The sequence below is a fragment of the Sphingomonas sp. G5 genome (assembly GCF_052660795.1).
In genome coordinates, this window is sequence record NZ_CP109660.1 from 398,613 (window position 1) to 626,693 (window position 228,081).

Annotated in this window: 220 protein-coding genes, 1 tRNA gene and 3 pseudogenes (2 of these 224 running past the window's edge); 150 read left to right on the forward strand and 74 right to left on the reverse strand. The window is 69.1% G+C overall.

The features are described from left to right. Positions 1-1,540, forward strand: partial view of an ATP-dependent Clp protease ATP-binding subunit gene (locus tag NE358_RS01895; protein WP_103206859.1) — the 3' portion only. It extends 986 nt beyond the left edge of the window; 1,540 of the gene's 2,526 nt are visible here — the last part of the coding sequence; its start codon lies beyond the left edge, outside the window; the stop codon is at positions 1,538-1,540. Between the two features lie 67 nt (positions 1,541-1,607). On the opposite strand, the pseudogene poxB reads toward NE358_RS01895, so the two are convergent. Beyond that, positions 1,608-3,314: pseudogene (gene poxB / locus NE358_RS01900) on the reverse strand (ubiquinone-dependent pyruvate dehydrogenase); the annotation flags it as partial. 202 nt (positions 3,315-3,516) lie between these two features. Here poxB and NE358_RS01905 point away from each other — a divergent pair. Together NE358_RS01905 and NE358_RS01910 are read left to right on the forward strand one after the other, a co-directional pair. Next, the gene (locus tag NE358_RS01905) at positions 3,517-4,026 is read left to right on the forward strand and encodes an amino-acid N-acetyltransferase (protein WP_103206857.1); all 510 of its coding nucleotides are present in this window, start codon (positions 3,517-3,519) and stop codon (positions 4,024-4,026) included. Positions 4,027-4,086: 60 nt separating this feature from the next. Beyond that, positions 4,087-4,761 (forward strand): hypothetical protein, encoded by a 675-nt coding sequence (locus tag NE358_RS01910; RefSeq protein ID WP_174799656.1) that lies wholly within the window; start codon positions 4,087-4,089, stop codon positions 4,759-4,761. Between the two features lie 52 nt (positions 4,762-4,813). Here NE358_RS01910 and NE358_RS01915 read toward each other — a convergent pair whose 3' ends face one another. Beyond that, positions 4,814-6,352 carry an amino acid permease gene (locus tag NE358_RS01915; protein ID WP_103206856.1) on the reverse strand — a complete coding sequence of 513 codons (1,539 nt, stop codon included), beginning with the start codon at positions 6,350-6,352 and terminating at the stop codon, positions 4,814-4,816. A gap of 146 nt (positions 6,353-6,498) precedes the next feature. Here NE358_RS01915 and NE358_RS01920 point away from each other — a divergent pair, with 146 nt between their 5' ends. From NE358_RS01920 to NE358_RS01945, 6 genes are all read left to right on the forward strand, one after another. Beyond that, the gene (locus NE358_RS01920) at positions 6,499-7,854 is read left to right on the forward strand and encodes a glutamine synthetase family protein (protein WP_103206855.1); all 1,356 of its coding nucleotides are present in this window, start codon (positions 6,499-6,501) and stop codon (positions 7,852-7,854) included. Between the two features lie 19 nt (positions 7,855-7,873). After that, positions 7,874-8,650, forward strand: coding sequence for a gamma-glutamyl-gamma-aminobutyrate hydrolase family protein (locus NE358_RS01925; RefSeq protein ID WP_371861600.1), 777 nt, complete (start codon positions 7,874-7,876; stop codon positions 8,648-8,650). Further along, complete coding sequence (locus NE358_RS01930; protein WP_289940884.1) at positions 8,647-10,002, forward strand: aldehyde dehydrogenase family protein; 1,356 nt, start codon at positions 8,647-8,649, stop codon at positions 10,000-10,002. Before NE358_RS01925 ends, NE358_RS01930 begins: the two co-directional genes overlap by 4 nt. Positions 10,003-10,120: 118 nt before the next feature. Beyond that, complete coding sequence (locus tag NE358_RS01935; RefSeq protein WP_103206852.1) at positions 10,121-10,900, forward strand: 3-oxoacyl-ACP reductase; 780 nt, start codon at positions 10,121-10,123, stop codon at positions 10,898-10,900. A gap of 25 nt (positions 10,901-10,925) precedes the next feature. Next, the gene (locus NE358_RS01940; protein WP_103206851.1) at positions 10,926-11,642 is read left to right on the forward strand and encodes a FadR/GntR family transcriptional regulator; all 717 of its coding nucleotides are present in this window, start codon (positions 10,926-10,928) and stop codon (positions 11,640-11,642) included. 331 nt (positions 11,643-11,973) lie between these two features. After that, positions 11,974-12,384 carry a dehydrogenase gene (locus NE358_RS01945; RefSeq protein ID WP_103206850.1) on the forward strand — a complete coding sequence of 137 codons (411 nt, stop codon included), beginning with the start codon at positions 11,974-11,976 and terminating at the stop codon, positions 12,382-12,384. 701 nt (positions 12,385-13,085) lie between these two features. On the opposite strand, the gene radA is transcribed toward NE358_RS01945, so the two are convergent. Then, positions 13,086-14,453: a DNA repair protein RadA gene (radA, locus tag NE358_RS01950; RefSeq protein ID WP_103206849.1), complete on the reverse strand. Its 1,368-nt coding sequence runs from the start codon at positions 14,451-14,453 to the stop codon at positions 13,086-13,088. A gap of 257 nt (positions 14,454-14,710) precedes the next feature. Then, positions 14,711-15,664: an L-lactate dehydrogenase gene (locus NE358_RS01955; protein ID WP_289940890.1), complete on the reverse strand. Its 954-nt coding sequence runs from the start codon at positions 15,662-15,664 to the stop codon at positions 14,711-14,713. 313 nt (positions 15,665-15,977) lie between these two features. Between NE358_RS01955 and NE358_RS01960 the strand changes: the two genes are divergently transcribed. Continuing rightward, a tRNA-Ser gene (locus NE358_RS01960) sits at positions 15,978-16,067 on the forward strand. 1,037 nt (positions 16,068-17,104) lie between these two features. After that, positions 17,105-17,389, forward strand: coding sequence for a GNAT family N-acetyltransferase (locus tag NE358_RS01965; protein WP_353853276.1), 285 nt, complete (start codon positions 17,105-17,107; stop codon positions 17,387-17,389). Positions 17,390-17,510: 121 nt separating this feature from the next. Here the strand turns inward: NE358_RS01965 and NE358_RS01970 are convergent, their stop codons facing one another. The 4 genes from NE358_RS01970 to NE358_RS01985 form a co-directional block, all read right to left on the reverse strand. Further along, on the reverse strand, positions 17,511-17,759 hold the full coding sequence (locus tag NE358_RS01970) for a hypothetical protein (RefSeq protein ID WP_170210641.1): 249 nt from the start codon (positions 17,757-17,759) through the stop codon (positions 17,511-17,513). A gap of 530 nt (positions 17,760-18,289) precedes the next feature. Further along, the gene (locus NE358_RS01975; RefSeq protein WP_218026337.1) at positions 18,290-18,838 is read right to left on the reverse strand and encodes a Type 1 glutamine amidotransferase-like domain-containing protein; all 549 of its coding nucleotides are present in this window, start codon (positions 18,836-18,838) and stop codon (positions 18,290-18,292) included. Between the two features lie 564 nt (positions 18,839-19,402). Next, on the reverse strand, positions 19,403-20,284 hold the full coding sequence (locus tag NE358_RS01980) for a hypothetical protein (protein ID WP_141376551.1): 882 nt from the start codon (positions 20,282-20,284) through the stop codon (positions 19,403-19,405). Positions 20,285-20,291: 7 nt separating this feature from the next. Continuing rightward, positions 20,292-20,561: a hypothetical protein gene (locus NE358_RS01985; RefSeq protein ID WP_170210642.1), complete on the reverse strand. Its 270-nt coding sequence runs from the start codon at positions 20,559-20,561 to the stop codon at positions 20,292-20,294. A 287-nt stretch (positions 20,562-20,848) separates the two neighbouring features. On the opposite strand from NE358_RS01985, the pseudogene NE358_RS01990 reads away from it, so the two are divergent. Further along, a pseudogene (locus NE358_RS01990) lies at positions 20,849-21,764 on the forward strand (IS5 family transposase). Positions 21,765-21,771: 7 nt separating this feature from the next. On the opposite strand, the gene NE358_RS01995 reads toward NE358_RS01990, so the two are convergent. Next, on the reverse strand, positions 21,772-22,110 hold the full coding sequence (locus NE358_RS01995) for an SH3 domain-containing protein (protein ID WP_353853277.1): 339 nt from the start codon (positions 22,108-22,110) through the stop codon (positions 21,772-21,774). Between the two features lie 331 nt (positions 22,111-22,441). Then, a complete protein-coding gene (locus tag NE358_RS02000) occupies positions 22,442-23,020 on the reverse strand; it encodes a leucine-rich repeat domain-containing protein (RefSeq protein ID WP_141376557.1) in 579 nt (192 codons plus the stop codon). 651 nt (positions 23,021-23,671) lie between these two features. Between NE358_RS02000 and NE358_RS02005 the strand changes: the two genes are divergently transcribed. The 3 genes from NE358_RS02005 (at position 23,672) to NE358_RS02015 (ending at position 26,121) form a co-directional block, all read left to right on the forward strand. Then, positions 23,672-24,016: a hypothetical protein gene (locus NE358_RS02005; protein WP_141376559.1), complete on the forward strand. Its 345-nt coding sequence runs from the start codon at positions 23,672-23,674 to the stop codon at positions 24,014-24,016. A 235-nt stretch (positions 24,017-24,251) separates the two neighbouring features. Next, positions 24,252-24,797, forward strand: coding sequence for a hypothetical protein (locus NE358_RS02010; protein WP_289940899.1), 546 nt, complete (start codon positions 24,252-24,254; stop codon positions 24,795-24,797). Positions 24,798-24,840: 43 nt separating this feature from the next. Then, complete coding sequence (locus NE358_RS02015) at positions 24,841-26,121, forward strand: MFS transporter (RefSeq protein WP_289940901.1); 1,281 nt, start codon at positions 24,841-24,843, stop codon at positions 26,119-26,121. A 26-nt stretch (positions 26,122-26,147) separates the two neighbouring features. On the opposite strand, the gene NE358_RS02020 is transcribed toward NE358_RS02015, so the two are convergent. The 3 genes from NE358_RS02020 to NE358_RS02030 are packed head-to-tail and all read right to left on the reverse strand — an operon-like array spanning position 26,148 to position 32,107. After that, on the reverse strand, positions 26,148-27,173 hold the full coding sequence (locus NE358_RS02020; RefSeq protein ID WP_289940903.1) for an agmatine deiminase family protein: 1,026 nt from the start codon (positions 27,171-27,173) through the stop codon (positions 26,148-26,150). A gap of 27 nt (positions 27,174-27,200) precedes the next feature. Then, on the reverse strand, positions 27,201-30,074 hold the full coding sequence (locus NE358_RS02025; RefSeq protein ID WP_499318226.1) for an aminotransferase: 2,874 nt from the start codon (positions 30,072-30,074) through the stop codon (positions 27,201-27,203). Positions 30,075-30,100: 26 nt separating this feature from the next. Then, entirely contained in the window at positions 30,101-32,107 is a 2,007-nt protein-coding gene (locus NE358_RS02030) for an amidase (RefSeq protein WP_499318228.1), read from the reverse strand. A gap of 28 nt (positions 32,108-32,135) precedes the next feature. Between NE358_RS02030 and NE358_RS02035 the strand changes: the two genes are divergently transcribed. The 3 genes from NE358_RS02035 (at position 32,136) to NE358_RS02045 (ending at position 34,386) form a co-directional block, all read left to right on the forward strand. After that, positions 32,136-32,816, forward strand: a complete 681-nt coding sequence (locus tag NE358_RS02035) for a TetR/AcrR family transcriptional regulator (protein ID WP_170210643.1) — start codon at positions 32,136-32,138, stop codon at positions 32,814-32,816. Positions 32,817-32,885: 69 nt separating this feature from the next. Beyond that, on the forward strand, positions 32,886-33,566 hold the full coding sequence (locus tag NE358_RS02040) for a phosphatase PAP2 family protein (protein WP_141376567.1): 681 nt from the start codon (positions 32,886-32,888) through the stop codon (positions 33,564-33,566). 16 nt (positions 33,567-33,582) lie between these two features. Beyond that, complete coding sequence (locus tag NE358_RS02045) at positions 33,583-34,386, forward strand: DUF1206 domain-containing protein (protein ID WP_103206841.1); 804 nt, start codon at positions 33,583-33,585, stop codon at positions 34,384-34,386. Positions 34,387-34,395: 9 nt separating this feature from the next. On the opposite strand, the gene NE358_RS02050 is transcribed toward NE358_RS02045, so the two are convergent. Then, entirely contained in the window at positions 34,396-35,202 is an 807-nt protein-coding gene (locus NE358_RS02050) for a DeoR/GlpR family DNA-binding transcription regulator (protein WP_103206840.1), read from the reverse strand. Positions 35,203-35,435: 233 nt separating this feature from the next. Here NE358_RS02050 and NE358_RS02055 point away from each other — a divergent pair, with 233 nt between their 5' ends. From NE358_RS02055 to NE358_RS02075, 5 genes are all read left to right on the forward strand, one after another. After that, positions 35,436-36,728, forward strand: coding sequence for an ABC transporter substrate-binding protein (locus NE358_RS02055; RefSeq protein WP_103206839.1), 1,293 nt, complete (start codon positions 35,436-35,438; stop codon positions 36,726-36,728). Positions 36,729-36,801: 73 nt separating this feature from the next. Next, on the forward strand, positions 36,802-37,731 hold the full coding sequence (locus NE358_RS02060; RefSeq protein ID WP_103206838.1) for a carbohydrate ABC transporter permease: 930 nt from the start codon (positions 36,802-36,804) through the stop codon (positions 37,729-37,731). Positions 37,732-37,733: 2 nt separating this feature from the next. Continuing rightward, on the forward strand, positions 37,734-38,606 hold the full coding sequence (locus NE358_RS02065; protein WP_289940913.1) for a carbohydrate ABC transporter permease: 873 nt from the start codon (positions 37,734-37,736) through the stop codon (positions 38,604-38,606). A 35-nt stretch (positions 38,607-38,641) separates the two neighbouring features. Further along, positions 38,642-39,505 carry a ketose-bisphosphate aldolase gene (locus NE358_RS02070; RefSeq protein WP_103206836.1) on the forward strand — a complete coding sequence of 288 codons (864 nt, stop codon included), beginning with the start codon at positions 38,642-38,644 and terminating at the stop codon, positions 39,503-39,505. Positions 39,506-39,525: 20 nt separating this feature from the next. Then, entirely contained in the window at positions 39,526-40,770 is a 1,245-nt protein-coding gene (locus NE358_RS02075) for an ADP-dependent glucokinase/phosphofructokinase (RefSeq protein WP_116238706.1), read from the forward strand. Between the two features lie 21 nt (positions 40,771-40,791). On the opposite strand, the gene NE358_RS02080 is transcribed toward NE358_RS02075, so the two are convergent. Further along, a complete protein-coding gene (locus NE358_RS02080; protein ID WP_499318231.1) occupies positions 40,792-41,895 on the reverse strand; it encodes an FUSC family protein in 1,104 nt (367 codons plus the stop codon). Between the two features lie 98 nt (positions 41,896-41,993). Continuing rightward, positions 41,994-42,959 carry an alpha/beta fold hydrolase gene (locus NE358_RS02085; protein ID WP_289940919.1) on the reverse strand — a complete coding sequence of 322 codons (966 nt, stop codon included), beginning with the start codon at positions 42,957-42,959 and terminating at the stop codon, positions 41,994-41,996. A 78-nt stretch (positions 42,960-43,037) separates the two neighbouring features. Here NE358_RS02085 and NE358_RS02090 point away from each other — a divergent pair, with 78 nt between their 5' ends. After that, complete coding sequence (locus tag NE358_RS02090; RefSeq protein WP_115915964.1) at positions 43,038-43,277, forward strand: DUF3072 domain-containing protein; 240 nt, start codon at positions 43,038-43,040, stop codon at positions 43,275-43,277. 27 nt (positions 43,278-43,304) lie between these two features. Here the strand turns inward: NE358_RS02090 and NE358_RS02095 are convergent, their stop codons facing one another. Beyond that, the gene (locus NE358_RS02095; protein WP_103206831.1) at positions 43,305-43,793 is read right to left on the reverse strand and encodes a MarR family winged helix-turn-helix transcriptional regulator; all 489 of its coding nucleotides are present in this window, start codon (positions 43,791-43,793) and stop codon (positions 43,305-43,307) included. A gap of 135 nt (positions 43,794-43,928) precedes the next feature. Here NE358_RS02095 and NE358_RS02100 point away from each other — a divergent pair, with 135 nt between their 5' ends. Together NE358_RS02100 and NE358_RS02105 are read left to right on the forward strand one after the other, a co-directional pair. Next, positions 43,929-44,456: a MarR family winged helix-turn-helix transcriptional regulator gene (locus NE358_RS02100; RefSeq protein ID WP_103206830.1), complete on the forward strand. Its 528-nt coding sequence runs from the start codon at positions 43,929-43,931 to the stop codon at positions 44,454-44,456. 67 nt (positions 44,457-44,523) lie between these two features. After that, complete coding sequence (locus tag NE358_RS02105; protein ID WP_116238703.1) at positions 44,524-44,793, forward strand: three-helix bundle dimerization domain-containing protein; 270 nt, start codon at positions 44,524-44,526, stop codon at positions 44,791-44,793. 1 nt (position 44,794) lies between these two features. Here the strand turns inward: NE358_RS02105 and NE358_RS02110 are convergent, their stop codons facing one another. Continuing rightward, positions 44,795-45,106, reverse strand: a complete 312-nt coding sequence (locus NE358_RS02110) for a DUF7882 family protein (protein ID WP_103206828.1) — start codon at positions 45,104-45,106, stop codon at positions 44,795-44,797. Between the two features lie 112 nt (positions 45,107-45,218). On the opposite strand from NE358_RS02110, the gene NE358_RS02115 reads away from it, so the two are divergent. After that, positions 45,219-45,536 carry a DUF7882 family protein gene (locus tag NE358_RS02115; RefSeq protein ID WP_056226105.1) on the forward strand — a complete coding sequence of 106 codons (318 nt, stop codon included), beginning with the start codon at positions 45,219-45,221 and terminating at the stop codon, positions 45,534-45,536. A 3-nt stretch (positions 45,537-45,539) separates the two neighbouring features. Here NE358_RS02115 and NE358_RS02120 read toward each other — a convergent pair whose 3' ends face one another. After that, positions 45,540-45,866, reverse strand: a complete 327-nt coding sequence (locus NE358_RS02120) for a DUF7882 family protein (protein ID WP_103206827.1) — start codon at positions 45,864-45,866, stop codon at positions 45,540-45,542. 118 nt (positions 45,867-45,984) lie between these two features. Between NE358_RS02120 and NE358_RS02125 the strand changes: the two genes are divergently transcribed. From NE358_RS02125 to NE358_RS02160, 8 genes are all read left to right on the forward strand, one after another. Beyond that, complete coding sequence (locus tag NE358_RS02125) at positions 45,985-46,128, forward strand: hypothetical protein (RefSeq protein WP_170210644.1); 144 nt, start codon at positions 45,985-45,987, stop codon at positions 46,126-46,128. A gap of 43 nt (positions 46,129-46,171) precedes the next feature. Beyond that, positions 46,172-46,849 carry a GTP pyrophosphokinase gene (locus NE358_RS02130; protein WP_103206826.1) on the forward strand — a complete coding sequence of 226 codons (678 nt, stop codon included), beginning with the start codon at positions 46,172-46,174 and terminating at the stop codon, positions 46,847-46,849. 21 nt (positions 46,850-46,870) lie between these two features. After that, positions 46,871-47,725 (forward strand): transposase, encoded by an 855-nt coding sequence (locus NE358_RS02135; protein ID WP_289940939.1) that lies wholly within the window; start codon positions 46,871-46,873, stop codon positions 47,723-47,725. After that, positions 47,722-48,210, forward strand: coding sequence for a glutaminase (locus NE358_RS02140; protein WP_289940941.1), 489 nt, complete (start codon positions 47,722-47,724; stop codon positions 48,208-48,210). Before NE358_RS02135 ends, NE358_RS02140 begins: the two co-directional genes overlap by 4 nt. Before the next feature lie 81 nt (positions 48,211-48,291). Continuing rightward, positions 48,292-50,514, forward strand: coding sequence for a glycogen debranching protein GlgX (glgX, locus tag NE358_RS02145; RefSeq protein WP_258027870.1), 2,223 nt, complete (start codon positions 48,292-48,294; stop codon positions 50,512-50,514). A gap of 5 nt (positions 50,515-50,519) precedes the next feature. Beyond that, the gene (gene treY / locus NE358_RS02150) at positions 50,520-52,925 is read left to right on the forward strand and encodes a malto-oligosyltrehalose synthase (protein ID WP_289940943.1); all 2,406 of its coding nucleotides are present in this window, start codon (positions 50,520-50,522) and stop codon (positions 52,923-52,925) included. Positions 52,926-53,017: 92 nt separating this feature from the next. Beyond that, the gene (gene treZ, locus NE358_RS02155) at positions 53,018-54,769 is read left to right on the forward strand and encodes a malto-oligosyltrehalose trehalohydrolase (RefSeq protein WP_103206823.1); all 1,752 of its coding nucleotides are present in this window, start codon (positions 53,018-53,020) and stop codon (positions 54,767-54,769) included. A 119-nt stretch (positions 54,770-54,888) separates the two neighbouring features. Beyond that, positions 54,889-55,074: a hypothetical protein gene (locus NE358_RS02160; RefSeq protein WP_103206822.1), complete on the forward strand. Its 186-nt coding sequence runs from the start codon at positions 54,889-54,891 to the stop codon at positions 55,072-55,074. 12 nt (positions 55,075-55,086) lie between these two features. Here the strand turns inward: NE358_RS02160 and NE358_RS02165 are convergent, their stop codons facing one another. From NE358_RS02165 to NE358_RS02180, 4 genes are all read right to left on the reverse strand, one after another. After that, positions 55,087-56,133 (reverse strand): sodium:calcium antiporter, encoded by a 1,047-nt coding sequence (locus NE358_RS02165; protein WP_289940953.1) that lies wholly within the window; start codon positions 56,131-56,133, stop codon positions 55,087-55,089. Between the two features lie 70 nt (positions 56,134-56,203). After that, positions 56,204-57,019 (reverse strand): TspO/MBR family protein, encoded by an 816-nt coding sequence (locus NE358_RS02170; protein WP_103206820.1) that lies wholly within the window; start codon positions 57,017-57,019, stop codon positions 56,204-56,206. 110 nt (positions 57,020-57,129) lie between these two features. Continuing rightward, positions 57,130-57,858 (reverse strand): glutamine amidotransferase-related protein, encoded by a 729-nt coding sequence (locus NE358_RS02175; RefSeq protein WP_103206819.1) that lies wholly within the window; start codon positions 57,856-57,858, stop codon positions 57,130-57,132. A 75-nt stretch (positions 57,859-57,933) separates the two neighbouring features. Continuing rightward, the gene (locus NE358_RS02180; RefSeq protein ID WP_289940957.1) at positions 57,934-58,524 is read right to left on the reverse strand and encodes a LysR substrate-binding domain-containing protein; all 591 of its coding nucleotides are present in this window, start codon (positions 58,522-58,524) and stop codon (positions 57,934-57,936) included. A 170-nt stretch (positions 58,525-58,694) separates the two neighbouring features. On the opposite strand from NE358_RS02180, the gene NE358_RS02185 reads away from it, so the two are divergent. Continuing rightward, complete coding sequence (locus NE358_RS02185) at positions 58,695-59,084, forward strand: DUF1304 domain-containing protein (RefSeq protein ID WP_116238696.1); 390 nt, start codon at positions 58,695-58,697, stop codon at positions 59,082-59,084. Between the two features lie 73 nt (positions 59,085-59,157). Here NE358_RS02185 and NE358_RS02190 read toward each other — a convergent pair whose 3' ends face one another. The 5 genes from NE358_RS02190 to NE358_RS02210 all read right to left on the reverse strand — a co-directional run bounded on the left by NE358_RS02190 (position 59,158) and on the right by NE358_RS02210 (position 67,902). Further along, on the reverse strand, positions 59,158-59,565 hold the full coding sequence (locus tag NE358_RS02190) for a transferase (RefSeq protein ID WP_103207095.1): 408 nt from the start codon (positions 59,563-59,565) through the stop codon (positions 59,158-59,160). A 305-nt stretch (positions 59,566-59,870) separates the two neighbouring features. After that, a complete protein-coding gene (locus NE358_RS02195; protein ID WP_103206816.1) occupies positions 59,871-60,647 on the reverse strand; it encodes a DNA-formamidopyrimidine glycosylase family protein in 777 nt (258 codons plus the stop codon). Next, positions 60,640-65,322: an ATP-dependent helicase gene (locus NE358_RS02200; RefSeq protein WP_289940962.1), complete on the reverse strand. Its 4,683-nt coding sequence runs from the start codon at positions 65,320-65,322 to the stop codon at positions 60,640-60,642. Before NE358_RS02200 ends, NE358_RS02195 begins: the two co-directional genes overlap by 8 nt. 117 nt (positions 65,323-65,439) lie before the next feature. Next, positions 65,440-67,035: an ATP-binding cassette domain-containing protein gene (locus tag NE358_RS02205; RefSeq protein ID WP_289940964.1), complete on the reverse strand. Its 1,596-nt coding sequence runs from the start codon at positions 67,033-67,035 to the stop codon at positions 65,440-65,442. 201 nt (positions 67,036-67,236) lie between these two features. Then, positions 67,237-67,902, reverse strand: coding sequence for an alpha/beta hydrolase (locus tag NE358_RS02210; RefSeq protein ID WP_116238692.1), 666 nt, complete (start codon positions 67,900-67,902; stop codon positions 67,237-67,239). A gap of 332 nt (positions 67,903-68,234) precedes the next feature. On the opposite strand from NE358_RS02210, the gene NE358_RS02215 reads away from it, so the two are divergent. Beyond that, positions 68,235-68,849 (forward strand): NUDIX hydrolase family protein, encoded by a 615-nt coding sequence (locus tag NE358_RS02215; protein WP_103206812.1) that lies wholly within the window; start codon positions 68,235-68,237, stop codon positions 68,847-68,849. Between the two features lie 80 nt (positions 68,850-68,929). Continuing rightward, a complete protein-coding gene (locus tag NE358_RS02220) occupies positions 68,930-70,852 on the forward strand; it encodes a M3 family metallopeptidase (protein ID WP_289940965.1) in 1,923 nt (640 codons plus the stop codon). A gap of 61 nt (positions 70,853-70,913) precedes the next feature. Here the strand turns inward: NE358_RS02220 and NE358_RS02225 are convergent, their stop codons facing one another. Continuing rightward, complete coding sequence (locus NE358_RS02225; RefSeq protein WP_289940968.1) at positions 70,914-71,981, reverse strand: threonine aldolase family protein; 1,068 nt, start codon at positions 71,979-71,981, stop codon at positions 70,914-70,916. A 127-nt stretch (positions 71,982-72,108) separates the two neighbouring features. On the opposite strand from NE358_RS02225, the gene NE358_RS02230 reads away from it, so the two are divergent. Both NE358_RS02230 and NE358_RS02235 read left to right on the forward strand, forming a co-directional pair. Then, on the forward strand, positions 72,109-75,285 hold the full coding sequence (locus NE358_RS02230) for a DEAD/DEAH box helicase (protein ID WP_289942640.1): 3,177 nt from the start codon (positions 72,109-72,111) through the stop codon (positions 75,283-75,285). Between the two features lie 96 nt (positions 75,286-75,381). Continuing rightward, positions 75,382-76,755, forward strand: coding sequence for an MFS transporter (locus NE358_RS02235; RefSeq protein WP_289940971.1), 1,374 nt, complete (start codon positions 75,382-75,384; stop codon positions 76,753-76,755). On the opposite strand, the gene NE358_RS02240 is transcribed toward NE358_RS02235, so the two are convergent. After that, positions 76,752-77,456: an SDR family NAD(P)-dependent oxidoreductase gene (locus tag NE358_RS02240; RefSeq protein WP_438803436.1), complete on the reverse strand. Its 705-nt coding sequence runs from the start codon at positions 77,454-77,456 to the stop codon at positions 76,752-76,754. The two genes, NE358_RS02235 and NE358_RS02240, sit on opposite strands and share 4 nt — an antisense overlap. A 17-nt stretch (positions 77,457-77,473) precedes the next feature. Then, positions 77,474-78,871, reverse strand: a complete 1,398-nt coding sequence (locus NE358_RS02245) for a DUF6421 family protein (protein ID WP_289940973.1) — start codon at positions 78,869-78,871, stop codon at positions 77,474-77,476. Positions 78,872-78,980: 109 nt separating this feature from the next. On the opposite strand from NE358_RS02245, the gene NE358_RS02250 reads away from it, so the two are divergent. From NE358_RS02250 to NE358_RS02260, 3 genes are all read left to right on the forward strand, one after another. After that, positions 78,981-79,469 carry an Lrp/AsnC family transcriptional regulator gene (locus NE358_RS02250; protein WP_103206806.1) on the forward strand — a complete coding sequence of 163 codons (489 nt, stop codon included), beginning with the start codon at positions 78,981-78,983 and terminating at the stop codon, positions 79,467-79,469. A 99-nt stretch (positions 79,470-79,568) separates the two neighbouring features. Beyond that, a complete protein-coding gene (locus NE358_RS02255; protein ID WP_289940975.1) occupies positions 79,569-80,738 on the forward strand; it encodes a sensor histidine kinase in 1,170 nt (389 codons plus the stop codon). A 64-nt stretch (positions 80,739-80,802) separates the two neighbouring features. Further along, positions 80,803-81,453 (forward strand): response regulator, encoded by a 651-nt coding sequence (locus tag NE358_RS02260; RefSeq protein ID WP_103206804.1) that lies wholly within the window; start codon positions 80,803-80,805, stop codon positions 81,451-81,453. An 11-nt stretch (positions 81,454-81,464) separates the two neighbouring features. Here NE358_RS02260 and NE358_RS02265 read toward each other — a convergent pair whose 3' ends face one another. Continuing rightward, positions 81,465-81,965 (reverse strand): hypothetical protein, encoded by a 501-nt coding sequence (locus tag NE358_RS02265; protein WP_141376603.1) that lies wholly within the window; start codon positions 81,963-81,965, stop codon positions 81,465-81,467. A gap of 82 nt (positions 81,966-82,047) precedes the next feature. Here NE358_RS02265 and NE358_RS02270 point away from each other — a divergent pair, with 82 nt between their 5' ends. Beyond that, a complete protein-coding gene (locus tag NE358_RS02270; RefSeq protein ID WP_289940978.1) occupies positions 82,048-82,662 on the forward strand; it encodes a 2-phosphosulfolactate phosphatase in 615 nt (204 codons plus the stop codon). A gap of 6 nt (positions 82,663-82,668) precedes the next feature. Here NE358_RS02270 and NE358_RS02275 read toward each other — a convergent pair whose 3' ends face one another. The 3 genes from NE358_RS02275 to NE358_RS02285 form a co-directional block, all read right to left on the reverse strand. Further along, positions 82,669-83,157 (reverse strand): SprT-like domain-containing protein, encoded by a 489-nt coding sequence (locus NE358_RS02275; RefSeq protein ID WP_103206801.1) that lies wholly within the window; start codon positions 83,155-83,157, stop codon positions 82,669-82,671. A gap of 30 nt (positions 83,158-83,187) precedes the next feature. Then, a complete protein-coding gene (locus NE358_RS02280) occupies positions 83,188-83,715 on the reverse strand; it encodes a tetratricopeptide repeat protein (RefSeq protein ID WP_103206800.1) in 528 nt (175 codons plus the stop codon). Positions 83,716-83,809: 94 nt separating this feature from the next. Then, complete coding sequence (locus tag NE358_RS02285; protein WP_289940983.1) at positions 83,810-84,676, reverse strand: spermidine synthase; 867 nt, start codon at positions 84,674-84,676, stop codon at positions 83,810-83,812. Positions 84,677-84,718: 42 nt separating this feature from the next. On the opposite strand from NE358_RS02285, the gene NE358_RS02290 reads away from it, so the two are divergent. The 5 genes from NE358_RS02290 to NE358_RS02310 all read left to right on the forward strand — a co-directional run bounded on the left by NE358_RS02290 (position 84,719) and on the right by NE358_RS02310 (position 95,520). Continuing rightward, positions 84,719-85,471, forward strand: a complete 753-nt coding sequence (locus NE358_RS02290; RefSeq protein ID WP_289940985.1) for a 5-oxoprolinase subunit PxpA — start codon at positions 84,719-84,721, stop codon at positions 85,469-85,471. Between the two features lie 32 nt (positions 85,472-85,503). Continuing rightward, positions 85,504-87,072, forward strand: coding sequence for a 5-oxoprolinase subunit B/C family protein (locus tag NE358_RS02295; RefSeq protein WP_289940988.1), 1,569 nt, complete (start codon positions 85,504-85,506; stop codon positions 87,070-87,072). Between the two features lie 272 nt (positions 87,073-87,344). Continuing rightward, the gene (rpoB, locus tag NE358_RS02300) at positions 87,345-90,842 is read left to right on the forward strand and encodes a DNA-directed RNA polymerase subunit beta (RefSeq protein WP_103206797.1); all 3,498 of its coding nucleotides are present in this window, start codon (positions 87,345-87,347) and stop codon (positions 90,840-90,842) included. A 56-nt stretch (positions 90,843-90,898) separates the two neighbouring features. Further along, the gene (gene rpoC, locus NE358_RS02305) at positions 90,899-94,774 is read left to right on the forward strand and encodes a DNA-directed RNA polymerase subunit beta' (protein ID WP_289940993.1); all 3,876 of its coding nucleotides are present in this window, start codon (positions 90,899-90,901) and stop codon (positions 94,772-94,774) included. 140 nt (positions 94,775-94,914) lie between these two features. Then, positions 94,915-95,520, forward strand: coding sequence for a hypothetical protein (locus NE358_RS02310; RefSeq protein ID WP_289940996.1), 606 nt, complete (start codon positions 94,915-94,917; stop codon positions 95,518-95,520). Positions 95,521-95,542: 22 nt separating this feature from the next. On the opposite strand, the gene NE358_RS02315 is transcribed toward NE358_RS02310, so the two are convergent. Beyond that, positions 95,543-96,130: a hypothetical protein gene (locus NE358_RS02315; protein WP_103206794.1), complete on the reverse strand. Its 588-nt coding sequence runs from the start codon at positions 96,128-96,130 to the stop codon at positions 95,543-95,545. 119 nt (positions 96,131-96,249) lie between these two features. On the opposite strand from NE358_RS02315, the gene NE358_RS02320 reads away from it, so the two are divergent. From NE358_RS02320 to NE358_RS02560, 49 genes and pseudogenes are all read left to right on the forward strand, one after another. Further along, positions 96,250-97,323, forward strand: a complete 1,074-nt coding sequence (locus tag NE358_RS02320) for an ABC transporter (RefSeq protein ID WP_289940999.1) — start codon at positions 96,250-96,252, stop codon at positions 97,321-97,323. Positions 97,324-97,333: 10 nt separating this feature from the next. Beyond that, complete coding sequence (locus tag NE358_RS02325) at positions 97,334-97,816, forward strand: DUF6121 family protein (protein WP_103206792.1); 483 nt, start codon at positions 97,334-97,336, stop codon at positions 97,814-97,816. 67 nt (positions 97,817-97,883) lie between these two features. Next, positions 97,884-98,546 carry a spermidine/putrescine ABC transporter substrate-binding protein gene (locus NE358_RS02330; RefSeq protein WP_103206791.1) on the forward strand — a complete coding sequence of 221 codons (663 nt, stop codon included), beginning with the start codon at positions 97,884-97,886 and terminating at the stop codon, positions 98,544-98,546. 102 nt (positions 98,547-98,648) lie between these two features. Then, the gene (locus NE358_RS02335) at positions 98,649-99,785 is read left to right on the forward strand and encodes a serine/threonine-protein kinase (RefSeq protein WP_103206790.1); all 1,137 of its coding nucleotides are present in this window, start codon (positions 98,649-98,651) and stop codon (positions 99,783-99,785) included. Positions 99,786-99,799: 14 nt separating this feature from the next. Next, a complete protein-coding gene (locus tag NE358_RS02340) occupies positions 99,800-105,736 on the forward strand; it encodes an Ig-like domain-containing protein (RefSeq protein WP_289941004.1) in 5,937 nt (1,978 codons plus the stop codon). 49 nt (positions 105,737-105,785) lie between these two features. Further along, on the forward strand, positions 105,786-106,751 hold the full coding sequence (locus NE358_RS02345; RefSeq protein WP_103206788.1) for an AAA family ATPase: 966 nt from the start codon (positions 105,786-105,788) through the stop codon (positions 106,749-106,751). Positions 106,752-106,797: 46 nt separating this feature from the next. Further along, a complete protein-coding gene (locus NE358_RS02350; protein ID WP_246078089.1) occupies positions 106,798-108,174 on the forward strand; it encodes a DUF58 domain-containing protein in 1,377 nt (458 codons plus the stop codon). Next, entirely contained in the window at positions 108,171-110,681 is a 2,511-nt protein-coding gene (locus tag NE358_RS02355; RefSeq protein WP_141376617.1) for a transglutaminase TgpA family protein, read from the forward strand. The genes NE358_RS02350 and NE358_RS02355 overlap by 4 nt, the downstream gene beginning before the upstream one ends. Next, positions 110,678-112,249 carry a DUF5684 domain-containing protein gene (locus NE358_RS02360; protein WP_289941013.1) on the forward strand — a complete coding sequence of 524 codons (1,572 nt, stop codon included), beginning with the start codon at positions 110,678-110,680 and terminating at the stop codon, positions 112,247-112,249. Before NE358_RS02355 ends, NE358_RS02360 begins: the two co-directional genes overlap by 4 nt. After that, positions 112,246-113,193, forward strand: a complete 948-nt coding sequence (locus NE358_RS02365) for a hypothetical protein (RefSeq protein ID WP_289941015.1) — start codon at positions 112,246-112,248, stop codon at positions 113,191-113,193. The genes NE358_RS02360 and NE358_RS02365 overlap by 4 nt, the downstream gene beginning before the upstream one ends. A gap of 354 nt (positions 113,194-113,547) precedes the next feature. Then, positions 113,548-113,916 carry a 30S ribosomal protein S12 gene (gene rpsL / locus NE358_RS02370; protein ID WP_013584051.1) on the forward strand — a complete coding sequence of 123 codons (369 nt, stop codon included), beginning with the start codon at positions 113,548-113,550 and terminating at the stop codon, positions 113,914-113,916. Positions 113,917-113,921: 5 nt separating this feature from the next. Continuing rightward, positions 113,922-114,392 carry a 30S ribosomal protein S7 gene (gene rpsG, locus NE358_RS02375; RefSeq protein ID WP_013584050.1) on the forward strand — a complete coding sequence of 157 codons (471 nt, stop codon included), beginning with the start codon at positions 113,922-113,924 and terminating at the stop codon, positions 114,390-114,392. An 86-nt stretch (positions 114,393-114,478) separates the two neighbouring features. After that, complete coding sequence (fusA, locus tag NE358_RS02380) at positions 114,479-116,593, forward strand: elongation factor G (RefSeq protein ID WP_056226235.1); 2,115 nt, start codon at positions 114,479-114,481, stop codon at positions 116,591-116,593. 161 nt (positions 116,594-116,754) lie between these two features. Continuing rightward, positions 116,755-117,948 (forward strand): elongation factor Tu, encoded by a 1,194-nt coding sequence (gene tuf, locus NE358_RS02385; RefSeq protein ID WP_056226238.1) that lies wholly within the window; start codon positions 116,755-116,757, stop codon positions 117,946-117,948. 177 nt (positions 117,949-118,125) lie between these two features. Next, on the forward strand, positions 118,126-118,341 hold the full coding sequence (locus NE358_RS02390; protein WP_103206784.1) for a hypothetical protein: 216 nt from the start codon (positions 118,126-118,128) through the stop codon (positions 118,339-118,341). 443 nt (positions 118,342-118,784) lie between these two features. Beyond that, on the forward strand, positions 118,785-119,093 hold the full coding sequence (gene rpsJ / locus NE358_RS02395; protein WP_013584016.1) for a 30S ribosomal protein S10: 309 nt from the start codon (positions 118,785-118,787) through the stop codon (positions 119,091-119,093). Between the two features lie 8 nt (positions 119,094-119,101). Next, complete coding sequence (rplC, locus tag NE358_RS02400; RefSeq protein ID WP_056226244.1) at positions 119,102-119,761, forward strand: 50S ribosomal protein L3; 660 nt, start codon at positions 119,102-119,104, stop codon at positions 119,759-119,761. Positions 119,762-119,763: 2 nt separating this feature from the next. Then, positions 119,764-120,426 carry a 50S ribosomal protein L4 gene (rplD, locus tag NE358_RS02405; protein ID WP_103206783.1) on the forward strand — a complete coding sequence of 221 codons (663 nt, stop codon included), beginning with the start codon at positions 119,764-119,766 and terminating at the stop codon, positions 120,424-120,426. Further along, complete coding sequence (rplW, locus tag NE358_RS02410; protein ID WP_056226248.1) at positions 120,423-120,722, forward strand: 50S ribosomal protein L23; 300 nt, start codon at positions 120,423-120,425, stop codon at positions 120,720-120,722. The genes rplD and rplW overlap by 4 nt, the downstream gene beginning before the upstream one ends. Before the next feature lie 24 nt (positions 120,723-120,746). Then, positions 120,747-121,586, forward strand: a complete 840-nt coding sequence (gene rplB, locus NE358_RS02415; protein ID WP_013584012.1) for a 50S ribosomal protein L2 — start codon at positions 120,747-120,749, stop codon at positions 121,584-121,586. A gap of 12 nt (positions 121,587-121,598) precedes the next feature. Beyond that, entirely contained in the window at positions 121,599-121,880 is a 282-nt protein-coding gene (gene rpsS, locus NE358_RS02420) for a 30S ribosomal protein S19 (protein WP_013584011.1), read from the forward strand. A 22-nt stretch (positions 121,881-121,902) separates the two neighbouring features. Beyond that, a complete protein-coding gene (gene rplV / locus NE358_RS02425; protein ID WP_013584010.1) occupies positions 121,903-122,301 on the forward strand; it encodes a 50S ribosomal protein L22 in 399 nt (132 codons plus the stop codon). Continuing rightward, the gene (gene rpsC, locus NE358_RS02430) at positions 122,301-123,059 is read left to right on the forward strand and encodes a 30S ribosomal protein S3 (protein WP_013584009.1); all 759 of its coding nucleotides are present in this window, start codon (positions 122,301-122,303) and stop codon (positions 123,057-123,059) included. Before rplV ends, rpsC begins: the two co-directional genes overlap by 1 nt. Next, complete coding sequence (gene rplP, locus NE358_RS02435; protein ID WP_056226254.1) at positions 123,059-123,478, forward strand: 50S ribosomal protein L16; 420 nt, start codon at positions 123,059-123,061, stop codon at positions 123,476-123,478. The genes rpsC and rplP overlap by 1 nt, the downstream gene beginning before the upstream one ends. Further along, positions 123,478-123,789, forward strand: a complete 312-nt coding sequence (rpmC, locus tag NE358_RS02440; RefSeq protein ID WP_103206782.1) for a 50S ribosomal protein L29 — start codon at positions 123,478-123,480, stop codon at positions 123,787-123,789. The genes rplP and rpmC overlap by 1 nt, the downstream gene beginning before the upstream one ends. A gap of 86 nt (positions 123,790-123,875) precedes the next feature. Continuing rightward, a pseudogene (rpsQ, locus tag NE358_RS02445) lies at positions 123,876-124,115 on the forward strand (30S ribosomal protein S17); the annotation flags it as partial. Between the two features lie 35 nt (positions 124,116-124,150). Then, complete coding sequence (rplN, locus tag NE358_RS02450) at positions 124,151-124,519, forward strand: 50S ribosomal protein L14 (RefSeq protein WP_013584005.1); 369 nt, start codon at positions 124,151-124,153, stop codon at positions 124,517-124,519. 2 nt (positions 124,520-124,521) lie between these two features. Next, positions 124,522-124,881, forward strand: coding sequence for a 50S ribosomal protein L24 (gene rplX, locus NE358_RS02455; protein ID WP_094736303.1), 360 nt, complete (start codon positions 124,522-124,524; stop codon positions 124,879-124,881). A gap of 23 nt (positions 124,882-124,904) precedes the next feature. Then, the gene (gene rplE / locus NE358_RS02460; RefSeq protein ID WP_499318582.1) at positions 124,905-125,474 is read left to right on the forward strand and encodes a 50S ribosomal protein L5; all 570 of its coding nucleotides are present in this window, start codon (positions 124,905-124,907) and stop codon (positions 125,472-125,474) included. A 93-nt stretch (positions 125,475-125,567) separates the two neighbouring features. Continuing rightward, complete coding sequence (rpsH, locus tag NE358_RS02465; protein ID WP_094736305.1) at positions 125,568-125,966, forward strand: 30S ribosomal protein S8; 399 nt, start codon at positions 125,568-125,570, stop codon at positions 125,964-125,966. A 6-nt stretch (positions 125,967-125,972) separates the two neighbouring features. Next, a complete protein-coding gene (rplF, locus tag NE358_RS02470; protein WP_103206779.1) occupies positions 125,973-126,509 on the forward strand; it encodes a 50S ribosomal protein L6 in 537 nt (178 codons plus the stop codon). A 2-nt stretch (positions 126,510-126,511) separates the two neighbouring features. Beyond that, the gene (gene rplR, locus NE358_RS02475) at positions 126,512-126,871 is read left to right on the forward strand and encodes a 50S ribosomal protein L18 (RefSeq protein WP_103206778.1); all 360 of its coding nucleotides are present in this window, start codon (positions 126,512-126,514) and stop codon (positions 126,869-126,871) included. After that, the gene (gene rpsE / locus NE358_RS02480; protein WP_056226274.1) at positions 126,868-127,548 is read left to right on the forward strand and encodes a 30S ribosomal protein S5; all 681 of its coding nucleotides are present in this window, start codon (positions 126,868-126,870) and stop codon (positions 127,546-127,548) included. Before rplR ends, rpsE begins: the two co-directional genes overlap by 4 nt. After that, positions 127,548-127,733, forward strand: coding sequence for a 50S ribosomal protein L30 (gene rpmD / locus NE358_RS02485; protein ID WP_013583998.1), 186 nt, complete (start codon positions 127,548-127,550; stop codon positions 127,731-127,733). The genes rpsE and rpmD overlap by 1 nt, the downstream gene beginning before the upstream one ends. Beyond that, complete coding sequence (gene rplO, locus NE358_RS02490; RefSeq protein WP_103206777.1) at positions 127,733-128,266, forward strand: 50S ribosomal protein L15; 534 nt, start codon at positions 127,733-127,735, stop codon at positions 128,264-128,266. Before rpmD ends, rplO begins: the two co-directional genes overlap by 1 nt. Before the next feature lie 109 nt (positions 128,267-128,375). After that, positions 128,376-129,698: a preprotein translocase subunit SecY gene (gene secY, locus NE358_RS02495; RefSeq protein ID WP_056226277.1), complete on the forward strand. Its 1,323-nt coding sequence runs from the start codon at positions 128,376-128,378 to the stop codon at positions 129,696-129,698. Beyond that, positions 129,695-130,291: an adenylate kinase gene (locus NE358_RS02500; RefSeq protein ID WP_103206776.1), complete on the forward strand. Its 597-nt coding sequence runs from the start codon at positions 129,695-129,697 to the stop codon at positions 130,289-130,291. Before secY ends, NE358_RS02500 begins: the two co-directional genes overlap by 4 nt. Before the next feature lies 1 nt (position 130,292). Continuing rightward, on the forward strand, positions 130,293-131,132 hold the full coding sequence (gene map, locus NE358_RS02505; RefSeq protein WP_116238679.1) for a type I methionyl aminopeptidase: 840 nt from the start codon (positions 130,293-130,295) through the stop codon (positions 131,130-131,132). Next, positions 131,132-131,833 (forward strand): DsbA family protein, encoded by a 702-nt coding sequence (locus NE358_RS02510; RefSeq protein ID WP_174799612.1) that lies wholly within the window; start codon positions 131,132-131,134, stop codon positions 131,831-131,833. The genes map and NE358_RS02510 overlap by 1 nt, the downstream gene beginning before the upstream one ends. A 49-nt stretch (positions 131,834-131,882) precedes the next feature. After that, positions 131,883-132,176 (forward strand): hypothetical protein, encoded by a 294-nt coding sequence (locus NE358_RS02515; protein WP_141375035.1) that lies wholly within the window; start codon positions 131,883-131,885, stop codon positions 132,174-132,176. Positions 132,177-132,415: 239 nt separating this feature from the next. Next, entirely contained in the window at positions 132,416-132,637 is a 222-nt protein-coding gene (gene infA / locus NE358_RS02520; protein ID WP_013583992.1) for a translation initiation factor IF-1, read from the forward strand. Between the two features lie 59 nt (positions 132,638-132,696). Continuing rightward, positions 132,697-132,813, forward strand: a complete 117-nt coding sequence (rpmJ, locus tag NE358_RS02525) for a 50S ribosomal protein L36 (protein WP_005050492.1) — start codon at positions 132,697-132,699, stop codon at positions 132,811-132,813. Between the two features lie 142 nt (positions 132,814-132,955). Continuing rightward, a complete protein-coding gene (gene rpsM / locus NE358_RS02530) occupies positions 132,956-133,330 on the forward strand; it encodes a 30S ribosomal protein S13 (RefSeq protein ID WP_056226287.1) in 375 nt (124 codons plus the stop codon). 34 nt (positions 133,331-133,364) lie between these two features. Beyond that, positions 133,365-133,763 (forward strand): 30S ribosomal protein S11, encoded by a 399-nt coding sequence (rpsK, locus tag NE358_RS02535; protein WP_013583990.1) that lies wholly within the window; start codon positions 133,365-133,367, stop codon positions 133,761-133,763. Positions 133,764-133,951: 188 nt separating this feature from the next. Next, a complete protein-coding gene (locus NE358_RS02540; protein ID WP_056226291.1) occupies positions 133,952-134,941 on the forward strand; it encodes a DNA-directed RNA polymerase subunit alpha in 990 nt (329 codons plus the stop codon). Positions 134,942-134,982: 41 nt separating this feature from the next. Next, a complete protein-coding gene (rplQ, locus tag NE358_RS02545; RefSeq protein ID WP_116238677.1) occupies positions 134,983-135,543 on the forward strand; it encodes a 50S ribosomal protein L17 in 561 nt (186 codons plus the stop codon). Positions 135,544-135,631: 88 nt separating this feature from the next. After that, positions 135,632-136,489, forward strand: a complete 858-nt coding sequence (gene truA, locus NE358_RS02550) for a tRNA pseudouridine(38-40) synthase TruA (protein ID WP_103206772.1) — start codon at positions 135,632-135,634, stop codon at positions 136,487-136,489. A gap of 67 nt (positions 136,490-136,556) precedes the next feature. Continuing rightward, the gene (locus tag NE358_RS02555) at positions 136,557-137,249 is read left to right on the forward strand and encodes an endonuclease/exonuclease/phosphatase family protein (protein ID WP_103206771.1); all 693 of its coding nucleotides are present in this window, start codon (positions 136,557-136,559) and stop codon (positions 137,247-137,249) included. Between the two features lie 219 nt (positions 137,250-137,468). Then, on the forward strand, positions 137,469-138,098 hold the full coding sequence (locus NE358_RS02560) for a hypothetical protein (protein WP_141375037.1): 630 nt from the start codon (positions 137,469-137,471) through the stop codon (positions 138,096-138,098). Here the strand turns inward: NE358_RS02560 and NE358_RS02565 are convergent, their stop codons facing one another. Then, complete coding sequence (locus NE358_RS02565) at positions 138,099-139,214, reverse strand: nucleotidyl cyclase domain-containing protein (RefSeq protein ID WP_103206769.1); 1,116 nt, start codon at positions 139,212-139,214, stop codon at positions 138,099-138,101. Then, the gene (locus NE358_RS02570; RefSeq protein ID WP_289941201.1) at positions 139,214-140,881 is read right to left on the reverse strand and encodes a sensor histidine kinase; all 1,668 of its coding nucleotides are present in this window, start codon (positions 140,879-140,881) and stop codon (positions 139,214-139,216) included. The genes NE358_RS02565 and NE358_RS02570 overlap by 1 nt, the downstream gene beginning before the upstream one ends. 174 nt (positions 140,882-141,055) lie before the next feature. Here NE358_RS02570 and NE358_RS02575 point away from each other — a divergent pair, with 174 nt between their 5' ends. After that, the gene (locus NE358_RS02575) at positions 141,056-141,859 is read left to right on the forward strand and encodes a fructose 1,6-bisphosphatase (RefSeq protein WP_141375039.1); all 804 of its coding nucleotides are present in this window, start codon (positions 141,056-141,058) and stop codon (positions 141,857-141,859) included. A 16-nt stretch (positions 141,860-141,875) separates the two neighbouring features. Here the strand turns inward: NE358_RS02575 and NE358_RS02580 are convergent, their stop codons facing one another. After that, a complete protein-coding gene (locus tag NE358_RS02580) occupies positions 141,876-142,955 on the reverse strand; it encodes a hypothetical protein (protein WP_103206766.1) in 1,080 nt (359 codons plus the stop codon). Positions 142,956-143,100: 145 nt separating this feature from the next. Between NE358_RS02580 and NE358_RS02585 the strand changes: the two genes are divergently transcribed. After that, the gene (locus NE358_RS02585) at positions 143,101-144,570 is read left to right on the forward strand and encodes a glycosyltransferase family 2 protein (RefSeq protein ID WP_141375042.1); all 1,470 of its coding nucleotides are present in this window, start codon (positions 143,101-143,103) and stop codon (positions 144,568-144,570) included. 91 nt (positions 144,571-144,661) lie between these two features. Here NE358_RS02585 and NE358_RS02590 read toward each other — a convergent pair whose 3' ends face one another. Further along, positions 144,662-145,594, reverse strand: a complete 933-nt coding sequence (locus NE358_RS02590) for a response regulator transcription factor (RefSeq protein WP_174799613.1) — start codon at positions 145,592-145,594, stop codon at positions 144,662-144,664. A gap of 121 nt (positions 145,595-145,715) precedes the next feature. Then, positions 145,716-146,741 (reverse strand): glycoside hydrolase family 6 protein, encoded by a 1,026-nt coding sequence (locus tag NE358_RS02595; protein ID WP_116238676.1) that lies wholly within the window; start codon positions 146,739-146,741, stop codon positions 145,716-145,718. A 75-nt stretch (positions 146,742-146,816) separates the two neighbouring features. On the opposite strand from NE358_RS02595, the gene NE358_RS02600 reads away from it, so the two are divergent. Continuing rightward, the gene (locus NE358_RS02600) at positions 146,817-147,137 is read left to right on the forward strand and encodes a DUF7882 family protein (protein ID WP_103206763.1); all 321 of its coding nucleotides are present in this window, start codon (positions 146,817-146,819) and stop codon (positions 147,135-147,137) included. A gap of 6 nt (positions 147,138-147,143) precedes the next feature. On the opposite strand, the gene NE358_RS02605 is transcribed toward NE358_RS02600, so the two are convergent. Then, on the reverse strand, positions 147,144-147,599 hold the full coding sequence (locus tag NE358_RS02605; protein ID WP_103206762.1) for a MarR family transcriptional regulator: 456 nt from the start codon (positions 147,597-147,599) through the stop codon (positions 147,144-147,146). A 189-nt stretch (positions 147,600-147,788) separates the two neighbouring features. Between NE358_RS02605 and NE358_RS02610 the strand changes: the two genes are divergently transcribed. Then, positions 147,789-148,115 carry a DUF7882 family protein gene (locus NE358_RS02610; RefSeq protein WP_103206761.1) on the forward strand — a complete coding sequence of 109 codons (327 nt, stop codon included), beginning with the start codon at positions 147,789-147,791 and terminating at the stop codon, positions 148,113-148,115. A gap of 11 nt (positions 148,116-148,126) precedes the next feature. On the opposite strand, the gene NE358_RS02615 is transcribed toward NE358_RS02610, so the two are convergent. Beyond that, a complete protein-coding gene (locus tag NE358_RS02615; RefSeq protein WP_103206760.1) occupies positions 148,127-148,420 on the reverse strand; it encodes a sigma-70 family RNA polymerase sigma factor in 294 nt (97 codons plus the stop codon). Positions 148,421-148,587: 167 nt separating this feature from the next. Here NE358_RS02615 and NE358_RS02620 point away from each other — a divergent pair, with 167 nt between their 5' ends. The 5 genes from NE358_RS02620 to NE358_RS02640 all read left to right on the forward strand — a co-directional run bounded on the left by NE358_RS02620 (position 148,588) and on the right by NE358_RS02640 (position 152,059). Beyond that, positions 148,588-148,965 (forward strand): DoxX family protein, encoded by a 378-nt coding sequence (locus NE358_RS02620; protein ID WP_103206759.1) that lies wholly within the window; start codon positions 148,588-148,590, stop codon positions 148,963-148,965. Positions 148,966-148,972: 7 nt separating this feature from the next. Further along, the gene (locus tag NE358_RS02625; RefSeq protein WP_141375046.1) at positions 148,973-149,515 is read left to right on the forward strand and encodes a 2'-5' RNA ligase family protein; all 543 of its coding nucleotides are present in this window, start codon (positions 148,973-148,975) and stop codon (positions 149,513-149,515) included. Further along, positions 149,509-149,886: a PPOX class F420-dependent oxidoreductase gene (locus NE358_RS02630; protein ID WP_103206757.1), complete on the forward strand. Its 378-nt coding sequence runs from the start codon at positions 149,509-149,511 to the stop codon at positions 149,884-149,886. Before NE358_RS02625 ends, NE358_RS02630 begins: the two co-directional genes overlap by 7 nt. A 261-nt stretch (positions 149,887-150,147) precedes the next feature. Further along, a complete protein-coding gene (locus NE358_RS02635) occupies positions 150,148-150,639 on the forward strand; it encodes an FBP domain-containing protein (RefSeq protein ID WP_103206756.1) in 492 nt (163 codons plus the stop codon). A gap of 514 nt (positions 150,640-151,153) precedes the next feature. Further along, on the forward strand, positions 151,154-152,059 hold the full coding sequence (locus NE358_RS02640; RefSeq protein WP_289941228.1) for a helix-turn-helix domain-containing protein: 906 nt from the start codon (positions 151,154-151,156) through the stop codon (positions 152,057-152,059). A 33-nt stretch (positions 152,060-152,092) separates the two neighbouring features. Here the strand turns inward: NE358_RS02640 and NE358_RS02645 are convergent, their stop codons facing one another. The 3 genes from NE358_RS02645 to NE358_RS02655 all read right to left on the reverse strand — a co-directional run bounded on the left by NE358_RS02645 (position 152,093) and on the right by NE358_RS02655 (position 155,004). Beyond that, on the reverse strand, positions 152,093-153,058 hold the full coding sequence (locus NE358_RS02645) for an LLM class F420-dependent oxidoreductase (protein WP_289941229.1): 966 nt from the start codon (positions 153,056-153,058) through the stop codon (positions 152,093-152,095). 115 nt (positions 153,059-153,173) lie between these two features. Continuing rightward, positions 153,174-154,196 (reverse strand): TerC family protein, encoded by a 1,023-nt coding sequence (locus tag NE358_RS02650; RefSeq protein WP_141375050.1) that lies wholly within the window; start codon positions 154,194-154,196, stop codon positions 153,174-153,176. Between the two features lie 238 nt (positions 154,197-154,434). Further along, positions 154,435-155,004, reverse strand: coding sequence for a TetR/AcrR family transcriptional regulator (locus NE358_RS02655; RefSeq protein ID WP_116238669.1), 570 nt, complete (start codon positions 155,002-155,004; stop codon positions 154,435-154,437). A 120-nt stretch (positions 155,005-155,124) separates the two neighbouring features. Here NE358_RS02655 and NE358_RS02660 point away from each other — a divergent pair, with 120 nt between their 5' ends. Together NE358_RS02660 and NE358_RS02665 are read left to right on the forward strand one after the other, a co-directional pair. Next, positions 155,125-157,734, forward strand: a complete 2,610-nt coding sequence (locus NE358_RS02660; protein WP_289941230.1) for an MMPL family transporter — start codon at positions 155,125-155,127, stop codon at positions 157,732-157,734. A gap of 89 nt (positions 157,735-157,823) precedes the next feature. Continuing rightward, positions 157,824-158,015 (forward strand): hypothetical protein, encoded by a 192-nt coding sequence (locus NE358_RS02665; RefSeq protein ID WP_103206750.1) that lies wholly within the window; start codon positions 157,824-157,826, stop codon positions 158,013-158,015. Between the two features lie 212 nt (positions 158,016-158,227). Here NE358_RS02665 and NE358_RS02670 read toward each other — a convergent pair whose 3' ends face one another. After that, positions 158,228-158,470, reverse strand: coding sequence for a hypothetical protein (locus tag NE358_RS02670; protein ID WP_103206749.1), 243 nt, complete (start codon positions 158,468-158,470; stop codon positions 158,228-158,230). Positions 158,471-158,581: 111 nt separating this feature from the next. Here NE358_RS02670 and NE358_RS02675 point away from each other — a divergent pair, with 111 nt between their 5' ends. Further along, positions 158,582-159,286, forward strand: a complete 705-nt coding sequence (locus NE358_RS02675; protein ID WP_181904567.1) for an esterase/lipase family protein — start codon at positions 158,582-158,584, stop codon at positions 159,284-159,286. A gap of 9 nt (positions 159,287-159,295) precedes the next feature. Here NE358_RS02675 and NE358_RS02680 read toward each other — a convergent pair whose 3' ends face one another. Then, the gene (locus tag NE358_RS02680; RefSeq protein WP_289941231.1) at positions 159,296-161,152 is read right to left on the reverse strand and encodes a DUF2207 family protein; all 1,857 of its coding nucleotides are present in this window, start codon (positions 161,150-161,152) and stop codon (positions 159,296-159,298) included. A 79-nt stretch (positions 161,153-161,231) separates the two neighbouring features. Further along, complete coding sequence (locus NE358_RS02685; protein ID WP_289941233.1) at positions 161,232-161,822, reverse strand: MarR family winged helix-turn-helix transcriptional regulator; 591 nt, start codon at positions 161,820-161,822, stop codon at positions 161,232-161,234. Positions 161,823-161,902: 80 nt separating this feature from the next. Here NE358_RS02685 and NE358_RS02690 point away from each other — a divergent pair, with 80 nt between their 5' ends. Together NE358_RS02690 and NE358_RS02695 are read left to right on the forward strand one after the other, a co-directional pair. Further along, positions 161,903-162,280: a DUF7882 family protein gene (locus NE358_RS02690; RefSeq protein WP_289941236.1), complete on the forward strand. Its 378-nt coding sequence runs from the start codon at positions 161,903-161,905 to the stop codon at positions 162,278-162,280. Next, entirely contained in the window at positions 162,277-162,582 is a 306-nt protein-coding gene (locus NE358_RS02695) for a hypothetical protein (protein ID WP_103206745.1), read from the forward strand. Before NE358_RS02690 ends, NE358_RS02695 begins: the two co-directional genes overlap by 4 nt. 69 nt (positions 162,583-162,651) lie before the next feature. Here NE358_RS02695 and NE358_RS02700 read toward each other — a convergent pair whose 3' ends face one another. After that, positions 162,652-162,879, reverse strand: a complete 228-nt coding sequence (locus tag NE358_RS02700; RefSeq protein WP_116238664.1) for a hypothetical protein — start codon at positions 162,877-162,879, stop codon at positions 162,652-162,654. Positions 162,880-163,291: 412 nt separating this feature from the next. Here NE358_RS02700 and NE358_RS02705 point away from each other — a divergent pair, with 412 nt between their 5' ends. Both NE358_RS02705 and NE358_RS02710 read left to right on the forward strand, forming a co-directional pair. Continuing rightward, positions 163,292-163,972: a DUF998 domain-containing protein gene (locus tag NE358_RS02705; RefSeq protein WP_289941240.1), complete on the forward strand. Its 681-nt coding sequence runs from the start codon at positions 163,292-163,294 to the stop codon at positions 163,970-163,972. 10 nt (positions 163,973-163,982) lie between these two features. Further along, on the forward strand, positions 163,983-164,198 hold the full coding sequence (locus tag NE358_RS02710) for a hypothetical protein (protein WP_103206742.1): 216 nt from the start codon (positions 163,983-163,985) through the stop codon (positions 164,196-164,198). On the opposite strand, the gene NE358_RS02715 is transcribed toward NE358_RS02710, so the two are convergent. Continuing rightward, positions 164,173-166,644, reverse strand: a complete 2,472-nt coding sequence (locus NE358_RS02715) for a LuxR C-terminal-related transcriptional regulator (protein ID WP_289941243.1) — start codon at positions 166,642-166,644, stop codon at positions 164,173-164,175. The genes NE358_RS02710 and NE358_RS02715 overlap by 26 nt on opposite strands. 624 nt (positions 166,645-167,268) lie before the next feature. On the opposite strand from NE358_RS02715, the gene NE358_RS02720 reads away from it, so the two are divergent. Together NE358_RS02720 and NE358_RS02725 are read left to right on the forward strand one after the other, a co-directional pair. Then, entirely contained in the window at positions 167,269-167,544 is a 276-nt protein-coding gene (locus NE358_RS02720) for a helix-turn-helix domain-containing protein (RefSeq protein ID WP_103206740.1), read from the forward strand. Positions 167,545-167,635: 91 nt separating this feature from the next. Then, positions 167,636-167,989 (forward strand): hypothetical protein, encoded by a 354-nt coding sequence (locus tag NE358_RS02725; RefSeq protein ID WP_141375068.1) that lies wholly within the window; start codon positions 167,636-167,638, stop codon positions 167,987-167,989. A gap of 234 nt (positions 167,990-168,223) precedes the next feature. Here NE358_RS02725 and NE358_RS02730 read toward each other — a convergent pair whose 3' ends face one another. The 5 genes from NE358_RS02730 to NE358_RS02750 all read right to left on the reverse strand — a co-directional run bounded on the left by NE358_RS02730 (position 168,224) and on the right by NE358_RS02750 (position 174,412). Then, positions 168,224-168,658 carry a VanZ family protein gene (locus NE358_RS02730; protein ID WP_141375070.1) on the reverse strand — a complete coding sequence of 145 codons (435 nt, stop codon included), beginning with the start codon at positions 168,656-168,658 and terminating at the stop codon, positions 168,224-168,226. 60 nt (positions 168,659-168,718) lie between these two features. After that, entirely contained in the window at positions 168,719-170,725 is a 2,007-nt protein-coding gene (locus NE358_RS02735) for an ABC1 kinase family protein (RefSeq protein ID WP_289941250.1), read from the reverse strand. A gap of 278 nt (positions 170,726-171,003) precedes the next feature. Next, the gene (locus tag NE358_RS02740) at positions 171,004-171,228 is read right to left on the reverse strand and encodes a hypothetical protein (RefSeq protein ID WP_289941252.1); all 225 of its coding nucleotides are present in this window, start codon (positions 171,226-171,228) and stop codon (positions 171,004-171,006) included. A 192-nt stretch (positions 171,229-171,420) separates the two neighbouring features. Then, positions 171,421-172,746 (reverse strand): UDP-glucose dehydrogenase family protein, encoded by a 1,326-nt coding sequence (locus NE358_RS02745; RefSeq protein WP_141375075.1) that lies wholly within the window; start codon positions 172,744-172,746, stop codon positions 171,421-171,423. A gap of 76 nt (positions 172,747-172,822) precedes the next feature. Next, positions 172,823-174,412 (reverse strand): sugar transferase, encoded by a 1,590-nt coding sequence (locus NE358_RS02750; RefSeq protein WP_499318254.1) that lies wholly within the window; start codon positions 174,410-174,412, stop codon positions 172,823-172,825. Between the two features lie 263 nt (positions 174,413-174,675). On the opposite strand from NE358_RS02750, the gene NE358_RS02755 reads away from it, so the two are divergent. Next, complete coding sequence (locus NE358_RS02755; protein ID WP_289941254.1) at positions 174,676-175,749, forward strand: PIG-L family deacetylase; 1,074 nt, start codon at positions 174,676-174,678, stop codon at positions 175,747-175,749. Positions 175,750-175,804: 55 nt separating this feature from the next. On the opposite strand, the gene NE358_RS02760 is transcribed toward NE358_RS02755, so the two are convergent. Further along, positions 175,805-176,329 (reverse strand): YbhB/YbcL family Raf kinase inhibitor-like protein, encoded by a 525-nt coding sequence (locus NE358_RS02760; RefSeq protein ID WP_103206733.1) that lies wholly within the window; start codon positions 176,327-176,329, stop codon positions 175,805-175,807. A gap of 70 nt (positions 176,330-176,399) precedes the next feature. Beyond that, a complete protein-coding gene (locus NE358_RS02765) occupies positions 176,400-176,681 on the reverse strand; it encodes a hypothetical protein (RefSeq protein WP_289941260.1) in 282 nt (93 codons plus the stop codon). 252 nt (positions 176,682-176,933) lie between these two features. Between NE358_RS02765 and NE358_RS02770 the strand changes: the two genes are divergently transcribed. Beyond that, positions 176,934-178,004, forward strand: a complete 1,071-nt coding sequence (locus NE358_RS02770) for a PIG-L family deacetylase (protein ID WP_289941263.1) — start codon at positions 176,934-176,936, stop codon at positions 178,002-178,004. Between the two features lie 16 nt (positions 178,005-178,020). Here NE358_RS02770 and NE358_RS02775 read toward each other — a convergent pair whose 3' ends face one another. From NE358_RS02775 to NE358_RS02785, 3 genes are all read right to left on the reverse strand, one after another. Next, positions 178,021-178,668, reverse strand: a complete 648-nt coding sequence (locus NE358_RS02775) for a response regulator (RefSeq protein WP_103206730.1) — start codon at positions 178,666-178,668, stop codon at positions 178,021-178,023. Positions 178,669-178,779: 111 nt separating this feature from the next. Then, positions 178,780-179,199, reverse strand: a complete 420-nt coding sequence (locus NE358_RS02780; protein ID WP_103206729.1) for an organic hydroperoxide resistance protein — start codon at positions 179,197-179,199, stop codon at positions 178,780-178,782. Between the two features lie 35 nt (positions 179,200-179,234). Then, positions 179,235-179,711 carry a MarR family winged helix-turn-helix transcriptional regulator gene (locus NE358_RS02785; RefSeq protein ID WP_103206728.1) on the reverse strand — a complete coding sequence of 159 codons (477 nt, stop codon included), beginning with the start codon at positions 179,709-179,711 and terminating at the stop codon, positions 179,235-179,237. Between the two features lie 117 nt (positions 179,712-179,828). On the opposite strand from NE358_RS02785, the gene NE358_RS02790 reads away from it, so the two are divergent. Beyond that, positions 179,829-179,966 carry a hypothetical protein gene (locus NE358_RS02790; protein WP_289941270.1) on the forward strand — a complete coding sequence of 46 codons (138 nt, stop codon included), beginning with the start codon at positions 179,829-179,831 and terminating at the stop codon, positions 179,964-179,966. 59 nt (positions 179,967-180,025) lie between these two features. Here the strand turns inward: NE358_RS02790 and NE358_RS02795 are convergent, their stop codons facing one another. Next, positions 180,026-180,508, reverse strand: a complete 483-nt coding sequence (locus NE358_RS02795) for a PepSY domain-containing protein (protein ID WP_289941273.1) — start codon at positions 180,506-180,508, stop codon at positions 180,026-180,028. A 141-nt stretch (positions 180,509-180,649) separates the two neighbouring features. Here NE358_RS02795 and NE358_RS02800 point away from each other — a divergent pair, with 141 nt between their 5' ends. From NE358_RS02800 to glmM, 4 genes are all read left to right on the forward strand, one after another. Continuing rightward, positions 180,650-181,486, forward strand: a complete 837-nt coding sequence (locus NE358_RS02800) for an alpha/beta fold hydrolase (protein WP_103206726.1) — start codon at positions 180,650-180,652, stop codon at positions 181,484-181,486. Between the two features lie 334 nt (positions 181,487-181,820). Then, positions 181,821-182,267: a 50S ribosomal protein L13 gene (rplM, locus tag NE358_RS02805; protein WP_094734663.1), complete on the forward strand. Its 447-nt coding sequence runs from the start codon at positions 181,821-181,823 to the stop codon at positions 182,265-182,267. A gap of 24 nt (positions 182,268-182,291) precedes the next feature. After that, positions 182,292-182,762, forward strand: coding sequence for a 30S ribosomal protein S9 (gene rpsI, locus NE358_RS02810; protein ID WP_058597862.1), 471 nt, complete (start codon positions 182,292-182,294; stop codon positions 182,760-182,762). A gap of 14 nt (positions 182,763-182,776) precedes the next feature. Beyond that, complete coding sequence (glmM, locus tag NE358_RS02815; protein ID WP_116238656.1) at positions 182,777-184,132, forward strand: phosphoglucosamine mutase; 1,356 nt, start codon at positions 182,777-182,779, stop codon at positions 184,130-184,132. 105 nt (positions 184,133-184,237) lie between these two features. Here the strand turns inward: glmM and NE358_RS02820 are convergent, their stop codons facing one another. Continuing rightward, complete coding sequence (locus tag NE358_RS02820) at positions 184,238-185,167, reverse strand: Ppx/GppA phosphatase family protein (protein WP_141375081.1); 930 nt, start codon at positions 185,165-185,167, stop codon at positions 184,238-184,240. A gap of 69 nt (positions 185,168-185,236) precedes the next feature. Between NE358_RS02820 and coaA the strand changes: the two genes are divergently transcribed. The 8 genes from coaA (at position 185,237) to tsaE (ending at position 196,195) form a co-directional block, all read left to right on the forward strand. Further along, on the forward strand, positions 185,237-186,190 hold the full coding sequence (gene coaA / locus NE358_RS02825) for a type I pantothenate kinase (protein WP_103206723.1): 954 nt from the start codon (positions 185,237-185,239) through the stop codon (positions 186,188-186,190). Between the two features lie 363 nt (positions 186,191-186,553). Next, positions 186,554-190,363: a choice-of-anchor G family protein gene (locus NE358_RS02830; protein WP_289941291.1), complete on the forward strand. Its 3,810-nt coding sequence runs from the start codon at positions 186,554-186,556 to the stop codon at positions 190,361-190,363. 2 nt (positions 190,364-190,365) lie between these two features. Beyond that, positions 190,366-191,175, forward strand: coding sequence for a DUF5819 family protein (locus NE358_RS02835; protein ID WP_141375085.1), 810 nt, complete (start codon positions 190,366-190,368; stop codon positions 191,173-191,175). Further along, positions 191,172-192,209 carry an HTTM domain-containing protein gene (locus NE358_RS02840; RefSeq protein WP_289941293.1) on the forward strand — a complete coding sequence of 346 codons (1,038 nt, stop codon included), beginning with the start codon at positions 191,172-191,174 and terminating at the stop codon, positions 192,207-192,209. Before NE358_RS02835 ends, NE358_RS02840 begins: the two co-directional genes overlap by 4 nt. A gap of 10 nt (positions 192,210-192,219) precedes the next feature. Further along, positions 192,220-194,070: a glutamine--fructose-6-phosphate transaminase (isomerizing) gene (glmS, locus tag NE358_RS02845; protein WP_289941295.1), complete on the forward strand. Its 1,851-nt coding sequence runs from the start codon at positions 192,220-192,222 to the stop codon at positions 194,068-194,070. Positions 194,071-194,175: 105 nt separating this feature from the next. Continuing rightward, on the forward strand, positions 194,176-194,577 hold the full coding sequence (locus NE358_RS02850; RefSeq protein ID WP_289941296.1) for a holo-ACP synthase: 402 nt from the start codon (positions 194,176-194,178) through the stop codon (positions 194,575-194,577). Beyond that, on the forward strand, positions 194,574-195,695 hold the full coding sequence (gene alr, locus NE358_RS02855) for an alanine racemase (RefSeq protein ID WP_289941298.1): 1,122 nt from the start codon (positions 194,574-194,576) through the stop codon (positions 195,693-195,695). The genes NE358_RS02850 and alr overlap by 4 nt, the downstream gene beginning before the upstream one ends. Then, positions 195,692-196,195, forward strand: coding sequence for a tRNA (adenosine(37)-N6)-threonylcarbamoyltransferase complex ATPase subunit type 1 TsaE (tsaE, locus tag NE358_RS02860; protein ID WP_435302732.1), 504 nt, complete (start codon positions 195,692-195,694; stop codon positions 196,193-196,195). Before alr ends, tsaE begins: the two co-directional genes overlap by 4 nt. On the opposite strand, the gene NE358_RS02865 is transcribed toward tsaE, so the two are convergent. Further along, the gene (locus NE358_RS02865) at positions 196,173-197,141 is read right to left on the reverse strand and encodes an alpha/beta fold hydrolase (protein ID WP_103206718.1); all 969 of its coding nucleotides are present in this window, start codon (positions 197,139-197,141) and stop codon (positions 196,173-196,175) included. The two genes, tsaE and NE358_RS02865, sit on opposite strands and share 23 nt — an antisense overlap. Before the next feature lie 65 nt (positions 197,142-197,206). On the opposite strand from NE358_RS02865, the gene tsaB reads away from it, so the two are divergent. From tsaB to NE358_RS02885, 4 genes are read left to right on the forward strand one after another with little or no spacing between them, the layout of a single operon-like run. Further along, entirely contained in the window at positions 197,207-197,839 is a 633-nt protein-coding gene (gene tsaB / locus NE358_RS02870; RefSeq protein ID WP_289941302.1) for a tRNA (adenosine(37)-N6)-threonylcarbamoyltransferase complex dimerization subunit type 1 TsaB, read from the forward strand. Beyond that, positions 197,839-198,444: a ribosomal protein S18-alanine N-acetyltransferase gene (rimI, locus tag NE358_RS02875; RefSeq protein ID WP_289941304.1), complete on the forward strand. Its 606-nt coding sequence runs from the start codon at positions 197,839-197,841 to the stop codon at positions 198,442-198,444. Before tsaB ends, rimI begins: the two co-directional genes overlap by 1 nt. Beyond that, positions 198,444-199,544: a tRNA (adenosine(37)-N6)-threonylcarbamoyltransferase complex transferase subunit TsaD gene (tsaD, locus tag NE358_RS02880; RefSeq protein ID WP_289941306.1), complete on the forward strand. Its 1,101-nt coding sequence runs from the start codon at positions 198,444-198,446 to the stop codon at positions 199,542-199,544. Before rimI ends, tsaD begins: the two co-directional genes overlap by 1 nt. Then, entirely contained in the window at positions 199,541-200,005 is a 465-nt protein-coding gene (locus NE358_RS02885; RefSeq protein ID WP_103206714.1) for a hypothetical protein, read from the forward strand. Before tsaD ends, NE358_RS02885 begins: the two co-directional genes overlap by 4 nt. Before the next feature lie 9 nt (positions 200,006-200,014). Here the strand turns inward: NE358_RS02885 and NE358_RS02890 are convergent, their stop codons facing one another. Beyond that, entirely contained in the window at positions 200,015-201,202 is a 1,188-nt protein-coding gene (locus NE358_RS02890; RefSeq protein ID WP_103206713.1) for a class I SAM-dependent methyltransferase, read from the reverse strand. A gap of 132 nt (positions 201,203-201,334) precedes the next feature. Here NE358_RS02890 and groES point away from each other — a divergent pair, with 132 nt between their 5' ends. From groES to NE358_RS02905, 3 genes are all read left to right on the forward strand, one after another. Further along, a complete protein-coding gene (groES, locus tag NE358_RS02895; RefSeq protein WP_039394204.1) occupies positions 201,335-201,631 on the forward strand; it encodes a co-chaperone GroES in 297 nt (98 codons plus the stop codon). A gap of 138 nt (positions 201,632-201,769) precedes the next feature. After that, positions 201,770-202,711, forward strand: coding sequence for an EamA family transporter RarD (rarD, locus tag NE358_RS02900; protein WP_174799616.1), 942 nt, complete (start codon positions 201,770-201,772; stop codon positions 202,709-202,711). A gap of 166 nt (positions 202,712-202,877) precedes the next feature. Next, positions 202,878-204,227 (forward strand): ABC transporter substrate-binding protein, encoded by a 1,350-nt coding sequence (locus NE358_RS02905; RefSeq protein ID WP_103206712.1) that lies wholly within the window; start codon positions 202,878-202,880, stop codon positions 204,225-204,227. Between the two features lie 542 nt (positions 204,228-204,769). Here NE358_RS02905 and NE358_RS02910 read toward each other — a convergent pair. Genes NE358_RS02910 through NE358_RS02925 form a run of 4 tightly spaced genes read right to left on the reverse strand, consistent with a single transcriptional unit; the run spans position 204,770 to position 208,784 of the window. Next, positions 204,770-205,492, reverse strand: coding sequence for an ABC transporter ATP-binding protein (locus tag NE358_RS02910; RefSeq protein ID WP_056226465.1), 723 nt, complete (start codon positions 205,490-205,492; stop codon positions 204,770-204,772). Continuing rightward, positions 205,489-206,487 (reverse strand): ABC transporter ATP-binding protein, encoded by a 999-nt coding sequence (locus tag NE358_RS02915; RefSeq protein WP_103206711.1) that lies wholly within the window; start codon positions 206,485-206,487, stop codon positions 205,489-205,491. The genes NE358_RS02910 and NE358_RS02915 overlap by 4 nt, the downstream gene beginning before the upstream one ends. Continuing rightward, complete coding sequence (locus NE358_RS02920; protein WP_103206710.1) at positions 206,477-207,460, reverse strand: branched-chain amino acid ABC transporter permease; 984 nt, start codon at positions 207,458-207,460, stop codon at positions 206,477-206,479. Before NE358_RS02920 ends, NE358_RS02915 begins: the two co-directional genes overlap by 11 nt. A 7-nt stretch (positions 207,461-207,467) precedes the next feature. Continuing rightward, complete coding sequence (locus NE358_RS02925) at positions 207,468-208,784, reverse strand: branched-chain amino acid ABC transporter permease (RefSeq protein ID WP_378712785.1); 1,317 nt, start codon at positions 208,782-208,784, stop codon at positions 207,468-207,470. A 319-nt stretch (positions 208,785-209,103) separates the two neighbouring features. On the opposite strand from NE358_RS02925, the gene guaB reads away from it, so the two are divergent. The 7 genes from guaB to NE358_RS02960 all read left to right on the forward strand — a co-directional run bounded on the left by guaB (position 209,104) and on the right by NE358_RS02960 (position 218,396). Further along, positions 209,104-210,606 (forward strand): IMP dehydrogenase, encoded by a 1,503-nt coding sequence (guaB, locus tag NE358_RS02930; RefSeq protein ID WP_289941330.1) that lies wholly within the window; start codon positions 209,104-209,106, stop codon positions 210,604-210,606. A gap of 214 nt (positions 210,607-210,820) precedes the next feature. Beyond that, entirely contained in the window at positions 210,821-212,509 is a 1,689-nt protein-coding gene (locus tag NE358_RS02935) for an ABC-F family ATP-binding cassette domain-containing protein (protein WP_103206707.1), read from the forward strand. 113 nt (positions 212,510-212,622) lie between these two features. Beyond that, on the forward strand, positions 212,623-213,738 hold the full coding sequence (locus NE358_RS02940; protein WP_056226486.1) for a GuaB3 family IMP dehydrogenase-related protein: 1,116 nt from the start codon (positions 212,623-212,625) through the stop codon (positions 213,736-213,738). Between the two features lie 13 nt (positions 213,739-213,751). Then, positions 213,752-214,621, forward strand: coding sequence for an SURF1 family protein (locus NE358_RS02945; protein WP_116238647.1), 870 nt, complete (start codon positions 213,752-213,754; stop codon positions 214,619-214,621). Positions 214,622-214,631: 10 nt separating this feature from the next. After that, a complete protein-coding gene (locus tag NE358_RS02950; protein WP_056226492.1) occupies positions 214,632-215,153 on the forward strand; it encodes a DUF3817 domain-containing protein in 522 nt (173 codons plus the stop codon). Then, a complete protein-coding gene (gene guaA, locus NE358_RS02955) occupies positions 215,150-216,730 on the forward strand; it encodes a glutamine-hydrolyzing GMP synthase (protein ID WP_103206704.1) in 1,581 nt (526 codons plus the stop codon). The genes NE358_RS02950 and guaA overlap by 4 nt, the downstream gene beginning before the upstream one ends. 298 nt (positions 216,731-217,028) lie before the next feature. Then, complete coding sequence (locus tag NE358_RS02960) at positions 217,029-218,396, forward strand: glycosyltransferase (RefSeq protein ID WP_289941340.1); 1,368 nt, start codon at positions 217,029-217,031, stop codon at positions 218,394-218,396. Between the two features lie 202 nt (positions 218,397-218,598). Here NE358_RS02960 and NE358_RS02965 read toward each other — a convergent pair whose 3' ends face one another. After that, positions 218,599-219,312 (reverse strand): MBL fold metallo-hydrolase, encoded by a 714-nt coding sequence (locus NE358_RS02965; RefSeq protein WP_289941342.1) that lies wholly within the window; start codon positions 219,310-219,312, stop codon positions 218,599-218,601. Between the two features lie 69 nt (positions 219,313-219,381). Between NE358_RS02965 and NE358_RS02970 the strand changes: the two genes are divergently transcribed. After that, on the forward strand, positions 219,382-219,939 hold the full coding sequence (locus tag NE358_RS02970; RefSeq protein WP_116238644.1) for a TetR/AcrR family transcriptional regulator: 558 nt from the start codon (positions 219,382-219,384) through the stop codon (positions 219,937-219,939). On the opposite strand, the gene ligD is transcribed toward NE358_RS02970, so the two are convergent. Then, complete coding sequence (ligD, locus tag NE358_RS02975; RefSeq protein WP_289941346.1) at positions 219,906-221,135, reverse strand: non-homologous end-joining DNA ligase; 1,230 nt, start codon at positions 221,133-221,135, stop codon at positions 219,906-219,908. The two genes, NE358_RS02970 and ligD, sit on opposite strands and share 34 nt — an antisense overlap. Before the next feature lie 334 nt (positions 221,136-221,469). Next, on the reverse strand, positions 221,470-222,339 hold the full coding sequence (locus NE358_RS02980; protein ID WP_103206699.1) for a Bax inhibitor-1/YccA family protein: 870 nt from the start codon (positions 222,337-222,339) through the stop codon (positions 221,470-221,472). A 142-nt stretch (positions 222,340-222,481) separates the two neighbouring features. Between NE358_RS02980 and NE358_RS02985 the strand changes: the two genes are divergently transcribed. The 4 genes from NE358_RS02985 (at position 222,482) to NE358_RS03000 (ending at position 226,834) form a co-directional block, all read left to right on the forward strand. Next, entirely contained in the window at positions 222,482-223,474 is a 993-nt protein-coding gene (locus NE358_RS02985; RefSeq protein ID WP_289941349.1) for a glycerophosphodiester phosphodiesterase family protein, read from the forward strand. A 140-nt stretch (positions 223,475-223,614) separates the two neighbouring features. Further along, complete coding sequence (locus tag NE358_RS02990; protein ID WP_289941351.1) at positions 223,615-224,544, forward strand: NAD(P)/FAD-dependent oxidoreductase; 930 nt, start codon at positions 223,615-223,617, stop codon at positions 224,542-224,544. Positions 224,545-224,675: 131 nt separating this feature from the next. Continuing rightward, complete coding sequence (locus NE358_RS02995; protein WP_289941353.1) at positions 224,676-225,749, forward strand: ABC transporter ATP-binding protein; 1,074 nt, start codon at positions 224,676-224,678, stop codon at positions 225,747-225,749. Beyond that, a complete protein-coding gene (locus NE358_RS03000; protein WP_103207084.1) occupies positions 225,746-226,834 on the forward strand; it encodes an ABC transporter permease in 1,089 nt (362 codons plus the stop codon). Before NE358_RS02995 ends, NE358_RS03000 begins: the two co-directional genes overlap by 4 nt. 129 nt (positions 226,835-226,963) lie before the next feature. Here NE358_RS03000 and NE358_RS03005 read toward each other — a convergent pair whose 3' ends face one another. Beyond that, positions 226,964-227,173, reverse strand: coding sequence for a hypothetical protein (locus NE358_RS03005; RefSeq protein WP_116238639.1), 210 nt, complete (start codon positions 227,171-227,173; stop codon positions 226,964-226,966). 49 nt (positions 227,174-227,222) lie between these two features. Then, positions 227,223-228,081, reverse strand: the 3' portion of a protein-coding gene (locus tag NE358_RS03010) for a GTP-binding protein (protein WP_103206694.1). It continues 137 nt past the right edge of the window; 859 of the gene's 996 nt are visible here — the last part of the coding sequence; the start codon falls outside the window, past its right edge; it ends in the stop codon at positions 227,223-227,225.

Genomic DNA, 228,081 nt, shown 5'->3' on the forward strand with positions numbered 1-228,081 from the left:
CCGCAAGCACTTCGAGAAGGACGCCGCTCTCGAGCGCCGCTTCCAGCCGATCCAGGTGGCCGAGCCGAGCCTTCCCCACGCGATCAACATCCTGAAGGGGCTGCGCGACCGCTACGAGGCGCACCACAAGGTGCAGATCACCGACGGCGCGATCGTCGCCGCGGCGAACCTGGCCGATCGCTACATCAGCGACCGGTTCCTCCCCGACAAGGCCATCGACCTGATCGACGAGGCCGGCGCCCGCCTGCGTCTGTCGATCCTGTCGAGCCCGCCGGAGCTGCGCGAGTTCGACGAGAAGATCGCCAAGGTCCGGGAGCAGAAGGAGCAGGCCTCCGAAGACCAGGACTTCGAGAAGGCCGCCGCGCTGCGCGACGAGGAGAAGTCGCTCCTCGCGGAGCGTCTGCGTCTCGAGAAGCAGTGGCGCTCGGGTGACGTCGCCTCCCACGCGGTCGTCGACGAGGGTCTGATCGCCGAGGTGCTCGCCCAGGCGACCGGCATCCCGGTGTTCAAGCTCACCGAAGAAGAGTCCAGCCGCCTCATGTTCATGGAGAAGGCCCTGCACCAGCGGGTCATCGGACAGGAAGAGGCGATCGCCGCTCTGTCGCGCACGATCCGTCGTCAGCGCGCGGGCCTCAAGGACCCCAAGCGTCCCTCGGGCTCGTTCATCTTCGCCGGCCCCACGGGCGTCGGAAAGACCGAGCTCGCCAAGGCGCTCGCCGAGTTCCTCTTCGACGACGAGGGCGCGCTGATCTCGCTCGACATGTCGGAGTTCGGCGAGAAGCACACCGTCTCGCGTCTGTTCGGTGCCCCTCCCGGGTTCGTCGGATTCGAAGAGGGCGGCCAGCTCACCGAGAAGGTGCGCCGCAAGCCGTTCTCGGTCGTGCTCTTCGACGAGATCGAGAAGGCCCACCCCGACATCTTCAACTCGCTGCTGCAGATCCTCGAAGAGGGTCGTCTGACCGACGGTCAGGGCCGTGTCATCGACTTCAAGAACACCGTGATCATCATGACGACGAACCTCGGCTCGTCGGCGATCGCCGGTGGTCCGGTCGGTTTCCAGGTCGAGGGCAGCGCGCAGACCTCGTACGAGCGGATGAAGGGCAAGGTCGACGAGGAGCTCAAGCGTCACTTCAAGCCCGAGTTCCTCAACCGTGTCGACGACGTCATCGTGTTCCCGCAGCTGAACAAGGACGAGCTCCGTCAGATCGTCGGCCTGTTCGTCAAGCGCCTCGCCGACCGTCTGCTCGACCGAGACATGACCGTCGAGCTGTCGGACGACGCGAAGGACAAGCTCATCGAGATCGGGTTCGACCCGACGCTCGGAGCGCGCCCCCTGCGTCGCGCCATGCAGCGCGAGGTCGAGGACCGACTCAGCGAGAAGATCCTGCACGGCGAACTCGAGTCGGGCGACCACGTGAAGGTCGGCGTCGAGAACGGTCAGTTCTCGTTCGAGACCAGCCCGCGCGGCGAGAAGGTCGCGATCGGCGTCGGAACGGCGGGCGAGATCGCCGCCACCCCCGACACCCTCGCCGGCAGCTGACACCGCGACGAAGAAGGGGCCCGGATGCCATGGCATCCGGGCCCCTCCTCTGTTCGGTCCAGCGGCGTCAGAACAGCTGGCGCGCGTTGGTCGCGGCGAGGTCGATGAGCTCATCGCCCCGGCCGGACAGGATCGTCCGAATCGCGTAGAGGGTGAAGCCCTTAGCCTGTTCGAGGGTCACGGACGGGGGCATCGACAGCTCCTGCCGAGCCGTCTTCACCGACACGAGGGCCGGACCGGGGTGAGCGAGAGCCGCGGCGAGCGAGGTCTCGAGGTCAGTCGACTCGTCGACGCGGAACGACCGGATGCCGATCGCCTCGGCGACCGCCGCGAAGTCGGGGTTTCGCAGATCGGTGCCGTAGGTGACGAAGCCGGCGGCCTTCATCTCGAGCTCGACGAAGTTGAGCGAGGAGTTGTCGAAGACGACGGTCTTCACGGGGAGGTCGTTCTGGACGATCGTGATCAATTCGCCGAGCAGCATCGCCAGACCGCCGTCGCCGGCCAGAGCCACGATCTGCCGGTCGGGGAAGGCCGCTTGCGCGCCGATCGCATGCGATAGGGCGTTCGCCATGGTCCCGTGCGCGAACGACCCGATGAGCCGGCGTTCTCTCGTCATGGTGAGGTAGCGCGACGCCCACACCACGGGAGAGCCCACGTCCGGGATGAAGACCGCGTCGTCGTCGGCGAGACGGTCGAGCGTCCGTGCGACGAACTGGGGGTGCAGCGGCTTGCCGGCGGCGCTCGGCACCGCGAGATCGTCGAGCTTGGACCGGGTGGTCCGGTAGTGCGAACGCGCGTCGTCGGCGTGCCGCGTCGATCGTCCCTCGTTCAGCAGCGGAAGGAGTGCGCGGGCGGTGTCGCGCACGGTGCCGACCAGGCCGATGTCGATCGGGTGCCGGCGTCCGAGCTGCTCGCCCCGGATATCGACCTGGATGTGCTTCGCGCGGCTCGGGTAGAACTGCTGGTACGGGAAGTCCGTCCCGAGCATGAGGACGACATCGGCATCCTCCATCGCCCGGTACCCCGACGAGAATCCGAGCAGGCCGGTCATTCCGACGTCGAACGGGTTCTCCCACTCGATGTGCTCCTTGCCGCGCAGGGCGTGCACGATCGGGGCCTGCAGGCGGCGAGCCAGCTCGACCACCTCGTCGTGCGCGTCCGCGACGCCCGCGCCGGCCAGGATCGTCACCTTCTCGGCCGCGTTCAGCACATCGGCGGTGCGCCGCAGCTCGTCGTCGGAGGGGGTGATGCGGGGAGTCGTGCGCGCGATCGTCGCGACGCGGTCGTTCCGGGCTTTTGCCAGCAGTACGTCGCCCGGGATGACGAGCACGGCGACGCCGCGCTTCTCGATTGCTTCACGCATCGCGATCTCGAGCAGCCGAGGCATCTGCACAGGGTCGGCGACGTACTCGACGTACACCGAGCACTCGCGGAACAGCTCCTGCGGATGCGTCTCTTGGAAGTACGTCGACCCGATCTCTGCGGTCGGGATGTGGGCGGCGATCGCGAGGACCGGCACCCTCGAGCGGTTCGCGTCATAGAGACCGTTGATGAGGTGCAGGTTGCCGGGTCCGCAGCTTCCGGCGCAGACGGTCAGCTCTCCCGTCAGCTCCGCCTCGGCCGAGGCGGCGAAGGCCGCGGCCTCCTCGTGTCGCACGTGCATCCAGCGGATGTCGCCGTCTCGGCGGATGGCGTCGGTGAACCCGTTGAGCGAGTCGCCGGGAAGGCCGTAGACGCGCTGCACGCCGTGGTGGCGGAGGACGGACACGATGTTTTCGGCAACGGTAGGGACGAAGCAGTCCTTTCATCGGAGAGGGGGACGAATCGCGCGACCGCTCGTGACGATCGCGCGTCACCACGGATCACGCTACTCCCGTGGTTGTGGACGTGGTCTGCCGCGGCTTCGACCCGACTATGCGTCGAACGGTCCTGACGCCCCCGCAGGGATGCCGAGCCGAGCGGCGTACGCTGGGAAGATGACTTCGCCCGCGCCGTTCGTCGTCCGCCCCGCCGGAACCGCCGACGTGCGACGCATCCACGAGCTCCTCGAACCGTTCGTGCAGAAGCGCATTCTGCTGGGCAAAGACCTGGTGGTCCTTTACGGCTCGGTGCAGCAGTTCGTCGTCGCCGAGGCCGACGGTGTGGTCATCGGGTGCGGCGCACTGCACGTGATGTGGGAGGACCTGGGCGAGATCCGCACGCTCATCGTCCACGACGAGTGGCTGCACCACGGCGTCGGCCGCGCCATCGTCGAGACGCTCGAGGAGCGAGCGCGGGCGCTCGGCGTCTCGCGGCTGTTCTGCCTGACGTTCGAGGTCGACTTCTTCACTCGCCGCGGCTTCGCCGAGATCGGCGAGCAGGTGGTGGACCCCGACGTCTACTCGCAGCTCGTGCGCAGCCCCGACGAGGGGGTCGCGGAGTTCCTCGACCTCGCCCACGTCAAGCCGAACACCCTGGGCAACACGCGGATGCTGAAGCACCTATGAGCCTGCGCTCCTGAGCGTGCCGTGGCGCGGGCGCACAGCCGCGCCGCCTACCCTGGAACCATGACCGATGCCCCCCGTAGGCGGAGGCAGTCCCCGGCGGTCTACCGTCGTCGTCGTCTCGCCGCAGGGCTTCTCGCTCTGCTGGTGATCGGCCTCGTCGTGTGGCTCGTGGCGGCTCCCCCGTGGCGTGCCGCTCCCACCGCCGAGACGACTTCCGATCCCGCCGCGAGCACTCCCTCCGCTGCTGCGGCGACGACCGCGCCGGCGGCGTCCGAGACTCCCTCCGCCGCGCCGTCCGCTTCGCCCACTCCGACCGCGCCCGCGGGGCCCGTCGAGTGCACGGCGGCCGACATCTCGGTCGCGGCGCTGTCGGACAAGAGCGAATACGGGCAGGGCGAGAACCCGCAACTGTCGATCAAGCTCACCAACACCAGCGCGAACCCGTGCACGATGAACGTCGGCACGAGCGCCCAGTCGTTCACCGTGACGAGCGGGTCGGACGTGTGGTGGCGGTCGACCGACTGCCAGGCCGAGCCCAGCGACATGGAGGTGACGCTGGCCGCCGGTCAGGTCGTCACGAGCTCCGCCCCGTTGACCTGGGACCGCACGCGCTCCTCGGTGAACTCCTGCGGGGGAGAACGGCCGTACGCCCCCGGTGGGGGAGCGACCTATCACCTGAGCGTGTCCATCGGCGGCATCCCGTCGTCGGGGACGGCGTCGTTCATTCTGCGCTGAACATCACGAGGGGTGGATGCCGGTCGGCATCCACCCCTCGTCGTTCCCGGATTCAGGCGCCGGCGTTCTTCCCGAACACCTCGCCCTCCATGGCGTCGTAGCCCTCTTTCTGGGGGTCGCCGTGCAAGCCGCCGGACAGGGCGTACTCCTCTTCGGGGGAGAGGACGAGTCGATGGCGACCGTAGACCGCGAAGGCGACGAAGATCACGGCGTAGACGACGATGATCGCCACGATCGCGAGCAGATAGGTCGGGTTGAAGAGAAGGCCGAAGAAGACGATCGCGGCGATGACGGCGGCCGAGTAGGCCCCGAACAATCCCCACGGACTCTTGTAGGGGCGCACCGCATTCGGGAACTTCCGTCGCAGGATGATGAACGACACCATCTGCAGGAAGTAGGCCAGCACCGCGCCCCAGACGGCGATGTTGAGCACGATCGCTCCCGCGGGGCTGGCGTCGCCGCCGGCCGCCTGCACCACGACGAGAGCGACGAAGCCGAGCGCAGCGCCGAACACGAGGGCGACCCAGGGTGTCTTGCGTGCGCCCGTGAGCGACAACCAGCGCGGGTAGTATCCGGCGCGCGACAGCGAGTACATGTTGCGGCCGTAGGCGAACATGATGCCCATCAGCGAGGCCAGGAGCCCGACGAGCGCGAGGAGCGACAGGAGGGCCGCGGCCTGGTCTCCGACCATCGCGCGGAAACCGTCGAGCAGGGGTTCGAGCGAGCTGCCGGTGGCGTCGGCGCCCAGCACGCCGGTGTTGAGGAACAGCACGATGAGACCGGTGACGATGAGCGTGCCGCGGGCCCAGAGCCCCGCGCGGGGGATGTCGCGGGCGGGGTCGTGCGACTCCTCTGCCGCGAGGGGGAGCTCCTCGATGCCGAGGAAGAACCACATCGCGAACGGGAGCGCCAGCAGGATCGATCCGACCCCGAAGGGCAGGAACTCGGTGTTCCCGTCCGTGGGGGCGATGTTCCAGAGCGATCCCCAGTCGAACGCGCCGGTCAGGAGCGACATCGCACCGAAGACGACGATGATGCCGATCGAGATGATCGAGACGACGATCGCGAACCCGAAGGAGATGTTCGCGCCGGCGGCGTTGAGAGCGATGAACAGCGCGTAGAGGATGATCCACCAGACGAAAGAGGGGAGGCTCACGCCGGTCAGCAGCTCAAGCGCCGAGTCGGCATACTGCCCCGAGAAGTAGACGACGACAGCGGTGGTCGCGACGTATTCGATGGTCTCGGCGAGACCCGTCGCGAGGCCGCCCCACGGTCCCATCGCCGACCGGGCGAACGAGTAGGCGCCGCCCGTGTGCGGCATGGCGGCGGCCATCTCTCCGATCGAGAAGGTGAGGCCGTAGTACATCACCACCAGGATGACGAAGGCGATGAGCATGCCGCCGAATCCGGCGAAGCCGATGCCGAAGTTCCAGCCCGAGAAGTCGCCCGAGATGACGGCGGCGACGGCGAGACCCCACAGGCCCCAGACACCCGCCGAGCGTTTCAGCGTGCGTTTCTCGAAGTACGAGGCGTCGGTGGCCGTATAGGTGGCTCCGGCGACCTTTTTGCGGGAGTTGCTCGAGGTGGACATGTGGCCTCCAGACGGATGCGGACAGGCTTCGGGGTCGCCTTGCGGGAAATCATGGCCTTCTATTGGTCGACCTGTCTACCTTTGGCGTGTAAGTTCCTCGTTACGTCCTTCGCACGAGGTGACGTGACCACCGCGAGAGGGAGACCATGGCGGGCAATCTCAGCAGCGAAGACCTGGATGCCGCGATCGAGGCGGGAGAGATCGACACGGTCGTCGTCGCCTTCCCCGACGCGCAGGGCCGGCTCGTCGGCAAGCGCGTCGCCGCGCGGTTCTGGCGCGACGAAGTCCGCGGCCACGGCGCGGAGGCGTGCAACTACCTGCTCTCGGTCGATGTCGACCTCAACACCGTCGACGGGTACGCCATGTCGAGCTGGGAGAAGGGCTACGGCGACATGCTGCTCGTGCCCGACCTCGACACCCTGCGCACGATCCCCTGGCAGCCCGGGACCGCGCTCGTCTTCGCCGACCTCGCGTGGGGAGATCGCGCGCACGTCGCACAGTCGCCCCGCGGCATCCTGACCGCGCAGCGCGCTCGTCTCGCCGAGCGCGGACTCACCGCCTACGCCGGAACGGAGTTGGAGTTCATCGTCTTCGACGACTCGTTCCGCGACGCGTGGGCCAAGGGCTACACGGGGCTGACCCCCTCGACCGACTACAACGTCGACTACAACCTGCTCGCGACGACCCGGCTCGAGCCGCTGCTGCGCGACATCCGCCTCGGCATGGACGGCGCCGGCATGTACTGCGAGGGCGTGAAGGGCGAGTGCAATTTCGGTCAGCAGGAGATCGCGTTCCGCTACGCCGAGGCTCTCGAGACGGCTGACAACCACACCCTGTACAAGAACGGCGCGAAAGAGATCGCCGATCGGCACGGCAAGTCGCTGACCTTCATGGCCAAATTCAACGAGCGTGAGGGCAACAGCTGCCACATCCACCTCTCCGTGCGCGGCGATGACGGATCGGCGGTGATGGCCGGCGACGGGGAGTACGGATTCAGTCCCCTGATGGGCCACTGGATCGCCGGCATCCTGGCCACCCTGCGCGAATTCACGCTGCTGTACGCCCCCACGATCAACTCCTACAAGCGCTACGCGAAGGGGTCGTTCGCCCCCACCGGGGTGGCCTGGGGCGTTGACAACCGCACGTGCGCCCTGCGCGTCGTCGGCCACGGCTCGTCGCTGCGCGTCGAGAACCGCGTGCCCGGGGGAGACGTGAACCCCTACCTCGCGATCTCGGCGATCATCGCGGGGGGCCTGTACGGCATCGAGAACGAGCTCAAACTGCCCGACCCGCTCAGCGGCAACGCGTATGCGGCCGGTGTCGACACCCTTCCGACGACCCTCCGGGAAGCCGCTCGGCTGTTCTCGGAGTCGGCGATCGCCCGCTCGGCCTTCGGCGACGAGGTCGTCGAGCACTACCTCAACCAGGCGCGCATCGAGGTCGAGGCCTACGACGCCGCCGTGACCGATTGGGAGCGGGTGCGTGGTTTCGAGCGCCTCTGATTCGAGCAGGACCCCCGTCGTGGGGCTGACCACGTACCTGGAGCGCGCGAAGCAGGGCGTGTGGGATGTCCGCGCCTCGTTCCTGCCGCAGCAGTACTTCGATGCCGTCACGGCCTCGGGCGCGAGCGCCGTGCTGCTGCCGCCCCAGCCGCGACCCGAGCAGGCCGCGGCGGCGGTGCTCGACGGGCTCGACGGGCTGATCCTCACGGGCGGCCTCGACGTGCAGCCCGAGCTGTACGGGGCGGAGCGTCACCCGCTCACCGACCCCGCTCGCGCCGACCGGGACGCGTGGGAGATCGCGCTCCTCGCGGGGGCGCGCGAGCGCGGCATCCCGGTGTTCGGTATCTGCCGGGGGCTGCAGCTCATCAACGTCGCGAGGGGCGGCACCCTGCACCAGCATCTGCCCGAAGCACTCGGCACGGAGCGCTACCGCATCGGCGGGGGCGTGTTCGCCGAGAACACGGTCGAGGTGGATGCCGGCACGCGGCTCGCGGGTCTGGTCGGCGCCGGTCCGCTCACGGTCCACAGCTACCACCACCAGGGTGTCGACCGGGTCGGCGACGGGCTTCGCGTGACCGCTCGCACCGACGACGGCCTTGTGCAGGCCGTCGAGACAGAGGGCGACGACTACCTGGTCGCCGTGCAGTGGCATCCCGAAGAGAACGCCGAGGATCGCCGACTGTTCCTGGGCCTGGTCGCTGCTGCCGCGGTGTACCGAGCGTCGCGTGCCGCCGCCCCCTCGTCCGAGCCCGCAGGCCCGGTCACCACCTCCGAGCGCCAGGGAGTTCCCGCATGAGCACCTTCACCGTCATCGACCCCTCGACAGGGTCGCCGATCACGACGCTCGAACGCGCCGAGGTCGAGCACGTGGATGCCGCCGTCGCGAGCGCCGTGCGCGCGCAACGCGCGTGGGCAGCCCTGGCTCCAGTCGCCCGCGCCGACGCTCTGCGCGCGTTCGCCCGGGTCGTCGAGTCGCACGTCGACGAGCTCGCGGCGCTCGAGGTGAAGAACTCGGGCCACCCGATCGGCTCGGCCCGCTGGGAGGCGCAGCACGTCGCGCAGGTGCTCAACTACTACGCCGGGGCGCCGGAACGCTTGATCGGGTCGCAGATCCCGGTCGCCGGCGGACTCGATGTGACCTACCACGAGCCCTACGGGGTGGTCGGGATCATCGTGCCGTGGAACTTCCCCATGACGATCGCGGCGTGGGGCTTCGCCCCGGCGCTCGCCGCGGGCAACGCCGTCGTGCTCAAGCCCGCCGAGCTGACCCCGCTCACCGCGCTCCGCCTGGGCGAACTCGCTCTCGAGGCGGGGCTGCCGGACGGGTTGTTCCAGGTGGTCGTCGGCTCGGGCTCGGTCGTGGGCCAGCGCTTCGTCTCGCACCCCGACGTGCACAAGGTCGTGTTCACCGGGTCGACCGAGGTCGGCACCGAGGTCGCCGCGGGCTGCGCGCGGATGCTCAAGCCCGTGACGCTCGAACTGGGCGGCAAGAGCGCGAACATCGTGTTCGCCGACGCCGATCTCGAGAAGGCCGCCGCGGGCGTCCCCGGCTCGGTGTTCGACAACGCCGGTCAGGACTGCTGCGCGCGAAGCCGTCTGCTGGTGCAGCGGAGCGTCTTCGACCGCTTCCTCGAGATGCTCGAACCGGCCGTCGCCGCCTGGAAGGTCGGCGACCCCGCGAGTGAGGACACCCAGATGGGACCGCTCATCTCGGCATCCCATCGCTCTTCCGTCCAGGGCTTTCTCGACGGCGTCGACGTCGCGTTCCGCGGCTCGGCTCCCGAGGGCGACGGCTTCTGGTTCGCCCCCGCCGTCGTGCTCGCGCAGCCCGGAGACCGCATCGCGCGCGACGAAGTCTTCGGCCCGGTGCTCGCCGTGCTGCCGTTCGACGACGAAGCGGATGCCATCCGCCTCGCCAACGACACCGCGTACGGTCTCGCGGGGTCGATCTGGACCGAGAACCTGGGCCGCGGCATCCGGATCTCGCGCGCAGTGCGCAGCGGAGTGCTGTCGGTGAACTCGCACTCGTCGGTGCGCTACGCCACCCCCTTCGGCGGCATGAAGGCCTCCGGTCTCGGACGAGAGCTGGGACCGGATGCCGCCGAGCACTTCACCGAGGTGAAGAACGTGTTCTACGCCACCGAGTGACCCCTGCCCTTCACCCCTTGTCCCACTTGTGACGCTCCTTGTCCCACTTATGGCTGCTTCAGCGGCTCTGAACCAGCCATAAGCGGGACAAGGGTCAGCTCGAAAGGAACCACCGCCCATGACCATCGACCTCACTCAGCGTCTGCGCGATCGCGTCGCCATCGTCACCGGAGGGGCCAGCGGCATCGGCCTCGCCACCGCCCGTCGCTTCGCCGCCGAGGGCGCCCGGGTCGTGATCGCCGACCTCGACGAGACCACCGGTACGGCTGCCGCCACCGAGGTGGGAGGCGTCTTCCGGCAGGTGAACGTCGCCGACGAAGCGTCCGTGAACGCCCTGTTCGACGGCGTCGCCGCCGACCTCGGCAGCGTCGACATCGCCTTCAACAATGCCGGCATCTCGCCCGCCGACGACGACTCGATAGAGACGACCGAGCTGCCCGCCTGGGACCGAGTGCAGGATGTCAACCTCAAGAGCGTATACCTCTGCTCGCGCGCTGCCCTGCGACACATGGTGCCCGCGGGAAAGGGGTCGATCATCAACACCGCATCGTTCGTGGCCCTGCTGGGCTCGGCCACCTCGCAGATCTCGTACACCGCGTCGAAGGGTGGCGTGCTCGCGATGACCCGCGAGCTCGGCGTGCAGTTCGCGCGCCAGGGGATCCGCGTCAACGCCCTCTGCCCGGGACCGGTGAACACTCCGCTGCTGCAGGAGCTGTTCGCGAAGGACCCCGAGCGCGCGCAGCGCCGATTGGTGCACGTGCCGATGGGTCGGTTCGCGGAGCCGGAGGAGATGGCCGCGAGCGTGGCGTTCTTGGCATCCGACGACGCGTCCTTCATCACGGCGACGGCGTTCGTGGTCGACGGGGGCATCACCAACGCTTACGTCACGCCCCTGTGAACCGGTGACGTGACAGGCTGAGGGTGTGACAGACGCGCCGCTCGACGACCTGCGCCGGGCCGTGTACCGCCCCGTGCGCAGCGGCAACGCGCTGGAGGACACCACGGCGCGCATCGTGCAGACGGTGCGGCTCGGCCTCGTGGCGCCGGGGGAGTCGCTTCCTGCGGAGCGCGAGCTCGCGGCGCTGTACGGGGTGAGTCGGGACACGGTCCGCGAGGCGCTGAAGGAGCTGTCGGATGCCGGGTGGCTCGAGACGCGGCGGGGTCGCTACGGCGGGACCTTCGTCGTCGATCCCGTGCCCCGGCCCTCGACGCCGGCGGTCGTCTCGGCCGCCGAGCTCTCCGACGTCATCGCCCTACGCGGCGTCCTCGAACCGGGGGCGGCGTGGGCGGCAGCGGCGCGGTCGCTGTCGGCCGAGGAGCGGGACGTGCTGTGGGCGCGGCACGAAGCGGCCGCGCTCGCCGAGGGAGAGGACTACCGCCGACTCGACACGCTCCTGCACCTGACGATCGCGGAGTTCGCCGGCATCCCGTCCCTCGTTCCCCTCGTCGCCGACAACCGCGCGCGCGTGAACGCCTGGCTCGACACGTTCCCCCTGCTGCCGCGCAACATCGAGCACTCGACCTCGCAGCATGCCGCGGTGGTCTCGGCGATCCTCGCCGGGAGACCGGATGCCGCCCACGCGGCGATGCGCGACCACCTCGCCGGGTCGGAGGCGCTGCTGCGGGGATTTCTGGCCTAGGGACTCGTGGGGGTTCGGGGCTTCGGAGCTTCGAGGTCGCGGGTCGCAGCGCGCGAAGTGCGGTGGGAGGTCGCGGGGCGCCGTGAGGTCAGGGAGGCGGCGCGGGGCGCGGGAGGTGCGGTGGGAGGTTGTGGGTCGCCGCGAGGTCACGGAGGCGGCGCGGGGGAGCGCGGGGATGACGCGGCGGTGCCGGGTGGAGGAGCTTCCGCGGGCGGAGGATGCAGCCCGGGCGTTCGATCCTCCGGTCGGCGATTCTCCTCCCGTCGGAAGCGCCGCGGGCGTGTTCGGCGCAGCTTGGGCGTGCGCGGCGCCGCGCGGATAGGCTCGGAGGATGGCGGCAGGCAAGAAGCGCAAGGGGAAGAAGCTCGACGTGGACTTCAAGAACACCGCCTTGACCGACGCCCTGCAGACGCAGGATATGGCGGCGATCGCCTTCGCTCTCCGTCACGGACCGACGGTCGTGCCGCTGATGACGCCGGGCGACGCCGACGACCCGCTCAGCGTCGGCGAGGTCTGGACCTACCGCGATCCGAACACCGGCCAGCTCGCCCTGCTGCTGTTCAGTGATGCGGCGCACAAGCCCGAGACGCTGCCGCCGCACGTGGCCCTGCAGTCGCCGCAGTGGCTGCGCGCGTTCCTCGGAACGCATCGGGATGCCATCACCACGGTGTTCATCGACATTGCGGGGCCGCACCCGATCCAGGCTTCACCGGCTGACCTGATCGCCGCGCTGGACGCCTGAGCTCTCCCTCGGTGCCGCGGGTTCGGCGCCCGGGGTCCAGCGCCCTGGGGCCGGCGCCCGGGGTCCGGCGCCTGGGTTCGACGCCGGGGCTCGACGCCGGGGTTCGACCCCCGGGGTTCGGCGCCCTGGGTTCGGCGCCCGGGGTCCGGCGCCTGGGTTCGGCGCCCGGCGCCCGGCGTTCGGGTCCCTGGGTCCGCCGCCCTGGGCCCGACGTCCGGGGACCGGCGCCCGGGCTCCAACGCCCTGGGTCCGACGCCCGGGGGCCGCCGCCCGGGGACCGACGCCCGGGGTCTTCCCCCGGCGCGGGGGCGGTGGGGTGTCGCACTGCCCGTTGAGTGTCCAGAACACCCGGAGCATTCTGAATTTCGTCCGGGTGTTGTGGACACTCGAGCGTCGGATGGGGCGGGGGCGTGTGGGCGAGCGACCGGGCGGGTGAGAGGCGGAACTCGCGCGGGTGAAGGGCTCGTGCAAGACTCGGGGACATGGAGTACCTGATCGTCGGTGCCGTATGCGCCGCAGGACTTGTCATCCCCGCCGTTCTCGGGATGACGTCGCCGCACCGCCGCCGCCGGTCTTCTCCTCCCGGCCGTTGACGATCGCACGGGAGCGGTGTCCCGTGGGGCCACCGGTTCCTGAGAACTCGCGACCGCTCGATCTCACCGCATCGGTCTGCTGGAGGCGCTTTATGCTCCGGGTGCGTCTCAGAACCCGGGTTCGCTGTCGTCGCGGGGCAGGCCGCGCACCTGCAACTCGTTGAGGGCCTGCGCGAGTTTTCGCGACGAGGCGTCGAGGACGGTGTGATAGCCGAGCCGCTTCGCCTCTGACGCGCGCTGAGCGGCCTGCGTGACGTTGCGGATCTCGCCCGTGAGGGTGAGCTCGCCGATCGCCGCGAGGCGCTTCGACACCTTGCGGTTCTTCACCGCGTTGGCCACCGCGATCGCGATCGCGAGGTCGGCCGCGGGTTCGACCAGGCGCACCCCGCCGACGGTGGAAACGTAGACGTCGCGATCCGAGAGCGTCAGGCCCATTCGGCTCTCGAGCACGGCGAGCACCATCGCGACGCGCGAGGAATCGACGCCGTTGACGATGCGGCGCGGGTTGGGCGCCGTCTGCCGCACGGCGAGGGCCTGGATCTCGACGGGCAGAGCGCGCCGCCCCTCCATCGCGATCGTGACGCACGTGCCGGGTTCGGGCTCACCGTGGCCGAGGAACAGCGCGCTCGGGTCGGCGACCTCGGCGATACCCGTGCCCGTCATGTCGAAGCACCCGACCTCGTCGGTGGGGCCGAAGCGGTTCTTGAGTGCTCGCACGAAGCGGAGCGAGGTCTGCCGGTCGCCCTCGAAGTGGCAGACGACGTCGACCAGGTGCTCGAGGATGCGGGGCCCCGCGATCGACCCGTCTTTCGTGACGTGGCCGACGAGGATGACGGGGAGGCCTCGTTCTTTCGCCACACGGATGAGGGCGGACGCCACCTCGCGCACCTGGGCGGGCTGACCCGCCGCGCCGTCGCTGTGGGCCGACGACACCGTTTGCACGGAGTCGACGATCAGCAGTCCCGGCTCGACCTGGTCGATGTGCCCGAGGATCGTGGCGAGATCGGTCTCGGCCGCGAGGAAGAGCTCGTCGTGCAGGGCCCCGGTGCGCTCGGCGCGCAGCCGTACCTGCGCCGCAGACTCCTCTCCGCTGGCGTAGAGCACGCGCCGACCCGCGCGGGCGCTCTGGGCGGCGACCTCGAGCAGCAGCGTGGACTTGCCGACGCCCGGCTCCCCACTCAGAAGGATTGCCGCGCCCGGCACGATGCCGCCGCCCAGCACCCGGTCGAACTCGCCCACTCCGCTCGTGCGGCGTGGGGCGTCTTGCGTGTCGATCTCGGTGATCCGGCGCGCGGCGCGGGCGGCCCCGGGAGCGACGGGCGTGATCGACCGCACGATCCCGGTCTGTTCCGCGGCCTCGACGACCGTGCCCCACGACTGGCACTCGCCGCAGCGCCCGACCCACTTCAGCGTCGTCCACCCGCACTCGGTGCAGCGGTACGGGGCAGGGGCTGCAGCGGGACGTCGGGATGCCATGTGCTCAGGCTACGCGGGGCCTCCGACATCGCCGCGCCGGGCCGCGGCATGCGGTGGTCGCACGTCCGGCCGGGGTCCCGGCATCCGGGATCTGCCCCGCCGGTGCGCAGCCCGAGGCCACGCATAAACGCGATCCACGCGCATAAACACGTGCAGAACGCGTTTATGCGACTCGATCGCGTTTATGCGTGAGACGGAGGCGATCGACGCACGTACGCCGGGTGGGCGCGCGCTGAACCCACGGGGTCGACCGGTGGTCAGTCGCGGAGCGACCCCGCGACGGTTGTCAGAGCGTCGGCGGAGCGGCGCAGCAGCGTCAGCTCGGCGTCGGAGAACGGCGTGCCCGGGAGGGGAACCGCTCCGCGCGCCGAGACGATCGAGGGCACCGACAGGGCCATGCCGTTGACGCCGTGGAAGCCCTGCAGCACCGTACTGACCGGCAGGATCGCGTGCTCGTCGCGCAGGATGGCCTCGACGATCCGGGCGCTCGACAGGCCGATCGCGTAGTTGGTCGCGCCCTTGCCCTTGATGACCTTGTACGCGGCGTCGCGGACGTCGACGGCGATCGCGTCCAGTTGCTCGCGATCGAAGCGTGTGCCGTCGGGGAGATCGAACTCGGTGATCGGCACGGAGCCGATCGTGGCCGTCGACCACAGCGGAAACTCGGTGTCGCCGTGCTCACCGACGATCCAGGCGTGCACGCTCGAGGTGGCGACCCCGGCGCGCTGCGCGAGTTTCCAGCGCAGGCGCGAGGTGTCGAGCACGGTGCCCGAGGCGAAGATGCGGCGGCTGGGCAGGCCCGTGGCCTCTTGAGCCAGGACCGTGAGCACGTCGCACGGGTTGGTCACGATCACGTAGATCGCGTGCGGGGCGACGTCGAGCAGCTTCGGCATCATGTCGCGGATGATCGCGGCGTTGGTCGCGGCGAGCTCGGTGCGGGTCTGGCCCGGGTTCTGCTTCGCGCCGGCCGTGATGACGACGACGTGCGAGCCCGCGGCCACCGAGACGTCGCTTCCGCCGGTGATGTCGCTCGACCCGGTGAACTGCGTGCCGTGGGCCAGATCGAGCACCTCGGCCTCGACCTTCTCGGCCGCGATGTCGTAGAGCGCGACATGCCGCGCCGACCCGCGGATCAGGGCGGCGTACGCGACGCTCGCGCCCACGCTCCCGGCCCCGACGACCGTCAGCTTCGAGTTCTCGATCACGCTCATGGCTCGATCCTGGCAGCGGGGGAGGGCGGCTTCCAGCGTGGTCGTTCGACGGTGGACGAACGGATGCCAGGGGTCGAGGGCTGCGCCATGCGCGACGTACGAGGGCGCGGGGCCGGCGGGTTGCGGCGCTCCCGTGCGGTCGCAGTGGTGCGTGCCGAACTCCGGAGTCTTCGGACACCGGCGACCGCGCGTGGCGGTGTCGCGGGCGAGCGACGCCGTTTCTCCGGACTGCGGCGACACCTCCCCGATCCCATCCGGCCATCGACAGGCAGCCGATTCGCGGCATCCTGAAGTGTGTCGTAAGCTATTCGGCGGTGACGTGTCCGAGCGGCCGAAGGTGCAACACTCGAAATGTTGTGTAGGTTCACCCCTACCGTGGGTTCAAATCCCACCGTCACCGCCACCACGAAGGCCCCGAATCCCGCGGAAGCGCGGGGGTTCGGGGCCTTCGTCTTGGGGGATCAATCGTTTGCGGTAACCGGACCGAGAAAACCGCCCCGCCATCGTCGACGGCCGCCTCCGCATCTCCGTTAGATAAGGCCTGCGGTGTCCCGGAATTGGTGCCCTGGTGCAGCCGGTGTCGCGGGATTGGTGGAGAGGTTCCTGTCGATGCCCTTGCCGACTGCATGGGAGTGACCGGCGGAAACTCTCCCGGACCGCGCCCGTCGAGTAGCCGCCTTATTTTGGGGGACTGGCGCAACATGAAAGCGACCGACCTCTGCTGGACACCCCTCGACTACGGTAGCGACCCGCCCATCTTCTGGGCCTTCAACGGCGGATGGTGATCTCATGAGTAGACGGCTTACCCAGGCGAATGTCCTCGCGATCGGCTGGGTCAGCCTCTTTGTCGGCGTCAGCATCCCGGCGGCCGCCTCCGTGGCCGCGATCCGACTGTTCTGGAACCTCCCCTGTTTTGCAGGTGTCCAGTGGACGTTCGCGCCGCTCGTGATTGGACGCGAACCCGTCGGCGACCTACGCACGGCTTTTGGATGGATTGCCACGGCTGTTTGTCTCGCCGCGATGGTGACCTCGGTCGGTATTGCCGCGACCTCGGTGGCGAGATGGGTCCGCTCCAGGTCGAGGCGTGATGCCCTTTCGTCTCTGCCGTTCGCCGGCACGGTTGCGGCGGTTGTCCTCATCACAGCATTCGTTCTGGCGAGTAACCCGGACGGGGCCACCAGCTCACGCGGCGCGTGGATCACGCTGTCGTCTTTGACAGCGTTCGGTACGGCCATGCTTTTCGGCCTGACCTCAGCGGTCGTCGTACTTCTCGCGTCCGCCCGGGCAACCCGTGTCCCCCGGGCCCGGAGAACGCCGTACGCGATTTCGCACCTCACACTGCCCCTCATGTCGACGCATGGACGACCAATCAGAAGGGGCGGCCCAGCTGCGCCTGGCGGGCCTTTCCGACGCGGAAGCGCTCGCTGATCTGAGATTCGAGTGGATCAGCCGGGAAGGAGCCCGACAAAGGACGAGCACAACAGCTTCACTCGGCGATTCTCGCGATGGTGGCGCGAAGAACAGACGCGGTGCGTGACCGCCCTGGCTGAGGTCGACGGGCAGCTGGTCCGCGCGGCGTGGTTGCTGCTCCACGAGCGCGTCCCGAACCCGTCCCACTTCACTCGCGCTACCGGCGATCTCCAGAGTGTCTACGTGCGACCGCCATTTCGACGCGCCGGTATTAACCTGCACCTCGAACTCACACTCCCGAGCACTGCGCTCTGATCGCATGAAGAACGTCGGAATAGTCACCGTCTCACCGACGACTCCCTTTCGATCTGACTCACACCTCCCGAACCCTCGTTGCCCTCCGCGCAACCGGGGGTTCGTCCTTCTCGCCGCGGGGTCAGGCGAGTGGCGGGCCGATCACGGCATCCGTTGCGGCTTTGGTGGGTGCGAGGATGACCGCATCACCGGTGAAGAGAAACGTCTGGCTGTAGCGGCCGTCGATCTTGTACGTCAGGTAGGTCCCGCGCGGGCCGTCCTCTGTGAACCAGGCGCTGTCGTTGGCCGTGTACAGAGCGACCAAATCGTTCCAGTCCTTTTCCGACGCCGGTGACCAGTCGTAGGAGTCGTCGGAACCCTGGCTGGACACGCAGTCAGCCCCCCGCGCCAGCACGGGCATTGGCGGGAGCTTGATTGCTCCCTCGGGCAACACCCGCGAGACCAGTGTCAGATCGGATGACGGATCCGTGATGTTCCCGCAGGTCGCCGGTATGCGAGTGGAAACGGGAGCGGTCAGACGCTCGTCTGCATGGGCAGAGGTCGTCGGGGGACTGGTGGGCTGCGCGGGGGAGTCGGTCGGGGAAGGCGCTGGCGACGACGCGGTGTCTGCGGCCGGGCGGGATGTCGCCACGCACCCGGTTGCTCCCAGGGCGGTGACGGCCATGAGTGCGATTGCAGCCACCGAGTTAGTGACCCGAGAAGGAGACGTGCTCACGGGTGTCACCATATCCACGTCGATCCTGAGTTCTCGAACGTCTCCGGTCCACTCCTGTCGAACCCTCGTTGCCCTCTGGGCGGCGGGGGTTCCGCTTTTCCGTCGCCAGCGCCGCAGCTCACCGCTCTCGCGCGGTTGTTCCGATCGCGATCGAGGGTGGGGTGTCGAGATGTCGGGTGTCTGAGTCAGTTGCGCGGGAGAGGCGCAGAGTCGACTACTCGCCCACGCCCCGATTGAGCGAGAAACGCTTGATCGTCCCTAAGCGCGAGCAGTGTGTAATCGGTGCCGAAAGTGTCGAGCGTGCGCTCGATCAGCTCCCGGGGATAGGGCGGCAACAGCCCGTCGGCGTGCGGGATCACAACCTGATCGACCAGACCGAGACCATCGAACGTCGTCAACGCGGGGCCATCGGCGGGGTCATCCATGAGCGACGCCGGGGTTAAGTCGGGACCGGCGACCATTGCCCCTGCGCTGACGCCGACGTACGGCAGGCCAGCTCGCACGTGACCGGTCAGGACCTCCCCATTCCCCGTCGTCTGTAGCGCCTCCAGTAGAGCGAAAGTGCTCCCGCTCGCCACGTACACAGCGTCGAGGTCGGACAACACCCGATCGAGCTCGTCCGAGCCCATGCCGCGCACGGTGATTCGACTCAGCTCGTGGCCGAGGCGTGCGAGCGCGTCACGCTCGGCCGCGACGAAGGGCGCGTCGGCGAAGAGCGCTTGTGCGTCGTCCACGTACCCGATTCGGAGCGGACGTTGCGGGGTTCCGACCGCTTCTTCGAGGAAGGCTGAGAGGGCTCCGATGTGCCACGAGAGCAAAAGGATGTTCACACAATCAGACTAAGCAGGACCCCCGACATGACCGACCGGCGCCGCAGCTCGATGCTCTCTCGAGGTCGTTCCGATACGCCGCCGACACCAGCTCCCAGCCGCCCCATCGGCACCATGCGCAGGGCCTGCGACCTGTGCCGTGCAGGCAGCGTCACCGGCACCAACCACAACACGATCGCCACCGTCGCCGTAACGCACGTCCCAACGCCACGATCACCCACCGCCGTGAACACCCACGGCGACGTCAAGCCCGCTGGCGAAGGCCCCCACCATCAAACGTCATCGCACACGCGGCCATATTGCCACTGGACGTCGCTGTCACGACGTCAAACTGCCGCACCAGAGCTCGTGCGGCGCAAGACCGAACGGTTTCATGTCCCTTCGCATCGTCAGTCCGGCGTCGTCGAGGGTCGATGCCTCAGCGCGCGGAGACCTTCTTATTGAGCGTCCCGAGCAGACTCATGCCACCTAACCGTGCTTCTGCTGATCAATGTATTTCTTTGCCGCCGCGAGGTACCGATCCTTTTCTGCTTTTTCATCATTCAGGGTGACTTGGTTCGCTGAGATAAGTGGAACCTGGAAAGAAGCGACAATATCTCCTGCCGTCTGGGTGACGCGTAGGTCGTTGTTGCAGCGAGCCTCGATGCCCGACAATTGAATGATTCGTTCGGGGGGATCGCCGTTCTCGAGTGCGGTCTGCGACTCAACGGAGATCCAATCGGTCTCGCTATCCATCGCGGTAAGACCGTTTGCCGTCAGGCATTCTGACCACTTGTCGCGGATCGCGCCCCACTCCGCTGTTCGTGTCGCCGCTCGCATCGCGGTGGTGCCGAGCTTCTGGGCCAAGCTGTCGAACATCGCGTCCTGGGTAGGAACGAAGTCGGCCGAATCGGGGTCGCTCTCGGCCTCTGCGTTGCACGCAGCAACCTCCTGCGACCATCTCTCACCCCCGGCGTCTTCGTCTGCTTGGAACGTTTCGGCTACAGGATCGGGTGGCCGCATCAGTCCCCACGTCTGAGCTCCGGGCTCGAACCAGACGCCGAAGTTCCTGTCATCCAGTGGGGGACCCGGGTCGACGCGGCCTGCGCGGAACGGCATGGAACGCGCGTTCATGCAGGTTTCGATGCGCAGGAACAGGGCTTGATTGAGTACGCCGATGTCGGATGCTGACGCGGACAGATCGTACTGAGAGAGCGGAAAGACGATGTGCCCGGTGCGCTCGTCCAGGCTTACCTGAGCCGTCGTGTCGCGTTCCAGGCTGGTGGGCGACCCGCCCTGTGGGGTTGGGGTGCACGCGACAATCACGCACCCCAACCCCACAAGAGCAAGCCCTTTGAAGAGCTGCTTCATCGGTTGCTTACGGCTTGACGGCGCTGATGCGGTCGCTCCAGGTCTCGCCGAAGTTCAGGCCGGTGTTCACGGCGCGCAGATCGTTGTAGCTGCCGTTGAGGCGGACGGTGCGGCCGGCGCACCCGTTGTTCTCGCAGTAGGTGGCCCACCCCGTGTTGCGGATCGAAGACGCCTTGTCGGAGTAGGTGAGGTTGCCATTGCTGAGGGTCTCGAGGTACTTGCCGTAGTTGATGTCATCGTAGAACTGCGCGGCAGATGCTGCTTGCGCACTCGTCATCAGCAGGCCAACCCCCAGGCCAGCTGTGACAACGATCTTGGTCAATTTCTTCATCGCGATTTCCTATTCTTCGGACATAGCGAGGCGAGCCCCCACACATGCTGAGTGTTTCGCAGGAGGTCATTGTGTGAAACAGCTGATTGATTTTGATAGTTGTTGCGATGCATGCTTTGAAAAGCATCAAATGTATGAGGGTGGATCTGTCGATCAGATCCGCTCGAGGCGTTGCGAATTCGACTAGGGCGTGTCCCCCATATGGATCGTGAGGTTCACGGCAGGCTGAGCGGGTGAGTTCGACGGGTTCGCGGTATCGGGTGTTCACAGACGATCAGTGGGCGAGGGTCGAGCCGCTTCTACCCTCGAACACGGGGCTGCGTGGTCACCCATTCGGTGACGATCGGCGGGTCGTGGAGGGTATCGCTTACCGGTTCCGGACCGGTATCCCGTGGCGTGATCTGCCGCGCGAACAGTTCGGCCCATGGCAGACGGTGTGGAAGAGACATCGCCGGTATGCCGGCGATGGCACCTGGGATCGCGTGCTGACACGGATCCTCGCTGAGGCCGATTCTGCCGGGAAGATTGACTGGGCGGTGTCGATCGACGCGACGATCGCGCGTGCGCGCCAGCACGCGACGAACACGACCCGTCCCGAGCAAGACACAGGGGGCGGGATCGAATCACAAGAATCTGCCCTGGCACGAGGTTGAACCGCCTGGTCATGGCATCGGCCGCTCCCGCGGCGGGCTGACCACGAAGATCCATCAGGCCGTTGACGGACATGGCCGACCGCTTGCGATGATCGTCACCGGCGGGCAGCGCAATGACGGTGCGGTGCTGGGTGCGGTGCTGGCGGAGATCCACGTTCCCCGACTTGGTCGTGGCCGGCCACGCACCCGCCCGGATGCCGTACTCGCTGACCGCGCGTACGCGACCGGCGTGATCCGCAATGAACTGCGCCATCGCGGGATCAAGGCCGTGATCCCCGACAAACGCGACCAAGCTGCCGCCCGCAAACGGCGAGGCAGCAAAGGCGGGAGACCAACCGGCCTCGATGTCGAGGCCTACAAGGGTCGCAACGTCGTCGAGCGGTTCTTCGCCCTCGCCAAGCAATGGCGCGGCATCGCCACACGGTTCGACAAACTCGCGATCACTTACCGTGCTGGGATTGCTCTCTGCGCCGTCCTGACCTGGCTACGTTCATAACGATTGATCACGCTACGGCGAGTACGCGGTGAGGAATCCATCCTTCACGTCCGTCAGCGTTCCGGCACCAGGACCAGCCGCTTTCTGAGTCATCCACGAGGACATCGACGTCTTCTCCCAACCTGGCCGGTAGCTCGGTGGTGTCGTATCCGAGACGAACAGTGCCGACCGAGCCGTCGATATCGAGGTGACGCGCCGGCACCCATCCCGTGCCCTGGGCCGCTGTCACGAACACGAAAGCGGGCCATTCCGTGTCCCGGTCTCCTATCTGAACGGCGTCGCCGGGAAGGATCACGAGTGGGGCCCGATCTGGAATCTCATGATCGGCAGTCAACACACATCTCACAGCGTCAATCCTCCCATCAGAGCCGACCCACGCAGCCTATGGGAGACACGCCCTAGCACCTCGACAAGATTGGGTGTCAATAGTGTGAAGGGGGAGAATGACATGAAGTTTTCGCTTCGTCATAGGGCTGACCAGCGGTGACGCGGCGGTAACCGTTTCACTTCTCAGGGCGCGATTCGACCACGGTGCGCTGAGCTGCAACCGGCACGTCCGGGCGTGCGACTCGATCCGCCCGAAGCTGGTGCGTCACACGGTGCTCCGGGAAGACGCGAAGATGGCGGCTCCGAGGGGGCACGCTGTTCTCGGGAGGGGGCTTCTTCGAAGCGGACCGTCACTCGTCGACGAAATGGATGGCCAGATCATCACGTTGCGACAGCGCCCCGAGGCGCCCGGAAGCCGACCGCGAAACCGCCAGGATCTGTAGGCCGTCCAATGCCTCCAGTGGACGGTAATCCTCGACGGGGGTGCCGGCCACGCCCACGGTGACCAGACCCTCGAGGGACCGGAGCGGGCTGAGGTCGGCGACCTTCGTCCCGTTCAGCCACAGCTTCTGGAGGCGTCGGAGTGGACGGAGCGGTTCGATGTCCACGACCGGCGTGTCGCCGAGTTCGAGAACCGTGAGCGCTCGCAGCCCCGATAGCGGGCGGAGGTCAGCCACGCGTGTATCGCTCAACCACAGCTCTTCCAGAGCCCCAAGGCCTGCGAGTGGACGGAGATCGACGACATCCGTGCCGTCCAGTCCCAGGTGTCGGAGAGCGCGAAAGCGCTCGATGCCATCCAGCATCGTCACCTCATCGACGACGATCTCACTCACGCTCCCCGCACCCGCTCCCGGGGGTAATTGGCGCAGATGCTGCCGCACCGCAGCCCGGAGCCCCGCGTCCCTTAGCGATTCCACCTCATCGATCACCCGATCATCCTCCCGCGCCCGCCGGCGGACAGCGACCGGTGGGAACGGCGACGCCCTCGCACGTGTCCCCCAAATGGGGGACAAGGGTGATAGCTTTGACGACGGCTTCACCGTCCGGACCTGCCCCCAATGCACCCCATCCGGGCGGTGAGGTCTCGAACGAAGACGTGGGCGCGGCGCGATCCCGCGCGTGGGTCGACATCGCCGCGGGAACGCGCGTGACGCGACAGCCGTGGTGTGCGGGACGACTCCCCATCTCGGTCGTCATCTCCCGCGCCGACGACCTCGGTCCGAGCCGTCGCCCCGCGGGGCGAATCGCGCCAGTGGTTCGATGCGCCACCACACGTCTCATCGTGGTGTCCACGGGATGGGCGGGCCGCGCCACCGCCGCGGCACGCAGGGGGGCGTGTTCCGCGGGTTCACCGTCAGGGTATTCTCGAGAGGCGGTCTGCGACCTCCTCGCCGGGACGGGACGCGACAGGCCACCCTTCGGAGAACCACCCCGCCAGGAGAACAGATGGACCGGCTCGTCTATCAAGAGCGACGCATCTCCGACACCGAAAACCGGATGCCCTCGCCCCTTCGCTTCATCGAACGAGTGATGGACGACGCCAGCGGTGCCCGTGGGCTCCCTCTTGGTCCGGCCGGCGTATGACCGATCCTCAACGCCCGACGCAGGCGACGATCGCCGAGTGGGCCGCGCGCTTCGTGGCCAGGGGCGTTCCCGCGCTCGGCGAACCGCTCGTGCTTCCCCAGGACGATGACGAGAACGGCGACGCGTTCATCGTCCTCATCCACCTGCGGCACGCGCCCGCTGCCATCTACCTCCAGCTCGACGAAAGCGGGCGGTGGGTGGCCACCCTCACCGAGCGCCCCAGCGATCTCACGGGCACGTCCCTCGACCTCATCGCCCTCGGCGCCGAAGTCGAAGCGGCGGGTCAGCTGTGCGCCTACCTGCAGGAACGGACCGACGCTCACCTGGCGCCGTCCCCCTGATCGTCGGACCGCGTCACTGCGCTGCGGACCTCGCCGATACCGCTGATCCCGTCGCGCGCCCGGGCAGGCGCCCGCGGTGCCTCGCGCGGACGCAACCGGAGCGCGTCGACGGCAGCTCGTTACGGAGCCGTGCCGACGACCCGATAGTAGGGCTGGACCCTCCGCGTCACCCCCGATGGTGCGCGAAGCCGCTGACCCGCGTCGTCCACGCCCCCGTTCCGATCGGAGCTGCAGCATGACCGTCCCCGCCGCCCACGAGTACCGCACCTACCCTGTCGTGACGCTTCCGGTGTTCGATCTGAGGACGGGGGACGTCGTGTTCGGCACCGATTCGGAGGTCATCGGGATCGACGCCGAGAGCCCGTGGTCGCGCCGCATCGTCGAGCGTCACCCCTTGGGGCAGATCACCCGGTTCACCTATGACTGTGCGGATGAGCTCACGGTGTACCGGAAGCCGCCAGCCGAATCCGCCGCCGACTCGGGCGCGGAGAGCGCTCCGAGCGCGAGGACCGGGCGCCCCGCCGGCATCCGCTGCCCGCACTGCGGGAACGTGAGCGCCTTCGCGGTCCAGCTCACCGTGAACGTGGTGCTCGACGGCGACCTCGACGTCATCGGCTCCCCGCAGGCCTCGTCCGATCAGTGTTCCGCCCGCCTCACCGGCCCCGGGGACGGGTTCCGCGGAGACGAGCCCGTGCAGTGCCAGCAAGACCGAGGCGGGTGCGGACACCGAGGCAGCGTCGAGCAGTTCCGCGTCCGCGCGGAGGATTCCGCCGTCGAGTAGCCGGCCACGGAGGAGTCCGCCCCGGCCTGGATACGCTCGACCGATGGACGAGGACGCGCCGCCGACAGAGAAGCCGCGGGAGATCCTCCGCCATCCGGCTTTCGCGTTCTTCTGGACCGCGACGACGCTCCGCGCGTTCGGGTCGACGATCGCCGGGGTCGCCTTCCAGGTGCTCATCGTCACGGTGATCGCGGCGACGCCGGCACAGGTCGGCATCCTGAACGCCCTCAGCGTCGTTCCGTACCTGTTCCTCGGCCTGGTCGTGGGCGCGTGGATGGACCGCGGAAGACGGCAGCGGACGCTGGTGGTCACGACGATCGGGCGGGCGCTGGTGCTCGCCGTCGTCCCCATCCTCGTGCTGACGGGCGTGCTCGATTTCTGGTCGGTGGCGGCGATCACCCTCGCGCTCGGCGTGCTCACCCTGTTCGGGGACTCCGCAGCGCAGCCGCTGCTCCCGCGGCTCGTGCCGAGATCGTCGCTCCCGGCAGCGAATGCGCGGCTCGGCCAGAGCCAGACCGTGGCTCAGACGGCGGGGCCGGCGATCGGCGGTGCCCTTCTCGCGATCGTCGGGGCGCCGATCCTGTTCGTGGTCGACGCCGTCATCGCCGCGATCGCCGCGGTGCTGCAGTCGCGGATCTCGGTGTCCGAGGCGAAGGCTCCGCCGCGGGCCGCCGGCCGGCACGTGGGGCATGAGATCGCGCAGGGCATGCGCTACACCTATCGGCATCCGAGGCTGCGTCCGCTCGCGATCTCGATCCACGTGTGGTTCCTCGGCAACAGCATCGTGGCGACGGCATTCGTCGTCTTCGCGCTGCGCGAGCTCGCCCTGCCCGCGTGGGCGTACGGGGTTGCCCTGGCGCTCGGGGGAGTCGGCGGTTTCGTGGGGGCGGTGGTCGCGCCGGGCCTCGGCGTTCGGCTGGGAGCGGGCCGGGCGATCCTGCTCGGACGCGTTCTCGTCGTGCTGCCCTGGGCCGTTCTGGCCTTCGTCCCGCTCAGGCCCGACAGTGGCATCGGGGTGATCCTCGCCGTCGTCGCGGCCGCGCAGTTCGTCTACGGCCTCGCGATGGGGATCGAGGATACGAACGACATCTCTTACCGACAGTCCGTCGCGCCGGATCGCATCCAGGGTCGGATGAACTCGACCATCCGCACCGTGAACCGCAGTGTCTTCTTCGTCGGCGCATTGCTGGCGGGCGTGCTCATGACCTCGCTCGGCCTTCCGGTGACGCTCGGGATCGGCGCGGGGCTGTTCGTCCTCGCCGCGCTGGTCATCGCCCTCTCACCGCTGCGCAGAGCGCGCCACGATAGCTCTTCGCGCAGCTGAGAACCGCGCACGCGCGCTCGGGCGGATCACACCCGCGGCTGCTGCTGCGTGATGCAGTGGATGCCGCCCCCGCGGTCGAAGATGGGGCGCGAGTCGACCGTGACCACGCGACGACCCGGATAGGCCTGGGCGATGATCTCGCGCGCCCGCGCGTCGGCTGCGTCGTCGCCGAAGCCGCACAACACGACCCCGTCGTTGGTGACGAGGTGGTTGATGTAACTCCAGTCGAGCCACCCCTCGTCATCACGCAGAGCGGAAGGAGCGGGGATGCCGGTGATGGCGACGCTGCGGCCCCGCTCGGCGAACGCGGTCTCGAGCTCGCTCCGTACGAGGCGCGACACCTCGAAGTCGGGGTGGGAGGCGTCCGTCTGCTCGTGGATGAGGACGTGCTCGGGCGAGGCGAAGGTGGCGACGATGTCGACGTGCCCGTTGGTGCCGAGGTCGTCGTAATCGCGGGTCAGGCCGCGCGAGAGCCAGATGGCATCCGTCGCTCCGATCGTTCGGGCCATTTCGGCCTCGACGCGGGTGCGGTCGGCGAAGGGGTTGCGACGGGGGTCGAGCTGCACGGTCTCGGTGAGAAGGACCGTGCCGGTGCCGTCGACGTGGAGCCCGCCGCCCTCGGCGACGAGGAGAGAGTCGACGCGCTCGGCTCCCGCGTGCTCGGCGACGACGCGGGCGATACCGGCGGACTTCTGCCATTCGGCCCAGTCGGGTGCGCCCCATCCGTTGAAGATCCAATCGACGGCGCCGAGGACGCCCGGGCGGTCGGGGTCGACGACGAAGGTGGGCCCCACGTCGCGCATCCAGAACTCGTCGAGCGGGGCTTCGACGATCTCGATGTCGGCGGAGAGCATGCGTCGGGCCCGAGCCATCTCGGTGGGGTCGACGACCATCGTCACCGGCTCGAACTGTTGCACGGCGTGCGCGACGTCGGTCCAGGCCCGGTAACCCTGCTCGCGGAATTCCGCGCCCACTCCGAGGGTGATGCCTTCGCGGGGGAACGCCATCCATGTGCGCTCGTGCGGGGCGGATTCTGCGGGCATGCGCCACATGGCGTGCTCCTTCCGGGGTCGGGTGGGTCAGTAACCGGTGGTGAGGACGCGATCGAGGGCATCGACGAAGACGTCGACCGAGGCGCGCGTGACGACGAGGGGCGGTTTGATCTTCAGCACGTTCTGGTGATCGCCGGTGGGTTGCATGATCACGCCGAGTTCGAGCAGGCGATCGCAGATCGCCGCGGTCTCGGTGGTCGCGGGTTCGAGCGTCTCGCGGTCGCGCACGAACTCGACGCCCAGATACAGTCCCGAGCCGTGCACGGTGCCGATGAGGTCGTGCTTCTTCCCGAGCTCTTCGAGGCGTCGCTTGAGGTGTGCGCCGACGACCCGCGCGTTCTCCTGCAGACCCTCCTGCTCGATCACGTCGAGCACGGCCATGCCGATCACCGACGACACGGGCGAGCCGCCGGTGGACGAGAAGAAGTACCCGCCGGTGCGATAGCGGTCTGCGATCTCGCGCCGCGTGACCACTGCGCCGAGCGGGTGGCCGCCGCCGATGGACTTCGCCACCGCGACGATGTCGGGCACGGCTCCCTGCTGCTGGAAGCCCCAGAACCATTCACCGAGGCGGCCGTAGCCGACCTGCACCTCGTCGGCGATCGCGAGACCCCCGTGGCGGCGGATCGCGGCGTAGACCGCGCCGAGGTATCCCTCGGGCAGGGCCACCCCGCCGGCGTTGCCGAAGTAGGTCTCGGCGATCATGCCCGCCGGAGGGCGACCGGATGCCGCGAGCTCGTCGATGACCGCGACGGCTTCGGGCGCGTACTTCTCGGCATCCGCCCCCCGGTGCTTCCCCCGGTAGGAGTTCGCCGCGTCGACGGTGTGCACCCAGTCGGGCCGCGTGCTCAGCGCATGAGGGTTGTCGGCGATCGAGGTCGATACGGCATCGCTGGCGTAGGTCCAGCCGTGGTACGCCTCGCGCATCGCGACGATGTCGGGGCGGCCGGTCGCCGCCATCGCGAGGCGGATCGCGAGATCGGTCGCCTCGGATCCGGAGTTGACGAAGAACACGGTGTCGAAGCCCTCGGGCAGGGTCGCGGCGATCCGATCGGCGTAGTCGGTGATCGCTCGGTAATGGAACCGCGAGTTCGTGTTCAGCAGGTGCATCTGCCGGGAGCCCGCCTCGACCACGCGCGGATGGGCGTGGCCGACCGAGGCGACGTTGTTGACCATGTCGAGGTAGACGCGACCGTTCACGTCGATCAGGTGTTCGCGCCACCCGCGCTCGATGCGCGGGGGAGCGGCGTAGTAGTGCTCCTGCACCTCGGCGAGCACCTCGTGGCGGCGTGCGAGCACGTCGTCGTCGACGGGAGTTTCGGCGGGGACGCCGATCGCGGCCCCGGGATCGCCGGCCACCTCGCGCCACGCGGCCGCGAGGGCGGGGGTGGTGCGCGCGGGCGGGATCGCTCCGTCGATCGCGCGGCGCAAGACCAACCGGGTGCGAGCGGGCAGGACCCCGGATGCCGCCGCGGCAGCGCCCGTGATCGTCACGGTCTCGTCGGCCGAGGTCCAGACCAGATCCTCCCCCTCGCGGCGGATGTCGCCGGGGGCGAGCGGGGTCGGCTCGGCGAGCCACACGGTCACCCCGGTCGGCAGCGACGCCGCGGTCGAGGGGAAGGGGGCGCTCGTCCCGGTGAGCTGGGCAGTCCAGGCCGGAAGCGTCACCATCGCCGCTCCCGCATCGAGAGCGTCGAGCGCGGCGTTGTCGAGCGTTCCCGCGTCGAGCCAGGCGCCGCCGTCGTTCAGGGGCGACTCGGTCGTCGCGTCGAGCTCGACGAACGGGACCTCGGGCAGCAGAGGGGCGGCACCCCACGCCCGGGGGTTCGCCGCCGGGCGGCCGAGAGCGGCCCGCGTCGCGGCGGTGATCACGGGCAGTGGCACGGATGCCGCCTGCTCGAGGATGCGGAACTCGCGGTCGAGTGCGACGCTGGCGTACGCGTTCTCGTCGTCGAGGCGCACCTGCGCCCGGCCGCTGAGCACGAGGACCGCTCCGCGGAGGACGACCAGCGGCCAGAGAGCCGTGATCTCGTCATCGGTGAGGTCGCGCACCCGGTCGAAGGCGCGGATGGCGGGCAGGGCGCTCTCGGGCGTCGCGTCGTCGTGATGCAGGATCGACGAGACGGTCACGGCGATCTCGCCCACACGCCACGACACGCACACGTCTCCGAAGTCGATGACCGCGTCGGGCACCGTCTCGCCGGGGGCGCGCAGCACGTTGTCGTCGGTGACGTCGAAGTGTCCGGCCTGGACGGGGAGGGCGTCCCGCACGGTGGCGAGGGCGGCGCGGGCCGCGTCGGCGGCACGCTGGACGATGTCTCGCACCTCGGCATCCGGTTCGAGGGGGAGGAGGGTGTCGATGACGCGCCCGGCGTGGCGGAGATCCCATTGCAGCACCCGGCCGCTCGCGGGGTGGGTGAAATCGGCGAGCGAGAGGCTCACGGCCCCCGAGAGGGCGCCCATCCGCTCGACGACCGCGGGGGAGAGGTAGCCCGAGCCCATGAGCGTGCGTCCGTCGATGTTCTCGATCACCCGCGCGTGGATGCGCCCCTGGCTCGACTCCCACCACGTCGACATCGCACCGTGCGGTCCCTCGACGATGCGGGGGATGCGCAGGTGAGGGGTGCGCTCGGCCACGAGGGCCGCCGCGGCGTCCTGCATCTCGATCTCGGCCTCGCTGAACACGGGATTGCTGAGCTTGAGCACTCCCAGGGGCTCGGAAGAGCCGCGACGGAACACGCGGAAGTTCTGATCCTGCTGACTGCCGAGTCCGCGCACGTCGATGTCGACGCCGAACGCATCGGCGAACAGCCGCCGCACCTCGTCGTCGGAAAGCGTCGGGGTGGGCAGGTCGACCTGGCTGAAGTAGTCGAAGACGGGGGTCGGAGCGGTCTCGGTCACGGTGGCTTCCTCGGGTGATTCGGGTGTCACAGGGGAGAGTCGGATACGGTGGCGACGGCGCCGGCGACGGCCCCACCGGCATCGCGCACGACGACGACGACCAAGGGGCCGTAGGGGGCGACCCATTCGCTCACGGGCTCGCCTGACGGCTCGGGGGAGACCTCGGCGCTCACCCGGCCGTTCTCGAGTCGCGCGCGAACGCGCGCGCCGTCCACGAAGAGGGCGTGATCGACCGCGATGCCTCCGCTGACGGTGGCTGAGACGGTGACGCGCTCGCCGTCGTGTACGACCTCGTCGACGGTGACCGACAGGGAGCCCTCGGCCGCGGTGCGGGGCTCGGCGAACACCGCCTCATCCGGCAGGGCGGGGGTGCGCGGGGGCGTTGTGCGGCGCTCGCCGAGCGCGGTGATCGCCTGGGCCAGCTGCACGAGGCGGGCGTCGCTGTAGGCGGGACCGGCGAGGGTCAGGCCCACCGGCATCCGGGTGTCGGCCATGGTGCCCATCGGAACCGTGACGGTGGGGATGCCGAGGTGACGCGGCACGAGGTTGCCGTTCGAGACCCAGACGCCGTTGCGCCAGGCGAGGTCCGCCGAGGCGGGATTCACGTCGGCGTCGGCGGGGCCGACGTCGGACTGCGTGGGGAAGATGACGGCATCGAAGCCCTCGGCATCCATCCACTCCTCGACGTCGACGCGGCGCGTGTGCTCGAGCCCGCGGAGGCCGTTCTCGAGGCTTGCCACGTCGTGCCAGTCGGGCTCCCACTCCTGCGCGCGCGCGACGTAGTCGCCGATGTCGTACGCGATGTCGTAGTGCCAGACGCCGTAGCGGTCGGGGAGGGCTCCGGGCGGGTGGGGGAAGATCAGGGCCGCTTCGGCATCGGCGAGACGGGGCAGCTTCGCGTCGCCGTTGGTGCGGAGGAACGTGTCCATCGCCCAGACCGCCAGATCGCCGACCTCGTCGTCGAGGAAAGCGCGCGTGACGAATCCGCGGTCGACGAAGTCCTCGTCGCCTCCGTGCAGTTTCTCGTAACGGTCGACCGCGGGGAAGTCCGTCTCGACGACCTCGGCGCCGGCGGCCTCGAGGTCGGCGCGCAGGTCGTTCCACAAGGCCATCACGCTGTCGCGCGTGACGATGGGCGAGGCGTTGTCGGGGTCGCCGTTGACGTAGATGCGCGGCACGGCGAGACGCAGACCCTCGAGCGGCAGCGGCTCGAGCGCGGCGAACGACTCGGGGCGCACCTGTGACGGGAGCGGGAGGTCGATGAACGGCTGCGTGCGCCAGAGGTCGCCCTCGGTCTCGGCGTCGTCGGCGACCACCGCGTCGAGGACGTGCTGCAGGTCGCCGACCGACCTCGTGTGCGGCACCACGACGTCCATCGTCGGCACGAGGGGCCAGTTGCCGCGCACCGAGATCACGCCGCGCGAGGGCGTGTATGCCACGAGGGCGTTGTGCGAGGCGGGAGCCCGGCCCGACGACCACGTCTCTTCGCCGAGCCCGAACGCGCAGAAGCTGGCCGCGGTGGCGGTGCCCGATCCGTTGGAGGAGCCAGAACCGAAGGCGGATGCCAGGTAGTCGCCGTTGTAGGGCGATTCGGCGCGGCCGTAGACGCCGCGCTGCATGCCACCGGCGGCCATGGGCGGCATGTTCGTGAGCCCCAGGAACACGGCGCCGGCTTCGCGCAGGCGCTCGATGGCGAAGGCGTCGTCGCCGGCGATCAGGTCGCGGAAGGCGGGGGACCCGGATGCCACGGGCAGGCCCTCGACGCGGTAGCTGTCCTTCGCGGTGAAGGGGATGCCGTCGAGGGGCCCGAGCGTGCGACCCCGCGCGCGGCGCAGGTCGGAGGCGCGTGCGGCGGTGAACGCGCGGGGGTCGAGCACGGGCACGCTGTTGAGGCGGATGCCGGAGCGGTCGTAGGCCGCGATGCGATTGAGGTAGCGGGCCACGAGCTCGACGCTGGTGAGGTCGCCGGCGTCGAGTGCTGCGCGCAGGCTGTCGATGTCGGCGTCGACGACGGTGAGGGCCTCGGTGGTCATGGCGGTAAACATACACCGTTTGTTTTACGTGTGCGAGAGTGGACTCGGAGCCCGCGCCCGTAGGCTCCCATCGACCGGGGAGGCCGCCATCGCCAGACCGCACACGCCGCTCCTGAGCCGCGATCTGATCGCGCGAACCGCCCTCGCCCTGGTCGACCGCCACGGACCCGACGGGGCGAGCATCCGCCGCGTCGCCGCACGCCTCGGGGTCAACCCCGCGTCTTTGTACAACCATGTCCCCAACCGCGCGGCCATGGTCGAGGACGTCCGCGCCCTCGTGTCGGCGCCCATCGACTCGCAGCCGCTGCGGGAGCTGCCCTGGGAAGACGCGCTCCGCGCCTGGGGACGCTCGTACCGTCGCGCCTTCGCCCGGCATGCCCGTGTCGTTCCGCTGCTGATGACGGAGCGCGCGTCGGCCCCCGTCCTCCTCGCGCAGTACGAGGACTTCGCGGCGGCCGCCGAGGCCGCCGGGTGGACGCTGCGCGATGTCATCCCGCTGCTGACTGCCTTCGAGTCCTTCATCCTCGGCAGCGTCCTCGACATGTCGGGGCCCGCCGTGGTGTTCGACCCCACGGGCCAGGAGGAGGCGTTCCCGCGCTTCTCGGCGGCTTTCGACACCCTCGCCGACGAGGACCCGGAGGACCCCGTGGCCACCCGCGCCTTCGAGCTCGGGCTCGACATGCTGATCGCCTCCGCACGGCCCCGCTGACGCCGAACCCGCATTCGGGCGCAGGGCAAGTCCTGGCTCGAGGGAATCCCGACCTGGGACGATTCCGGGATGGATGCCACCACGGACGAGCCCGCGATCCTCCCTGACCGGCCGAGGTCCGACGCGCGCCGTCCGGTCGCCCTGGTCGTGGGCGTCGTCGCGACCGTGCTCTTCGTGGCGCTGCGACTGGCCGTCGATCTCGACGGGGGAGCGCCGCTGGCGTTCGACCAGTGGTGGGACGACGCGATGGCCGCGCTCGCCGACCCAATCGCGGTCATCGTCGCGTGGATTCCCGCCATCGTGGGCGGCACGATCGGAATGATCGTCATCGGCATCACGACCGCCGTCGTCTTCATCCTGGTCAAGCGCCCGTGGGATGCGCTGAACGTCGCGGCATCCATCGCCCTGGTCGTGCTCATCGGCGCGCCCCTCGCCGCGGTCATCGCACGAGCCCGACCGATGGATTCGCTGGCCGAGACTCAGGCGACCTCGTTCCCCTCGGGCCACACCGCCGTCGCGACGACGATCGCGGTGACACTCGCGCTGATCCTCCGCCGCGGGTGGATCTGGGCGGCAGGCGCCGTCTGGGTGCTGCTGATGATGTGGAGCCGCACCTACCTGCACGCGCACTGGCTCAGCGACGTGACAGCGGGTTTTCTGGAGGGAGTGGCGGTGGCCACCCTCGTGTGGGCGCTGGTGGAGGTGTGGCGTGTGCGCCGCGCGCAACGCCTGGTGGCGGCGTCCGGCTGAGCGCTAGGGTTCCCGGATGACCAGCGCCTCCGCCGCCGCCGACAAAGCCCAGGATTCGACCGCCTTCCGTGTCGCCGCACGCGTCGGCTACGTGGTCCTCGGGCTTCTGCACCTGTTGATCGGGGTGATCGCGGTGTCTCTTGCGACCGGCAGCGGCGGCGACAGCGCCGATCAGAGTGGAGCCCTGCAACAGGTGGCCGAGGCTCCGGCGGGCAAGGTACTGCTCTGGGTCGTCGTCGTCGGGCTCGTCGCGCTTGCCGTCTGGCAGGTCGCGGATGCCGTCGCCGAGCGCGACCCCGACGAGAAGACGCGCTGGGCGCACCGCGCGAAATACGTGGGAACGGCCGTCGCGTACGGGGCGATCGCCGTCACCGGCTTCACGATCGTCTCGGGCGGACACTCGGACTCCTCGCAGTCGTCGCGCACTCTCAGCGCGCAGCTTCTCGCCATGCCCGGGGGCATCGTGCTCCTGGTCGTCGTCGGTCTGGCGGTGGCGGCGATCGGCGTCGCCTTCGTCGTGCGCGGTGTCACGAAGGCCTTCATGAAGAACCTGTCGAGCCCGGGCGGGACGGCGGGGCGTGGCATCCGGACCTTCGGGATGATCGGTTACGTCGCCAAGGGGATCGCGGTGGGCGTCGCCGGGATCCTCTTCATCGTCGCGGCCTTCTCGCACGATCCGAACGCGGCCGGCGGTATCGACTCGGCGCTGCGCTCGCTCGCGAGCCTGCCGTTCGGGCAGGTCGTCCTGTGGCTCGTGGGCGCGGGGCTCGTCGTGTACGGGCTCTTCTGCTTCGCCCGGGCCCGGTACGCCCGCATGTGAGCGCGCTGATCAGGGGGTGACGACGGTCACGCCGGCTTCGGCGAGGGCGGCGGACAGCTCGGGTGACGGCTCGGCGTCGGTGATGAGGTAGTCGGCCTTCTCGAGGGGGCCCACCTGGGCGAACAAGCGTCGGTCGAGCTTCGAGGAGTCGGCCAGGATCGCGGTGCGATCCGCGCGCTGGATCATCTCGCTCATCATGGTCGCGTCGCCGAGGTTGCTGGTCGAGAAGCCGGAGCCGTCGACCGCGCCGACCGCGATGAGGGCGTAGTCGCAGCGGATGTCGACCTCGGGGGTGTGCGAGTTCATCGCCAGGGTCACCGGGCCGGTCGTGGCCTGGGTGATGGTGCGGACCGCGCCGCCGAAGATGTACAGATCGCGGAAGACGCTGGGAGAGATCTCGGCGGGGATGCGCAGGTTGTTCGTCGCGATCGTGAGGTTCCGGTGATTGCGCAGGGCTCGGGCGACCGCCAGCGTCGTGGTGCCGGCGTTGAGCATGAGCACGGATCCGTCTTCGATGAGCTCGACCGCGAGCGCTGCGATGCGCTCTTTCTCGGAGATCTGCATCTGCAGGCGCACGTCGAGGCCGCGGTCGCGGCCGGGGACCGACATCGCGCTCACGGCACCGCCGTGGGTGCGCACGACGATCCCTTCGCGATCCAACTGATCGAGGTCGCGGCGGACCGTGTCGATCGAGACGCCGAAATGCGAGGCGAGGTCGACGACGGTCACCTGGCCCGACTCGGCGACGTAGGCGGCGAGCTCGGCCTTGCGGCCCGCCGGGAGGCGTCGCTTGACCGTGGCGGGGGATGCGTCCATGCCGTCATCTCTAGCACAGCGCCGCACACCGTTCCGCAGAATCTGTGCAAAAACGGCAGAGAACAGCATGGATGCCGTTCTCTATGCAGCGATTCACGCCGAATCGTGCGACATTTATCACGAATCTGCATCGACGCCTTGCGAACCCCGGCAGATGGGCGCATACTCATGCTGAAAGACGCAAGAAAGCGCAGAACAGCGCGAAATGCGGCAGATCTCAACGAGGAGAAACGATGGACAACAGCGGGCGCCGGCGTCGGAACGCCATCAAGCTCGTCGGTGTCGCAGCAGCGGCCACGACCCTCCTGGCGATGGCGGGGTGCTCGTCGAACAGCTCGGGCACGTCCTCCGACGGGAACGTCACGATCGAGTTCGCCCAATGGTGGGAGCCCGAACTCGGCGACGGACAGTTCCGCGGGCTCATGGACGAGTTCGAGAAGGAGAATCCCGGCATTACGGTCGATCTGGTGAGCGGCCCCTACGCCTCCACCAAGGAGCAGCTCTTCGCCGGGGCGGCCTCCGGCACCATGCCCGACGTCGTCGGTCTCGACGGAGCGTGGGTCAGCGACTTCGCCAAGCAGGGCGTGATCGCCGACCTGTCGAAGCTGATGAGCGACTCCGGCTACGACGACAGCCAGCTCGCCAGCCAGATCAAGGTCGACGGCAGCACCTACATGATCCCCGTGGTCAATTTCGTCTACCCCATGTTCACCAACGACGGGCTCCTCTCGCAGGCCGGGGTCAGCTCTCCGCCCTCGACCCGCACGGAGTTCGCCGATGCGGCCAAGAAGATCACGGCGCTCGGCGGAGACGTGTCGGGTTGGGTGCTCCCGCTCTCGCTCGAGGCTCCCAACGGGGTGCAGAACGACGTCATGTCGTGGGTGTGGGCCTCGGGCGGTTCGATGCTGAAGGACGGCCAGCCCGATCTGACCAACACGGACGTCGCCTCGGCCACCGACTACATCCAGCAGCTCTGGAAGGACGGCGTGATCGCCCCCGGCTCCTTCACCATGAAGGAGCAGGACAAGGTCGAGGAGTTCACCAACGGACGCGTCGGCATGATGATCGACTCGCTCGCGCACATCAACCTGATCCGCCAGTCGAACCCCGACCTGAAATTCTCGATCTCGGCGATCCCCGCGAAGGACGGGTTCACCGGTGAGCGCGGCATCCCCTACGCCTCGTGGGGCATCGGTGTGGCCGAGAACTCTCAGCACAAGGACGCGGCCTTCAAACTCGTGCAGTTCCTCATGGGCAAAGACGTCAACAGCGAGCTGTCGACGATGGCGAAGGCGTTCCCCGGCAACACCGAGAGCGTGCCGACATTCGTCGCGGACGACGAGCTGTTCAAGACGGCGTTCGACATCTACAAGAAGGGCTACCCGGCGAACGAGTTCACGGGTCTCCCCGTCGCCGAGGAGCTCATGCGCCAGTTCGGCACCCAGTTCCAGTCGGCCCTCGACGGCCAGCAGTCGATGAGCGACGCGCTCACGAAGACGCAGGACGAATGGACGTCGGAGTTCTGATCCGACCCCGCACCGGGATGCCGCACCGCCACCGCTCGCGGTGCGGCATCCCGCTCAGCGAAAGCCGCACATCATGACCATGCGCACTCTCACACCCCCCGATACCGAGGTGATCGTCACCGGACGACCCGCCTCCCGCCGCACCCGGCAGCTGCGCAAGGCCGGCGAGGCCTACGCGTTCCTGTCTCCGACGCTGATCCTGCTCTTCGTCCTGATGATCGTCCCAATCGTCATGGTGATCGGGTACTCGTTCCAGGACAACGTCATCCTCAACAAGAGCCCCGAGGTCGTGGGCCTCGACAACTACGTCGCGATCCTCACCGATTCGGGCTTCTGGAAGGCGACGGGCAACACCCTCTTCTTCACCCTCACGAGCGTCGCCGCGCACCTCGTGCTCGGACTCTCATTCGCCCTCCTGCTCAACAGCCGGCTCATCGGCGCGGTCCCTCGGGCCATCTTCCGCGGGCTCTACGTGCTCCCGTGGCTGTTCACGGTCGCCGTCATCGCCGTGCTGTGGCGCATGCTGCTCGCCCCGAACGGCATCGTCAACTTCCTCCTCAACACGAACATCGAGTGGCTCGCCTCGCCGCAACTGGCGCTGGGCACGGTCACCTTCATCAATATCTGGGCCGGCTACCCGTTCTTCATGGTGAGCCTGCTCGCCGGTCTCCAGGGGATCCCGAGCGACCTCTACGAGGCCGCGACCGTCGACGGTGCCAGCCCCGTGCAGCGCTTCTGGAACGTCACCGTCCCTCAGCTGCGTCCCATCATCGTGAGCCTGCTGCTGCTCGATCTCATCTGGACCTCGCAGCAGTTCGCCCTGATCTGGCTGACCACGGGCGGCGGTCCCATCGACGTCACCGAGATGCTCAGCACCTTCACCTACAAGCTCGCATTCGCGAAGTACGACTTCTCGATGGCCTCCACCTCGGCGGTGCTGGTCCTGGCGATGTCGATGATCATCGCGGTGCTCTACGTCCGCCACCAGAAGGCGAGGGACTGACCATGGTCTCGACCACGACCGCGCGCCCGCGCGCCACCAGCGCGATCGGGCGCCGCCGGCTCGCCAAGACCGGCGTGCTCATCGGCCTGTTGATCGGCGCGGTCTTCGCCGCCGGTCCCGTGCTGTGGATGCTCTCGAGTTCGTTCAAGTCGAACACGCAGATCTTCGAGCTCCCCCCGCGCCTCATCACCGACACCTTCTCGTTCGACGCGTACATCTCGATCTTCACCAATCCCGAGACGGTGCGCTTCTTCATCAACAGCTATGTCGTGGCGGGGGCGGTGACGATCCTGACGCTGCTCGTCGCGATCCAAGCGGCGTACGCCTTCAGCCGATTCGAGTTCCGCGGCAAGCGCGTCGTCAACGTCATCATCGTCAGCGTCCAGGCGGTCCCGCCGATCACGCTGCTGATCCCGTACTTCGGTCTGATGGTGGGGCTCGGCCTCTACAACACCTATCCGGGCCTCATCTTCACGTACATGGTGTTCACGCTGCCCTACGCGATCATCATGATGACCGGGTACTTCAACACCCTGCCGAAGGAACTCGACGAGGCCGTCCGGGTCGACGGGGCCGGCTCCTTCACCGCCCTGTGGCGGGTGCTCGTGCCCATCTCCATCCCCGGGATCGTCTCGGTGGGCATCTACACGTTCATGATCGCGTGGAACGAGTTCCTCTTCGCCCTCACCCTCACGCGCACCATCGACATGCGCACCGTGCCGATCGGCATCCAGCTGCTCATGGGTCAGCACTCCTACGAGTGGAACCAGATCATGGCGATGAGCATCCTCGGCTCGATCCCGGTGCTGCTGCTCTTCCTCTTCTTCCAACGCTTCTTCATCAGCGGCCTCACGGCCGGCTCGGTGAAGAGCTGACTCCCGCACACCCAACCTCGAACAAGGAGAAATCCGTGCTCTACACCGGCAAGTCCATCCTCGATGTGGCGAACGCCCACCGTTTCGCCATCCCGGCTTTCAACATCAGCGATTGGGCGATGTTCACCGGGATCATGGACATCAGCGAGGAGAAGAACGCTCCGGTCATCATCGCGATCCACCCCGACGAGGTCTCGCACATCACCACCGACCTCCTCCCCGCGATGCACGCCCGCGCGCACCGCTCGAGCGTTCCCGTCGCCATCCACTGGGACCACGGCGGAACGTACGAGCAGATCGTCCAGGCGATCCAGGCCGGCTTCACCTCGGTCATGATCGACGCCTCGCTCGAGCCCTTCGAGCAGAACGTCGCCCTGACGCGGAAGGTCGTCGAGGCCGCTCACGCGGTCGGCGTGCAGGTCGAGGGTGAGCTCGGCACCATCGGCGCGAACGACAGCTACGGCGAGTCCGGTGCCGCCGAGATCATCTACACCAACGTCGACGACGCCGTGCGCTTCGTCGAGCAGACCGGGGTCGACAGCCTCGCCATCGCCATCGGCACCTCGCACGGGCTCTACCCCGCCGAGAAGAACCCCGAGCTGCGCCACGACCTGCTCGAGCAGATCAAGGCGGCGGTCGGCATCCCGCTCGTGCTGCACGGCGGGTCGAGCAACCCCGACGGCGAGCTGAGCCGCGCGGTCGAGCTGGGCGTGAACAAGATCAACATCTCGAGTGACATCAAGGTGGCCTACCACGACCGCATGCGCGAGGTGCTCGGAACCGACCGCCGTCTGCGCGAGCCCAATGCGATCCAGCCCGAGTGCATCGCGGCGATGAAGGTCACGGCCGCCGAGAAGATCGACCTGTTCGGCGCAGCCGGCAAGGCCGACCTGTACTGAGCGGAACGGAGACCAGCGTCATGGGGCAAGACCTCGTCCTCGGACTCGGCGGGACCGTCGACTACGAGATCCGGTGGGATGCCGCGGTGCTCGAGGCCCTGGCCGCGGAGCACGGCATCCGTCTCGACGAGCTGACCACCACGACGCCCATCATCGACGAGCGCGCGCTCGTCGTGACGGTGCTCGCCTTCCTCGCCACGGGTGGGGGAGGCGAGCGCTTCGTGCTGACCTCGGACATCGTGGAACGCTTCGCCGCGCACTTCGACAAGGCCGTCACCCTGGGCGGCACGGGGGTGCGGGCGGGGATCGCCCTCGACCGCATCGGCGTTCCCACGGTGCAGCACCTCGTCAGCATCGACGACACCGTTCGGCGGCTCCTCCCGGCGTCGATGAGGATCGTCTCGTCGGCGACCCGCGACACCCTCGACCCGCACCTGATCGTGCAGTACCCCGAGGGTGCGACCGTGCGGGTCGTCGACGGGGCGGTGACCGCTCCGGCATCCAACCGACTCATCTTCGCCAACGACGCGCCCAACCGCGAGATGGCGATCGCCGACGGACTCGGCGACGCTCTCGAGGGGGCTGCGGCGTTCCTCGTCTCGGGCTTCAACACGATGCAGGATGCCGACCTGCTCGAGGCCCGGCTCGACGACCTGGCCGCGGCCATGCAGCGCCTTCCCGCCGACGCTCTCGTCTACTACGAGGACGCGGGCTTCTACCGCCGTGAGTTCTCGGCGCACGTACGGAGGCGTCTGCTCGAGCGCGTCGACGTGTACGGCATGAACGAAGACGAACTCCAGGAGTACCTGGGGCGGTCCGTCGACCTGCTCTCGCCCGACGACGTCGGGGCGGCGCTCGCCGAGGCGCACCACCTCATCCCGGCGCGGGCGCTGATCGTGCACACGAAGTACTGGGCGCTCGCCGTCGGTCCCTCGGCCGCCCGGCACGCGGCTGGACTCGAGAGCGCCGTGCGCACCGCCGCGACGCGCTACCGGCTCGGCGACGCGTGCACCGCCGCCGACCTCGACGTCACGGCGGGTCTCGGTCGCCACCCCGGGGGAACCGCGGTCGTCGCTGCGCTCCGACGAAGCGGTCGGGCGGTCGGCGTGCCCGCGTATCTCATCGATACCGCCGACCCCACGACGATCGGCCTGGGCGACACGTTCGTCGGCGGATTCCTCGCCGCGGTTCCGGCCGCTGCGCGGTATGCGACGGCGGCGGCTCTGGATCGCGCTCTCGACGCGGTGGGGGGACGGCCGGGCTGAGGCGCTACGGCCCCGACACCTTCATCGCGCCGCCGTGTCGGCATCCGGGTCCGAGAACGGTCCGCACGCGGCGATCACGCGGCGCAGGCTCACCGCGGCCTCCCACGCGTCGAGGGGCTCCTCGTGCGCGTCGAGTGACCGCAGGCTCCCGGTGTAGCGGGTCAGGGACTCTTCCGCCTCGCGCAGCTGATCGGTGGTCGCCACGGGCTCGGGGGGCGTCGTGACCAGTCGCGAGACCGCGTCGATCGCGTCGGCGAGGAGGCGTCGCGCCTCGGCAGGCAGGCGGGCGTCGACGTCGGGGCCGGCGGTGAGTCGCGCCAACGCAGCGGCCAGTTCTCTGGTCGAGTCCGCCGTGCCGGTCAGGGCGTCCAGACGGCGCCGACCGAGGTCGCGCGGAGTCTTCGCGCGGCGGCCGCGCGGGTTGTAGCGGCGGCTCTCGTCGGCGAGGTCGACCTCTTCGCGGACCTCGACGAGGGTGCCCTCGAGGGCTGCGGTCGCCCGGTCGGCGGCCTCCGGGTCGAAGGCGCGACCCGCGATCGACGACGACATGGCCCGCAGCGCCTGGCCCAGGGCGTCGCGGAGCTGACTCAGCCGACCATCGGCCTTCTCCACCCGCAGCGGTGGCACGACCAGCAGGTTCACCACGACCCCCACCACGACGCCGAAGGCCATCGTCACGAGGTACGACACCGAGTACCCGTCGGGGTCGGCGCCGCCCAGCAGCAGCACGAACAGCCCCGCGATCGCCACCCAGTCCCGCCCGACGCCGAGGGCGCGCACGCCCGCGAGCAGTACGCCGATCAGGATGACGGCCGCCACGGCGACGATGCGGGGCAGGCCGGTGGCCACGACGGCGAGGCTGACGAGACCCAGGCCGATTCCGAGCGCGAGACCGACCACGGCCTGCGCACCGCTCGAGGCGGAGCGCGCGACGGTGGGGTACATGCTCACGAGCACGCCGAGCGGTGCGTAGTACGAGTATTCGCTCTGCGCGAGGGGGACGAGAGGGGCGAGATACCAGGCCAGGGCTGCAGCTGCGGCGGTCTTGGCCGCGAGCAGCAGTCGGTCGGCGGTGATCGCGTCGGACCACCATCGCCGAGGATCCAGGGCGGCGGGGGCGATCATGGGCGGGGGGCGCGCGGGCGAGTCGACACCATCCCATGCTCGGCGTCGCCGACCGGGCCGTCGCGGGGGTTGCCCCCACGGGGTCGCCGGGTTAGGGCTCAGCGTCCGGGGCGATACGCGTCCCACAGAACGCGCGCGTGGCGAGCCTTCGCGCGCTCGACACCGTCTTCGTCGTGGCGGGCGGCGCTGATCCACTCCGCAAGGCGACTGGCGATGGCCCCCAGCACCATACTCAGGTCGGCGTGCGCGGCGGGGGGTACCGCGGCCTCGGCCGCCGGCATCCGTCCCTTCGGTGCGAGTTCGTCGTCGACGTGCTGCCGCACGAGGCGAGCGACCCCGACGGCGTGACTGTTGACGACGCAGTGTGCGGCGCCCTCGATCTCCCATCGCCGAGCCGTGCGGGCGCGGGCGACGAGGCGCGAGTGCAGGCGGCGGGGAGAGGGTCGGTCGTACTCGCCTCGGATGAGCAGCAGCGTCGCTCGTCCCTCGCCGATGCGGTCCGAGATGCGATAGCGCAGCATGTGCGGTAGCGCCTCGAAGAAATAGAGGAACCCGCACAGCAGGTAGGCCGACACCGCGAGCAGCGCGATGTGGATCGATTCCCGCGCGGTCGACTGGACGAATCGGACGCCCTGTACGAGAGCCGTGGACTCGGCCTCGTCGACGACCGGGCTCACCAGCACCGCGTGCGCGAGGCCGGGCCGCCGAGCCAGCACCTCGGTGACCACCTGCGTCCCCATCGAGTGCCCGATCAGCACGGGATCGTCGAGTCGGTAGTGGTCGAGCACCCCTTCGACCTGGTCGGCGAAGAAGGCGGCGGTGGGGGACTGCCCGGATGCCGGCACCCCGCCGAATCCCGGAAGATCGAGGGCGTACACCTCGCCCTCCTCGGCGAGCAGGGGCGCGAGGAACTCGAAGTACGTCGAGGCGACGCCGATGCCGGCGATGAGCACGAACGACCGCCCGGTGCCCGCGTTCGTCGACACGCGCGTCACGCGCGTGCGGGAGGAGCCTTGTCGATACGTCTGAACGTCGACGTCGGCGGGACGCGAAGTTTCGGGCATCGACCCAGGATGCCGTACGTGCCTGGACGACCTGTCAATCCCGGTGCCGGTGTCGCAGGCTCCGCTTAGCCTTCGAGCATGAGCGATACCTCCCGTGAAGAAGAGACCTTGGGTGCCGTCCGCGAAGGCGACAACCCCGCCGAAAAGGATCCGTCCGACTGGGTGACCGGTGACGAGCCGATGACCGCCCCGCAGCGCAGTTACCTCGACACGCTCGCGCGCGAGGCAGGCGAGGAGATCCCTGCCGACCTGACCAAGGCGGAGGCCTCGGAGCAGATCGACCGCCTCCAGAACGAGACCGGTCGCGCAACCGAGTGACCCTCGAGGCGTCCCACCGCCTGCTCGTCAGGACGTGTGGGACGTCTCTGCGTCTGCGGAGATCGCGTCGATGTCCTGCTGTTCTCCGCGGGCGATGTCGTCGAGGAAGTCGGCGACGATGCGTCGCTCCGCGGGACCGAGGCGCTGAGCCGCCGCGGCGGCCGAGACGCTTCGCACCGAGAGGATGCGTCGTGCGGGCGAATCGGCGCTGATCGTCTCACGAACCACGATGGATCGGCGATCGCCCGGGTACGGCTCTCGTTCGACCCATCCGGCGTCGGCGAGTCTGTCGATGAGCGCGGTGGTCGCCGCAGACGAGATGCCCAGCATCGACGCCAGGATCCTCGGCGTCACGGGTTCGTCGTCGGGAGAGCGCTGCAGCAGGAACCGCAGCACCTTGGCGTCGTTGGGACCGATGCCGAGGGAGTACAGCGCGTGCCGCTCGGAGGCGACACCGGAGTCGGTGAGGTCGTTGAGAGCCTTGACCACGTCGTCGGCGGACGTCGCGTCGTTCATCTCTCCTCCTCAGGTGTCTCGATGCCCTAGTGTCTTCGATGCCGATCAAATAGGTAACCGTTGGATCTCCATCGTACCCGTCCCTCACGCGAACCGGCAGGGGGCTGGACGCGGACCGTGGCGTAGGATGCCCAGGTGGAGACAGGGCCCGAGTCGAGCTACTGGTACGGCGCGAGTGACGAGGATCGTCGCCGCCGTGCGGTCGAGGTCCTCCAGGCCTTCCGCGTCTACCGCGCTGCCGAAGTCGCGATGCGTCGGCGTACGCGCGAATCGATGTCGATGGGCGAGAACGAGCTGCTCGTCCTGCGCTACCTCATCCGGGCCGCCGGGCAGAACCGCCAGGTGTCGCCGAGCGAGCTCACTCGGTACCTGGGCGTGTCCACGGCCTCGACGACGGCCATCGTCGACCGTCTCGAGAAGACCGGCCACGTCACGCGTGTTCCGCACCCCACCGATCGGCGGAGCATTTTCATCGTCGCGACCGCCGCGAGCGATGAAGAAGTGCGCGCGACTCTCGGATCGATGCACGCTCGCATGATGGCGGCTGTCGTCGACATGAGCCCCGAAGAGAGCGCGGCGGTGATCGCCTGCCTGGGCCGACTGCAAGATGCCGTCGACCAGGTCGATGCGCACCCGGTCGAGGCCGGGGTCGAACGCAACTAGGTAGGTAGCCCGCCTTCTTACCGTCGAAGCATTAGGCGGCTCATTCCCGGCGTGAAAGCATGGGGACATGGATGACCAGGTGCGCGGTGCGGCCTCGGTCGCGCCCGCCGCGACGGGACCTCGCGCCGAGATCGTGCACGAGATCGACGGGGTCGAAGTGACCTCGTTCCGCGCCGTGGTGGCGCGCCTGCGGGCGGAGTACCCCCTCGAGGATCCGATCCACGTCGAGGCCGTCGTGCTCCGCGAGTGGGAGGCCTTCTCTGCCGGTCGGCCCCTCGTGGTGCCCACCCCGGTCGAAGAGGGCGCGCGCGAGATCCTCGAACAGGCCGTCGCCTGAGTTACGGGCCGGACGGCTCCGGTTCGTCGACGAGCAGCAGGCCGCCGGACGAGTTCGCCGAGGTCGCGAGCGCTTCGATCCATGCGCGGCTCAGGAGCGCGGGCTCCGGTTCGTCGAAGACGAAGCGCAACGGAATCGAGGGGTGCAGCCAGACGGTGCTGCGCCCCACTTCTTGGTCGGGCCCGTGCGTCCACGACAGGGTGAAGCTTTCGCCGCGGCGCAGTTTGGTCGCGATGACGACCTTGACGTGCGCCAGAGCACGGTCCTCGATCTCGATCGGCGTCGCGACGTCGCCGTAGTAGAGCGTTCCCACACACGTACGTTAGCCGTGCATCGAACCACCCTCGGCGGGGGTTGATCCGAGCGCGGTGACGTGGCATCCAGGAAAGCGGCTCGACGTGCGTTCCTCGGATAGGCTCGGACGCATGGGCAGATTCATCTACGACACCGTTGCCAACGCGGTCGACATCGATGACCGCACGCTTGCGCACCTGCGCATCGTCGTGATGAACAAGCTTCGACGCTCCGAGTCGTTCATGTTCGACGTCGAGGTCGGCGACGGCAGCGGTCGCCGCAGTTTCTGGATGCACCCCTCGGTGCCGATCCAGTTCCACTTCTACGGCAGCCGTCAGCCTCGTATCAACCGCGTCTGGGTCGAAGACCTGATGCTCGCGGCATCCGGCCCCAACGGCCTGGCGATCACGCCGGAGCCGAGCGAGGACGCCCTCGTCGAAGAGGGCTGAGCGCTAGCTTCTCTCGGCCTCGGCCGTCGGAGAGATGTCCTCGGGGACGAGCATGATGCCGCCCGAGGAGTTCGCGGAGTCGGCCAACCGCTCGATCCACTCCCGGCTGAGCGTGGTCGGTTCGCTGTTGTCGAAGACGAAACGCAGGGGAATCGCCGGGTGCAGCCAGAGGGTGCTGCGTCCGCGCTCCTCGTCGTCGCGGTGCCGCCACGACAGCGTGAAGCTCTCGCCGCGGCGCAGTTTCGTCGAGATGACGACTTTGAGGTGGGCCAGGGCGCGGTCCTCGATGTGGACGGTCGTCCCGCTGCCACCGTAGTGAATGGTCCCCATGATGCCCACGATACGCCAGACCCCGCCGCCGATACGCGGCGAGATGCCAGGTGTCAAGACCGCCGGGCGTGGCGGCGGCGCCTGGCACAGTAGCCATATTTCACGGAAGGAGGGCGCCGTGACCAATCCCCCCGGTCCTCGGCATCCCGAATCGTGGAACGACCCGGACGACCTTCCGGACGTGTTCCAGGGCTTGATCGGAATCGACGTCATCGACGGCGAGCTGGTTCCCCGAGCGACGGCCGAACCACCCCGAGCGTGATGCTCCCAGCGGCCTCGTAGTCGGGTTCGCTACGGTCGAGACCATGCCGGACCCGCTGGAAGAACAGCAGATCACCGTCTCGAGCGCGGCTTTGAGGGCGATGCGCGACGAGTTCCAACGCTTCCTCATGGAGTACCGCTTCGGGCTGGCCGAGGTCGAGACCAAGATCTCGATCCTGCGCGAAGAGTTCCAGGAGATGCACGCGTACAACCCGATCGAGCACGTCTCGAGCCGCGTGAAGTCGCCGGACAGCCTGGTCGACAAGGTTCGTCGCAAGGGCATCGAGACCGACTTCGATTCGATCCGCGCCGGCATCACCGACATCGCCGGCATCCGCGTCACGTGCAGTTTCATCGACGACGCGTACCGGCTCTCCAACCTGTTGACGCGTCAGGACGACATCACCGTGCGCGACGTCAAGGACTACATCGCCCACCCGAAGGCGAACGGCTACAAGAGCCTGCACGTGATCGTGGAGGTGCCGGTCTTCCTGTCGACCGGTCGCGTCGACGTGCCGGTAGAGGTGCAGTTCCGCACGATCGCCATGGACTTCTGGGCGAGTCTCGAACACAAGATCTACTACAAGTACGACCGTCTGGTTCCCGACGATCTGCTCGCCGAGCTCAAGGACGCGGCGGACACCGCCGCCGAGCTCGATACCCGCATGGAGCGGCTGCACCGCGAGATCCGCGGCGCGCACCCCGGAGTGGTCTCGCTCTGACGCGGGCGACACAATGGGGTGATGAGCGACGACGACGCCCGCGTGGACGAGGTCGCCGCCGAACTCCTCCTCGTGCCCCCCTCGCGCTTCACCGCCGCCCGCAACGAACGCGCTGCGGCCGAGAGCAGAACTGTCGGGCGACGAGTCGCGAAGCTGCGCAAACCCACGGTCGCAGCCTGGGCGGTGAACCTCCTTGTGCGCGACGGGCGACTCGGCGAGGCCGTCGACCTCTCGCGCGCCCTACGTGAGGCGCAGGACGATCTGGATGCCGCGGAGCTCGGGCGGCTGGGGCGTCAGCGCCGTGAGCTGGTCGCGGCCCTCGCCCGCCGGGCGGGGGAGCTCTCCGCCGCGGCGGGGGTCCCGCTGAGCGGGGCGATGTCGGACGCCGTCGAGAAGACCGTGAACGCCGCGGTGGTCGACGCCACGGCCGCGGCCGCCGTCCTGACGGGACGCCTCATCTCGGCGATCGACCTCGCCGAGCTGCGGGACGGGGCGCTCGGAGAGGCCGTCGCCGGCTCCGTCCCGGACGGCATCCCGCAGGCCGCGCCTTCCCCCGACGATCTCGCCTCCCGTCGAGCGCGCAAGGACGCGGAACGGGTCGTACGGGAGGCGCAGCGCGTGAAGGCCGACGCCGACCGCGAGTATGCCGCCGCCGATCGGCGTGTGGACGCAGCGCGCGAGTCCGCGACCCGCGCCCGCGAGCGTGCAGAGGGTCTTCGCGTCGACCTGGAGCGCGCGGAGAAGAGCGCTGCCGAAGCGGACGCCGCGCTCACCCGGCGCACGACCGAGCGGACCCGCGCTCGCGCTGCCGTGCGGACGGCGGTCGAGGCCGTCGAGCGGGCCGAAGTCGCGCGTGACGAAGGATCCGACCGATGAGCGACTCCTCTCTCTCCGCGATCCTCGACCACGCCCGCGCACGCCTGTCCGACGTTCCGCGCGAGAGGCTCGGCGAGCTGCAGGAGGGCCGACGGCTCCTCGGCATCCCGAGGGCTGCTCGGATCTCGTCGCGCGGAACGGCCTGGCACCTGGGCGTCCTCCTGCTGACCGAGGACGCCCTTCTCGCGACGGGCGACATCGTGCGCTCGCGTCCGGAGGTTCGACGCGGATTCGCGGCGGAGTCACAGCGCCGCCGCGCGGAGCTCTCGGCCGCGGCGGCGAGGGGCGGCGTGCCGGAGGGCGAGACCGTGCACATCGGATGGCAGGCCATCGACATCGCCGGGGTCGGCGCCGCATCGACACCCGTGGCCGTTCGCGACGGGGAGCTCCTCGTCCGATGGAGTGCGGCCGGAGCATTCATGCCGTTGGGCCGGTACGTCGATGAGCGCATCGAGCTTCTGCGGCATCCACCGGAGCGGGCGTAGACACCGGCGCGCATAGTCGGGGGTGGAGCGGCTGTCAACAGCCGTGATCGCGGCAGTACCCGGAAACGACGCTGGTCTATCGTGAGCGACGTGCAGCAGGTATGGCCAGGATCCAGTTATCCCCTCGGGGCCACTTACGACGGTAACGGGACGAACTTCGCCCTGTTCAGTGAAGGAGCGGAAAAGGTCGAGCTCTGCCTCTTCGAGGAGGACGGAACGGAGACGTGCTTCGAGCTGATCGACGTCGATGCGTTCGTCTGGCACGCGTACCTTCCCAACGTCCAGCCCGGACAGCGGTACGGCTATCGCGTGCACGGCGAGTACGACCCCGCCAACGGCAAGCGCTTCAATCCCGCCAAACTCCTCCTCGATCCCTACGCCAAGGCCGTCGAGGGTCAGGTCGAGTGGGGGCAGCCCGTCTTCAGCTACGAGTTCGGCGACCCCGATTCGTTCAATGACGAGGATTCCGCCGCCCACATGATGAAGGGCGTGGTGATCAACCCGTTCTTCGACTGGTCGGGCGACCGGCAGCCCAAGATCCCCTACGCCGAGTCGTTCATCTACGAGGCGCACGTGCGCGGCCTCACTCAGCTCCACCCCGACGTCCCCGAGGAACTGCGCGGCACCTATGCCGGCATCGCCCACCCCGCGGTCATCGAGCACCTGCAGAAGCTCGGCATCACCGCCATCGAACTCATGCCCGTCCACCAGTTCGTCAACGACTCCACCCTCGAAGAGAAGGGGTTGTCGAACTACTGGGGCTACAACACGATCGCCTTCCTCGCTCCGCAGAACACCTACTCCTCGACCGGCGACCACGGTCAGCAGGTGCAGGAGTTCAAGGCCATGGTCAAGGCTCTGCACGCGGCGGGTATCGAGGTCATCCTCGACGTGGTCTACAACCACACGGCCGAGGGCAACCACATGGGCCCGACCCTCTCGATGCGCGGCATCGACAACGAGGCGTACTACCGCCTCGAAGACGATGACAAGCGCTATTACACGGACTACACCGGCACAGGCAACAGCTTGAACGTGGGCAACCCCCACACGCTGCAGCTCATCATGGACTCGCTGCGCTACTGGGTGCTCGAGATGCACGTCGACGGCTTCCGTTTCGACCTCGCCTCGACCCTCGCCCGCGAGTTCTACGAGGTCGACCGCCTGGCGGCCTTCTTCGAGCTGGTGCAGCAGGACCCGATCGTCTCGCAGGTCAAGCTCATCGCCGAGCCGTGGGACGTCGGTCCCGGCGGCTACCAGGTCGGCAACTTCCCGCCCCAGTGGACCGAGTGGAACGGCAAGTACCGCGACACCGTGCGCGACTTCTGGCGCGGTGAGCCGCAGGCTCTGGGCGAGTTCGCTTCGCGCCTGACCGGCTCGGCCGACCTGTACGAGCACTCGGGGCGCTTCCCCGTGGCATCCATCAACTTCGTCACCGCGCACGACGGATTCACGCTTCGCGACCTGGTGTCGTACAACGAGAAGCACAACGACGCCAACGGCGAAGACAACAACGACGGCGAGTCGCACAACCGGTCGAGCAACATGGGCGTCGAGGGGCCCACCGACGACCCCGAGGTGCTCAAGCGCCGAGCGCAGCAGCAGCGCAACTTCATCGCGACGCTGCTGCTCAGCCAGGGCGTGCCGATGCTGCTGCACGGCGACGAGCTCGGCCGCACGCAGGGCGGCAACAACAACGGCTACGCGCAGGACAACGAGATCACGTGGGTGGACTGGTCGAGCATCGACACCCCCCTGGTCGAGTTCACCGCGGCTCTGGCTCGCCTGCGCAAGCAGCACCCGACCTTCCGCCGCAGCCGGTTCTTCGACGGCCGCCCCGTGAAGATGGAGGAAGGGGCGCCGATCCCCGACGTGGTGTGGCTGCGTCCCGACGGCTCGCTCATGCAGCCCGAGGACTGGGACAACGGCTTCGGTCTGGCGGTGGGGGTCTTCCTCAACGGTCAGGGCATCCGCGAGCGCGACCGCCGCGGCGAGTCGATCAGCGACGACCACTTCCTCGTGCTGTTCAACGCCGGCGACGACAGGGTCGACTTCCGCCTCCCCGACTTCGAGTACGCCCCCAAGTGGGACGCCTACGTCGACACCGCGGGCGAGCGCGCGAACACCGAGCCGCTCGACCCGGGGCAGACGCTGCCGCTCGAGCCGAAGTCGCTCATCGTGCTGCGCGAGCACCACCTGCCCGAACCGGAGATCGACCACTCGGTCGCGGCCTCCCTCACGGCGCAGATCCAGGTGATCGGCACCGACGACATGCCCGGCCAGGCACCCAAGCCGGAGCTCTGAGTCCCATGCGGCTTCCGCTCTCGACCTATCGCCTGCAGATCCGCGAATCGTTCACCCTCGACGACGCCACCGAGGTCACGGAGTATCTCCGTGACCTCGGGGTTTCGTGGGCGTATCTTTCGCCGATCCTCGAGGCCACACCCGGGTCCGACCACGGCTACGACGTGGTCGATGTCACGCGCGTCGACCCCGCGCGCGGCGGCGCCAAGGGGCTCTCGCGCTTCGTCGATGCCGCTCGCGCCGCGGAGCTCGGCATCCTCGTCGACATCGTGCCCAACCACATGGGCGTCTCGGAGCCGCGCGCGAACGCGTGGTGGTGGGACGTTTTGCGCCAGGGCCGCGCCTCGGCGCACGCCGCGGCGTTCGACATCGATTGGGAGTTCGGTCACGGCAGGCTGCGCGTTCCGATCCTCGGCGCGGACCTGGCCGACGAGATCGGCGAGATCACGTACGACCCGACACCGGCCGACGACGCCCCCGACGGGCTGATCCGCTACTACGACCACGTCTTCCCCGTCGCGCCGGGAACAGGGACGGATGCCGCGGCGTCGGGCTCGAGCGAGGCCGTCGCCGCTCTGCTCGACGCGCAGAACTTCGAGCTACGGTTCTGGCAGGACGAGGCGGCCGACCTCAACTACCGCCGTTTCTTCGCCGTGACGACCCTGGCGGGCGTCCGCGTCGAGCTGCCCGAGGTGTTCGACGCCACCCACGCCGAGATCCTGCGCTGGGTGCGCGAGGGCCTCGCCGACGGCCTGCGCGTGGATCACCCCGACGGGCTCGTCGACCCCGGCGGGTACCTCGACCGGCTCGCCGTCGCTCTCGAAGAGGCGGGCGAGGGCGAGGTGGGCTACGTGCTCGGCGAGAAGATCCTCGAGCACGGTGAAGCGCTGCCCTCGTGGTGGAAGACCGCGGGGACGACCGGCTACGACGCTCTCGCCGAGATCGACCGCGTCCTCACCGACCCCGCGGGTGAGTCCGCTCTCGACGCTCTCGACGCGCGGCTGCGCTCCGACAGCGACCTTCCCGCCCTCACCGGCTGGCACGATCTCATCCACGACACGAAGCGCAAGATCGCCGACTCCATCCAGGTCTCGGAGATCCGCCGCCTCGTGCGCGGGCTCCCCGCGGTGCTGCGCGAAGAGTTCGAGGTCGAGGTCCTGCAGGACGCTCTGGCCGAGATCCTCGCGTGCTTCCCGGTGTACCGCTCCTACCTCCCCGCCGGCCGCGCTCACCTCGACGCCGCCGCGGGCGACGCCGAGGTGCGTCGTCCCGAGCTGGGCGACGTGATCGAGAAGCTCGTCCCGGTGCTCGCCGACACGAGCCTCGAGGTCGCCTGGCGTTTCCAGCAGACGACCGGCCCCGTGATGGCCAAGGGGGTCGAGGACACGGCGTTCTACCGTTACACGCGGTTGGGTTCGCTCACCGAGGTGGGCGGCGATCCGGGGGAGTTCTCCCTCGACGTGGCGGGCTTCCACACCGCGCAGGCCCTGCGCCACGCATCGTGGCCCACCGCCATGACCACGTTGTCGACGCACGACACCAAGCGCGGAGAGGACACGCGCGCCCGGATCGCGGTGCTGGCCGAGATCCCGGAGACCTGGGCCGCGCGACTCGAGGAGTTCCGCGGCATCGCCTCGACCGGTCACGGTCCTTTCGACGCGCTGCTCTGGCAGGCGATCGTGGGGGCGTGGCCGGCATCCGCCTCCACGCCCGAGGGCCTGAAGGTCTACCGCGAGCGGCTGCACGCGTACGCCGAGAAGGCGGCGCGCGAGGCGAGCGAGATCACCGGCTGGTGGGAGCAGGACGAGGCCTTCGAGAAGCGCATGCACGCGGTCGTCGACGCGGCCACCGGGCCCGCCGCCGAGCGCGTACGCGCCTTCGTCGACGAGATCTCGCCCGCGGGCTGGTCGAACGGCCTCTCGGCCAAGCTTCTGCAGATCATGGGTCCGGGCGTCCCCGACGTCTACCAGGGCTCCGAGCTGTGGGAGCAGTCGCTCGTCGACCCCGACAACCGTCGCGCGGTGGACTTCGCCGAGCGTCGTCGCCTTCTCGCGTCGATCGACGCTCCGGGGGCTCGTCCTCCGGCGGTGGATGCCACGGGGGCGGCCAAGCTGCTCGTGACCTCGCGCGCCCTGCGTCTTCGTCGGGAGCACCCGCTCGAGATCTACCGTCCGCTGGAGGCGGCCGGTGCGGCTGCCGACCACGTCGTCGCCTTCGACCGCGGCGGAGTGTTCGCGGTCGCGACGCGCCTGCCCCACGGACTGATGGCCGCGGGCGGCTGGCGCGACACGGTGGTGCTGCTACCGGACACGCCTGTCATCGACGTGCTGACCGGTCGATCGTTCGCGGGGGGCGCCGTGCCGGTGGCCGACCTGCTCGCGGTCTACCCGGTGGCCCTGCTGATCTTCTGACCCCCGTCTCCCGCCGCGTGAGGGGCCACTCCTTGTCGCCTCACGCGGCGCGGGGCGACACTTTTTGACCCCTCACGCGGAAGGAAACCCCCATGAGCATCGAGGTTTGGGCGCCGAAAGCCTCGCGGGTGCGGGTGCGCCGGCTGGACGACAGCGGCGACACGGTCGTCGAAGACATCGAGATGGAAAGCGCCGCCGACGGCTGGTGGACGGCGCCCGTCGACCTCGCCGACGGCGAGCGGTACGGCTTCGTGCTCGGCGACGGCGACGACCTGCGCCCCGACCCGCGTTCGCGGCGTCAGCCCGGCGGCGTGCACGAGGCGTCGGCCTGGTTCGACCCCTCGGTGTACGCCTGGAACGACGCCGCGTGGACGGGCAGGCAGCTCGCCGGCGGGCTGATCTACGAGCTGCACCTCGGCACCTTCACCCCCGAGGGCACCCTGGATGCCGCGATCGGCCGCCTCGACCACCTCGTCGACCTGGGTGTGACGCATGTCGAGCTGCTGCCGGTGAACGGCTTCAACGGCACGTGGAACTGGGGCTACGACGGGGTGCTCTGGTACACCGTGCACGAGGCCTACGGCGGGCCCGAGGCGTACCAGCGTTTCGTCGACGCCGCGCATGCGGCCGGTCTCGCCGTCATCCAGGACGTCGTCTACAACCACCTCGGTCCCTCGGGCAACTACCTGCCCGAGTTCGGCGAATACCTCCGCGAGGGCAGCCGCAACACGTGGGGCGACTCGGTCAACCTCGACGAAGACGCCGTGCGCGCCTACATCGTCGAGAACGCCCTGATGTGGATGAGCGACTACCACGTCGACGGCCTGCGCCTGGATGCCGTGCACGCACTGCTCGACCACCGCGACCCGCACGTGCTGCAGGAGATCGCCGAACGCACCGACGCCCTGTCGGCTCATCGCGGCATCCCGCTCACCACCATCGCCGAGAGCGACATGAACGACCCGAAGCTGATCCTCCCGCGCGAGGCCGGGGGGTACGGCCTGACCGCGCAGTGGTCGGACGACTGGCATCACACCGCGCACGTGGCCCTGACCGGCGAGACGATCGGCTACTACGAGGATTTCGCCGATCTCGATGCCTTCCGGAAGGTCAGCGAGGGCGGGTTCTTCCACGACGGCACGTACTCGTCCTTCCGCGAGGAGGAGCACGGGAAGCCCATCCCCGAGGACGTGCCGAACTGGCGTCTCGTGACCTTCGCCCAGGACCACGACCAGATCGGCAACCGTGCCGCAGGCGATCGTCTGTCGCAGACACTCGGCTACGACCGACTGGCCGCCGCCGCCGTTCTCACGCTGACCGCGCCCGGCACGCCGATGCTGTTCATGGGCGAGGAGTGGGGCGCCACGACCCCGTGGCAGTTCTTCACCTCGCACCCCGAGCCCGAGCTCGGCAAGGCCACGGCGGAAGGGCGCATCGCCGAGTTCGAGAAGATGGGCTGGGACGAGTCCACCGTCCCCGACCCGCAGGACCCTTCGACCTTCGAGAACTCGAAGCTCGACTGGGACGAGGTCGGCGATGGCGACCACGCCCAACTCCTCGCTCTGTACCGGGAGCTCGCGAAGCTGCGGCGCGAGCGGCCGGAGCTGACCGACCCCTCGCGGGAGGGCCTGTCGGCGAACGCACGAGAAGCCCGGGGCGGGCGCGTGTACGAACTCCGGCGTCGCGACCTCGTCGTGATCGTCAACCTCTCGGAGGTCGAGTCCTCGACGTCGGTGGCATCCGGCGCTCGCGTGCTGCTGGCGACGGCAGAGGGGGTCGTGTTCGACGGCTCCGAGGTGACGGTGCCGGCCGGGGCGAGCGCCATCGTCGGCCCCGCTCTCTGACGCTGCGCCGGACGGCCCCGCCCTCGCACGGGGCGGGGCCGTCTGTCTCGTTCCCGCGCGGGGTTGACGGCTCCGACGGCGGATGCGAGCGTGGGGTGTACCTCACGAAGGAGCGGAACATGGATGCCGGACTCGTCGCTGCCTTGTCCACCACTGGTCTCGTGGCGATCGCCGCCGCCGTGGTCATCCTCGCCGCGGTCCGACGCTCGGGCGGAGGGTGGGGGACTCCCCGTCACCGTCCCGACAGCGAACTCGGCCGCGCTCGTGAGCAGATCCAGCGGCAGATCGACCTCGGCCGCTCCTAATCCTCCGCCGGGTCAGCCGGACACGGCGAACAGGCCCGCGATGCCGAGCGCGTAGAGAACGAGCACGACGAACGAGTCCACGCCCATCCCGATGATCCGTCGTTGCGGGCGGAAGATCAGCCCGACCACGTACACGAGCGTGAGCAGGGCTGCCAGTGCCGTCAGGTAGATGTCGGCGCCGTCGGCCCGCGGGAGGACCGCGGATCCCGAGATGACGGTCGCGAGCAGGAACAGCACGGGCAAGAAGGCGTTGCCGCCGAAGATGTCGCTGATCGCGAGGTTGTCGTCGCCCTGCTTGATCGCCTCAAGGCCCGTCGAGATCTCGGGGAGCGATGTCGCGAGGGCGAGAACGGTGGCGCCGAACAGCACCCCGGACAGGCCGATCTGCGACGACGCCGCATCTCCCGCGCGTTCGAGGACGACACCGGCCACCAGCGTCGCGAGAGCGGAGACCGAGAAGATGATCGCCGCCTTCGTCGTGCTCATCTTCGTGCCGCTGTCCGCCTTCGACGGCTTCGGGCTCGCGTTCGGAGCATGACCGTCCTCGTGCCAGGGCAGGTGCTTTCCTGCGCGCTGCACCAGGATCAGCCCGACGACCCACAGCGCGGCGATGAGGACGACGTCGGGGGTCAGCCGCAGCACCTCGAGCCCGTCCGGCAGCTGGCTTCCGGCGATCACCACGGCCAGCACGGCCACCACGACCAGTCCCTCAAGGACGAGAGTGAGCGACGCCGCGCGATAGGTGAGCGGCTTCACCCCGCGCCCGCGCTTGCCGAAGGCGTCGAGGATGACGAGCACCACGGTCTGCAGGGCGATTCCACCGAGGATGTTGCCGACGGCCACCTCGAGGTTTCCCGAAACCGCGGCCGACACGGTGATGGCGATCTCGGGGAGATTGGTCGCCACGGCCAGCACGATCAGACCACCCAGCGCGCTCCCCAGGTGCAGGCGCGCGTCGAGGACGTCGGTGGCCCTGGACAGGTGGATTCCCGCCACCCACACCACGGCGGCGGCGGCGACGAAGACGACGACGAGCAGGGCGAAGGGGAGGGAGTCCACGCACTGATTGAACTCCCGGAACCCTCGGCATCCGCCCCTCTTGCGGGACGGATGCCGAGGGCCTAGGCGGTCAGTCGACGCTCGGGCGGATGAGGCGCAGCACGTTGACGATCACCGGCGGCAGCAGCACGACCGCGGCGACGATCAGCGCGGTGACGCCGATCGGCGCGCTCTGGGGCTCGCCCGTGAAACGCTCGACAGCCAGCCAGCTGAGACCCCAGGCCAGGGCGAGTGCGGGAGTGAGGCGCCACGAGCTCCGCCACGCGATCGCCAGGCCGATGAGAGCCACCACGATGAGGACGGCGATGCCGATGGCATCCGCGGCGTTCTCCCACTCCTTCGGCACGATGGTCGTCAGCCAGGCGGCAGTGTTGGCGACGGTGGCGAGGGTGACCCAGCCGAGGTGGAGGCCCGTGACGGCGTCGATGAGGACGGAGTCGACGACGCCGCCGCGCGGCTCGCGGGTCGAGACGGCGACGCGAAAGGTCCAGCCGAGGGCGGCGAGCAGAAGCGCGATGACCACGACCGTGAGGAACAGCGTGCCGAAGCGGGCCGCGACGAGCCAGAGACCGTTGAGGGTCATCGTCAGGGCGACGAGCCAGCCGAGGGCACGCTGGCGCGGGCTGGTGCGTTGGCCCGGGAGGGCCTGCCAGATCGCGTATGAGATCAGGCCGAGGTAGATGATCGACCAGATCGAGAAGGCGGGACCTGCGGGCGCGAGATACGAGCCGTCGGTGTTGAGCGCGCCGCCCTGCTGATCCTGCACGGCGGAGTTGCCGAAGGCGCCGGCGCCGATCACGGCGGCGATGAGCATGAACGACACCGCGGAGAGGACGACGATTTGACGAGCGAGGTCGCTGCCCCGCCGCTGAGCTGCTGTGTTCATACCCGGAATACTAGAAAAGCTAGCTAAATGAGCGGGTTGGGCTTGACATCGCGCGACGAACATCCGTCGACGGCGCGCCGTCGAGTGCGCTCCTCATTGGGGCGGCGGGCTCAGGCGGCGACGGCGCGCGCGGCGAAGGAGCGCAGAAGGCGTGTGGGCTGCTCGACGGAGGCGGTGCGCACGTGCGCCGAGACCTCGTCGAACGCGTCGGCGTCGAAGTATCCCGCGTCGCGGTAGACGACCATGCGCGCGACGAACGCGTCGGTCGTGGGCTCGGGATGAAACTGCGTGGCCCACAGCCCGGATCCGGCGCGATAGGCCTGCACGGGGCACGCATCGTTCTCGGCCAGCAGGGTCGCGCCCGGGGGAACGGTCGCCGTGCCCTCCTTATGAGCGGTGAGCGCCTCGAAGCGGGGTTCCAGGATGCCGAACAGCTCATCGTCGCGCCCCGCCTCGGTCAGCGCGATATCGGCGGGTCCCGTGCCCTCGGGATGCAGCAGACTCACCCGCCCGCCGAGAAGGCGCGTGACGACCCCGATCCCGAAGCACGTGAAAAGTGCGTTCGTACGACCCTCGATGGCCGCACCGGCGACACGCTCGAGGTCGCGCTCGAGGCGGCGCTGCTCATCGCTCTTGTGGGGATCGGTGACGTTGAAAGGGCTTCCGCCGACGACCACCGCGGCGTATCGGTCCAGATCCGCGGGGAGCGGCTCGCGGACGAGATCGTGGTGCACGAGATCGTCGTCGCGCACTCCCAGACCGTCGCGGAACGAGGCCCATTCGGCCACGGCCGCCTCACGCTGCGGGCGGACGCAGACGTAGAGCAGGGAACCGGTCATCCCGAAATTCTACGCGGGCGCCTTCTCGTGCGGTCAGGGGGTGACACGGAGTGAAACGTGGGTGCGCCGGCCCCCTCAGCGCGAGGATCGCGCGGTGCGACCGCGCACGATACCCACGAAGACCTCGACATCGGGGGTCGTGCGATCGCGGAGCCACGCGAGCGCAACGGTCGATCGCGGACCGTCCCGCAGGACGCGGTGCTCGACGTCGCGACGTTGGTGAGCCCGCGCGAGCGACATCGGCACGATCACGACACCGACCCCCGCGGCCACCGTCGCGATGGCTTCGGCGGTATCCGCCGGAGTGGCGAACGCCGGGGCGACGGCATCCGGTATCGACAGGTGAAAGACGTCGTCGGCGGCGGCGATGACGACCTCGCCCCGCAGGTCGGAGAGCTCGAGCTCGTCCGCGGCCGTCAGATGGGAGTCGGCCGACATCACCACGACGGGCTCCTCCTCGTAGAGGGGGATCACGTGCACGTCGTCGGATTCCTCGACGGGCAGCCGAACGAGAGCCGCATCGACGTCGTCGAGCGCCTCGAGCTGGGTCGCGACGACGAGCTCCCGCAACTCGAGAGGGACATGCGGCATCCGCTCGCGCCACAGGCCGATCCACTTTCCGGGGGTCGCCCCGGGGATGGCCCCGAGCACGAAGTCGCGCGGCACCTCGCGTGGCGGGGCCGCTCGCTCCGCTGGAGGCTTCGGCTTCGTCGTGCGCGCCCGCCCCGACGCGGCGGGCTTTGCACCGCCCGCACGCCGAGGTGCGCCACTGCGCCCGCGGGACCCACTGCCTTTCGCCATGGCTCCAGGCTAACCGCGGCACTAACGTGGGATGCATGATCGGCATCCTGGCACTCGTCTTCGCGGGACTCGCGGCCCTCCTGCACGTATACATCTTCGTGCTCGAGAGCGTGCGTTGGACACAGCCGAAGACATGGAAGGTGTTCGGGATCGCCGATCAGCAGACGGCGGATGCCACACGCCCGATGGCGTACAACCAGGGCTTCTACAACCTGTTCCTCGCGGTCGGCGCGATCGTCGGCATCGTCTTCTGGGTGGTGAACGGCATCGGCGACGTCGCGGGTCGCACCCTGTTGATCTTCTCGCTCGGCTCGATGCTCGCCGCTGCCCTCGTGCTCATCACCTCGGGGGCGAAGTACCTGCGTCCGGCCAGCATCCAGGGCACGCTGCCCTTGATCGGACTGATTCTGGCGATCTTCGCCTGACGCCGCGCGGCGACGCGAAAACCCGCACGCTTCGAAGAGTCGTGCGGGTCGTGGATGCCGCGGCGAACGCGCGTCAGGCTGCCAGCCGCAGTCCCCGACGGTCGGTCGCCACGGCCTCGCCGTCATTGATGATCTCGTCGTCGCCGATGAGCGAGCCCATCGCGATGCGCGCGTTGTGGCCGACCTGCGTGCGGACGCCGATGTGAGCGCCGGCGCCGATGACCGCCCCCGCGCAGATGTGCGCGTGCGGCTCGATGTGCGCCTCCGGGCCGATCACGGCGTCTGATTCGATCCAGGCACCGCGGCCGACACGAACACCCGCGGCGATCTGCACGCCGGGCTCGACGTAGGCGCCGTTCTCGACCAGCGCCGACGGGTGGACCTTCGCGCCGTGCGCGACGAGTCCGCGACCGTTGACGTGCTTGCGGTAACGCAGCGTCTCGCCGTGGTCGTTTTCGATGTCGATGTAGTTCTTTCCCACGATCCCCTCCGGTCGGTCATCGGGTTGAGCCGACATGTATCACAACGGGTCGGGAACGGTGTTCATTCCCTCGAATGCTTCTTCGTCGCCGGTACCGTGATCGGTTTCCTCGATGTCGAGGAAAGGGCGACGCGCGGGGTGCGACGTGGAGTCGTCCCCCTGTTCTCGCACGCTCGGAAGAAGGAGCCGGACGGGTTGACACGGGGCGCGAAGAGGGTCCGTCCTCTGCGGTGTCCCGCGTGGTCCCCCGCGGAGCAGCGGTTCGCGCAAGAGCCCCGGCCTCCGTCGGCCGCGTGCACGCCGTGTCAGCCGGGCTGGCAGGTGGGGCACCAGTAGACGTTGCGCTCACTCGTGGCGGAAGCGCCGAGGGACGTCGCGCGGATGGGTGTCCCGCAGCGGCGGCACGGGGCACCCTCTCGCCCGTAGACCCAGAACCGACGCCCGGGCCGGCTGTCACCGGTGAAGGTGCGTTCGGGGCGCGGAAGGTTGGCGCGAATCATCCGCTCGCCGAGCGCGATGGTCGCCTGAGCGTCGATATCGGTGGCGGGAGTGGTCGGAGCGATGCCTCGGACGAAGAGCAGCTCGTTCGCGTAGACGTTGCCGAAGCCGGCGACATTGCGTTGGTCGAGCAACGCGACGTGCGCTGCTCTCTCGTCGGCGGAGACGCGGCGGACGGCTTCGGCTTCGTCCCAGTCGTCGGCGAGGAGGTCGGGGCCCAGGTGCCCGATCACGGTGTGCTCGTCGCTCGTGCGCAGGACCTCGACCATGGCCAGATCGAAGCCGACGGCGTCGGCGCCCGCGACGCCGACGATCGCGCGCGCCTTGAACGCCTGGCGCCGCCAGCGTTCACCCGGACGGTAGACGTCCCACCGGCCCTCCATCTTCAGATGCGAGTGCAGGGTGTAGCCGCCGATGCGGTGCAGGAGGTGCTTGCCCCGGGCGGCGACCTCGTGCACCGTCTCGCCGCGCAGGTCGGCGGTGGCGCTCCCCGGCACACGGATGTCGAACCGTGTGACCACCTTGCCGGCGAGGGCCGCCGACAGCTTCGCGGCGGCACGGTAGACGGTATCGCCTTCAGGCACGGGCGGCCTCGCGCAGGGTGTCGCCGGCGGTGAGTTTGCGAAGCGTCAGACCCTTGGGCGATTCGACGAACCCGCCCTCGCGAAGAGCGCGGCCCACCGCGGTGCCGTAGACGAACTCGCCGTTGACCTGCTCGACGGTGAGGGTCTCGAGACGCCTCTTCTTGGCGGTCTCGGCGAGGTGGCGCGCCGCCGCCTGCAGCACCGCCTCGTCGTCGGTGAACGCGAGTGCGCTGCGACCGCCACGTTCGAGGTAAAGCGTGAGTTCACCGTCGACGAGCACGACGAGTCCGCCGGCCTTGCGGCCCGGCCGATGAGTGACCCCCTCGATCGCGGGCCAGCCGAGCGCGGCGCCGTGGGGGTTGGCGGGGTCGGTGGCGGCGAGCGTCACCGTGCGCAGGGGCGGCGGGTCGGCGACCGCCGCGAATTCGCGCAGCCGGTCCACGGTCGCCGAGGCCGCGAACTGTGCGGCGCCGAGCTTCTCGATCACGTACCCGCGTCGGCAGTGGCCGGCCTCTTCGAAGCCGGCGAGGATGCGGTACACCTGGGCGAAGCCGCCCGGCACGCCCTCTGACTGCACGGCGCCACGCGTGACGACGCCGTACCGGTCGAGAAGGAGGCTCGCCGTGGCCGTCGCACGGGTGGCGGGGTCCTGTTCGCGCTCGGGGAGGAGCGACCATCGTCCGCCCAGGGAGGGCGGACGCGGTGTCGAGGAAGAGCGTGGCATGGTGGCGCCGCGGTACATCCGAGCGCGAGGTGCGCGACGGGCGACACGGTGCGACTGGCCACCGCCGCTCAGCAGGGTGCGGACCGGGGCGAAGGTGTCGTTGGTGACCCGGCCCGCCCAGGTCAGCGCCCACAGGGCGTCGTTGACGGACTGCTCGTTCTCGGCACCGGCGAGCTGTTTCAGCTGCGTGGCGAAGTAGGCGCCTCCGCCCTCGAGAGCGGCGATGATGCGCGCCTCGAGAGAATCGGGCGCGGGATCGTCGGTGTCTTCGGGGTCTTGCAGGGTGAACGGCGCCGCCTCGGCCGGGTGCAGAGCGATCCATCCGTCGCGACCGGGAAGGGTGCCATGGCCCGACCAGACCACTTCTCCGGTGGCGGTGAGTTCATCGAGCAGCGCCGGGGAGTAGTCGAGCACCCGGGACGGCAGGACGAGCGATTCCCACGCGCTCGCCGGAATGGGAACGCCCGCGAGCTGCTCGATCACGGCGAGCACCCCGTCGATGCCCTCGAGCGGACGGCCCACGTGCTGCCACACGGGAAGGAACCGCGCGTACGCGGCCGGAGGGACCGGCTCGACGCTGCCGCGGATGGCCGCCAGTGAGCGCATGCGCAGACGGCGGAGAACCTCGACGTCGCACCATTCCGTCTCGTCGCCGCGGCTGCCGCCCGACGCCTCGGGAAGGAAGAACCCGCTCGCGAGGCGCCCCTGAGACTCCAGGCGCTGCAGCGTGAGCCGTGCGACCGCCACGCCGACGCCCAGGCGTTCTGCCACGGCATCGGTCGCGAACGGCGCGTGCGTGCGGGCGAAGCGGGCGACGAGATCGCCGAGGGGATCGGGGAAGGGTTCGAGGAACGCGTGGGGGATCCCGACGGGGAGAGCGGCGCCCAGAGCGTCGCGCAGGCGACCGGCGTCTTCGATTCCGGCCGTTCGTGAGATACCCGCGATGGTCACGCGAATCGCGCGTCGGTCGTCGACGAGGGCGGCGAGGTGCTGCTCGGCGTCGACCAGCGCGTCGCCGTCGGTGTCGAGCCTCGCCGCCACCTCGGTCGCGTCGAGGGGTCCGAGGATGCGCAGCAGGTCGGCCACTCCCTCGACGCCGCGGGCTCGGCGGTCGGGATCCAGGCGCTGCGCTTCGCGCTCGAACTGGGCGATGACGTCGGGGTCGAGCAACTCGCGCATCTCGACCTTGCCCAAGAGCTCGCTGAGCAGTGCAGGGTCGACCGACAGCGCCGCCGCTCGACGCTCGGCGAGCGGCGAGTCACCCTCGTACATGAAGGCGCCGACGTAACCGAACAGCAGATCCCGCGCGTACGGCGACGGCTGCGACGTCGTGATCTCGACGAGGCGGATCTTGCGCTCTCCGATCTGCCGCGTGAGGCGCAGAAGAGCGGGGAGGTCGTAGACGTCTTGGAGGACCTCGCGGAGCGTCTCGAGGATGATCGGGAACGCCGGATGCCGTTTGGCGACCTCGAGCAGTTGCGCCGAGCGCTGGCGCTGCTGCCAGAGCGGAGAGCGGCGGTTGGGATTCAGTCGGGGAAGGAGCAGGGCGCGCGCGGCGCATTCCCGGAAGCGTGAAGCGAACAGCGAGGAGCCGCCGACCTCGTCGGTGACGATCTGCTCGAGCTCGTCGGGTTCGAAGACGAAGAGGTCGGCTCCGGGCGGCTCCGCCGCCGCATCCGGAACCCGAGCGATGATTCCGTCGTCGCTCGCGACCGCCGCGCCCTCGACACCGAGACGTTCGCGGATGCGCGCGTTGACCGCGAGCGCCCACGGCGAGTGCACCTGCATGCCGTACGGGGAGTGCAGGATGATGCGCCAGTCGCCGACCTCGTCGCGGCTGCGCTCGACGGTGAGGGTGCGGTCGGTCGGGAGGGTCCCCGTCGCTTCGCGCTGCTCGGCGAGGTACGCGAGAAGGTTGGTGATGGCGTTGTCGTCGAGGCCGGATTCGCGCAGGCGCTCCTCGGCCGTGCCGCGGTCGGCGGCGGCGAGGTCGCGGGAGAACTTGCCGAGGGCCTCGCCCAGTTCGGCGGGGCGTCCGATGCCGTCGCCGTGCCAGAACGGCAGCTTGCCGGGCTGCCCGAAGGCGGGCAGCACGTTGACACGGTCGTGAGTGATCTCGACGATGCGCCAGCTGGTGGTACCGAGAGTGAAGACGTCGTTGACGCGGGACTCGTACACCATTTCTTCGTCGAGCTCGCCGACGCGGGCGTTCTGCGATTCTCCCGCCACGAAGACACCGAACAGACCGCGATCGGGGATGGTGCCGCCGCTGGTGACCGCGACACGCTGTGCGCCCGGCCGCCCGGTCAGCGTGCCCGCGTCGCGATCCCACACCAGACGCGGCCGCAGCTCGGCGAACTCGTCGGAGGGATAGCGACCGGCCAGCAGGTCGAGGGTGGCCTCGTAGGCGGAGCGCGGAAGCGAACGGAACGGCGCGCTGCGCTTGACCGTCTCGAACCACTCCTCGACGTCGATGGACCCGAGGGCCGAGGCGGCGACGGTCTGCTGGGCGAGGATGTCGAGGGGATTCTGCGGCACCGAGATGGCCTCGATACGCCCCGCCAACATGCGCTCGGTGACGACGGCGGTGTGCAGGACGTCACTGCGGTGCTTGGGGAAGAGCGCGGCTCGGCTGACCTCGCCGACCTGGTGGCCGGCGCGGCCGACGCGCTGCAGACCGGATGCCGCGCTGGGCGGCGACTCCACCTGGATGACCAGGTCGACGGACCCCATGTCGATACCGAGCTCGAGGCTGCTCGTGGCGACGACGCAGCGCAGGGTGCCAGACTTCAGCTCGTCTTCGACCTGAGCGCGCTGCTCCTTGGACACGGAGCCGTGGTGGGCCTTCGCAAGGATGGCGGCGACACCCGCAGAAGAACCCGCCTGCGCCATCGTGGCCGCGGGCACCGTGGGTTCGGGGACGTCGATGCCCTGCCGTTCGGCGTAGATCTCGTTCAGGCGACCAGTAAGGCGCTCGGCGAGGCGGCGCGAGTTGGCGAAGACGATGGTCGAGCGTCGCTCGAGGATGCGGTCGACGATCGCCTCTTCGACGTGCGGCCACACCGAGCCCGACACCTCGGTGCTCTCGGGGCGGTCGGAGAACCATTCGCCGTCACCCGCCTCGTCGGGGGCAGGAGACCCCGGTGGAGGAGGCGGATTGAGCATGTCGTCGACCGGGACCACGACGGAGAGGTCGAAGGCCTTGGTGGCCTTGGGAGCGACGATGTCGACCGGCTGCGCGCCGCCCAGGAACCGCGCCACCTCGTCGATCGGCCGGACCGTCGCCGAGAGGCCGATGCGCTGTGCGGGCTTGTCGAGCAGGGCGTCGAGACGCTCGAGGCTCACCGCCAGGTGAGCACCGCGCTTGGTCGCCGCGACAGCGTGCACCTCGTCGATGATGACGGTGTGCACGCCGCGCAGGGTCTCGGCCGCCTGGCTCGTGAGCATGAGGTACAGCGACTCGGGCGTCGTGATGAGGATGTCGGGCGGGGCCGTTACGAGCTTGCGGCGGTCGCTCGAGCTCGTGTCTCCCGAGCGCACTCCCACGGTCACCGAGGGCACTTCGATGCCGAGGCGGCGAGCGGACTGACCGATACCGACGAGGGGCGAGCGGAGGTTGCGCTCCACGTCGACGCCGAGAGCCTTCAGCGGAGAGATGTAGAGGATGCGGGTGTCGGTGGGGATCGCCTTGGGGGCTTTCGGCGCCGAACGCCGGCCGCGCGGCGAGGGAGCGGCATCCGGGACCTGGGGGCCCTTCTCGCGGAACACCCGGTCGATCGCGAAGAGGAACGCCGACAGCGTCTTGCCCGAACCGGTCGGGGCGACCACGAGGGCGTTGCGGCCCGACGAGACGGACTCCCAGGCCCCCTTCTGCGCGTTGGTGGGCGCCGAGAAGGCGCCACGGAACCAGTCCTGCGTCGCAGGACCGAATCTCTCCAGCACGTCGGCCATGCCGACATCCTCTCCCGGACCTCCGACATCGGGTCGGGGTTGACGTTCGCTCGCCGCGGAACGTCCTCGTCGTACGTGGTTTCCGTCGGCCGGTCCGACTGCCGAGAGATCGGGCGATCATTCGGGGAGCTCTCGCAGCCGTCCCTCTCGCAGCTCGAGCCGCAGATCGAGATCGAGTCGCGACAGGAACGCGTCGTCGTGACTGACCACCACCACAGCGCCCCGGTAGGCGCGCACCGCGGCGACCACCGCGTCGACGGTGTCGAGGTCGAGGTTGTTCGTCGGTTCGTCGAGCACGAGCAGCTGGGGCGGCGGGTCGGCCAGCAGCAGTCGGGCCAACGCCACGCGGAACCTCTCGCCCCCCGACAGCGACGACACCGCCCGCGTCACCGTGTCTCCCCGCAGGAGGAACCGTGCCAAGCGGTCGCGCACCTCTCCGGAAGGCGCGGCGGGTGACGCAGCCCGGACGTTCTCGAGCGCGGACGCGTCATCGTCGAGGCCGTCGAGGCGCTGGGGCAGGTAGCCGACCCGGTCCACGTACACGCGGCCATGGAGGGATGCCGGGTCATCGGTGCCGTGGACGAGGCGCTCGAGCAGTGTTGTCTTGCCGGCGCCGTTGGGGCCGACGAGGGCGAGGCGTTCGCGTCCCGTGACGATCCACTCGCGCTCGCCGTCCCCCACCGCGAGGACCCGACGCGCGGCGGCGTTGTCCGGATCGGGTAGGTCGACGCGCACCACGTCGTCGTCGCGAACGCGTGCGGAGGCCTCCGTGAGGGCCGAGCGCGCTGAATCCTCCTTTCCCTGCATCTGCGTGCGCAGACGCCCCGCGCTGATCTGTGCGGCGTTCGCGCGCGTCCCCGCGAACATCTTGGGAACGCGTTTCTCGATCTCGGCCTTGTGCGCGACGCGGGTGCGGGTGGCGAGCTTGTCCTGCGCCTGAATGCGCTCGCGCCGCTCGCGGCGGAACGCCTGGGCGGCGTCGCGTTCGGCGCGCAGGGCGGCCTCCTGCTCCGCGTCTCGATGCGCTCGCCACGCGCTGTACGGTCCGCCGACGACGCTCAGGGAGTGGGCGTACAGCTCGGCGGTGGCATCCATCAGCTCGAGAAGGCCGATGTCGTGGCTGACGACGACGAGCGCGCCCGGCCAGGAGCGCACGAGCTCGCCGACGCGCGCACGCGCCTCGCGGTCGAGGTCGTTCGTGGGCTCGTCGAGCAGAGTCACGGCCGCACGGGAGGAGCGCAGGCCGAGGAGCGCGGCGAGCGCGGCCTCGCCGCCCGACAACTGCCCGACCGTCCGATCGAGCGCTTGCGCCGGAAGGCCCGCGTCGGCCAGCAGTGCCTCCGCTCTCGCTTCGACGTCCCAGTCGTCGCCGACGGCGTCGAAATGTCGCGGATCGACGTCGCCGGCCTCGATGGCGCGCAGCGCACGGAGGGGCTCCTCCACTCCGAGGAGGGAGGCGACGGAACGGGCGGGGTCGACGGCGAGGCGTTGCGGCAGGATCGCAACCGGTCCGGAGGTCGACACCTGCCCGGACGTGGGGGCGATCAGCCCGGCGGCGACGCGCAGCAACGTCGACTTGCCGGCGCCGTTGCGGCCGACAAGGCCCGTGCGGCCGACACCGATCGAGCCCGACACGTCGTCGAGCGCGACGCTGCCGTCCGGCCAGACCAGGCGGACACGGTCGAAAAGGAGGGAGGAACGAGGGGAGGACACGAGAGGACTCCGATGGCGCGGGATGCGCGGACACCGGACCCGTCCGCGTCAGCGGAGGGCGGCCGAGGAAACGGCGGGTCGACGGGTCAGCGCGCGGACAGGGGCGCGGAAGCGTCGACGTTCTTCACCGGAGGAGACCTCGTTCTCGGGGGCGGGGGAGTGACCACGATAGTCGACGGGCGTCCCCTGCGGTACCCCGCCTCAGGTGACGGCGGCCCCGACCTGGTCGGCCAGACGCGCGTCGAGGAACGCCCGAACGTCGTCGAGTTCGTCTTGCGAGATGGAGTGGGTCAGCCCGGGGTACACGCGTCCGCTCAGTTCGCTGTGACCGGGCAGCCACTGCGACGTGAGGTCGACCAACGGTGCGGGTATGACGTCGTCGGCTGCGCCGCGGCCCCAGAACACCGGTGGCCGGCGCTGAGCGAGAACGGCATCGCCCGGGAGCTCGCCGCCCGCCGCGTAGCCGGCGAGGACGACGGCGAACGACACCGCGTCGGGATCGACGCGCAGGGTCTGCAGCGCGACAGCGCCGCCCTGAGAGAACCCGAGCAGGCCCACGCGCGCCGAGCCGACGGCATCCTGCACCCAGGCGAGAACCGCCTGAGCGGCGAGCGTGACGGCCGCCGGGTCGCGCCCGTCGAGTCCCTCGATCGGGTACCACGAGGCGCCGGGAGTGGGCCACGGCGGCGCGAGCGGAGCCCGCACGCTCGCGACGACGAAGGAATCGGGCAGATACGGCACCAGGCCGAACAGGTCGTGTTCGTCTGACCCGTAGCCGTGCAGCAGCACCAGCACCGGCCGGTCGCCCCGCTCGGCAGGCGACACGGACCACCGCACGACGGACGGATCGAGGGAGGGGTGGCTCATATCGCCATTGTGGCAAAGGCCTCCGACATCGCGGCGGGATCGGACCGCGGCGCTCTCCGCCGGGTGCGGTGCGGGTGCGGGAGGGGAGGAGATTCCGGGAGCGGAGGGTTCTCCGCCGCACGTGGGTCCTCCCGAGACCGGATTTCCTCCCGAGAGCAGGGGTCATCGCGGCGAGGCGGAGGGGAGGGAATACCGGGAGTGGAGGATTCGCGACCGCGCAGGACCTCCGAGGACCGAATCTCCTCCCGCGAGCGGCGGAGAACACGACCGGCACGCGGACCGCCCGCGCGGGACACGCGGCACGCGGGGCGGACGGTTGATATACAGGGAGCATGCCCGTGCGCACTCCCGATCCCGAACCCGACGACAACGGCGACGAGCGCGAGTCGCTCTCGGCGTCTTTCTCCGGCGCGCAGAAGGGTCCGAACCCGAACCCGGGCTGGCTCAGCGAGGTCGAGCTCGCCGAGGCGCGACGCCGTCTTCCCATGCTCTACGTCGAAGCCCTGCCCGTTCGCACCGACGGCATGGGCGCGGTGACCCAGGTCGGCATCCTGCTCCGGGCCACGCCCCTCGGCGAGATGACCCGCACGCTCGTCTCGGGCCGGGTCCGCTACGGCGAGACCGTGCGCGACGCGCTGTTCCGTCACCTCGAGAACGACCTCGGCCCCATGGCCTTCCCGCTGCTGCCGCCCTCGCCGACGCCGTTCACGGTGGCGGAGTACTTCCCGCTTCCCGGTGTCAGCGCCTTCCACGACGACCGGCAGCATGCCGTCGCCCTCGCCTTCGTGGTCCCGGTGACCGGTACCTGCGAGCCGCGTCAAGATGCGCTCGAGGTCACGTGGCTGTCTCCCGAGGAGGCGGCATCCGATGCCCTCTCCGACGAGATGGAGGGCGGCCGCGGCACCCTCATCCGTCAAGCGCTGGCCTCGGTGGGTGCACTGCGCTGAGGCTCCTTCCCCGCGGGGTCGATAGCGGATTCATCCCCCGCACCGTTGCCGCTGTCGGTGGCCCTGTCTAGGGTCGAGGAATGGCGCATCCTTCCCCGGAACCCCTGTCCCTCCCGCACGATCTCGACGGGTGGAAGAGCTTCGCGGCCGATCGTCCCGCCGAACGCCTCCAGCGTGTGGCGGCGATCGACGCGCGACTCGTCGACGAACCCGAGCTGTCTCTGCAGGAGCGCCTCGCCCTGTGGAACGAGGCCGACATCGCGCTCGCCGAGGCCGCGGCTCCCTCGCACCTGATCAGCGAATCGCACCCGGATGCCGAGGTGCGCGACGCCGCCGAGAAGCAGGCGCAGGCCGTCGACGCGGTGCAGTCGCGGCGCGTTCTCGACCGAGGGCTGTGGGAGGTCTTCGCGGATGCCGACCCGTCGGGCCTCGCGCCCGATGAGCGGCGCTTCCTCGAGCAGGTGCGTCGCGACTTCCGTCGGGGCGGCGTGAATCTCCCCGATGCCGAGCGCGAGCGCGTCCGCGCACTCACCGATCGCGACACCGAGCTCTCGCTGGTCTTCTCTCGCAATATCCGGGAGGGCCGGCGAGAGGTGCGCGTCCCCGCGGCGTCGCTCGACGGCCTGCCCGCGGATTTCCTCGCCGAACACCCCTCCGACGCCGAGGGGATGGTCACCCTCACGACCGAGTACACCGACCTCATGCCGGTTCGGGAACACGCGCGGAATCGCGGGGTCCGGCACGAGCTCATGGGGGTGTACAACGACCTCGCGTGGCCGGTGAACGAGCCCGTCCTCGCCGAGCTGCTCGCGGTGCGCGCGGAGCGGGCCACCCTCCTGGGTTACGGCGACTGGGCCGATTACGAGACCGAGACGCGCATGATCGGTTCGAGCGCGGCCGTGCGCGCGTTCCTCGATCGCGTCGCCGACGCGGTCGCCCCGGCGGCGGCCGACGAATACGATCGCGTGCTCGCGCGCCTGCGTCGCGACGACCCCGACGCCGACGCGGTGACGATCGCCGACTTCTGGTACGTCCTCGGCGCCCTCAAGCGCGAAGAATACGACGTCGACGCGCAGCTCGTCCGGTCGTACTTCCGCTTCGATCGCGTGCTCGAGGGCGTGCTCAACACCACCGGACGCCTGCTCGACGTGCGGTACATCCCGGTCGACGCGCCCTCGTGGCACGATGACGTCCGCAGCTACGACGTGGTCCGCGGCGACGATCGACTCGGGCGCATCCACCTCGACCTGCACCCGCGCGACGGCAAGTACAACCACGCGGCGTGCTTCGGGCTGGCCCCGGGCATCGCCGGTCGGTCGATGCCCGAGTCCGTGCTGCTCTGCAACTTCTCGCGAGGACTTTTGGAGCACGACGAGGTCGTGACCTTCTTCCACGAGTTCGGTCACCTCGTGCACGACATCCTCGGCGGTCACCAGAGGTGGGCGCGTTGGACGGGCGTCGCGACCGAGTGGGACTTCGTCGAGGCCCCGAGCCAGCTCCTCGAAGAGTGGGCGTGGGATGCCGAGGCGCTTGCGTCCTTCGCCGTGAACGACGCCGGGGAGCCGATCCCCGCCGATCTCGTCGCCCGCATGCGCACTGCCGACGCCTTCGGCCGGGGCCTCGAGGTCACGCGTCAGCTCGGCCACGCGACGACCTCGTATCGTCTGCACGTGGACCGGCCGGACGACCTCGCCACCGCCGTCGACGGGTACTACCGGGCCGCCAGCCCGATCGCCCCGCTCGAGGGGGCGCACTCGTACGCCGGTTTCGGTCATCTCACCGGGTACGGCGCGTGCTACTACACGTATCAGTGGAGTCTCGTGATCGCCCGCGACCTTCTCTCCGCGTTCGGCGACGACCTGTTCGACGTCGAGACGGCCACCCGCTACCGGCGCGAGATCCTCGAGCCCGGCGGAACGCGCGACGCCCGCGACCTTGTGAAGTCGTTCCTCGGTCGTGAGTCGACGTTCGACGCGTACCGCGACTGGCTCGCCGGAGCCTGACGACGACGAAGGGCCGCGGCATCCCGATCCGGATGCCGCGGCCCTCTCGACCCGCGCAGGGTCAGGTGGTCGTCTCTCGTGCGATCGCGGCGACGAACGCGTCGATGTCGGCCTCGGTCGTGTCGAACGAGCACATCCATCGCACCTCGCGGCGCAGCTCGTCCCAGTCGTAGAAGCGGAAGCTCTGTCGAAGCCGGTCGGCGACCCCGGTGGGCAGCGTCGCGAAGACGCCGTTCGCCTGGGTGGGCTGGGTGAACTCGACGCCGTGGATCGACCCGTCCGCGAGACCGGTCTCGATGCCGGCGCGCAGGCGCTGCGCCATGGCGTTGGAGTGCCGGGCGTTGCGCAGCCACAGGTCGTTCTCGAGCAACGCGACCAGCTGTGCCGAGACGAAGCGCATCTTGCTGGACAGCTGCATGTCGAGCTTGCGCAGGTAGGTCAGGCCGGTGGACGCCTCGGGATCGAGCACGACGATGGCCTCGCCGATCATGGCGCCGTTCTTGGTGCCGCCGAAGCTCAGGACATCGACGCCCGCATCGCGGGTGAAGGCGCGCAAGGGCACGTCGAGGGCGGCGGCGGCGTTGGCGATGCGCGCACCGTCCATGTGCAGGCGCATGCCGTGTCCGTGGGCGTGGGTCGCGAGCTCGCGGATCTCCTCGACGCTGTAGAGAGTCCCGAGTTCCGTCGACTGGGTGATCGAGACGACCAGCGGCTGTGCGCGGTGTTCATCCCCCCAGCCCCAGGCCTCGCGGTCGACGAGTTCGGGGGTGAGCTTCCCATCGTCGGTGGGAACGGTGAGCAGTTTGATCCCACCCACCCGCTCGGGCGCTCCGCCCTCATCGACGTTGATGTGAGCGGTGGATGCCGAGATCACGGCGCCCCAACGGGGGAGCATCGACTGCAGCCCCACGACGTTGGCGCCCGTGCCGTTGAACACCGGGTAGGCCTCGACCCCCTCGCCGAGGAGCGAGACGAACAGCTCCTGCAGGCGGGCGGTGTAGACGTCCTCGCCGTAGGCGACCTGGTGGCCGTCGTTGGCGGCGGCGATCGCGGCGAGCACGTCGGGGTGGATTCCTGAGTAGTTGTCGGAGGCGAATCCGCGCACCGAGGAGTCGTGGAGGGTGGTCACTGTTCCAGCGTAACGACCGCCGGACGCGCCCCCTCCTCCCCCGCGAGGGATCTTCGCGCTTCGTCCCCTTTCCGCCCCCGCCCGGCGCTCGGGTGTCGGTGGGGGCGGGGAGAATGGCGGAGTGCACATGGACCCCGAGGCGCTCAGCATCGCCGGTGAGATCTTCTCTCCGGCGGCCATGGCGCGCGCCGACCGGCTCCTCGTCTACGGCTCGGTCGAGGTCGGCGACGTCACGACGTCCGACGGTGTTCTCGTCGTGTCGGCGCAGTCGTTCGGCTCGGCGGGGTACGAGCACCTCGAACTGCGCGTGCCCGCCGATCTCACGCGCGTCTCGGGCTGGTGCTCCTGCGGGCGCGGTCCCGAGTGCGAGCACTCGTGCGCGGCGGCGGTGCTGCTCTTCGACCGCGTGATCTCGGCGGGTCGCCCCCCGCGTCCCGAGTGGCAGCGCACCCTCGACGAATTGCTGACGGTCACCGCGGGGGGCCACGACGAGCCCCCGGTCGATCTGTGCCTGTTCCTCGCCATCCGCCGGGGCGGGGGCCACGGCCGCAGCACCGCCCTGACGCTCACGGCACGGCCCGGCATGAGGGGTACGCGCGGCACGTGGATCAAGGGGCGCGCGGGCTGGTCGGGGCTGCCTCTGCTGTCCGCGGATCCGCGCGCACGTGCAGCGCTCGACAGCCTGGGTCGCCTCGGTCGCTCCGGTAACGGAGCCTTCCTCTCCGACGAGTGGATGCCGCTCTCCGCCGTCCCCCCGCACTCGCTCTGGATGCAGCTCGAGGCCGTCGTCGCCGCGGGGGTGCCGCTCGTGGCGGCTTCTGGGGCGCACCACCCCGTGCAGATCCTCGAGGGGGCGATGACCGCCGCGGTCGCCGTCGACCGCCGCGGCTCGGCCCTCCACGTCCGCGGGATCGTCGAGGGGCTCGCCGACGAAGTCGTCTCCCTGCCGTCGTGGGTGGTGGGTGATCCCGCCGTAGCGGTGGCCTTCGTGGCGGACCGAGACGGTGACGACGAACGCTTCACCCTTGCGCGGCTCGCGACCCCGGTGACCGGTGCCGTCCGCGGGCTGCTGGCGCGTACCGGCGCGCTCGCGATCGACGGGGGGTCCGACACCTTCCTCCGCGACTACCTGCCGCGTCTGCAGCTCGAGGCGCCCGTGGTGTCGCCGAAGGGCACGATCGACCTGCCGCCGCCGCCGCGTCCCGTCCTGGAGCTCTCCGTCGACCACCGGGCCGGGCGCGCTTGCGTCGCCGTGCGGTGGGATCGGTCGTCGACCAACGGGCGGCGCGACGAGGCGCACGAGGTGTTCACCTGGGAGGCCGTGGCGGCCATCGCGACCGAACTGCGCATCGAGCTCCCGCAGCCATTCCCCGCGGGCTCCACTCCGCCGCGCCTCTGGGCTCCCGCGGAGGCGGCGATCTTCGTCGTCGAGGCGATGCCGCGCCTGCAGGCTCTCGAGAACGTCCGGGTGACCGTGGCCGACGAGGCCGTGCCCTACCGCGCCGCTGCCGAACCGGCCTCCGTCGAGCTGCGTACCGGCGACGACGATGGCAGCGACTGGTTCGACCTGCACGCGCGTGTCACCGTGGGCGACACCGAGGTCGACTTCTCCGAGCTCTACACCGCGCTCGTCGTCGGCGATCGTGCCCTCTTCCTGCCAGACGGCTCCTATGTCCGGCTCGACACCCCCGCCTTCGACCGATTGCGCGCCGTCATCGACGAGGCGCGAACGCTCGCCGACCGCCCTGACGGTGAGCTGAAGCTCAACCGCTACAACGTCGGCCTCTGGGAGGACCTGTCCGACCTGGGGCTGCTCGCGGCGCAGGAGGCCGAGTGGTGGCTTCGCGTCCGCGGCCTCACCGACGAAGCTGCCATCGCCCCCGTGCCGTCCCCCGAGGGACTGCGCGCCACGCTGCGCGATTATCAGCGCGCGGGCCTGGATTGGCTGCACTTCCTCCGCACGCAGGGTCTCGGGGGAGTCCTCGCCGATGACATGGGGCTCGGCAAGACCGTGCAGACGATCGCGATGATGGAGGTTGCCCGAGAGGCCGATCCCCGGATGGCGCCGTTCCTGATCGTGGCACCGACGAGTGTGGTCGGCAACTGGGCGCGCGAATGCGCCGCCTTCGCCCCGGGGCTCCGGGTGGTCACTGTCACCTCCACACAGTCGAGGCGTTCGATCCCCGTCGCCGAGGCGGCCGACGGCGCACACGTCGTGGTGACCAGTTACGCCCTGTTCCGCCTGGAGCAGGCGCAGTACGCCGAGGTCGAATGGTCGGGACTCGTGCTCGACGAGGCCCAGCAGATCAAGAACCCCTCGTCGCGCGGCTACCGTGCTGCTCGGGCGCTGTCGGTGCCTTTCACCCTCGTCATCACGGGCACGCCGATGGAGAACAATCTCCTCGAGCTCTGGGCTCTCATCTCGCTCGTCGCCCCGGGCCTCCTGGGTACCCGCGAGTCGTTCACCGCGATGTACCGAACCCCCATCGAGAAGCACTCGGACGGTGCGCGTCTCGACCTCCTCCGCCGACGCATCCGGCCGTTCCTGCTCCGGCGCACGAAAGAGCTCGTCGCCGCAGAGCTGCCCTCGAAGCAGGAGACCGTGGTCGAGGTGACCCTGCATCCGACCCATCGCACGCTGTACGACCGACGCTTCCATCGCGAGCGCCAACGGCTCCTCGGCCTGCTCGACGATGCAGACGGGAACCGCTTCGCGATCTTCCGTTCCCTGACGATGCTGCGCCAGCTCGCTCTCGACCCCGCGCTCGTCGACGAGGGGGAGGCTCCCTCCGCCAAACTCGACGCCCTGGTAGAACTCGTGACCGAGGCCGCCGCCGAGGGGCACCGCGTCCTCGTCCTGAGCCAGTTCACGCGCTTCCTCCGCTCCGCTCGCGACAGGTGCACCGAGGCGGGCCTGCCGTCCTGCTACCTCGACGGCGCCACCACGCACCGGCAGGCCGAGATCGACCGCTTCCGCCAGGGCGACGATCCCGCGTTCTTCATCTCTCTGAAGGCCGGCGGGGTCGGCCTCAACCTGGTCGAGGCCGACTACGTGGTGCTGCTCGACCCGTGGTGGAATCCAGCGGTCGAAGACCAGGCGATCGACCGCGCGCACCGCATCGGGCAGACCCGGCCCGTGATCGTGTACCGCCTCGTCGCGGCCGACACCATCGAAGAGAAAGTCGTCACCCTGCGCGAGACGAAAGCCGAGCTCTTCTCCCGTGTGCTCGACGGGGGCGAGGGAGAGGCCTTCGGTGGAGCGACCCGCCTGACGGCGGCCGACATCCGGAGCCTCATCGACTGACGCCCGCCCTCGACCTGGATCGCCCCGGAGCCTCGCGGGCACCGCCCGCCCGATCCGCCTCTGGCCAATGTCGGACCCCCGGTCTACCGTGGCGCTATGTCCGAGGTCCCGGTTCCCGCTGCCACGCCCGCCGCGGTCGCGTCTGCCGGGCGCCGCACCTTCCTGGCGGTGCTCGTCAACACGGCCGCGGCCAACGTGACGACGAGCTTCCTGTGGTTCGCCCTCACGTTCTGGGTCTACCTCGAGACCCGCTCCGTCCTCGCCACCGGCATCGTCGGCGGTGCGTACATGCTGCTGCTCGCCGTGTTCGCGATGGTGTTCGGCTCGCTCGTCGACCGCCATCGCAAACACCGGGTCATGGTGGTCTCCGGCTTCGTGACGCTCGTGGCATTCCTGCTGGCCGGAGCGCTCTGGCTGGCGTTCCCCGAGGCCGCGCTCCTCGACCTCGGCGGACCGTGGTTCTGGCTCTTCGCGGGCGTCATCCTCGCCGGGGCCGTGGTCGAGAACCTGCGCAACATCGCCCTGTCGACGACGGTGACGCTTCTCGTTCCCGTCGAGCGTCACGCCAACGCGAATGGTCTGGTCGGCACGGTGCAGGGGCTCGCGTTCGTCGTGACGAGCGTGTTCAGCGGACTGTCGGTCGGGTTCCTGGGCATGGGGTGGACGCTGGCCATCGCCCTGGTGCTGACCGCGCTCGCCCTCGCGCACCTGTCGACGATCCGCATCCCCGAGCAACGCCCCGCGGTCGGGGAGGGTGCCGGTCCCGTCGTCGACCTCCGGGGGGCGATCCGAGCAGTGCGCCGCGCCCCCGGCCTCTTCGCCCTGATCGTCTTCTCGACGTTCAACAACCTCATCGGCGGCGTCTACATGGCGCTCATGGACCCCTACGGTCTCGAGATGTTCGACGTGAAGGTCTGGGGCATCGTCCTCGGGGTCACCGCGACCGGTTTCATCATCGGCGGCGGCCTGGTCGCGAAGTTCGGACTCGGTAAGAACCCCATCCGCACCATGCTCTGGATCGTCATCGCGATGGGGGCGCTGGGTGCGGTGTTCACCCTCCGCGAATGGTGGTGGCTCTATGCACTCGGCATCTGGGTGTACATGGCCCTCATCCCTCCGGTCGAGGCGGCCGAGCAGACGGTCATCCAGAAGGTCGTCCCCTTCGAGACCCAGGGGCGCGTCTTCGGTTTCGCCGCCGCGTTCGAATCGGCCGCGGCGCCGGTGACCTCGTTCCTCATCGCGCCGATCGCGCAGTTCGTGGTCATCCCGTACATGGACGCCCAGAGCGGCCGCTCGACGTGGGGCTGGCTGCTCGGCGAAGGAGAATCCCGCGGCATCGCGCTGGTCTTCGCCGTCGCAGGTGTCGTGATGGTGATCGCGGCGGCGCTGGCTTTCCTCACGCGCTCGTATCGCACGCTCTCCCGGCAGTACCGGACGTCCGAGGTCGACGTCGAGGCGGGGTCGGCCTAAGCGCTCGCGCCGATCTCGATGACGACGTCGTTGACGTCCGCGGCGTCGTCGTCCCACAGAGCGACGACGGCGGATGCCAACGCCTCCTCGAGGCCGTCGAGGCTCCGCACCCGGAAGATGACGCCGGCGGCCGACAGGTCGCGCCCCGCATCGCGCGCGGACTTCGCGTACCCCTGCGCGACGGCTCGCGTCCACGCTTCGCTCGCGGCTTTCACCGCGGCGTAGTTCGCGCCACCGGCGAGGGGTCGCGCGACGGCGGTCGACGAGACGATCGCGAGACGCCCGGCATCCGAGGCGCGGAGGTCGTCGTCGAAACTGCGGCTGACGTTCCGCAGCGCCGTGAACGACCTCAGCAGCGCGGCGAAGTCCTCGTCGCTCTGCCCGGCGAGCCCCCCTCCACCGCGCCAGCCGCCGACGAGGTGGACCACGCCGTCGACGTTCCCGTGCGCGGAATGCACGCGGTCCCGCAGAGCCGACACGGCGGCCGGTTCGGTCAGGTCGCACTCCTCGATCGCGGTCCCGGGCGCGGAGTCGGCGGCGTCCCGCAGACGACCGGCATCCGAGCCGACGATGACAACTCGCCCCCCGGCCGCGACGAGAGCGCGCGCGCAGGCCCGGCCGGCCGCACTCGTTCCGCCCGCGAGAAGGACGAGCCTCCCGCGCACGAGTCTCTGCGGATCGACCGCGGATTCGGTGATCACCTCGCTCATCGCCGGCGTCAGTCGGTCCCGCGGATGCCCTCGGTCGACGCGATCACCGGTCGCATCTTCTTCTCCAGCGCCTCGAAGAACATCGACAGCGGGAATTCGTCGTCGAGCACCGCGTCGGTGTACCCCTTCGGCAGACCCGCGAGCACCTCGTCTGACAACCCGCGGGCCCACACCGAGGCGGGGTGGGTCGTGACGACCGAGCTCACGAGGTCGTAGGCGGCGAGCCAGTGGGCGACCTTGGGGCGATCGATCGAGCGCCAGTACAGCTCGTCGATGGCGTCGGCGAGGGCGATGACCGCGGCGGGCACGTCGGCCCAGTCGAAGGCGAGGGACGTGTCGGTCCAGTGCAGCACGCGGCGCTGATGCAGCCACGCGAACAGCAGCTGTCCGCCGAGGCCGTCGTAGTTGCGCACGCGCGAGCCGGTGATCGCGAAGCGGAAGATGCGGTCGAAGATCACGGCGTACTGCACGAGCTCGGCGTGTTCGAGCATCGCCGTCTCTGCGGCGTCGAGGTCGTCGCGGGCGGCGAGGCGCGCCTGGAGCGACACGCACTCGCGGAACGCGGTGAGATCGCACCGCAGCTCCTCGAGCGAGTACAGGAAGAACGGCATCCGCTGTTTGATCATGAACGGGTCGAACGGCAGGTCGCCGCGCATGTGCGTGCGGTCGTGGATGAGGTCCCACATGACGAAGGTGCGCTCGGCGAGGTCCTGATCGTCGAGTAGGCGCGCGGCGGCGGCGGGGAGCTCGAGCTTCGTGATCTCCGCGGCGGCGCGGGTGACGCGGCGGTAGCGCGCGGCCTCGCGGTCCTGGAAGATCGCGCCCCACGTGAAGGTGGGGATCTCGCGCATCGCGACGGTCTCGGGGAACAGCACGGCCGAGTTGGTGTCGTATCCCGAGGTGAAGTCGATCAGACGCAGCGAGACGAACAGGCGGTTGGTGTACTCGGTCTCCAGTCGGGCGATGAACTCCGGCCAGATCGCTTCGACGAGCACGGCCTCGACGTGCCGGTTGCTCGAGCCGTTCTGCGTGTACATCGGGAAGACCACGAGATGCCGGATGCCGTCGACGCGATGCTCTTGCGGCTGGAAGGCGACCAGGGAGTCCAGGAAGTCGGGAACGCCGAGACCGTCGTCGCGCCAGCGACGGAAGTCGACGACGGATGCCGCGAGGTAAGCCTGATCGTGCGGGAAGAGGGGCGCGAGGGCCTCGATCGCGCTCGTTATGTTCTCGATCAGCGGCGCGGCCGCGGCGGTGTCCTCGATGGACCCGTCCTTGATCTGCAGGTCCTGGAGAGCGGCGGCGGCGTTCTTGAGCTGGGCCCACGCGGGGGTCTGCTCCACCGTCTCGACGCCGTGACCGGCGATCAGATCGTCGGCGGCACGGGTGGGCGTGGCGATGGTCATGGCATCCTCCGTTCATCAGGTGTAAATATTCCTGCTGAAAATGGATACTAACGGAAATCTTACGGATTACGCCAGAGTGCTTCCGGAGCCCGCTGGTACTGTCGAGCCCATGACAGAGGCTTCCTCCCGCGCCCCTCGCCTCGAGGACTCCGTCGACGCGGCGATCGTCCGTGAGATCTCTCTCGACGCGCGCGCCACGCTGTCCCACCTCTCTGAGCGCGTCGGCCTCTCGGTCTCGGCCGTCCAGTCCCGGCTGCGCCGGCTCGAGGCCCGGGGAATCGTGAAGGGCTACCGCCCGATCCTCGACGCCGAGGCATTGGGGCGGCCGCTCGCGGCATTCGTCGAGATCACGCCACTCGACCCGGCGCAGCCCGACAACGCTCCCGAACTGCTCGCTCACCTGACGCCGATCGAAGCCTGCCACTCCATCGCGGGCGAGGCGGCGTACATGCTCTTCGTCCGTGTGCCGACGCCGCGCGACCTCGAGGAGCTCATCCGTGACATCCGCGCCGCGGCCCAGGTGAACACCCGCACGACCGTAGTTCTTCAGACCTTCTTCGAGGCGCGGCCGATCGAGCCGGCCGATTTCCCGGCCTGACCCCCACCTCGAGGCGCCGTCCGGCCTGCGCACGACGACTGACCCGGATACATCCTCGGACGGATGCCGAGCCCCCGTCTCCCGCGTAGCGTGGCCGTGATGTTCGCTCTCCGCCCGCTCACCCGCTATCAGCTGGTCACCGACCTCGGCATCGCGGTGGTCTTCTTCCTGCTGTCGATCGCCATCGAGCTCGTCGCGAGCGCCACCCCGGTCGACGGCGTCTCAGCGTTCTTCGTCGCCCTCGCCTTTGCGAGCGCCGTGGGATTGCGGCGCCTGCACCCGGGTCTCGCCCTCTGGATCGCGTGGGCGGCCGCCCTCGTGCAGATGGGCTTCGGCCGGCAGCCGTCTCCCTCCGACCTCGCCATCTTCGCGGTGCTGTACACGACGGCCGCCTACGGTACGCGTCGCGTGTTCTGGTTCGGATTCGGCTCGGCGATCGTCGGAGCGGCCCTGGTGCCCATCTACCTCGTGGGTCGTGGGTTGCAGGCGCCGCCGAACGGCAACGACTGGTTCGCGGTCATCGCCCTGTTCCTCGCCGCGGGCTTCGCCCTCCTGCTGGCCTGGGTCTCGGGCGCCCTCGTCCGCACCGCCATGCGGGCGTCGGCGAACAGCCGCGCCCAGCGCGCCGCCGAGGCCGAGACGATCGCCGAGCAGGAGCGCGTGCGCATCGCCCGCGACATGCACGACGTCGTGGCCCACTCTCTGGCGGTCGTCATCGCGCAGGCCGACGGCGCCCGCTACGCCGCGGCATCCGATCCCCGGGCCACCTCCGAGGCGCTCACGACGATCTCGTCGACCGCGCGCGCGGCCCTCGCCGACGTACGGCTGCTCCTCACGCAGCTCCGGCATTCCCAGGCCGAGGGGCCGCAGCCCACCCTCGCCGACCTCGAGGTCCTGTTCCAGCGCATGCGCGCGGCGGGCGTCGACCTCGAGGTCGCGGTCGACCCGCTGCCGCCCGGCGAGCCTCCGGCGGTCATCCAGCTCGCGGTGTACCGCATCATGCAGGAGGCGCTGACGAACGCCCTGCGCCACGGCGTCGACCCCCGCGTGCGCGTCCATCTGGCCTGGTGGCCCGACCGCGTCGTGGTCTCGGTGCGAAATGCCCGCGCCACGGCATCCGTCCCCGCTCTTCCCAGCACCGCCCCCGGCGGTCACGGCCTCATCGGCATGCGCGAGCGCGCGCAGCTCGTCGGGGGACACCTGACGGCGGGACCCGAGTACGGCGAATTCGTCGTCCGCGCCACCCTTCCGATCGGCGCGCCGCTGTGAGCGCGCGTCGGACCGAGCAGAGTGGATGCCGAGCCACCCCCGACCCGCGAGAGGAGCCGTCGTCATGACCGCCCCCGTCCGCATCGTCCTCGTCGACGATCAAGCCCTGTTCCGCGCCGGCATCCGGATGGTGATCGATTCCCAGCCCGACCTCGAAGTGGTGGGGGAGGCCTCGGACGGACGCGAGGGCATCGAGGTCGTCCGTGCCACGCGCCCCGACCTCGTGCTCATGGATGTGCGCATGCCGGTCATGGACGGGCTCGCGGCGACCGCCGAGATCCTGCGCGAGCCCGACGCTCCGCGCGTGGTGGTGCTGACGACGTTCGACCTCGACGAGGCTGCGGCCAGGGCCATCCAGGGTGGGGCGAGCGGCTTCCTCCTGAAGGACTCCGAGCCCGAATTCCTCCTGTCGGCGGTGCGCACCGTCCACGCGGGTTCCGCGGTCATCGCCGCCGAAGCCACGCGAGAGCTCTTCGCACACATCGCCGACGGCGGCGCGGGGGAGCCGGTGCCGCCCTCCTATGGCGCGCTCACCGATCGCGAGCGGGAGATCTTCACCCTCGCGGCCGCGGGACTCAGCAACGCCGAGATCGCCGAGCGCGAGTTCCTGTCCGAGGCCACGGTGAAGACGCACATCAGTCGCATCCTGACCAAACTCGCCCTGCGCGATCGCGTACAGCTCGTCGTCTTCGCCTACCGGCACGGCCTCGCCTGAGGCGCCGCGGGTCAGTCGGCGTCGGCTTCGGGGTCGTGCGCCCACGTGGGGGCGAGGGCCTTGATGCGCAGAGCCCGCCACTGCCAGGTCGCCCAGAGCGCTGGCCACATCGCGGGAGCCGCGGCCCCGCCGATCGTCAGGCGCTCGCGCCAGAGTGTGCGTCCCGGCTCGCCGGGGGCCTCCGACACCGCCATCTGGTGATCCCACACGTCGAGGACCGAGAGCGGCCCGGTCAGGGGCACGCCCCAGTCGCGGAAGACGCGCACGCGCCCGTGCTCGTCGGTCGTTTCGCGGTCGGCGACCGAGATCAGCTGACGCCCGACCGGCAGCAGCCCCGCGACGCTCATCTGCACGGGCACGTCGTCGCCCGACGCGAACGAGGTCGGCATCTCGCCGAGGGCCTCGACCTCGAGCAGGGGGCCGTACAGCTCCGCCACCGCGCGCGGGGAGTGCAGGGCGCGCCAGGCGGCATCCGGGTCGCAGTCGATGACGAACTTCAGCAGGATGCGCATGACCTCGATCGTGCCCGATCCCGGCGATCCGTGCGCACGGCTTGACGCGGGGCGTCGGTTCCGGGCGTTTTACGATCGAGGGATGCCGTCTTCTCCCGCCCTCGCTCAGTCCGACTACCAGGTGCGTCTGGACTGGGGTCGCTCGGGGCTGGAGCGCCTGGCCCCGGCCCCCGTCGTGATCGTCGTGCAGACACTGGGGCTGTCGCTGCGCGCGCTGGACGCGACCGAGAGCGGCGAGACCATGATCCTCGAGGGTGACCCGACCGGGGAGCTCGCGCTCGCCGCCGGTCGCGAGGGCGCTCACGTCGTCGTCGGCGGGCTGCGCAACGCCGCCGCCGTGGCCGCCCACGTCCTCGAGGTGCAGCGCACGCGCGGCGAGCGCACCGGCATCTCGATCATCGCCGCCGGTTCTCCCGATGCCGACGGCCTCCGCTTCGCGGTCGAGGATCTTCTCGGAGCGGGCGCCGTGGTCGCCGCTCTCGGCGACCTGGGGATCGACCACGCCTCTCCCGATGCCGCGGTGGCGGGCGAGGGGTTCCGGGCTCTCGCGGGCGCCGCGCGGCACCTGCTGACGGCCAGCGGAACCGGACGCGCGCTCGCCGCCGTCGGGGCACGCGAGGCGGTGCTGTCGGCGGCCGCGCGCGATGCGGCATCCGTCGTCCCGATCGTCCGCGACGGCTCCATCGTCACCGTCTGAGCCCCTCTATCGGGGCGTCGATGCCGCCAGACGCGTCGCACGGGTGATGTCGCGATGCACCCACGACAGGGCGAAGCGCGGGTCGAACGACGGCGCGCATTTCGCGCACGAGGTGGGTCGGGTGGCGCGACGGTGCCGGTACGCCACGTGCCCCGCCGGGCACGTGCCCACCCAGGGGGCCAGTTCGTTCGCGGTCTCCCCGGCGTGGGTCGTTCCGCCGACGTAACCGAGTTCGCGCGCCGTGCGCTTCCAGACCGGACCGTGACCGGCCGCCGCCCCCGCGACGGCGTGCGCGACCTCGTGCAGGAGCGTCTGATGGTTGGTGTCGTCGTCGTAGCGCGCAGACAGGTAGCGCGAGACGCTGATGCGCTTGCGGCCGTAGTCGCACAGGCCCGCGCGCCGCTTGGCGTTGTCGAAGGCGAACGTCCACGACTCATCGAGGTGCAGGGCGATCAACGCCTCGGCCCAGATGCGTACGCGCTGCAGGTCGGACATGAGCGGAAGCCTAGGAGGGACCCCCGACACTCAGCTCGCGACGACCTCGCGCGTGCGCCGACGTTCCGCGGCGTCGATCGCGAGCAGGGTCGACTCGAGCTGGGCATCGGTGGCACCCGCGTTCTGACGCAGGAACAGCGCCTGCTTGAAGTCGCGGCGCGCGGCGTCGTAGTCGCCCTCGTCGTAATGCACTTTGCCGCGGTGCTGGAGCGCGAAGGCGGCGATGCTCGCCCAGCCCTGACCCTCGGCCTCCTCGGCGCACATCGTGAGTTCTTGCTCAGCGGCGGCGTAGGCCCCGCGGCACTGCATGATCGTGGCGTGCAGAATCCGCGCGCGCAGCAGATCGCGACGGGTGCCGGCCATGCGAGCGACGCGCACCGACTGCTCCGAGACGGCGAGCGCCTCGTCGAAGCGATCGAGCACCTTGAGGAGCCAGACCCGCTCGAGCAGGGCGTGGAGGCTGCGCTGGGAGCCGATCTCCTCGAGACGCTCCGCGCACTCGCGGGAGTCGGTGACCTCGCGCAAGGTGTCGGGGTCGTACCCGTGGATGTAGCTCACCTTCGCTCCTCTCGTTCCGGCAGGACTTCCAGTCTGCGCCGCCCGGGCGTCGAGCGTCGCAGCGCCACGCGGTCGTGGGGTGAAGACGCGGCGATCATCTCTCGAAGAGGGATGCCGAGGGCTTCGGCGACGCGGTCGCGTCGGCGTCGGTGGCCGCCCTCGCCCCGCGCATGAACTCCTCGATCTCGGCGCCCTGGGCGACCTTCGCCGGGTGGGGCCCGGCCGCCATGAGGCGTGGGAGCCACTCGACCGGCAGCGGGGCGGCGGACGCGGCGACGACGAGGTTGCCGAATCGGCGCCCCTTGAGCACCTGCACCTCGGCGAGGACGATGACCTCGGGCAGCACCTCGCGGATCGTGGCGACCTGACGGCGGGCGAAGGCGAGCCCCGGTCCGTCCGAGACGTTGACCAGCAGCACGCCGTCGGCCGCGAGCATCGCCGCCGCCTCCCGATAGAACTCCACGGTCGTCAGGTGGGCCGGGGTCTGGGCGCCGGAGTAGACGTCGCTGACGAGCAGATCGACCGCGCCGGAGAGCCCCGCCGGCAGCTTGGAGAGCCCCGCCCGCGCGTCGCCGATGCGCACGCGCACCGAGGCGCCGCGCGGCAGTGGCAGGTTCTCACGCACGAGATCCCACAGTGCCGGTTCGAGTTCGATGACCTGCTGGCGTGAGCCCGGTCGGGTCGCTTCGACGTAGCGCGGCAGGGTGAGCGCGCCCGCGCCGAGGTGGACCGCGGTGAGAGGCTGTCCCGGCATCCGGAGACGATCGATCACGGCGCCCATGCGCGCCACGTACTCGAAGTGCAGGTGCGTCGGATCGTCGAGGTCGACGTGCGACTGGGGCGTGCCGTCGACCACGAGCTCCCACCCCGAGACGAACCCCGAGGGCGAGATGCGCGCGAGGGTGCCGTCCGACAACCGCGCGGTGGGGGCGTCGTCGGGTTCGATGCGCATGCGGGCCATGTCCCCCACGCTAGGCCCTCCGGGCGGCGGTACCGTGGCCGCATGCGGGTGGATCTCAACGCCGACCTGGGCGAGACCGTCGACGGGATGCCGACGGCCGACGACGACGCCATGTTCGCGGTGATCTCGAGCGCGAACGTGGCCTGCGGCGGGCACGCGGGGGATGCCGCCTCGATGCGCGCCTCGGTCGAGAGGGCGATCCGCTTTGGGGTCGCCGTCGGCGCCCACCCCTCGTACGACGACCGCGAGAACTTCGGTCGCGTCGCCCGCTCGCCCGAGCCCGGCGAGCTCCGCGCGAGCGTGACGGCTCAACTGTCCGCTCTCGTCGCGGCCGGCGCCGATCTGCGCTACGTGAAACCGCACGGGGCGCTCTACCACGCGGTCACCGCCGACCCCCGCCAGGCCGAGGCGGTCGCGTCAGCGGTGGCGGACCACTCCGCTCGGGTCGGACGCGCTCTGCCGATCCTCGGACTATCCGGCGCGATCGCCGAGGCGGCGGCATGCGCGGGACTTCCCTTCGTGCAGGAAGCGTTTCTCGACCGGGGGTACACGGCGCGGGGCGGCCTGGTTCCGCGCGGCGAACCGGGCGACCTCGTCCGCGACCCCGAGACGGTCGCCGACCGCGCCCTGCGACTCGTCCACGACGGAGAGGTCGACACCGTCGACGGAGCGCGTGTGTCCGTCGACGCCGCCTCGTTGTGTCTGCACGGAGACACCCCGGCCGCCGTCGCCATGGCGCGCGCGGTCCGCGCAGCACTCGACGGAGCCGGCATCGAGGTGCGCGCACCGTGGTGACGCCGCCGGACGCAGCGGTCGTCTTGAGGACGATGGGGGAGAGGGCCGTGCTCGCCGAGGTCGCCGACCTCGCTGTCGTCGTCCGCCTGCATGCGGCGCTCGCCGCGGACCCGCCGGTCGGGATCGAGGATCTCGTGCCCGCCGCCCGAACAGTTCTGGTGTGCTTCGACCCCGCGCGGATCGCCGCAGCATCCGTTCGCTCGTGGATCCGCTCGGCGGCCGAGAGGCCCACCGACGACCCGGAACCCGGACCGCTCGTGGAAGTCCCCCTGCGCTACGACGGCGTCGATCTCGACGACACGGCCGCACTCCTCGGCATCCCCGCCGCCGATCTCGTCTCGCGCCACGCGGCGGCGGAATGGTCGGTCGCTTTCACCGGCTTCGCGCCGGGGTTCGCCTACCTCGTGAGCGCGCACTGGCCCTTCGACGTGCCCCGACTCGACCAGCCGCGGACGCGGGTGCCCGCGGGCGCGGTCGGGCTCGCCGCCGGCTTCACGGGCGCGTATCCCCGCGAGACCCCGGGTGGCTGGCGCCTGATCGCCTCGACCGATGCGGTTCTCTTCGATCCGGATGCCACCCACCCGGTGCTGCTGCCCCCTCGAGCCCGCGTGCGGTTCGTCCCCGAGCGATCGCGGGTCGAGGTGCCGAGGGCCCCGGACGCGCCGGCTGCTCCCCGGAGCGCGACGAGGGGTGCCGTCGACTCTCCGCCGGCGCCGGCGCCGGCGACCCTCGCCCGAGACGACGCTCGCCCTGCGCTGCGGATTCTCGACCCGGGCGCCGCGACCACCGTGCAAGACCTGGGTCGCCCGCACCGCGCCGCCCTCGGGGTCGCCCGCTCGGGAGCACTCGACCGCGTCGCGCTGCGCACCGCCAACCGGCTGGTCGGCAACGACGAGGGGACGGCGGGGCTCGAGATCCTGCTCGGCGGCTGGCATGCCCGCGCCGAGACGGACACGTGGGTGTGCGTGACCGGGGCGCTCCTCGAGGTGCGGGTCGACGAGGTTCCGGTCGATCTCTACGCACCCCTTCTCGTCCCTGCCGGGAGCGAGCTGTCCATCGGGGTCGCGCGGCTGGGTCTGCGCAGCTACCTGGCCGTCCGCGGCGGCGTCGAGGGGGCCGCGGTGATGCACTCGCGCGCCCGCGACTCGCTCGCGGGTCTCGGCCCCGCCCCGCTGCGCACCGGGGACCTCGTGCGGGCCGGGGTGCCGGCATCCGCCATTCCCTCCGTCGACGTCTTCCCCTGGACCGTTCCGCCCTCGACGATCGACGTCGCTCTCGCCGAGGGCCCGCGCGCCGACTGGTTCGCCCCGCGCGCCCTGGCGACGCTCTTCGCCGAGCCCTGGACCGTCTCGGCCGACCTCGACCGCGTCGGCATCCGTCTCGACGGCCCCGTCCTCGAACGGATCCGCCCCGGGGAACTGCCGAGCGAGGGAATGACGCCCGGAGCGCTGCAGGTTCCCCCGCACGGCCGGCCGGTCGTGCTGCTCGCCGACGGGCCCGTGACCGGCGGGTACCCGGTGATCGCGGTGGCGACGGAGGCCGGGACCTCGGCGCTCGCTCAGGCGCGGCCGGGCGATACCGTGTGCTTCCGGCGCGCCTGACGGGGACACCGAGGGGAATCTCGAACGAGCGCACGCGGTTATACCGCAGGTCCGAGAACGCGTCAAGAATCGGACTGGACACGGCGAGTCCTCCCGCGTATGCTTGGACTTTGCGCTCCTCGATTCCCCCTGCCCTCATATGGTGGTCGGCTGAGCCTGTCCGTCCCCGCTTCACCGCGGTGTGCGACGTGCAGGTTATCGGGGCAGGAACGCACTCCACCTGACGACAAGGAATCACGAGCCCCTCGCCCGGGCTTCTGGAGGTTATTCCCTTGGCTGCTGCGAGCAACGCATCCACCACCACCACCCCGAAGAGCGGACGCGGCGCATCTCGCCTCTCGTTCGCGAAGATCTCCGACAAGCTGACCGTTCCCGATCTGCTCGCGCTGCAGACCGAGTCGTTCGACTGGCTCGTCGGTAACGACGCATGGAAGGCGCGTGTCGCCGAGGCTCAGGCCGCCGGTCGTACCGACGTCCCCGAGATCAGCGGACTCGAGGAGATCTTCGAGGAGATCTCGCCGATCGAGGACCTGAGCGAGACCATGCAGCTCTCGTTCACCAACCCCTACCTCGAGCCCGAGAAGTACTCGATCGAAGAGTGCAAGGAGCGCGGCAAGACCTACGCCGCCCCGCTGTACGTCGAGGCCGAGTTCATGAACCACCAGACCGGTGAGATCAAGACCCAGACGGTCTTCATGGGCGACTTCCCGCTCCAGACCAACAAGGGCACGTTCATCATCAACGGCACCGAGCGTGTCGTCGTGTCGCAGCTCGTGCGTTCGCCCGGTGTCTACTTCGACAAGACGCCCGACAAGACCTCCGACAAGGACATCGTGTCGGCGCGCGTCATCCCCTCGCGCGGTGCCTGGCTCGAGTTCGAGATCGACAAGCGCGATCAGGTCGGCGTGCGCATCGACCGCAAGCGCAAGCAGTCGGTCACCGTGTTCCTCAAGGCCCTCGGCCTGACCAGCGAGGACATCCTCGCGGAGTTCTCCGGCTTCGACTCCATCGAAGAGACGCTGTCCAAGGACACGATCCTCACGAAGGAAGACGCCCTCCGCGACATCTACCGCAAGCTCCGTCCGGGCGAGCAGGTCGCGGCCGAGGCCGCCCGTGCGCTGCTCGACAACTTCTACTTCAACTCGAAGCGCTACGACCTCGCCAAGGTGGGTCGTTACAAGATCAACCAGAAGCTCGGTCTCGACAAGCCGCTGAGCGACTCGGTGCTGACGGTCGACGACATCGTCGCCACGATCAAGTACCTCGTGCGCCTGCACCGCGGCGACGTCACCTTCGACGGCGTCCGTGGCGGCAAAGCTGCCGAGATCCGTCTCGACACCGACGACATCGACAACTTCGGCAACCGCCGCATCCGTGCCGTCGGCGAACTGATCCAGAACCAGGTCCGCACCGGTCTGTCCCGTATGGAGCGCGTCGTCCGCGAGCGCATGACCACGCAGGACATCGAGGCGATCACGCCCCAGACCCTGATCAACGTGCGCCCCGTCGTCGCCGCGATCAAGGAGTTCTTCGGCACCTCGCAGCTGTCGCAGTTCATGGACCAGAACAACCCGCTCGCGGGTCTGACCCACAAGCGCCGACTGTCGGCTCTGGGTCCCGGCGGTCTGTCGCGTGAGCGCGCCGGCGTCGAGGTCCGTGACGTCCACCCCTCGCACTACGGCCGCATGTGCCCGATCGAGACGCCGGAAGGCCCGAACATCGGCCTGATCGGTTCGCTCGCCTCGTTCGCCCGCATCAACGCGTTCGGCTTCATCGAGACGCCGTACCGTCGCGTCGTCGACGGCCGCGTGACCGACCAGATCGACTACCTCACGGCCAGCGAAGAGAGCGACCACATCGTCGCTCAGGCCGGTGTCGCCCTGCAGGCCGACGGCCACTTCGTGGAAGACCGCATCCTGGCCCGCCGTGGTCAGGGTGGCGAGGTCGACCTGTTCCCGAACGACGAGATCGGCTACATGGACGTCTCGCCGCGCCAGATGGTGTCGGTGGCGACCTCGCTCATCCCGTTCCTCGAGCACGACGACGCCAACCGCGCCCTCATGGGTGCGAACATGCAGCGTCAGGCCGTGCCGCTCGTGCGCAGCGAGTCGCCCGTCGTCGGTACCGGTATGGAGGGCTTCGCGGCCATCGATGCCGGTGACGTGGTCACCGCCGAGAAGTCCGGTGTCGTCCTGGAGGTCTCGGCTGACGTCGTGACGATCCAGCTCGACGAGGGCGGCACGCAGGACTACTTCCTGCGCAAGTTCGACCGTTCGAACCAGGGCACCTCGTACAACCAGCGCGTGGTCGTCTCGGCCGGTGAGCGCATCGAGGCCGGCGAGGTCATCGCCGACGGTCCCGCGACCGAGAACGGCGAGCTCGCCCTCGGCAAGAACCTCCTCGTGGCGTTCATGACCTGGGAAGGCCACAACTTCGAGGACGCGATCATCCTCAGCCAGGACCTCGTGAAGGACGACACGCTGTCGTCGATCCACATCGAGGAGTACGAGGTCGACGCGCGCGACACGAAGCTCGGCAAGGAGGAGATCACCCGTGACCTCCCCAACGTCAGCCCCGACCTGCTGAAGGACCTCGACGACCGCGGCATCATCCGCATCGGTGCCGAGGTTCGTCCCGGCGACATCCTCGTCGGCAAGGTCACGCCCAAGGGCGAGACCGAGCTGAGCGCCGAGGAGCGCCTGCTCCGCGCGATCTTCAACGAGAAGAGCCGCGAAGTCCGCGACACCTCGCTGAAGGTGCCCCACGGCGAGCAGGGCACGATCATCGCCGTCAAGGAGTTCAACGCCGAAGACGGCGACGACGAGCTCGGCTCGGGCGTCAACCGTCGCGTCGTGGTCTACATCGCCCAGAAGCGCAAGATCACCGAGGGCGACAAGCTCGCCGGCCGCCACGGCAACAAGGGTGTCATCGCCAAGATCCTCCCGATCGAGGACATGCCCTTCCTGTCCGACGGCACGCCGGTCGACATCATCCTCAACCCGCTCGGTATCCCCGGTCGAATGAACTTCGGCCAGGTTCTGGAGCTCCACCTCGGCTGGATCGCCCAGCAGGGCTGGAAGGTCGAGGGCACCCCCGAATGGGCCGCCAACCTCCCCGAGGTCGCTCGCGAGGCCGCCCCCGGTACGAAGGTCGCCACCCCGGTGTTCGACGGCGCGTTCGAGGCCGAGATCGCGGGTCTGCTCGACTCGACGATCCCGAACCGCGACGGCGACCGTCTGGTCGACTCCACGGGTAAGACGCTGCTGTTCGACGGTCGCTCCGGCGAGCCGTTCCCGGCGCCCATCTCGGTCGGCTACATGTACATCCTGAAGCTGCACCACCTCGTCGACGACAAGATCCACGCGCGTTCGACGGGGCCGTACTCGATGATCACCCAGCAGCCGCTCGGTGGTAAGGCGCAGTTCGGTGGTCAGCGCTTCGGCGAGATGGAAGTGTGGGCGCTCGAGGCCTACGGTGCCGCGTACGCGCTGCAGGAGCTCCTCACGATCAAGTCCGACGACATCCTCGGCCGCGTCAAGGTGTACGAGGCCATCGTCAAGGGCGAGAACATCCAGGAGCCCGGCATCCCCGAGTCGTTCAAGGTGCTCATGAAGGAGATGCAGTCGCTCTGCCTGAACGTCGAGGTCCTCTCGGCCGACGGCACCGCGGTGAATCTCCGCGACACGGATGACGACGCCTTCCGCGCCGCGGAAGAGCTCGGCATCAACATCTCCAGCCGCTTCGAGTCCTCGTCGATCGACGAGATCTGAGCTTCCAGCTCAGCGACCCAGCTCAGATTTCAGAGAATTCCGACACAGGAGAACCAGTGCTCGAATCAACCACTTTCGATCAGATCCGTATCGGTCTGGCCACCGCCGACGACATCCGTCGTTGGTCCTTCGGTGAGGTCAAGAAGCCCGAGACGATCAACTACCGCACGCTGAAGCCCGAGAAGGACGGCCTCTTCGGCGAGCAGATCTTCGGGCCCTCCCGCGACTGGGAGTGCGCCTGCGGAAAGTACAAGCGCGTGCGCTTCAAGGGCATCGTTTGCGAGCGCTGCGGCGTCGAGGTCACCAAGAGCTCGGTCCGTCGCGAGCGCATGGGCCACATCGAGCTCGCCGCGCCCGTCACGCACATCTGGTACTTCAAGGGCGTGCCCTCGCGCCTCGGCTACCTGCTGGACATGGCGCCGAAGGACCTCGAGAAGGTCATCTACTTCGCCGCCTACATGGTCATCTCGGTCGACGAGGATGCTCGTCACCGCGACCTGGCCACGCAGGAGAACAACATCCGTCTCGAGCTGAAGACGCTCGGCGACCGTCGCGATGCCCGCATCGCCGCTCGCCTCGCCAAGCTCGAGGAGGAGCTCGCCGTCCTCGAGGCGGAGGGCGCCAAGGCCGACCAGAAGAAGAAGGTCAAGGACGCCGCCGAGAAGGAGATGACCTCGGCGCGCAAGAACGCCGACGAGCAGATCGCCAAGCTCGAGCGCGTGTGGGAGGACTTCCGCACGCTCGAGGTCGGCGCCCTGAAGCCCGAGGACGACGTGTTCCACGAGCTCCAGGACCGCTTCGGTCAATACTTCGAGGCCCACATGGGTGCCGAGTCGATCAAGCGTCGTCTCGAGGCCTTCGACCTGCAGGCCGAGGCCGACAGCCTCCACCTGCAGATCTCCGAGGGCAAGGGGCAGCGCAAGATCCGCGCGATCAAGCGCCTCAAGGTCGTCAACTCGTTCCTGCAGACCGGCATGAGCCCGGCCTCGATGGTGCTCGACGTCGTCCCGGTGATCCCGCCGGAGCTTCGTCCCATGGTCCAGCTCGACGGTGGCCGCTTCGCGACCAGCGACCTGAACGACCTCTACCGTCGCGTGATCAACCGCAACAACCGCCTCCGTCGCCTGATCGACCTCGGTGCCCCCGAGATCATCGTCAACAACGAGAAGCGCATGCTGCAGGAGGCCGTCGACGCGCTGTTCGACAACGGCCGCCGTGGTCGCCCCGTCACCGGTACCGGCAACCGCGCCCTGAAGTCCCTGAGCGACATGCTCAAGGGAAAGCAGGGTCGCTTCCGCCAGAACCTGCTCGGAAAGCGCGTCGACTACTCGGGCCGTTCCGTCATCATCGTCGGACCCCAGCTCAAGCTCCACCAGTGCGGTCTGCCCAAGCAGATGGCTCTCGAGCTGTTCAAGCCGTTCGTGATCAAGCGCCTGATCGACCTCGGTCACTCGCAGAACATCAAGGCCGCCAAGCGCGCCGTCGAGCGCTACCGTCCCGAGGTCTGGGACGTGCTCGAGGAGATCATCCGCGAGCGCCCCGTGCTGCTGAACCGTGCACCCACCCTGCACCGTCTCGGCATCCAGGCGTTCGAGCCCCAGCTCGTCGAGGGCAAGGCCATCCAGCTGCACCCGCTCGTGTGCGCGGCGTTCAACGCCGACTTCGACGGTGACCAGATGGCTGTCCACCTGCCCCTGTCGGTCGAGGCTCAGGCCGAGGCGCGCGTGCTCATGCTCGCCTCGAACAACATCCTCAAGCCGTCGGACGGCCGTCCGGTCACCCTGCCCTCGCAGGACATGATCATCGGTCTGCACCACCTCACCACCCTCAAGGAGGGTGCCGTGGGCGAGGGCCGTGCATTCGGTTCGGTGGGCGAGGCGATCCTGGCCAAGGACGAGGGCACCCTCGACCTGCAGGCCAAGGCGCGCATCCGCATCCCCGGCCTGACGTTCCTCGAGGGCCAGGCGCCCGAGGGCTACGACAAGCACGGTCTCGTCGACGCCTCGCTCGGTCAGGCGATCTTCAACGACACCCTCCCCAAGGGCTACCCGTTCGTTCGCGAACAAGCCGACAAGGGCAAGCTGTCGCAGATCGTCAACAAGCTGGCCGAGGAGTACCCCAAGGTCGAGGTCGCGGCATCGCTCGACCGGATCAAGGACGCCGGCTTCTACTGGGCCACCCGTTCGGGTGTCACCGTGGCGCTGAGCGACATCCTCACCCCGCCGAACAAGGCGGAGATCGTGGCCGGCTACGAGAAGCAGGCCGCGAAGGTGCAGGGCCAGTACGAGAAGGGTCTCACCACCGACGCCGAGCGTCGTCAGGAGCTCATCAAGATCTGGACCGAGGCCACCGACGAGGTCCAGAAGGCGATGCGGGACAACTTCCCCGCCGACAACACCATCAACCGCATGGTCTCGTCGGGCGCCCGTGGTAACTGGCTGCAGATCCGCAACATCGCGGGTATGCGAGGCCTGGTGAACAACCCCAAGGGTGAGATCATCCCGCGTCCGATCATCTCCTCGTACCGCGAGGGACTGTCGGTCGCCGAGTACTTCATCGCGACGCACGGTGCCCGTAAGGGTCTGGCCGACACGGCCCTCCGTACGGCCGACTCGGGGTACCTGACGCGTCGTCTGGTCGACGTCTCGCAGGATGTCATCATCCGCGAGGAGGACTGCGGCACGTCGAAGGGCCTCGAGCTCCCGATCGCCGCCGCCGACTCGACCGGTTCGCTGGTCAAGGACGCCAACGTCGAGAACTCGGTGTTCGCTCGTACGCTCGCCACGGCGGTCGTCGACGCGCAGGGCACCGTGCTGGCCGAGGCCGGCGACGACGTGGGCGACGTGCTCATCGACAAGCTGGTCGCCGGTGGCGTCGAGACCATCAAGGTCCGCTCGGTCCTGACGTGCGACTCGGCTGTCGGTGTCTGCGCGAAGTGCTACGGCCGTTCGCTCGCCACCGGCAAGATCGTCGACATCGGCGAGGCCGTCGGCATCATCGCGGCCCAGTCGATCGGTGAGCCCGGTACCCAGCTGACGATGCGTACCTTCCACACCGGTGGTTCCGCTTCGGCAGACGACATCACGCAGGGTCTTCCCCGCGTGCAGGAGCTGTTCGAGGCCCGCACCCCCAAGGGCGCGTCGCCGATCGCCGAGGCCGATGGCCGCATCACGATCGACGAGACCGACAAGGCCAAGAAGGTCATCCTCACGCCCGACAACGGCGACGAGCCGGTGGTCTACCCCGTCCTGAAGCGCGCGACGCTCCTGGTCGAGGACGGGCAGCACGTCGTGGTCGGTCAGCCGATCCTCGTCGGAACGCTCGACCCCAAGGAGGTCATGCGCGTGCAGGGTGCCCGCGAGGTGCAGAAGTACCTCGTCAACGGCGTCCAGGGCGTGTACCGCTCGCAGGGTGTGCCGATCCACGACAAGCACATCGAGGTCATCGTCCGACAGATGCTCCGCAAGGTCACCGTCGTCGATCACGCCGACACCGATCTGCTCCCGGGTGAGCTGGTGGACTTCAAGCGCTACCAGGCCATCAACCGCGAGGCCGTCGGCGAGGGCAAGCGTCCCGCGTCGGGTCGTCCCGAGCTGATGGGTATCACGAAGGCGTCGCTCGCGACGGAGTCGTGGCTGTCGGCCGCGTCGTTCCAGGAGACCACCCGCGTCCTGACGCAGGCGGCCATGGAGGGCAAGAGCGACCCGCTCGTCGGCCTCAAGGAGAACGTCATCATCGGAAAGCTCATCCCCGCCGGAACCGGACTTGCGAAGTACCGCAACGTCACGGTCGAGGCGACGGAAGAGGCGAAGAGCGAGCGGTACCCCAACCGCATCTTCGCCTCGGACGGCGCGTACAGCGACGCCGACCTGAGCTACGTCGACTTCGACAGCTTCTCGACGGACGACTTCACGCCCGGTACGTACAACTGATCGACGGGATGCCACGCCCCGGTGCGGCATCCCGATCCCCGAAGGCCCCCGGCTCGCGCCGGGGGCCTTCGTCGTGCTCGCGGCGTGTCGGGTGAGGGGTCCGAGGCGTCGCTGCGCCTACCGTTGTGGTGGAGGAACGGATGGCCCGTATCGGGGGACGCAGTCTGTGGCTGGCTTGGCCGGCGGGTCTGCTGTGTGCGGCTGCCGTGACGGCCTTGGCGGTGATCGCCGCTCCGGGCGTGCCGATGGCGGTCGGCTTCGTCGGCGATACGCTGCGAGCCGCGACCGGCAGGCACGTGGTCGCCGAGACGGCGCCACCCGCACCCGCCTCGGACTGTCGACACCTGTACTCCCAGCCTCTCTGGTCGTCGCTGGTGTGGTCGCCGCAGGCGCTGCTGTCGCAGCGCCATACGCCGCCGGCGTCGACGCCCGAGGCCGTGGCAGCGGCAGCGGCAGCCCCCGCGGTCGTGGTCACGTGTCACTGGCGGGGGGAGGCCGGCCGATCCATCGAGACCACCGTCTCGACCGTGTCTCCCGACGGTGCCGCGGCGGTCGCCACGACGCTCACGGCGCAGGGCTTCGCGTGCTCCACCGCGGCCGACACGACGCACTGCGAACGAGCCGCGGGCGACGTCCTCGAGATCCACGACCTCCGCGCGGACCGCTGGGTGTCGTCGACGCTCTCGGGCTGGATGCCGGACGACTACGCCGCGATCGTGGCATCCCACGCCTTCTTCGGCGAGTGACGCGGCCCGGAGCGACGTGCGCTCAGCCGCCGAACACGGCGGCGATGATGCTCGCGGTATAGCCGGTCGGCGCGAGGTTGGAGTACTGCGTGTCGATGAGCACGCCGTCGCGCCAGTACAGCGTGCGGCCGTCGTTGACGGGGTAGGTCGGGTTGATCCAGGTCTTCTCGCAGCGTGTGCCGGCGTCGGGGGTGTAACAACTGAAACCCTGCGTATCGACCAGGCCGTTGAGCATGTCGAGGGCCGGGCCGCGGTCCATGCGCGAGATGTGGGTGACGAGACCGCTGGTGTCGGCGGCAGGGTCGCGCCAGATGCAGATCAGCGACCCGTCGGACTGGACGCCCGACGCCCCGACTGCGGGATCGTTCAGGGGCGTGGTGCCCAGTTGCGACAGGACGTCGGCGGAGAGCATGGCGCGACAGTCGGCGGGGATCCGAACCGCGGGCGCCGTCTGCGTGATCGTGGGGATGGGGGTCGGACTCTCGGATACGACGGACGTCGACGGGGCGGGGGCGGCTTCCTCGGCGACGGGGGCGCACGCCGTCAGAGCGACGAGAGCGGCGACGGCGAAAACCGCTCCGACGGCCGGGCGGAGCAGGCGACGGGGCATGGGAACACCCTAAGCCGCCCCACCGACACGGTCGAGAAGGACATCCGACGGCACGCCTGCGCGATGCCGCGCGATACCCGGGTTAGCCTTGCGCCGCAAGCACCGCGTGAGGAGACCCCATGAGCGACAACAAGTCGTACGGCGACCCCGTCGCTGAACCCAAGGACTCGTACGGCGACCCCGTCGTCGAGCCGAAGGACGAAGCGCAGGATGTCGTCGGCCGAGCCCACGAGGGTCTCGCCGACGCCGAGGCCGCTCGTCGTGACGCGGTCGACCCCGCCGCCGCCGAGGCCGCGTGGGACGAGCGCGAGGCGCACGAGCACGAGTCGGCGACGTCGCAGACGCCGCGCAGCGAGCACACCGCGCCGGTCGTGCACGACGCGTCCCCCGTCGCGCCGCAGAGCAGCTCGGCATCCGCGGGTTCGGTCGATCTCGACGACGAAGACGCCCGATGGGCCGCGTACGCCGCGTCCGCCGAGCCGGCGCGCGATGACGTCCGCCACGACGAGACCTCGCGTTCCGACGACGCGCACACCACCGTCTACCCCGCCGCCGCCGGAGCCGGTGCCGCCGCGGCGGCGACCGCTCCCGTCGCCGACGAACCCACGCGCGTCGTGGGCGGGGCGCAGCCGATCTTCGTGCAGGCCCCCGAAGCTCCCCGTCCGCGGAACAACCGCGGCGCGGCCGGAGCGATCGGCCTGCTCGCCGCCCTGGTCTTCGCGGCTCTCTATCTCGCGGCCACCCTGGGTCTGGGGCTGCTCACCGGCTCCGTCCAGTCTGCGGACCTCGGTCAGGCGGCTCTCTCGGCCCTCACCACCTGGGGCCTCTGGGTTCCGACCGTGGCCTTCTACTTCGGCTTCTGGTTCCTCGGCGCGCTCATCAACCGCGGCCGCTGGGGGCACTGGGTCGTGTGGGGCCTGGTCGTCGGCGTTGTGGCGTGGGCCGGGCATCTGCTCGGCGTGCTCTTCGCCGCCCCCTTCTGGATGATCACCGCCCGCCAGTCGTTCGAGTTGCTGCAGGACAACGTCCTCGCACCCCTCGCCATCGTGGCGTTCATCCTGGGTCGCGAGCTCACCATCTGGTTCGGATCCTGGGTAGCCGCGCGCGGTCGCCGCATCAGCGAGATCAACGCCGAAGCCCAGCGCGAGTACGAGCGCACTCTGGAGGCCGGTCCTCAGCTCTCGCAGCGCTGAACCGGAGTCCATGACGAACGAGCAGCGACCGGCGGGGGTTTCCCCGCCGGTCGCCGTCGTCTTCGCGGCCGTGGTCTTCATCGCCCTCTCGATCGGGGGTCTCGGGGTGGTGAGTCTCCTCGTCGACGCCGATGTCATCCCCGTCCGCGGTCTGGGGGCGATCCCGGGCGTGACCGGTCAGCTCTTCGCCCTGGGAGCCTTCGCCGCGACCCTGCGGTGGGGTCTTCGCGCCGATCCGCCGGGCTTTCTCCTCTCCGTCCCCTGCGCGATCGCCGCCTATCTGGGTGAAGTGCTCGGCATCGTCGTCGGCGCCCTCGTCAGCGGCGCCGACCCGGCCCGCGGCGTCGCTGCGGCGAGCAGCGTCGCGCTGGGGTTCCCCGGTCCCGTCGTCGCCGCCGCCGCGCTGCTCGCGGGACTCTTCGGTATCCTGCTCGTCCGCACCCGGACGCGCGGCCCGCGCTGGCGGTGGGAAGACGATGAAGACGACCTCTGACGCGATCGTGACGCGCGGATTCGTGCGCATCCGCGTGTTCCCGGGCGTGTCGGGCTAGCGTAGGGGCGTGGAGCGGTCGCTCGAGAGCCAGGTCGGTCAGGCGGTGGACGCCTGGCTCCGCTGGCTGCCCCGGTGGGAGCCCGCGAACCATCGAGGACGCGTCGCGCCATGCCGTCGATGCTTCGGTTCCCCGGTGCTGTCAGCCGCGGGCCTCGGGTCTGACGTGCCGCACGGGGTGCAGCACGGCCTGTCTACGCGCGTGAAGACCATCGTCGACCACGCGGTCGCCGAGTACACCTCCCGCAACCTCCCCATGCTCCAAGCCGAGCTCGACCACCAGTCCGAGCGCAACCGGCGGCGTTCTTACCGTCCCGCTGAGGGCCTCGAGCCCGAATTCGACGGGATGCCGTTGGACCCCGACCCCGAGCCCGGATCGCCCTTCCTCTTCACGCTGTCGGGCCTCGCCGCGGAGGAGGACGCAGCCCTCCCCGCACTTCCCCCTCTGTCGGATGCCGCGAAGGCGGCACTGCGACAGGAGGTCGGCCTCGCCGACGATTACGCGAACATGATCGGTCGCGAGGTGTGCACGATCCTGCTGCGCCACCGCCTGCGCATTCAGGCCGCGGTGGCCGAATTCGTGGAGCCGCAGATCGCCGCTCTGCTCGACGATCTCACTCGGTCTCTCGATGCGCCCTTCGATCCGCGCGACGCGGAGCCGCCGGCATCCTGAAGCTCTGTGCACAACGGCACGGCGTCGCGTTGTGCTTTTGTTAGCATCAACGAGTTGTCCGCTTATCGAGTCGCGGAACAGACGCACGGGGGAGGGGGCTCGATGCCGCAGCGCCTGCCGTCTTCGCCGCCCATCCTGCCCGGGCTCGCGTACATCCGGCCGTTGGGGTCGGGCGGCTTCGCCGACGTCTTCCTGTACGGGCAGGACATGCCGCGTCGCGACGTCGCGGTCAAGGTCCTCCCGAGCGATGTGCGCGACGCCGACCTGCTGCGCATGTTCAACGCCGAGGCAGACGTCCTGGCGCACCTGTCCGCCCACCCGTCGATCGTCACCGTCTACCAGGCCGGAATCTCCGCCGACGGGCGGCCCTACATCGTCATGGAGTTCTGCCCGGGCTCTCTCGCGCAGAGGTACCGCGTCGAGCGCATCCCCGTAGCCGAGGTGCTGTCCATCGGCGTCCGTATGTCGGGAGCCCTCGAATCCGCGCACCACGCCGGGCTCATCCACCGAGACGTCAAGCCCAGCAACATCCTCGTGACGACGTTCGGCGCGCCCGTGCTGGCCGACTTCGGCATCTCGTCTTCGCTCGTCCGTCAGGGAGCCGACGAGATGCTCGCCATGTCTGTCCCGTGGAGCGCGCCCGAGGTCATCGCCGAGCAGACCGCGGGGACGGTGTCGAGCGAGGTGTGGAGCCTGGGCGCCACGATCTATTCGCTGCTCGCCGGGCAGAGCCCGTTCGAGCGGCGCGAGAAGGGGCAGAACTCGCGCGAGCAGCTCCGCCGCCGCATCGCCCGCGCCACCTACACCGACATCTCCCGGAGTGACGTGCCTGCCTCGCTGCAGGCGGTGCTCGCGAAGTCCATGTCGCGCAATCCGGCCGACCGCTACGCCAGCGCACGCGAGTTCGGCGAGGCCCTGCAGGCGGTGCAGATCGAGGCGGGTATGCCGGCGACGCCGCTCGAGGTGCCCGCCGCCGAGTGGGCGCCCGCCGCTCGATCGATCGATTTCGCCGACGGCACGCTGCGCGGTCCCGCACGGTCGCGCATCGAGCGCGACGGGGCGCGGAAGCTCCGCGGGACGTCCGGAATGGCGGGCTATGTGCGTGACGAGGACACCGACATCGCCACGCCGGTGTCGAGCGGATCCAAGGTGCTGCCGTGGATTCTGGCATCCGCCACACTCGTGACCGCCGGAGCCGTCGTCGTAGCGGCACTGTTCGCGACGGGGGTGCTCCGATGAGGCGGAGGAACATCGTGGGCCTGGCCTCCACCCTGGCCGCGGGTGCCCTGGTCATCACCGCGAGCATCGTGTGGCCCGGCCTCGACGCCCAGCAGACCCCCGAGGTCGACACGTCGGTGTGGGCGCTCCAGACCGGCGACGGCCAGCGCTACGCGCGCGTCAACACCACCGTCGGCGAGCTCGACACGGTGCGCACGGCCGGCAACCCCAGCCAGGTCGTCCAGAGCGGCGACGGCGCCTACCTCTTCACCGACAGCTTCAGCAAGCTCACCCGCATCAACGAGGCACAGCCCGTCGATCTCTCCGACGACCAGCTCGAGGCAGCTCCCGATACACCGCCGGGCACGACGTCCGTGGCCACGGCGGGCGACTACGCCGTCTATCGCACCGACACGGGCACGCTCTTCGCGAGCAGGTTGAGCCAGGCGGGCCAGAAGCCGACCGAGCTCGACCCCTTCGGCACCTCCACGGACGAGAACGCTCCCTCTTACACCGCGGATGCCATCGCCCTCGATGCTCGCGGCATGCTCTTCGCGTACTCCTCCGCCGACGGCTCCGTCATCCGGTACGACATCGAGGCCGACGAGCTGCGCGGGCGCGACGCCCTCGACGCGGACGTGGCCGCCCCCGTGCTCTCCGCCGCAGGCGACACCTGGGTCCTCGTCGATGCCGACGCCGGACGCGTGTGGGTGCGCGGGGAGGACCCCGTCACGATCGAGGCGGCGGATCAGCTCGTCGTCGCCGACGCCGACGCCGAGGCACGTGCCGTGTACGTCGCCGACGACCAGTCGCTCTGGAGCATCCCCGCCGATGGGTCCGAGCCGCGGCGCGAGGTGGGCGGAGGCGGCAACGTGCTCGGTCAGCCTGCGCGCCCCCTCTCGCATCAGGGAGTCGCCTACGCCGCGTGGCTGCTCCCCGGAGACGCGCGCGGAACACTCTGGCGCTCCGACCAGGGCGAGACGAACCTCGACTACGGCGGGGCGACCATGCCCGACCAGCGTCGACCGGTCTTCGTGGCCACCGACCACGCGGTGATCCTCAACGAGACGCGCACGGGCTGGGTCTGGACGGTCCCCGACGGGACGCTCGTCGCCTCGAGTCAGAACTGGTCGCTCGACGATCGCACCGAGCAGACGGCTGTCCAGAGCGAAGAGAAACTGAGCGTGGTGCTCGACCCCAAGCCGCCGATCGCCGAGCCCGACACCTTCGGCGTACGACCCGGACGGCTCACGACACTGCCGGTGCTCCTGAACGATCACGACCCCAACGAGGACGTCCTCAGCATCATCGCCGAGAGCGTCACGGGCCTCGATCCGGGTTTCGGCAGCCTCACCGTCACCGATTCCGGCCAGCGCCTGGCCGTTCGGGTGGCTCCGGGAGCGACGGGTAGCGCGACGTTCTCGTACTCGGTCACCGACGGCACTGCTGCCGACGGGCTGAACTCCGCTCCGGCGACCGTCACGCTCACGGTCTCGCCCGCGCAGACCAATGCGGCGCCCGTCTGGTGCGGCGTCGACAAGTGCCTGCAGCCGTGGCCGACCCCCGAGGTCGCGCGCGGCGGCACGATCACCGTTCCGGTGCTGCCCGGCTGGGTGGACCCCGACGGCGACCCCCTGCTGCTGCTCTCGGTCGACAATCCCGGCGGCGTCGGTACGGTCGCCGCGACCCCCGGCGGGGACGTGGTCTACCAGCACGCCGACGACGGCTCCGGCGGCGAGCAGAACATCCAGCTCGACGTCACGGTCGCCGATACCGAGGGCGCGAAGACGACGAAGCCGCTCGTGATCCGGGTGGCACCCGATCCCACGCTCGCGGTGCAGTCGTTCGCGAAGATCGACACCGTCGGATCCTCCGTCGCCGTCGACGTCGGACCGCACGTCACCGGCACGGCCGGAAACGTCAGCCTCACCTCGGTGCGGGTCCTCGACGATGCGGCGGCCACGGCCACCGTGGTCGGCGGCAGCACGACCTTCGACTTCGCGGCGAACCAGCCCGGCGTGTACCGCGTGGACTTCACCGTGAACGGCGGGGGCCGCGACGCGACGGGCACCGCGCGGATCACGCTGCTTCCCGCCGACGCGCCCGCCCAGCTCGCGACCTCTCCCGTCGTGGCGTTCGTGCGGCCCCAGGAAGACGCCACGCTCGACGTGTTCAGCGCCGTGTCCAACCCGACCGGCCGCGTGCTGCTGCTCAGCGACGTGGCGGCGACGGCCCAAGAGGGTGCGTCGCTCACGGTGGACACCGTGGGTCAGAACGACCTGCGCGTGTCGGGGAGCACGGCCGACGGCTCGGCCGGGCTGCTCGGAACCGTCGCCTACACGGTGAGCGACGGGACCAACGACGAGGGTTCTCGCGTGACCGGTGAGGCGACGGTGTACCTTCTGCCGCCCGCTCCCGAGATCGCTCCGATCGCGGTCGACGACAACGTCACGGTCCGCGTCGGCGCCCAGATCGACATCCCCGTCCTCGACAACGACATCTCACCGGCGGGAGGTCGCCCGACCCTCGACCCCTCGAGCGTGCAGACCCAACCCGCGAGTGACGCCCTCGCCTTCACCTCCGGGGGCGTGCTCCGCTACCTCGCCCCCACGACGCCGGGATCGTACGAAGTCACATACCGCGTCTACACGACCGGTACCCCCGCGCTCTGGGACGAAGCGACGGTGCACATCACCGTCCTGGGCGGAGAGGCCAACCGCGCGCCCCTGCCCGACACCCTCGAGGGCCGAGTGCTCAGTGGCGGCACCACCTCGATCGACTTCCACGGCTTCGGCGTCGATCCCGACGGCGACGCCGTCACACTCGACCGGATCGTCGCGCAGCCCAACAGAGGCACGGCATCCATCTCCGCGGACGGCTCGAGCATCCTGTACTCCTCGGTGCCCGGCGATCGCGGTCAGGTCTCGTTCCGCTATCGCGTGTCCGATTCGTCCGGCGCGACGGGGGAAGGCACCGTTCGCATCGGTGTGCTGGACGCCGAGGCGAACCCCAGCCCGATCACCTTCACCGACTACGTGCAGGTGCAGGCCGGCGTCGATCGCACGATCCGCGTCAGCCCGTTGGCCAACGACATCGACCCCACGCAGGGACGTCTCACCCTCACCGGTGTGCGCCCCGACCTGCCCGAGAAACTGGTCGACGAGAGCGACAACCCCGAGTACGCGCGCCTGAAGGGCTTCATCGATTCGGTGTCCGACACCGGGGTCGTCATCGAGGCCGGCGAGCAGCCGGGAACCATGTCGTTCCTCTACGACGTGGCATCCGACTCGGGAAACACCGGCCGAGGGCTCATCGTCGTCAAGGTCGTGCGCGAGAACGTCCCCGACTACCCGGTCGTCACCGACACCGTGCTGACCGTCGAGAACCGCGACGACTTCACGACCGGTGTCGACGTGCTCGCGGGTAAGGCCACCTGGTCCGGCGGCGAGGTCGGCGACCTCGACGTGTCGCTGTGGGGTCAGCCCTCCGACGTCACCCTCAGCGGCCGTCAGATCTCGGGCGCCCTGCCGGCCACTCGTCGTGTCATCCCGTTCGCCATCACCGGCCGTGTGGGCGACACGGACGTGACCACCTATGCGTTCCTGCGCGTCCCCGGCGATGACGACCTCAGCCTCTCCCTGCGCCCGGGCGCCGCGCAGCGCGTCGACGAGCTGGCCTCGGTCGACTTCGACATGGCCAACCTCGTCGCGCTCCCGCGCCGCGCCGCGCTCGAGGTGGGGACCGACGTGTCCGCGACGGGTGTCCGTGCCGAAGGACGCTGCTCCGTGTCCGGGACGACCGTCCGCTACGACGCCGGGGCCGGGTCCCCGTACACCGACGCGTGTCAGGTGCCGGTGCGTATCGCGGGCACCGAGGAGTGGACGGTGGTCTCCGTGCCCATCGGCATCGTCGCCCGTGATCCCCAGCCCGAGCTCAAGCCCGCCGCGCTGACGGTCGGCCCCGGGGAGACCGCCACGTTCGACCTGCGCAACATGACCAGCTGGCAGCTCGGCCGCGAGGACTGGAACGGCATCCGCTACGCCCTCGACTACGGCGGATCCGCCTTCAGCGTTTCTGTCGACGGCTCCATCGTCACGGTCACCGGCAACGACCGCTCGGTCCCGGGTACCGAAAACGCCGCGATCATCTCGGTCACCAGCCACAACGCCGTCGCGCCGGCTCGACTCGTGTTGCGCGTCGGCGCGGCCCCGTCCACCCTTCCCCAGGGCGGAACGACCTCGAGGCAGTGCTCTCAGGCCAGCGGAACCAGCTGCCCGATCGATGTGATCGGAACCAGCGGCGAGGTGAACCCGCTGCCGCGCACTCCCCTCGAGGTCGTCGACGTGCGCCCGACCGCGGCGTGCGCGGGAGTCACCTTCGGCGTGGCATCGACCTCGAGCATCGTCGCCTCGTGGAGCGACGATGCTCCCGGTGCGACCTGCAGCGCGAGCGTCACGCTCCGCGACGCGCAGGGGCGCACCACGGCCTCGACGCGCGACGCCCGCGTCGTGCTCGATCTGCTCGGATTCCCCCGCCCGCCCGGAAGCGTCCGGCAGACGGCCTACGCCGACGGCTCCGTCACGCTGCGCGTCGACCCGGGCGAGGCGCGACGCGCCTACCCCGCCATCTCGGGTTTCACGGTGCGCTACAACGGTACTGTCGTGGGCCAGTGCGGCGCAGACGGCAGCTGCCCGCCGATCTCGGCGCCCAACGGCGAGCAGCGCGAGTACGTCGTGAACGCGGTGAACAGCGTGGGCGAATCGAAGATGGCCGTGCGCACCACCGGATGGGCGTACCGGCCCCCGAACGCTCCGCAGGGAATGGACTTCACGCCCACGCAGACCGGGGGAGAGGGGAACCTCGCCGACCTCGTCATCAAGGGCGTCGACAGCGCCGAGACCGGCACGCTCGAGATCGCGAGCGCCGCGGGCGACAAGATCCAGGTGAGCGTCGGACGCAACCAGGACGTCGTGCAGGTGGCCCGGTTCCGCGTGGGCTCCAACGCGTCGACCGCGGTCACCGTCACACCGATCTCGCGGTTCACCGTGCCCCCGGGGCTCGGCGGCGCGACGGCCGGAAACGTCTACTCCGGCACGGCGCACGGCGTCGGTGCACCGACCAACCCCGACCTGACGCTGACTTCGACGTCGAACGGCAACGGCACCTCGACGGTGGATGCGCGCGCGACCGCGCAGCAGAACGGATCGGATTCCGAGGTGCGCTTCGACATCGTCCGGAAGGGTCTGCCCTGCATTCCCCGTAGCGGGGGCGACACGCGCCAGTTCACGGCCCTCGGCGACGGCGAGACCTACAGCTTCACCATGTGCGCCGAGTCGTGGTTCAACGGCCGCTCGTACGGCTCGGTGAGTCTGGACAAGCAGGTCGATGCCCAGCAGAGCAAGGCGGCGCCGAAGGGGTACACCTTCCGCGTCGGGTCGAAGGCCGACGTCGGGAACGACAACACCGCGCGCTGGAGTATCGATCGCATCAACGATGGCGATCCGCCTCCGCGCTACAACGACACGAAGTTCGTCAACTGGGGTCCCGGCAACAAGACCTACGATCGCGATCCCGAGATCCAGGTCTACTTCCAGCACCAGCTCTGGGGAACGCAGTCCGAGTACGCGCCCGTGAAACCCGCGAACGGCAGCGCGCCCTACCAGGTGCAGGCCTCGTGGAAGGTCGCGAGCTGCGAGGGCGGCAAGACGCTCAGCGCCAGTGGTTCGTCGAGCAACGACAAAGCCAAGATCACCTTCAACTACGACAACGCGCGCTACTTCGACAAGGACGGCAAGCAGCTGCCGCGAGCCGAGGGCGCAGCCGCAACGGCCGTCCCGGTGGGCACCACTCGCGTCGATCGCATCCGCGTCACCGTCGACTGGTCGAGCCAGGGCTGGAACCTCGACTCGGCATCCGACGACTTCGGCGACCAGTGCAAGCCCGGCACACCGACCTCGAACCCCTCGTCCTGAGCCCTCCCGGCATCCCCTTTCCCGCCCTCGCCCACCGAAGGATTTCGACATGACGATCACCCAGGAGCAGGCCACCTGGTTCTCCCAGACCTTCTCGCAGATCGCCGACAACGTCGAGCGCGCGGTCCTCGGCAAGCGGCACGTGGTCGAGCTGGTGCTCACCGCCATGCTCAGTGACGGCCACGTCCTGCTCGAGGACGTCCCGGGTACCGGCAAGACCTCGCTCGCCCGCGCGGTGGCGTCGTCCGTCCAGGGAACGAACACGCGCATCCAGTTCACGCCCGATCTGCTTCCCGGCGACATCACCGGTATCACCGTCTACGACCAGAAGACGGGCACCTTCGAGTTCCACACCGGCCCGATCTTCGCCAACATCGTCCTCGCCGACGAGATCAACCGCGCGAGCCCCAAGACGCAGTCGGCTCTGCTCGAGGTCATGGAAGAGGGCAAGGTCACCATCGACGGCGTATCGCGAGAGGTCGGTGTGCCCTTCCTCGTGCTGGCCACGCAGAACCCCGTCGAGCAGGCCGGAACCTACCGCCTCCCCGAGGCCCAGCTCGACCGCTTCCTGCTCCGCACCTCGCTCGGCTACCCCGACCACGCGGCGACCGTCCGCATCCTCGACGGCGCGCCCGTGGCCACGGCAGAATTGCGCGCGATCATCACGCCCCAGGCCCTCGTCGGCATGGCCGACCTCGCGGCATCCGTGTACGTCGATGCCCTCGTCCTCGACTACATCGCCCGCCTCGTGGATGCCACCCGCACGGCCGACGAGGTCCGCCTCGGCGTGAGCATCCGCGGGGCTCTCGCCCTCACGCGGGCCACTCGCGCTCGTGCGGCGTCCCAGGGCCGGACGTACGCGACCCCCGACGATGTCAAGGCACTGGCCGTCGCCGTGCTCGCGCACCGCCTCATCCTGCATCCCGAGGCCGAGTTCGACGGTGTCACCCAGGAGGCCGTCATCGGCCAGGTCCTGCTCGACACCCAGCCGCCCTCGCAGCGCGAGAGCGCCTGACGGTGGTCCGTCCCGCGGCAGCCGCACCCCGCTCCGGGGGTGAGTCGTGCCCGATCTGAATCTGACCGAGTCGCGTCTCACGCGGACCTCCGCGGGAACCATGGCGACCGGTTCGCGCACCTCCGTCACCTCGACCTCGGTCCGTCGGCAGCGTCGCATGGTGCGCGCGGTGGTCCGCGTCGCCGAGTGGTGGCGGATCACGACCGAGGCGGTCTCCGCAGCGGTGCGCTGGGCCGGCAGAACGGTGCGCCCCGCGGGGGCGGTGGTCGTGGTCGCCGCGACGATCGGTCTGCTCTTCGGCGTGCTGTTCGGGTGGGTCGAATGGATGGTCGCCGGTTGCGCGGCCCTGCTGCTGCTGCTCATGAGCGTGCCCTTCCTGTTCGGTGCTCGGGCGTACGAGGTCGATCTGGCTCTCGAGCACGAGCGCGTGACGGCGGGCAACGGTGTGACGGGCGAGATCGTCGTGCGCAATGAGAGCGCGAGACCCGCTCTGCCCGGTCGCCTCGACATCCCCGTGGGTCGCGGTCTCGTGGAGTTCGGGGTGCCGTTCCTCCGTCCCGGCCAGCGCTCCACCGAGCCCCTCGAGATCCCACCGCTCCCGCGCGGCGTCGTCCGCGTCGGCCCCGTGACCACGGTGCGCAGCGATCCCGTGGGACTTCTGCGGCGGGAGCACGCCTTCGACGACGTCCACGACCTGTTCGTCCACCCGCGCACCGTGGGGCTGCCCTCCACCAGCGCCGGTCTGGTGCGCGACCTCGAGGGCAACGCCACGCGACGTCTCGTCGACGCGGACATGTCCTTCCACGCGATCCGCGAGTACGCCCCGGGAGACTCGCGTCGTCAGGTGCACTGGAAGTCGACGGCCAAGACCGGCCGGCTCATGGTCCGGCAATACGAGGAATCGCGGCGCTCGCGCATGGCCGTCGTGCTGGCCGCGGCGACTCAGGAATACACCGATGCCGACGAGTACGAGCTCGCCGTCTCAGCCGCGGCTTCCCTGGGCCTGCGCGCTGTCCGCGACGCCCGCGACATCGACATCGTGACCGGGTCGGAGATCCCGCGCGTCGTGAAGGGGCGCCTCCGAGCGATCCGTCACATACCTGTCGCCGCACCGCGCACGATGCTCGACGGCTTCAGCTCCATCGACCGGCACGAGAACACGATGCCCGTCGAGGACGTCTGCCGTCTGGCATCCGAGGCGAACGAACGTCTGTCCATCGCTTTCGTGGTCGTCGGCGCGGCCGTGCCCCTGACCCGCCTCCGTCAAGCGGCCCTCGCCTTCCCCGCCGACACCTCTGTCGCCGCCGTCATCTGCGACGAGCGCGCCCACCCGAGGATGCAGAACATCGCCGGTCTGACGGTATTGACGATCGGAACCCTCGACGACCTCTCCGGTCTCCTCGTCCGCGGAGCGACCTCATGAGCGATCGCCGCAGCTCGCGCGCCGCACCTCGCCGCCGCGCGACGGATCTCCCGCGCTACGCGGCCGCCGCCGCCTACGCGGTGGTCTCTGTCGTCCTCGCCGCTCTCGCCGCGTGGCCGATCTACGCGTCATGGTCTTTCCTCCTGCTCGTGATCGTCGCGGCCGTGGTCGCCGGTGTCGTCGTCGGCGTGGTCTCGTGGCGCCGGTGGAGCGGCTGGACCCTGGCCGCGGGGCTGCTGGGGGCGTTCGCCGTGCTCGCGGTTCCGCTGGCCGTCCCCTCCCGTCTGACGTCGCCCCTCGACGTCCTCCGCGGCCTCGGCGAATCGTTCGCCGGCGTCATCGTCGCGTGGAAGGACCTGGTCACCGTCGATCTGCCGGTCGGGGCGTACCGCAACCTGCTGATCCCCGCGCTCGTCGTCTTCCTGGTGGGCACGGCTCTGACGTCCGCTCTCGCCATCCGAGGCGACCGCTGGGCGCCGTTCGCGGTGGTCAGCGGTCTCGGCATGACCGGTTTCGGGTTGTTCTTCGGCCGCTCGTCGACGAGCGCGCCCCTGTCGGTGGGGCCGGTCGACCTTCCCGCGCCGGTGGAGACCGCGATCGGGCTCAGCGCTCTGCTCGCAGCGGTGCTCTGGCTGGCGTGGCGGGCGCAGGACGAACGCGGGCGCGCTCTCCGTCGCGCGAGCGAGGTCTCGACCGTTCCCGTCGGACCGGGGCGGTCGCGGGCGGATCGACGTCGTCTGGCGCTCGGCGCGGGCATGCTTCTCGTCGCTGTGGCCGTCACCGTCGCGGTGGTGCCCGCTGCGGCTCGGAACGCCGACCGCCAGGTGCTCAGATCGGCCGCGGGACCCGAGCGGCTGATCGCCGAGGCCGTGAGCCCGCTCTCGCAGTACCGGTCGATGTTCTCGGACGCGCGGTCCGACGACGTTCTCTTCCGCATCAGCGGCACAGGGACAGAACCCGACCGCATCCGGATCGCCACCCTCGACACCTACGATGGCGAGATCTTCCGCGCGTCGGGCAACGAAGGGTCCGGCTTCGTGCGCCTGCCGTCGACGCGAGATGCGGGGGAGGGCCGCCCCGTTGAGGCCGACGTCGAGATCGTCGATCTCGGGGGCATCTGGATGCCGACGGCCGGCAGCCTCGCTTCGGCGACGTTCGAGGGGGACCGACGTGGAATCCTCGCCGACCGCTTCTATTACAGTTCGGATGCCGAGGCGGGTGTGCAGACCGCCGACGGCGGACTCGTCGCGGGGGATCGCTACCGAATCGACGCCGTCGAACCCGCCTCCGACGATCTGGCCTCGCTGACCCCGCCCGGTGCGGGAGACGGTGTCGCGGGCGGCGACAACCTTCGACGCTGGGTCCAGGAGCATGCCACCGGCAACGACGGGGCCGCACTGCAGAGCCTCGTTCAGATGCTCCGCCAGCGCGGATATCTCAGTCACAGCTTGGCGCCGGAGGGCGGGCCGATCCCGAAGTGGGCCGCCGCCCTGCAGGGATACCAGCTGCAGCCCAGCGCCTCCGGTCACTCGCTGGCCCGCATAGACCGTATGTTCGAGAGGTTGCTCGAACGAGAGGACGACCCGCGTGCCGCGGCCTCGGGCAACTTCGTCGCGGCCGTCGGAGACGATGAGCAGTTCGCCGTCGCCACGGCCCTGATCGCGCACGAGCTCGGCTTCCCCGCCCGCGTGGTGGTGGGGACGCGGTTGGTGTCGACCGATCCGAAGCTCGCCACGTGCGAGGCGGGGGAGTGCCGTGCGAGCGATCTGACGGCGTGGACCGAGGTGCAGGGTTCCGACGGGCGTTGGGCCCCCATCGACGTGACCCCCCAATGGGAGCAGTCGCCGAGCCTCGAGGTCACCCAGCAGCAGGATCCCGAGAACGTCACCGAGGTCCGCCCCGATACGGTCGAGGAGGTCGTCCCGCCCGAGCCCGTGCAAGAGGACAATTCGACCGACAACGAACCGCGCACCGACGACGGGGTCGACCTCGCCTGGTTGTGGGCGAGCCTTCGTATCGCGGGCATCTCGCTGCTGATCCTGCTCGTCGTTCTCGGCCCTTTCCTCGCCGTCGTCGTGGCCAAGGCTCTGCGCCGGAGGGGACGTCGTCGTGACGCGGATCCCCGTTCGGCGATCGCCGGCGGCTGGGACGAGTACGTCGACGCCGGTATCGACGCGGGACGCACCGTACCGCGCGCGCCCACCCGACGTGAGGTGGCCGAGGCCTTCGCCACCCCGTCCGGCACCGTCCTCGCGGCGGGAGCCGATCGCGCCGTCTTCTCGTCCGAGAACGTCGACCCCGACGAGGTGGAGGACTTCTGGCGCATCGTCGACGAAGAACGCCGTACGTTGAGTCGTCAGCGGGGCTTCTGGCGGCGCCTGCGTGCGGCCGTATCGTTGAGATCGTTCCTGCGGTTCCTCGCCCCACGCCCCTCGAGGCGGGGGTCGCCGCACCGCGACGAGAGGGGGAAGCGCTCCACCGCCCTGGTGGACCGCGATACGACATGACCGATTCGACCATGGTGGTTCTCGGGGCGACGTCGTTCGCTCTCGTCGTCGTGCTGTACGTCTGGCTCGCGCTCGCCCTCTCGGCTCTTTTCCGCAAGATCGGAGAGCCGGGCTGGAAGGCCTGGGTGCCGGTCCTGAACGTGGCGACCGTGCTCAAGGTCGGTGGCTTCTCTCCCTGGCTGGTCCTGCTCAATCTCGTGCCGATCTTCGGTCTCCTCGCCTTCATCGCCGTGTTCGTCGTCGCGATCCACCGCATCAACACCGGCTTCGGCGTCGGGGCCGGACTCACGGTCCTGGGGGCGCTCTTCCCGGTCGTCTGGGCCAGCATCCTGGGCTTCGGCTCCGCCCGCTGGCACGGGGAGCGTCGCACTCAGCGTCCGGACGAGAACTCCGCCCCCGTCCGTCGCGGCAAGGACTTCGAGGGCCCCTACGTGCCGCTCATCGGAGGGTGGACTCCGGAGCAGGCCCCGCAGTCCTCGCCCCCGGATGCCGCGGCCCCGCCCGCCCCGCCCGCCCCGCCCGCGCCCGTGTCCGCGCCGGTCGCCGTCCCGTTCGCCGCTCCGTCGACCCCCCTCGCGGATGCTGTTCCCTCGGTGAACGGATGGGCTCCTCCGGTACACGTCCCGATGGCCGAAGGCGACCGTCCTCGGGTCGAGGACGAACGCCGCTCCGAGCCGCGGGAGGTCGCGCCCGCCACCTCGGTCTTCGACGTGCTCGACGCCCTGCGCGACGGTTCGCCGGAGGACGACCACCGTCCTGAGCCTGCCCCGCCGGCTCCGGCGGAGTCCTCGCGACGCCACGTTCTCGACGCGCCCCCCGCCGACGCTTCCGCACCGACCTGGGCGCCTCCCGTCGCCGTGCCCCCGGCCGCTCCCGAGGCGCAGCCGGCGTCCGTCGAGGAGGTCGAGGAGGAATCCGACGTCGTCGCTCCCTGGGCGAACCCCCCGCGTCGCACCACGGCAGACGCCGATCCCGCTCCCATCGCGGACGTACCGCTCACGCGGCCCGCGCCCGACGCCGTTCCCGCTCCCCGCCCTTCGGTGGCCGCGGCCACGGACGATTTCCCCGAGCTGTCCGAGGCGGTCTCCGCGGTGGCGGAGGCTCCGGATGCCGGCTCCCCGCGTTCCGCCCGCACCTCGGTGTCCGCGCTCTACACGCAACCCGAGGTTCCCTCGGTCTCGGCCGATGAGGACTTCGACGCTCTCGACCGGACCGTCGTCACCCGACGAAAGCGCATCCCCTGGGCGCTCGTGCCGCCGAGCGGGACGCCGGTGGACCTCACCTCGGCGGTCGTCATCCTCGGGCGTCGGCCCGGTCCGGATTCTGCGTATCCGGACGCGCAGCTCGTCGCGATCTCGGACGAGACGCGGACGGTCTCGAAGACCCACGCACGACTCGAACTCCGCGGCGACACCTGGTATGTCACCGACCTGCACTCGACGAACGGCGTGCTGTTCGCCACCCTCATGGGCACCGAGGTCGAGGCCCCTCCCGGCGAGGAGATCGAAGCCGGTGAACGCTTCTTCCTCGGTGACGCGGAGGTGCGCCTCTCACGGAGCGACGCGTGAGCGGTCCGTACGACCGCGCCGACGATCCCGAGGAGGTCACCCTCTGGGCGGGTCGGCTGCGGGCGTGGCCCACTCCGCCCGCCGCTGGAGACGACGAGATCGTCGACGAGACGATCCTGTCGCGTCGCGAGGCCCCGGAAGACGAGACCGCGCGCGCCGCGGCCGACGTTCCCGCGGACGAGACGGTGATCTCCCGTCGTTCCGCTCCGGACGACGACACGGTCCGTTCCCGGACCGATGTTCCCGCGGACGAGACAGTGATCTCCCGTCGCTCCGCCCCGGACGACGACACGATCCGTTCGCATGTCGCGGCTCCCGACGACGCGATCGTGATCTCTTCGGACGGCGCACCTGATGACGCGACCATCGTGTCCCAACCGGCCCCCCGCGCCGCTCCCGAGGCGATCGGCTCCGTCGACGACGAGGTGGGCACGACCGCTCCTCGCGGCGCGGCCGCTTCTCTTCCGGTGGCCTCGCCCGCCGCTCCTGCCCCCGGCCTCGACGAGGCAACGCGACGACCTCCCCACGGCGGGGCGGGCGCCGCCGATCTCGACGACGTCACCCGCCGTCGATCTTCCGCGGAGCCCGGCATCGACGGGGCCACACGCGCGCGCGCTGTTCCGCAGGTCGACGACGACACCGCCTCGGGATCCCGCCGTCGTCGCCGCGAGGCCGCCTCGGCCGCATCCGATCCCCTCGTCGAGGGGGCCGTCCGCGACGCGCGCGTACCGGCGGCTCTTGCCCGCCAGTCCTACGGCCCGCGCCGGGAAGGACCCGTGCGTGTCGAGCGTGCGCCCGCCGTCCGCGTCCCCTCGTCCGGCGACGCCGCGGCGGTGCGCCCGCGGGCGCGCGGGGGTGCGGCCCGCGTCGTCGTTCTCGCATCCGTGATCGTCGTCGTGCTCGTCGCCTCGGTGATCGGGGCTGCGCTGCTGCTGACCGGCTGAGGTTCACGGCATCCGGAAGACTCCCAGCGACCGGACCCGTTCACGTTTGCCCGTGTCCCAGGGAACGCGTATCATTGGCCGGGTGTGCGTTCACGCGCGCCGTGCGCCATGCCTTCGGGTGGGTCGTTCGGATCAACGCTCGCACCATCTCAGGGATCGACCTGCGAACAGGTCGCCCCCACGGCATATCCACCACGAATCGCGCTAGATCATTCTGTCGCGCGGTGGATCACACGTGAGCCCGACACGTCACGAATCGCAAGATGAGCGACATGGCGGGGGAGACACGACGCTGTCACCGTGCAGCACCCTGGGCGTCACCGCGAGGAACGCCCAGCCAATCAAGGAGAGAACGTGCCAACCATTCAGCAGTTGGTTCGCAAGGGCCGCTCGCCGAAGGTCTCGAAGACCAAGGCTCCCGCGCTGAAGTCGAACCCCCAGCAGGCCGGCGTGTGCACCCGCGTGTACACCACGACCCCCAAGAAGCCGAACTCGGCGATGCGCAAGGTCGCCCGTGTCAAGCTGCGCAACGGCACCGAGGTCACCGCCTACATCCCCGGTGAGGGCCACAACCTGCAGGAGCACTCGCTCGTGCTCGTCCGCGGTGGTCGCGTCAAGGACCTCCCCGGCGTCCGTTACAAGATCGTCCGCGGTGCGCTCGACACCCAGGCTGTCAAGAACCGTAAGCAGGCTCGTAGCCGCTACGGCGCGAAGAAGGGCTGAGAAACATGCCTCGTAAGGGTCCTGCCCCGAAGCGTCCCGTCGTCAACGACCCGGTTTACGGCGCTCCCGTCGTCACCCAGCTGGTCAACAAGATCCTCGTCGACGGCAAGAAGTCCATCGCCGAGTCGATCGTCTACGACGCCCTCAAGGGTGTCGAGGCGAAGAACAGCCAGGACGCCGTCGCCACGCTGAAGAAGGCGCTCGACAACGTCCGTCCCACCCTCGAGGTCAAGAGCCGCCGCGTCGGTGGCTCGACCTACCAGGTTCCCGTCGAGGTCAAGCCGCACCGCGCGAACACCCTCGCGCTGCGCTGGCTCGTGAGCTATGCCAAGGGTCGTCGTGAGAAGACGATGACCGAGCGTCTGCAGAACGAGATCCTCGACGCCTCGAACGGCCTCGGTGCCGCGGTCAAGCGCCGCGAGGACACCCACAAGATGGCCGAGTCGAACCGCGCCTTCGCGCACTACCGCTGGTAAAACCCGCGGAGGGTTCGTGACCGACCCCGGTCGCGGACCCTCCGATGGGCCCGGCATCAACCTCCCAACAGGTAAGGAAGACACCCGTGGCACAAGACGTGCTCACCGACCTTCACAAGGTCCGCAACATCGGCATCATGGCTCACATCGATGCCGGCAAGACCACGACGACCGAGCGCATCCTGTTCTACACGGGCGTCAACCACAAGATCGGCGAGACGCACGATGGTGCGGCGACGACCGACTGGATGGAGCAGGAGCAGGAGCGTGGCATCACGATCACCTCCGCTGCCGTCACCTGCTTCTGGGACAAGAACCAGATCAACATCATCGACACCCCCGGCCACGTCGACTTCACGGTCGAGGTCGAGCGCTCGCTGCGCGTGCTCGATGGCGCTGTCGCCGTCTTCGACGGCAAGGAGGGCGTCGAGCCCCAGTCCGAGACCGTGTGGCGTCAGGCTGACAAGTACGACGTCCCCCGCATCTGCTTCGTCAACAAGATGGACAAGCTGGGCGCCGACTTCTACTTCACGGTCGACACGATCGTCAACCGCCTGAAGGCGAAGCCGCTGGTCATCCAGCTGCCGATCGGTGCCGAGAACGACTTCGTCGGCGTCATCGACCTCGTCGAGATGCGCGCCCTGGTGTGGCCCGGCGATGCCAAGGGTGACGTGACCATGGGCGCGAAGTACGAGATCCAGGAGATCCCGGCCGACCTCGCCGACAAGGCTGCCGAGTACCGTCAGCAGCTGCTCGAGACCGTCGCCGAGTCCGACGACGCCCTCCTCGAGAAGTTCTTCGGCGGTGAGGAGCTCACGGTCGCCGAGATCAAGGGCGCCATCCGCAAGATGACCATCAACTCGGAGCTCTACCCCGTGCTCTGCGGTTCGGCGTTCAAGAACCGCGGCGTGCAGCCTATGCTCGACGCGGTCGTGGACTACCTCCCCTCGCCCCTGGACGTGCCCGCCATCGAGGCGCACGACCCCAAGGACGAAGAGATCGTCATCGAGCGCCACGCCGACCGCGAGGAGCCCTTTGCCGCTCTCGCGTTCAAGATCGTGACGCACCCGTTCTTCGGGCGCCTCACCTACATCCGCGTGTACTCGGGTCACCTCGACTCCGGTGCCCAGGTCGTCAACGCGACCAAGGGCAAGAAGGAGCGCATCGGGAAGATCTTCCAGATGCACGCCAACAAGGAGATGCCGGTCGACTCCGTCACCGCCGGCCACATCTACGCGGTCATCGGTCTGAAGGACACCACCACCGGTGACACCCTGTGCGACCCGGCCAACCAGGTCGTCCTCGAGTCGATGACTTTCCCCGAGCCGGTCATCGAGGTCGCCATCGAGCCCAAGACCAAGGCCGACCAGGAGAAGCTGGGTGTCGCCATCCAGAAGCTCGCCGAAGAGGACCCGACGTTCCGCGTCGAGCAGAACTCCGAGACCGGTCAGACCGTCATCAAGGGCATGGGCGAGCTCCACCTCGACATCCTGGTCGACCGCATGAAGCGCGAGTTCAAGGTCGAGGCCAACGTCGGAAAGCCCCAGGTGGCGTACCGCGAGACCATCCGCAAGTCGGTCGAGCGTCACGACTACACCCACAAGAAGCAGACCGGTGGTTCGGGCCAGTTCGCGAAGATCCAGTTCGCGATCGAGCCCCTCGAGGTCACGGCCGACAAGACCTACGAGTTCGAGAACAAGGTCACCGGTGGTCGCATCCCGCGCGAGTACATCTCGCCGACCGACCAGGGCTTCCAGGACGCCATGAACGTCGGCGTGCTCGCCGGCTACCCCATGGTGGGCGTCAAGGCGATCCTCCTCGACGGTGCCTCGCACGACGTCGACTCCTCGGAAATGGCGTTCAAGATCGCCGGCTCCATGGGCTTCAAGGAGGCCGTCCGCAAGGCGAACCCCACGATCCTCGAGCCGATCATGGCCGTCGAGGTGCGTACTCCCGAGGAGTACATGGGCGACGTCATCGGCGACCTGAACTCGCGTCGTGGCCAGATCCAGTCGATGGAAGACGCTGCCGGTGTCAAGGTCGTCCGGGCCAACGTGCCGCTGTCCGAGATGTTCGGCTACATCGGCGACCTGCGCTCGAAGACCTCGGGTCGCGCCGTCTACTCGATGGAGTTCGACAGCTACGCCGATGTCCCGAAGGCCGTCGCCGACGAGATCATCCAGAAGAACAAGGGCGAGTAACACCGCTCTCACGGATGCCGGGAACCCCGGGTTCTGCTCGGGTTCCCGGCATCCGCTCAAACTGAATACCGACTCTCTAGTAATCTGAGAACCATCCCCGCGAAGAACCGGTCGCAATCCAGTGCCCGAGACCTCGCAACCAACGTCCTGAGGAGGACCCAGTGGCTAAGGCCAAGTTCGAGCGGACCAAGCCGCACGTGAACATCGGAACGATCGGTCACGTCGACCACGGCAAGACCACGCTCACCGCTGCCATCTCGAAGGTGCTCGCCGACAAGTTCCCGTCGGCCACCAACGTTCAGCGTGACTTCGCGTCGATCGACTCGGCGCCGGAAGAGCGTCAGCGCGGTATCACGATCAACATCTCGCACGTCGAGTACGAGACCCCGAAGCGTCACTACGCTCACGTCGACGCGCCCGGTCACGCCGACTACATCAAGAACATGATCACCGGTGCCGCTCAGATGGACGGCGCGATCCTCGTGGTCGCCGCCACCGACGGCCCGATGGCTCAGACCCGTGAGCACGTTCTGCTCGCCAAGCAGGTCGGCGTTCCCTACCTGCTGGTCGCGCTGAACAAGAGCGACATGGTCGACGACGAGGAGATCCTGGAGCTCGTCGAGCTCGAGGTGCGCGAGCTCCTGTCGTCGCAGGACTTCGACGGCGACAACGCCCCCGTCGTTCGCGTCTCGGGCCTCAAGGCTCTCGAGGGCGACGAGCAGTGGGTCAACGCCATCGTCGAGCTCATGGAAGCCGTCGACGAGTCGATCCCCGACCCGGTGCGTGACAAGGACAAGCCCTTCCTCATGCCCATCGAGGACGTCTTCACGATCACCGGTCGTGGCACGGTCGTCACCGGCCGCGCCGAGCGCGGTACCCTCGCGATCAACTCCGAGGTCGAGATCGTCGGCATCCGCCCGACGCAGAAGACCACGGTCACGGGTATCGAGATGTTCCACAAGCAGCTCGACGAGGCCTGGGCCGGCGAGAACTGTGGTCTGCTCCTGCGCGGCACCAAGCGTGATGACGTCGAGCGCGGCCAGGTCGTCGTGAAGCCCGGTTCGGTCACCCCGCACACCAACTTCGAGGGCACGGCGTACATCCTGTCCAAGGAAGAGGGCGGCCGCCACAACCCGTTCTTCACGAACTACCGTCCGCAGTTCTACTTCCGCACCACCGACGTGACCGGCGTCATCACGCTGCCCGAGGGCACCGAGATGGTCATGCCCGGTGACACCACCGAGATGTCGGTCGAGCTCATCCAGCCGATCGCAATGGAAGAGGGCCTCGGCTACGCGATCCGTGAGGGTGGCCGCACCGTCGGTGCCGGTACCGTCACCAAGATCCTCAAGTAAGTCCTTCCAGACTTCACTCGGCACAGGCCGGGCCTTCGGGCCCGGCCTTTGTCGTCGCCGGATGTGCTCTACACCACTCGCACTCGATGCCCGCGGGGGTTTCGGTTGTCGCTACCCACGGTCAAGATCGAACTGGGGTCGGCGTGCCAGCCGACCGAGTCTGCGAAGGAGATGCACATGGGAGTGGACGACATCATCGCCAAGGGCAAGAAGCTCCTCGACGAGAACCGCGACAAGATCGAAGAGGCGCTCAAGAGCGAGAAGGCCGAAGAGGTCAGCGACAAGGTGCTCGACGGAGCGGCCGACGCGATCAAGAAGATCGTTCCGGAGGAACATCACGCGAAGGTCGACGAGACGCGCGCGAACGTCGACAAGCACATCGGTAACGCCTGACAAACCCGGGCTGGAGTGGCGCCGTCCCCGATGATCCGGGGCGGCGCCGCTGTCGTTGAGCGAGCGGTTTGCTGTGCATCGGCCGGGCGCGACACGCCCGGGTTTGCGACTCGCCCGAGCGGTACGTAGACTAGTCCAGTTCCACATTCCGGTGCGTGCTCGGCGCGCGCCAGGATCACTGTCAGGGCAGTGCACAGGCGGCGCGAGAGCGCAGGGTCCTGGGCCGCGGGCAGCAGAACATCACACCGAAACCCCTTCATCCCTCTGTGGGATTCGCGCGCGTGCGTGCGAGGGGCGGGCCGGATGCCAAGTCCTCCGGTTTGACAGCTGAACAGGGTGCAGCATCTCTCGCGAGAGCGAGGGGAAGTGCCAGGGCGCGAGAGCGCCACCGTGCGTCCAATGCCCCAGGTCGGGTAAGACGCGAGAAAGAGAGAGAGCAGACAATGGCGGGACAGAAGATCCGCATTCGCCTGAAGTCGTACGACCACGCTGGGCTCGACTCGTCGGCCCGCAAGATCGTCGACACCGTGACCCGTGCCGGCGCCACCGTGGTGGGCCCGGTTCCCCTGCCGACCGAGAAGAACGTCGTGTGCGTCATCCGGTCGCCCCACAAGTACAAGGACAGCCGCGAGCACTTCGAGATGCGCACCCACAAGCGCCTCATCGACATCATCGACCCGACGCCCAAGGCCGTCGACTCGCTGATGCGCCTCGACCTTCCTGCCGATGTCAACATCGAGATCAAGCTCTGAGGTTCGACATGGCTGACATCAACTCCAAGATCTCCAAGGGCCTCCTCGGCACCAAGCTCGGCATGACCCAGGTGTGGGACGAGAACGGCAAGCTCGTTCCCGTCACCGTCATCGAGGTCGCTCCGAACGTCGTGACCCAGCTGCGCTCGCTTGAGAAGGACGGCTACAACGCTGTTCAGATCGGCTACGGCCAGATCGACCCCCGCAAGGTGAACAAGCCCCTGACGGCTCACTTCGACGCCGCGGGTGTCACCCCGCGCCGCCACCTCACCGAGGTGCGCACGGCCGACGCCGCGGACTACGCGCTGGGCCAGGAGCTCACCGTCGACGGTCTGTTCGAAGCCGGCCAGCTGGTCGACGTCGTCGGTACCAGCAAGGGCAAGGGCACCGCCGGTGTCATGAAGCGCCACAACTTCAAGGGTGTGTCCGCTTCCCACGGTGCGCACCGCAACCACCGCAAGCCCGGCTCCATCGGCGCGTCGTCGACTCCGAGCCGCGTCTTCAAGGGCATGCGCATGGCCGGCCGTATGGGTGGCGAGCGCGTGACCGTCCTCAACCTCACGGTGCACGCCGTCGACGCCGAGAAGGGACTCATGCTCGTCAAGGGCGCCGTCCCCGGTGCTCGTGGCCGCATCGTCTACGTCCGCAACGCAGTGAAGGGTGCCTGATCATGGCTGACTCGACTCTCGCGCTCGACGTCGTGAAGGCCGACGGCAAGAAGGCCGGCTCTGTCGAGCTGCCCGCCGCGCTCTTCGACGTCAAGACGAACATCCCGCTCATCCACCAGGTCGTCGTGGCGCAGCGCGCCGCGGCTCGCCAGGGAACGCATTCGACCAAGCGTCGTGGCGAGGTCTCGGGCGCCGGCCGCAAGCCCTTCAAGCAGAAGGGTACGGGTAACGCCCGCCAGGGCTCGATCCGTGCGCCGCACATGACCGGTGGTGGCATCGTCCACGGGCCCAAGCCCCGTGACTACAGCCAGCGCACCCCCAAGAAGATGATCGCGGCTGCCCTCCTGGGCGCGCTCAGCGACCGTGCTCGTGGGCAGCGTCTGCACATCGTCGACAGCTTCGCCATCGAGGGTGCGCCCTCGACCAAGGCCGCCGCTGCCGCGCTGAAGGCCTTCGGCGCCGTCAAGAACGTCCTCGTGGTCATTGATCGCGACGACGAGCTGACGATCAAGAGCGTGCGCAACCTCGCGTACGTCCACGTGCTGACCGTCGGGCAGCTGAACACCTACGACGTGATCGTCTCCGACGACATCGTCTTCACCAAGGCCGCCTACGACGCCTTCGTCGCGTCGAAGTCGGGCGCCACCGAGGAGGTCTCGGCATGACCACCGTCAACAAGGACCCGCGCGACATCATCCTGAAGCCGGTCGTCTCCGAGAAGAGCTACTCGCTCATCGACGAGGGCAAGTACACCTTCCTGGTGGACCCCCGTTCGTCGAAGACCGAGATCAAGCTCGCGATCGAGAAGATCTTCGGCGTCAAGGTTGCTTCGGTCAACACGATCAACCGCGTGGGCAAGGCCCGTCGCACCCGTTTCGGCATCGGCAAGCGCAAGGACACCAAGCGCGCCATCGTCTCGCTGAAGTCGGGCACCATCGACATCTTCACGTCTGTCGGCTGACGGTCGGGATAGAGGACAAGAACAATGGCTATTCGCAAGTACAAGCCCACGACCCCCGGTCGCCGCGGCTCGTCGGTGGCCGACTTCGCCGAGATCACCCGATCGACGCCCGAGAAGTCGCTGCTGCGCCCGCTGTCGAAGACCGGTGGCCGCAACAACCAGGGCCGCATCACGACCCGTCACATCGGTGGCGGACACAAGCGTCAGTACCGTCTGATCGACTTCCGTCGTAACGACAAGGACGGCATCGACGCCAAGGTCGCCCACATCGAGTACGACCCCAACCGCACCGCGCGCATCGCGCTGCTGCACTACGCAGATGGCGAGAAGCGTTACATCCTCGCTCCCGCGAAGCTGTCGCAGGGCGACGTGGTCGAGTCGGGTGCCGGCGCTGACATCAAGCCCGGCAACAACCTGCCGCTGCGCAACATCCCCACCGGTACCGTGATCCACGCGATCGAGCTGCGTCCCGGAGGAGGTGCGAAGATGGCCCGTTCGGCCGGCGCCTCCGTGCGTCTGGTCGCGAAAGACGGCCCTTACGCACAGCTGCGTCTGCCCTCGGGCGAGATCCGCAACGTCGACGTGCGCTGCCGCGCCACGATCGGCGAGGTCGGCAACGCCGAGCAGTCGAACATCAACTGGGGCAAGGCCGGCCGCATGCGCTGGAAGGGCGTCCGCCCGACCGTGCGTGGTGTCGCCATGAACCCGGTCGACCACCCGCACGGTGGTGGTGAGGGTAAGACCTCCGGTGGTCGCCACCCTGTGTCGCCGTGGGGCAAGGCCGAAGGCCGCACCCGCCACGCGAACAAGGAGAGCGACAAGCTCATCGTCCGCCGTCGCACCGCCGGCAAGAAGCGCAAGTAGGAGTAGAGGAAGATGCCTCGCAGCCTTAAGAAGGGCCCCTTCGTCGACGAGCACCTGCTTCGCAAGGTCGTCTCGCAGAACGAAGCCGGTTCGAAGAACGTCATCAAGACCTGGTCGCGCCGTTCGATGATCATCCCCGCCATGCTGGGACACACCATCGCCGTGCACGACGGACGCAAGCACATCCCCGTGTTCGTGACCGAGACCATGGTCGGCCACAAGCTGGGCGAGTTCTCGCCCACCCGCACCTTCCGCGGCCACGTGAAGGACGACAAGAAGGGCCGTCGCCGCTAAGGCGACCGAGGAGGAGAGAGAAATGGTGGAGTCCATCGCACGTGTGCGACACATCCGCGTGACCCCTCAGAAGGCTCGTCGCGTCGTCGCCCTCATCAAGGGCAAGCAGGCCGAAGAGGCCCTCGCGATCCTGAAGTTCGCGCCCCAGGGCGCGAGCGAGCCGATCTACAAGCTCGTCGCCTCGGCCATCGCGAACGCTCGCGTCACGGCCGACAAGACGAACGAGTACCTGGACGACGCAGACCTGTACGTGAAGAACGCGTACGTCGACGAGGGCACGACGCTCAAGCGTTTCCAGCCCCGCGCTCAGGGTCGTGCCTTCCAGATCAAGAAGCGCACGAGCCACATCACGGTCGTGCTCGCGACGCCCGAGACCGCTGAGGCGGCTCCGGCGCGCGCCAACAAGAAGGCGAGCAAGTAATGGGACAGAAAGTCAACCCGTACGGCTTCCGCCTCGGCATCACGACTGACCACGTGTCGCGGTGGTTCTCGGACTCGACGAAGGCCGGTCAGCGCTACGCCGACTACCTCGCCGAGGACATCAAGATCCGTCGCCTGCTGACCACGTCGCTCGACCGCGCCGGCGTCAGCAACATCGAGATCGAGCGCACGCGTGACCGCGTCCGCGTCGACATTCACACCGCCCGTCCGGGCATCGTGATCGGTCGCCGCGGCGCCGAGGCCGAGCGCATCCGTGCCGACCTCGAGAAGCTCACCGGTAAGCAGATCCAGCTGAACATCCTCGAGGTCAAGAACCCCGAGGCCGACGCTCAGCTGGTGGCTCAGGGTGTCGCCGAGCAGCTCACGGCTCGCGTGGCTTTCCGCCGCGCCATGCGCAAGGGTCTCCAGGGCGCGCAGCGTGCCGGCGCAAAGGGTGTTCGCATCCAGGTGTCGGGCCGCCTCGGCGGCGCCGAGATGAGCCGCTCCGAGTTCTACCGCGAAGGCCGTGTGCCCCTGCACACCCTGCGCGCGAACATCGACTACGGCTTCTACGAGGCCAAGACCACCTTCGGCCGCATCGGCGTGAAGGTCTGGATCTACAAGGGCGACCTCACCAACAAGGAGCTCGCCCGCGAGCAGGCCAACGCGCCCAAGTCGCGCGGTCGTGACGACCGCGGTGGCGACCGTCGTCGTGGCCCTCGCAACGAGGCCCCCGTGGCAGAAGGAGCGTCGGCGTAATGCTCATCCCCCGCAAGGTCAAGTACCGCAAGCAGCACCACCCCGGACGCTCGGGCCAGGCCACCGGTGGCACCCAGGTGTCGTTCGGCGAGTTCGGGATCCAGGCGCTGACCCCCGCGTACGTGACGAACCGTCAGATCGAGTCCGCTCGTATCGCCATGACGCGTCACATCAAGCGCGGCGGAAAGGTGTGGATCAACATCTACCCCGACCGCCCCCTCACGAAGAAGCCCGCTGAAACCCGCATGGGTTCCGGTAAGGGTTCGCCGGAGTGGTGGGTCGCCAACGTCAAGCCGGGCCGCGTCCTCTTCGAGGTCGCGGGAGTCGACGAGCAGCTCGCTCGTGAGGCCCTGACCCGAGCAATTCACAAGCTGCCCCTGAAGGCACGCATCATCAAGCGCGAGGAGGGCGACGCGTAATGGCGATCGGCACCAAGCAGCTCGCCCCGAGCGAGCTCGACACGTTCGAAGACCAGCGCCTCGTCGAGGAGCTGCGTAAGGCCAAGGAAGAGCTGTTCAACCTGCGCTTCCAGTCGGCCACCGGCCAGCTCGACAGCCACGGACGCATCCGTGCAGTCAAGCGCGACATCGCGCGTCTGTACACGGTGATCCGTGAGCGCGAGCTCGGCATCCGCGCCACCCCGGCCCCGGTCGAGGCGACCAAGGCGAAGAAGAGCAAGGCGAAGAAGGCGGACTCCGCTGACGACGCCGCGAAGGAAGAGGCGGAGTAATGGCTACCGCGAAGAAGGCCGAGGCGCAGGTCGTCGGTCACGAGCACTCCGAGAACGACGTTCGCGACGAGAACGCCCGCGGTTACCGCAAGGCGCGTCGTGGATACGTCGTCAGCGACAAGATGGACAAGACCATCGTCGTCGAGGTCGAGGACCGTGTGAAGCACCCGCTCTACGGCAAGGTCATCCGCCGCACGTCGAAGGTCAAGGCTCACGACGAGTCCAACTCGGCGGGCATCGGCGACCTCGTCGTCATCAACGAGACCCGTCCGCTCAGCGCCACCAAGCGCTGGCGCCTGGTCGAGATCCTCGAGAAGGCCAAGTAAGCCTCGCGGCTTACTTGGAACCCAAGGAGTAAACAGTGATTCAGAACGAATCCCGGCTGAAGGTCGCCGACAACACCGGCGCCAAGGAGCTGCTCACCATCCGCGTGCTCGGTGGCTCCAACCGCCGTTACGCCGGCCTGGGCGACGTCATCGTCGCCACGGTCAAGGACGCGATCCCGGGTGGAAACGTCAAGAAGGGCGACGTGGTCAAGGCCGTCGTCGTCCGTGTCGTCAAGCAGACCCGCCGTCCCGACGGCTCGTACATCAAGTTCGACGAGAACGCCGCCGTGATCCTGAAGAACGACGGGGAGCCCCGCGGCACCCGCATCTTCGGACCGGTCGGTCGTGAGCTTCGCGACAAGAAGTTCATGAAGATCGTCTCGCTCGCCCCGGAGGTCATCTGATCATGGCGAAAATCAAAAAGGGCGACCTGGTTCAGGTCATCTCGGGTGCCAAGCCCGAGCGTGGCGGCGACCGCGGGAAGCAGGGTAAGGTCCTCGAGGTCCTGACCGAGCAGAACCGCGTCATCGTCGAGGGCGTGAACTACGTCACCAAGCACAACCGCGTGGGCCAGTCTCAGCGCGGCACCAAGACCGGTGGCATCGAGACCTTCGAGGCCCCGATCCACATCTCCAACGTCGCGCTCGTCGACCCCTCGACCAAGAAGCCGACCCGCGTCGGTCACCGCGTCGAGGAGCAGGTGAAGGACGGCGTCAAGCGCACCGTCCGCGTGCGCTTCGCGAAGAAGTCAGGCAAGGACCTCTGAACATGAGCACCTCGACTGCCGCGGTGGCTGGCAAGATCCAGCCCCGCCTCAAGCAGAAGTACAACGCCGAGATCAAGAAGGCGCTGCAGGACGAATTCGGCTACGCGAACGTCATGCAGATCCCCGGTCTGGTCAAGGTGGTCGTGAACACCGGTGTCGGCGAGGCTGCTCGCGACAGCAAGGTGATCGATGGCGCGGTCGAAGACCTCACCAAGATCACCGGTCAGAAGCCCATCGTCACGAAGGCCCGCAAGTCCATCGCACAGTTCAAGCTGCGTGAGGGCCAGGCCATCGGCGCGCACGTCACCCTCCGCGGTGACCGTGCGTGGGAGTTCGTGGACCGCCTGGTCAACCTCGCCCTGCCCCGCATCCGCGACTTCCGCGGTTTGTCGGCCAAGCAGTTCGACGGCAACGGCAACTACACCTTCGGTCTCCAGGAGCAGTCCGTGTTCCACGAGATCGACCAGGACCGCATCGACCGCGTGCGTGGTTTCGACATCACGATCGTCACCACCGCGAAGACCGACGACGAGGGCCGTTCGCTGCTGCGTCAGCTCGGGTTCCCGTTCCAGTCGGCCGACGCGCAAGCCTGACACCCAGGGCCCCCGGGGTTTCCGGGGGCCCTTCATCGAAGGTCGACTGTCGCGTAACGGCAGCCGAAACCTCATGATCGAAAGAAGCAACACATGACGATGACAGACCCGGTCGCAGACATGCTGACCCGTCTGCGCAACGCGAACTCGGCGCACCACGACTCCGTGTCGATGCCGAGCTCGAAGCTCAAGACGAACATCGCCGCCATCCTCAAGCAGGAGGGTTACATCGCCGACTGGAACGTCGAAGACGCTCGCGTCGGCCAGACCCTCAACATGACGCTGAAGTACGGCCCGAACCGCGAGCGGTCGATCGCCGGCATCAAGCGCGTGTCGAAGCCCGGCCTCCGCGTGTACGCGAAGTCGACCGAGGTCCCCACGGTCCTCGGTGGCCTCGGCGTCGCCATCCTGTCCACCTCCTCCGGTCTCCTCACCGACCGTCAGGCCGAGCAGAAGGGCGTCGGCGGGGAAGTCCTCGCCTACGTGTGGTGATCTGACATGTCGCGTATTGGACGTCTTCCCATCGACATCCCCGCCGGCGTCACCGTTTCGGTGAACGGCCGGGAGGTCTCCGTCAAGGGCCCCAAGGGCGAGCTCGCGCTCACCGTGGCACAGCCCCTCGAGGTCGCGGTCGAAGAGAACCAGGTTCTCGTCACCCGGCCCGACGACGAGCGCGAGTCGCGGTCGCTCCACGGCCTGACCCGCACGCTCATCAACAACAACATCATCGGTGTCACCCAGGGCTACACCAAGGGCCTCGAGGTCGTCGGCACGGGTTACCGCGTGGCGCAGAAGGGGAGCTCGGTCGAGTTCGCCCTCGGCTTCTCGCACCCCGTCCTCATCGACCCGCCCGCCGGGATCACCCTCACGGTCGAAGGCAACAACAAGCTCACCGTGAGCGGCATCGACAAGCAGGCCGTCGGCGAGGCCGCTGCCAACATCCGCAAGATCCGTAAGCCCGAGCCCTACAAGGGCAAGGGTGTGCGGTACGCGGGCGAGGTCGTGCGCCGCAAGGCCGGAAAGAGTGGTAAGTAGCCATGGCTGTCAAGACAAAGTCCGTCGCTCGCTCGCGTCGTCACCTGCGTCTTCGCAAGAAGATCGTCGGCACCGAGCTGCGCCCCCGTCTCGTGGTGACGCGTTCCGCCCGCCACGTGTTCGTCCAGGTCGTGGACGACAGCAAGGGCCACACCGTGGCCTCCGCCTCCACCCTCGAGACCGACCTGCGCGGCTTCGACGGTGACAAGACCGCCAAGGCCCGCAAGGTCGGCGAGATCGTCGCCGAGCGTGCGAAGGCCGCTGGCGTGTCCGACGTCGTGTTCGACCGCGGCGGTAACCGTTACGCCGGTCGCGTCGCCGCGATCGCCGACGGAGCTCGCGAAGGAGGGCTGAACCTGTGAGTGACAACAAGGAGACCGAAGTGACCGAGCAGACTGCACCGGCTGAGGGTGCGGCTGCGGCTCAGGCCCCCGCCGAGCGTGAGCGTGAGCCGCGTCGCGGTGGTCGCGAGCGCAACACCAACCAGCGCGACCGTGGTTCGCGCGACCGCAACGAGAGCCAGTTCCTCGAGCGCGTCGTGACGATCAACCGCGTGTCGAAGGTGGTCAAGGGTGGCCGTCGCTTCAGCTTCACGGCGCTCGTCGTCGTGGGCGATGGCAACGGCGTCGTGGGCGTCGGTTACGGCAAGGCCCGCGAAGTCCCCCTCGCGATCTCCAAGGGTGTCGAAGAGGCCAAGCGCAACTTCTTCCGCGTCCCCCGCTCGGGCTCGACCATTCCCCACCCCGTCCAGGGTGAGGCCGCTGCCGGTGTGGTGCTCCTGCGCCCCGCCGCCGCCGGTACCGGTGTCATCGCCGGTGGTCCCGTCCGCGCCGTCCTCGAGTGCGCAGGCATCCACGATGTCCTCTCGAAGTCGCTCGGTTCGTCGAACACGATCAACATCGTGCACGCGACCGTCGAGGCGCTGAAGTCGCTCGAGGAGCCCCGCGCCGTGGCCGCCCGCCGTGGCCTGGAGTTCGACCAGGTCGCCCCGGCCCGCCTCGTGCGCGCTGAGGCGGCTGCTCAGAAGGTAGGTGCCTGATGGCCGAGCGTCTGAAGGTCACGCAGATCAAGTCCAAGGTGAGCGAGAAGCAGAACCAGCGTGACACGCTGCGCTCGCTCGGTCTCAAACGGATCGGCGACTCGGTCGTCCGTCCGGACGACGCGCAGACGCGCGGTTACGTCAAGACCGTCGCCCACCTCGTCAAGGTTGAGGAGATCGACTAATGGCTGCCAAGAAGGACGAGACCGCCACGGTCGACGCCCCGAAGAAGGCATCGGCCCGTAAGACGGCCGAGAAGAACGAAGCCCCCGCGGCGCGCCCCGGTGTGCTCAAGGTCCACCACCTGCGTCCCGTCCCGGGCGCTCGCACCGCGAAGACCCGTGTGGGTCGCGGTGAGGGCTCGAAGGGTAAGACGGCCGGTCGCGGTACCAAGGGAACCAAGGCCCGTTACCAGGTCCGTGTCGGCTTCGAGGGTGGGCAGATGCCGCTGCACATGCGCACCCCGAAGCTCCGCGGCTTCAAGAACCCGTTCCGCGTCGAGTACCAGGTCGTGAACCTGGACAAGCTCGGCGAGCTCTACCCGCAGGGTGGCGACGTGACCGTCGCCGACCTAGTGGCCAAGGGCGCCGTCCGCAAGAACGAGAAGGTCAAGGTGCTCGGCACCGGCGACATCTCGGTCGCGCTGACCGTCTCGGTCGACAAGGTCTCCGGCTCGGCTGAGCAGAAGATCGTCGCCGCCGGCGGCTCCGTCAACTGACGCCCGACCCTGAAGGGGCCGGCGGCCTTACGGCCGTCGGCCCCTTCTGGGTTAGTCTGATTTGGTGTGCGCCCTGTCGCATGCCGAGATCGTTCTGGAGGATTCTCCCTTGTTCAGCGCCATCGCGCGGGTTTTCCGCACGCCCGACCTGAGGCGGAAGATCGCCTTCACGCTGGGCATCATCGCCATCTACCGGCTGGGTGCCCACGTGCCGACGCCCTTCGTCGACTTCCCGAACGTTCAGCAGTGCCTGAACCAATCGGGCGGTACCGAGGGCCTGCTGTCCCTGGTCAACCTGTTCTCCGGTGGCGCTCTGCTGCAGCTATCGATCTTCGCCCTCGGTGTCATGCCGTACATCACGGCGACCATCATCGTGCAGCTGCTGCGCGTCGTGATCCCGCACTTCGAGACCCTTTACAAAGAGGGTCAAGCGGGCCAGGCGAAGCTCACGCAGTACACCCGCTACCTGACCATCGCGCTCGCGCTCCTCCAGTCGACGACTCTCGTCACGGTCGCTCGCTCGGGTCAGCTCTTCGGCTCGGCTGGCGTGCCCGAGTGCCAGCAGCTCCTCACGAACGACATCTGGTGGGCGCAGCTGCTCATGATCATCACCATGACCGCCGGTACCGGCCTGGTCATGTGGTTCGCCGAGCTCGTCACCGAGCGCGGTGTCGGCAACGGCATGTCGATCCTCATCTTCACCTCGATCGCCGCGACCTTCCCCGGCGCCATGATCTCGATCCTCAACGCCCGCGGCGTCGAGGTCTTCCTCCTGGTGCTCGCCGTGAGCATCGTGATCGTCGCCCTCGTCGTCTTCGTCGAGCAGTCCCAACGACGTATCCCCGTGCAGTACGCCAAGCGGATGGTCGGTCGTCGTACTTACGGCGGCACGAACACGTACATCCCGATCAAGGTCAACATGGCCGGCGTCGTGCCCGTCATCTTCGCCTCGTCGCTGCTGTACATTCCCGCGCTCATCGCGCAGTTCAACCAGCCGCAGGCCGGTCAAGAGCCGGCGCCGTGGGTCACGTGGATCTCGCAGTACCTGACGCGCGGCGACCACCCGCTGTACATGCTCGTCTACTTCCTGCTCATCATCGGGTTCGCCTACTTCTACGTCGCGATCACCTTCAACCCGGTCGACGTCGCAGACAACATGAAGAAGTACGGCGGGTTCATCCCGGGCATCCGTGCTGGTCGTCCCACCGCCGAGTACCTCGACTACGTGCTCACGCGCATCACATTGCCGGGCTCGATCTACCTCGGCCTGATCGCGCTTCTTCCGCTGGTGGCGCTGGCCACCGTGGGCGCGAACCAGAACTTCCCGTTCGGCGGAGCCTCGATCCTCATCATCGTCGGTGTCGGTCTCGAGACGGTGAAGCAGATCGACGCGCAGCTTCAGCAGCGCCATTACGAAGGGCTGCTGCGATGACCGCTCGGCTTCTGATCGTCGGGCCGCAGGGATCCGGCAAGGGAACGCAGGGCGTCCGCGTCGGCGAAGCTCTCGGCATCCCGGTGGTCTCCACGGGAGACGTGTTCCGTGCCAACGTGAAAGACGGTACGGAGCTCGGTCTCCAGGTGACGTCGATCATCGACGCAGGAGACCTCGTCCCCGATGAGCTCACCAGTGCGGTCGTCCGCGACCGTCTCGGGCAGGCGGATGCCGCTGAGGGCTTCCTGCTCGACGGGTACCCGCGGAACCTCGCGCAGGTGCTGCATCTCGACGAGTTCCTCGAGGGGCGCGAGGAGTCGCTCGACGCGGTGATCGCCCTCGTCGTCCCGCGCGAGGAATCGCTCTCACGCCTCACGGCGCGCGCCGCGGAGCAGGGGCGCGCGGACGACACCGAAGAGGCCATCGCCACGCGCTTGGGCATCTACGAGCGGGAGACGGCTCCGATCCTCGACGTGTACGGCACCCGCGGCATTGTCGACGAGATCGATGGCGTCGGCAGCCTCGACGAGGTCACGGCCCGAATCTTCGCGGCTCTCGAAGCGCGCGGTATCACCGCGACCCCGGCCTCCTGACGTGGGTCTGCGTTCCTCGATCTACAAGAAGCCCGCACAATTGCGGTCGATGATCGAACCCGGGTTGATCACCGCGGACGCCTTGGATGCCGTGCGCGCGCTGATCGCGCCGGGGGTGACGACGCTCGAGCTCGATGCGGCGGCTTCGGCGCTCATCACGGCGCGCGGAGCGGTATCGAATTTCCAGATGGTCCGCGGGTACCGCCACACGGTCTGCGCGTCGGTGAACGAGCAGGTGGTTCATGGCATCCCGAATGATCGCCCTCTGCAGGCGGGGGACATCCTGTCGATCGATGCGGGAGCAGAGTTCCGCGGATGGAACGGCGATTCCGCCTTCACGGTGATCGTCCCCGGCGATGCTCCCGAGGAGCTCGTCGCTCCTCGCCGTCGCCTGTCGGAGGTGACCGAGGGCTCGCTCTGGGCCGGTATCGCGGCGCTCAGTCGGGCGAGCCACCTCTCCGAGGTCGGAGCCGCCATCGAGCAGTACATCGACGACAACGCACCCGTGGGTGGCTACGGCATCCTGCGCGACTACGTGGGCCACGGTATCGGCCGCAAGATGCACGAGTCGCCGAGCATCTTCAATTACGCCGTGGCCGATCGCGGCCCCGAGGTGCGCCCCGGCCTGGCCGTCGCGATCGAGCCGATGGTCGTCATCGGCGATCAGGAGACATTCACCGAAGACGACGGGTGGACCGTCTCGACGGTGGACGGCTCAGCCGGCTCCCACTGGGAACATAGTGTCGCCGTGCATGATGGGGGCATCTGGGTCCTCACCGCGCACGACGGCGGTGCCGAGAAACTGGCGCCGTTCGGTGTGGTGCCGAAGGAGATCGATTGATGATGATGGCCGCTGCGCGGAAGACCACCAACTGGTTCGCGATCGGAGTGACCGCCGCCGCCCTGGTGGTGGTCCTCATCGTCGGGGGAGTGGTGTGGTTCGCCAACAGCCAGGCCACCTCGCCGGGTACGCTGCCGCAGGCCTCCGCCGTCAACACCGAGACCGGCGCGATCTCCGTCGGCACGGGACAAAAGACGGTGGACACCTACATCGACTTCATGTGCCCTATCTGCAATCAGTTCGAGCAGAGTTACGGCCCCACTCTCGATCAGCTCGCCGAGAGTGGCGAGATCACCCTCAACGTGCACCCCATCGCGATCCTGGACTCCAGGTCCCAGGGAACGCAGTACTCCACGCGGTCCGCGAACGCTGCTTACTGCGTCGCGGTCGACAATTCCGCGAACATCCCGGCATTCGTGAAGGCCCTGTACGCCCAGCAGCCGACCGAGAACACCGCGGGCCTCGACAATGAGACCCTCGCGAAGATCGCCACCGCTTCGGGGGCCTCGAGTGGCGTCGCCTCCTGCATCACGGACGGGACCTATGCGAAGTTCGTGACGGCCATGACCGAGAAGACCCCGCTGCAGCCCGGGTCGAGTCGCCCCGCCACGCCCACGATCGTCGTCGACGGGAAGACGCTGAACAACCAGCAGGATCTCACCGGCGACCCCCAGAAGGACATCGTCCAGCGTCTGGGATAGGTGCGTTCGTGGCGTTGTGCTCGCCACCTCGCGCCAATAGGGTCCGATTATGATCCGAAAAAAACTCTCAGCGGTGGCGGTTGCGACAGCGGTTCTGGCCGCGGGCCTGGTCGGATTCGGAGCGAGCCCCGCGTTCGCGGCCGGCGGGTGCTCCTCCTTGACCCGTGACAATCAGAACATCACGGGTTCGTGCCATGGGTCGGTGGAGATCTCCTGGACCTGCTCGAGCGACCTCTTCAACACCTTGAACAAGAAGGTCATGAACACCGGTGCGGGCCTCTCTTTCACGTTCAAGGCCTGTAACCAGGGTGTGCCCAGAGGTATCGGTATCAGGTCGCTCTGAGCTCCCCCCATCATCTTCAGCGGCCGCCCGCGCATGCGGGCGGCCGCTGAACTTCGCCGGCCACGCGCTCGTTTGACGCGGTCGTCCCGGACGGCCGAGGTGACGCGGTGCGAGTTGTAGAACACTCGGCTACCACGTATGCTTGATCTTTGGTGCGTTGCGCCTTCATTGGCGTGTCGACGTATCGAATCCCCATCCACCGCAGACCGGCCGGTCTGCAACTGAGCGTGAGCGAGTTTATGGCGAAGAAAGACGGTGTCATCGAGATCGAGGGCACGGTGTCCGAAGCACTGCCCAACGCGATGTTCCGTGTCGAGCTGACGAACGGGCACAAGGTGCTCGCGACCATCTCGGGCAAGATGCGGCAGAACTACATCCGCATCATCCCGGAGGACCGCGTCGTCGTCGAACTGAGCCCGTACGACCTCACTCGCGGTCGTATCGTCTACCGCTACCGCTGAGTCCGGCCGAGAAGTAACGACCGCAACCGCGAGTCGAAGACAGCGAAATCAGGAACATCATGAAGGTCAATCCCTCCGTCAAGCCCATCTGCGACCACTGCAAGGTGATCCGTCGCCACGGGCGCGTGATGGTGATCTGCAAGAGCAACCCGCGCCACAAGCAGCGCCAGGGCTGAGCTTCCAGCTCGACACCTTTCCAACTGAATACACAACGGCAGGATCAGATCCCACTCGCTCGCGCGAACGGGGGACACCTCGGGTCGGAGGCCCGAGCACCGATCCTGCTCCACACCTCCAGCACACTCTGAGGAGAGCCGCATGGCACGTCTTGCCGGCGTCGACATCCCGCGCGATAAGCGCGTGGTGATCGCACTTACTTACATCTACGGCGTGGGTCGCACCCGCTCCGTCGAGATCCTGAACGCAACGGACATCAGCCAGGACATCCGCGTCAAGGACCTCACCGACGACCAGCTGGTTGCTCTGCGCGACCACATCGAAGGCACCTACAAGGTGGAGGGTGACCTCCGTCGCGAGGTCGCCGCCGACATCCGCCGCAAGGTCGAGATCGGTTCCTACGAGGGCCTGCGCCACCGCCGCGGCCTCCCCGTGCGCGGACAGCGTACGAAGACGAACGCGCGTACCCGCAAGGGTCCCAAGCGCACGGTCGCCGGCAAGAAGAAGGCGCGCTAGGCCTCCGCCGGCGCAGGATTCAGGAGAACCGCACATGGCACAGGCCAAGTCTGCCGCGCGCAAGCCGCGCCGCAAGGAGAAGAAGAACATCGCCGTGGGTCAGGCCCACATCAAGTCGACGTTCAACAACACGATCGTTTCGATCACCGACCCCTCGGGCGCCGTCATCAGCTGGGCCTCGTCCGGCGGTGTCGGATTCAAGGGTTCGCGCAAGTCGACGCCTTACGCCGCAGGCATGGCCGCGGAGTCGGCCGCTCGCCAGGCGCAGGAGCACGGCGTCAAGAAGGTCGACGTCTTCGTGAAGGGTCCGGGTTCGGGTCGTGAGACCGCGATCCGCTCGCTGACCGCGGCCGGCCTCGAGGTCGGCTCCATCCAGGACGTGACGCCCCAGGCCCACAACGGCTGCCGTCCGCCCAAGCGTCGCCGCGTCTGACGCGTTCCGTTCCCGGGGAGTGCTCGCCACTCCCGGGAACGCGCGCTCACGCGCGACCTCAGACTTCCGGATGCCGTGACGCCCTCCCGACGCCATCGTCGGGTCCCATGGCATCCCGCGAGTACAACTCAATACCTCACCCCATTACACGTGTCATATAGCGGGCACGTGATCGAAAGGAACACATAGTGCTCATCGCACAGCGTCCCACTCTGACCGAGGAGAAGATCGGGGAGTTCCGCAGCCGTTTCGTCATCGAGCCGCTGGAGCCCGGTTTCGGTTACACGATCGGCAACGCGCTGCGTCGCAGCCTCCTGTCGTCGATCCCCGGCGCGGCCGTCACGAGCATCCGCATCGACGGCGTCCTCCACGAGTTCAGCACGATCCCGGGCGTGAAGGAAGACGTCACCGAGATCATCTTGAACATCAAGCAGCTGGTCGTCTCGAGCGAGCGCGACGAGCCCATCACGGCGTATCTGCGCAAGACCGGCGCCGGTGAGGTCACCGCCGCCGACATCTCCGCTCCGGCGGGTGTCGAAGTGCACAACCCCGAGCTGGTCATCGCCACGCTGAACGACACGGCGAAGTTCGAGCTCGAGCTCACCATCGAGCGTGGCCGCGGCTACGTCTCGGCGACCCAGAACCGCAACGAGTACGCCGAGGCCGGTCAGATCCCGATCGACTCGATCTACTCGCCCGTGCTCAAGGTCAGCTACCGCGTCGACGCCACCCGTGCCGGTGAGCGCACCGACTTCGACAAGCTCGTCCTCGACGTCGAGTCGAAGGCCTCGATCGCCCCGCGCGACGCCGTGGCCTCGGCTGGTCGCACCCTCGTCGAGCTCTTCGGCCTGGCCCGTGAGCTGAACGTCGAGGCCGAGGGCATCGAGATCGGCCCCGCGCCGGTCGAGACCGTCCTCTCCAACGAGCTGTCGATGCCGATCGAGGATCTCGATCTGTCGGTCCGCTCGTACAACTGCCTCAAGCGCGAGGGCATCAACACCGTTTCGGAGCTGGTCGCCCTTTCCGAGACGCAGCTGATGAACATCCGCAACTTCGGTCAGAAGTCGGTCGACGAGGTGCGCGACAAGCTCACCTCCCTCGGCCTGTCGCTCAAGGACTCGGTGCCCGGTTTCGACGGCGCCCAGTTCTACAGCGGCTACGACGAAGAAACCGTCTGACCCTGTCGGACCCGACCGAACCTCTCCTGGAGTAATACGACATGCCCAAGCCCACGAAGGGTCCCCGCCTCGGAGGCGGCCCGGCCCACGAGCGTCTGCTTCTCGCGAACCTCGCGGCAGCTCTCTACACGCACAAGTCCATCAAGACGACCGAGACCAAGGCCAAGCGCCTCCGTCCGCTCGCCGAACGTCTCATCACCTTCGCCAAGCGTGGCGACCTCCACGCGCGTCGTCGCGTGCTGAGCGTCATCGGCGACAAAGAGGTCGTTCACACCCTCTTCACCGAGATCGCGCCGCTGGTGGCCGAGCGTGACGGCGGCTACACCCGCATCACGAAGGTCGGCAACCGCAAGGGCGACAACGCCCCCATGGCCGTGATCGAGCTCGTTCTCGAGCCCGTCACGAAGAAGGCGTCCCACAAGGCTGCTGCGGCTCCCGCCGCCGCTGCTGCGCCGGCCGCCGACGAGCCCGTCGCGGATGAGCCCGCTGCCGAGGAGACCTCCACGGACGAGGCCGCCGACGCCGGAGCCGAGTCGCCCGAGGAAGGCGCCGCCGCTGAGGCCGCTGCCGACGACGCCGTCCAGGACGACGCCAAGGCCTGAGTCTCCTGACTCGCACGAAGCCCCCACCCGGTTCGGGTGGGGGCTTCGTCGTCCTCCGCGGGGGACGCTCGCTCGTAGGCTTGACCTCGTGCGCATCCGACTCGACATCGCCTACGACGGCTCGCAGTTCCGCGGATGGGCCCGACAACCCGGGCTACGCACCGTGCAGGGTGAGCTGGAGAACGCTCTCGCACGCATCATCGGCGGCGATCCACGACTCGTGGTGGCCGGGCGAACCGATGCGGGAGTGCACGCGTCGGGTCAGGTCGCGCACCTCGACCTCGACCCAGACCAGGTCGCCCGTTTGCCGCGGCGTCGTCGGGACAACGATGAAGCCGACGCCATCGCAGCCCTCGCCGGTCGCGTCCGCGGGGTCCTCGGAGCATACGCCGACGTGACGGTTTCGCGGACCTCGCGCGCTCCCGCGGGCTTCGACGCGAGGTTCTCGGCCGTCTGGCGGCGGTACAGCTACCGCCTCGCCGATGCCACGACCGCGTACGACCCCCTCGACAGGAAGCGGACGACGTCCGTTCGAAGCATCCTCGACGTGGAAGCGATGGATGCCGCGGCCTCCCGCCTCATCGGGCTCCACGACTTCGCCGCCTACTGCAAGGCCCGCGAAGAGGCGACCACGATCCGCACGCTGCTCGAGTACGACTGGCGTCGGGACGACACCGGAGTCCTGATCGCGAACGTCCGGGCCGATGCGTTCTGCCACAGCATGGTGCGCGCTCTCGTCGGGGCCTGCGTCGCGGTGGGGGAAGGCCGCATCGGGATCGACGACGTGGTCGCGATCCGCGAGGCACGCATGCGGATCCCCGAGACGAAGGTCCTGGCCGCACGCGGGTTGGTCCTCGCGGAGGTGGGCTACCCGGCGGACGGTCTGCTCGCGGCTCGTGCGGAGCAGACGCGCAACCGCAGGGATGCCGAGGACCCGGCATCCTGATCTCTTCTCCCGCCCTCCGTGCAACCCTCAGTGAGCCTCGTGCGAGCGCCCGTATGCTGTCAACGCCATGAAGGTCATCTCGTACAACCTCAACAAACATCGGGCGGCTGGCGAGCTCGTCGATCTCGTCGAGAAGCACGAGGCTGACGTGCTCTGTCTGCAGGAATGCGATAGCACGGACATCCCCGAGCGCATCGGCGGTCTTCGGCTGGCGGAGGCCACGCAGCGCAACCGTTTGGGGCTGGCTCTTTACTACCGCGAGAACACCTTCCGCGCGGAGGACGTCCGAGCGATCGGCCTGAAGAAGTCGTTGCACGACCGCGTGCTGAAGCCCGCTGAAGAGCGCATGCTCGGCGTACGACTGCGTGATATCGACAACGGGCGCGATGTCATCGTCGCGTCCTTTCACGCGGCACCGCTGACGGCGCTCAACTCTCTGCGTCGCCATCAGATCCGTACGGCGCTGTCGGAGCTGCAGAACCTCGGGCCGGGTCTGCCAGCGCTCATGGTGGGCGACTACAACTACCCGGTCTTCAAAGAGAATCTCGGCCAGAAGGTCCGCGACCAGGGATACGAGCTGACGCTCAGCGATACCCGCACGTACACGCGTTATCGGTTCTTCCGGGGACACTACGATTTCGCGACATCGATCGGGTTCGACATCGCGCACATCAAGACGTTGCCCCAGGGGCTCAGCGACCACCTGCCCATCCTCATCACCGCTGAGGTGACACAGGGGCACGGGTCCAGCCTCGTCTGAAGGCTGAGCGGTGCGTCGTGGCGCGGCGCGAACCTCGATCCCGACCGCGGCGGCAGCTCCGAGCACGCCGTTGAACGACGTTTCCGCGCGCGGAGCGGGTGCGGCGGAACGCGTCGTCCGGGCGGGGGCGGCAGATCACGCGGCCACCTCAGGGGTGCAGACCCGCCGCCCGCGTCTTCCCGCCACCTACACTGGGTGAAACGATCCGAGGGAGGATTCATGGCGCTCGCAGAGCATCGCGGCAGGGTGGTCATCGGCGTTGCCGTGGCGGTTTCGGCCCTTCTCGGTCTCACCGGCTGCGGAGCGCCGCCGTGGGCCCAGGGCGGCGCTCAAGCCCCCGAGTCGCCCTCGCCGTCGGCCACAGCGACCGCGGCTCCACAGCCCGTTCGCAACGATCTGTCGAGCGGCTCCACGCAGCGCTCGCTGACGGCCGGCTCCGTGGCCGCCACGGTGAACTACTGGTCTACCCTCGCTATGGATCGCTGGACGGCCACGGCCCTCAAGCCCGTGAACCTGTCGATGGAGACGACGGTGACGCCCAACGACGGACAGAAGGTGTACCTGCAGCGGGCCACGATGACAGCGGTCCCGGGAAACGCCTCGCAGTCTTTCTCCGCGCTCACTCCGCAGAGCGATCAGACAGACGCGCCCGGCTATCTCGTGCTCTCGCCGTACAGCTACTCGCAGACCTTCAACGTCGGTGAGGTGCCCGCTGAGGCGACTTTCGTCACGCTCCAGTTCACCTACGAGTTCCTCGTCCAGACCACCCCGACATCCACCGAGTTCGCGAAGCAGACCGCGAGCGACACACTCACCGTCGCGATCGCGGGCGGGGGAGAGGCCGGTTGATCAGGCGCGGACGCGCTCCCAGCAATCGCCGCCTCGTCGGGTGGCCTCACAGGCCGCGGCATCCGCGTCGACGATGAGAGCGTTCAAGTCGTAATCGGCCGCTTTCGCCGGCACCCATCCGATGCTCGCCGAGAGTTGGATATCGATGTAGGCCGACACATCGAGCTCGGTGATCTGTCGGAGGAGGGTGCGCACGAGCTCGCGCAGCACCGAGTCGGGGCGTGAGACGACGACGACCACTCGTCCTCGGATCTCGCGACCCAGGTCAGCTTCGGCCGGAAAAGTATCGGCGACGAGCGATTCGAACTGCCCCACGAGACGGAGCCAGCCGCTTTCCCCGGCGGCGCTGCGCAGCTGGGCGGGATCGTCGAGCCGGACCGTCAGGACGGCCCACGACTCCTCCTGTGCGCGTCGGGCTCGAGCCAGGCGGTCCGTCGCGGTGACGACGAAGTGGGGCCAGCTCGATGCCGCGCGACGTCCGCTGGGTGACACCGAGGTGAAGTACAGCAGGGACACGGTCGCGCAGACGAGGAAGACCAGCATGCCGAGCCCGTTGAGCACACGGGGAAGCGCGAGGTCGCCCAGTGCGGTCGGGGCGGCGAGTCCGGAGACGAGAGTGCCGACCCCGAGCGCGACGAAGATGGCACAGACGACCGTGAGAGGCAGCGCCAGCCTTTCGAGGCGGTCGGCCGCGCGGCGGAGCTCCCAGACCGTGAGCCCGGCGAACACGGAGGAGGCGACGAAAGCCAGGCGGAAGACGAGCCCGTATGCGCTCGTATCGGTGACGAGAACGAAGATCAGGGCGGTGGCCAGCGCCTGGATCGCGCTCACCCAGGGGAGGGCGCGCACGCCGCGGCGGGCACGGAAGCCCGACCAGATCAGAGCGGGTGCGCCGAGCATGAGACCGAGACCCGCACGGCGGACCGACTCCTCGTTCAGCATCGCACCGGTCACCGATACCCAGGTGCTCGTCATTGCCAGCACGAACGCGAGGGACCACAGGAGGGCCGATCGCGAGGGGCGGTGCAGGAAACCCAGTCCGATGATCATGACCGTGCCGAGGGTGGCGATCGTAGCCTGAGCCAGCCCCAGATTCGAGAGGACGTCGGACGGCATCACGACGCTCCGGCGTCGACGCGGGCGGGAAGGATGACCGTCACGGTAGTGCCGGTGCCCAACTCGCTCTCGAGGTAGAGAGAACCCCCCTGATCCTCGATGATGCTGCGGATGATGCCCATACCGAGGCCGGTGCCCGGGGTGGGGCTCTCACGGACGGACTGTGCGCGGAAGTAGGGGTCGAAGACGCGCTCGAGGTCGTCGGGATGGATGCCGATGCCGGTGTCGGCGAAGTGGAGGATGACATCGTCCGGGGAGACGTCGCCGGAGATGCGGATCGTGCCTCCCGCGGGTGTGTACTTGATCGCGTTGCTCAAGATGTTGTCGAACGCCTGCCGTAGCCGGAATGCGTCCCCGACCACCTCGGCGGTGTCGGGCAGGTCGTCCATCACGCTCACCCTGCGCGCCGCCGCGGCGGGACGGAACGACGCCAGCGACGAGGCGATGATGCGGCTGGCGTCGGCGGCGACGGGGGAGGAGGTCTCGCGGAACACCCCCCTCGAGGTCGCGAGGATCTCGGAGATGAGCTTCTGCATACGCTCGCCGGCGCCGGCGATCACCTCGAGCTGCTCGCGTACCTTCGGCGGCAGGTTCGGGTCGTCGAGTGCGAGATCGGCATGGCCGATGATCGCGGTCAGCGGGTTCCGCAGCTCGTGAGACACGGTCGCCGCGAGGCGCTCGCGTGCGCGTTCGGACTCGATCAGCGCCGTGATGTCGTGAACGATGAGCAGCGTGCTCTCGGGCTCGTCGGAGGAGATGAGCCGGCGCGTCGACGCGGAAAGGGCGTGCCACTCGCCATGGGGATCGAAGAGCCAGACGCGCTCGTCGTCGAATTGCTCCCCCCGCGATGCCCGCGCGAAGGGGCGCTCGGCCTCGGGGAGCGGTTCGCCGCGCAACGTCGCGTACTCGACCGCCGCGCCCGGACGCTGCGGCTCGTCGCGTTCGACCCCGTACAACGCGACGTACGTGTCGTTCAGCGCCAGCACTTCGCCGTCCACGGAGAGACGCGCGATGCCGGTGTCGAGCCCATTTAGCATCTGCGATACGCGGCGTTCCTGGCCGGACACGCGCTGGAGGGTCCCCTGGAGCCGGCTCGCTTGGCGACGCAGCAGCTGCTTGAAGGCCCGTGTCTGTCGCGCCGAGAGGAAGGAGGTGATGGCGATGAACGTCAGAGAGAGCAGAACGACGATCAGCCGGAGGGCGGTCACCGGCCCGGAGGCATTCACCGTGGCATCCACCACGATGATCACGCCCACCGTGCTGAGCGCAGAGATGAGGTAGACGAGCGTGAAGTGCGTCGCGATCCAGATGATGGGGAAGACCCAGAAGAAGCTGAAGCGCAGATCGGTGCCGTAGCTCAGGAGCCCGATGCCGACGATGTCGCCGAACGGGATGACGGCGACCGCTGAACGGGGGATCTTCTGCCAGGGTACGACCATCGCCAGCGCCGTCAGCGCGATGATGACACCCACGCCGGAGGAGAAGGGCCACAGGGAGAAAAGCGCGGGCTCGAGGGCCTGGACGAGCAGGACCGTGATGACCACGCTCGCCCCGAGAACGAGTTGCAGCAGCCACACCGACCGGGTGCGACTGCCCGGATTGGTCGCGTCGTCGTCGGGGATGCCCCCCGGAGGAACCGCCGGAGGGACGCTCCTCATGGATGCCATTCTCCGAGTGTATAGAGAGTGGTGTAGTCTGCTGCGCGCCATCCTGTCTCTGCTCGCCGCGCGTGGTCTCCGATCGCGTCGCCCGGTCAGACTCCCCCTGAGGCCTGCATCCTGCAGCGTGATGGTCGATCATCGACCTCTTGCGCCTTCCGCGCCTTTCCTCAGGAGACACCTGTGAGCAAGCTCTCTCGCCGCCGTGTGCGCGCCGCAGCCGCGACCCTCGCCCTCGCCATCGTCGCGCCGGCCGTGCTCTCGGGATGCAGCCAGATCACCGATGTGCTCGGCGCGTTCCCCGGACAAGCGGGGAGCAATCAGTCCGTCGTCGTGGCGACGCCGGCGCCGCAGGCCTCGGCGGGGACGAAACCCTTCGACTCGCAGTTCACCTACGACGGATCGGTCCGACTGACGTCGCAGGTCGCCGACGGGCTCGAGCTGCGGCTCGACGTCTGGGCTGTCGATCCGAAGCGCACGATGGAGTGGACCGCGACGAACGAGAAGCAACTCGGCTTCGCTGTCAACATCGTCGACGACCGTGTCGACGAGAAGGCCGTCCTCGCCCAGAAGCGTCGCGTCTACGTCTCGTCGATCTCCATCACCTCCCAGACCGCGCAGACCAGCGGACAGGTGTCGAGCCCGTTCCAGTTCAGCGCCGATCCGCGGACGCTGGTTCCTTCGGACACCCTGCGCTCCGACCGAGGGCTCCTGTTGAACAGCTTCCAGGGCGGACTCCTCGTTCCGACCACGTCGATCCGGCAGCTGCCGGCGGACACCTACGGCATCACGCTGGAGTTCGCACTGAACGTCGCCGTCGAGGGCACGGCGAACACCGACACGTCGTTCAGCCAGCAGACGGTGTACCAGTACCTCCCCATCGCGATCTTCGCCGACGAGGGCCAGTCCACGAGCGGTCAGAGCACGGGGACATCGAGCACGACCGGCCGCGCTCCGGGCTGGGGTCAGACAACGAACCAGGGCTGAACCGCTCCCGGCGGACTCAGTCGTTCCGCGGCTGGCCCAGACGGTGCCGCGACCGCCGGCTCTCCATGAGCCAGGAGAGGTCGTCGACGTCGCGGAGAAGATGGTGCTCGAAAGAGAGGTCGGGCACGTCGTCGTAATCGATCGAGGGCATGCGCCGGGCGAACGCGCGTCGGAGCGATTCCTCGACGTCCGTCGCGTCGGTCGTCACGGGAGCGACGGCGAAGACCGTGTCTCGGGCCGGCATCCCCGTGACGACATCGGTGAGGGCATCCGAGGCGGCGTCGGCCACGGTGCGCAGCATCGTGTCGGCGCGCTCGCCGCTGTGCGCGGCGCGGATCAGGTCGAGCTCGGGCACCCGCACGAGCGTCGCGCGGACGATCGAGTGCTCGGCGAGCAGGCGGGACGTCTCGCGGCGTAGGGCGCCCCGGTCGTGCGCTCGCGTGCCGGGCGCCGGGTCGTCGTCGAGCTGGCGTCCGATCCACACCGCGCTGACCGAGACCAGAGTGATCGCCACAGCGCTGACCGCGGCCGTCGCCTCGGCGGAGACCGGACCCTGCCGAAGAAGCGGCGCCAGGCCGAACGCGGCGACGACGGCGAGACGAGCGAGGTTGTAGACGGCGTAAAGACTCAGGGTCCAGGAGAGCAGACGCGCCCCGCCCAGCTGCCCTACGGGAGGGCGTGCGCACTCCAGCGCGCACAGTGCCGAGAACATCACCAGACCGGCCGTCTTCAGCAGGGTCGCATCATCGAGGGGCACGAGGAAGGTGAGGCCGAACAGGAGGATTCCGCCGGCCCCCGTGCTGATGGCGCCGATCGCGCGCCGACCGTTGAGCCGCCGCACCCCCGCCCAGAGAAGGCCGACGGCCATGATGTTGGTGGCGTTCCCCGCGGCTGCCGCGGCCACGGAATCCCAGGCGGTCTCCATGACGTTCATCGCTCCGCAGAGCAGGGCGGCAATGGCGGACAAGCCGAAGTAGCGGACCATGTCGGCGCGCGCTCCACCGCGATCGTCTTCCGGGCGGCCGTGCGCCAAGAACAGCATGGTGAGGGCTACGCCCGCGGCGGCGATGGATGCCAGCAGGGCGAGGACGATCACGGACGGTCGTCTCCTTCGAATGTCCGCCGCAATCTTGAGGAAATCTTGCGGGGACGGTGGTCGTTTTACAGCGGTCGTCTTGCGGCGAACCTACCAGAGTAGGTCTCGGCCGATACGCCGCGAGAACCGACAGGAAGACAACGCCATGACCGATGCGCGCAGCTTCACCTCCCACGCCCGGGACTTCGACATGCACCCGGGCGCACTCGGGACAGCAGGCGAGCAGGGGTTCGCCGACGACTTCGCCGCCGTGCTCGAGAACACTTCGGTGCACCGCTCCACCATCGGCTGCGTCATTCCGGCGTACAACGAGGAGGAGTCGATCGCTGACGTGATCGAGGCCCTGCTCGCGCAGACTCGCGTGCCGGACGTCATCCACGTCGTCGTCAACAACACCTCCGACGCGACGGTGAAGATCGCCTCCGAGTACAGCGGGCCGCACGAACTGCACACCGAGCTCGGCGAGCAGTTCACCGAGGTCTTCGTCCACGACATCGGCAAGAACCCCGACAAGAAGGTCGGCGCGCTCAACTACGGCTACTCGCTCGTCGAGGGTTACGACTACCTCCTCGGCGTCGACGGCGACACCATCGCCGACAGCAAGGCCGTCGAGTACCTCGAGACGGAGGCGATCTCGGACTCCCGCATCGGGGGGATCTCGGCGATCTACACGATCGACGACAAGCCCATCAAAGGCCTGGTCGCACGGTTCCTCACGGCGGGTCAGCGCACGCAGTTCGCGGCCTTCAACCTGCAGAACATGCTGCGGGGCCGCAACATGGCCGTCCTGGGCGGGCAGTTCTCGATCTTCTCGACCAACGCCCTGCGCGACGCGATGAAGCAGAACCACCAGAGCACCCCGTGGGTCAAGGACTCCGAGGTGGAGGACTCGCTGCTGTCGCTCCAGATCAAGAGCGCCGGTTACCTGACCAAGATCAGCCCGTACGCTCGAGCCGACGTGGGTGGCATGACGACGTTGTCGGGCTACGACGCTCAGCAGGTGAAGTGGACGTACGGGGCCATCGAGCTCATGTGGCCCGGGCAGCGCGGCGACACCAAGGGGCAGCCGTTCCACCCGAACCTCCGCCTGCGGTGGTTCGAGAACTTCGGCATGCTCACGAACCTCTTCGTCCGCGTGGCCTTCCTGACCCTTCTCGCCGGTTCGCTGACGATCCACGCCTTCGTCTTCTCGCCGCTGTGGCTGATCCCCCCGGTGATCGCCATGCTGCTGAACCTCCGCATCGCCCGCACGATGAAGAATGTCGACCGCACGGACGTCCTGTTCGCGGTGCTCTTCTTCCCCGCGGAGATCTTCATGTGGATCCGCATCAGCCACTTCGTCCGCTCGTGGACCCGCTTCCTCTCGCGCAAGAAGGTCGACAACTGGGCGATGCAGGCCAAGGCCGAGCGCGGTGGTGGTCTCGGACACTGGACGCCGATGGTCGTCCTGATCGCCGTCGCCATCGCCCTCGCGGTGATCTGGGTCATGGTCGGGCCGATGGTGCAGTCGTCGATCCTGTGGATCGGCTGGCCCATCGTCGGTGTCGTGACCGTCCTCCAGACGCTCCTCATGTTCTCCAAGCTCGTCCGTCGCCACCACGGCTTCAAGGTCTGACGGACCCCCGTTCTGATACGCCCGAACGCATCAGAAAATACGGATGCCTCGGCCCTGGGGAGGGTCGAGGCATCCGTCATGTCTGCCGGTCTTACGGAGTCGCGAGCAACTCCGAGGTCAGCCGGTAGCCGACTCCACGCACCGTTTCGATGTAGCGCGGGTTGGCGGGGTTGTCGCCCAGCTTGCGACGCAGGTTCGTCATGTGCGCTTCGATCGCGCGCTTGTCGGCTTCTCCGACGAAGTAGCTCGTCACGTACGACTCGCCGCGGAGGACCAGCGTGAGATCGGCCTTGCTGCGTACACGCCGCTTGGACTCCATCAGGGTCGCAAGAAGGTCGAACTCCGTCCGCGTGAGCTCCAGCTCCTCACCGTCGACACGCACGAGGCGACTGTCGGGATCGAGCAGAAGATCACGATGGGTCACCCAGGTGCCGCCGGTGGGCGTCAGCTCTCCGGGCGAGGAGCGCGGGACGATCTCGCCACCCGGGGCCGACTCGCGAGGCTCAGGGCCCTGGGAGGACGGCACGATGACCGCTGCCGCGTTCGACGCGGGCGACGTAACGGGTGTCTCGGGCCGCCCGGCGGGGAAGGACGGGCCCACACTGTCCTGGCGCGGGGCGGAGGACACCGCGGAATCCGCGGCACGGGGGCGGCGAAGCAGCGCTTCGATGCGCGCGCGCAGCTCGCGAGGACGAAAAGGCTTCACGACGTATTCATCTGCGCCGGCGCCGAGGCCGAGGACGACATCGGCCTCTTCTTCGAGACCGGTCAGCATGATGATGTACGTGTCGCTCTGCTGACGAATCCGACGCGCCGCTTCGAAGCCGTCGATGCCCGGCATGTTCACGTCGAGCGTCGTGATCAGCGGTTGATAGGCGATCACCGCTCGAACCCCGTCGATGCCGTTTCCGACGGAGACGGTGGAGAATCCTGCGGACTCAAGCACCTCGACCAGCAGGTGGCGGATGTCGGGATCGTCTTCCACGATCACGGCCGTTTTCAGCATCTCTGTGCTGTCGCTCATGTCACCCACTCTTCCGGCTTCGCACGGGACCGTGCCCGCGTTCTCCCCCGAGTCGCGGCGTCGCAGTTCGACGAGCGCAATTTTGACACAGATCTCGGCCGCGTCGCGGTCGACTCGGAGGTCAACGCTGCTCGCGTGTCAGTTCCGCTGCCGCGGCCGGCCACCAGATGCCCGCAGCGGGGCCGCCGTTGCACTCGCCGTCGCTCTCGCCGGCAGGCTTGATCCACAGGTTCGTGTCGACGACGCCATCTCCGTACGAGCCGCCGGGGCTGCCCACGAGGCGGCCGGAAGGGTTGCACCATTCCGAGCCCGCCGGCCCCGCGCCGTTGCGCGAGGTGTCGATGACGGCGTGAGTGCCCCCGAGAAGATCCGAGAGAGCATGCGCGTAGGCGAACTCGGCGGCGGTGTCCTGATAGTTCGACACGTTCAGGGCGACGCCGCGCACCTCGGGCAAGATCCCCATGGCCTGAATGAGCCCCGCCATCTCCGCAGCGGGATGCCACGCGGAGTGGCCCCCGTCGATGTAGATCCACGTGTTGGTGCCGCTGATGTTCTCGACGGCGTTCTTCAGGTATCCGGCGCGATCGCCGACAGACCCGCACGAAGAGGACAGTGCGATGCTGTCGGGCTCGAGCACCACGATCTTCTGGACGTCCGACGCGTTGCGCAGCGCATCGCCGATGCGCTTCGTCCATTGCGCGTAGGACGCAGGGTCGAGGCCTCCGGCCGAATGGTTCCCACAGTCGCGATCGGGAAGTCCGTAGACGGCGACCGAGAGTGATGCCTTCTGGTCGCGAGCCTCCGCCGCGAGGTGTGCGATGCGGTCCCACACCTCGTCGACGGGATCGATCTCGGGAGTGAGCCAGTAGGTGGTGGGCTGCGTGGAGAGCCACTGTGCCGCGGCGATCTCGTCGGAATCGCCCGCTCCCGAGCGAGCGGCCTGTGCGGCTTTCGACTCGTCCGGCGCGACGATGCGGGTGTCGACCGCCGGGGGCTTGGCGGACAGGGTCTGGAAGAGGGTGGTCACGAGGCTTCCGACCACGCCGATCCCCGCGATGAGCGCGACGGTGACGACGAGCGCGCCGACGACGAGAAGCCCGCGGGGGAACCGTCGTCGAGGCCGTCTCGGCCGGGGTGATCTCGCCACGTTCGGAACTCTAGTCGAGGTGAAACCCACGAGGGGCGAGGTAGTTAACCGGGTGAAGCGATATAGACTGCTGTCGTGGGAAAACTGGTTTATAACACTGCGGGTCACTCGTTCGACATCGAGGATCGGACTCTTTCCCACCTCCGCATGGTCTTCATGAACAAGCTGCGCAGGGGCGAGTCGTTCATGTTCCACTTCCCGATGGGTGATGGCAGCGGCACGCGTACGCTCTGGATCTCGCCGTCGATCCCGCTCGTCTTCCACTTCTACGGAAGTCGTGCCCCGCAGCTCAACCGTCGGTGGATCGAGGATCTCATGGATGAGGCCAGTTCCCCGCAGGGGCTCAGCGTCACGGTCGAGCCCGAGCCGGAGTCGATCTCTGTGGCGAGCGCCTGAGTCCGCTCAGGCGCACTCGGCGTCGACGACCTCGCGGACACGGTCGAGGAACGCGGTGATCTGATCTGCCGCGTCGCCCGGAAGCCCCAGGGCGAACTCGCGGATGCGGGCGGTCACGGGGTCGATGGCATCCGGGTCGGTGTCGCGGTCGAACGGCACGACGAACTTGCTCCGACGATCCGACGGGTTGGCGACGAAGTCGATGAGGCCGCCCGCGCGAAGGCGATCGAGCATCCCCGTCACCGACGCCGTGGAGATGCCCAGTGATTGCGCGATCTCGGTCGGAGTCAGGGTTGCCCCGGCATCCGCCCGCTCGAGGATCAGCCTCATCGCCGCCCGTGCGTTCTCGCTGGGGCCGCAGTCGGACTGCCGGCGGCGAGCGAGCCGCGCCTCCGCCAGACGGAGCCTCTCGACCGCGCGCGCTGCCGTCATCGCCTGGTCGATTCCGGTCTCGAGTGTCATAGGGCCTCCTCGGGTTGAGCCCCCGTCTAGGCATTGTAGTGAGGCGGTTGAGGTTCCCGTCGACCGTCCTTTTCCGGCTCGGGTGCAACAATTCCGGGCCCAGCAGGGGCTTGCACCTCTTGTCCCCTCGCCGCGACGACTGAGACCTCGTATGATGGCCCGACCGGCGCACCGGGAAAGGAGAGGCCGATGGGCTCGCTGTTCTACGGGTCTTCTCCGACTCCGATCCGCGTTCCCGACCGCGTCCTCGCCCACGTCAAGGTGGTCATCGCTACGAAGCTGCGGCGGGGTGAGAGCTTCACGTTGTCGTGGAGGCACCCCTCCGGCGAACCGACGGGCCGCAGCACGCTATGGATCCAGCCGTCTATTCCCCTGCGGTTCGTGTTCGGTTCGGCGGAACCCGAGGCTCTCGACCCGGCCCTCCTTCATTCGCTCGCGACTTCGGCCAACTCCTCGGGCGGCCTGACGATCGATCTCGACGACCATGCCGTGCCCTCCGTTTCGGAGGCCCACTGACTACCGCCCCGTCAGAGGTGGGCGGTAGCGTGCCGATGCGCGATCGACGACATCCATTCCCTCCCCGGGCACGGGGGAGCCGATCGTCCGCGCATGCGTTCCCACGCTTCGACGTAGATGTTCTCGAGAAGTGTGTCGGCGGTCGACGCGACCCCCGTCATCGACAGCAGCACCGCGTAGATCTGCGGAGCCGTCGCATCGTAGAACTCCCCGAAGGCGTCGCAGTCGCCCACCGCAGCTCGCACGAGCAGGGCATCCAGATCCTGCTCTTCGCTCGCGCGAGTGGCGCTGTCTGTCATGGTCACCGTGCACCTCATCTGTATCTGTGGACAGTCAACCGTCGGGAGACGTCGGCGACCTGGGGTTGCGTAATCAGGACGTATGCCGTAACCAGGCGCCACGGTCACGGCTACCCGCGGTCGGCATCGCGACATCCGGCGACGGCGACAGGGAGGCGTCATAGGGTGAAACCATGAAAAGTGTCGTGCGCGGGGCTCTCGCCCTGGCGATGTTGTTCGCCGGTATCTCCCACCTGACCTTCGCGCGGCGCGACTTTCAGGCACAGGTCCCCGATGTCCTGGTGGAGAAAGGTCCCCTCGATCGCGACGCCGTGGTCGTGGCATCCGGGGTCGTCGAGGCCGCCTTCGGGCTTTCGCTCCTCGTTCTGCCCAAGGAGCGTCGTCGCATCGGCGCGGCTCTCGCTGCGTTCTTCGTCGCCATCTTCCCCGGCAACATCGACCAGTGGCGAAAGGGGCGCTCGGCCTTCGGATTGGACACCGACCAGAAGCGCCTCGGCCGACTCTTCTTCCAACCGCTGCTGGTGGCGGCCGCGTGGTGGTCGACACGTTGACCCGTCGATGACGGACGCCGTCAGCCTGGACCTCGTCTTCGACGACGAGACGGATGCCGCGGTGCGTGCGGAGTGGGACGCCCTGCTCGCCGCTGACCTGCCGAGTCAGGCCCGTCACCGGGGTGAGAGCAACCGCCCTCACGCGACGCTGCTCGTCCGCTCCTCGCTGGCCCCGTTCGATGTCGCAGACCTGTGCGGTTTCCTCCCCCTCTCGCTCACGCTCGGCGCGCCGCTTCTCTTCGGCGCGGGGCGGCATCGGGTCATCGCGCGCTCGGTCGTTCCCACGGCAGCGGTACTCGCTCTGCATGCGCGCCTTCACGAGCTCGCCGGGCCGGGCGCCGACGTCGACCGCACGGTGCCCGGCGCGTGGACACCGCACGTCACTCTGGCTCGCCGGGTCCCGCTGGACCGCATCGGTGAGGCGCTGGACGCTCTCGGACACCACGGCGGGGGAGACCTCGAGGCGCGAGCCGTCGCGATTCGTCGTTGGGATGCCGCGACCAAGACGGTGACCGACCTCGTCGGACGTGGCACGCTGGAACAGTGCTGACCGACGACGCCCTCTCCTTCCTCCGCGAGTACCACCTGGCCACCCTGTCGACCGTGGGACGTTCGGGTCGCGTGCACGCGGTACCTGTCGGGTTCACCTACGAGGACGGCGTCGTCCGTGTGATCGGCTCGCGCGGAACGCAGAAGTTCGTCAACGCCGAGCGCAGCGGCCGCGCCTCGATCTGCTCGGTCGACGGCGCGCAGTGGATCAGCTTCGAAGGCCCGGCGCGAGTGAGCGATGATCCGGAGGCCGTGGCGCACGCGGTCGAGCTGTACGCGGCGCGCTATCGCCAGCCGCGTCCGAACCCGGACCGCGTCGTTCTGGAGATGACCGTCGAGAAGATTCTGGGTTCGGCTTCCTTCCGCGGGTGACCGGCGTATCCTGAGGGGATGTCCCCCGTCACCTCGTCGATGCCCTCCGGGCGTGAGGGGGTCGTCGGCGCGTGGAGCGCCGACGGCACAGGCGCCGTGCACGCCGTCTTCCTCGCCGGGTGACCGGCGCGGGCGCTCCGCCTCGTGCGGGATCGCCCACCGCGCCCCTCCTTTTCGTGACGGGCGTATCGCCGCGCGATCTCATCGCGCGTTGGTCGCCGCACCGGCTCGAACGATGCGGCTCATCGACGGGACTTCCCCATGCACGCTCTCTCTCCATCCGCCCTCCGCTCCAGTTTCGTCAACGTCTCGCTTCGCGAACGCAGCTCGATCGTGATTCCCGCCGACCTCGACGCCACCACGTGGGATCGTCTCGATTACTTCGGTTGGCGCGACGCCAAGACCCCGCTTCTCGGCTTCGTCGTCGCCGAGATCGACGGGAGTCCCGTCGGCCTGCAGCTCCGGCAGACCGAGCAGCCCACGCGCACGCGACCGCAGTGCTCGTGGTGCTCCGATGTGACCCTGCCCAATGACGTCGTCTTCTTCTCCGCACGCCGCGCGGGCAAAGCGGGACGGGCGGGGAACACCGTCGGCACCCTGGTGTGCGCGCGGTTCGAGTGCTCCCGCAACGCGCGTCGTCTGGATCCGCCCGCGTATCTCGGCCATGACGCGGCCGCGGCTCGCGACCGCCGCGTGGAGGCGCTCCGCACCCACGTCGACACCTTCTTCCGGGACATACGCGACGGCGCGTGATCGACACGGGCCGGCGTCGATGAGCCGCCGGTCCGCGGGGTGGGTTCGCGCACGGAGCGCGGGCGCGGCAAGGACCCGGCGGTGGCATTGCGAACGTACGGCCGTGCCATACCGCGAAGGCGGGTCCCGGCCTCCGTGCGCCTGTCGACGAGGCTCCGCGGGAGCCGCGTCGGTGTCGTCGATGTCGATGACGTGATCGTCGTTCATCTCGGTGTCGGCCGTGCGTCCGGCGAAGATGCCGCGTTCTCGCCGACGGCGATGACGAAGCATGCCGCGTAGCGGCACGTCTCGCCGCGAGGCGGGCGTCGGACGCGATAATGTTCAGTGTCTCCCCCGGACACGAGTCGACGTATCTGCGTCGGAGGGGGAGAACGGTGTCGGCAGAATCGCTCGGTGCGGCAAGAGTACGTCTTTCGGGCCGCCTGCGGTCCGCCGTCGGGGGGACGGGCGCCCGGGGCGCGCTCTCCGTCGGTGACGGGGGTCACGGCTCGGCAGCTCGTGCCCAGGCGGATTCATGACTCATATGACGATCGACGACCGACTGGATGCCGTGCTGAACACGCTCGCGGACCGTGTGCGTGAGCTGCGGCGGGAGCGTGACCTCACCGTTGTCGCCCTGTCGTTCGAAGCGGGGATATCGGAGTCCCGCGTCCGCGCGATCGAATCGGGGCGGACGACGGCATCGCTCGCGACGCTCGTCGCACTCGCGGAGACCTTCGGAATCGAACTCGCGGAGCTCTTCGGCGAGACCACGCACGGCGGGGGAAACCGCGACGCGTCGGGCCGTCACGTCGCACCGAGGGAAGAGACGTGGGGCGGAGAGCTCCCGCCCGCGCCGTGGATGTCGGACACCGCCGCAGCCTCCACACCGAGCCGATACGTGGTTCCCAGCGAGGTGGTGTGGGGAGGTGAACTCCCCGCCGCCCCCTGGGCGACGCCGAAGGCGGATCCGGAGCCTTCGGAGCCGACGGGTCTTCCGGAGCCGATCGCGTCGGCGTCGGCGCCGAACCGGTCGACGGAGAAGACCTGGGAGGGTCCGCTTCCGGCGGCACCGTGGAGTGTCGAAGCGGCAACCGTGGCCGTCACCGGCTCGAATGCACCGGCCACCGGCCACCGGACGGCGTCACCGTCCGCGGTCGCGGGACGTCACGAATCTGCGTCGGTGCGACATCGGGACGGTGCCGCGCGTCTCGCGCTCGTCACCTCCGACGCTCCGACGCGGTCGCGGGAGCCGCGCACCTTCTCCGATCTGCGCGAAGGAATTCTCGAGGGACGGGAGTTCAGTTCTCTCCGGGAGTTCGCGATTGCCGCCGTCGCGGAGGCAGGGTACTCGTCCCTCACCGTCGCGCGGATTTTCCGACTGCCGGTCTGGAAGCTCGAGCGATGGATCGCCGAGAAGGGGTACATGGGTCGGCGGTGAGGTCGGGGTGCGCGGAAAGCGCACCCCGACACCTCAGAGAGCGCGGAGCTTCTCGAGCAGGGGAGCGGCGATCTCGTCGACGAACCGCTGCTGCTGCGCGTCGCCCACCTGGACGATGGCGATGTCGGTGAAGCCGGCGTCGATGAACGGGCGCACGCTCTCGGCGAGTTCGTCGAGGTCGGGGCCGCACGCGATGGACTCCGCGACGTCCTCCGGACGGACGAACTGCGATGCGCCGGCGAATCCTGCCGGCGTGGGCAGGTCCGCGTTCACGGCCCAGCCGCCCGCGAACCAGCGGAACTGGTCGTGGGCGCGCGCGATCGCGGCATCCTTGTCAGGGTCCCAGCTGATGGGGATCTGACCGATCTTGCGCGACTCGCCCTCATGGTGCTCGTTCCAGCCCTGGACCAGGCCGCCGTCGGGCTCGGTGGTGATCAGGTGGTCGCCGAGAGGGGCGAAGCGCTCGATCGAGTGCTCGCCGGAGACGGCGACCCCGATCGGGACGCCAACCTCGGGGGCATCCCACACGCGTGCCGAGTCGACGCGGAAGTATTCTCCGTCGTACGTGACGAGATCTCCCGTGTGCAGAGCGCGGATGATCTCGATCGCTTCGACGAGCATGTCCTGGCGTGCATGGACGGCCGGCCAGCCCTCGCCCACCACGTGCTCGTTCAGGTTCTCGCCCGACCCGAGCCCGAGGGTGAAACGGCCGTCGGACAGGAGCTGCAGAGTCGCCGCCTTCTGCGCGACGACGGCGGGGTGGTATCGGACCGTGGGGCACGTGACGTAGGTCATCAATTCGACCTCGGTGGTGGCCTGCGCAACCGCCCCGAGCACGGTCCAGGCGTAGGGAGCGTGCCCCTGACTGGTCAGCCACGGGGAGTAGTGGTCGCTCGAGACGAGGAAGTCGTAGCCGGCGCGCTCAGCGCCGACGGCGTAGTCGACGAGGGCTTTGGGGCCGCTCTGCTCGGTCATGAGGGTGTAGCCGAATCGCGTCATGTCGGCCACGGTAAGGCGGCGATCGCGCTCGTCCGCCGGGGTTGCGCTCGCCGCGGGGATGCGGCAGGGACCACGAAGGGCCCACGACGGAGGTCGTGGGCCCTTCGTGGAGAGGTCAGTCCTCGGGAGCGTGGATGACCTTCTCTCCGTCGAACGTCTCCCGCTCCTTCTTCCTATCGTCGTTGCGGGTCTTGCGGAGGCTGAGGAACGTCGCGACCGCGACCGTCGCCCCGATGAACAGCAGCGAGAACCAGATGGGGATCTCGGGCACCCACAGCAGCGGCTCACCACCGTTGATGAAGGGCAGCTCGTTGACGTGGAGGGCGTGGAAGACGAGCTTCACGCCGATGAACGCCAGGATCACGGCCAGGCCCTGCGCGAGATAGACCAGGCGCTCCAGCAGGCCGCCGATGAGGAAGTACAGCTGACGCAGGCCCATGAGTGCGAAGGCGTTGGCGGTGAAGACGATGTAGGCCTCGTTCGTCAGGCCGTAGATGGCGGGGATCGAGTCGACGGCGAAGACGAGGTCGATGAAGCCGATCGCGATGATGACCAGCAGCATCGGGGTGACGAAGCGCTTTCCGTTCTTGCGCACGGTGAGCTTGTCGTCGTTGTACTCCTCGGTGACGGGGAGGATGCGGCGCACGAACGTCATGAACCTGCCGTTTGCGGGGTCGCTCTCGCCGTGCGAGAACGCCTGACGGTAGGCGAGGAAGAGCAGGAGAGCGCCGAAGATGTAGAAGATCCACGAGAAGTTCTCGATGAGGGCCGCGCCCACGGCGATGAACGCGCCGCGCATGATCAAGGCGATGACGATGCCGATCATCAGCACCTTCTGCTGGTAGATCTTGGGCACGGCGAACCCGGTCATGATGATCAGGAACACGAAGAGGTTGTCGATCGACAGGGCCTTCTCGGTCAGATACCCGGCGAAGTATTCACCGCCGTAGGTCCAGCCGGAGAAGACGCCGATCCCGACGCCGAACAGCAACGCCAGGCCGATGTAGAAAGCCGACCAGCGCGCGGACTCGGCGATCGAGGGCTCGTGGGGCTTACGGACGTGCGCGAAGAATTCGAACACGAAGAACGCGACGGTGATCGCGATCGTGATGATCCAGATCAGAGGGGTGACGCCCATGGCGACCTCCAAGGGAAGTAGGTGTACGACGAGACACCAAGGTCTCCTCCACCCGACGAGATGGGCCGACGTCCCGGGCTCACGATGGCGTGATCCGTATTGACGAGAACGTCGCGGCGGGAGTACTCCCCTTGCTGGGTGCGATTCTACGGCATGGGACCGCGCGCGCTCGGCCTGGACATCGCCTCCGGCCCCGTGCTAGTCGAAAGCAACCGGATGCCGTGACCCGGGCGGCCTCTCAGCGCGGGGGAGCGCCGCCCACGATCGCGTCGACGAGGGTGAGCATGTCGTCGCCGTCGAACTCCTCGCGACTCAGCGCCCGCAGGATCACCGCCCCGAGGAGCGCGTCGGCCGCGGCATGGAGCCGCGGGCCCGTCACTCCGCCCATGGCCCGCGACAGGCTTTCGACGAGGGGAGCCGCGAGGATCTCGGCCCGGAGTCGCCGACCGGTCTCGGCGCTGCCCGCCGCGGCCGCGACGAGAGAACGCAGGAGCCCTTCTCCGTCGGGACTCGCCCGCAGGGTGAAAAGGTCGGTCAACCACACAGCGAGGTCGGTCCGGGGGTCGCCCGTGTCGGGCAGCTCTCGCTGCCCTCCGAGCAGGCGCCCCTCGAGGATCGCCTCGGCGATGACGTCGCCCTTGCTCGTCCACCAGCGATAGATGGTCTGTTTGCCGACGCCCGCGCGCCGGGCGATCCCCTCGATGGTGAGGTGGTCGTAACCGCGCTCGGCGAAGAGCGTCACGGCCGCGTCGAGGATCGCCAGGCGTGCCGCTTCGCTGCGGACGGGTCCACTGCGCGGAAGGGTCATGACTCACATTCTGGACGATCCGGGCCAATAACGAGACGAGACGGTGCGTGTTATCTTTGGGCTGACTGGTCGGAGCCGACGGTGCTCCCTCGCGCGCACCGCACGAGAGGAACACCCCGCATGGCCGAACTGCTGCACCGCCTCGGAACGTTTGCGGCCCGCCGCGCGTGGACGGTGATCGTCGCGTGGGCCGTCATCCTCGGCATCGTCGTGGGCGGCTTCCTCATCGGCTTCAAGGGACTCAGCTCGAGCTTCGACATTCCGGGAACGGCATCCGGGGACGTGATCTCCGAACTGCAGGGGAAGCTCCCCGATTTCGCCGGAGCATCCGGAGCGGTGGTGTTCCGCACCGACGACGGCTCGGCTCTCACCGACGAGCAGAAGACCGAGATCTCGGCCCTGGTGGCCTCGGCGGGCGACCTGCCCGACGTGGCCCGCGTCACCGATCCGTTCACCGCCCAGCAGCAGCTCGAGGATCAGCGCCAGCAGGTCGTCGACGGTCGGCAGAAGCTCGACGAGGCCCGCGCTCAAGCGGAGTCGGGTCAGCAGCAGCTGAACGCGGGGAAGGCTCAGCTCGAGGCCGGACAGCAGCAGCTCGACCAGGGCAAGGCGCGGATCGAAGCGGCACCACTGCCCTCAGCTCAGAAGCAGGCCCAGCTCTCCGCCCTCGACGCGCAGCAGCAGCAGATCAACGAGCAACGCTCGGCTCTCGAACAGCAGCAGACGCAGCTGACCGAGGGACTCGCCCAGATCGACGCGCAGCAGGCGCAGCTCGATGACGGCTCGGAGCTGCTCGGCTTCGCGGATGCCATCCGACTGGTGTCGGAGGACGGATCGACGGCGATCGTCAACGTCTCGTTCGACAAGCCCCGACTCGAACTCACCGAGGCGTCGAAGGAAGCGGTCGTCGAGCACTTCACCGCCGACCCGGTCCCCGGTGTCGGCGTGGCGTTCAACACCGAGATCTCGCAGGGCGTACCCGAGATCTTCGGGGTCGGCGAAGTCGTGGGCGTCGCCATCGCCGGCATCGTCCTCGTCGTCGTGCTGGGGTCGCTGCTCGCGGCCTCGTTCCCGATCGCCACCGCCATCATCGGTGTCGCCATCGGCGCCATGGCGACGCTGTCGTTCTCGGGTGTGATCCAGATGGCATCCGTCACCCCGTTCCTCGGCGTGATGCTGGGCCTCGCCGTCGGCATCGACTACTCGCTCTTCATCCTCTACCGCCACCGCAAGCAGCTTCTGTCGGGGGCGGATGTGCGCGAATCGATCGGCCTCGCGAACGGAACGGCGGGCAACGCCGTCGTCTTCGCCGGGTCCACGGTCATCGTCGCGTTGCTGGCGCTGAACATCACCGGCATCCCGTTCCTCTGTCTGATGGGAACCGCGGGCGCGGTGAGCGTCCTCGTGGCGGTGCTCATCGCCGTGTCGCTGACTCCCGCCCTGCTCGGGCTCGCCGGTATGCGCATCCTCAGTCGCAAGGCGCGCGCTCGGGCGGCCGCCGCGTCGGACGCCGCCGAGCACCCGCGCCGTGCGGCCCGCACGGAGCTCGTCGAGGCCCAGGAGCATCCGCGTCGCGCCGCTCGCGCCGAGACCGGCCCGGTCGCGACCACCGGCCGAGCCGTGCGCCCCATGTCGACCGTGCGCGCCGTCGTGACGATGCTCGTGGCGACCGTGGTGCTGCTGGTGATCGCGATCCCCGCCCTGTCGATGCGCCTGGGACTGCCCGACGGTGGCAGCGAGGCGGAGGATTCCACCGGCTACAAGGCCTTCACCTGGAGCGAAGAAGCCTTCGGAGCCGGATCGAACGCTCCGCTCCTCGTGACGGCGGCGTTGCCCACGGGTACCGCCGAGGCTGACGTGCAGGGACTTCAGCTCGACGTGGCGCGCGAACTGTTCTCCCAGGACGACGTGGTCGCCGTGGCTCCCGTCGCGGTGTCCGAGGACCGCACGCTCGCCGCCTTCCAGGTCATCCCCGCCGAGGGCCCGAACGCGGTGTCGACCGACCGGCTGGTGCGCGACCTGCGGTCGCTGCCCCCGGTCGACGGCGACATCGAGCTCGGCGTCGCGGGAGCGGCGGCCATCAACATCGACATCTCCGAGGGGCTGGCCGACGTTCTGCCGATCTACCTCGTGGTCGTCGTCGGCCTGTCTTTCCTGATCATGATCATGGTCTTCCGCTCCCTGCTCGTGCCCCTGATCGCCACCCTCGGCTTCGTGCTGTCTCTGTTCGCGACCTATGGAGCGGTCACCGCGGTCTTCCAGTGGGGATGGCTGGGAGGGCTGTTCGGTGTGCACAACCCGGGACCGATCCTGAGCTTCCTGCCGGTGATCCTCGTCGGCATCCTGTTCGGTCTCGCGATGGACTACCAGCTCTTCCTGACGACCGGCATGCGCGAGGCGTGGGCGCACGGCGCGGCGCCGCGGCTGGCCGTGGCGCAGGGTTTCCGCGCGGGTCGGACGGTGGTGATCGCGGCGGCGATCATCATGATCTCGGTGTTCTCGGGCTTCATCACCTCGGAAGCCGTCATCATCAAGTCGTTCGGTCTGGGACTCGGTCTCGGCGTGCTCTTCGACGCGTTCATCGTGCGCATGCTGCTGATGCCGGCGATCATGCACGTTCTCGGCGGCGCCGCGTGGTGGCTGCCGCGCTGGCTCGACCGCATCGTGCCGAACGTCGACGTCGAAGGGGCGGCCCTCGAGCGTCGCCACCCGGGACACCACGGCGCGTGATCACCCACGGCCGGGGGAGCGCAAGCCCCGGCCGACGTCGCCGTCGAGGCCGCATCATGCGGGTACCACCCTTTCCGAGGAGGACGACGATGACTGAACGCGAAGAGACCCAGGACGCCCCCGTCATGGACGGCGCCACCGATGCCGGTGCGGCAGAGAAGAAGGAGGGCGCGCAGCAGCAGCGCGCCGCCGACGCCGCGGTCCACGAGGACGACGACCCCGCGCAGCACGAACTCGAGGACGACATCCGCAGCATTCGTGGGTACGGCGAGGACCGCTGAACGACACGACGACTCCCGCCCGGAGCCCCATGTGGGGGACGGGCTCGACGGGCGGGAGCCGTCGGGGACGCCGAGAGCGGCGTCGTCCGCACCGGCGATGCCGGGGCCGGGTACCGAAAGAGTACGCCGCTCCCGGTGAGCTGACGCGTGCTCTCAGCCGATGCGAAGGCGGCCCCGCGCATTCTCGCGGGACCGCCTTCCGCCTGCGTGCATCACGAGTCCGTGGGGATCTCGCCCGCCGCGATCGCGTCCGCGTAGGTGCGGATGTCCGGTCCGGGCTCGTAGTCGATGAAGCGGTCTTTGATTCGTGCGTTGATCTGCGCGAATGCCTCGTCCGACGAGATCCCGTCGCTGTCACGGGCGATCGCGACGACGGCCTCGCGCAGCACCGCGTCGGCGTCGTCGAGGATCTTCTGGCGGGCGGGCTCGTTCCAGCGGATGTCTGAGATGTCCATGGCGACACGGTACGGTCGGCTCCGATCCGTCGATCCCGGGGTTGCATCGCACGGGTCGATGTGCGCGGCAACCCGCCTTCCTCGCTTCCGTCGGCACGGCACGATGGAGCGATGTCGAAGGATGCCGTGAACACCGTGCGGCAGAGGATCCGTACCGGTCTGCGCGACGCCGCGTGGTGGGCACGCGACTATCTCTACGCCGCTCGCGCCCAGGTGCGGTCTGCGCGAGGACGGGACGCGCCCGATGTCCTCGCCGACGGCGAGGGCACGCCGATCGTCCTGCTCCCGGGGATCTACGAGACCTGGCGTTTTCTCGAGCCGCTCGCGCGAGCCCTGCACGCGCGCGGTCACCCCGTGCACGTCGTGACGGAGCTCGGCGGCAACCGCCGACCGATCGCCGAATCCGCCGAGCGGGTCGCCGCCCTGCTGATCTCGCGAGGCCTGGACGACGTGGTGATCCTCGCCCACAGCAAGGGCGGCCTCATCGGAAAGCACGTGATGGCGTTCAGCCCGGCCGGCGAGCGCGTCCGCGCGATGGTCGCGGTCGCCACCCCGTTCGGAGGGTCTCGCTACAGCCGACTCATGCCGACGCCTTCGCTGCGCGCCTTCGCCTCGGCAGACGCGACCATCAGGGCGCTCGCCGCGTCGGCTGCGGCGAACACGCGCATCGTCTCGGTGTTCGGCGTGTTCGATCCGCACATTCCCGAGGGCAGCGAGCTCGCCGGTGCCCGGAACGTCGTCCTCGCCAGCGGGGGGCACTTCCGCGTGTTGGACGACCCGCGAGTCGTCGCCGAGGTGATCCGCGTCGCGGAGTGACCGTCGGGTTCAGCGGCCCCCGCCGCCCCCGCCGCCCATCCCCCCACCGGAGAACCCGCCGCCGAACGAGCCTCCCGAGAAACTTCCCGCCCCGCTGGTCGTGACGGCGACCGGCGTGCTCGCGCTGTGCAGCGAGCCGAGGGTGGTCGCGAACGCCACCGCGGAGAAGCCGTCCCCGCCCGCGTACCAGGGCAGATCTGCTCCCGTCTCGCGGACGCGGGTGTCGAGAGCCTCGGCCCACTCCTTCTCCACGCCCCAGACGACGGCCCAGGGAAGGAGTCGCTCGTACAGATGCAGCACCTGCCTCGGATCGCCCGGGTCCACGGGGGTTCGCTCGGCGCCCCGCGGGCTCTGCAGCACCCGCATGCGGTCAGCCTCGGCGAGCTGCAGGTAGTCGCGCAAGCCTCGGAGATGATCGCGCGCCGGGGCGCCGGCATCCGTGATCCGATCCCGATACCGCAGAACGACGAAAGCCAGGATTCCGAGCACCACCGTCGCGGGGATCGCGACGATCTGCCACCAGACCGGTGCCGTGCCGGCCGCGGCGAGGATCAGCGCCACCACTGAGACGACGAAGGCGAAGACGGCCACCGTTGCGGCGAGGATCGATCTCCCCGGCTTCTGCTTCTCGGTCCACCCGCGCGTGCGCAGTTCGGCCGAGGCCGAGGCCGGAAGCTTCTGCAGTGCCTTCGCGACGTCCTGTCTATCGGGGCCGAGTCTGACGCGCTGCCCGGGATGCGGGGCGTCGCCGAAGACGGCGCGGATGATCGCGGCGTGGAGCGCGGGTGCCCCGGCTGCCCGGGAGAACTCGAGTTCGAGAGCCCCGCGGTCTCCGGGGCTCTCGACGATACGGAGGTGCCCGGCGACGGCCGCGTCGAGAAGAGCGGCGGGGATGCCGGCACCCCGGCGCTGCACCAGTTCGGCGCCCTGGACGACGTCGAGGCCCTCAGGCGGCCCGTACTCGGGGACGATGACCCCGCGTCCCGGAGCGTCGCGACCGCGCCGCCGGGCGGCGAACGCGGCTCCGACGCCGACGACGCCGAGCCCGACTGCGGCGATCGACGCGCCGGCGAGGAGGGGGGCGGCGTCGACGGAGAACTGCTCGAGAGGGGTCCGCACGACCTCGCCGGGAACGAAGGTGCCACGGACGAAGCCGACGGCGATCGTGACGTTCTCCCTCGTCGAGAGCGAGCGCTCGCCGGCCGAGAAGACGGCGGATCCGTCGGGCTGCCCGGTCTCGGTGATGTCGCACCGCTGGTCCGAGCCCTGTCGGCCGACGTAGCACGATGCAGCGCCATCCTTCAGAGCGAGGGCGAGCGCCGGATCTACCGTCAATCGCACCGATACCGCGCCGAACGGCTGATCCCACTGCGTCCCGTTCACGTCGCGGTAGAACTCGTCGGCATCCGTGTCCGCGAAGGAGCGGATCGTGTCTCGCTGGATGTAGGAGATGACATAGGTCTGGACGCCGCGGACGTAGGAGTCGTCTCCGGTCAGGACGCGCACTTTGCGCCTGTCCTGCTCGACCTCGTACGGAACGGTGGTGCCGGAGGCGTCGGTCACCGAGATGATCCGCGTCTGCAGGGGGACGCCGTCGTAATCGTCGGGGATCGCGCGGACGATCCCTCGGTTCTGGTCCTTCTCGGGGAACCGCGCCACCAGTGTTTCGGTCACCGCGAGCTCGGCGTGGCCGTCATCCGCGCGAGACAGCGTCATCTCCGCATCGAAGGAGTCGAAGGTGAACTCGCTCGTGTCCGCGGAGGCGGCGTGCGGCGCGCCGATCACGATGAGCAGCGTGATCGCAACGATGAGCGCCGCGGCCCACGCGCGCCGGATGCGCAGGGAGGAGGAGGCGAGGTCGTGCATCATCCGACGGTATGCGCCCGGGGCTCGGGGCGACTCCCCCCTGCGACGGATTCCGTCCCGCCGGAGGCCGGAGCGGCCCTCAGGCAGCGTTCGGCGGAGAGGCCGTCTCGGGTCGACGGGCACCGGCGGCATCCGCCCGCGTGCCGACCAGCGCGCAGCACGAGCGTCCCGCTGCGTCGCACACATCGGCGACGGCACAGCGCATGCGCTGGAGGAAGGCGGTGACCGCGACCGTTTCGCTCTCGGTCATCCCGCGAGTGGCCTGCATCATGCGCGCGTGCATCGACGCGAGCGTGCCCCGCATCTCTTCGTCCGCATGCGGGGTGGTGGACACGAGAACCTTCCTCCGGTCCGAGGGATGGCGACGGCGCTCGAGATGGCCGGATCGCTCGAGTCGGTCGAGGAGAGCGGTCATGGATGCCGTGGAAACTCCGAGGTGGCGCGCGAGGTCGACCGGGGTGATGTCGCGACCGGTTCCGCTGGCCCTCGTGAGGAACCGCAGGACGAGCAGCTCGTTCTCGCCCATCGCCATGGAACTCTGCGTGCGTCGGCGCATGGCCATTTCGGCCGAACGGTATGCGCGCATCGCCTCCATGACCCGCGCTCCGCGTTCGTCGTCGGCGTTCTCGCTGTACCAATACGACGGAGGTGCCGTGTTCTCGATCGGCATCGTTCTCCTAATATCTCGCTTGCCTATTCGCTAGTCTACCTAGTAAGTTGATCTACGAACAACGATCAGAGGGGTACATCATGGCGAAGCTCTACTACGGCACGACGACCGAGCCGATCCGCATCGACGACCGCATGCTGGCGCACGTCAAGGTCGTTGTGGCAACCAAACTCCGCCGAGGCGAGAGCTTCACGATGTCGTGGGTGCACGGCGAGGACGAGCCGACCGGTCGTTCGACCATCTGGTTGCAGCCCTCGATCCCTCTTCGGTTCGTCTTCGATTCGGAGCAGCCCGAGTCGCTCGACCAGAACCTGCTGAAGCGCCTGGCCAACGACGCCAACTCCTCGCGCGGTCTCAGCCTCGATATCGCGCTCGACGAGACCGCTGCGAAGACCGTCCCGCCGCGGACCGCGACGGCGAAGGCCACGTCGACGCGCTCCTTCGTCCGCGCGGCGTGATCCGGTCTGCTCCCCGCCCCGACCTCGGCGCGATCGTGTGGTCGCGCCTCGACGACGATCTCTCGGTCGCCACGCGTGACGGAGACTTCGCCGGGTACATCGACCGCCGCTCGACCGGGGCCTTCTTCGTCTTCGACCGCGACGCGCGACACGTCGGCACCTTCGCTCAGATCGGGGCGGCGCGCGCCGCGCTCGGCGAATCCGTGCGGCCCGTACGCACTCCTCTTCCTCGCCGGAGTCCGTCTTCGGCTCTCTCCCAGCTCGCGGCTCACGCCGCCCACATCTTAAGAAAGCGGACATGAAAACGCTTCCGACGTGGGACGTCCCCACCGAACCGATCTCTATCCTCAGCCCGGAAGAGATCGCCGCTCTCAGCGCTCGCTGACGTCCTCGTCTCCGTGATCGGGGGGAGCCTGAGCTGAGGGTTCTCGCCGGATTCGCAGGACGGCGAGTGCGAAGACGAACGCGCCGACGGCTGCGAAGACCAGCTTGGGTTCGTTCGGCGAATCAGCCGGGAAGAAGAGGGTGGGGGCGGCCAGCAGGATCATCGCGATGACGCACAGCGCCAGACCGATCGGGCGTGGTGACCGCGAACTCATCGCACCCCTCCCCGACGCAGACCTGTCGACAGCCTAGGCGAGTCGCGTCCGCGGCGGTCGTACCGGTTGCGAGCGCCCGTGTCCCCCCACCATCTGAGACCCGTCGCGGCCGATGAGCGTGACGGCTGCGACGACGGGTGCCTCCGTGTGCTCTCCGCAGGCCCCGCTACCCCGTCCGATGCGCCAGCGTGAGAGGAAGAGGTGCGGGCAGAGAACCAGCGACCGACGGTGCGGCCCCCCGGCTCGCAGTCGACGCGGTTCTCTCCCCGCGAGGAACAGCCTCCGCCTTCCCGACGGTCGGCGTCGACCTGAGCCCCCGAATATCACCCTCTGTCGGCACACAGATCACCTCGGATGTCGAGCAGGCGCGGGCGAGACGATAGGGTGGCCGAGCCCGCAGCAGGAGGAGCCGATGATCGAGACCGTCGAGCGGCCCATCACGCGGCCAGCCCGGACACGTCGCGCACTCGCCGTCCACACGGCGACGATCGGCGGCCTCGCGGCGTTCCTCAGCGCGACGCTCATCTGGATCTGCCGCCTGTGGGAGCCGGGGGTGCAGTATGTGAGTCAGCTCGGCGCGACGGCGATGCCGACCGCGCCCGTCTTCAATACGGCTCTGCTTCTGCTCGCGATCGCCGCCGTCCTCGTCGATCGGTCGCTCGTGTCCCGGGGTGGGGAATGTGTCGTCGGGTGGTCCGTCGCCACGACACTTCTCGTGTGCGGCTTGTGCTTCGCCGTGGCATCCGTCGTCACATGCTCACCCGGATGCCCCATCCCCTTCACCGAGGGAGCTCTTCCGCAGGATCTCATCCACATCTCCTTCGCCGTCCTCGGGTTCGTCTTGGCGATCGTCGCGATGGGACAGGTTGCCGTCGTTCGGCGGCGCCCGTGGATGCGCGCGGCTTCGGTCGTCACGCTCGTCGCCGTCGGTGTCACATCGTTCAGCGGCGCGATGATCGCCCTGCTCCGTGGGGACACCGCGGTCGGCGGGAATCTCGAGTTCACTGCGGCCACCCTCGCTATCGCGTGGTTCGGGGTGTTCGGCTTGCAGGTCGCCGCGGACGAGCGGCGAATCCGCCGGAACGCGCATTAGCGTTACTGCCGTGACCTTCCCGCGACTGCTTCGTATCCTCGGGTGGCTGGCGCCCGTCGCCGCTCTCGCGGTCATCCTCGCGGTCCTCCGGGGAGCGGGCGTACCGCTGACGCTTCCCGGCGTTGTGATCGTCGTCGTCCTGCTCGGTGTCGCGCGTCTGATGATCGGGCGATCGCGCCGTCGCCGGCGCGATCGTTCGATCACGCGTCCGGGTCGCTCTCGATGAGCCCCCAGGCGTGGGCTGCGCGGATCGCACTCGACCGATCTGACACCTCGAGCTTGCGATAGAGACTCTGCAGTTGTGTCTTGACGGTGTTCGGTGAAACGACGAGAGCTCGCGCGATGTCGGCGATCGTCGATGTCGGAGTGAGTTGACTCAGCACCACCCGTTCCCGCTTGGTGAGGTGCGGCACGCTCACCGACGCCACGAAGAACGACGCCCTCGTCTCGACCTGCTCGCGCGACGAAGGAGAGAGGATCCTCGTGACCAGCGCGCGATCTTCCGGCGCCACGGCGCTCCACGGGCTCCACAGATCGTGCCGGAGGCTCAGCGCCTCGGCGCGCTGAGCCGCGGGGCGGTGCGAGGCCACGCCGTTCAGCCGCGCATCCGCCACGACGCTCACGACCAGGCTCTCGAGCGCAGCGCGAGGGGAGGGCTCGTGGTGAAGCCCCCACTTGACGCTCAGGACGAAAGCGTCGTGTGCTCGCCCCGCGTACAGCTGGGAGAGGGCGAGAGCGGGAGCGGCGACGGGGGACAGTGCGGACGCCCCCTCGAGCAGGGCGAGAGCCTCTCGAGGCTGCCGTAACGCGATCAGCACCTTGGCCCGCGTCATCAGGAGCTGGGTCGACTGATAGTGCGACGGTGGTGTGCTGCGGCTCCGTGTCATCCAGGTGCGCAGAACCCCCAGCGCATCGGATGCGGCGCCCGAGAGCAGGAGAGACAGGACGTGGGTTGAGGCCGCGAAAGGCCACAATTCCCGAGCCCCCGCGGTCGCGGGCACAGCGTCGAGGAGGGCGCGAGCTTCCCTCGCCTCCCCCGCTTCGAGCAGCGCCCACGCGGATGCCAGTCGGAGGCCTTCTCCCCAGGGGGACGTCACCCAGCTGTCGGAGCAGTTCGCGACCACGATGGAACGCGCCGTCCGGACGTCGCCCTCGAGCAGGGCGATGACGGCCAGCGCCCCGCGCGCGCGGAGCTGGCGGGCGGGCGGCGCGGTCCGCTCGGACAGCGACATGGACGCGCTCGCGTCCCGAAGCCGGCCCATCGCGAGGAACGTCATCGCGACCTGGTACCACCCCTCGGCCGTCGTGCCGGGTTCGAGGTCTTTTGCGCGACGCAGGGCGTCGGCCAGGGTTGCCGACGCGTCGGAGGCGAGGGCGAACCGCCCCGCGGCGCGGAGAAGGCTCACGCGCACGATGAGGGCGTGGATGTTCCCGGCGGTGACGCTCTTGACCTCGGGAAGCCGGTTGAGGGCGGAGATGACGAGCGCCGGTGTCTGCGGCGACTCCGCGGTGTCGGGATCGAGGGCGAGCAGCGCCTCGACGACCACCGGTGCGTCCACGGCGCTCGACCGGAGCTGACCGACCAAGCACGAGAAGCCGTCGGTGTGACGGGCCCAGATCTCCGGCCCCGACGTGCTGAGGACCCGGGCCAGGGTCGTCCACTGCCGCGCGTCCGCTGCGAGCTGAGCCGCGAGGAAGGGCTCACCTCCCGACACGAGACGGTCGAGCAGCCGCAACCGGGCCGCAGACACGAGGGCAGGCTGCCGAGCGGTGATCTCGGCGAGCCAACGCTCGCGAACGGGCTCGGCGAGGACGACACGGGTTGCGCTGGGCCAGACGAAACCCTCGCTCTGGAGCTGGTCGAGGAGGTCGCGCGTCGCACCTGTCGTCGAGTCGACGCCGAGAGCATCCGCGATGGACTCGGTGACGTACGGGGCGACGGCGAGGAGGCGAACGTCGTCGGTCACGGGCCTGGACAGACGCTCCTCCATGTCGTGCGTGAGCGCGGAGCCCGCATACGACGCCGCGGCGACGGCATCGTCGCGCGTTCGCAGGGGGAGACCCTCCAGGCGGAGTCGGGCGCTCGCCAGCTGGACGAGAGCGGGCCACCCGTGAGTGAGCTCGGAGAGCTCGTCGACGGCGATCTCGGTCGATTCGACCCCGTTCAGGGCCAGAACGGATGCCACCTCCTCACGAGTCATGAGCAGGTCGCACGCGGGGAGTACCTGTACATCGAATTCCAAGGCGATGAGTGGGCTCTCGAGGCCGGTCGGCTGGCGGGTGGCGACCACGATGCGAAGGCCGTCGTCGTCGCGCAGAAGACGAAGGAGGTGGTCGCTCGTGAGTCCGCGTCCCTCGACGTGATTGTCGATCAGCAGTACGTGCGAGGCGGGGCCGTCCGCAAAGGCCTCGGCGATGCGGGGGAGGGTGTCCGGTGAGGTGAGAGCGCCGTCGATGAACAGAACGCCGCGCTCGGGATCCGACTCGAGCATGGCGGCGAACTGACGTAGAAGCGAGGTCTTGCCGACGCCGGTCGGCCCTCGGAGCAGAACGACATCACCACCTAACGCCGCTTCGAGGCGATCCAGTGCCTCGGGGCGCGGCGCCCAGAAGCGGCTCGCGCGACGAGCGGCTCGAACGCCGGCGGGAACGGCATCCACATCGATCAACATCTAGACCTCCATTGGGACAGGACCGCCGCCCCTTCGGGCGGGGCGACGGTCGACGTGGCGCCGTGACGCCCCATCGAGATGATCTTGCGGGTGAGAGGAGGCGCCGCGAGGCGAAGACGGCCTCTTTCATCCCCCGTCTCACCCCCGTCTCACCCTCTCCGCATCACCCTCTGGGGGTGGCTCGTCTCTTGTCCGTCCGCCGCACGGTGTGCGATACGGAGCAGCGTCAGGGGTGAACCGCTGCCGGGGCTGGGGTGATTCGGCGCGCGAGGCGGAAGGGGCGACGAGTCTGTCGTCCGCCCCTTCGGGGAGGACGTTCGTACGCACCGCTCAGGTGAACGAGGCGCGGGACTCCCGGACGTCAAACGGGTGCTCCGTTCCGGGTGGGGCGTGGGGGCGGGGGCAACCGGGCGAAAAATCGCGGGCGCGGTCCCTGTCGTCGGGCGTCGTTCTCGCCGACCGTCCGAGACCTCGATGGCGCGAAAACGAAGTGATCGTCCGGCATCTCACTCGACGGTCCGCTCGGTTCACCCCTCCGAATCGCTGCCGTCGTCCGCATCACCATCGAGCGGTAGGCATGTTTGCATGTTCATGTGAGCGTTGACGTCCGATCAAGCTGGTCTCATGAACGACGCGCCCGACCCCTGGACAGAGTTCGCTCGCGAGTTGGGCGTTCGCATGCTCCGCGCCCGCGCCGAGAAGCGGATGTCCCAGGAGCAGATCGCTCACGCGGCGGGCCTCGCGACCTTCACCTACCGGAAGCTCGAGAAGGGCGAGTCCAACCCCGGGACCGCCGCGAACCCGCGTCTACGGACTCTCGTCGCGCTCGCCGAGGTGCTCGAGATCCCGCTTCGCGATCTGATCCCCACCCCGCCGAAGGGCCTGCCTCCCGGTCGATGACGGCGGTGTCGGAGGTTCGCGATGTAATGCGTTCGTGCCCACCGGTGTTCGGGTCGCCGCTAGCTGCGACCCCGAGAGAGAGGTGACACGCATGACGTCAGGGACTCGCCACGAACGGACGACGGACGCCCGGAGGTGTGTCTTCCGCTGGTGCGTCACCGAGCACGGGTCGACCGTTCACCACGATGACGAAGATCACCGCAGCGCCGGTATCGGACTTCTCGCGCGTGTGCGCGACGCCGCGGACCACGGCCGCGGCATCTCCACCGATGTCGAGATCGGCCTGCTGCGGCGAATCAGCGACCTCGAGACCTGGGTCGTCGTCGAGACCGGGATCGGCGCATCCGTTTCCCTCCCGATCCACGCGGCCCGCGCGCTCGTGGCCGGCATCCAGAACGATGCCGAGGTCATCGCTCTGCTCGCGCCCGAGCGCGAGATCGACTGACGCCCTCTGTGCCCCGGTTCGCGTCCCACCGGGGCCTGCGAACGTGTCCCCGAATCTCGGGCTGCAGTCGGCGCCGTGCGGCGGGGCAGGACGAGGCGTCCCCACGGGGAGTCCAGCGGGAGCGGTTTCCGCTGTCATAGGGCAGACCTCGCCGAGACCGACATCGGAACCGACGAGGTCATCGTCGTCGCGGTGTCGATCATCCGCATGGCGGTGACGACGCCAGGAGCGCGTTCAGCGACGCCTTCGGGTTCGCCGGTGGAGGAGGATGCGTCGGGTCGCGGTCATCGCGAAAGCACCGACGAGACCACCCACGGCGTTGGCGACGACATCGGCAGCGCTGCTCGTGCGCCCGGGGAGGAAGAGTCCCTGGACGATCTCGACGAGTAGCGGAACGAGCCAGGCGATGCCGACAACCCGCCACGGATGTCCGTGCAGGAGCGCCCCCAGAACGATGCCGAACGGGATGAAAAGAACGATGTTGAGGCCGAAATCCATCGTCCGGGGGGTCACCGCGGGGAGGAGGTCGTACAACACCGCGTAGGCCGCACCCGCATTGCGGTCGAGATGATCGGGCCAGAGCACGATGATGCCCAGGGCGGCGAGGTAGGCAGCCGCCACCGCTGTCGCGACGCGCCGACGGCGGGACGGTGAGCGGGGATCGGGCACGGACCACTGTAGACACGCGTTGCCGTGTGCCGGAGAACGATCTTTGCGGGCGGTCCGGCTTCAGCCGCGACGACCGAAGGTTCGTCGCACGATGCGGAGGAGGCCGAGGAAGCCGAAGAGTCCGACCACCGCGCCGAGGACGGCGAACAACGTGATGGACCCGCCGAGGACGGGGCCGCCCCCCGCGATCACCAAGACGACGGCGATGACCACCGCGGCGATCGAGACGAGGGTGGAGGCGATCTCTCCCGTGGCCCGGCTGAGAATCCCGCTGACGTCCTCCCCGTCGGCACTTCGGAGAGTGATTCCGATGGAGCCCTTCTCCACGCCGGTGAGCAGGGCGTCGAGACGGCGCGGTATCTGCTCGAGGCGAGCGAGGGCGATGACCGCTTGGGCTTGAGCGTCGGTGGCCATGCGTGTCACCGACACGGTCCGTCGCAGCAGGCTGGGCATGAGGGGAAGCGCTCGCCCGACCATGTCGAAGTCGTCGACGATGACCCGGAGGCAGCCTTCGAGAGTGGCGAAACTGCGGAAGGCGGAAGCGAGCTCCCCCGGTAGGGCGATGTGGTGCTGGCGGATCACATCGACCATCCGCGTGAAGATCGAGCCGTGACCGCTCGTGCGCAGATGCTCCGTGGTCAGGACGACGCCGATGTCGTGTCGGAAAGCCTCGAGATCGACGTCTTCGGGTGCGTCGACGATGAGCAGGAGCGCATCCGTGGCGGCGACGTCGTTCTCGCTGAGAGCGGCGAGGAGGAAGGCCGTCATGTGCTGGCGTCGACTCCTCTCGATGATTCCGACTGCGCCGAAATCGATGAGGCCGAGAGTGCCGTCCTTCTTGAGCAGGACGTTGCCCGGGTGAAGGTCGGCGTGGAAGACCCCGAAGACCAGGATCTGCTCGAGGACCGTTGCCATGAGCGTGTTCGCCAGGCGATCGCGCTGGCCCGGCTCCAGTACGGCGATGCGGGTCGCGGAATCGCTCAGAGCCGTTCCGTCGACAAGCCCCATCGTGAGCACCCGCTGGCCGGAGGCGTCGGGGAAGACGTCGGGAACGGTGACGAGGCCGCGTCGGGCGGGCTCGGCGCGATCGATCAGTTCCAGTGTCGACGCGATCATGTGGGTGTTCCGCGCCTCGATGCGATAGTCGAGCTCCTCGAGAAGGGTGGCCGTGAACCCGCGGGCGACCGATTCGATCCGGAGGTCGCGACCGACGCGCGTGCGCGCCTCGGCTCGATGTGCGAGACGTCCGATGATGTCGGCATCCGCCTCTACCTGCGCGCGGGCGGCGGGCCGCTGCACCTTGATGACGACGGCCGTACCGTCGAGCAGTCGAGCCCGGTGCACCTGCGCGACCGAGGCGGCGGCGAGGGGATGGGGATCGACCTCGGCGAACACGGTGTCGATGGGGCGCCCCAGATCGCCCTCGATGACCGAGCGCACAGTATCCCAGGGGAGGGTCGTCGCGTTGGTCTGCAGAGAGGCGAGGGCGCTCAGGTACGGCTCAGGTACGAGGTCTCGTCGGGTGGAGAGCACTTGGCCCAGCTTGACGAAGCTGACCCCGGCGTCGTTCAGGGTCGCGACGACGGCCCGGGCGCGTTCCTCGGAGGTGCTGAGCTGTTCTTCGACGCGGGCGCGTCCGCCGTGGAAGAGCCAGCCGACGCCATGACGCGAGGCGATGGCCAGGATCTCCAGGTACCGTCGGGTCCGTTTGCGTTGCCGCAGTGCCGCACGGACCACATCGATGGGATTGGGCAGCGGGCGGGTCGGGAAAATCGCCTCGCTCGCGACGAGCGCGGCGACGCCGAGGGCGAACACCCATGCGAGCGAGAGGGTGATCAACCCCGCCCAGATCCAGGCGTCTTCGGGGGGAATGGCCGTGGAGACGTCGGGGAAACCCGTCTGTCGCAGGGTCCACCCGGCCGACGGCACCCCCAGAAGGAAGACCAGGAGCCCCACGACGATGCTCCGCGGCCAGCCGACCGCGGTTCCGAGGACGCGACGCGCGACGAACCCGACAAGCACCGCCGACACGACGGCGGAGATCGAGATCAGGATGCTGGCCACCACGTGGTCAGCGTAGCCGGGTGCGGCTCACGAGATCCGGGCGAGGGTGCACCGCGGACAGTGCCACCACGCCGCTGTCCGCCCCGGTCGAGGTTCCACCACGCCACCGCAGGCCGTGCAGGGCGAGGAGAACCCTGCGAGGAGATCCTCGTCGAAGAGGTCCGGGTGTTCGCGAAGAGCTGGCGTGATCATGAGGTATTTTCACATGCGCATGCGTGGTGGTGAGACGTGTGCACAGTGAGAAGCTCGCCCAGACAGTTTCGTACGCCGGTCCTCCGGAGCTACGCCCGCAGGTCGTGCAGCGTCTTTTTCGCGCGTTTCTTCGCGGCGGCGGCAGCCTTGTTCGCGGCCTTGCGGCGGCGTTTGCGAGCGCGCGGGTCGTTCCACAGGCGCACGACCTGGTGACCTACCGACTCGCGATTCTTGACCTGGACGCGCGGGGTGCGAGTGCCGAGCGCGTAGGCGAGCAGAGCGACGGCGCCGATCACGATGATCTTGTTGCGCATGGCATCCTCCTTGTCGACGAGGACCTCGAAGATCCGCAGCCAAGGGGACGCGGCGTGAGGTCCTTCACTACTCAGACGCGCGGTGAGGGGCGTTCGTCACGGGCGATTCGTGATGAATCGACATCGCAGGCGGTGCTGATCGCAGAGGGTCGTACCGGAGGGTGTCGTGCGGGGCGGCGGTCCGCCGTCGCGTCAGGGGCGTCCCATCCCGTGATAAGCCCACCCGGCGGCGCGCCACGCTGCCGGATCCAGGCAGTTGCGACCGTCGATCACGACGCGTCCGCGAGCCAACGAGGCCGCATGCTCGGGGCTGAGGTGCCGACGGTATTCGTCCCACTCGGTCACGACGATGATCGCGTCCGCGTCGCGGAGCGTGGAGTCGAGGTCGCTGTCGTAGGTGAGCTGGGGGTGGAGCCGGCGCGCGTTGTCGATCGCCGCGGGATCGGTGAGGGTGACCAGGGCGCCCAGACCGTGGAGCCGGACCGCCACGTCGAGTGCGGGGGAGTCGCGGACATCGTCGCTGTGCGGCTTGAAGGCCGCGCCGAGCACGGCGATCTTCTTCTCGAAGACACTGCCTCCCAGGGCGCCGATGGACAGCTCGACCGCCCGATCGCGACGGCGGAGATTGATGGCATCCACTTCGCGGAGGAAGGCGACCGACTCGCCTCGTCCGAGTTCCTCGGCGCGGGCGGAGAACGCGCGGATGTCCTTGGGGAGGCACCCGCCGCCGAAGCCGATGCCGGCGCCGAGGAATCGTCGTCCGATACGGGCGTCGTGGCCGATGGCGTCGGCCAGAGTGGTCACATCGGCGCCGGTCACCTCCGCGATCTCGGCCATGGCGTTGATGAAGCTGATCTTCGTGGCGAGGAAGGCGTTCGCGGCGACCTTGACGAGTTCGGCCGTGGCGTAATCGGTGACGATGAAGGGTGTGCCCTTGGCGATCGACGGGTGGTAGACCTCGCGGAGGATGCCGGCCGTGCGTTCGCCGTCGTCCGTCGGAGCGCCGTCATCGGACGGGACGCCGGCGACCAGGCGATCGGGGTCGATGGTGTCCTTGACCGCCCACCCCTCCCGGAGGAACTCCGGGTTCCACACGAGGGTGGCGCCGTGCGCGGCCACGCGGGGCGCCAGGCGGGCGGCCGTACCGACCGGGACGGTCGACTTGCCCGCGACGACGTCCCCCGGGGCGAGGAAGGGCAGGAGAGCGTCGACGGCCGCGTCGACGAAGGTCAGGTCGGCGGCGTATCCACCCGCCTGCTGCGGCGTGCCGACGCCGATGAAATGCACGGCGGCTCCGCGGGCAGCCGACATCTCGGTCGTGAACGTCAGCCGACCAGAGGCGATGCCGTCCGCCAGGATCTGCTGCAGGCCGGGCTCGAAGAAGGGCGCTTCGCCCTGCGAGAGGGCCGTGATCTTCCGCTCGTCGATGTCGATCCCGACCACTTCGTGACCGATCGAGGCCATCGCCGCCGCATGAACGGCTCCCAGATATCCGCAACCCACGACAGACAGACGCACGATCAGAGCCTTTCAGTTTTCCGGACGGCAGACCGACCGGCCTGGCGGTGGACGCTGCGGTGCAGCGGGGTCAGCGTCACGCCGCGGTCTCGCCGGGGGCGAGCGCTGCACGGGCCGTCTTGCCGAGGATGACGAAATCGCCCAGCAGGGTCCAGTTCTCCACGTAGGACAGATCGAGCCGAACCGAATCCTCCCAGGAGAGGGAGGACCGGCCGCTGACCTGCCACAGACCGGTGATGCCGGGCTTGGCGAGGAAGCGTCGGTGGACGTGGTCGGCGTAGACAGCCACCTCGGAAGGCAACGGGGGCCGCGGCCCGACGAGGGACATCGAACCGCCGATGACGTTGAAGAGCTGGGGGAGTTCGTCGAGGCTGAACTTGCGCATGACGCGTCCGATCGGCGTGACCCGCGGATCGTTCTTCATCTTGAACAGCACCTCGTTGCCCGAATCGCGGTGCTGCGCGGCTAGCTGGGCGCGCAGCTCCTCGGCGTTGACGACCATCGAGCGGAACTTGAACATGGTGAACTCGCGACCGCGGAAGCCCACGCGGATCTGTCGGAACAAGACAGGTCCCTCGCTCGACAGGCGCACCGCGATGGCCAAGAAGAGCAGGATCGGGCTGAGGAGCACGACACCGACGCTCGCCGCGAGAAGGTCGACGGATCTCTTCAGGAAGCTCTGCCCCCTCGAGAACTTGGGCGTCTCCACGTGGATGAGGGGCAGACCCGCGACGGGCCTGGTGTGCAAGCGCGGGCCGGCGATGTCGACGATGCTCGGGGCCAGGACGAGATGCTGGCGGCCGGCCTCCAGGCTCCATGAGATCTCCTTCACCTTCTCGGCGGGGAGCTCATCGGCGCTGGTGATGGCGACCGTGTCGGCGCCGGTCGCCTGCAATGCCCGCGTCACGTCGCCGACGTGGCCCATCACGGGGATGGAGGTGCCGGGGATGGTGTCAGCGGTCTTCCCGTTCGGCACGCAGGCGCCGACGACGCGGTATCCCGCACTGGGGTTGCGGGCGAACTCGCGAGCGAGCTGCGTCACGGAGGGGAGCGACCCGACCAGGAGCACATGGGCGGAGTATCGTCCGCGGGAACGCTGGACCACGAGCCATTGCCGCCACATCCAGCGGGTGAAGCAGAGGACCAGGATGCCGAGCGGCAGGCTCACCAGAAGATACCCCCGCGCGAGGTCGATCTGGGCGAGGAAAGCGATGATGGCCACGGTTCCGAACAGTCGGAAGCTGGCGTCGGCGATGCGGACGTACTCCGCCGAACCCGTGCCGATCACGCGGTCGCTGCGTGACTCGACGAAAGCGAGCGACCACATCCACGTGACGATGAGGATCGCCGAGAAGGCCCAATACGACAGGTCGCTGATGCGACTGTCGCGGCCCGCGGCGAGCTGGGCGTTTCCCAGTCCGAACCAGAGGAGCTGGGTGCCGTAGACGACCCAGACGAGGGCGGCGAAGTCGGTCAGCACGAGGTTGCGTCGATAGCGGCCTCGCCACGGATCGCGAACGCGCGCAGGGGGCGGGGAGGAGGCCGGCGGCATCGGCGGTTCAGCGGGGAGGGACCGCTCCGGCGTCGATGGGCCGAGCGCGGCGGCGGTTCCGCCCGGGTCGGCGTCTGATGAAGACCCGCCGGGGCGCAGGCCGGACATCGCCATGTGTGCCCCTCTCGCCTTTCCCACGCGCGCGTGGGAACCCTCCCGCGAACAGTAACAGGCAATGTTCACCCGTCAACTCACCCTGCTTTTCTTGTCATACGCAGGAGACGTGAACGTTCGTTGTCCGAGTGCGCTACGACCGGCGACAGGTTGGTGGTGCGGCAGGCGGTCCCTTACACTCGGGCGCGGATCAGCCGTGCCCGGCTGCCTCGAGATCGTGCCGAACGGCGGGGTCGCCATTGCTGGCCGCACGGAAGGTTCCGATGTCCCGCGCCTCGTCGCCGCCGCTTCGCCCCCGCCGCGGGCAGGCCGGTCTGATCGCGGCGATCGCGATCGCTGCGCTGGTGGTCGCCGCGGTCGCCGGTGTGTTCGCGTTCGCGCTGTTGCGCCCCGAGCCTGCGTCGAGCTCGCCGCCCGCGCCGTCCCCCGAGACGACGACAACGATGCCCGCGGCCTCTCCGACACCCTCACAGACCCCCACGCCGCCGCCGGCGCCTCCGGTCTCGCCGGCCGCGCAGACCTGCGACGGATCGTCGACCCTGGTGACCGTCTGGGCGCACCCCGACGACGACATCATCTTCGCCAATCCGACCATCTCGGATGCGATCGCCGCCGGTCGGTGCGTACGCACCGTGTTCGTCACGGCGGGTGATGCCGGCAAGGGGATGGACTATGTGCGGGCGCGGGAGCTCGGCATCCTGCGCGCATACAACGCCATGCGTGGCAAGGACGGCGAGTGGGATGCCACGGACATCGCACTCGATACCGGCGTGCACGTGCGGCGACTGACGCCGAAGGACGACCCGCATCTGTCGGTCCTGTACCTGCGCCTGCCGGACGGGAACATCACCGGCGCCGGTTTCGACGCCACCGCGCACGCGACCCTCAGCAAGCTCTATGACGGGACCGAGGGATCGCTCGTCCCCGTCGATGGGGGGCCGGCCGTGACCCGGGATCAGCTCGTGGGCTCGGTCCGGGAGCTGGCCTCCGCCTTCACTCCGGAGAGCACCCTCACCCACATCCCCCGGGGCAGCGTCTTCGCTCCGGGGGACCACCCCGACCACTCGGCCGTCGGAACACTGGTCCGTGATGCGTTGACGTCGGATGCAGCCGTGGGGCCCGGCATCCGGTACTTCGTGGGATACCCCTCCGAGAACCTGCCGCGCAACCTCGAGGGGGCGGTCCTCGACTCCAAGGTGGACACCTACCGCATCTACACGCAGCAGGACCAGGTGATCCGCTGCGCCGATCGCACCGCGTGCCTCAAGACCCGCAAGTTCGGCGAGTGGCTCCAACGGTCCTACGCCAAGACCGAGGTCGAGCTTCAGATGGGCTGAGCCGCGCGCATTCGGCGGCCCGGGCCTCCGCTGCGTTCCGTCGGTAGACGAGGCGTCAGTGCTGGTAGGTGCCGTGGAGGATCGCCCGTCCGAGCGTTGTGAACGCCAGATTGAACGACACCACAGCGGGGGAGGCGTCGGCGTCGACGCCGAGCGACGGCTCGCTCACGGCGTGCACGACGAAGAAGTAACGGTGGGGTTGATCGCCCTGCGGGGGCGCGGCGCCGAGGAATCCGGCCGTGCCGCCGTCGTTGCGGACGTGGAAGGCGTCGCCCGGGAGATCGCCGGAGGCGGCTCCGGATGCCAATTCGCGGACGTCCGCCGGAACGTCGACGAGCACCCAGTGCCAGAAGCCGCTCGGGGTGGGGGCGTCGGGGTCGAAGCCCGTGATCACGAACGACTTGGTGCCCTCGGGGACGTTCGACCAGGAGAGATGCGGGGACGTATTGCCCTTGTCGGCGACCTGGGCGTCCGCGAGGGGGTGTCCGTCGGTGACGTCGTCGCTGACCACGTCGAAGGACGGTGCGGACGGAAGGAGCGGGTACGGATCGGGCGTCTGCGGACGGGAGAGATCGGCCATGAACGGAATGCTAGGACGGCGCGGTCATCCGGCGGCAGGTCTTGCATCCACCCGCGCCGGAGGATATCGGTCAGCGGCTGAGGTCGAGGAGCGAGAGGGCTGTCTCCCGGCAGCCCTCGGGAGCGGGAAGCCCGTAGTCGTTCTCGACGACGGTGCGCAGTTCGGCGGCCAGGTCGTCGACGGAGGGCTGCGCGTCGAGGGCGTCGAGAATGGGCAGAATGAGGTCGTCGTACTCGTCGTCGGGCCACCCGTGGCCGATGTGGTGGACTCCGATCGGATCCCACTCGTTGAGGACAGCACGGATGCGCAGTGCGACGGGCGACAGTGACCGCGGCGGTGTGGACGTCTGCATAGGGGGAGTGTGGTCAGCTTCGTTAGGTGCGCGCTGAGCATCGCCGATGCGTCCGGTGCGTGATGCACATCTGCACCGCGGTGGCGTGGGAGCGTGATCCGCCGATCGGTCTCACCCCACCCCGCCGGGTGGCGGGGCTGCGGGGTTTCGGGCTCGGATAGGGCAACCATCGCGATAACGTCGAAGGGCGCCCGAGGGCGAGGGGAAACCCGCAATCCGTCGCCGGGGGGCGAAGTACAGGACGGAGTCGCCGTGAGGGACATCGACGAGCCTTCGGGCGCCGAACAGGCACCCGACGAATCGGCGTCGCCGCGCCGGTCCGGGATATCCCGGAGAGCGCTGGTGTTCGGCGGCGTCGCCGTGGGCGGACTCGCCGCGCTCGGTGGTGGCGCCCTCGTCTACCGCCAGATCCGGCGCTCGGCGCCCCCGGAAGGAACCTGGGTCAAGCTCAGTCCCATCGTTCCCGTCCCCGATGCCTCCCCGCGGGCTCCGTCCCCCGCTCTCGAGGAGCCGGGGGAAGACACGACCGTCGCGGTCTGGGCTCATGCCGACGACGACATCATCTTCGCCAATCCCCATCTCGCGGGGATTATCGGCTCCGGGGCGACCCTGCGCACGGTCTTCGTCACCGCGGGCGACGCGGGACGGGGCCTCGGCTACGCGCAGCAGCGCGAGGCCGGCATCCGGGCCGCGTACGACGAGATGCGCGGCAGCACGCAGCCCTGGAACACCTCCCAGCTGACGCTGCGAAGCGGCGCACGGGTCACACGCTTCGTGCCCGCCGACGATCCGCGGCTGTCGATCACCGTGCTCCGATTGCCGGACGGGAACCTCAGCGGGAAGGGGTTCCCGACGACGGGCGAGGCCGGTCTCACCCAGCTCATCAACGGCACGGTGCCCGCTCTCGCGCCGATCGATGACGGCCCGACGCTCGACGCGCGTCGTCTTTCGGAGACCATCGCCGAGCTGATCCACGCCGGTCGTCCCGATCGCATCACGACCAACATCCCGCACGAGAGCACCTTCGCGCGGGGGGATCACCCCGATCACTCGTGCGTCGGATCGCTCGTCCGAGCGGTGGCACCGGTCGTCGGGATCGCACCCGAGGCTGTCACGTACTACATCGGTTATCCCTCGCAGCACGAGCCCATCAACGTCGAGGGAGAGGCCCTCGATGAGAAGGTCGACGTCTACGCGACCTACGCGGCGCAGGATCCCGTCGTCACCTGCGATAGCGCGGCGGCCTGCCTCGCGCAGCCCGGCTTCGGGCAGTGGCTGCGCCGCTCCTACGGCAAGGCGGAGGGGGAGCTCCGGTTGACCTGAGCCTCCCGCTCGGCGGTCAGCGTCGATCGGCCGGCGAGCCGGCGCGTTGCGCGATCAGGGCGGCCTCGACCCGCGACGACACCGACAGCTTGTTGAGGATCGAGCTGACGTGATCTTTGACGGTGGCGGAGCTGAGGTGCAGCCGGCGTCCGATCTCGGCGTTCGAGTCGCCCGTGGGCAGGTATCCGAGCACGTCGCGCTCGCGGTCGGTGAGAAGAGCGACGCGACGCGAGGCGTCGAGGTCGGGTCTCCCGGCGTAACCCTCCACGAGGGCGCGCGAAACCTCAGGGGAGAGGACGACCCCACCCGCGACGAGAGAACGGACCATCGCCGCGAGGTGCGCGGGATCGGTGTCCTTGACGAGGAATCCCGAGGCGCCGTCCCGCAGGGCGCGGGTGATGGACTCGTCGGCCGCGAACGTCGTCAGGATGCCGACCACCGGCCGTTCCGCGTCATCGCGGAGGGCCGCGAGGATGTCGAGGCCGCCGACTCCCGGCATCCGGATGTCGAGGAGGACGAGGTCAGGGCGAAGCGCGCGGATGACGGCGAGCGCATCGGGTCCATCCACGGCGGCGACCACCTCGATGTCATCGGCCGCGTTCAGGATGAAGGAGAAACCGGAGCGGACGAGCGCCTCATCGTCGACGACAACCACCCGGATCACGACTGTCACTGTACGCCGAGACGACGAAACCGCCCCGGCGGAGCGGGGCGGCAAGCCGGGACGAGGCGCGATACGTGGGGCTCAGCGCCTCGCCCCGGGGTTCAGGGGAGGTCAGTCCTCCGAAACGGTGACGGTGACCTCGATGTTGCCGCGCGTCGCGTTGGAGTAGGGGCAGACCTGATGCGCCTCGTCGGCGAGCTGCTGGGCGAGATCGTGCTCGATGCCGGGCAGGACGACCTCGAGAAGCACGGCGAGCTGGTAACCGCCCTGACCGTTGGGGCCGATGTGGACGCGGCCGCCGACCGAGGAGTCTTCGATCGTGACCTTGCGCGCGCGGGCGACGGAGTGCAGAGCGCTGTGGAAGCAGGCGGCGTAACCGGCGGCGAAGAGCTGTTCGGGGTTGGTGCCGGCGCCGGAGCCGCCGAGCTCCTTGGGGGGAGCGACGTCGAGGTCGAGGTAGGTGCCGGCCGTGACGTGACCGAGGCGGCCCTGGCCGGTGGAGACGGCTTCGGCGGTGTAGAGAACGTCCATGGTGTTCCTTTCTGGGGACGGTGGGGAGGCGATCGTCAGGCCGTGTGGCGCGTCGCGTGGGCGTCGCGCGCGTCGTCGGGATGGTCGCGCAGGTCTTTCATGGCTTCGGTGAGATGGCGCAGGGCGTCGATCAGTTCACGAGCGCTGGCGGCGTCGGTGAGGCCGGAGCCCGCGGCGATGCACTGCGGAACGTGGGCCAACTCGGTGCGCAGCCTCACGCCGCGCTCGGTGAGGGCGACGGTGACCACGCGCTCGTCGTCGGGCCGACGCGTTCGGGTGAGGTACCCCGCGTTCTCCATGCGGGCGAGCATGGGGGAGAGAGTGCCGGAGTCGAGCTGAAGGGCTTCTCCGAGGCTGCCGACGGTCTGCTCGCCGTCGTTCCACAGGGTGACGAGCGCGATGTACTGCGGATACGTGAGGTTCCACGGTTCCAGGAGTGCGCGATACGCCTGCGTGGTCGTGCGATTGGCGGCGTAGAGCGCGAAGCACACGAGCTGGTCGACGGCGGGCATGAATAAACTATTGCACACAATTTAATTGTGCACAACTGATTCGCGTGCAGCTTCCGTGCACCGGGGCGACGATGTCAAGCCCTGCCATCCCCCCACGTGACATCGGAGCATGGGCGCATGATCGGCCGAAGCGACGTGAGCGCCTCCTCAGCCTCGGGGTTCCTCCCCGAGTGCGAGCGGGACCTGCTCGCCATCAATGGGCACCACTTCGAACTCGGTGCGTCGGCCGCGCCCCTCTTCGGCGATCTCGCCTGAACGCGGCGACGTCGCGCCCGGGGGAGCCGCTCGGTGGTTCGTCGTCCGCGGCGTTCTGCTCAGCCGACACTGCCGTCGGTCGCCGACACGCGTACCGTGACACCTCCGGTGAGGTCGATGCTCCACGTCGTCGCGGTGCCGTCGCGCTGGAGCTCGGCCTCTTCGACGGCGCCGCCCGTGCCCTGGGCTGCGGCGATGCGCACGGCGTCCGCCAGGGTGGTCCCGGCAGCGTCGAGCGCCGACCGGTCTTCGGCGTCGAGGGTGCCGCCGTCGGTGGAGGAGCGCACCTCCCCGCCGTCCGAGCTCACGCGAACCTCGACCTCTCGGCCGCCCGAACCGACATGCACCTCCCACGCCCCGTCGTCCGTCTCGAGCTGGAATGCGCGCCCGCCGGCGGCGGATTCAGCCGTGGTGATCGCCCGAACGGCTTCCCGATCATTGGTCGGGGTATCGCTCGCCGGGGTCAGGGGGGCGCAAGCGGCCAGGGTGAAGGCACTCGCGGCGAGCAGCATGACGGCGGCGGACGAACGACTCGGGCTCATGGGGGAAGGGTAACCAGGCGCTCCGCATCGCCAAGAGGTGTTGCGCGACGGCCGCGACCTGTGCGCAACGCGTTTTACCAAGCGGGCCGCGGCGCGTCAACAGCCCCCGCACACTCAGCTTGGGCCCGAACGATGGCGGGCATGAGCGAGATCATTGCCCACCACGGACTTCTGACCGACATCGACCTTCATGTCGACGACACGGGCGGCACGGGTCGCCCCGTCGTCCTCATCCACGGCTGGCCCCTCTCGGGCGAGTCCTGGGCCCACCAGGTCCCGGCCCTGGAGGCCGCCGGCTACCGGGTCGTGACGTACGACCGTCGCGGTTTCGGGCGCAGCGACAAGCCGCGCACCGGCTACGAGTACGACACATTCAGCAACGACCTGGAGGCCGTGCTCGAAGCTCTCGACCTGCGCGACGTCACACTCGTCGGCTTCTCGATGGGCGGGGGCGAGGTCGCGCGCTACCTGACGCGCCACGGGGCCGACCGCGTGCACAGCGTCGTCTTCGCGGCCGCCGTGCCGCCGTACCTCGCCCAGACCGACGACAACCCCGAGGGCCCGCTCGACGACGCGACGGCGAACGGCATGAAGCAAGGGCTGAAGGACGACGAGAAGGCGTTCTACCACCAGTTCACGACCGACTTCTTCTCCGTCGACGGCACGCTCGCCGTCTCGGAGGCCGACCGGGCCGAGGCCGAGCGTCTCGCGAATCAGGCCGACCACCACGCCGCCCTGAAGTCGATGGAGGCCTTTGCGACCACCGACTTCCGCGAGGATCTCCCGAACGTCACGGTGCCCACCCTCGTCATCCACGGTGACAGCGACACGACCGTGCCCTTCGAGGGTTCGGGCAAGCGCACCCATGAGGCGATCGCCGGCAGCGAGCTGCACGTCGTCGCGGGGGCGCCCCACGGCGTCAATGTCAGTCACGCCGACGAGTTCAACCGTGTGCTGATCGACTTCCTGAAGCGCTGACCCGCCGCCGCGCGTCCCTCTCTCGCGCGCACCCGCGGAGGACGCGACGGATGCCGAGATGCCCCGCCACCCGACCGGTGGCGGGGCATCCGTCTTTTCGTGGACGTGGACGGTTCGGGGTGTACGGTGGGCGCGCTCGGGCCTGGGGGGAGGGGCGACGTTTGGCCGTGGCATCCGGATGGCGTAGTCTTGATCTTTGGTGCCCGCCTCTCTGCGAGCGGGTTGCCCGAACGTGAGCCCTCCACCGGCCCTGTTCTCCCGTCATCGGCGGGGCAACGGACCACCGGAGCGGGATTCACGAACTCCTCCGTTCGATCAAGAAAGCAGCACTACTGTGACGCGCACTTTCACCCCCAAGGCCGCTGAGGTCACGCGCGAGTGGGTCGTTATCGACGCCACCGACGTCGTTCTCGGCCGCCTGGCCTCGCACGCGGCGGTTCTCCTCCGCGGCAAGCACAAGGCGACCTTCGCCAACCACATCGACTCTGGTGACTTCGTCATCGTGATCAACGCCGAAAAGGTCGCGCTCACGGGTCAGAAGCTCACGCAGAAGAAGGCCTACCGCCACTCGGGCTTCCCGGGCGGACTGAAGTCCGTCACCTACGACGAACTCCTCGAGAAGAACCCTGTCCGCGCGGTCGAGAAGGCCATCCGCGGCATGCTGCCCAAGAACAGCCTCGGCGCGGCGCAGCTCAAGAAGCTCAAGGTGTACCGCGGCGCCGAGCACCCCCACGGTGCTCAGCAGCCCACGGCATACACCTTCGACCAGGTCGCCCAGTAAGCGCCGCCGGATAAGGACGAAACAGTGTCGAACATCGACTCCAGCAACTACAGCACCGAGACGCCGGCCGAGCAGTCGGTCGTCGCCGCCGAGCGCCCCGTGCTCTCGGTTCCCGGCGCAGCCGTGGGCCGTCGCAAGCAGGCCATCGCCCGCGTGCGCCTCGTTCCCGGTTCGGGCACGATCACGGTCAACGGCCGCACGATCGAGGACTACTTCCCCAACAAGCTGCACCAGCAGCTGATCAACGACCCGTTCACGGTGCTCGAGCTCGCGGGCTCGTACGACGTGATCGCGCGCATCTCCGGTGGCGGCCCCTCGGGTCAGGCCGGCGCGCTGCGTCTGGGTATCGCCCGCGCGCTCAACGAGATCGACGCCGAGAACAACCGCCCGACCCTGAAGAAGGCCGGCTTCCTCTCGCGCGACGCTCGCGTCAAGGAGCGCAAGAAGGCCGGTCTCAAGAAGGCCCGCAAGGCGCCTCAGTACTCCAAGCGCTGAGTTCGATCCTCCGTATGCCTCTCTTCGGCACGGACGGGGTGCGGGGGCTGGCCAACGGCCTCCTCACCGCCGAACTCGCGCTGCACCTGGCCCAGGCGACCGCTGTCGTCCTGGGCCAGGGCCGTTCTGCGGAGGCGCGAAAGGCCGAGGGTCGTCGCCTCACGGCCGTCGTCGCCCGCGACCCGCGCGTCTCGGGAGAGTTCCTCTCGGCCGCGGTCGCCGCAGGACTGGCCTCCTCGGGCGTCGATGTGCTCGACGCGGGAGTCATCCCCACTCCCGCCACCGCGTTCCTCATCGCCGACCGCGACGCCGACTTCGGTGTGATGGTGTCGGCGTCGCACAACCCCGCCCCCGACAACGGCATCAAGATCTTCGCCCGCGGCGGCACCAAGTTGCCCGACATCGTCGAGCAGCGCATCGAGAGTGCCCTCGACTGGGACCGGCTCCAGCCCACGGGCGCCGGGGTCGGCCGCATCCGTCGCTTCGCCGACGCCGAGGATCGCTACGTGTTGCACCTCCTCGGGTCGCTGCCGCACCGCCTCGACGGGATCCATGTCGTCCTCGACTGCGCTCACGGCGCGGCGGCTGGCGTGTCGCCCGAGACCTTCAAAGACGCGGGCGCCCAGGTCACGGTCATCGGAGCCGAGCCCGACGGCCTGAACATCAACGACGGCGTGGGCTCGACGCACCTCGACGTGCTCGCTGAGGCCGTCGTGCGCCTCGGCGCCGACGTCGGCATCGCCCACGATGGGGACGCCGACCGCTGCCTCGCCGTGGATGCTCAGGGCAACATCGTCGACGGCGACCAGATCATGGCGATCCTCGCGGTCGCGATGAAGGATCGTGGTGCCCTCGCCGATGACACGCTCGTGGCGACGGTCATGAGCAACCTCGGACTCCACCGGGCGATGGAAGCCCACGGCATCCGGGTGCTCCAGACCGGTGTGGGGGACCGTTACGTGCTCGAGGCCATGAATGAGGGGGGCTACTCCCTCGGCGGTGAGCAGTCCGGACACGTCATCATGAGCGAGTTCGCCACGACCGGTGACGGACTGTTGACCGGTCTTCACCTCGTGGCCGAGATGGCCCGCCAGAACAAGACGCTGGCCGAGCTCGCCTCGATCATGACCGTCTATCCGCAGGTGCTCGTGAACGTGCGCGGCGTGGATCGCGACGGCGTGAGTGATGAGGGCGTGCAGGAAGCCGTGGCCGCGTCGACGGCCGAACTCGGCGATTCCGGTCGCGTGCTGCTGCGCGCGTCGGGCACCGAGCCGCTCGTGCGCGTGATGGTCGAGGCCGCATCCGAAGAGGATGCCCGCGCTCACGCGGATCGCCTCGCCGACGTCGTGCGGGAGCGTCTCGCGCTCTGACATCGCGACGGGGCGGGACGGGCCTCGAGCCCGCCCGCCCCGTCCTCGTTCGCAGGCAGCCCTGCGCCGGTGCTCGACACTCCCACTGACGGGATGCCGCGGTGATCAGTACTCGAGCGACTCGATGTAGCGCAGCAGGACGCCCTCGCGCAGGGCCCAGGGTGAGACCTCGAGCTCTTCGACGTCGAGGGCCTTCATCGCACGCTCGACGACGATCGCGGCGGCCACGATCTGGAACGTGCGGTCGGCGGTGATTCCGGGCAGGGCCTCGCGCGCGTCGGCGGGGATGCGTGCGAGTCGTGGGATCCAGTCCTTGAGCTCCTTACGCGGGAGGACCATCCGGTCGATGCCCGACCACCCCGGCACGGGGTAGCCCGCCAGTTTGGCGAGCGAGCGGATCGCCTTGGACGACCCCACCACGTGATCGGGACGCGGGAGCGCGGCGAAGCGTTCGGCGACCGGGGCGAGGACGGACGCCGCGTGCTGACGCAGCGCGTCGATCTCGTCGTCGCTCGGAGGGTCGTGGGGGAGGAACCGCACCGTCGAACGTCCCGCGCCGAGCGGCACGGATTCGGCGAGATCGGGGAGCTCGTCGGCGCCCCCCGCGATCTCGAGGGAGCCGCCGCCGATGTCGAAGAGCAGGATCTGTCCCGCTGACCACCCGAACCAGCGACGGACCGCGAGGTAGGTGAACCGGGCTTCGGTCTCACCTCCCAGCACCTGGAGAGGCTGTCCGAGAACTTCTTCGATGAGGGCGATGACCTCTTCGCCGTTGGTCGCATCCCGCACCGCGGAGGTCGCCGTCGCGAGGAGCTCGTCGACCCTCTCGGCCCGGGCGCGATCGCGCGCGGCGGTCACGGCATCCACCAATCCCTGCACCCCCTCTGCGGAGATCGACCCGTCCGGAAGGAGGTAGCGCATGAGTCGGAGTACGGAGCGGTGCGAGGTGGTGGCGGTCGGGCGTCCTCCCGCCCGGGCGTTCGCGACGAGCAGGTGGACGGTGTTCGAACCGATGTCGAGGACTCCCAGGCGCACGGTCCGAGCGTAGTGGCCGCGCTGCGACGCTCGGGGGCCGCGGGGGAGAGGGGCGGGTAGCATGAGCGAGTGTCCGCCGCCGAGACCGCAGCTCCCGCGCCGTCGCTGAGCCCTTACCGTCAGATCGATCGCGACGATTGGGCTCGTCTGGCCGGCGGGCTGGAGCAGCCGCTGACCGAGAACGAGATCGTGCAGCTGCGCGGCATCGGCGACCGACTGGACCCTCGCGAGGTCGCCGAGGTCTACCTGCCGCTGAGTCGTCTGCTGAGTCTGTATGCGCGGGCGACGCGTCGACTCGGCGCCGACACGAGCACCTTCTTGGGCGAGCCGGACGCGACGACTCCGTTCGTCATCGGAGTAGCGGGATCGGTGGCGGTGGGCAAGTCGACGATCGCGCGGCTGCTGCGCGAGCTGATGAGCCGCTGGCCCGACACCCCCCGAGTGGAGCTGGTGACCACCGACGGCTTCCTCTACTCGAACGCCGAGCTCGAACGGCGCGGCCTCATGGACCGCAAGGGCTTTCCTGAGTCATACGACCGTCGAGCGCTCGTGGAGTTCCTCAGCGAGGTGAAGTCGGGAGCAGAAGAAGCGCGGGCTCCCTTCTACTCGCACGTGCGGTACGACATCATGCCGGACGCGCACGTCACGGTGCATCGTCCCGACGTCGTCATCGTCGAGGGGCTGAACGTGCTGCAGCCGCCGCCCTCGCCGAACGAGGTCGCGGTGAGTGACCTGTTCGACTTCTCGATCTACGTCGATGCGGACGCGGCGCACATCGAGCGCTGGTACGTCGATCGCTTCCTCGCCCTGCGCGACAACGCCTTCACCAATCCGACCTCGTTCTTCAAGGTGTTCGCCGATATCAGCGACGAAGAGGCCGTCGAGCGCGCGCTCGGCTACTGGCGCGAGATCAACCTGCCGAACCTCGAAGAGAACGTGCTGCCCACGCGCCACCGCGCCAAGCTCGTCCTGCAGAAGGGTGCGGACCACACCGTCGAGACGGTGCTGCTGCGCAAGCTCTGAGCATTCCGACGCCGGTGCGGCCGCAGTAGTGGCTCGGTAGTGCCAGGGGCTACCGGCATCCGCGTGTTCTCGCGCTTCTTCGAGCCCGCCGCGCGGGTGAGCCGCACCGCTCCCGTACCTGAGGACGAGCGCGCGGAGGTCCGCAGTACTGGGTGTTCGGACCCGTAGCGATCCCCGTAGCCCGGCATGTTCTCAGCGTTCTCATAGCGCTTTTAAATGATCCGTACGGCTGTCGGAAGGCCGCAGAGGGCGCTGCACACGCGCGTCCCGAGCACCAGGTACAGGAGTGTTTCTATGGATCGCGCGAATCAGGGGACGTCCGGGTCATCGCCCGGGCGGGCCGGGTCACGGAGAAGGAGCGCGGTGTGGACGCGCTCGCGGATCGGACGGGCGTCGGTCAAGACGGCCGCGGCGGTGGGGGCCGCCTCTCTCAGCATGTTCGGCGGCGTCACCGCCGCGAACGCCGCCCCCGGTGACGTCTCCAACGCCTCGGGGACCTTCCTCGGCGGGTCGGTCCTGAGCCTCATCGACCTTGACGACGTGGTCCTGCTCGAAGGGGCCACGGCCACCAACGGGGGCACCGAGGAGACGGTGACCGACTACAACACGCTCGACCTGACCGCGGTGGGCGTCGTGAACGTCACCGCTCCGGGCGGCGTGCAGGTGCCGATCGACCTCGGCTCGCTCGGCGTCGTCGGCCAGTACGCCAGCGCCGACCCCGACGGCTCCTCGGTGGGGGCGTCGGGTGCCGTCGGCTCGGGCGGCATCATCGGTACGGGCGCTCCGGCAACCGGCCCGTTGAGTCTCAGCCTCGGCGGCGCCGTCGACACGCTCGCGGGATCCGTGGCCGCTGAACTGGTCGACGAGATCACCGGACTCGACCTCACGCTGGGTGCCGTGTCGGCACGGGCAGCGCAGGACGCGCCCGCCGACGCGACCAGCAGCTACACCATCGCGGGCGGACAGCTCGTCATCGACAGCGCCACCCTCTCTGCGCTGACCGCAGAGCTGAACACCGCGGTCGGGGGACTGCAGGCCTCGCTCGACAACGTGGACGGCCTCGTCAACGGTGGCGTCGCGAGCGTTCTGGGGGCACTCGGGGTTCAGGCCAACCTGTCGGTGGGCACGACCAGCCTCACCGGCGCGATCAGCGGCCTGCTGACCGGGCAGATCACCTCCGATGAGTACCCGGGCGTCGTCATCGACCTGGGCACGGGCGAGATCATCGTCGACCTTGACGAGATCGGCCGCCTGAACAACCTTCCCGCGGGGGCAGAACTCCTCGGTGCGCAGACGCTGCCGTACATCCAGGATGCCGTCGTGGATGCCGTCACGGGCCTCACCGATCGCATCGACACGGCCGTCCTCAACGCCGTGCGCGGCATCTCGGTCACCGGTGGGGTCGTCATCCCGCCGATCCTCATCACCCCGCAGGTTCCTGTGCTGAGCGTGAACACCACGATCGGCCAACTGCTCGATGGGGACACCTCCGGCATCGTCGTGCTCGGCGGGATCACGCTCCCCGTGGGACTCGGCGCCGTCGCCGGCGCGATCCTCGCACCCGTGCAGGCCATCGTCGCCAATGTCGGTGCCGCGGTCGACGTCGTGGTCACCCCGGTGACGACCGTCCTCTCGCCCGCGCTGGGGACCGTTCTGCCGGCAGTCGCCAGCGTCACGGTCAACAACCAGTCGACGAGCCCCGAGGGTGTCTTCTCGATCACGGGAGCCATCATCACGGTGCTGCCCGGCTCGATCGCGACGACCATCGAACTGGCCAACGCCACGGTCGGCCCCAACGCGCTCGACGACAACGCCGACGTGACGATCACGACGCCCGAGACCGGCGATGAGTTCGTCGTTCCCGGACCGGACGACGTGTCGGATGTGACGGTCACCGGAACCGGCGAGCCCGACGCGGTCATCACCGTCTCGATCCCCGGTCAGGAGGACCAGGTCGTCACGGTGACTCCGCAGGGGACGTGGACGGCGGTCTTCACGGATCTGCCCGTCGGCGACTACACCGCCACGGCCACACAGGACGCCGACGGCACCACCGCGACGGTCGACTTCTCGGTCGTCGAGGCGCCCGATGTGGTCATCACCGCGCCGACACCCGACCAGATCTTCGTGGTCCCCGGGGTCGACGACACGACCGACGTGACCGTCACCGGAACCGGTTTCCCGGGCTCGAACGTCGACGTCGAAATCGGCGGGACGATCCAGACGGTCCCGGTGGGACCGGAGGGAACCTGGACCGCGACGTTCACCGACCTGCCGATCGGCGACTACAGCATCACCGCGACCCAGGAGTTCGATGGATCGACCGACACGGTGGACTTCTCGATCGCCGAGACGCCCGACGTCGTGATCGAGGAGCCGGTTGCCGGCACCGAGATCGCCATCGGCCAGATCGACGGCGTCGCCACGGTGACCGTCTCGGGGACTGCCTCGCCGGACGCGACCGTCACGGTCGAGCTCGACAACGGCGCCACGGAGACCACCACCGCGGCTGCCGACGGCACATGGAGCGTGGATTTCGCCGACCTGCCCATCGCCGACTACACGGCGACGGCGACCCAGGATGCCGACGACTCGGTGGACACCGTCTCGTTCAGCGTCGTGCTCGCCGAGGCCGTGGAGATCACGGCGCCGATCGCCGGCACGGAGTACGAGGTCGGCGAGCCGGACGCGACGCGCTCGGTGACCGTGACCGGTACCGGCCAGGCCGGTGCCGAGGTCACCGTCTCGGTCCCGACTCTCGGTGCGCAGACGGCGACCGTCACCAGCGCAGGTCTCTGGTCGGTCGTCTTCGCGGACGTCCCCGTGGGCGACTTCTCGGTGACGGCGGTGCAGGACATCGACGGCTCGATCGCCACGACGTCGTTCTCGGTGACCGCGGTCGCCGCGGATGCCGACGCTGACGTGCTCGATGCGGATGTCCTGGACATCGACGCGGATGCTGACGTGCTCGACGCGGACGCTGACGTGCTCGATATCGACGCGGATGCCGATGTGCTCGATGCGGACGCTGACGTGCTGGACATCGATGCTGACGTGGCCGACATCGACATCGTCGACGCGGATGCCGATGTGCTCGATGCGGACGCTGACGTGCTGGACATCGACGCCGACGCTGACGTTCTCGACGCCGACGCCGATGTGCTCGATATCGACGCGGATGCCGATGTGCTCGACGCGGACGCCGACGTGCTGGACATCGATGCCGACGTGGCCGACATCGACATCGTCGACGCGGATGCCGATGTGCTCGATGCGGACGCCGATGTGCTCGATATCGACGCGGATGCCGATGTGCTCGATGCGGACGCCGATGTGCTCGATATCGACGCGGATGCCGATGTGCTCGATGCGGACGCCGACGTGCTCGACATCGACGCGGACGCCGACGTGCTGGACATCGATGCCGACGTGGCCGACATCGACATCGTCGACGCGGACGCCGACGTGCTCGACGCCGACGCGGACGTGCTGGATATCGACGCTGACGTTCTCGATGCCGACGCTGACGTGCTCGACGCGGATGCCGACGTGCTGGACATCGACGCCGACGCCGACGCCGACGCCGACGTTCTCGATGCGGACGCGACGGATGCTGACGCGACGGATGCGGACGCGACGGATGCGGACGCGACGGATACGGACGCGACGGATGCGGACGCGACCGATGCGGACGCGACCGATGCCGACGCGACCGACGGTGACGTCACCGTACAGGCCCGTGCCGACGTCCTCCTTCCGCAGATCGTTCGGGGGATCGGCGTCAGCCAGACCGTGGTCGTCCAGGGCTTCCAGCCCGGGGAGACGGTCTCGGCGACGGTGAACTCCACGCCGTTCGAGCTCGCCCCGGTGACCGCTGATGCAGCAGGCTCGGCGCGCATGACCTTCGAGGTCGGTGCCGACTTCGAACTCGGCGCCCACCGGGTGGAGGTACGCGGTTCGGTCACGGGTGAACTCCCGACCGAGCGAGAGAACACCGCCTTCACCGTGACGGCGCAGCCCGCCGCCGCGGGGAACGGCGGAGGCTCGTCCCTCCCGGCCACCGGCGTGGACCTGAACGGACCTCTCGTCGGCGGCCTCGCGGCAGCACTGATCGTGGCCGGTGCGACTCTGTGGACCCTGCGTCGACGGAGCGCCAGCGGAGAGCAGCGCTGACGATGACCACCACGGCGGAGGAAGCACCCGCATCGGGGGTGTCGGACGGGCCTTCCTCCGCCCGGCGGTCGGGCCGGGTCATGGCGGCGGTCGCCGCCGCCATGACCCTGGCCATCGTCCTCGGCTACGCCTTCGTGGCGGTGTCGTTCACCATCCCTTCGAGCCCGACGCGTCCCGCCGTGTCGGCAGCCTTCTCTCCGTACTTCACGCAGCGGTGGAACGTGTTCGCGCCGAACATCATGAAGGTCAACCGCTCGCTCCAGATCCAGGTGCAGTGGCGCGAGGACGGCGAGCTCCAGCGCAGCGAGTGGGTCGACGTCACCGACGCGGAGTTCTCCGCGGCGCGCGGCATCCCGACGCCGTCTCGGATTTCGAAGAACAGCTTCAACGCCGCCCAGGCCTACCTGACGCGGTATCAGGCGCTCAGCGCGGAGCAGCGGGACCGGGTGCGCGATACCTTCATCCGTCGCGTCAACGACGGGGCGTTCGCGCCGATGGATCCGTCGGCCCTGCTCGAGGAGATCGACGGTCTCGGGGGCAGTCGTGCGGCGTTGGTGAGCTACCTGAGGTACGACTACATGCTCGTCCGTTTCGCCTCCGCCTTCGGCAGCGCGTACTTCGATCGCGATGTCGAGCGCGTCCGGTGGCGTATCGAGCACGATCGGCCGAACGACTTCCTGCATCGCTTCGATGCGGAGCGGCAGACGGAACCGTCGTACACGACATTCGGGTGGCGACAGCCGGCGGTCGCTCCGTCCGACGAGGTGCAGGCCATCTACGACGAGGTCATCGAGAGGTACACGGGACGATGAGCCGAGCGGCATCCGTCGACGAGGAACGACCCGTCGAGACCCTGAGCCTGCGGAAGCGATTCGCCCCCGCGACGCTATGGCCCCGCCTGCAGGACTGGCTGACCGCGCGGAAGCACTCCACGATCGGGTTCTCGGTCCTGCGTGTGCTGTTCGGCGTCTCGATGCTGATCGTGCTCGTTCCGAGCTACGCCGACCGCCACTATCTCTGGGGTGCGGGAGCCTGGTGGGTCGACCCCGAGGCCGACCGCCGGGGGTGGTGGGAACCGTTGCGCCTGCTGTTCCCCAAAGACAACGCGCTCGTCTTCGACCTCTCGTTCCACGTGCTGCTCGCGCTCGCGGTCCTGTTCGTGGTGGGCTTCCAGACGCGGTGGGTGACTCCGGTGCTGCTGGTGTTCTGGGTGGGGCTGTCGACGAACAGCACGCTGCTCGGCAACGGCGGCGACACGCTCATGAGGATCGTGCTCTTCTTCGTCGTCTTCGCCGACCTCAGCCGGCATCTCTCGGTCGATGCGTGGATCCGACGGCGCCGCGGCATCCGCCCCTCGCATCGTGCCGGACGGATGCCGACCTGGGTGCCGCCGTGGCTGGGTATCTGGACCCATAACACGGTGCTCATGCTCTGCGTGTTCCAGATCCTGCTCGTCTACCTCGTCTCGAGTTTGTTGAAGTTCCAGGGCGAGGAATGGCTGAACGGGACGGCGATCTACTACGCGCTGAGCATCGAACAGTTCCACGTGCTCCCCGCGCTCAGCCAGCTCGCGTGGCAGTCGGCGCCGGTCGTGGCGCTGGCGACCTGGGCGGCGCTGTGGGTGCAGATGCTGTTCCCCGTGCTCATCCTGTGGAAGCCGACGCGCTACGCGGCGGTACTGGTGATCACGGGGATGCACCTGAGCATCGCAATCCTGCTCGGGCTCTGGCCTTTCTCGCTCGCGATGATCGCGCTCGACCTCCTGCTGGTCCGGGACGGGTCGTGGAATCGCCTGGGCGCGCGGCTCGGGGCGCTGCGGAGGGGTTTGCTCAGCCCCGCCACCTAGACTCGAACCCATGTGCGGAATCATCGGTTACGTGGGTCCTCGGCAGAGCCAGGACATCCTTCTGGCGGGTCTGTCGCGTCTGGAGTACCGGGGGTACGACTCCGCCGGCATCGCCGTGATCGACGGCGACGGGCAGCTCGACATGCGCAAGCGCGCGGGGAAGCTCGCCGTTCTGCGTGACGACCTCGAGTCCACGCCCATGCCGAACGGCACCACCGGCATCGGCCACACCCGCTGGGCGACGCACGGCGGCCCCACCGACGCCAACGCCCACCCGCACCTGGCCGACGACGACAAGCTCGCCGTCATCCACAACGGCATCATCGAGAACTTCGCCGAGCTCAAGAGCGAGCTCGTCGGCGACGGTTTCGCGTTCCGCAGCGAGACCGACACCGAGGTCGCCGCGGTCATGATCGGTCGCGAGTACGCGCGAACCAAGGATCTGGTGCAGGCGTTCCGCTCGGTCGTCTCGCGCCTCGAGGGGGCCTACACGCTCCTCGCCATGCACGAGGACCACCCGGGCCTGGTCGTGGGAGCGCGTCGCAACTCCCCGCTCGTGATCGGTCTTGGCGAGGGCGAGAACTTCCTCGGCTCCGATGTCGCCGCCTTCGTGGAGCACACGCGCAACGCGCTGGCGATCGGCCAGGACGAGATCGTGGCCATCACCCCCGAGGGTGTCGAGGTCACCGACTTCTCGGGCGCCCCCGTCGAGGTCGAGGCCTTCGAGGTCACCTGGGACGCCTCGGCCGCCGAGAAGGGCGGCTGGTCGTCGTTCATGGCCAAGGAGGTCTCCGAAGAGCCCGAGGCCGTCGCGAACACCATCCGCGGCCGCATCCACGAGGGCCGCGTCGAGATCCCCGAACTCGATGGGCTGGACGACTTCCTCGCCGACATCGATCGCATCCTCGTCATCGCCTGCGGTACCGCCGCCTATGCCGGCATGGTCGGCAAGTACGCCCTCGAGACCTGGACACGCGTTCCGGTCGACGTCGAACTGGCGCATGAGTTCCGCTATCGCAACCCCGTGCTCACCCCTCGCACGCTGGTCGTCTCGATCAGCCAGTCGGGCGAGACCATGGACACCCTCATGGCTGTCAAGTACGCCCGTTCGCGCGGCGCGAAGACCCTGTCGATCTGCAACACCCAGGGTGCGACAATCCCGCGCGAGTCCGATGCGATCGTCTACACGCACGCCGGCCCCGAGGTCGCCGTCGCCTCGACGAAGGCGTTCGTCGCCCAGATCACCGCCCTGTACCTGTTGGCTCTGCACGTGGGTCGCGTGCGCGGCGCGGTCGACCCCATGGTCGCCGTCGAGGCCGTCACCGAGCTCGAAGCCGTGCCCGGCAAGATCGCCCGCGTGCTCGAGACCGAGCAGGCCCGCATCCAGCAGCTGGCGCACTGGATGGCAGACACCCGTTCGGTGCTGTTCCTCGGCCGCAACGTCGGGTACCCGATCGCCCTCGAGGGCGCGCTCAAGCTCAAGGAGCTGGCGTACATCCACGCCGAGGGCTTCGCCGCCGGCGAGCTCAAGCACGGTCCCATCGCGCTGATCGAGCCCGGCCAGCCCGTCTTCGTCGTCGTGCCCAGCCCCCGCGGCTCGGGCGAGATGCACAAGAAGGTCGTGTCGAACATCGAGGAGATCCGCGCCCGCGGTGCCCGCGTCATCGCGATCGCCGAGGAGGGCGACGTCGCGGTGCTCCCCGCCGCCGACGAGGTCCTGCGCATCCCCCTGGCCGCGCCCCTGTTCGAGCCGCTCCTGGCCGTGGTCCCGCTGCACATCTTCGCGATGGGTCTCGCCGAGGCCAAGGGCCTCGACGTGGACCAGCCGCGTAACCTCGCGAAGTCGGTGACGGTCGAGTAGGTCGTCGATCTCGAAGGGGCCGGATGCCATGGCATCCGGCCCCTTCGTCGTCTCGGTGCCGCCCGGCACCGGCAGAATAGGAGGGATGCCAGGAGGGGAGGGCGCATGATCGTCGGTATCGGCGTCGACCTGGTCGACGTCCCGCGGTTCGAGGAGCACCTGGAACGCACCCCCCGGCTGCTGCCCCGCCTGTTCTCTGTGTCGGAGCGCTCGTTGAAGCCGCGCTCGCTGGCGGCGCGCTACGCCGCGAAAGAAGCCCTGATCAAGGCGCTGGGCGGCTCGGACGGTGTGCACTGGATCGACATCGAGATCACCTCTGAGGCCTCAGGACGCCCCGGATTCTCGCTCAGCGGCGAGACGGCGGCGACGGTCGCGGCGCGGGGCATCACGGCCCTGCACCTGTCGATGTCGCACGACGCGGGGCTCGCGACCGCCTATGTGATCGCCGAGGCTCGAGCGGGTGCCGAGCCGTCGGTCCCCGCCCCCACCCGAGAGGACGACGCATGACGATGGCACCGGGAGTGTTGCGTGAAGCGGTGATCGATGTCGATGCGATCGCCGAGAACGTGCGCCATCTGCGCGCGCTCACCGGCTCGGAGATCATCGCGGTCGTCAAGGCCGGGGGCTACGGGCACGGTGCTCACCGCGCCGCGCTTGCCGCCCTGCGCGGGGGAGCGACGCGCATCGGCGTCTCCGACATCGACGAGGCGCTGGCCCTTCGCCGCGCCGGTATCGCGGCCCCGCTGTTCGCCTGGCTGCACGCCCCGGGCGCGTCGTTCGCCGAGGCCGTGCGCGAGGAGATCGAGCTCGGTATCTCCGACATCGACCAGCTCTTGCGTGCGGCTGAGGCCGCCCACGGCGAGCAGTCCGCGGCCGTGCACCTGAAGATCGAGACCGGGCTGTCGCGCAACGGGATCGCCCCCGCCGACTGGCGCACGGTGTTCTCCGAGGCCGCGCGTCTCGAACGCATCGGTCGGCTGCGCGTGGTCGGGCTGTTCTCGCACCTGTCGAACACGAGCGAGGCCGACGACCGTGCCGCTCTCGCCCGGTTCGAAGAGGGAGTGGTGCTCGCGGCATCCGTCGGCCTCACTCCGCCGCTGCGGCACATCGCGGCCACGAACGCGGCGATCGCGCTGCCGGAGGCCCGGCTCGGGTGCGTGCGGATCGGTATCGGTCTCTACGGCATCTCCCCCTTCGGCGACCGCTCGTCGGCCGACCTGGGCCTGCGTCCGGCGATGACCCTGCGTGGCGCGGTCGCGGCGGTCCGGCGGGTCCCCGCGGGCACGGGGGTGTCGTACGGGTACGACTACCGCACCGAGCGTGAGACGACGCTCGCGCTGATCCCGCTCGGTTACGCCGACGGTGTGCCGCGGCAGGCGTCGGGCCGGGGGCCCGTCTCGATCAACGGCCGTCGTTTCCGCGTCGCCGGACGGATCGCCATGGATCAATTCGTCGTCGACGTGGGCGACCACCCGGTCGCCGTGGGGGATGAGGCCGTCCTCTTCGGCGACCCGACTCTGGGTGTGCCCTCGGCGCGCGACTGGGCGGACGCCGCCGACACCATCGACTACGAGATCGTCACGCGCGTGGGTGCCCGCGTGCCCCGACGGGAGGTTCGCGCGTGAGTGTTCCCGACGCACTGCTCGGCGAGCGGGTCATCGACGGCCCGAGCGACATGGAAGAACTGGGCCGGCGGATCGGTCACGATCTCGCCCCCGGCGACGTGGTCGTGCTGACCGGGCCCCTCGGCGCGGGCAAGACGACCCTGACCCGGGGAATCGGCGAGGGGCTCCGCATCCGCGGGCCCGTCCAGAGCCCCACCTTCGTGATCGCCCGCACGCACCCGTCGCTCGTCGGGGGAACGCCGCTCGTGCACGTCGACGCCTATCGTCTGGGGGCCGCGGTCGAGCTCGACGACCTCGACATCGACGTGGCGGGCTCTGCCGTGATCGTGGAGTGGGGGCGCGGCGTCGCCGAGTACCTCGCCGACGCGTGGTGGGAGATCGAGATCGACCGACAGGTCGGGGGACGCGGGGTCGACAACGCCTGCGGCGAGATCGCCGTGCACACCGTCGAGCTCGACGCCGACGCGCCGCGGAGGGTCACGATCTCGCGTCGCCCCTGAACCCCGCGCGACGGGCGAGAGGCGTGCGGGGGCGTTCTGCTCCCGCACGGATCGCGGGAGCACGGTCCGCCGCCCACACCGCGCGGAGGGCCCGGAGGGTCTCGACCGGCTGCTCGACGTGGGCGAAGTGCCCGCTGTCGTCGAGGACGCGATCGTCGTAGTCGTGGATCAGGCGTTCCCACTCGCGGGCGTCGCGCTCGGCGACGAAGACGTCGTGCGCTCCGCGCACGCAGCGCACCGGGCATGCGATGCGGCGCCACACGCCGTCGTCGTGTGCGCGCGAGAGCCGGGCTGCCGCCAGAAAGGCCGCGGGGCGGATCTCGTCGGCGAGATCGTCGGTCACGGACCGGTCGATGTTCTGCGGATGCCGGAACAGAGGACGTGCCAGCCGGTGCAGGGCTCCTGTGCGGCGCAGCAGCTGCAGCAGCGGACGGGCGAGGGGGCCGAGGCCGCGCAGCACCCGCATCGCGAGCATCATCCCCGCCAGCCACGGCAGTCGCCGCGCGCTGCGCACGGGATGCCGGGCGATCGCGCGTGCCCCGGCACCGCTGGGCGAGACCACCCCCGCGGCGACGGTCTCGCGGGGGAAGCGCGCGGCGACGTCGAGGGCTATCACGCCGCCGAGGGAGTGCCCGACGACGCGCCACCGCGGATAGCCGAGCGCGCGGGCGACGGCCGCGACCGCCACGGCCATTTCGGCCGGCTCCGGCACGGGCCCCGGCGTCTCGCCCCAGCCCGGCAGATCGATCGCGACGATGTCGGACAGGGGCAGGCGCAGGCCGTCGGATGCCGCGATCATCGGAATCCAGGTGCGCCAGGAGCCCGCCGCCCCGTGCAGCAGGACGGTGGCCACGGGGCTTCCCGAACGTCGACCCGCGTGGACGACGAGCGGCGCCGCCCCGGTGGGGACGACGACGCGGCGCAGGCCGAGGGTGCTGGCATCCATGCCCCCTCTTCGGAGCGGAGGGCGGAGTCGGATGCCGCCGAGGAGCGGCCGGATACGCTGGAAGCGTGATTCTCGGCATCGACACGTCCCTCGGCACCGCCGTCGCCGCGATCGCCCGCGACGGGGAGGTGCTCGCCGACGAGCACAGCTCCAACCCGCTCGGCCACGCCGAGGTGATCGGCGACCTGCTGCGCCGGGCCACGGTCGCGACGCCCGCGCCCACGCACGTCGCGATCGGCATGGGGCCCGGCCCCTTCACCGGGTTGCGCGTGGGCATCGCCACCGCTCGCGTGTACGCACTCGGACGAGGCGTCCCGGTGGTCCCCGTGCCCAGCCACGACGGCATCGCCCTGGGACTCCTCCTTTCCGATGCCCTGACGGGAACGGACACGGGCCGCTTCGCCGTCGTCACCGACGCACGGCGCAGGGAGTTCGCCTACAGCGTCTACGAGGGCATCGACGACGACGGCCTTCCCCTGCGGGTATCGGAGGCGCAGCTGTGCCCCCGTGACGACCTCGACTCTCGCCTCGACGCCGCGGGCGCCCGCCGCTACGACGCCACCACGGTGTCGGCGGCGATGATCGCGCTCGCCGCGGCGCGCGCCCTCGATGCCGGCCGCACGCTCGCGGGTTCCGAGCCGCTGTACCTGCGCAGCCCCGACGTGGTCGCCGCGCACGCGCCGAAGAGGGTGAGCTGATGGTGACGCGCACGGCCACCGTCGACGACCTCGACGGCATCATGGCCCTTGAGCGCGCGTCATTCCCGACCGACGCGTGGAGTCCCGCGATGATGCGCGAAGAGCTCGCTTCGCCGCACGGCTGGTACGTCGTCGTCGAAGAGACGGGGCGGCTCGTCGGCTACGCGGGTCTGCGCGCGGTGCGCGGTGCTCGGGATGCCGACATCCAGACGATCGCCATCGCCGAGGCCGCGCGCGGCCGGGGGCGGGGGCGCGCCCTGCTGACGGCGCTGCTGGAGGAGGCGGTGCGCCGAGAGGTGCACGACGTGTTCCTCGAGGTGCGCGCCGACAATCCGACGGCACAGGAGCTGTACCTGTCGGAGGGGTTCGCCGAGGTCGGTCGCCGCCCCCGCTACTACCAGCCCGACGACGTCGACGCGATCGTCATGCGGCTCGACCTGCGCGGTTGGTCCGCGCGGCGTGCCGAGGCCGCGGATGGGGCGGCGCCCCCTGCCGCAGAATCGGACCGATCCCACGGAATCGGATCAGAGGCGTCGACCGATCCGCGTCCGGTGCACTCGTCCGAATCCGTGACATCCTCCACCTCCGGAAAGGGTTGGTGCTGATGGACGCGCCCCTCGTACTCGGTATCGAGACCAGCTGCGACGAGACCGGCATCGGCATCGTCCGCGGCCGACAGCTGCTCAGCAACACGATCGCCTCCAGCATGGACGAGCACGCCCGCTACGGCGGCGTCGTACCCGAGGTCGCCGCGCGAGCCCACCTCGAGGCGCTCCACCCCTCGATCGACGCGGCTCTCACCGAGGCCGGTGTCACCCTGGCCGATCTCGACGCCGTGGCGGTGACGAGCGGTCCCGGCCTGGCCGGCGCGCTGATGGTCGGCGTGGGCGCGGCGAAGGGGCTCGCTGTCGCCCTCGACAAGCCCCTCTACGCGGTCAACCACTTGGTCGGACACATCGCCGCCGACATCCTCGACACCGACGCGGGGGAGATCGAATACCCCACCGTCGCCCTGCTCGTCAGCGGCGGGCACACCTCCCTCTTACTGGTGCGCGACCTGACGAGCGACGTCGAGCTCCTCGGCGAGACGATGGATGACGCCGCGGGCGAGGCCTTCGACAAGGTCGCACGCCTGCTCGCGCTCCCGTACCCCGGCGGTCCTGAGATCGATCGGGCCGCGGCCGAGGGCGACCCCACCGCGATCCGCTTCCCGCGCGGGCTCTCACGGGCGTCCGACATGGCATCCCACCGCTACGACTTCTCGTTCTCGGGCCTGAAGACAGCCGTGGCGCGTTGGGTCGAGCAGCACGAGGCCGCGGGTGAACCGGTCCCGGTCGCCGATGTCGCCGCCTCGTTCCGTGAGGCCGTCGTCGACGTGCTCGTGACCAAGGCCCTCGACGCGTGTGCGCGTCACGGCGTTCCGCGTCTGCTGCTCGGCGGCGGCGTCGTCGCCAACAAGCGTCTGCGCGACGTCGCCCTCGAGCGCGCCGCGGCTGCGGGTGTGGCCGTGCGTATTCCGCCGCTGCGCCTGTGCACCGACAACGGCGCCATGATCGCCGCTCTCGCCGCCGAGCTCATCTCGTCAGGCCGTCGCCCCTCGACCCTCGCCTTCGGGGCGGATTCGACGCTCCCCGTGACCGAGATCCAGGTGGCGGAGGATCCGGATGCCGACATCCCGGTCCCGCGCGCAGGGACGACCCCGTGACCGACGCGCAGCCACCCACCCGGCGCGCGCGCAAGGCGGACGTCGGCCCCGCGGTCGACCTCCCTCCCGTGCCGCCCCTGCCCGACGACGTCCGGACAGCGGGCTCCGAGATGACGGCCCGCGAGATCGACGAGGATGTCGACGGCCGCCTGCCGACCGCCCAGCTCGAAATGGCGGCGTTCGGCGATCACCTGATCCCCTATGCCCCGCCCGTGCCCCCGACGCCGCCGTCCGTCGCGCCGTGGGCGCTCGGCGTGGCGATCATCGCGCTCGCGGCGGCGGTGTTCACCGGCTGGCTGCTTCCCATCGGGGTGATCGGTGCGGTCCTCGCCATCGTCTCGCTCCGGCGGGCGCATGACAGCCGTCGGGCCGCCGTCTGGGCGCTCGCGCTGTCTCTGCTCTCGGTCTCGTTCAGTGCCGGCTGGTTGATCTGGGGCTTCTCGCAGCTCGCCGTCGGGTGACCGGCGTCGTCAGACGCGATCGGCCAGCAGCGCGAGACGCTTCGACCCCACGCGCGTGAGGAGGAGTGTGGCCGAGGCATCGCCGCGCAGAGAGAGCTTCTTGCGCAGCACCGCCGGGTCGACATCGACCCCGCGCTTCTTGATCTCCAACGTCCCGATCCCTCGTGCGCGCAACGCCTGGGCGAGCTTCTTCGGGTCGGCCGGCAGTTGCTCGCGCACGCGGAACGACGAGACGAACGGGCTCGTCAACGCGGCGTCCGAGGTGAGGTAGGCGATGCCGGGTGCGAGCATGCCGGCATCCAGGGCTCGTCCGACCTCGCCGATGAGACGCGCGCGGATGACGGCGCCGTCGGGCTCGTGGACGAATTCGCCGAGCTCGCGTTCGTCGACATCGGGGCTGTCGGACGGCGCGGTGAGCTCCCAGGCATCGTTCCCGCGCACGACGAGCGCGGCGCGGCGGATCCCCTCGCGGGCGAGGGAGCCGGCCCAGAGCACGAGCTCGATGGTCGAGCCGTCGGCGCTGATCCACTGCGCCTCGACATCATCGGGGATCTGCGTGCGGTCGAAGCCCGGCCCGAGCTTCACGCCGCCGGGCGTTGTTCTCAGCAGCTCGAAGACCCACTCGAGCGAGGGCGACCACTCGGCCGAAGACACCTGGCGCGTCTCGGCGTGACCCGCCGTGCGCCGCGCGGGGTCGAGCCACACGGCATCCGTCCCGCTCAGGTCCACGTCCTCGGCGCGGGCGTGCTGCACCGTCGCCGCGTCGCCGAAGGGGGCGAGATTGTAGGCCGCGAGGGCCGCGGTCACCTCGTCGGCGTCGACGGCGTGCACCCGGATGCCGAGACCCGCCATCCCGAGGGCGTCCCCGCCGATTCCGCACCCGAGGTCGGCCACGCTGTCGATCCCCGCGGCGCGGAAGCGGCCGGCGTGACGGGCGGCGATGGACAGGCGGGTCGCCTGCTCGAGCCCCGCGCGTGTGAAGAGCATGCGTTCGGCGAAGGGCCCGAACTTCGCGATCGCGCGCACGCGCAACCGGGCCTGCCCAACGACGGCCGCGACGAGGTCGGGGGAGTGGCCTGCGGCCCGCAGCCGCGAGACCGAGCGAGCGACCTCGTCCGTCGAGTCGAGGGCGCCCACCTCGTCGAGGAGGCGCAGGCCCTCGGGCGTGAGCAGTGCGGTCAGCTCGCTGGTATCCACCGATTCAGCCTAGGCGGGGGTTCTTGCTGGCACTCGCGTTGCGTGAGTGCCAACGCTTCTCTACACTCGAATTAGCACTCTCCCCGCGTGAGTGCTGACAAGTCTTCTGTAACGAGAAAGAAGAGGTAGACCGTGTCGGTTTCCATCAAGCCGCTCGAGGACCGCATCGTCATCAAGCAGGTCGAGGCTGAGCAGACCACCGCGAGTGGTCTCGTCATCCCCGACACTGCCAAGGAGAAGCCGCAGGAGGGCGAGGTCGTCGCTGTCGGCCCCGGCCGCATCGACGACAACGGCAACCGTGTCCCCCTCGACGTCGCCGTCGGCGACCGCGTGCTCTACAGCAAGTACGGCGGCACCGAGGTCAAGTTCGGCGCCGACGAGTACCTCGTGCTCTCGGCTCGCGACGTCCTGGCGGTCGTCGTCCGCTGATCGAGTGAGATCGTTCGAAGGCCCCGGATGCCACGGCATCCGGGGCCTTCGTCGTCCCCGGTGCGGGCACGCCCGATGTGGCACGAAAAGGGCGATGGTCGGCGTCTCGGGACCCGGGCGGAGCCCTAGGCTGGGTCGGTGACCCGTGCTCCTTCCGCTCTGACCGGCGGGAGCACCCGCGGAGCGGTGTACGCCCTCGGTGCGTACCTGCTCTGGGGCGTCCTGCCCCTGTACTTCCTGCAACTCACGCCCACCGGCCCCTTCGAGGTGGTGGCGTGGCGCATCATCCTCGCGTTCGTGTTCTGCCTGCTTCTGTTGACGGTGCTGCGCATGTGGCGGCCGTTCCTGGCGATCGTGCGGCAGCCACGGCTGATGGGCCTCACCGCGCTGGCGGGCGTGCTCATCTACGTCAACTGGCAGACCTATCTGTACGGGGCCCTGACGAACCACGTCATCGAGACGAGCCTCGGCTACTTCATCAATCCGATCGTGACGGTGCTGCTCGGCGTCATCGTGCTCCGCGAGCGGCTGCGCGTCGTACCGTGGATCGCCATCGGCCTCGCCGTCGTCGCGGTCGCCGTCATCGTCATCGGATACGGGGCATTTCCCTGGATCGCCCTGACGCTGGCCTTCTCGTTCGGTTTCTATGGCCTGGTGAAGAAGCAGATCGGACCGGCGGTGGATGCCGTGAGCGGACTCACCCTCGAATCGCTGTGGCTCCTGCCGGTCGCGGCGATCCAGCTGGTGTTCGTCGCGAGTCTCAGCGGCATCACCCTCGGTACGGCGGGAACGCTGCACACCGTGCTGCTGCTGCTCGCGGGAGCCGTCACCGCCGTGCCTCTGCTGTTGTTCGCCTCGGGGGCGCGGCGCGTGCCGTTGACCGTCATCGGCCTGCTGCAGTTCGTGGCGCCCATCATCCAGTTCGGGATCGGCGTCTGGGTTCTGCACGAGCCCATGACCCTCGAGCGATGGATCGGATTCGCGCTCGTGTGGGTGGCGCTCGCGATTCTCAGCATCGACTCCGTCGTCGCTTCCCGGCGTCATCGCCGGGTCCCCGCGGATGTCGTCGAGCCCGTCTGAGTTCTTTCACTTCGTTTCTCGGCCGCAATTGCCGTAGGAAAGTAACGATTAGGTCGCGTAATCGACCGTTAACACATTGCAACATCGCCGCGACAAGTGCGCCATTAGGTTTGTCACAATCCGAGCGGGTTATCCGCGCGGTTCCACCTCACCAAGGAGCACCCATATGAGTGTCCTCTCCCGTTCGCGTGCGGCGAAGATCATCGGCGGCTTCGCCGTGGTCGGCGTCTCCGCGCTCGTCCTCGCCGGTTGTACCGGTACCAGCACTCCGTCCGACTCCGGCAACGCCGCCGGTGGAGGCGACTTCCCGATCGACTGCAACGCCGCCGAACCCGCCTCGTACACGCCCGAGTACTCGTCGACCTCGACCGGCCCCGCCAAAGACCTCACCTACAACATCGGTACGGCTCTGCCCGTCACGGGCAACCTTGCCTTCCTCGGCCCGCCCGAGATCGCCGGCACCGAGCTCGCGGCGGCCGACATCAACGCCGCCAACAAGGGCGTCAACATCAACCTCATCCAGGGCGACTCGGGTGACACCGACAACAAGGCCTACGAGACCGAGATCCCGCGCCTGCTGGGAGCCGGTGCAACGGCGATCGTCGGTGCGGCGTCGTCGGGCACCTCGCTGCAGTTCATCGACCAGGTCATCGCGGCGAACGCCGTGCAGATCTCGCCGGCCAACACCTCGGCCGCCTTCACCGGCTACAACGACAAGGGCCTGTACTGGCGGACTGCTCCCTCGGACGTGCTCCAGGGCGAGGTTCTCGGCAACCTGATCGCCTCCGAGGGCAACGAGACCCTCGGCATGATCGTGCTGAACGACTCGTACGGTACCGGCCTCGCGTGCTTCACCAAGAAGGCGTTCGAGGGCGCGGGCGGCTCCGTCGTGGCCACCAGCCTCTACAACACCGGTGACACGAACTTCTCGGCGCAGATCGAAGACGTCCTGGCCCAGAAGCCCGACGCGATCGCCCTGATCACGTTCGACGAGGTCTCGACGATCATCCCCGACCTGACGGCCAGCTTCGCGAAGGACAAGCTGTTCTTCGTCGACGGCAACCTGAAGAACTTCGGCACGCAGTTCCCGAACGGCACCCTCACCGGCGCCAAGGGCACGTACCCGAGCGTCGACCCCGACTCTACGGCGACCTTCCGCAGCACGCTGGAGTCGTTCTGGAGCGGCAAGGGCAACCCCAAGCTCGAGGACTTCACCTACGCCCCCGAGTCGTACGACTCGGTCGTCCTCCTCGCCCTCGCGGCGCTGAAGGCGGGCTCGGCCGCCGGTCCCGACGTGGCCGCCAACATGCAGGCGGTCTCGGGCGGCAAGGGCGGCGGCACGAAGTGCACCACTTACGCCGCGTGCGCCGACATCATCAACGGCGGCGGCGAAGCGGACTACGACGGCGTCTCGGGCCCGATCACGTTCAACGACGTGGGCGACCCGACGCAGGCCACCATCGGTGTCTTCGAGTACGGCGACGACAACAACTACAGCTGGCTCCGCGCCGGTTGATCGGTTCTCTCTGAAAGGCCCCGGGACCTTGGTCCCGGGGCCTTTTCTCGTGCGCGGGGTGCCGGGCCGCGACACGGGCCAAAGGTCGTGCCCGGCCTATTCGCCACTCGTGGATCACCGCGAACCTCGAACGATGTGCCGGGCGTGGCCGCGGCATCCGGGACGCTCTGACACCCCGAACGGCAGGGGCACCTCTCTCGATCTGCGGCGGAGAGGGCGACGGGGGCGGTTCCGTCTGCGCGTAGGCGCGGGGCGGATGCCGGGTGCCCGGGCCGTGCGGTCGACGGGCCGCGGCTCTCGCTGCGGGCCGTGGCGCGTGGGGGAGCGCGACCCATGGCATCCCGTCCGCCCCTGACGCCCGCGCGGGCAGGGCGTCACAGCGGGTCGAGTGTCCAGGACACGCCGCACGCGCGCCCGGGAGCGGCCCGTCGCGGACACTCGACGAGGGTGTGGAGCGATGGGGAGCCGGCTGGCGCACCTCGGGCGTCACGCAGAAGGCCCGAGCCCCGGAGGGGACTCGGGCCTATCGGCGGGAGCGCGGCTCAGGTGCCGAGCGTTCCCAGGTACAGACCGATCACGGCCGGGTCGTCCATCAGCTCGCGACCGGTACCGGTGTAGGCGTCGCGACCCTGATCGAGCACGTAGCCGCGGTCGCAGATCTGCAGGCAGCGGCGGGCGTTCTGCTCGACCATGATGCAGGTGACGCCGGCCTTGTTGATCTCGGAGACGCGGATGAAGGCCTCGTCCTGACGCACCGGCGAGAGCCCTGCCGACGGTTCGTCGAGCAGCAGCACCTTCGGGTCCATCATGAGCGCGCGGCCCATGGCGACCATCTGGCGCTCGCCACCCGACAGCGATCCCGCCCGCTGCTTCAGGCGCTTGGCGAGGTCGGGGAAGATGCTCGTGACGAAGTCGACGCGCTCGTTGAACCCCTTCGGTCGCTGGTAGAGACCCATCTGCAGGTTTTCGGCGATCGTCAGGCTCGGGAACACGTTGTTCGTCTGGGGGACGAACCCCACGCCCTTCGCGACGAGCTTGTTCGCCCGTAGCCCCGTGATCTCTTCGCCCTGCAGGAGGACGGAGCCCGAGCGCACCTTGACCTGACCGAAGATCGCCTTGAGCATCGTCGACTTGCCGGCGCCGTTGGGGCCGATGATGCCGATCAGCTCGCCGGGGGCGGCGGTGAGGTTGGCGCCGTTGAGGATGTTCACGCCCGGCAGGTAGCCGGCGTGAACGTCGCGGAGCTCGACAACGTTGGCGGTCATCGACCGTCCTCCTTCTCGTGCGACGACTCGTTGTCGATCGCGGCGTCGACCTGCTGAGCGGTCTCGAGCAGCTCGGCGGCAGCGGCAGAGTCGACCGTCCCCTCGTGGCGACCCGTGACGACGCCGAGGTCGACGTCCTGGTGGGCTCCGAGGTAGGCGTCGATCACGGCCTGGTCTTTCATGACGGTGTCGGGCGGTCCCTCGGCGACGATCTTGCCCTCGGCCATGACCACGACCCAGTCGGCGATGTGGCGGACCATGTGCATGTCGTGCTCGACGAAGAGCACGGTCATCCCCAGGTCCTTCAGGTCGAGGATGTGGTCGAGCAGCGACTGCGTCAGCGCCGGGTTGACCCCGGCCATCGGCTCGTCGAGCATGACCAGCGTCGGGTCGCTCATGAGCGCTCGCGCCATCTCGAGGAGCTTGCGCTGACCGCCCGAGAGCGAGGCGGCGAAGTCCGTCTCCTTGGAGTCGAGCTTGAACCGCTTGAGCAGATCGCGCGCCTTCTCGTCGTTGGCGGTCTCCTGCTTGCGCCAGACGAAGGGGAGGATGCTCGAGAGCAGGCTCTCGCCCTTCTGCTTCGTCGCACCGAGCTTCATGTTCTCGAGCACGGTGAGAAGACCCAGCGCCTTGGTGAGCTGGAACGTGCGCACCTGACCCATGCGGGCCGCCTTGAACGCGGGGATGCCGGCGAGGTTGCGCCCGTCGAACGACCACTGGCCGCTGTTGGGCTTGTCGAAGCCGGTGAGGAGGTTGAACAGCGTCGTCTTGCCGGCACCGTTGGGCCCGATCAACGCCGTGATGGCGTTGCGGGGGATCTCGAGGTGCTTCACGTCGACGGCGGTGTTGCCGCCGAAGTCTCGGCGGACGTTGTCGGCGATGATGATCGGATCGACCTTGGCGACGCCGGGGGCGATCTCGCCCTTGTGCAGCCCGGTCGCCTTCACCCGCGGCGCGGAGGCGCTGGGTGCGACCGGCGTGGACTCATCGGACAAAGGTCATCTCCTTCTTGCTGCCCAGGATGCCCTGGGGGCGGAAGATCACGAGCAGCATGAGCGCGACGCCGACGATCACGAAGACGAGCATCTGGGACTGGTCGGCGGTGAGGAAGGGCAGCAGTCCGATGGAGGACAGCGCCGGCAGGAGGTTCGACAGGAATGCCCGTACGACCCAGAACAGAACAGCGCCGAGCACCGGGCCGAAGATCGTCGCAGCACCACCGAGGAGCAGTGCCGTGTAGACGAAGAACGTCTGCGAGGTGACGTACACATTCGGGTTCACGTTCGTGTCCATCGCCGTGATGATGCCGCCCGCGGCGATGATCACACCACCGATGACGAGCGCTTGCATCTTGAAGGCGAAGACGTTCTTGCCGAGCGCACGCACGGCGTCTTCGTCCTCGCGGATGCCGCGGATGACACGGCCCCAGGGGCTGCGCATGAGCATCCAGACGAGCAGCACCGCCACCGCGACCGCGACCAGACCGAGGAGGATGACGTACCAGCGGTTCGCGTTGTACGTCCACGGGCCGAAGCCGTAGTCGCCCGCGGGGAGCGGGTTGTTCTCGCCTCGCCAGCCCGACTGGAAGTTGAACAGACCGTCGGCCGAGCCCGTGACGCCACGGAAGGTCGAGGTGAGGAACACCAGCCGAAGGATCTCGGCGGCCGCGATCGTGACGATGGCGAGGTAGTCGCCTCGAAGTCGCAGCGTCGGGATGCCCATGATGAGCGCGAACACGACGGCCGCGGCGAAACCGATCAGGGCGGCGAGCGGCCATGCGAGGCCGAACGTCAGGATCGAGATCGCGAAGCCGTAGGCGCCGATGGCCATGAAGCCGGCGACGCCCATGTTGAGAAGACCGGCGAAGCCGAAGTGCATCGACAGGCCGATGGCCGCGAGGGCGTATCCGAACGTGGCCGGCGCGAGGATCTGCGAGGCCGTGTTCGAGAGGATCTGCAGGAAGTCCATGGTTTACCTACCCGATTCGCTCTCGGCGACCGAGGATGCCCTGCGGTCGGAAGAGGAGGATGACGATGAGCACGACGAGGGCGCCCACATACTTCATGTCGGAGGGGATCCACAGCGTGGATACCTCGACGAGGAGCCCGACCACGATCGAGCCGATGAGGGCTCCGAACGCGGTACCGAGCCCGCCGAGCACGACGGCGGCGAACATGAGCAGCAGGATGCCGGAACCCATGTCCCAGCGGATGCCGGGGCGGAAGTAGGCCCACAGGACACCCGCGAGGCCGGCCAGCGCCGACGACAGGATCCAGACCATGCGCACGACGTTGTCGACGTCGATGCCGCTGGCGGCGGCGAGCGAGGGGTTGTCCGACACGGCGCGGGTGGCCCGGCCGAGTCGCGTGCGGGTCAGGAACCAGGCGAAGGCCGCGATGACGACGATCGAGATGCCCATGCTCGTGAGGTCGGTGACGCTGATGCGGATCGACCCGAGGCCCGGGATGATGTCGCTCGAGGCCCCCGGGAGCTGCTGCGTCCCACCGCCGATGAAGATCTGGAAGATGTAGCGCAGCGCCAGCGACAGACCGATCGAGACGATCATGAGCTGGACGATGCCCAGCCCCTTCCGTCGAAGAGGCCTCCAGATGCCGGCATCCATCGCGAGTCCGAAGACCCCCGAGAGGATGACCGCGAGCGGGATGGCGATCCAGATCGACCATCCGGTGCCCGCGCTCAAGAACAGCGCTGCAATGGCACCGAAGGTCACCATTTCACCGTGGGCGAAGTTGGACAGGCCCGTCGTGCCGAACACGAGCGAGAGTCCGATGGCGGCGAGGGCCAGCATGAGGCCGAAGTTCAGCCCGTTCACGGTGCGCGAGAGCAGCTGGTCCATGAAGCCGACCGTCTGTCGTTCCGCGGCGCCGAGGGTGAAGTTGCTCGAGACGGTGCTGGAGCTGCCGAACTGCACCTGCCGCTCGAACTCCTGTCCGTCCGGAACGGTCACGCCCGAAGGCAGCGAGTTCCGGTCGAGGTCCACCGTCCAGGATCCCTCCTTGGTGGGGACCTTGATCGTCGCGCGACCGCGCTCGTCTGTCGTGGCTTCACCCGTGAAGGATCCGTCCGTGGCGGTCACCTTCGCTTGCGCGACGGGCTCGCCTTCGGAGCGCACGTTCACCGTGATCGAGTAGGGAAGATCCTCATCGTTGACGGCTGCCGTCGATGCCGGGGCGAACCCGAGCACCAGGGCGGCAGCGAAGAGTCCTGACAACAGCGTCAGGATCGAGCGTCGACGGCGAGGCATCCGTGGGGATGCTTGCCGAGTGGTCACGAAACCTCCTGGTCATTCGACGACGTGGACCGTCGCCGCCCGGACACCGTAGTCCGGGTTTATTGCCGCGTTGTTTCCATTGCAGCAGTCGATGCGAGAACGATACCCGGACACGATCAATTCGCTGTGCGTTGCGCATTCCCGGCTTATCCGCGAGTGCGGAATAGGGGTAGTCGCGGTAGCCCGTCGTGGGGTATATCGCGCGGGCGGGGAAGAAAAGACGCCTCTCCGGCGCTTACACTTTCAGACGGAGCGCCTCGCACGCGCTCCGGCCGACGACGTCCCTTTTCGAGCAGGCGCCGCGCGCGCAGGAGGATTCATGGAGCAGCACGACCCGTTCGGTTTCATCGGACTGACTTACGACGACGTGTTGCTGCTTCCGGGCCACACCGACGTCATCCCGAGCGAGGCCGACACGTCGTCGCGTCTGAGCCGCCGCATCACGGTGGCCACGCCCCTGCTCTCGAGCGCGATGGACACCGTCACCGAGGCCCGCATGGCGATCGCCATCGCGCGTCAGGGCGGCATCGGCATCGTGCACCGCAATCTGTCGATCGACGACCAGGCCGGCATCGTCGACCAGGTCAAGCGCAGCGAGTCGGGCATGGTCTCGAACCCCATCACGACGAACCCGGATGCCACGGTGGCCGAGGTCGACGCGATGTGCGCGCAGTACCGCATCTCGGGTCTGCCCGTGGTCGACCCCGACGGTGTGCTCGTGGGCATCATCACGAACCGCGACATGCGCTTCGTCTCGGGTTTCGAGCGACAGACGACCAAGGTGAAGGACGTCATGACGAAGGACGGCCTGATCACCGGGCACGTCGGCATCCACGCCAACGACGTCATCGCGACCTTCGCGAAGCACCGCGTCGAGAAGCTCCCCCTCGTCGACGACGACGGCAAGCTCGCCGGCCTCATCACGATCAAGGACTTCGACAAGAGCGAGAAGTACCCCCTCGCCACCAAGGACGACCAGGGGCGACTGCGCGTGGGCGCTGCCATCGGTTTCTTCGGTGACGCGTGGCAGCGTGCCGAGGCCCTGCGCGACGCGGGCGTCGACGTCCTCGTCGTCGACACGGCGAACGGGCAGTCGGCCGGGGTCATCGACATCGTGAGCCGTCTCAAGGCAGACTCCTCGTTCGATCACATCGACGTCATCGGTGGCAACGTCGCGACCCGCGAGGGCGCCCAGGCGCTCATCGACGCGGGAGTGGATGCCGTCAAGGTCGGCGTCGGCCCGGGTTCCATCTGCACCACGCGCGTGGTCGCGGGTGTGGGCGTGCCGCAGGTCACCGCCATCTACGAAGCCGCTCAGGCGGCGATCCCCGCCGGTGTCCCCGTGATCGCCGACGGAGGTCTGCAGTACTCGGGCGATATCGCGAAGGCTCTCGTCGCGGGTGCCGACACCGTCATGCTCGGTTCGCTCCTGGCCGGCACCGACGAATCGCCGGGCGAGATCGTCTTCCAGGGCGGCAAGCAGTTCAAGCAGTACCGCGGCATGGGCTCGCTCGGTGCGCTGCAGACGCGCGGCAAGAAGACGTCCTACTCGAAGGACCGCTACTTCCAGGCCGACGTGCCCAGTGACGACAAGCTCATCCCCGAGGGCATCGAGGGTCAGGTGCCCTACCGCGGCCCCGTGGCGGCCGTGGCCTACCAGCTCATCGGTGGGCTGCGTCAGTCGATGTTCTACGTCGGCGCTCGCACGGTCGAGGAGCTCAAGACCAAGGGCAGGTTCGTCCGCATCACTTCGGCGGGACTCAAGGAGTCGCACCCGCACGACGTGCAGATCGTCGTCGAGGCGCCGAACTACAAGAAGTAAGCGATCCGCACGAACCCGCCGGGCAGGCGACTGCCCGGCCCGTTCGTCGTTCCGTCGCGACGTCGTGGCGCCCCCGGAGCCCGGGTGGTCGCCTGGCACACGGCATCCGGATGCCGATAAGCTGGCCGGCTCGCCAGCTGCGGGCCGACGCGGGACTGCCGCGGGCATCCGTACGTCGCCTCCGCCGCCACGAGCGGCCGACCCGGAACTCGCCATGGGATACCTCGACCTCGCCGCCCTCTCATTCACGCTGCCCGACGGCAGGCCCCTGCTCGACGAGGTGACGTTCCGCGTCGGTGAGGGGGTGACGACCGCTCTGGTCGGGCCGAATGGCGCGGGGAAGACGACGTTGCTGCGCATCATCCGCGGTGACGAGAAGGCGCACGGCGGTGTCGTGTCGATGGGCGGCTCGCTCGGCGTGATGGACCAGTTCGTCGGGCACGGGCGCGACGGAGAGAGCGTCCACGACCTCCTGGTGTCGGTGTCGCCCACCCGCATCCGACGTGCGGCGCTCGAGCTCGAGGCGTCCGAGAACGCCCTCATCGAGCGCGACGACCTCGACACCCAACTGCGGTACGCCTCGGCGCTCGCCGACTACGCCGACGCGGGCGGCTACGAGCACGAGACGGTCTGGGACACCTGCACGACGGCCGCCCTCGGGCTGCCGTACGAGCGGGCGCGGTTCCGCGACCTGTCCACGCTGTCGGGCGGCGAGCAGAAGAGGCTCGCCCTCGAGGCCCTGCTGCGCGGACCCGACGACGTGCTCCTGCTCGATGAGCCCGACAACTACCTCGACGTGCCCGGCAAGCGCTGGCTCGAGGAGCAGCTGCGGGCGACGTCCAAGACCGTGCTGCTCGTCTCGCACGACCGCGAACTGCTCGCCCGCGCCGCCGACCGCATCGTCACCCTCGAGACGGGAGCCGCGGGCAGCACCGCGTGGGTGCACGGCGGGGGATTCGGCACGTACGGAGCCGCGCGAGAGGACCGCATGGCCCGCCTCGAGGAGCTGCGTCGCCGCTGGGACGAGGAGCACGAGAAGCTGCGCGCGCTGGTCGCCCGCATGAAGGTGGCCGCGGCCGCCAACGACGGTTTCGCCTCGCGCTACCAGGCGGCGGTGACGCGCCTGTCGAAGTTCGAGCAGGCGGGGCCGCCCGAGGAGCGCCCGCCCGAGCAGGATCTGCAGCTGCGCCTGCGCGGGGCGCGCACGGGCAAACGCGCGGTGGTGGCGGAGCGGCTCGAGCTGTCGGGCCTGATGAAGCCGTTCGACCTCGAGGTGTGGTTCGGTGACCGCGTCGCCGTGCTCGGCTCGAACGGGTCGGGTAAATCCCACTTCCTCCGTCTGCTCGCCGGGGGCGGCACCGACCCCGACGTGCGTCTCGGGCACGTCACCACCGTGGGCGCCGGGCTCGATCGGGTCGCCCACTCCGGTCGCGCCATCCTGGGCGCCCGGGTCGTCCCCGGGTGGTTCGCCCAGACGCATCGGCATCCGGAGTTCGTCGGGAGGACCCTCTTGGACCTGCTTCATCGCGGTGACGACAACCGGGCGGGGATGCCGAGGGATGCCGCGAGCTCGGCGCTCGATCGCTACGGCCTCATCGCGCAGGCCTCGCAGGCGTTCGACACGTTGAGCGGCGGTCAGCAGGCGCGGTTCCAGGTGCTGCTGCTGGAGCTCTCGGGTACGACGCTTCTTCTGCTCGACGAGCCGACGGACAACCTCGACCTCGCCTCGGCCGAGGCGCTGGAGGACGCGCTGTCGCGGTTCGAGGGCACCGTGCTCGCCGTCACGCACGACAGGTGGTTCGCGCGGTCGTTCGACCGGTTCATCGTGTTCGGCTCGGACGGAGAGGTGTACGAGGCGGCGGAGCCCGTGTGGGACGAGAAGCGGGTCGTGCGGGCGCGGTGACGCGCCGGATGGGCGGGACTGTCCTCCGCGGTCGATCCGACGGTGCCGTCGCCCGGCGGTCCGACGCGGCCGACGGCGATGTCGGAGGGCGCGGGTAGTCTGGTCGGGTGACCATGGAGATCGATCTCGGCCGCGCCAAGCGCGCCCGCCGCGCGTACACCTTCGACGACATCGCCGTCGTGCCGTCGCGGCGCACGCGCAACCCCGAAGACGTCTCGACCGCGTGGACGATCGACGCGTTCCCGTTCGAGATCCCGGTGCTCGGTGCGCCCATGGACTCCGTGGTCAGCCCGCGCACAGCGATCGAGCTCGGGCGTCTGGGTGGGCTCGGCGTCCTCGACCTCGAGGGCTTGTGGACGCGGTACGACGACCCCGAGCCGCTGCTGGCCGAGATCGCGACGCTGCCCGAGGCCGACGCCACGCGCCGCATGCAGCAGCTGTACTCCGAGCCGATCAAGCCCGAGCTCGTGCGCGACCGCCTCGCCGAGGTGCGCGCCGCGGGCGTCACCGTCGCCGGTGCCCTCACCCCGCAGCGCACGAACGACCTGTACGAGACCGTCGTCGCCGCCGGCGTCGACCTCTTCGTCATCCGCGGCACCACCGTGTCGGCGGAGCACGTGTCGAAGGTGGCCGAGCCGCTCAATCTGAAGAAGTTCATCTACGACCTCGACGTCCCCGTCATCGTGGGCGGGGCCGCCACCTACACGGCGGCCCTCCACCTCATGCGCACCGGTGCCGCGGGCGTGCTGGTCGGCTTCGGCGGCGGCGCCGCCTCGACGACGCGCGCAACGCTCGGACTCCACGCGCCCATGGCCACGGCCGTGGCCGACGTGGCCGGGGCCCGACGCGACTACCTCGACGAGTCGGGCGGACGCTACGTGCACGTCATCGCCGACGGCGGCGTGGGCACCTCGGGTGACATCGTGAAGGCCCTCGCCATGGGCGCCGATGCCGTCATGCTCGGTGTCGCGCTCGCCCGTGCCACCGACGCCCCCGGGCGCGGGTACCACTGGGGTCCCGAGGCCCACCACCCCGAGCTTCCCCGCGGACGCCGGGTCGAGGTCGACCGCGTGGGTCCGCTCGAGCAGGTGCTCTACGGCCCCGCTCCGGTCGCCGACGGTACGGCCAACCTCATCGGCGCCCTCAAGAAGTCGATGGCGACCACCGGATACTCCGACCTCAAGGAGTTCCAGCGCGTCGAGGTCGTCGTCGCCCCCTACGGGCACTGATTCCGAAAGCCCCATGACCTCCACCCCCACGACCGAGCCGGCTCCGCCGCAGCTCTTTCCGCCGACGCTGCGGGAGGTCATGCTGCGACCGCGTTGGATCGCGCTCCTCGCGTTCTCCCTCGTCGTCGCGGGTGTGCTCGCCTGGCTCGGGCAGTGGCAGCTCGGGCGCGCGGTCGACACCTCTCCTCCCGAGCCGGGGCTGACCGAGGTCGTGCAACCTCTCGCCGACGTCGTCAAGCCGGGCGACTACCTGCCGGAACCTCTCGTCGGTCAGCGGGTCGAGACGAGCGGCACGTGGGTGGCATCCGACTTCATCGTCGTGTCGTCGCGCTTCAACAACGACGTGCAGGGCTACTGGGTGACCGGTCAGCTGCGTGTCTCCGGAACGACCACACCGACCTCGATCGCCGTCGCGACCGGGTGGACGAGCAGCCTCGATCAGGCCAACGCCGCCGCCGACGAGCTGCGCGCCCAGGCCGAAGCGGACCCGGCGGCGGTCGTGGACGTGACGGGACGTCTCATCTCCGACGAAGGGGCGTCGATACCGCCGGCCAACGCCGACCCCCTGACGCTCGTGAAGATGTCGCCCGCCATGCTGCTGGGACGGTGGCACGACACGCAGGGCCTCGACGTGTATCGGCAGTACATCGCGTCGCAGACGGCGATCGGCCCGCTCGACGCCATCGCCTCCCCGGCACCTGACGAACGCTCACGGGTCAACTGGCTGAACATCTTCTACGCCGCCGAGTGGGCCATCTTCGCGGGCTTCGCGCTGTACCTCTGGTACCGCCTCGCGCGCGACGCGTGGGAGAAAGAAGTCGAAGATCTCGAGGACGAACAGTCCGAGGCCCTCGCGGCGGGCGCCGCGGAATCCCGCGACTAGACTGGCCTCCATGCCCCGCGCCCCCAAGCTCGCCTCGTTCCCGGCGATCCGCGGAGCCCTGAAGTTCTACCAGATCTGCTCGATCATCACGGGTGTCGGCCTGCTCCTGCTGGTCGCCGAGATGATCCTGAAGTACACGCCCATTCACGTGGAGCTGTTCCTCGGCGGATCCGGTGGCTTCCTGTGGTTCGCGGATGCCGTGCCCGGCCCCGACTGCCAGTGGTTCTCGCTCTTCGTTCCGGGCGGTAACGGGTGTTCGATCCTGTCGACCGGCGACGGCGTGAACATCTCGCTGGCGATCCTGGTGGTCCACGGCTGGTTCTACGTCGTCTACCTCATCTCGTGCTTCCGCGTGTGGAGCCTCATGCGGTGGCCGTTTCGTCGGTTCGTCTTCCTCGCCCTCGGTGGCGTGGTGCCGTTCCTCTCCTTCATCCTCGAGGTGCGCACCGCCCGTCGCGTGCGCGCCTACCTCGCCGAGCGTGAGGCCGCGAAGGCCTCCGCTCCCGTTCCCGCCCCGGAAGGCAACCGGTGACCGAACAGACCGAAACGTCCCAGCGCCCCGTCCTCGTCGTCGACTTCGGCGCCCAGTACGCCCAACTGATCGCGCGCCGCGTGCGCGAGGCCGGGGTGTACAGCGAGATCGTTCCGCACACCGCGTCGGCGCAAGAAATCGCCTCGAAGAACCCCGTCGGCATCATCCTGTCGGGTGGCCCCTCGTCGGTGTACGAAGAGGGAGCGCCCAGCCTCGATTCCGGCGTCTTCGACCTCGACGTCCCGACCCTCGGCATCTGCTACGGCTTCCAGGTCATGGCCAAGGCGCTCGGCGGAGAGGTGGCGAACACCGGCCTCCGCGAGTACGGGGCGACGGATGCCACGGTCGTCACCGAGGGCACGCTGCTCGAGGGCCAGCCCGCCGAGCAGAACGTGTGGATGAGTCACGGCGACCAGGTGTCGCGCGCTCCCGAGGGCTTCGAGGTCCTCGCCCGCACTGCCCACACCCCGGTCGCGGCCTTCGCGAACGACGCCCGCCGCATGTACGGCGTGCAGTGGCACCCCGAGGTCAAGCACTCCGACCACGGCCAGCACGTGCTCGAGAACTTCCTGCACAAGGCCGCGGGCCTCCCCGCCGACTGGAACAGCGGCAACGTCATCGCCGAGCAGGTCGAGCGCATCCGCCAGCAGGTGGGTTCGGGCCGCGTCATCTCGGCGCTGTCGGGCGGCGTCGACTCCGCCGTCTCGACCGCTCTCGTCCACGAGGCCGTCGGCGACCAGTTGATCGCCGTGTTCGTCGACCACGGTCTGCTCCGCCAGGGCGAGCGCGAACAGGTCGAGAACGACTACGTCGCCTCGACGGGCGTCAAGCTCATCACCGTCGACGCGCGCGAGACGTTCCTGAACGCCCTCGCCGGTGTCAGCGACCCCGAGCAGAAGCGCAAGATCATCGGCCGCGAGTTCATCCGCGCGTTCGAGAAGGTGCAGGCCGACCTCGTCGCCGAGGCTGCGGCCGAGGGCGAGCAGGTGCGCTTCCTCGTGCAGGGGACCCTTTACCCCGACGTCGTCGAGTCGGGCGGCGGAGCGGGAACGGCGAACATCAAGAGCCACCACAACGTCGGCGGTCTGCCCGAAGACCTGCAGTTCGAGCTCGTCGAGCCGTTGCGCACCCTCTTCAAAGACGAAGTGCGCGCCATCGGTCGCGAACTCGGCCTGCCCGAAGCCATCGTCGGCCGCCAGCCCTTTCCGGGGCCCGGTCTTGGCATCCGCATCGTGGGCGAGGTCACCGCTGACCGTCTCGAGATCCTGCGTGAGGCCGACGCCATCGCGCGCGCCGAGCTGACCAAGGCGGGCCTCGACAACGAGATCTGGCAGTGCCCCGTCGTGCTGCTCGCCGACGTGCGCTCGGTCGGCGTGCAGGGCGACGGCCGCACCTACGGTCACCCCATCGTGCTGCGTCCCGTCTCGAGCGAAGACGCGATGACCGCCGACTGGACGCGGCTGCCCTACGACGTGCTGTCGAAGATTTCGAACCGCATCACCAACGAGGTGCGCGACGTGAACCGCGTGGTGCTCGACGTGACGTCGAAGCCGCCGGGGACGATCGAGTGGGAGTGAGCGTCTAGCCCGCTCCCGCGCCGACGTCGTCGGCCGGCTCCGGGGCGCTGCCTTCGGGTCGAGAGCGGGGCCCTTACCCCGATCGACCCGAAGACGGTGCCCCTTCGCCGTTCGGCGACGGCGGCGCGCTGTCTGCCCGCGGAGGGGATGCACAGCCGGGCCCCTGCCCCGATCGACTCGGGAGGGCGTGTCACTTGGCCTCGCGTTCGCGGCTGCGTGCGTGCGCCGCCGCTTCCGACGGGGCTGCCGCGCCTCCGGCGTGCCGCGGGGGACGCGGCGGGTGGGGGAGGATGGGGGCGTGACTTCCGGCGACTTCCCCGACGCGTGGTACCTCATCCTGTCGAGCCGGCTGATTCCCGACCTCGACGGCGGGTACACGATCGCCACTCTTGCGCGGGCGCGACAGATGGCCCAGGCCGGCGCGAAACCGCTCCTGCTGACTGTCGACCCCGGTGACGCCGACGCCCACTCCGCGCAGCGCGCGATCTTCGTCGATCGTGGGGTGGCCTCGGCATCCGGGATCTTCCGCAACCTCTTCGACGACGCCGTCGACGCCGACGGGGGAGCCGCCGCGTGGCTGCGCGGCGCGGCGCACGCGGGCGACGCCGACCCGGCGCTGGAGTACCGCCTCGTGGCCGGGGGAGCGGTCGATCTCCCCGTGGTGATCGACCCCGACTGGCACCTGGCGACGGCGCCGGTCGTGATCCGGGATGCCGCGGGCGGAGCCGTCGGCGTGATCGACGGATTCGGGGCGCTGTACCGCGCGTGGCTGACCCACCTGGCCGATCGCCTTCGCGCCCAGGACGAGCGGCCGATCGTCGTCATCTGCGAGTCGCGGCAGCTCGGCGAGCTCATCGCGGGGTGGGGCGACGACGACGTGCGGATCGTGCACGCGGTGCACACGATCCACCTCGAACCGCCGTTCCACGCCGATTCCGACCTCAACCCGCTGTGGACGCGCTGGTTCGAGATCGCACCGCGCTTCGACGCCGTGCTCTGGCCGACTGCCTATCAGCGCGACGACGTGCGCGCGCGCTTCGGCGCCGCCGCGAACGACGTGGTCGCACCGCACGGGGTGGAGGCTCCGGATGCCGTCGTGCCGGCGTCGCAGCGGGAGCGCGGCCTCGTCGTGGTGCTGGGGCGGCTCGCTCCGGGCAAGCGTCTCGATCGCGCGATCGAGGCGTTCGCCCGCGTTCTCGGCGACGTGCCGGACGCACGGCTGGAGCTCTGGGGAGAGGGAGCGCAGCGCGGGCGGCTCGAGGCGCTCGTCGCGGAACTGGGCCTCGAGTACGCCGTCTCGCTTCCGGGCCTCACCGCCGAGCCGGGTGCCGTGCTCGACCGGGCGGCGGTATACCTGACGACCTCCGGCTTCGAGGGGCAGGGGCTCGCGCTCGCCGAAGCGCTCGCGCACGGAACCCCCGCGGTGGCGTGGGACATCCGGTACGGCCCGCGCGACATGCTCGCGTCGGGTGGCGGCATCCTGGTGCCCGATGGTGATGAGGACGCCTTGGTCGACGCTCTGCGCCGGGTGCTCACCGATGACCCTTTGCGGGAGCGTCTCGCGGACGAGGCGCGGGAGGCGGCGGATGCCGTGAGCCCGGCGCGCGCGATGCGCACGCTCGCCGCTGTCGTTCGAGAGGCGCTCGGCCGGCCGCGGAGGCGCTGACGCCGGGCACCCGCGACAGGCGCGCGCGACCTGGCGCACTGCGTTCCCGCATCGGCCGGAGAGCAGCGGTACGCCGGGCCGCACCCAGTCGGCATTCATGCCCCCGATTCGAACGAGTGAGGCGAGCGCTTCGGCCGGGTCGTCGGTGAAGGGCTGCGCGTACGCTCCGACCGACACCGTCCGAGCCGCGTCGGCGTCGGCGTCAGCCGCGCACGACCTTCCGCACCGCGTCCGCGGCCTCCGCCGGAGAACCCCGAAACGCCGGGCCGTGGCCGGGCAGGACCCAGTCGGCATCCAGTCCCGCGATGCGATCGAGCGAGGCGAGGGCCTCGGCCGGGTCGTCGGTGAACGGAGCGGGTCCGGGGCCGGTGCGACCGGTCAGAACGTGGCGCGTCGTGAGGGCGTCGCCGACGAACACGGCGCGCACCGCGGGGGAGAAGACCGCGACGCTGCCCGGCGAGTGACCGGGCATGCCGACGATGCGGGGGCTGCCGGGCAGGTCGAGGGTCTCGCCATCGGCGACCTCGCGTACTTCCGTCAGCCACTGCGGGCGCATGCCCTTGCGGATGCCGAAGGCGGCGAAGCGCAGCAGAGGGCCGAGGCGGAAGGGACCCATCGCACTCTTGGGCTTGTCGCCGCCCCGGGCGCGATCGGCGTCGGCCGCGTGCACGAAGACGGGCACGCCGCGCTCGCGGCGGAGGCGCTCGGCGAAGCCCACGTGGTCGCTGTCGCCGTGGGTGAGGATGACGCCGCGGATGTCGTCGAGGGTTCGGCCGAGGCCGTCCAGTTCGTGGCGTAGGTCGGCGTACATGCCGGGGAGTCCGGCGTCGACGAGGGTGATGCCGTCGGGGGCGACGACGAGGTACGAGGCGACGATGTCGTTGCCGATGCGGTGGAGCGATGGAGCGAGTCTCACGGGATGCCTTTCTGGATGGCTACGAACATTAGCCATGATAGCTTATAAGCGTAGCCATGAGGGGGGTCCGTGCCCACACCGGAGAGAACGTCGCTCGACGAGATCGTCGAGGCGGCCGCGCGACTGCTCGAAGAGGGCGGACCCAGCGTCGTGACGATGCAGGCCGTCGCCCAGGCGGTCGGGGTCAAGGCTCCGTCGCTGTACAAGAGGGTGCGCGACCGCGAGGCCCTGCTCGGACTCGTCGGGGCAGCCGCGGCCGACGACCTGACGGTGCGGCTCGAGACGGCATCCGCAGACCTCGACGATCTGCTGGTCGCCTTCCGCGCGTTCGGGCACGACAGGCCGGAGGCGTTCCGTCTGTTGTTCACGACGGTGGTGGATGCCGACCGCCTCGCCGCCACGAGCGCGCCGGTGCTGCGCGCGACGACGTCGGCGGTGGGTGAGGTGCACGCGCTCGACGCCGCTCGGCTGTTGACGGCGTGGGCCACCGGGTTCGTCACGATGGAGCTCGCGGGGGCCTTCCGCCTCGGCGGCGACCTCGACGAGGCGTACCGCTACGGTCGGCGCCACCTGGTCGCCTCGCTCACGCGGGATCAGGGAGCTGAGCGGCCGGCCCAGGGGTCGTAGTCGGCGATCAGATTCTCCTGCGCCGGGCGCTCGGCATCCGGCACGTGCTGGAGGTTCACGCGCACGCGGTACCAGAGTGAACTCGACCCGCGCATACCGTCGACGAGCACGTCAGCGGGGTGGAGCTCAGATGCCGCTTCGGGATGCCGCTGCTTCCAGGTCTCGAGGGCGTCGAGCGCCTCGGTCTTGGTCTTCGTCCGCGCGACCTCGATGAGCGGCATGGTCGAGGCTCGGCGACCCGAACCGTCGGAGCCGCGCGGGGGTTTCTCGGCGGGGCCGAGCTCTTTCGCCAGGGCGAGGAGCGCATCGAGCGAGCCCGCCGCGTCGTCGATGCCGGCATGGGGATCGCCCACGCTGCGGAAGCGCTCAGGCACGGTCAGAACGGTGAATTCCCCGGGGCGACGGTCGCGCACCTCGTCCCAGGTGAGCGGCGTCGACACGCGAGCGTCGGGAAGCGCGCGGATCGAGTACGCCGAGGCGACCGTGCGGTCCTTGGCGTTCTGGTTGAAGTCGACGAAGACGCTCTCGCCGCGCTCCTCCTTCCACCAGCGGGCGGTCGCGAGTCCCGGGGCGCGGTTCTCGACCTCGCGCGCGAGCGTTTCGGCGGCCAGACGGACGTCGGCGTAGTCCCACTCGGGGCGGATGCGCACGAGGATGTGGAGGCCGCGTGACCCCGAGGTCTTGGGCCAACCGACGAGACCGTGGTCTTCGAGCACATCGCGGGCGATGAACGCGACATCGACGATCTGCGACCAATCCACGCCGGGCATCGGGTCGAGGTCGACCCGCAGCTCGTCGGGGTGATCGAGGTCTTCGGCACGGACGGGATGCGGGTTCAGGTCGAGGCAGCCGAGGTTGACGACCCAGGCCAGGCCCGCGGCATCCCGGATCACCGTCTCTTCGGCAGAGGTGCCCGAGGCGTAGCGCAGGGTCGCGGTGTCGATGAAGTCGGGGTGGTGCTCGGGGACGCGCTTCTGGAAGAACGGCTCCTGGTCGAGACCCTTCGAGAAGCGCTTGAGCACCATCGGTCGACCGCCCGCGCCGCGCAGCGCGCCCTCGGCGACGGAGAGGTAGTACCGCACGAGGTCGAGTTTGGTGAGGCCGGGCTCGTGGAAGACAACGCGGTCGGGGCTCGTGACGCGCACCTCGTGGCCGTCGACGTCGAGGATCTCGGGCGGGGTCTTCGCGGGGCTCATGGCGTGAGGCTAGCGCCGCGGCATTCGGGGTTCGAACCCCTTGCGGGCGGGGTGCGGGGGCGTTGCGGGGCGTTGAGTGTCCAGGACACCCGGACGGTTTCTCGGGGGGTCCGGGTGTTGTGGACACTCGGAGCTGGGCGGGGTGCGGGGGCGTTGCGGGGCGTTGAGTGTCCAGGACACCCGGACGGTTTCTCGAGGGGTCCGGGTGTTTCGGACACTCAATGGTGGTGGGCGTGTGGGGGAGTGAGGGAGAGGAGGGGGGAGCCCGGATGCCGGCACTCCACGACGAAGGGCCGCCCCGAAACGGGACGGCCCTTCGCGCGAGAACGCGGTGTCAGTTGTTGCCGCGCAGGATCGCGATCATGCGCAGGATCTCGACGTACAGCCACACGACGGTGACCATGATGCCGAAGGCGCCGACCCAGCCGTAGACGCGGGCTGCACCGTTACGGACGCCGCGCTGGATCTGGTCGAAGTCGAGCACCAGCGAGTACGCGGCCATGATGACCACGAAGACGCCGATGACGAGACCGAGCGGGATACCCGCGATCTTCATGCTGTACAGGCCGAAGGCACCGCCCGCGATGGGGACGTTGAACAGCATCAGGCCCAGGTTGAGCAGGGCGAAGACCATGTAGCCGACCATGGCGATCATGAAGATCTTGGTGGCCCGGGCCGAGGCGCGGATCTTGCCACTCGCGAACAGCGCGAGGGTCACACCGACGACCGAGAGGGTGCCCAGCGTCGCCTGCAGGACGATGCCCGGGAAGATGAACTCGAAGAAGGCCGAGATGCCACCCACGAACAGACCCTCGAACGCCGCGTAGGCGATGAAGACGGGGACGGAGGGCTTCTTCTTGAACGTCGCGACCATCGCCAGCACGAAGCCGACCAGGCCACCGACGATCATCGGGGCGGCGCTGGGGTTCGGGTTGGCGACGCTGACGCCGGCCATCGACCAGATCCAGCCGACGACGGCCGTGACGACGAGGATGCCGAACAGGGCGAGGGTTTTCATGACGGTGTCTTCGACCGTCATGCGACCGGTCTCGACGGCGCTCGCCGACGGGGCGGCGTACGCGCCTTCGATCGAGGCGGCGGCGGCGGGATCGACGGCCGGGGGCGGGCTGTAGCGCGTGTTAGCGCCACCGGCTCGAGGGTCCTGGAACGCCGGGTTGTTGAATGCCGGGTTGTTGAGGGCCACGGGAACTCACACTCCAAAGATGGTGATCACAGCACCGTGCTGTCAGACAACACTAGCCGAGCAGGGCGGCAGATTCCTTGTGCTGACTGGGATTCTGCTCTGAGCGCACTCGCTGTTCACCCGGTGCCGTTAGCGTGTCGAGGTGCCCCTCGTCATCGGTCATCGCGGTGCCCCCGGGTACCTGCCAGAGCACTCGCGCAGTTCGTATCTGCGGGCGATCGCGGAGGGGGTGGATGCCGTCGAGCCCGACGTCGTCCCCTCGAAGGACGGCGTGCTGGTCGTGCGGCACGAGAACGAGATCTCCGGCACCACGGACGTGTCGACGCGACCGGAGTTCGCCGAGCGGCGCACCTCGAAGATCGTCGACGGGGAGCGGCTGACCGGCTGGTTCGTCGAGGACTTCACGTGGGAGGAGCTGCGGACGCTGCAGTGCCGCGAGCGGATCCCCGCGCTCCGTCCCGACAGCGCGGCCCACGACGACACCGAACCGGTGCTGCGCCTTCGCGACGTCCTCGACCTCGCCCGGCAGAGCGGGGTGGGCGTGGTGCTCGAGATCAAGCACGCGGCGTCCTTCGCCCGGCTCGGGTTCGACCTGGCCGAGCTCGTCGACGTCGAGCTGCGCGCGGCGGGATGGCGGGATGCCGAGGACGCCCTCGTCATCGAGTCGTTCGAGCCCCTGGTCCTGGCGCGGCTGCGAGAACGCGGCATCCGGATCCCGCTCGTGCAGCTGATCGAGGCGCAGGGGGCGCCGTGGGACTTCCGGGAGCGCGACGGGGCCGAGGCCACCTCCTACGCGTCGATGCTGACCGCGGCCGGACTCGATGCCCTCGCGGCGGAGGTGCAGGGGATCAGCCCCGACAAGCGGGTCGTGCTCGCGCCCGACGAGCGGGGAGCGGCCCGCGGCCCGGCGCCTGTCGTGCGCGAGGCCCAGGAGCGGGGTCTGCGGGTGTTCGCGTGGACCTGTCGGCCCGAGAACACCTTTCTTCTACCCGAGTACCGCGTCCCCGGTGGCGACGCCGCGTTCGGTGACTGGCGACGCGAGTGGGCCGTTCTGCGCGACGCCGAGCTCGACGGGGTGTTCGTGGATCATCCCGATCTGGGCGTCGAGTTCTTCCGGGCGGTACGGAACTCCTGAGTTTCGGCGCGCGTGGCGGTCGGGTCGGTCCTCGGACGGGCGGAGACGCAGCGATTCTCAGGAGTTCGGCCCGCGCAACGCCGCCACCCGGCCCGCGCAACCCCGACGCCCGGCGCGCGCGCAGCCGACAGGATGGCCGCATGACGATGGACGTGACGGTGGTCGGCGGCGGGATCTCGGGGCTCGCGTGCGCGCGGGCGGTTCAGGATGCCGGTCGCTCGGTGCGAGTGCTCGATCGCGGGCGCCGGGTGGGCGGACGTCTGTCGAGCCGCACGATCGACGGTCGACCCGTCGACCTCGGGGCCTCGTACTTCGTGGTCGGCGAGGCCGAAGGGTTCGCGCACGTCATCGCCGACTGGGAGGAGCGGGGTCTTGCGCGCCCGTGGACCGACACGTTCCAGGTGATCGACGCCGACGGCGGGTGGACGCCGAAGCCCGGACCGATGCGGTGGGCCGCTCCTGCCGGGCTGCGTTCGCTCGCCCTCGACCTGGCCGAGGGTCTCGACGTCTCGTCGGAGCGCGTCGTCGAGAGCGTGGCGCCTTTCCGGGTCGACGGCGACGATGCGGGCGAGGTCGTCCTGGCGATGCCGGCTCCGCAGGCCGCGCGGCTGACCGGCGAGGCGCCGGGCGGCGCTCAGCAGTGGGACCCGGTGATCGCCGTCGTCCTGCGGTGGGATCAGCGGCAATGGGATGCCGACCTGCACGGCGCCTTCGCCGACGGTGACGCCGACGTGTCGTTTGTCGCCGACGACGGCGACCGCCGCGGGGACGATGCTCCCGTGCTCGTCGTCCACACCACGGCCGACCGCGCCAGACAGCACCTCGACGACCCCGAGACGGCGATCGCCCCGGTGCTCGCGGCGACCCGGCGGCTGCTCGGCATCGACGTCGAGCCGGTGTCGACGCTCGCGCATCGCTGGACCTTCGCCCGTCCCGTCGAGACGACCGGGCAGCCGTTCTTCCGCTCGCCGGGACTCTCGGCCTGCGGAGACGCGTGGGGCGACAGCGCCGCCGTCCGCACCGCGTGGGCCTCGGGCGACGCGCTGGGGCGGGCGCTCGCGGCATCCTGAAGCGCATCGGGGACACGCGCGGGCAGCGATCGAGCGAAAAACCCTGATGAACCTCGCCATCGTCGGGGTGTGACGGCCGCTCGACGACGAGAGCCCTCGGCGGTGTCGGAGGCTCCCTCTATGGTGAGGCTATGGATGCCGGTATCGACGTCGCGGGAGTCAAACGGTCCTTCGGGGCGGTGCACGCGGTGCAGCAGGTGACGTTCAGGGCTCTGCCCGGTCGGGTCACCGGACTCGTCGGGCCCAACGGTTCGGGCAAGACGACGCTCATGCTCATGCTCGCGTCGCTCCTGAGACCCGACGAGGGCGAGCTGCGCATCGGTGACATCGACCCCGTGTCCGACCCCGCCGGCGCGCGTCGTCTTCTGGGGTGGATGCCGGATTCCCTCGGCGCCTGGCCGAGTCTCACCTCGCGCGAGGTGCTGGTGGCGACCGCGCAGCTCTACGACCTTTCGCGCGAGGACGCGCGGGCCCGGGCCGAACACCTGCTCGAGCTCGTCGACCTCGGCGCGCTCGCCGCCTCTCCCGCTCGCGTGCTGTCACGCGGGCAGAAGCAGAGACTGGCGTTGGCTCGTGCTCTGGTGCACGACCCCCGGGTGCTGCTGCTCGACGAGCCCGCCTCGGGCCTCGACCCTCAGGCGCGTATCGCATTGCGCGTGCTGCTGCGACGGCTGGCGGGTGAGGGACGCACGATCCTCATCTCGAGTCACGTGCTGTCCGAGCTCGAAGAGGTCGTCGACGACGCCGTGTTCCTGGTCGACGGGCGGACCGTCGGCACCGATCGCGTCGCCGCGGCGGCGACCCGCGTGCGGGTGTGGCGTGTGCGCGTCGCCGCCGATGCCGCGCGTTCCGCAGAGGCCGTGCGTCTCGATGTCGCGGCCGCCCTGGGCCGGACGGCCGAGGAGGTGCGGGTCGATCGTCGCGACATCCTCGTGCCGTTCTCCGACGAAGCGGGCGCGGTCGTGGGCCTGCGGGCGCTCGTGGGTGCGGGGCTCCCGGTGGCGGAGTTCGCTCCGGCGGTGGGCGATCTCGAACACGCGTTCCTCGATCTGAAGACCGGACCCGCGCCGAAGAAAACCGACGTCCCCGATGGTTCGACGGCCGACGCCGCGGAAGCGGGAGTATCCCCGCCGCACGGCTCGTGGGCACCGCCGGCCGCCGCCGACGCCGACGCCGACCGTACCGACGACGGGAGCACCTCGTGAACCTGCATCGCCTGCGCACGATCATCGGCATCGAGCTGCGTCAGCGCGTGCGCTCCGTCGGCTGGTACGTGCTGCTCGGGATCTTCGCGGTCATCCTCATCGCGCTGCTGAGCCTCTCGTTCGCCGCGTTCTCGCTCACGACGGGCGGCAGCGAATGGTTCTTCTCGCTCGTCATCATGCTCGTGCTGCTGCTCACGCTGCTGGTCTCGCCGACCCTGAGCGGCAGCGCGGTGAACGGTGATCGTGATGCGGCGACCCTCGCTCCCGTCCAGGTCACTCTCGTCACGACGACGGAGATCGTGATCGGCAAATTCCTCGCCGCGTGGATCTCGGGCCTGGCGTTCCTGGTCGTGGCTCTACCGTTCCTCGTCGTCGCGACGCTCGCCGGAGAGCTCAACCCCGGTGCGATCGTGACGTCGCTCGGCATCCTGATCATCGAGGTCGGCGTCGTCGCAGCGATCGGGGTGGGGCTGAGCGCGGTGATCGCCCGGCCCATCTTCTCCGTCGCGTCAACGTATCTGCTGGTGGCGGCGTTGACGGTGGGGACGCTCATCGCCTTCGGGCTCGGGGGTGCGGCTCTGCGCACCCAGACGACGACGATCAGCCGCGAGGTCGATTGGAACGCCATCCCTGCCGGGTGCGACCCCGGCGCCCCGGTGCGGTCGACGGATTGCCCGAGTTACGACCAGTTGCCGTGCGTCGAGTCCCGCACCCTCTCGGAGCAGCCGCGTTTCGATCGCGTGTGGTGGATCCTCGCGGCGAACCCCTTCGTGATCCTCGCCGACGCGACTCCGCCGACGTACGTCGACGGCTACCCGACCGACCTGTTCTCGCAGATCGCCTCCGGCGTCCGTCTGGCGCAGATCACTCCCGACGTGACCACGTCGTTCGACGGATGTGCTCAATCGCGCGGGTGGAGCGTCGATGCCTATCCGAGCACCGAGCAGCGAGTCGCGGGCACCGCGCCGAGCTGGTTCGTCGGGCTGTTCGTCCAGTTGCTGCTGGCAGGCGGCCTGCTCGCGTGGGGCGTCGCCCGCACGCGCACGCCCGCGAAGAGGCTGCCGCCGGGGACGCGCATCGCCTAGCGCGGGCCGTGGGCCGTCGTCGCCCGCCGGCCGTGCCGCCGGTCATGGTTCGCGGTAGCCGTGTCTGCGCGCATGGGGAGGGGCGCCCTCCTGGATCAGGATGGGCGCCCCTCCGGTTCGCTGCGAGGCTCAGGCGTGGCCTTCGGCCGCCGGGAACCCGGGATCGTCGGCGGGGGCTGCGTCGCCCTCGAGGGCGTCACCGGTGTGGTCGTCGAGGTCCACGTGCTCCTCGGCTTCGGCGGCGTCTTCGCGGACCTCGTCGGTGACGGCGTCGGTGGGGGCGGCCGAGTCGGCGCGGGCATCGTCGGAGTGGCGGGAGGGGATGTCAGAAGTGCTCATGCGCTCACGTTCCTCCTCCGGTGCGGCGCGGGCGACCGGCTTGACACGGTCAGTCGGTGGCATCCGGAATCGACGAACCCACCGCAGGCCACGCGGGCAGCGGGTCGTCGAACGCCAGCCACGCCGAGGGTCCGGCGGCGAGCTCGTCGTCGGTGAGGGCGGCGTGGTCGAGCACGTGCGCGAGCTTCGGCGCCGAGAGGTCGAGGCCCGTGAAGACGATCTCCTGCCCCATGCCCATGCGGCCGTCGTCGGTGCCGAGCGGCTCGATCCACATCGCCGACCCGACGTGCTCCCACCGCGCCAGGATGCCGGGGCGCGACGCCAGGCGGCAGAAGCCCGCCGAGCGCACCAGGCGTCCGGCGGCGCCCGCGTCCAGCCGGTCGAGCGCCGCTGAGAGACGCGCGGGGTGGAAGGGCCGCAGCTGCTCGTAGCGGAGCGTCATCACGCGGTTGTCGCGCATGTAGGGGTCGTGTTCGCCGTTGAGGGCGCGCACCCACCCGGCTCGCTCGAGGATCTCGCCCTCGTACGTCGCCGCCGAGCGCAGATCGCTGACCGGATCGCGCGACAGCCGCACGATCGCCGCCGGGTTCAGGTGCGAGGCCAGAGCCATCTGCACCGCGAGGGCCGCCGTGGGAACCTGCTCCCAGTTCACCCACACGATTCGCGTCGCGAGCTCCAGCGCGAGCGCGGCTTGTCGTGCCCGTGCGCCGACGTCACCGCGGGTGTCGCCCGGAGTCGCGGATGCCGACAGGGCGGCGTCGTCGAGGAGGTCGCCGATCATGTGACGGGCGTCCACGACGCACACCGCTTCGATCTCGGATCCGCCGCGCGCCGCGATCGCGTGGATGAGGTCGACGTCGGTACCGAGATCGACGACGGACGCGGTGTCGTCCGCCCGCGGCCGGGGA

Coding starts and splice junctions, on each gene's coding strand:
- NE358_RS01905 (WP_103206857.1), top strand. CDS start 3,517: ATGACTTCGCCCGCGCCGTTCGTCGTCCGCCCCGCCGGAACCGCCGAC.
- NE358_RS01910 (WP_174799656.1), top strand. CDS start 4,087: ATGACCGATGCCCCCCGTAGGCGGAGGCAGTCCCCGGCGGTCTACCGT.
- NE358_RS01915 (WP_103206856.1), bottom strand. CDS start 6,352: ATGTCCACCTCGAGCAACTCCCGCAAAAAGGTCGCCGGAGCCACCTAT.
- NE358_RS01920 (WP_103206855.1), top strand. CDS start 6,499: ATGGCGGGCAATCTCAGCAGCGAAGACCTGGATGCCGCGATCGAGGCG.
- NE358_RS01930 (WP_289940884.1), top strand. CDS start 8,647: ATGAGCACCTTCACCGTCATCGACCCCTCGACAGGGTCGCCGATCACG.
- NE358_RS01935 (WP_103206852.1), top strand. CDS start 10,121: ATGACCATCGACCTCACTCAGCGTCTGCGCGATCGCGTCGCCATCGTC.
- NE358_RS01945 (WP_103206850.1), top strand. CDS start 11,974: ATGGCGGCAGGCAAGAAGCGCAAGGGGAAGAAGCTCGACGTGGACTTC.
- radA (WP_103206849.1), bottom strand. CDS start 14,453: ATGGCATCCCGACGTCCCGCTGCAGCCCCTGCCCCGTACCGCTGCACC.
- NE358_RS01955 (WP_289940890.1), bottom strand. CDS start 15,664: ATGAGCGTGATCGAGAACTCGAAGCTGACGGTCGTCGGGGCCGGGAGC.
- NE358_RS01980 (WP_141376551.1), bottom strand. CDS start 20,284: ATGAAGCAGCTCTTCAAAGGGCTTGCTCTTGTGGGGTTGGGGTGCGTG.
- NE358_RS01985 (WP_170210642.1), bottom strand. CDS start 20,561: ATGACGAGTGCGCAAGCAGCATCTGCCGCGCAGTTCTACGATGACATC.
- NE358_RS02005 (WP_141376559.1), top strand. CDS start 23,672: ATGACCGATCCTCAACGCCCGACGCAGGCGACGATCGCCGAGTGGGCC.
- NE358_RS02010 (WP_289940899.1), top strand. CDS start 24,252: ATGACCGTCCCCGCCGCCCACGAGTACCGCACCTACCCTGTCGTGACG.
- NE358_RS02015 (WP_289940901.1), top strand. CDS start 24,841: ATGGACGAGGACGCGCCGCCGACAGAGAAGCCGCGGGAGATCCTCCGC.
- NE358_RS02020 (WP_289940903.1), bottom strand. CDS start 27,173: ATGTGGCGCATGCCCGCAGAATCCGCCCCGCACGAGCGCACATGGATG.
- NE358_RS02030 (WP_499318228.1), bottom strand. CDS start 32,107: ATGACCACCGAGGCCCTCACCGTCGTCGACGCCGACATCGACAGCCTG.
- NE358_RS02040 (WP_141376567.1), top strand. CDS start 32,886: ATGGATGCCACCACGGACGAGCCCGCGATCCTCCCTGACCGGCCGAGG.
- NE358_RS02045 (WP_103206841.1), top strand. CDS start 33,583: ATGACCAGCGCCTCCGCCGCCGCCGACAAAGCCCAGGATTCGACCGCC.
- NE358_RS02050 (WP_103206840.1), bottom strand. CDS start 35,202: ATGGACGCATCCCCCGCCACGGTCAAGCGACGCCTCCCGGCGGGCCGC.
- NE358_RS02055 (WP_103206839.1), top strand. CDS start 35,436: ATGGACAACAGCGGGCGCCGGCGTCGGAACGCCATCAAGCTCGTCGGT.
- NE358_RS02060 (WP_103206838.1), top strand. CDS start 36,802: ATGACCATGCGCACTCTCACACCCCCCGATACCGAGGTGATCGTCACC.
- NE358_RS02065 (WP_289940913.1), top strand. CDS start 37,734: ATGGTCTCGACCACGACCGCGCGCCCGCGCGCCACCAGCGCGATCGGG.
- NE358_RS02075 (WP_116238706.1), top strand. CDS start 39,526: ATGGGGCAAGACCTCGTCCTCGGACTCGGCGGGACCGTCGACTACGAG.
- NE358_RS02080 (WP_499318231.1), bottom strand. CDS start 41,895: ATGATCGCCCCCGCCGCCCTGGATCCTCGGCGATGGTGGTCCGACGCG.
- NE358_RS02085 (WP_289940919.1), bottom strand. CDS start 42,959: ATGCCCGAAACTTCGCGTCCCGCCGACGTCGACGTTCAGACGTATCGA.
- NE358_RS02090 (WP_115915964.1), top strand. CDS start 43,038: ATGAGCGATACCTCCCGTGAAGAAGAGACCTTGGGTGCCGTCCGCGAA.
- NE358_RS02095 (WP_103206831.1), bottom strand. CDS start 43,793: ATGAACGACGCGACGTCCGCCGACGACGTGGTCAAGGCTCTCAACGAC.
- NE358_RS02105 (WP_116238703.1), top strand. CDS start 44,524: ATGGATGACCAGGTGCGCGGTGCGGCCTCGGTCGCGCCCGCCGCGACG.
- NE358_RS02115 (WP_056226105.1), top strand. CDS start 45,219: ATGGGCAGATTCATCTACGACACCGTTGCCAACGCGGTCGACATCGAT.
- NE358_RS02120 (WP_103206827.1), bottom strand. CDS start 45,866: ATGGGGACCATTCACTACGGTGGCAGCGGGACGACCGTCCACATCGAG.
- NE358_RS02130 (WP_103206826.1), top strand. CDS start 46,172: ATGCCGGACCCGCTGGAAGAACAGCAGATCACCGTCTCGAGCGCGGCT.
- NE358_RS02135 (WP_289940939.1), top strand. CDS start 46,871: ATGAGCGACGACGACGCCCGCGTGGACGAGGTCGCCGCCGAACTCCTC.
- NE358_RS02140 (WP_289940941.1), top strand. CDS start 47,722: ATGAGCGACTCCTCTCTCTCCGCGATCCTCGACCACGCCCGCGCACGC.
- treY (WP_289940943.1), top strand. CDS start 50,520: ATGCGGCTTCCGCTCTCGACCTATCGCCTGCAGATCCGCGAATCGTTC.
- treZ (WP_103206823.1), top strand. CDS start 53,018: ATGAGCATCGAGGTTTGGGCGCCGAAAGCCTCGCGGGTGCGGGTGCGC.
- NE358_RS02160 (WP_103206822.1), top strand. CDS start 54,889: ATGGATGCCGGACTCGTCGCTGCCTTGTCCACCACTGGTCTCGTGGCG.
- NE358_RS02170 (WP_103206820.1), bottom strand. CDS start 57,019: ATGAACACAGCAGCTCAGCGGCGGGGCAGCGACCTCGCTCGTCAAATC.
- NE358_RS02175 (WP_103206819.1), bottom strand. CDS start 57,858: ATGACCGGTTCCCTGCTCTACGTCTGCGTCCGCCCGCAGCGTGAGGCG.
- NE358_RS02185 (WP_116238696.1), top strand. CDS start 58,695: ATGATCGGCATCCTGGCACTCGTCTTCGCGGGACTCGCGGCCCTCCTG.
- NE358_RS02200 (WP_289940962.1), bottom strand. CDS start 65,322: ATGGCCGACGTGCTGGAGAGATTCGGTCCTGCGACGCAGGACTGGTTC.
- NE358_RS02210 (WP_116238692.1), bottom strand. CDS start 67,902: ATGAGCCACCCCTCCCTCGATCCGTCCGTCGTGCGGTGGTCCGTGTCG.
- NE358_RS02215 (WP_103206812.1), top strand. CDS start 68,235: ATGCCCGTGCGCACTCCCGATCCCGAACCCGACGACAACGGCGACGAG.
- NE358_RS02220 (WP_289940965.1), top strand. CDS start 68,930: ATGGCGCATCCTTCCCCGGAACCCCTGTCCCTCCCGCACGATCTCGAC.
- NE358_RS02230 (WP_289942640.1), top strand. CDS start 72,109: ATGGACCCCGAGGCGCTCAGCATCGCCGGTGAGATCTTCTCTCCGGCG.
- NE358_RS02235 (WP_289940971.1), top strand. CDS start 75,382: ATGTCCGAGGTCCCGGTTCCCGCTGCCACGCCCGCCGCGGTCGCGTCT.
- NE358_RS02245 (WP_289940973.1), bottom strand. CDS start 78,871: ATGACCATCGCCACGCCCACCCGTGCCGCCGACGATCTGATCGCCGGT.
- NE358_RS02250 (WP_103206806.1), top strand. CDS start 78,981: ATGACAGAGGCTTCCTCCCGCGCCCCTCGCCTCGAGGACTCCGTCGAC.
- NE358_RS02255 (WP_289940975.1), top strand. CDS start 79,569: ATGTTCGCTCTCCGCCCGCTCACCCGCTATCAGCTGGTCACCGACCTC.
- NE358_RS02260 (WP_103206804.1), top strand. CDS start 80,803: ATGACCGCCCCCGTCCGCATCGTCCTCGTCGACGATCAAGCCCTGTTC.
- NE358_RS02265 (WP_141376603.1), bottom strand. CDS start 81,965: ATGCGCATCCTGCTGAAGTTCGTCATCGACTGCGACCCGGATGCCGCC.
- NE358_RS02270 (WP_289940978.1), top strand. CDS start 82,048: ATGCCGTCTTCTCCCGCCCTCGCTCAGTCCGACTACCAGGTGCGTCTG.
- NE358_RS02275 (WP_103206801.1), bottom strand. CDS start 83,157: ATGTCCGACCTGCAGCGCGTACGCATCTGGGCCGAGGCGTTGATCGCC.
- NE358_RS02285 (WP_289940983.1), bottom strand. CDS start 84,676: ATGGCCCGCATGCGCATCGAACCCGACGACGCCCCCACCGCGCGGTTG.
- NE358_RS02290 (WP_289940985.1), top strand. CDS start 84,719: ATGCGGGTGGATCTCAACGCCGACCTGGGCGAGACCGTCGACGGGATG.
- NE358_RS02295 (WP_289940988.1), top strand. CDS start 85,504: ATGGGGGAGAGGGCCGTGCTCGCCGAGGTCGCCGACCTCGCTGTCGTC.
- NE358_RS02310 (WP_289940996.1), top strand. CDS start 94,915: ATGGCCCGTATCGGGGGACGCAGTCTGTGGCTGGCTTGGCCGGCGGGT.
- NE358_RS02315 (WP_103206794.1), bottom strand. CDS start 96,130: ATGCCCCGTCGCCTGCTCCGCCCGGCCGTCGGAGCGGTTTTCGCCGTC.
- NE358_RS02320 (WP_289940999.1), top strand. CDS start 96,250: ATGAGCGACAACAAGTCGTACGGCGACCCCGTCGCTGAACCCAAGGAC.
- NE358_RS02325 (WP_103206792.1), top strand. CDS start 97,334: ATGACGAACGAGCAGCGACCGGCGGGGGTTTCCCCGCCGGTCGCCGTC.
- NE358_RS02335 (WP_103206790.1), top strand. CDS start 98,649: ATGCCGCAGCGCCTGCCGTCTTCGCCGCCCATCCTGCCCGGGCTCGCG.
- NE358_RS02345 (WP_103206788.1), top strand. CDS start 105,786: ATGACGATCACCCAGGAGCAGGCCACCTGGTTCTCCCAGACCTTCTCG.
- NE358_RS02355 (WP_141376617.1), top strand. CDS start 108,171: ATGAGCGATCGCCGCAGCTCGCGCGCCGCACCTCGCCGCCGCGCGACG.
- NE358_RS02360 (WP_289941013.1), top strand. CDS start 110,678: ATGACCGATTCGACCATGGTGGTTCTCGGGGCGACGTCGTTCGCTCTC.
- rpsG (WP_013584050.1), top strand. CDS start 113,922: ATGCCTCGTAAGGGTCCTGCCCCGAAGCGTCCCGTCGTCAACGACCCG.
- NE358_RS02390 (WP_103206784.1), top strand. CDS start 118,126: ATGGGAGTGGACGACATCATCGCCAAGGGCAAGAAGCTCCTCGACGAG.
- rpsJ (WP_013584016.1), top strand. CDS start 118,785: ATGGCGGGACAGAAGATCCGCATTCGCCTGAAGTCGTACGACCACGCT.
- rplC (WP_056226244.1), top strand. CDS start 119,102: ATGGCTGACATCAACTCCAAGATCTCCAAGGGCCTCCTCGGCACCAAG.
- rplD (WP_103206783.1), top strand. CDS start 119,764: ATGGCTGACTCGACTCTCGCGCTCGACGTCGTGAAGGCCGACGGCAAG.
- rplW (WP_056226248.1), top strand. CDS start 120,423: ATGACCACCGTCAACAAGGACCCGCGCGACATCATCCTGAAGCCGGTC.
- rplB (WP_013584012.1), top strand. CDS start 120,747: ATGGCTATTCGCAAGTACAAGCCCACGACCCCCGGTCGCCGCGGCTCG.
- rpsS (WP_013584011.1), top strand. CDS start 121,599: ATGCCTCGCAGCCTTAAGAAGGGCCCCTTCGTCGACGAGCACCTGCTT.
- rplV (WP_013584010.1), top strand. CDS start 121,903: ATGGTGGAGTCCATCGCACGTGTGCGACACATCCGCGTGACCCCTCAG.
- rpsC (WP_013584009.1), top strand. CDS start 122,301: ATGGGACAGAAAGTCAACCCGTACGGCTTCCGCCTCGGCATCACGACT.
- rplP (WP_056226254.1), top strand. CDS start 123,059: ATGCTCATCCCCCGCAAGGTCAAGTACCGCAAGCAGCACCACCCCGGA.
- rpmC (WP_103206782.1), top strand. CDS start 123,478: ATGGCGATCGGCACCAAGCAGCTCGCCCCGAGCGAGCTCGACACGTTC.
- rplX (WP_094736303.1), top strand. CDS start 124,522: ATGGCGAAAATCAAAAAGGGCGACCTGGTTCAGGTCATCTCGGGTGCC.
- rpsH (WP_094736305.1), top strand. CDS start 125,568: ATGACGATGACAGACCCGGTCGCAGACATGCTGACCCGTCTGCGCAAC.
- rplF (WP_103206779.1), top strand. CDS start 125,973: ATGTCGCGTATTGGACGTCTTCCCATCGACATCCCCGCCGGCGTCACC.
- rplR (WP_103206778.1), top strand. CDS start 126,512: ATGGCTGTCAAGACAAAGTCCGTCGCTCGCTCGCGTCGTCACCTGCGT.
- rpmD (WP_013583998.1), top strand. CDS start 127,548: ATGGCCGAGCGTCTGAAGGTCACGCAGATCAAGTCCAAGGTGAGCGAG.
- rplO (WP_103206777.1), top strand. CDS start 127,733: ATGGCTGCCAAGAAGGACGAGACCGCCACGGTCGACGCCCCGAAGAAG.
- NE358_RS02500 (WP_103206776.1), top strand. CDS start 129,695: ATGACCGCTCGGCTTCTGATCGTCGGGCCGCAGGGATCCGGCAAGGGA.
- NE358_RS02510 (WP_174799612.1), top strand. CDS start 131,132: ATGATGATGGCCGCTGCGCGGAAGACCACCAACTGGTTCGCGATCGGA.
- NE358_RS02515 (WP_141375035.1), top strand. CDS start 131,883: ATGATCCGAAAAAAACTCTCAGCGGTGGCGGTTGCGACAGCGGTTCTG.
- infA (WP_013583992.1), top strand. CDS start 132,416: ATGGCGAAGAAAGACGGTGTCATCGAGATCGAGGGCACGGTGTCCGAA.
- rpmJ (WP_005050492.1), top strand. CDS start 132,697: ATGAAGGTCAATCCCTCCGTCAAGCCCATCTGCGACCACTGCAAGGTG.
- rpsM (WP_056226287.1), top strand. CDS start 132,956: ATGGCACGTCTTGCCGGCGTCGACATCCCGCGCGATAAGCGCGTGGTG.
- rpsK (WP_013583990.1), top strand. CDS start 133,365: ATGGCACAGGCCAAGTCTGCCGCGCGCAAGCCGCGCCGCAAGGAGAAG.
- rplQ (WP_116238677.1), top strand. CDS start 134,983: ATGCCCAAGCCCACGAAGGGTCCCCGCCTCGGAGGCGGCCCGGCCCAC.
- NE358_RS02555 (WP_103206771.1), top strand. CDS start 136,557: ATGAAGGTCATCTCGTACAACCTCAACAAACATCGGGCGGCTGGCGAG.
- NE358_RS02560 (WP_141375037.1), top strand. CDS start 137,469: ATGGCGCTCGCAGAGCATCGCGGCAGGGTGGTCATCGGCGTTGCCGTG.
- NE358_RS02565 (WP_103206769.1), bottom strand. CDS start 139,214: ATGCCGTCCGACGTCCTCTCGAATCTGGGGCTGGCTCAGGCTACGATC.
- NE358_RS02570 (WP_289941201.1), bottom strand. CDS start 140,881: ATGGCATCCATGAGGAGCGTCCCTCCGGCGGTTCCTCCGGGGGGCATC.
- NE358_RS02585 (WP_141375042.1), top strand. CDS start 143,101: ATGACCGATGCGCGCAGCTTCACCTCCCACGCCCGGGACTTCGACATG.
- NE358_RS02590 (WP_174799613.1), bottom strand. CDS start 145,594: ATGAGCGACAGCACAGAGATGCTGAAAACGGCCGTGATCGTGGAAGAC.
- NE358_RS02605 (WP_103206762.1), bottom strand. CDS start 147,599: ATGACACTCGAGACCGGAATCGACCAGGCGATGACGGCAGCGCGCGCG.
- NE358_RS02610 (WP_103206761.1), top strand. CDS start 147,789: ATGGGCTCGCTGTTCTACGGGTCTTCTCCGACTCCGATCCGCGTTCCC.
- NE358_RS02620 (WP_103206759.1), top strand. CDS start 148,588: ATGAAAAGTGTCGTGCGCGGGGCTCTCGCCCTGGCGATGTTGTTCGCC.
- NE358_RS02625 (WP_141375046.1), top strand. CDS start 148,973: ATGACGGACGCCGTCAGCCTGGACCTCGTCTTCGACGACGAGACGGAT.
- NE358_RS02635 (WP_103206756.1), top strand. CDS start 150,148: ATGCACGCTCTCTCTCCATCCGCCCTCCGCTCCAGTTTCGTCAACGTC.
- NE358_RS02640 (WP_289941228.1), top strand. CDS start 151,154: ATGACTCATATGACGATCGACGACCGACTGGATGCCGTGCTGAACACG.
- NE358_RS02645 (WP_289941229.1), bottom strand. CDS start 153,058: ATGACGCGATTCGGCTACACCCTCATGACCGAGCAGAGCGGCCCCAAA.
- NE358_RS02650 (WP_141375050.1), bottom strand. CDS start 154,196: ATGGGCGTCACCCCTCTGATCTGGATCATCACGATCGCGATCACCGTC.
- NE358_RS02655 (WP_116238669.1), bottom strand. CDS start 155,004: ATGACCCTTCCGCGCAGTGGACCCGTCCGCAGCGAAGCGGCACGCCTG.
- NE358_RS02660 (WP_289941230.1), top strand. CDS start 155,125: ATGGCCGAACTGCTGCACCGCCTCGGAACGTTTGCGGCCCGCCGCGCG.
- NE358_RS02665 (WP_103206750.1), top strand. CDS start 157,824: ATGACTGAACGCGAAGAGACCCAGGACGCCCCCGTCATGGACGGCGCC.
- NE358_RS02670 (WP_103206749.1), bottom strand. CDS start 158,470: ATGGACATCTCAGACATCCGCTGGAACGAGCCCGCCCGCCAGAAGATC.
- NE358_RS02675 (WP_181904567.1), top strand. CDS start 158,582: ATGTCGAAGGATGCCGTGAACACCGTGCGGCAGAGGATCCGTACCGGT.
- NE358_RS02680 (WP_289941231.1), bottom strand. CDS start 161,152: ATGCACGACCTCGCCTCCTCCTCCCTGCGCATCCGGCGCGCGTGGGCC.
- NE358_RS02685 (WP_289941233.1), bottom strand. CDS start 161,822: ATGCCGATCGAGAACACGGCACCTCCGTCGTATTGGTACAGCGAGAAC.
- NE358_RS02690 (WP_289941236.1), top strand. CDS start 161,903: ATGGCGAAGCTCTACTACGGCACGACGACCGAGCCGATCCGCATCGAC.
- NE358_RS02700 (WP_116238664.1), bottom strand. CDS start 162,879: ATGAGTTCGCGGTCACCACGCCCGATCGGTCTGGCGCTGTGCGTCATC.
- NE358_RS02705 (WP_289941240.1), top strand. CDS start 163,292: ATGATCGAGACCGTCGAGCGGCCCATCACGCGGCCAGCCCGGACACGT.
- NE358_RS02715 (WP_289941243.1), bottom strand. CDS start 166,644: ATGTTGATCGATGTGGATGCCGTTCCCGCCGGCGTTCGAGCCGCTCGT.
- NE358_RS02720 (WP_103206740.1), top strand. CDS start 167,269: ATGAACGACGCGCCCGACCCCTGGACAGAGTTCGCTCGCGAGTTGGGC.
- NE358_RS02725 (WP_141375068.1), top strand. CDS start 167,636: ATGACGTCAGGGACTCGCCACGAACGGACGACGGACGCCCGGAGGTGT.
- NE358_RS02740 (WP_289941252.1), bottom strand. CDS start 171,228: ATGCGCAACAAGATCATCGTGATCGGCGCCGTCGCTCTGCTCGCCTAC.
- NE358_RS02750 (WP_499318254.1), bottom strand. CDS start 174,412: ATGGCGATGTCCGGCCTGCGCCCCGGCGGGTCTTCATCAGACGCCGAC.
- NE358_RS02755 (WP_289941254.1), top strand. CDS start 174,676: ATGTCCCGCGCCTCGTCGCCGCCGCTTCGCCCCCGCCGCGGGCAGGCC.
- NE358_RS02760 (WP_103206733.1), bottom strand. CDS start 176,329: ATGGCCGATCTCTCCCGTCCGCAGACGCCCGATCCGTACCCGCTCCTT.
- NE358_RS02765 (WP_289941260.1), bottom strand. CDS start 176,681: ATGCAGACGTCCACACCGCCGCGGTCACTGTCGCCCGTCGCACTGCGC.
- NE358_RS02780 (WP_103206729.1), bottom strand. CDS start 179,199: ATGGACGTTCTCTACACCGCCGAAGCCGTCTCCACCGGCCAGGGCCGC.
- NE358_RS02785 (WP_103206728.1), bottom strand. CDS start 179,711: ATGCCCGCCGTCGACCAGCTCGTGTGCTTCGCGCTCTACGCCGCCAAT.
- NE358_RS02790 (WP_289941270.1), top strand. CDS start 179,829: ATGATCGGCCGAAGCGACGTGAGCGCCTCCTCAGCCTCGGGGTTCCTC.
- NE358_RS02795 (WP_289941273.1), bottom strand. CDS start 180,508: ATGAGCCCGAGTCGTTCGTCCGCCGCCGTCATGCTGCTCGCCGCGAGT.
- NE358_RS02800 (WP_103206726.1), top strand. CDS start 180,650: ATGAGCGAGATCATTGCCCACCACGGACTTCTGACCGACATCGACCTT.
- glmM (WP_116238656.1), top strand. CDS start 182,777: ATGCCTCTCTTCGGCACGGACGGGGTGCGGGGGCTGGCCAACGGCCTC.
- NE358_RS02835 (WP_141375085.1), top strand. CDS start 190,366: ATGACCACCACGGCGGAGGAAGCACCCGCATCGGGGGTGTCGGACGGG.
- NE358_RS02840 (WP_289941293.1), top strand. CDS start 191,172: ATGAGCCGAGCGGCATCCGTCGACGAGGAACGACCCGTCGAGACCCTG.
- glmS (WP_289941295.1), top strand. CDS start 192,220: ATGTGCGGAATCATCGGTTACGTGGGTCCTCGGCAGAGCCAGGACATC.
- NE358_RS02850 (WP_289941296.1), top strand. CDS start 194,176: ATGATCGTCGGTATCGGCGTCGACCTGGTCGACGTCCCGCGGTTCGAG.
- alr (WP_289941298.1), top strand. CDS start 194,574: ATGACGATGGCACCGGGAGTGTTGCGTGAAGCGGTGATCGATGTCGAT.
- NE358_RS02865 (WP_103206718.1), bottom strand. CDS start 197,141: ATGGATGCCAGCACCCTCGGCCTGCGCCGCGTCGTCGTCCCCACCGGG.
- rimI (WP_289941304.1), top strand. CDS start 197,839: ATGGTGACGCGCACGGCCACCGTCGACGACCTCGACGGCATCATGGCC.
- tsaD (WP_289941306.1), top strand. CDS start 198,444: ATGGACGCGCCCCTCGTACTCGGTATCGAGACCAGCTGCGACGAGACC.
- NE358_RS02905 (WP_103206712.1), top strand. CDS start 202,878: ATGAGTGTCCTCTCCCGTTCGCGTGCGGCGAAGATCATCGGCGGCTTC.
- NE358_RS02910 (WP_056226465.1), bottom strand. CDS start 205,492: ATGACCGCCAACGTTGTCGAGCTCCGCGACGTTCACGCCGGCTACCTG.
- NE358_RS02920 (WP_103206710.1), bottom strand. CDS start 207,460: ATGGACTTCCTGCAGATCCTCTCGAACACGGCCTCGCAGATCCTCGCG.
- guaB (WP_289941330.1), top strand. CDS start 209,104: ATGGAGCAGCACGACCCGTTCGGTTTCATCGGACTGACTTACGACGAC.
- NE358_RS02935 (WP_103206707.1), top strand. CDS start 210,821: ATGGGATACCTCGACCTCGCCGCCCTCTCATTCACGCTGCCCGACGGC.
- NE358_RS02940 (WP_056226486.1), top strand. CDS start 212,623: ATGGAGATCGATCTCGGCCGCGCCAAGCGCGCCCGCCGCGCGTACACC.
- NE358_RS02945 (WP_116238647.1), top strand. CDS start 213,752: ATGACCTCCACCCCCACGACCGAGCCGGCTCCGCCGCAGCTCTTTCCG.
- NE358_RS02950 (WP_056226492.1), top strand. CDS start 214,632: ATGCCCCGCGCCCCCAAGCTCGCCTCGTTCCCGGCGATCCGCGGAGCC.
- ligD (WP_289941346.1), bottom strand. CDS start 221,135: ATGAGCCCCGCGAAGACCCCGCCCGAGATCCTCGACGTCGACGGCCAC.
- NE358_RS02990 (WP_289941351.1), top strand. CDS start 223,615: ATGACGATGGACGTGACGGTGGTCGGCGGCGGGATCTCGGGGCTCGCG.
- NE358_RS02995 (WP_289941353.1), top strand. CDS start 224,676: ATGGATGCCGGTATCGACGTCGCGGGAGTCAAACGGTCCTTCGGGGCG.
- NE358_RS03005 (WP_116238639.1), bottom strand. CDS start 227,173: ATGAGCACTTCTGACATCCCCTCCCGCCACTCCGACGATGCCCGCGCC.